The following is a 225,550-nucleotide window of genomic DNA, read 5'->3' as shown; positions in this document are numbered from 1 at the left end:
AGCCTGAAGGGCATCGATCTGCACTATTGGATCGAGCGCAATTTCAACACTGAGGAGAACAGGGCGGCGCTGGCGCTGGCGCAGCCACTGGCCGCAGAGATTGAGGCGCTGAAGGCGCTGCCGGGGGTGGCGGCGCTGCATCAGGCCGCCTGCGACTGGCACCGCGAGGCCTTTCGCCGCCTGATCTTGACGCCCGGGGGCTATCACCTCTGGGCGGGCTGCCTGCATGCGGCAAACAGTGCGGTTCTGTCTGACCGCCTGGCGCGGCAGCTGTTGCGCCAGTTCCAGTCGGTCGGGGGCGCAGGGGCCGCGGAAGGTACGGGGGAAGATAGTGGCTGAGGGGATTGGCCTTTGGCCGCCGGGGCCGGGGTGTCACTGTCGTACCGGGCTGGGCGCCGGTCTGGGCGATGGGTCGGGCGATGGGCGCGAAGGCGCGTGACCCCACATCCCGGCCCTGGATTTCCGCTGGCCTTTCGGCTGATTTGCCATTAGAGTTTTCAGTCAGGACCCGGAGGCTACATCCGGGCCAGAGGCAGTATTCGGATTTCCGATCTATCGAGGCGTATCCCCATGACTGAGATGGTCTATGGTTCCTCACCCGTTGCTATGCGCGAGCCGGTGCTGCCGCGCTGGTGGCGCACGGTTGACCGCTGGACACTTTGTTCGGTTTTTGTGCTGTTCGGGATCGGGCTTTTGCTGGGGCTTGCCGCCTCGGTGCCGCTGGCCAGCCGGAATGAGCTGAACCAGTTCTTCTATGTGCAGCGTCAGGCGATGTTTGGCTGTGTGGGGCTGGCGGTGATGATCGCCATCTCGATGATGCCGCCCGCTTTGGTGCGCCGCCTGGGGATCATTGGCTTTCTTTCGGCGCTGGTGCTGGTGATGGCGCTGCCGATTGTCGGCCAGGACCATGGCAAGGGCGCGATCCGCTGGCTGTCGATCGGGGGCTTTTCGCTGCAGCCGTCGGAATTTCTCAAGCCCGGCTTCGTGATCGTGACCGCCTGGCTGATGGCGGCGGCGCAGGATATCAACGGCCCGCCCGGCAAGATCATCTCTTTCACGCTTCTGGGCCTGGTGGTCGGCTTTCTGGCCATGCAGCCCGACTTTGGTCAGTCGGCGCTGATCGTTTTCTCCTGGGGCGTGATCTATTTCGTCGCAGGCGCGCCGATGCTGCTGATCGCCAGCGTGATCGGCATTGTCGCCTTTTGCGGCTTTACCGCTTACGGTGCCTCTGAACACTTTGCCCGCCGGATTGACGGCTTCCTCTCGCCTGATGTCGACCCGCGCACCCAGCTGGGCTATGCGGCCAATGCGATCCAGGAGGGGGGCTTCTTCGGCGTGGGCGTCGGCGAGGGCCAGGTGAAATGGTCGCTGCCGGATGCGCATACCGACTTTATCATCGCTGTCGCCGCCGAGGAATATGGCCTTGTGCTGGTGCTGATCATCCTGGCGCTGTTCGGGATCATCGTCGTGCGCTCTCTGGTGCGGCTGACGGCCGAGCGTGACACTTTCACCCGCCTTGCCGGCTCGGGCCTTGCCTGCATCTTTGGCGTTCAGGCGATGATCAATATGGGCGTGGCGGTGCGGCTGCTGCCGGCCAAGGGGATGACGCTGCCCTTCGTGTCCTATGGCGGCTCGTCGATCATTGCGGCGGGGATTACGGTTGGCATGCTGCTTGCGCTGACACGCTCGCGCCCGCGTGACCGTATGGCGGAACTCTTCGGGCGGAGGCGCTGAGGATGGCGGCCAAAGGTGGGGCCAACAGAAAAGCAAAACCGCTGCTGCTGATCGCGGCAGGGGGCACGGGCGGGCATATGTTCCCCGCCCAGGCGCTGGCCGAGGCGATGCTGGCCCGGGGCTGGCGGGTCAAACTGTCCACCGATGAGCGCGGCGCCCGCTATGCCGGGGGCTTCCCGCGCTCGGTGGTGATTGAGAAGGTGGCCTCGGCGACTTTTGCCCGGGGCGGGATCGGGGCGAAACTGGCGGTGCCGTTTCGCATCCTGGGTGGGGTGATCGGCGCAATCGCGCAAAGCCTTGGCGACCGGCCTGCGGTGGTGGTGGGCTTTGGCGGCTATCCGACCATTCCGGCGCTGTCGGCGGCCTGGCTGTTGCGCCGCCCGCGGATGATCCATGAGCAAAACGGCGTGCTGGGCCGGGTCAATCAGATCTTTGCCAAACGCGTTGACCGTGTCGCCTGCGGCACCTGGCCCACGGCTCTGCCCGCAGGCGTTGAGGGCGTGGCCACCGGAAACCCGGTTCGCGCCGCCGTGCTGGAACGCGCCAGCGCCCCCTATATCGAGCCGGGCGACTACCCGATGAGCCTTTTGGTCATCGGCGGCAGCCAGGGCGCGAAGATCCTGTCCGATGTGGTGCCAGCCGCGCTGGCGCTCTTGCCGGAAGGCCTGCGCGACAATCTGCGCGTCGCCCATCAGGCCCGCGCTGATGATGCCGAACGCGCAGGGGCCGCCTATGCCGAAGCCGGGATCCGGGCTGAGATCCGGCCGTTTTTCGACGATATCCCCCGGCGGCTTTCCGAGGCGCAGCTGGTGATCTCGCGCTCAGGCGCTTCATCTGTCGCGGATATTTCGGTGATCGGGCGGCCCTCGATCCTGATCCCCTATGCCGCCGCAACCGGCGATCACCAAAGCGCCAATGCCCGCGGGCTGGTTGATGCCGGGGCAGCCGTGCTGATCCCCGAAAAATTACTTGACGCCAGCAGCCTGAGCGCCCAGGTCGCAGCCGTCCTTGGTGCGCCGGGGGCCGCGCGGCAGATGGCCGCCAATGCATTGGGCTGTGCCCGCCCGGACGCGACCGAACATCTGGTCGCGCTGGTCGAAGAGCTGGCAGGAGAGATAAAATGAACGCTGCAACCAAACTGCCGCTGGAGCTGGGGCCGATCCATTTCGTGGGGATCGGCGGCATCGGCATGTCGGGGATTGCCGAAGTGCTGCTGACGCTGGGCTATCGGGTCCAGGGGTCGGATAGCAAGGCCTCAAAGATCACCGACCGCCTGGTGGGGCTGGGGGCAGAGTTTCATGAGGGGCAGCGGGCTGAGAACATCACCGAAGAGGTCTCGGTGGTGGTGATTTCCTCGGCGATCAAGCGCGGCAACCCCGAGCTGGAAGAGGCCCGTCGCCGCAAGCTGCCGGTGGTGCGCCGCGCCGAGATGCTGGCCGAGCTGATGCGGCTGAAATCGAACATCGCCATCGCGGGCACCCATGGCAAAACGACCACCACGACCATGGTGGCGACGCTTTTGGACAAGGGGGGCTTTGACCCGACCGTGATCAACGGCGGCGTGATCCATGCTTATGGCTCGAACGCACGCGCGGGCGCGGGCGAATGGATGGTGGTTGAGGCCGACGAGTCTGACGGATCCTTCAACCGCCTGCCTGCGACGATTGCGATTGTCACCAATATCGACCCCGAGCACATGGAGCATTGGGGCACCATCGAGGCGCTGCGCAAAGGCTTCCTCGATTTCGTCTCGAACATCCCCTTCTACGGCGTGGCGGTCTGCTGCACCGATCACCCTGAGGTGCAGGCCCTGGTCGGGCGTATCGCTGACCGCCGGGTGATCAGCTTTGGCTTCAACGCCCAGGCCGATGTGCGGGCGGTGAACCTCAGGTTCGAAAACGGCAAGTCCTGCTTTGACATCCAGCTGCAAAATGAGGGCGAGGGCACGGTTATCGAAGGCTGCGAGCTGCCGATGCCGGGCGATCACAATGTCTCGAACGCTTTGTCCGCCGTGGCCGTCGCCCGGCACCTGGGGATGAAGAAAGAGGAAATCCGCGCGGCCCTGGCCGCTTTCGCGGGCGTGAACCGCCGCTTTACCCGGGTGGGTGAGGTGAATGGCGTGGCGATCATCGACGATTACGGACATCACCCGGTTGAGATCTCGGCGGTGCTGAAGGCGGCGCGTCAGGCGGTTTCGGCAACGCCGGGGGCGCGGGTGATCGCGGTGCATCAGCCGCATCGCTATTCGCGGCTTTCAAACCTGTTTGACGATTTCTGCACCTGCTTCAATGAGGCCGATGTGGTCGGTATCGCCGAGGTCTATGCCGCAGGCGAAGACCCGATCGAAGGCGCCAGCCGCGATGATCTGGTCGCAGGCCTGATCGCCCATGGCCACCGCCACGCCCGCGCGGTGATTGATGAGGCCGATCTGGCGCGGCTTTTCCGCGAACAGGCCCGGCCGGGCGATATCTTCGTCTGCCTCGGCGCGGGTACCATCTCGGCCTGGGCGAACAATCTTCCGGCAAAGCTGGCTGAAAAGGCAGAGTGAAGGTGAGCGCCGCCCCTCGCAGCCAAAGCTCGCGTCAGGCAGGGCGGTGCCGGCGGGCGGGGTATTGCCAACAGGTGGGGGTATCCGCATGACCCTGCCGCTGATCCTTGGCTGTCTGTGGCTGGTGCTGGCGAATGTGATCGCCATGTTTCCCACCCGGGACAAGCATATCCGGGCGGGTATGGTGCTGGCGGTGGTCGGGATCCCGCTTCTGGGCTGGATCACCTGGAGCAATGGCCCGCTTTGGGGCTTGGCCTTTCTGATCGGTGGTGCCTCGATCATGCGCTGGCCGCTGATCTGGTTCTGGCGCTCGGTCCGTCGCACGGGATAGCCGGGAGCTTTGGGCGCGTTGGGGCCGGGCGGGGCAGGATCTGCCGCTCCACGCCATAATTGTGCCGCCATATTCTGCAAATCTCTGCCCGGTTGACCCGTGCAGAGAACGTCATGTCATTTGTCTTTGTTGTCCCGGCTTTCATGGTTTTCATCCTGGTGCTGGCGGTGCCGTTCTTTGGCCGCAGGGACTATGGCTTTCTGATCAGGCTGGTGCTTTTTCTGTCAGCGATATTGGTGGTGCTGCTGCCAATCGGATATGCGGCCAGCAAAGCCAGCGACGGCCCTGAGTTCTTCCTTTATTGGTTCGCAGCCCTTCTGGCGCCCTTCGAATGGCTGTCTGGTTCGGAAGGTGCGGAGGGCGGCGCCCGCCTGATCTCTGAGGGCGAGGGGCTGCTGGGCAAGATCGTGTCCAATGGGCCAGCGGTGGCGGTCACGGTGGTGATACTGGCAGCCTGCGCGCTGAAGGTTTTGCATCTGATGGCGAAGCGCCGCCCGTCAGAGTGAAGCAGCAGGCGGTGGGGTGGTTCCGCCCCTTTGATCGCAGCCCCCTTGCGCAAATATGGCCATCGCGGCTAGGTCTGGGGCATGAGCATCTCTGCCCCCCCCTCTCCCCCGAATACGCCCCCGAATGCGCATCTGAATCCAGCCCCGGATCAATCCGTGCAAATGCCGCAGCCGCGTGGCGTATTGACCCCTGATCGTCCGCTGGCCGATCTGACCTGGCTGCGCGTTGGCGGCCCGGCGCAATGGTTCTTCCAGCCCGCCGATGAAGAGGATCTGGCGCAGTTTCTGCGAGAGCTGCCGCCTGAGATTGCGGTCTTTCCGATGGGGGTCGGCTCGAACCTGATCGTGCGCGATGGCGGCATTCCGGCGGTGGTGATCCGGCTGGGGCGTGGCTTCAACACCATCGCCATTGAAGGCGAGCGGGTGATTGCCGGCGCGGCGGCGCTGGACGCCCATGTTGCCCGTAAGGCCGCCGAGGCCGGGCGCGATCTGACCTTCCTGCGCACCATCCCCGGCAGTATCGGCGGCGCGGTGCGGATGAATGCGGGCTGCTACGGGCTTTATGTGGCCGATCACCTGGAAGAGGTGCGCATCATCACCCGCGCGGGCGAAACCCGTGTGCTGGCGGCGTCTGAATTGCAGCTGCGCTATCGCCAGTCTGATTTGCCCGAGGGCGCGGTGCTGGTCTCGGCCACTTTCCGCGCACCCGAAGGCGATCCGGCAGCGCTGGCCGCGCGGATGGAAGAGCAGCTTGCGAAACGCGATGCCTCGCAGCCCACCAAAGAGCGCACGGCGGGTTCTACCTTCCGCAATCCGGCTGGTTTTTCCTCAACCGGGCGCGAGGGCGACAGCCATGAGCTGAAAGCCTGGAAGCTGATCGACGATGCCGGAATGCGCGGCGCTACCATTGGTGGTGCGCAGATGTCGCCCATGCATGCCAATTTCATGATCAACACTGGTGGCGCAACGGCAACGGATCTCGAATCACTTGGGGAAGAAGTTCGAAAAAAGGTGTTCCAATCCAGCGGGATCACGCTAGAATGGGAAATCATGCGGGTTGGCGTCACGGTTTCGTGAAAACAGTTCCGCAAGAGTCAAGACCAGGAATGAAGGCCCTGGATCCAGGTGGCGCCTTGCGTTAGGTGCCGGACAGACCGGATCCTGCGGTAAAAAGCAGATCGGCGTTAAGCCGGAATTAATCAATAAGGGGTCACAAAGACCCCGAGAGGCAGTAAATGGCGGCGGGATCGGGCAGATTTCCCCGCGTGGCGGTTTTGATGGGCGGCATGTCGGCCGAGCGGGAGGTTTCTCTCTCGACCGGGCATGAATGCGCCAAAGCGCTGCGTGAGGCGGGTTATGATGTGGTTGAGGTGGATGCAGGCCGGGATCTGGTCGCGCGTCTGGCCGAGATCCGCCCTGATGCCGTTTTCAATGCGCTGCATGGTCGCTGGGGCGAGGATGGCTGCGTGCAGGGTATCCTGGAATGGCTGAAGATCCCTTACACCCATTCGGGGGTGCTGGCCTCGTCGCTGGCGATGGACAAGTCGCGCTCGAAAGAGGTGTTCCGCACCGCAGGCCTGCCGGTGGTCGACAGCGTGATCGTCTCGCGCGAGGCGGTGGCCGAGGGCCATGTCCTGCCGCCCCCCTATGTGGTCAAACCCAATAATGAGGGCTCTTCGGTCGGCGTCTACCTGGTTCATCCCGGATCAAACGCGCCGCGCCTTGCCGAAACCATGCCCGCCCAGGTGATGGTGGAAACCTATGTGCCCGGCCGTGAGATGACGGTCGCGGTGATGGGGGATCGGCCGCTGGCGGTGACCGATATCGTCACCGATGGCTGGTATGACTATGATGCGAAATATAAAACGGGTGGCTCGCGCCATGTGATCCCGGCTGATCTGCCGCAGGAGATCGCCGATGCCTGTCTTGATATCGCGGTCCGGGCGCATCAGGCGCTTGGCTGCCGCGGGCTGTCGCGCTCGGATTTCCGCTGGGATGAGACGCGCGGCCTTGCGGGCCTTGTGCTTTTGGAGGTGAACACCCAGCCCGGCATGACGCCGACCTCGCTTGCGCCCGAACAGGCAGCGCATCAGGGCATTTCCTTCCCGGAACTGTGCTCCTGGCTGGTCGAGGATGCCTCATGCGATCGCTGATCCCCTTTCGCCTGCGGGCCGCGAAACACAGCGGTTATCGCGCTGGCCGCGCGGCTGGCCGGGCCGAGCCGCCGATGACCCGCGCCCCGGTGGCGCATGATCCGGCGCCGACGGTCTGGGCCTACCGGATGCAGCGCGTCATGCTGACGCCTTACCTGCGCACCATGCTGCGTGTCGGCCTGCCGATCTGCGGGCTGGCGCTGGCGGTGACGGTTTACCTGGGCGATGAGGCGCGGCGCAACGCGGCGATTGGCGTCTTTACCGACCTGCGCGAGAAATTTGAGCAGCGCCCCGAATTCATGGTCTCGCTGATCTCGATCGAGGGCAGCACGCCCGAGCTGGGCGATGCGGTGCGGGCGCGGCTGGATCTGAACCTGCCCAAAAGCTCGTTCGATCTGGATCTTGAGGCCGCGCGGGCCCGGGTCGAGGAACTCGACGCGGTAAAAAGCGCCGAGCTGCGGGTGCGCTCTGGCGGCATTCTCAGCGTGATTATAACTGAACGTCAGCCGGTGCTGGTCTGGCGTCAGGCCGATGGTCTGACCATGGTTGATGAAACCGGCCACCGTGTCGCGGGCCTTTTTGAGCGTGGCGACCGCGCCGATCTGCCGCTGATCGCGGGGCAGGGCGCGGATGTGGCAACGCCCGAGGCGCTGCAGATCCTGGCGGCCGCCGGGCCGATTGCGTCTCGTGTGCGCGGCCTTGTCCGCATGGGCGAGCGTCGCTGGGACATCGTGCTTGACCGCGACCAGCGTATCCTTTTGCCCGAGGACAACCCCGTGCGCGCGCTGGAGCGCCTGCTGGCGCTGGACAAGGCGCAGGACATGCTGGCGCGTGATCTGGCCTCGGTCGATCTGCGTCTGCCGACCCGTCCGACCCTGCGTCTGACCCCTTTTGCGATGAATGAAATGCGTCGTGGCCGTGGCCTCGATCCCCTGCCCGAAACCGTGGAGACCGAATTGTGACCGACCTCTACCAGACCCAACGCGCCATGCGGAACATGCGCCGGGCTGCTATGCAGCGGGGCGTTATTGCAATTCTTGATGTGGGCACCTCGAAGATCGCCTGCCTCATCCTGCGCTTCGACGGCGAGGCCCGCCTGCGCGAGGTCGAGGGCGTCGGCCCGATGGCCGGCCAGTCGAAATTCCGCATCATCGGGGCCGCCACCACCCGTTCGCGCGGGGTGCGCTTTGGCGAGATCGCGGTGATGAATGAGACCGAACGCGCCATCCGCACCGCCGTCCAGGCGGCGCAGAAGATGGCCAATGTCCGCGTTGACCACGTGATCGCCTGTTTCTCGGGCGCCGAGCCGCGCTCTTACGGGCTGGCGGGTGAGATCGATCTCGAAGACAATGTCGTCACCGAACAGGATATCGCCCGCGTTCTGGCCTCTTGCGACATGCCCGATATCGGGCCAGGGCGTGAGGTTCTGCACGCGCAGCCGGTGAATTTCGCGCTGGATCACCGCTCGGGTCTGGCGGATCCGCGCGGCCAGATCGGCAATCGCCTGGCCTGCGACATGCACCTGCTGTCGGTGGCGGATTCCGCGATCCAGAACCTGCTTTACTGCATCCAGCGCTGTGATCTTGAACTGGCGGGGATCGCCTCTTCGGCCTATGCCTCGGCCATCTCTTCGCTGGTCGAGGACGAGCAAGAGCTGGGCGCGGCCTGCATTGACATGGGCGGCGGCGCGACGGGCGTGTCGATCTTCATGAAAAAGCACATGATCTATGCCGATTCCGTGCGGATGGGCGGCGATCACGTGACGGCAGACATCTCGAAAGGGCTTTATATCCCGACCGCCGATGCCGAGAAGATCAAGACCCGTCACGGGGGCCTGCATGCCACTGGCATGGATGATCGTGACATGATCGAGCTGGGCGGCGAAAGCGGCGACTGGGAGAAGGATCGCCGCCGGATTTCCAGGACCGAGCTGATCGGCATCATGCGTCCGCGGGTGGAAGAGATCCTCGAAGAGGCGCGGGCGGTTCTGGATGCGGCGGGCTTTGACCATCTGCCCAGCCAGCAGATCGTGCTGACGGGGGGCGGCAGCCAGATCCCGGGCCTGGATATGCTGGCCAGCCGGATCCTTGGCCAGCGCGTGCGGCTGGGCCGGCCTTTGCGTGTGCAGGGTCTGCCGCAGGCGGCGACCGGCGCGGCCTTTGCCAGCGCGGTGGGCTTGTGCCTTTTCGCGGCGCACCCGCAGGACGAGTGGTGGGACTTTGAGGTTCCCGCTGAACGCTATCCGGCGAAGTCGCTGCGCAAGGCGTTCAGATGGTTCCGCGACAACTGGTAACCCCTGGATACGGCACCACTTGCGAAATCCCGCCTATCCAGGCGGGATTGCCCCTATATTTTGTAGTAAACTGCGATTTTTTCCGTGACCTCATTCGCCGATGTCGTTAGACTCGGGCGCTAAGTGGTGTGCTTTGTTCGGGACAGACAGGGCAGCCAGCGGGTCGCAGGGCCCAATCAACCGAGAAAACGGCATTCCGGGGGCGCCCGGAGCAGTAAATATACTTCAGAAAACGCCTTGTTAAGGTTTGCGGGTAATAACCTTGACGATTGGCATACAAGAAACGGACAGGCGGAACCATGGCACTCAATCTGACGATGGCGAACCAGCGTGAAGAGCTGAAGCCGCGCATCACCGTCTTTGGTGTGGGCGGCGCGGGCGGCAACGCGGTCAATAACATGATCGAAAAAGAGCTTGATGGCGTGGAATTCGTGGTTGCGAATACCGATGCCCAGGCGCTGCAGCAGTCCATGGCGCATGCCCGGATCCAGATGGGTCTGAAAGTGACCGAGGGTCTGGGGGCAGGGGCCCGTCCGGCCATCGGCGCTGCTGCTGCCGAAGAAACCATCGAAGAGATTGTCGACCATCTGGCGGGCGCGCATATGTGCTTTATCACCGCCGGGATGGGCGGTGGTACCGGCACCGGGGCCGCGCCGATCATCGCGCAGGCCGCGCGTGAGCTGGGCGTGCTGACGGTTGGCGTGGTGACCAAGCCCTTCTCGTTTGAGGGCGGCAAGCGTATGCGCCAGGCCGAAGAGGGGATCGAGGCGCTGCAGAAGGTGGTCGATACGCTGATCATCATTCCGAACCAGAACCTCTTCCGTCTGGCCAATGACCGCACCACCTTTACCGAAGCCTTTGCAATGGCCGATGACGTGCTTTACCAGGGCGTCAAAGGGGTGACCGATCTGATGGTTCGCCCGGGCATCATCAACCTCGACTTCGCCGATGTCCGTTCGGTGATGGATGAGATGGGTAAAGCCATGATGGGCACGGGCGAGGCTGATGGCGAAGATCGCGCCGTCCAGGCCGCTGAGAAGGCGATTGCCAACCCGCTGCTGGATGAAATCAGCCTCAATGGCGCCAAAGGCGTGCTGATCTCGATCACCGGCGGTCACGACCTGACCCTGTTCGAGCTGGACGAGGCCGCGAATATCATCCGCGAAAAGGTTGATCCCGAGGCGAATATCATCGTCGGTTCCACGCTGGACAATACGATGGAAGGCCGCATCCGCGTTTCTGTCGTTGCCACCGGCATCGATGCGGCGGTTCAGTCAAAGCCTGAGCAGCCGATCGCGCGTCGCCCGATCGCACAGCCGCTGCAACTGCAGCCGACCGCGCAGCATGACGCCCATAGCGACGTGCCCGAAGTGGCTTTTGTGCCCGCAGCGGCGCAGGCCCCGCAGCCAACCTATGCTGCTCCGGCGCAACCGGCCCCCGCTCAGCCGGCTCCGGCTCCGGCCCCGGTCGCGCAGGCTCCTGCAGCACAGGCCCCGGCTTATCAGCCCGCACCGCAGCAGGCTGCTCCGGCCGCGCCGCGTCCGCGTGCGGATGATCTTTTCGGTGCAGGCGACAACAGCCATGGTGGCGCTTTCGCCCCGCGCTATGAGGCCGAGGATCACGGCAATGCTGCCGAAGTCCCGCCGCCGGTCTATCGTCCGCGCCCGGCCGCACCGCAGCCCCAGGTCGCAGCGCCCCGTTCGCCTTCGCTTGAGGCAGAGGCTGGCTCTTTCGTGGCCCCGCGCCCGCATGTGCCCGGTCAGCCCAGCCCGGCGGCCCTGGCCCGTCTGGCCACCGCTGTGCAAAAGAACCCCAAAACCGCGCCTCAGCCCCAGGCTGCAGCCCAGCCAGAGCCCCAGGCCGCAGGTCGTCCGCGCTTCGGGATCGGTTCGCTGATCAACCGTATGGCGGGCCATCTTGAGGGTGGCGCCCAGGCTGAGCGCAGCCCCGCGCAGTCGCATCGTCAGCAGCCGCCCGTCACCTCTTATGATGATGAGGCCGAAGGTGGCAATGAGCAGGACAAGATCGAGATCCCGGCCTTCCTCAGAAGGCAGGCGAACTGAGTTAATCGGGCAAACCGAACCAAACGGGCAGAAACAAAGACGACAAAGGGAGCGATTTATCGCTCCTTTTTTCTTTTTAAAACAAGTGGTTGCATTTGTGACACCGGGTGTCACAAACCGTTGCAAAAGGTGAATTGTGGTTGGCGTTACCTTTTACTAACTACTCTTAACGACGCAGGGGAGACCTTCTCTCTGAGCGAAAAGAGCAAAGCCGGAACGGCAGGCTGACAGCCAGACTGATCAGTCAGACCACCGGAAACGAAAGAGGCACCAGGGTGCAGAACACACTGAATACCGCAGTCAGCTTTGTGGGGGTGGGCCTCCACACCGGCGAGTCTGTCCGCATGACGGTGCGGCCGGCCCCGGCCAATCACGGCATCTGGTTTCGCCGTACTGACATTCTTGCCGATGGCAGCGGCCGTCGCGCCGATGTGCCGGCCATCTGGTCGGCAGTGACGCCGTCTCGCCTGTGCACGGTGGTCGAAAATGCCGATGGCGTTTCGGTCTCAACGATTGAACACCTGACCGCAGCCCTGGCTGGCTGTGCGATCCACAATGCGCTGATCGAGATTGATGGCGGCGAAGTGCCGATCCTTGACGGCTCGGCCGAACCCTTCGTCCAGTCTTTCCTGGCAGCTGGCCTTAAGGCGCAGCAGGCAGGCATCCGCACCGTCCGCGTGTTGCGTCCTGTCGAGGTGCGCGAGGGCGAGGCCGTCGCCCGCCTTGAGCCCGCCGATATGCTGGAAATCGACTTCCGTATCGAGTTTGCAGAGGCCGCAATCGGCACCCAGGAACGTCATCTGCGGATGTCGAACGGCGCTTTCGTGCGCGAACTGTCCGATAGCCGCACCTTCTGCCGCCAGTCCGATGTCGATGCCATGCGCGAGCGTGGTCTGGCCCTTGGCGGCACGCTGGACAATGCGGTGGTCTTTGACGGCGATCGTGTCGTCTCGCCCGGCGGTCTGCGCCACGAGGACGAGCCGGTGCGCCACAAGATGCTGGACGCGGTTGGCGATCTGTCGCTGGCAGGCGGGCCGATTCTTGGCCTCTATACCGGCATCCGCGCCGGGCATGCGATGACGAACCGCCTGCTGCGGGCGCTGTTTGCCGATCCTGAGAACTTCCGTATCGAGGAAAGCTCGTCGCGGATCGGCGGGAAGCTGCCTGGAATCGGTGTGCATATGGGGGACCTGCCCTCGTCCAGACGGCGTGCTGCCTGAAGCTATACGCTGAATTCAGGCGTTTCATGAAGTTACGGCTGCGCAAAGGCGAATAAAGGCATTTTGCGCAGCCGATTTTTCTGTGCTAGGACAGGGCAAATCGCCAGGATGCGCCCCGTAAGAACGGGCCATCGGCAGGTCTTTGGGGAGGGCCCCATCGGCCTCCAGGCAGGTCCGGGCAAGGAAGTCAGGTTTGGGTAAGCGGAATATGGCAGGCAAGGCACCGCGGCAAAAGACACCGGGGAAAATGATACCGGGGCAAAACGCGCGGCAATTGCGGATCGGTGCGGCATTGCTGCTGACGGTCGCGCTTTCGGCCTGCGGCGGTGGCGGTAAGCCCTCCAAGACAGAGGCGCTTGAGGCGCTGACCGCAGAAGAGATCTATCGCAAGGGCGAGTTAGAGCTGGAAACCGCCCGTCGCGCAGGCGACTCGCTGATGTATTTCCAGGAGGTTGAGCGGCTTTATCCCTATTCGGAATTTGCCCGCCGCGCCCTGATCATGCAGGCTTTCGTTAATCACAAGACGAAGAAATACGAAGAGGCCCGCGCCGCGGCGCAGCGTTTCATCGATTTCTACCCCGATGACGAAGATGCGCCCTATGCCGCCTATCTGATGGCGCTGAGCTATTACGACCAGATCGAGGATGTTGGCCGCGACCAGGGCCTGACTTTCCAGGCGCTTGTAGCGCTGCGCGAAGTGATCGAGCAATATCCCGACAGCGAATATACCACCTCGGCGATCATGAAATTCGATCTCGCCTTTGACCATCTCGCGGCAAAGGAAATGGAGATCGGGCGCTACTATCTGAAAAAACGGCACTACACGGCGGCGCTGAACCGCTTCCGCACGGTTGTGCAGGATTATCAGACCACCACCCATACTGCCGAGGCGCTTTACCGTCTGATCGAATGCTATCTGGCGCTTGGCTTTGAGGCCGAGGCCCAGACCGCAGGCGCGATCCTGGGCTATAACTACCAGTCCTCGCCCTTCTACCAGGAAGGTTTCAACCTGTTGAAAGGCAAAGGACTTTCGCCCGAGGTCAAAGGTGACAGCTGGCTGTCGAAGGCCTATCGCCAGATGGTGCGGGGCGAATGGCTGTAAGAGGGCAGGGCTGGGGCAGATGCCCCATGCCCGGCTTGTCTCTGCGCTGAGGCCGGAAATACCTATGCTGATCTCGCTTGAAATCCGCGATATTCTGATCATTGACCAGCTCTCGCTTGAATTGGGCGAGGGGCTGAATGTGCTGACCGGAGAGACCGGGGCGGGCAAGTCGATCCTGCTTGATGCGCTTGGCATGGTGCTGGGCTGGAAAGGGCGGGCAGACCTGGTGCGCCAGGGCGCAGCCAAAGGCGAGGTGGCGGCGGTATTCGCGCTGCCCCCCGGCCATCCGGCGGCGGCGATCCTGGAAGAGGCCGGGGTCGAAATCGGCGACGATGCCGGCGGAGAGCTGATCCTGCGCCGTGTCGCCCATCCCGACGGGCGGCGTCAGGCCTGGGCCAATGACCGCCGCGTCTCAACCGAGGTGCTGCGCAACCTCTCGGAAACGCTGGTGGAATTGCACGGTCAGCATGATGATCGCGGCCTTCTGAACCCGCGCGGCCATCGTACTTTGCTGGATCTGTTCGGGGCCTTCGACCTTGCGCCCCTGCGCGATCTCTGGACTGCGCGGCGGCAGGCCCGTGAGGCACTCAGCGCCGCCGAAGAACAGATCGCCCGCGCCAAAACCGAGGAAGATTTCCTGCGTCACGCCGTGGGTGAGCTGGAGCGCCTCGCCCCCGAGGCGGGCGAAGAGGCGGCGCTTGATGCGAAACGGCGGCTGATGCAGGCGGCAGGTCGCATCCGCGAGGATGTCGCAAAGGCGCTGGCGGCCCTTTCTGAAGATGGGGCCGAGGGCCGGATGCGCGATGCCAGCCGCTGGCTGGAAGGCGCCGCCGATAAGGCCGAAGGCCGCCTGAATGAGCCCCTCTCCGCGCTTTCCCGGGCGATGATCGAACTTTCTGAGGCGCAATCGGGCATTGAGACGGCGCTGCATGCGCTCGATTTCGACCCCGCCGCGCTGGAAAGCACCGAAGAACGCCTCTTTGCGATCCGGGCGGCTGCGCGAAAACACGGCGTCTCGCCCGATGATCTGGCCGCCTATACCGCCAGCCTCAGCGCAAGGCTTGAGGCGCTGGATGCGGGCGAGGCGGGGCTTGGCCGTCTGGCGGCGGCCGTTGCCGCGGCTGATCAGGCCTGGTCTCTTGAGGCCGAGCGGATCACGGGCCTGCGGCAGCGGGCGGGCGAGCGGCTCGATGCCGCGATGGCCGCCGAGCTTGCGCCCCTCAGGATGGAGCGGGCGGTTTTTCGCACCGTAATCACCAGGGGCGATCCGGGCCCCGACGGCCAGGATCAGGTGACCTTCACCGTCGCAACCAATCCCGGTGCGCCCCCCGGGCCTTTGAACAAAATCGCTTCTGGCGGCGAGCTGTCGCGCTTTTTGCTGGCGCTGAAGGTTTGCCTGACCGGCGGCGGCACCGGCCTGACGATGATCTTTGATGAGATCGACCGCGGCGTCGGCGGGGCCACGGCGGATGCCGTCGGGCGCAGGCTGCGCGATCTGGCGGTCGAGGCCCAGGTGCTGGTCGTGACGCACTCGCCCCAGGTCGCAGCCCTCGGCCGCCACCACTGGCGGGTCGAAAAGCGGGTGGAGGGTGATGTCACGCTTTCAACCGTGGTCGCGCTGTCTGAACCCGAGCGCGTCGAGGAAATCGCGCGGATGATTTCCGGCGATACCATCTCGGATGCCGCCCGCGAGGCGGCCCGCAGTCTGATCAGCGCCTGATCCCGCTGCTGCACATCTGGCATTTTACAACTGGCACCTGGCATCTGGCACTGGGGCGCGGCTTGCAGTAAGAGGGGCCCATCCTTCATCCTGATCTGCATCCCGCCCCGATTCAGGCCCGCATCCCGGAGAGCGCCCATGAAAGCCGCCGTCATCACCTTTCCCGGCTCGAACTGCGACCGTGACCTTGCCGTAGCCTTTGAAAAGGCAGGCTTTCAGGTCACCCGCGTGTGGCATAAGGACAGCGAATTGCCCGCAGGCACCGATGTTGTCGGCGTGCCTGGCGGCTTTTCCTACGGCGATTACCTGCGCTGCGGTGCCATCGCCGCCCAGTCCCCCATCGTGGGGGCGGTCAAGGCGCATACCGAACGTGGCGGCTATGCGATCGGCATCTGCAATGGCTTCCAGATCCTGACTGAGATGCGTCTTTTGCCCGGCGTTCTGATGCGCAACAGCGGGCTGAAATATATCTGCCGCACGGTCACCCTGAAAGTGGCCACCACCCAGTCTGCCTTTACCGCAAACTATGCCAAAGGCGATGAAATCCGGGTGCCGATTGCCCATCACGACGGCAATTATACCACCGATGCCGAAACGCTTGCGCGCCTGCAGGCCGAGGATCGCATCGCCTTCACCTATGGCGAGAACCCCAATGGCTCGATGGGCGATATTGCCGGGGTGCTTTCTGAAAACCGCCGGGTGCTGGGGATGATGCCGCACCCCGAGCGCGCTTTCGAGCCGCTGCACGGCTCAAAAGACGGGGCTGCGCTCTTTGCCTCGCTGATGGGCGGGTTGGCGCTGGCCTGAGGCACCTTGCCTTGAGGGGCATCGCCGCGCCCATTACCTTAGCCGCATGTCACGCGCCGATGCCTCTTCCATGACCGAAAAACCGCAGGGTATGCCCTGGCAGGTCAAGGTGATTATTGCGCTTCTGGTTGTGGTGGCGATTGGTGTCATGCTGGTCTCGAACCGCTGGCTGACCGAGCGCTTTACCGATTCGAACCGCAACCGATCCGACGTGCGGCTGGCGCTTTATTCCGGCAACCTCGTGTCAGAGTTGCAGCGGACCTCGGTGGTGCCGCTGCTTTTGTCGCGTGACCCTGATCTGATCCTCGCGCTGAAAGAGGGCAATTTCTCCCGCACCTCGGCCAAGCTGATCGCGCTGCAGGCCGAAATCGGCGTGGCCTCGATCCGGCTGCTGGATATCAGCGGCCGGGTGGTGGGGGCTACGAATCGCAATATCCTTGGCTCCAGCTTCCGGCAGGAGGGGTATTTCGTCGATGCGCAGCGCACCAATGAGACGATCTTCACCGCCAGCCCCCGCGATTCGGGCGGCTATGATTTCAGCTATAGTCGGGCGATCCGCTCTGACGGCAAGGTGCTGGGCGTTATCGTCGTCTCGGTCGATCTGCTGAAATATGAACGCGCCTGGTCGGGGCTGAATGACGCGGTGGTGGTCACCAATTCCGAGGGCACGGTGATCCTGACCACGGTGCCCAGCTGGCGGGGCAGGGCGCTGAATGAGGCGATGGCCGGTGCGCCGCCCGCCAATGCCTTTGAAACCTTTGTCGAGGGTGTCGCCGACTGGGCCCGCCCGCGCCCTGATGCCGTCCTGCAGGATGTGCCGGTGATGAAAACCGAGGCGCGGATCCCGTTTCGCGGCTGGCGCATCGTCACTTTCACCGATTACACCCAGGTCCGCGAAAAGGTGAACGGGATCCTGGCCCTTGAGATCATGGGCTTTGCGATCCTGATGACCATCGCGTTTTACTTCCTGACGCGCAGGGCCTGGTCCAGATCGCTGTCTTTACAGCGTGAATCGGCAGAGCTGCGGGCGCTGAACGTGCGCCTTCAGCGCGAGATTGCCGAGCGCGAAAAGGTCGAGGCGAACCTGCAGGTGGCCGAGCAAACGCTGGAGCAATCCTCGAAACTGGCCGTGCTGGGTGAGATGTCTGCCGCCGTCAGCCATGAGCTGAACCAGCCGCTGGCGGCGATGAAAACCTATCTCGCGGGGGCGCGGCTGTTGTTGCAGAGGAAACGCCCCGAAGAGGCGCTGTCCTCGTTCCAGCGGATCGACGATCTGATTGACCGCATGGGCTCGATCACCAGGCAGCTGAAATCTTATGCGCGCAAAGGCGGCGAGGCCTTCGAGCCTGTCGATCTGCGGGCCTGCGTATCTTCCGCGCTGGCGATGATGGAGCCGCAGCTGAAAAGCCGGGTCGTCAAGATCGTGCGGGGCATGCCGCGCCAGCCGGTGATGGTCATGGCTGATCGCATCCGGCTGGAACAGGTGATCATCAACCTTTTGCGCAATGCGCTGGATGCGCTGCGCGATGTGGAAAAGCCGCAGATCGAGCTGCTTCTCGCCGCGGGCGAGACGGCGACCCTGACGGTGCGCGACAATGGGCCGGGGATTATCGACCTCGATAACCTTTTCGAGCCCTTCTACACGACGAAAAAACCCGGTGAGGGCGTGGGGCTTGGCCTTGCGATCTCTTCGGGGATTGTAACCGATCTGGGGGGTCGTCTGACCGCCCATAATGGCGAAGCCGGGGAAGGTGAGACGGGAGGCGCGGTCTTTGAGATGCAGCTTCCGATCCTTGGCGACGCAAGACAAGCAGCAGAATGAGGTCAGATATGGCACGCGCGATGAAAGTGGCGATCGTCGATGATGAGGCGGATATGCGCGCCTCGATCAGCCAGTGGCTGGCGCTTTCGGGCTTTGAAACCGAGACCTATCCTTCGGCCGAGGATGCGCTGAAGGGGATCGGCGCCGATTTTTCCGGCGTGGTTGTCTCGGATATCAAGATGCCCGGCATGGATGGGATGGCGTTTCTGAAAAAGCTGATGAGCCTTGATTCCGGCCTGCCGGTGATCATGATCACCGGCCACGGTGATGTGCCGATGGCGGTTGAGGCGATGCGTGTCGGCGCCTTCGATTTCCTGGAAAAGCCCTTCAACCCTGACCGGATGACGGAGCTGGCGAAAAAGGCCACCAATGCGCGGCGGATGACGCTGGACAGCCGGGCGCTGCGCAAGGAACTGTCGGACGGCAGCACCATCATGTCGAAACTGGTCGGAACCTCCCCCGCGATGGAGCGGCTGCGCGAGGATATTCTCGACCTCGGTCAGGCGGATTCACACGTTCTGATCGACGGCGAGACCGGAACCGGCAAGACGCTGGTGGCCCATGCACTGCATGCGGTGGGGCCGCGGGCGTCGAAGAAATTCGTCTCGGTCTCTTGCGCGGCCTGGTCCGAGGATCAGCTTTCGGCGAAGCTTTTCGGCCCCGGCGAGGATGGCGCGATCCCGCTGGTGGAAGAGGCCCGTGGCGGCACGCTTTTGCTGGAAGACATCGAGGCGCTCAGCCAGGGTCTGCAGGCCCGCCTTCTGACCTTTATCAACGACCAGGGCCTGCCGCCCGAGACGCGGATCATCGCCATTCGCAACCAGCAGGCCCAGGACCTGACGCTGGAGCAATCGCTGCGCCCCGATCTTTTCTACCGCCTTGGCGCGATGACCATCGTGCTGCCGCCCCTGCGCGCGCGGGGCGAGGATATCCTGCAGCTTTTCACCCGGCTGTCAGAGCAATTCTCGGAAGAATACGGTTGCGACGCCCCCCAGGTCACCGCGCAAGAGGCCGCGCAGCTGTTGCAGGCCCCCTGGCCCGGCAATGTGCGCCAGCTGGTCAATATCGCTGAACGCGCGGTCTTGCAAAACCGCCGTGGCACCGGCTCGATCGCGTCCCTGCTGATGGCTGATAATGAGGCCTCCGGCCCCGCCATGACGACCGAGGGCAAGCCGCTGAAAGAATATGTCGAGGCATTCGAGCGGATGCTGATCGACAATACGATGCGCCGCCATAAGGGCAGCATCGTTGCGGTGATGGAGGAACTGTGCCTGCCGCGCCGGACGCTGAACGAGAAGATGGCGAAGTATAACCTGCAGCGCTCAGACTACGTGTAACGGGGCGCATCAGCGGGGGCGCATTGCGGGCGCTTGCCACAGGCTGCGGCCGGGGTGAAGATACCTTGTCCCGCAATGCCAGCGGCGTGCCAGAGGTTTGTGATGCGTTTCCCCCGCCTGTTTCACCGCCTGCTTTCCCGTCTGCTTGCCCGTCTGACCCTGGCCTTCTCAGCCGGGCTGGCAGCGACCCTTGTTCAAAGCCAGCCTGCCGCAGCGGAATGTCTGGGCAATGGCTGCTACAGCGGGCTCGGGCTGCTGATCCTGGTGGCTTTGGCCTATCTGGTCGCGCTGATCGCGCTGCTGGTGCTGGTGATCCTGCGCAAATGGCGGTCGGCAAAGATCCTCTTGCTGGGGGCGGCGTTGGTCGTGGTCGGCCTTCCGCTGGTCACTGAGATCACCGCCCGCGCCCGCGACTGGTGGGTGTCACGGGCCGAGATCATGGGCGAGCCGCCAAATCTGGCCACCCGGGTTCCCTTGCTGATCAATACCACGCTGAGCTGTGACACACTTTGCAAGGCGGTGATCGAGGGGGCGCATCCGCGTGGCATCATCGCCCTTGTGATCGCCGATGATCCCCGCGCCGCCAGTTACAGCTGGCTAAATCAGCCACCGCTGACGCCCGCGCCGGGGGGGATTGAGGCCGCGCTTGGGCCAGCCCCAGCCCCGGCCCCAGCTACAGCTACAGCCCCAGTTTCGGCACCAGCCGGGGGCGAGGCGCCCGTCCTGACCGAAAGCGCCGCCCATCTGGCGGCGCAGCATCTGGAATACTGGTATTTTGTCGAGGCAGGCGGGCTGGCCCGCCAGGCCCTGACAAAGGCCGAGCGTGAAAGATTTGCCGCGAATGTCGATTATCTGGTGATGGTCGGATCGGTCTGGGGCATGCGGGACGAACCTTTTACCGCCCAGGATCTCTGGCGGCGCTCATCAGAGCTGGCTGCGATCCCCGGGTCTGCGACGCTGCGGCTGGCACTTGGCGCTTTCCCTGCGGCAGGTGATCCCGATTTCGCAAGGCTGCAGCCCGATCTGCTTGAGGTGTACAGCGGTGCCGGCTATCTGCGCATCCCCCTGATCCTGGGGGAAAATGGGCTTCTCGACAGAAGCGTGGCCCATCCCATGGCCCAGCGGTTTCGGGATGCGATCTGCCAGCGCCCTGACGGGCTGGCGACGTCAGACTGCTATTTTGACGACTACGTCTGGTCAGATCCAGACCCCGCCTGGCGCTGATGGCAAAAGCCGCAGCACTGGCGGCGGCTGCGCCTGATCGCGGGGGGCAAGAGATTTCCGTTGCTCTTTACCCGTCTTTGATCGTAGGTTGACGACTATGGCCGTTTTGTAACGGTCAAAGAAATTCTCTCCCCTTCTGTGGGCATGGTGCGGATCTGTCGCGCCGCCCCTGACCGGGAGCCGGATCGGCCGCAAGGCTGTGCACATTGCCCGGCGGGCCAGCGTCTCCTTTGTGAGGCGCCCGCAGGGCCAGAAAGGCGGGGGCCTGAACCCCCAGGACGTAACCGCGATGAGGCGCGTGAGCAGTGAAACGATTGGCGATACCGGCCCTTGCGGCCGGCTGAGCCCGTTTGCGCCCGCCGCCCGCGCTCAGACAAGCCGCCCCGAACCGTATGATCTGCCCCCCGGCCCTGTTTCAGGGCCACCGGGGGCCTTTGTGCCTGCGGGGCGCAATGGACAAACATGGCTAAGAAGATGCTTATCGACGCCACCCATCCCGAAGAGACCCGGGTTGTCGTGGTGGACGGAAACAAGGTCGAAGAATTTGACTTTGAAACAATAAACAAGCGCCAGCTGGCGGGGAATATCTACCTCGCCAAGGTGACGCGGGTCGAACCCTCGCTGCAGGCGGCCTTTGTGGATTATGGCGGCAATCGCCACGGCTTCCTGGCTTTCGCCGAGATCCATCCGGATTACTACCAGATCCCGGTCGCTGACCGTCAGGCCCTGCTGGCCGAGGAACGCGCGCTGGCGCGTGAGGAAGAGGAAGAGGAAAACCGCCGCTCGCGTCGCCGCAAACCGGCGCCCCGGGCCGAGCGCGCGCCCGCCGATCCCAGCGTCTCTGCCCCGGTTGCGGGTGAGGCTGCCGCGCACAGCGAAATGGATGTGATCGACCTCTCTGCCGATGAGGGCGAAGAGGCGGTCGCGGTCGTCGCCGCAGAGCTTCCCGAAGAAGCTGTGGCTGAGGCGGTTGATACGGTCGGGGCCGTTGCTGAGGTCGCCGACAGCGCCGCAGAGGCCGCAGCGCCTGCTGAAGAGGCAGCTGAGGCTGCGCCCGAAGCGGAGGCCGAAGAAAATGCCGAGGCGGATGAGGCTGGCGATCACGAAGATCACGCGGGCCATGACCATCACGGCTCTGCCAGCGCCGATGAGATCGAGACCATCGCCGAAGAGGATGTCTCGGAAGAGATCGCCGCCCCGCGCCGCCAGCGCCTGCGCAAATACAAGATCCAGGAAGTGATCAAGGTCCGGCAGATCATGCTGGTCCAGGTCGTCAAGGAAGAGCGTGGCAACAAGGGCGCGGCGCTGACCACCTATCTGTCGCTGGCGGGCCGCTACTGCGTGCTGATGCCGAACACCGCGCGTGGCGGTGGCATCTCGCGCAAGATCACCCAGGCCGCCGACCGTAAGAAGCTGAAGGAAATCGCGGGCGAGCTGGAGGTGCCGGAAGGCGCAGGCCTGATCATCCGCACTGCGGGCGCCAAGCGGACCAAGCCGGAAATCCGGCGCGATTACGAATACCTCATGCGGCTTTGGGAACAGATCCGCGATCTGACGCTGCGCTCGGTCGCGCCTGCCGCGATCTATGAGGAAGGCGATCTGATCAAGCGCACGATCCGCGACCTCTACTCGCGCGAGATCGACGAGGTGCTGGTCGAGGGCGAGGCGGGCTACCGTTCCGCCAAAGACTTCATGCGCATGATCATGCCCGCGCATGCCAAACAGGTGAAGCGCTACGACGAGCCGATGCCGCTTTTCGCCCGCTACCAGGTCGAAAGCTATCTGGGCGGCATGTTCAACCCGGTCGTACAGCTGAAATCGGGCGGCTATATCGTCATCGGCATCACCGAGGCGCTGGTCGCGATCGACGTGAACTCGGGCCGGGCGACGAAAGAGGGCTCGATCGAGGACACCGCGCTCAAGACCAACCTTGAGGCCTGTGACGAGGTCGCCCGCCAGCTGCGTCTGCGCGATCTGGCCGGGCTGATCGTGATCGACTTCATCGACATGGAAGAGCGCAGGAATAACGCCTCGGTCGAGAAGCGTCTGAAAGACCGGCTGAAAACCGACCGTGCGCGGATCCAGGTGGGCCGGATTTCCGGCTTTGGCCTGATGGAAATGTCGCGCCAGCGGCTGCGTCCGGGTATGCTGGAATCGACCACCCAGCCTTGCCCGCATTGCCATGGCACCGGGCTGATCCGCTCGGATGACAGCATGGCGCTGACCATCCTGCGCGCGCTGGAGGAAGAGGGCACGCGCAAACGCTCGAAAGAGGTGCTGCTGAAGGCGCCGATCTCGATTGTTAACTACCTGTTCAACCATAAGCGCGAACATATCGCTCTGATCGAGGCCCGTTACGGCATGGCCGTGCGGATGGAGGCGGACCCGCATATGGTCTCGCCCGATTATGAGCTGGAGAAGTTCAAGACCGCGACCCGTGCTCTGCCAGAGCCGAGCCAGGTCATCTCGGGTCATGCCGGGCTGATGGGCGATCTGGTCGAGGAGGAAGATGAAGACCTCATCGACGAGGCGCTGGAAGAGGAAGAAGCCGCCGATGAAGAGGCGGCAGTCACCACTACGGCCGAGGGCAAGGATGATGCCGCGGGCGAGGGTGGCAACAAGAAAAAGCGTCGTCGTCGTCGTCGTCGTCGTGGCGGGCGTGATGGCCAGGATGGTGCCGCTGAGGGTGCTGAGGCCGGCTCTGACGAGGCGGATGAAGATGATGCGGGCGACGCTGGCGAGCAGTCTGCCGAGGGGCAGGATGTAAGTGACGCCGCAGCTGCCACCCAGCAAGAGGTGGCAGAGGCTGCGCCGGTGGCGAAGTCGAGATCGCGCTCACGCTCGCGCTCGAAGTCGGCAACTGCGAAAGCGGCGGCCGAGGTGGTTGCGGCTGAGGTCGCTGCGGCGGAGGCAGGTGCTGCCGATCAGGCTGTGCCTGCCGAGGCAGCAGCCGGTGCCGCAGATGAAGCGGCGGTGCCAGAGGCTGATCCAGCAGCTGCGACACCTGCGGCAAAACCACGTCGCAGCCGTGCGAAATCGGCTCGGGCGGCGTCTGCAGAGGCCGTGACAGAGGCGGCGGATGCATCCCCCGCAGATGAAGCTGCGACAGCTGAGGCCGTGGCGGATACGGCTGCGGATACGGCAGAGGCTGCGCCCAAAAAGGCAAGCCGCAGCCGGGCATCGGGTGCCAAAGCCGCTGCGAAACCTGCGGCGGAAAAGGCGACGGGTCGCGGATCGCGTGCGAAAAAGGCAGAGGTCGTTCCGGCTGATGATGCGCCCGCAGCGGAGCCTGTCGAAACGGTTGCCGCCGCGCCTGTTGCAGAGGCTCCGAAAGTTGAGGCCCCTGTAGCCGAAGCCCCTGTAGCCGAAGCCCTGACAGGGCAGGCCCCCGCCGTCGCGGCTGAGACCGTGGCTTCGGAACCCACAGAGGATCCGGCGGATGATGATCGTCCGCGCCGCAAAGGCTGGTGGTCACAAAACCGCTGATCGGGTCCGAAAATATGGGACAAAAGGGGGCCTTCCTGGCCCCCTTTTTCATTTGGAAAAGAACGTAAGTCCAAAGGCGCAGGCGGCCCCGATGACCCGCCGGGCCTGTGACCGATCCGCGCCCTGGGCATGGCAAACCGCCAGATGGTCAGATGTGCCGGGCCGGGGGGATTCGCCCAGGGCATCACAGCTTCTTCGGTGTCCTGACGAAAACTTCTGCCATTCGGCCCAATTCGGATATCCTGTTTGCTCGCGCCGACTTATATCAAAACTTTGTTCCCCGTTTATAGCTTGCACCTTTTTTGTGCAGGAAGGATATTCCTCTCAGCTCGCGGCGGGCTTTGGGCGCCGTGTCAAATATTCCGAGGCTGATACTATGTCATTCTTTTCCCTTTCGCGCCGCGCGGCGCTGACCCTTGCTGCGACGGCCCTGCTGGCCCCCGCTTTCTCGGCGGCTGCCTTCGCTGAAAATGCCGCACTGAAAGTCGGCATCATGGGTGGCGAGGACGAAGTCGTCTGGGCCGTGGTCGCCGAGCAGGCAAAGCCGCTGGGCCTCGACATTTCGACCGTGATCTTCAACGATTACACCCAGCCCAATGAAGCGCTGGCCCGCAATGAAATCGACGCCAATGCCTTCCAGCATCTGCCCTACCTTGAGGCGCAGATCGAGGCGCATAAATATGAGATCACCCCGGTGATCGACACTGCGATCTTCCCGATCGGTGTCTATTCCAAAAAGCACAAGTCGCTGGAAGAGCTGCCCGAGGGCGCTGTCGTCGGCGTGCCGAATGACCCCTCAAACGGCGGGCGCGCGCTGAAAGTGCTGGAGCAGCTGGGCCTGATCAAGGTCAATCCTGACGCAGGGATCCTCGCGACCGTGATCGACGTGACCGAGAACCCGAAAAACCTCGACCTGCGCGAGCTGGACGCTGGCGTTGTGGGCCGGGCGATTGACGATCTCGACGCCGCCGTCGTCAATACCGACTGGGCCGCCAAGGCAGAGCTGCTCGACAGCCGCATTGCCGAGGAATCGGGCGTGAACAACCCCTATACCAACTTCATTGCGGTCCGCACCGCCGATAAAGACGCCGAATGGGTTGGCAAACTGCGCGAGGCCTTCCAGACCGACGCTGTGAAAGCGGCCTATGCGGATGCCTATAAGGGCTCGGCGGTTCCCGCCTGGTAAGTTTGGGTATAAGGAATACGGATCAGGGCGCCCGGAGCTTTCCGGGCGCCCTGACTGATTGAAGGGTCTGACCGATGGAAAGACCTGACTGATTGAAGGAACGGCCGATGGCTGAGACAGATCACCAGATGGATGCAGGGACCGGAGCCGCAACGGGGGCAGACCGCCCGGTCGTGCAGCTGGAAAATGTGACCCGGCGTTTTTCAGACCGTCCGGCGCTGGACGATATCTCGTTGCAGCTGGGGCGGGGAGAGATTGTCGGCCTGATCGGGCGCTCTGGTGCGGGGAAGTCGACGCTGATCCGCTGCCTGAACGGGCTTGACCGGCCGCAGGGGGGCCGCGTGGTGATCGACGGCACCGATATCTCGCAGCTGTCGGAGCAGGCGCTGAACCCGGTGCGGCGGCGCATCGGCATGATCTTCCAGCATTTCAATCTGTTATCGGCCAAAACGGTTGCGGATAATGTGGCGCTGCCACTGAAAATCGCGGGCATGCCCCGGCCCGAACGTATGCGTCGGGTGATGGAGCTGCTTGATCTGGTTGGCCTCGCCGATAAGGCGGCGGCCTATCCGGCGCAGCTTTCGGGCGGCCAGAAGCAGCGCATCGGCATTGCGCGGGCGCTGGCGCCAAAGCCGCTTTTGCTTTTGTCGGATGAGGCGACCTCGGCGCTTGATCCTGAGACCACGCAGTCGATCCTGGCGCTTTTGAAGGATGTGAACCGCCAGCTGGATGTGACGATCCTGATGATCACCCATGAGATGGAGGTGGTCCGCCAGATCGCCCATCGCGTGCTGGTGCTGGACGCGGGCCGCATCGTCGAAGAGGGCCCGGTCGCCCGCGTGCTGGCCAGCCCGCAGACCGAAACGACGCGCAGCCTGCTGCGTGGGCTTTCCCCGGTGTTGCCGGGGGATCTTCTGGCGCTGATCCGGCCTCAGCCGGGGCAGGGTGATCAGGCGCTGATCCGGGTTGATGTCTATGGCCCCGATGCCCGCAGGCCGCTGCTGGCGCAGATCGAGGCGATCACCGGGCATCCGGCGCGGCTGTTGCATGGCGGCCTGAACGATGTGCAGGGAGAGCCCTATGGCCGGCTGTTCCTGGGGCTGGGCAGCAGCGATCCCGCCCATGTCGCGGCTGTCGCGGCGCAACTGAAACCACAAACCACGGCAATCGAGGTGCTTGGCTATGTCCCAGCAAATGTTTGATACCCTGCTGGGCTGGGCGATGACCCGGCCGATGTTCGACCTGCTGCTGAAGGGGCTGTGGGAGACGATCTATATGACCGCCGCCTCGGGGGCTTTGTCTTTCGTGATCGGTCTGCCGCTGGCCCTGGTGCTGGTAACCACCGACAAAGGCGGGATTTTCCAGAACCTTCTGGTCAATCGAAGCCTTGGCTGGGTGGTGAATGCGCTGCGCTCGGTGCCGTTTATCATCCTGCTGGTGGCGGCTATTCCACTGACGCGCTGGCTGGTCGGCACCGCCATCGGGGTGACGGCGGCGATCGTGCCGCTGACGCTGGCGGCGGCGCCATATTATGCGCGGGTGGCCGAGGTCTCACTGCGTGAGGTTGACCGGGCGCTGATCGACGCCGCCCGCGCAATGGGCGCCACGCGGATGACGATTCTGCGTGAGGTGCTGGTGCCAGAGGCGCTGCCGGGCCTTGTCTCTGGCTTCACGGTCACGATGGTGACGCTGATCGGGGCCTCGGCCATGGCGGGCGCGGTGGGCGCAGGGGGCCTTGGCGATATTGCGATCCGCTATGGCCATCAGCGCTTTGAGACGACGATCATGGTGGCGGTGGTGGTGATCCTGATCGTGATGGTCTCAATCATGCAATGGGCCGGAGATGCGCTGGCACGGCGCATCGACCATCGTCAGGGGTGATGCGGCTTGGCACGGCACATCGATCATCGTCAGGGCTGATGTCATTCTTGCTGCGGCACCTGGGATGCCGGGTGCCACAGCGGGCGTCTGCATCAAGACTCTGCGGCATAAGGCTGCGGCATAAGGCAATGAAAATACGGATAAGCTGATCCCAAATAGAAAAGCCGCAGATCAAAGCTGCGGCCTGCAATCACATCAATCTAAGGGATTATCCCAGACTGGAGCGGGCGAGGCGATTCGAACGCCCGACCCTAACCTTGGCAAGGTTATGCTCTACCCCTGAGCTACGCCCGCACCGGTCTGGATGGCGGTGATCTACCCGCCCCGGCTGGGCTGCGCAAGAGGGGAAATGCAAAAAAATCATCAAAGGCGTTTCGTGGTGGGTCGGGCCTCATTGCCGCCGCTCAGATGTTTGCGCCGCAGGTGTTTGCGCGGATGCTTTGTGCGATGTCATGCAGCAAGGCGGCGGTCTCTGCTGGCCTTGCGAAAAAGGGCGCATGCCCGCAGGCAAGTATCAGGCGATTGGCCTCTGGCACCTGCGTCGCCATTTTTCGCTGATATTCCGGTGGGATAGCGCGATCGTCGTCACAGGTGATGTAATAGCGGGGCAGGGCGAGCGAGCGTTCGGTGACAGCCACCGCCTCTTCTTGCGGCGCGATTGCTTCGGGGGCCATCTGGTGGGCCGCAAGCGCGCGGTCCTCTTCCGGGCAGTCGTGGAAGAACAGCGCCTCCGCCGCCTCGGGTGCGAAATCATAGCAGCCCCGGGCAGCGTCGATGCGCAAAGCCGGGCGCAGCGGCTGGCTGTCCTGACGACGCCGCAATGACGCGACCGAGGCCCCGTCATCCGGCAGATAGGCGCAAAGCCAGACCAGGGCTGCAACCTTTTGCGGGTCCATCTCGGCTGCGGCTGTCATTGCCACCCCGCCTGCCGAATGGGCGACCAGGATCGTTGGGCCAGTCAGACGGGCCAGGATCGCCTGGGCCTGGTCGCGCAGGCTGGCATCGTGATAATTGCGGCGCGGCAGGTCGATGGCATGGGCGCGGTGCCCAGGTGCCTGCAGCGCCGGGATCACCCGCTGCCAGCACCAGCTGCCAAAGCAGGAACCGTGGATCAGCGCGAAATCAGCCCCGACCTCAGCCCCGACCTCAGACATGCCCGATCCGGTTCAGAAAATCCTGGATGACGGTCACATAGGCCTCGGGCTGTTCGGCCACCGGGATATGGCCCGCATCGCGCATCAGGCTGAACTGATGGCCCGGGATCAGATCGGCGGTTTCGCGGATCAGATCGGCGGGCGTTGCACCATCATGCCCGCCTGCAATCACCAGCGTCGGCAGCCGCAGCGTGGCGGTTGTTTCATAGAAATCGGTGCCGGCAATGGCGCTGGCCGCGCCGATCCAGCCCTCGGGGCGGGTGGCCAGGAAGCGCGCGCTCAGCCCCGGCAGCGCCGGGTTTTGTCGCCAGTTGCGGCCCAGCCATCGCTCCATCGTGGCGTCATGCAGCGCGGCCATGCCCCCCTCGCGCACGAGGTCGATCCGCTGCTGCCATTGGGCTGCGGTGCCGATCCGCGCGGCGGTATTCGACAGCACCAGCCCGCGCACCAGATCCAGCCGTTTGACCGCCAGGCCCTGGGCGATCAGCCCGCCCAGCGACAGGCCGATCACCACGCTGTCTTGCAGGCCGAAGTGATCCATCAGCCGCTCTGTGTCCTGAATCAGGCTGCCCATCTTATAGGGCGGCGGCGGGCAGTCGCTGGCCCCGTGCCCGCGCAGATCAAAGCTGAGGATGCGGTGGCGGGGAAGGGCCTGGATCAGCGGCTGCCAGATCTGATGGTCCAGGCCAAGCGCGTGGATCAGCACCAGCGCCGGGCCATCGGGCGGCCCATCCAGACGGGCGTTCAGGCGAAGATCAGGCAGGAAAACAAGCGGCATGTTCGATTTCTGTAATTTCAGGGGTCAATTTTCGCAGGAAATCCCGCGAAAATGTTGGATATACGTAAGCGGTTTTCCTCAGGGCCTCTGATCCAGCGCCTGGCGGAACACCTCTTCAGCGACATTGCCGCCAGAGGCGATGCAGATCACATCCGCTGTCAGATCCTTTGCAAAAAGCGCCGCCGCCAGGGCGACCGCGCCGCCCGGCTCCAGCACAAGGCGCAGATGGCGGAAGGCCAGCGCCACCGCCTGCAAAGCCTGGGCATCGCTGACCACAAGCCCTGGCCCGGCATGCTCGCGCAGGATCGGGAAGGTCATCTGGCCTGGCGTCGGCGTCAGGATCGCATCACAGACCGAGCCGCTGAGGCGCGGATTGCGCAGCCGCTCACCCGCCGCCAGCGAGCGGGCCATATCGTCAAATCCTTCGGGCTCAACCGTGCGCAGACGCAGGTCAGGGGCCCGCGCGGCCAGGGCCAGTGCGACGCCCGAGGAAAGGCCGCCGCCACCGCAGGGCACCAGAACCTGGGCCTGTTCGATCCCGGCCGCCTGGGCGTCAGCCGCGATCTCCAGGCCCAGTGTGCCCTGGCCTGCGATCACCTCGGGGTGGTCATAGGGCGGGATCAGGGCATAGGCGCGGCTTTGCGCGATCTCCTGCGCGATGGCGTCGCGGTCCTCAGTGGCGCGGTCGTAAAGCACCACCTCGGCCCCCCAGGCGCGGGTGTTATCCATCTTCACCTGCGGCGCATCTTTCGGCATCAGGATCACGGCGGCGATGCCATGGCCTTTCGCGGCCCGCGCCACGCCCTGCGCGTGATTGCCAGAGGACATCGCAATCACCCCTTTGGTGCCTGCAGGCAGGGCCGAGACCGCCGCCCAGCCGCCACGGGCCTTGAAACTGCCGGTCACCTGCAGCGATTCCGCTTTCACAAAGATGCGCCGCCCGGCGATCTGGTCCAGCAGCGGCGCATTCAGCAGCGGCGTGCGCTGGATATGGCCGCTGATCCGCTGGGCTGCGGCCTCGATCATGGTGATGTTCATTGCATTTCTCCGATCCAGGCGGTGAGCGCGGTGATTGATTGTGGTTCGTTCAGCAGGGGCACATGGCCGCGCCCGGGCACTTCGGCAAAGATCAGGCCGGGTTGGATCTCGCGCATTTTGCGGGCGGTATCCTCGCGCAGCAGATCGGAATTGGCGCCCCGGATCAATGCCAGTGCGAGGCCGTCGCAGCCGTGCCAGAGCGGCCAGAGATCGGGCAGGGGCTGCGCCGGATCAAAGGCGGCAAGGAAGCTGTCGCGCAGGCGCGGGTCATAGCGCAGCCGCAGCCCGTCCGGGTGCTGGGTGAACAGGCGCCCGGCCATCTCTTGCCAGTCGGTCAGGGAAAGTCCGGTAAAGCCGGGGCTGTTCGCGGCCATCAGTCCGGCCATTTCGGCCAGGGTTCTGGCCTGAGGCGCTTTGCCGATCCGGGCGGCGATCTTGCCCAGCCCGCCCAGGTCGATCTCGGGGCCGATATCATTGAGACAGATGCCCAGCAGGCGCTCTTTGGCGGTCGCTGCCAGCAAAAGCGCGATCAGCCCGCCGCGAGAGGTGCCAAGGATGGCCGCTTTTTCGATCCCCAGATGATCCAGCAGCGCCAGCGCATCTGCGGCCTCTTGCGCGACGGTATAGCTGTCGGGGCCGGTGAAATCGCTGTCGCCGCGCCCGCGGTAATCCATGCGGATCACCCGGCAGCCCGACAGCCCGGGCAGAGCGGGCAGGAAGTCGTCGCGGTTGCGCGTCAGCCCGGCCAGACACAGAACCGGCAGGCCATTTCCGGGCCCGTCCAGTGCATAGGCCAGTCTTGCGCCGTCGGTGGCGGTGAAGAAGTGGCGGGGGCTGTCACTATGGGGCATGGCGCGGTGCCTTGTGCTGGATCGAAAAACCGGAGCGGCGATTTTGCTGACAGACTGCCCGTTGTCGCGCCTGGACGAAAGGGGGGCGAAAGAGCGCCGCAAACGGGGCCTGTAAACCGGGCGTGTAAACGGGGCCTGTAAACCGGACGCGCAAACGGGGCGCGCAAACGGGGTGGCGCGCTGAAATCCCGGAAAATCGGCCAGGGCGCGACATCTGAGCGCTTGCTGCCCGGTCGGTTCAGCCGTAAGTCCGGCCCAAAGCCCGCGCAACCGACCCTTTCGGGCCGCTTATTTGTTGTGCCCGGAATGAACCGAAGCCAATGAACCGAAGCCGGAGCCCCGGCCAAAGCCCCAGAGCCGGAGCACCGGCCAAAGCCCCAGGAGCCCTCATATGGCCCGTAAGCCAGCGACTGCCAGCCTGACCCATGAGAATGAGCGCCCGGCGGCGCGCAAGGTCTCGGCGCTTGGCGGGCTGAGGCCCTTCCTGCGGCCGTATCGGATGATGCTGGTGCTGGCGCTGCTGGCGCTGACGCTGACGGCAGGGGTGACGCTGCTGCTGCCCCTGGCGGTGCGCCGGGTGGTTGACGGTTTTGGCAATCATCTCGAGCTGCTCGACAGCTATTTCTCGGCCTTTTTGCTGATCGCGGCGCTTTTGGCCCTGGGCACCGGGCTGCGCTACTACGTCGTCACCCGGCTGGGCGAGCGGGTGGTCGCCGATATCCGCCGCGCGGTGTTCGATCGCGTCAGCCGGTTGTCGCCCGCGTTTTACGAGAAAACCATGACCGGCGAGGTGGTCTCGCGCATCACCACCGACACCACGCTGATCCTTTCGGTGATCGGCTCTTCGGTCTCGGTTGCCTTGCGCAATCTGCTGATGCTGATCGGCGGGCTGATCATGCTGCTGCTGACCTCGGCAAAACTGACGGGGCTGGTCTTGCTGATCGTGCCTGCGGTGGTGGTGCCGATCGTGGTGATGGGGCGGCGGCTGCGGCGGCTGTCCAGGGAAAACCAGGACTGGATCGCCGACAGCTCCGGCATGGCATCCGAGGCGCTTGGCGCGATCCAGACCGTGCAGGCCTGCACCAATGAGGCGGGCACCTGCGCCGAATTCGCCCGCGTTACCGAGGAAAGCTACCGCTCGGCCAAAACCCGCATCGGCACCCGTGCGATCATGACCGTGATCGTGATTTTCCTGGTTTTCGCCGGGATTGTCGGGGTTTTGTGGATCGGGGCGCGTGATGTGCGTGCCGAGGTGATGTCGGTCGGCGAGCTGATCCAGTTCGTGATCTACGCGGTGCTGGTTGCCGGATCGGTTGGCGCGCTGTCAGAGATCTGGGGCGAGCTGCAACGTGCTGCGGGCGCGACCGAGCGACTGACCGAGCTTTTGCATATCGAGGATACGGTGCGCGATCTGCCACAGCCTGCGGTGCTGCCGCATCCGGTGCGCGGCGCGATTGCATTTGAGAATGTCAGTTTCAGCTATCCGACGCGCCCCGATTACAAGGCGCTGAATGAGGTCTCGTTCCGGATCAACCCCGGCGAGACGGTGGCGCTGGTCGGGCCCTCGGGCGCGGGGAAATCCACCGTTCTGCAACTGATCGAGCGGTTCTACGACCCGGTATCGGGACAGATCACCCTGGATGGCGTGGCGCTGGATCAGCTGTCGCGTGAGGCTTTCCGGCGGGAAATTGCGCTGGTGCCGCAGGATCCGGTGATCTTTGCGATGTCGGCGAAAGAGAATATCCGCTTTGGCCGCCCCGATGCCACAGATGCCGAGGTTGAGGCCGCGGCAAAACGGGCCGAGGCGCATCAGTTCATCACCGCGCTGCCCCAGGGCTATGACAGCCAGCTGGGCGAGCGCGGCGTGATGCTGTCGGGCGGTCAGCGGCAGCGGATCTCGATTGCGCGGGCGATTTTGCGCGATGCCCCGGTGCTTTTGCTGGATGAGGCAACCTCGGCGCTGGATGCGGAATCCGAGGCGGCGGTCCAGGCGGCTTTCGCGGGTATTGCCGAAGGGCGCAGCACGATTGTCGTCGCGCATCGCCTGGCCACCGTGAAAAGCGCCGACCGCATCCTGGTCTTCGATGGCGGCCGTATCGTGGCCGAGGGCACGCATGAAAGCCTGGTGCGCGAGGGCGGGCTTTATGCGCGGCTGGCGCGGCTGCAGTTCACCGACGGGCTGGCGGCCTGAGGGGCTGATCTGACGGGATAATCCTGGAAAAAGGATTGGCATTTCGCGCCCTTATCGCCACATTCACCAGGGGCCGCCCTGCAGGAGACAGGGCCCGGCCCGGGTTAAGTCCGATTGGAGGGGTATATGTCCGGTGTTGATGTGGCGGATCAGGCGGATTCGCAGGCCGTCTTTGCGACGCTGGCCGATGTGAAGGCGCTTGAGGCCCAGGCCCCCTGGTCGGGCCGCGATGTGGCAAAGACCATCTATCAGGCCCTCAGCCGCACCCGCGCCAGCCACGGCAGCCGTGATGCGATCAGCTTTCAGCTGCTGTCAGATCCGGGCGCGCATAAGACCACGCTCAGCTGGGCGGAACTGCACCGCCAGGTCACTCAGGCCGCCAATCTTTTGCGCAGCCTGGGCATCGGGCCCCAGGATGTGGTGGCCTATATCCTGCCCAATACCACAGAGACCGTGGTCACCCTGCTGGGGGGCATGGTCGCGGGCATCGTGAACCCGATCAATCCCTTGCTGGAGGCGGCCCAGATCGCCTCAATCCTGCGCGAGACCAGGGCGAAAGTGGTCGTCACGCTGCGGGCCTTCCCGAAATCCGATGTCAGCCAAAAAGTGGCCGAGGCGCTGCGCGAGGCCCCCGATGTCCGCCATCTGCTTGAGGTCGATCTGCTGACCAATCTGACCGGGCTAAAGCGGCTGGTCGTGCCCTTCATGCGCCCGAAAACGCAGGTGCAGCACCGCGCCAGGCTGCACAGCTTTCACAAAGCGCTGGCCCGCCAGCCCGGCGACCGCCTGACCTTTGAGGACCCCGCAGAGGACCGCGTCGCGGCCTATTTCCACACCGGCGGCACCACCGGCATGCCGAAAGTGGCGCAGCACCGGGTCTCGGGGATGGTCTATAATGGTTGGATCGGGGCGGCTTTGCTGTTTCGGGAAACCGATGTGGTGATGTGCCCCCTGCCGCTGTTCCACGTATTCGCGGTCTATCCGATCCTGATGTCGATGATCGCCTCGGGCGGGCATGTCGTGCTGCCGACCCCGGCGGGTTATCGCGGCGAGGGGGTTTTCGACAATCTGTGGAAGCTGATCGAGCGCTATCGCTGCACCTATCTGGTGACCGTGCCAACCGCGCTGGCGGCGCTGATGCAGCGCCCGGTTGATGCCGATATCTCCAGCCTCAGGGCGGGGTTCTCGGGCTCGGCGCCGATGCCGGCAGAGCTGTACAATCGGTTTAAAAAGGAAACCGGGGTTGAGATCCTTGAGGGCTACGGGCTGACCGAATGCACCTGTCTGGTGGCGGTCAACCCGCCTGAGGGCGCGAAGAAAATCGGCTCGGTCGGGCTGCCCTTTCCCTATACGCATATCCGCATCCTCAACCGCGACAGCGCCGGGCATTACCAGGAGGCGGGCGTCGATGAGGTCGGCGAGATCTGCATCGCCAGCCCCGGCGTCTTTGCGGGTTCAACCTATACCGAGGTGGACAAGAATCACGAACTCTTTGCCGAGGATCGCTTTTTGCGCAGCGGCGATCTGGGGCGGATCGACCCCGAGGGCTATCTTTTCATCACCGGCCGCGCCAAGGATCTGATCATTCGCGGCGGCCATAATATCGATCCGGCAGTGATCGAAGAGGCGCTGATGGGCCATCCGGCGGTGGCGCTGGTCGGCGCGATCGGCCAGCCCGACCCGCATGCAGGCGAGCTGCCCGCCGCCTATGTCGAGCTGGTTCGCGGCGCAAGCGTCACCGAGGCCGAGCTTTTGGACCATGCCGTCCGCCATATCACCGAGCGGGCGGCGGTTCCGAAATTCATCGGCATCCTCGAAGAGCTGCCAAAGACCGCCGTCGGCAAGGTGTTCAAGCCCGATTTGCGCCGCCTGGCGATTGCCCGCATCTATGACGCGGCGCTGGCCAAAGCCGGGTTTTCGATCACCGTGGCCGGGGTGGCGGATGACAAGAAGCTGGGCCTCGTGGCGCAGTTGTATCCCAGGGGCGCGGCAAGTGATGCGCAGATAGCCGAGGCCCTTGGCTGCTTTACCGGCCCCTGGGCCTGGCATGACCAGGACAGCGCCGCAGGGGCGGCGGACCCGAGCGCCATCCCTGGCCCGAAACCGTAAGAGGGCGGCCAAGGCGGAGGGGCCACCCCCCTAGGTTGATCCCAAAGCACACAAAAAAGCCCCGGCGAATGGATCGCCGGGGCTTTTTTGCTGCTGAAATCAGCTTTGCTGCGGTCTCAGAGACCCATCTTGATCAGCTCGAACTCTTCGAGCAGGCGGGCGCGCAGGTCCGGGTCCATCGGCGTCTGGCGGAACAGCGTGGTGTCGACCGGATCGAGGAAGGCGCCTTTCAGCGTCTCGGCCGAGACGGCATCGGTCGCGGCTTTGTTGGTATTGGCATAGCCAATCGCCTCGATGATCGCGGGCAGGCTGTCGACGGCGAACATCGAGTTCACCCAGTCATAGACCTTTTCCTCATTGCCGGGGCCGTCTTTCATATTGACGAAGCCGCAGAAGAAGGTGGTCGAGCCCTCTTTCGGCGAGCGGTTGAAGCCCACCGGGAAGCCATCGGCCTGCAAAAGCGCAACCGGGTCGTTCCAGGACCAGGCGACCTCGACCTCTCCGCTCGCCATCAGCTGGGCCAGTTCAGACGGGTCCGACCACCAGGAGCGCACATTCGGGGCGGCCTCGCGCAGCCAGTTGGCGGCGGCCTCGACCTGCTCGTCGCTGACATTATCCCAGTCGGTGGTGCCGGTGGCCAGGAAGCCAAGCGCCCAGGCGTCATCGGAATTGTCCGAGATCGCAATCTTGCCCTTGAATTCCGGGTTCTTGAACACCTCAAGCGAGGCGACCTTGTCTTCGGACACCTTGTCCTTGTTATAGGCGATGGCGGTATAGGCAAAGTCGTAGGGGATGAACCAGACGCCCTCGTCATCCTTGATGAAATGCGATTCCAGCAGCTCGGGGTCGATATTGCCGAAAGCCTCGATCTTCGAGATATCCCAGGGCTCGATCAGGCCTGCTTCGCGGTAGTTCGGAACCGCGCCGGGGCAGGGGTGAACGACGTCGGCGCGAAAGCCCGACGAGACCTTCTGGAACGCCTCATCGTCATCGGCATAGAAGGAATAGGTCGGCTTCTGGCCATGTTTTGCGACATAGGGGGCCAGTGCGCCATCAATTTCCCAGCCTGCCCAGTCGAAGACGGTCAGCTCGGGGTCGGCGGCCTGCGCGGCGGTGGCAAGCGCAATGGCCGAGGCGGCTCCGGCGAGGTAAGAAAGGCAACGGGTCATTGTGACTCCTCTGTCGGTTTGCGGCGGGCAGGGCAGCACGCCTTGTTGTCAAACCAGAGGCTAAGACATGAATTTTGCTGTCACAAGCACCTTTCACCCGACCACACGCCTTTCCGCTGTCTGTCGGGTGCAGCGTCTGTCTTCGCGCCCTTTTCGCAGGCAGGCGGGGCATTCGACTGACTGGTTTTATGGTCTGAACCTGGCCCTGATTCTGCCAGGATTTACGTTTAGCCGGGGCGCATGAAATACCGCTATCTTCTGTTTCCGCCTGCGATTCTCTGTGGCCTTTTCGGGCTTTATGCGGTGGCATTTGCCATTCCGAACGCGCTGGCTTTGCGGCGTGCGCTGATGCCTGATCTGGTTCGGGGCATAGCCATAGCGATAACGCTTATGGCAGGACTGGCGCTTTTGCTGCCCCACCGTCTGATACCGTGGCTGTTGGCGCGGGCGCGGATCAGCGGCGCTTTTCCCCTGCGCGCCATGGCAGTGCTGATCTTGCTGGCGACGCTTGGGACGGCCAGTCTTTCCGGGGTGGTTGCTGATTGGGCGCTATTGGTGAGCGTCGGGGTTTTTACGCTTTTGTTCATCTTTCCCGGTGTGATCTATTGGGCGGGTGCGGCGCGGCAGCCGAAGGGGGCTCCGGTTGCCGAGGCAGAGAGTAGCCAGGCACTGAATAGCCAGGTATTGAGCAGTGCAGAGCTGGGCCGTATCTTCGGTGAGGCTGTGCGGCAATATCCCCTGGCCCTGCGGCTGCTGGTTGTGCTGCCGACGGTCTTGCCCCTGTTGGCGTCTTTTGCGTTTTTCAACAACTGGCATGTCATCCCCTCGGGTTGGCTGGCCGATAATGCGGTGCCGCTGGGCTGTGCCCTGGGCCTTGCAGCGATAGCTTTGAACGCAGCGATCCTGTTCAGATCGCTTTCGCCGATGCAGTGGGCGGCAAACAGGTTCACCCTGATGGTCATGGCTGTTGTCGCCTTTGGTGTGCTGACCTCGGCCTATGTTTCGCTCTTGCGCACGGTGATTCCGACGCTTGCCGCCGATTACGCGGGGCTGGCGCAAGAGCGGGTTGCGACCGTGGTTGGGGTAGAACGGGGCAGCAGAAAAGGATGCCGGGATACGGCAGATATCACAACGGATCTGATCGTGCTGAATCTTTGCGTGCCCGATCACCCCTGGATCGGCGAGCTGCGGCCCGATGACCGGCTGTTGCTGCGCGGCAAGGCAACATCCCTTGGCTTTGCACTGGAAAGCTATGCCAGGATCCCGTGAGGCTGACGCCATGAAGAGCGGCGGCCAAAAGGGCAGGTGACAGCTGCGCATATCGACCGGCGGCAAACGCCTCTTGCGCGGATGCCACTTGCCCCATACCCTTTCCGCTGATCCCAGGCCCTGGCCGGGATCTGGATCGGAGAGAGACATCTCCGGTTCTGGCTGGAAGACCTGCTGCGAAGGGGGACCGGATCGACCGGAGCCCTTGCGCGGGCCATGCGCATCCCCTGTTTCGCGGCGTGACAACAGGGATATGGGATGACCACGCTTGATCTTGATTTTACCCGCAAACAGTTTCCGGCCTTTGCCTCGCCGGTGCTTTCCTCGCATGCATTCTTTGAGAATGCGGGCGGCAGCTATCCCTGTATCCAGGTGGTGGACCGCCTGACCCGCTTTTACCATGATCGCAAGGTGCAGCCCTATGGGCCCTATCCGGGCGCCCAGGCCGGCGGAGCCGAGATGGATGAGGCCCGCCAGCGACTGGCTGCGATGATGGCGGTGCGGCCCGAACAGGTGTCATTCGGTCCCTCGACCAGCACCAATACCTATGTGCTGGCGCAGGCGGTGCGGCAATGGCTGCGCGGTGACACAAAGGCGGCGATCGTGGTGACCAACCAGGATCATGAGGCCAATTCCGGCGTCTGGCGCAGGCTGGCCGATGAGGGGATTGAGGTCCGTGAATGGCGGCTGGATCCGGGCACCGGCAGCCTGCGCCCCGAGGATCTGTCAGCGCTGCTGGCTGACGGGCGGGTGCGGCTGGTTGCTTTCCCGCATTGCTCGAATGTGATTGCAGAGATCAATGACGTGGCGGCGATCTCGGCGCTGGCGCATGAGAGGGGCGCGAAAGTCGTGGTCGATGGCGTCTCTTACGCGCCGCATGGCTTTCCTGATTTCCCGGCGCTTGGCTGTGACGCCTATCTCTTTTCGGCCTATAAAACCTATGGCCCGCATCAGGGGATCATGGTGCTGGCCGAGGATTTCGGGATGGAACTGCCAGGCCAGGCGCATTTCTTCAACCAGGCCACGCTTTACAAGCGCCATACGCCGGGCGGCCCCGATCACGCCCAGGTCGCGGCCTGCGCGGGCATGGCCGATTACATCGACGCCCTGGCCGCGCATCACGCAATCGGCGGCGATGCGGCGGCGCGAAATCGCGGCGTGCATGATCTGATGCGGGCGCAGGAAGAGGCGGTGATCCAGCCGCTGCTTGACTACCTGGCGGCGCGAAATGACCTGCGCCTGATTGGCCCGCGCAAGGCAGCGCTGCGAGCCCCCACCGTCGCGGTCGAGCTGGCGGATGCCGCAGAGCCCGTCTCGGAAGAGCTGGGGCGGCGCGGCATTGCCTGCTGGGGCGGCGATTTCTACGCAGTCCGCCCGCTGGAGGCGCTTGGCATACCCAAGGCCAAGGGCGTGCTGCGCCTGTCAGCCGTGCATTACACCAGCGCCGATGATGTGGCCCGGCTGATCACCGCGCTGGATGAAGTGCTCTGAAAGGGCGACTGCGCTGGCGCAGGCGACCATATCCGCGCGGTCGCATGGCTGCAGAACGGACGCCAGAGGAACGGGGGGGCAGGCGGGCGACGCCTGTCCCGGGTGGCAGAATGCCCCATTTTCAGGGGGCGGTCTTATTTATGCAGGGTTTGGGTGCAGATTATCTTAACTCGTCCCGGAAATTGACAAAATCATCCCTGATTCTGGCGGCCTATTGAAACAGTCTGGGCGGGTCGCGTGACCCGATAAGTGTTATGCCGACAACCGCGAAACTTGCCGCCGCTATTTGGTTTGCCCTGATCGGCCTGGTGGCCGCCAATGCCTTTCTGCCGGTTTTAGGCGAAAGCGCAGGCGGCAGCGGAATGCTCTTGCCGGCCTCGGCGGCGATCGGGCTGGTCTGTGGCTGGATCGTCATGGGCGGTGCCATCGGCAAAGGCATGGCCGATGCCGTGGCCGGCGGGCTGCAAACCGTGGCCGTCATGGTGTTTTTCGCGCTTTTGATCTTCTCGGCGCGTGAAATGATCTCTGAGGCGTTCAAAATGCGCTATGATGGCCCGGTTGAGGCGATGCTGGGCTGGGCTGTGCTGATGATGAAAAACGGACAGTCGATGCTGACCGTGGGCGTGGTCGGGGCGCTGGCGGTGGGCGCGTTGGTCGGCGGGCCGCTGTGCGAATGGGTCGGGCGGCGCTGGAGGTGACTGTGGACCGAAGCGATCTGCGCGATCCGCGCTTTGTCGGCTGCCCTGATCTGGCCACCCTGGTGCTGGGGGGCGATGCGGAACAGCTTTCGCCCGAGGGCGCGGATCGGGCGCAAAAGCGGCTGATTTTCTGGCAACAGGCCACGGGCGGTCTGTCAGCCGGCGATCCGGCGCTGGAACTGCAGCTGGCGCGGGACATTTTTTCTCAGCAAGAGGCCGCCCCTGCGGCGCGCCTTTTCGCACTGCGCTCTCCGATGCTGTCGGCGGCATCGGCGCGGCTGAGGGCAGCGCGGCAATCGCGCCGTGACAATGGGCCGCTTGCAGAACCGCCCCGCACTGAACCGCCCCGCAATGAACAGCCCCATACAGAACAGACCGGCACCGATCAGACTGGCACCGAACAGCCTGGTGATGCTCCTCTGGTTGCGGCTGAAACCCTCAGCTGGCCGCATCGCGGCTTTTTCGCGCTGGCCAAAACCAGCCTGCGCCATCGGCGTTTCAGCGGCGGCATGAGCGACCTGCTTCAACGAGAGGTCTTTGTCGCCACCGATGCAGTGACCGTGTTGCCCTATGATCCGGCGCTGGACCTGGTGCTGCTGGTCGAGCAGTTCCGCATGGGCCCCTATATGCGCGGCGAGCCCCGCCCCTGGCTGATCGAGGCGGTGGCGGGCCGGATCGACGCCGGGGAAAGCCCGGAAGAGGCCGCAAGGCGTGAGGCCCGCGAAGAGGCGGGGATCACCCTTGGCGAGATTTTTCCGGTGGCGGATTACTATCCCTCGCCCGGTGCGCATAGCGAATATATCTGGTCCTCGGTGGCGCTTGCCGATCTCTCCGCGCAGACTGGCGGGCTTTACGGCCTTGAGACCGAGGGCGAGGATATCCGCACCCATGTGATCCCTTTCGCTGAGGCGATGGCCTGGATGGCGGCGGGGCGCTGCGCCAATGCGCCGCTGATCCTGTCGCTTTTGTGGTTGCAAGGTGAACGCGACAGGCTGCGTCGGCAGGCCCGGGAAAGTGACGCTGCGGGCGGGGCGGCGGGCGGGGCCGCGGGGGATGCGACAGCCGGGTCGGCGGGCTGAACAGCTGCGATTTGCGCGAAACGCTGGCCTCTGGCCTTTGATGCCCTTGATCCCTGGCGGGCGGCTGGTCATAACTGGCGGCTATGGCGCAGATTAGGCGCTGTCGCGGGGCGTGATCCCCCCGACTTCAGGGCGGGACCGACCAGAATGGATGCACAGAGCCGCAAGATCCCTACCCATGAGGTAACCTATTCGCGTCTGCGCGATATGATCCTTTTCGGGGCCCTGGCGCCTGGCCAGCCGGTGACGATCCAGGGGCTGATTTCCGATCTGGATGCGGGCATGACCCCGGTGCGCGAGGCGATCCGCCGCCTGACCGCCGAGGGGGCGCTGATGCCGCAGGGCAATCGCCGGGTTGCGGTGCCGCAGATGACGGAATCGGTGCTTGACCAGCTGGCCTGGGCGCGGCTGGCGATCGAGCCGCAGCTTGCCCGCCTTGCCATGAGGGCGATGGACAGCCAGCTGACCGAGCGGCTGAAAAACCTGGATGAGCGTCTGAATACCGCGATTGCCGAGGGCAATATCGCCGCCTATCTGCGCTTTAACCACGCCTTCCACTTCGCCCTTTATGAGGCCGCCGAGGCGCCGGTCCTGCTTGATATCGCGCAATCGCTCTGGCTGCGGGCCGGGCCCTCATTGCGGCTGGTGCTGGGGCGCATTGGCGCGGCGCAGCTGCCCGATCAGCATGCCGAGGCGCTGGCTGCGATGCGCAGCGGCGACAGTGAGGCATTGGCTGCCGCCATCGCCCAGGACATCGCGCAGGGCGTCACCCATGTCAGGCAAGCCCTGACCGAAGGGGCGTTCTGACCGAAGGGGCGTTCTGACACCTGGCCCCTTCTTTTCGCAGAAGCTGCATGATGGGCTTTCAGGCCTGCTCTGAGGCCAGTATAGCAGGATGCCAGATCGGGCGCGAAAATCAGGCATGTAACCCGCTTATGGCCAGCAGGCAGGATAATCCACTATGGCAATTCCAGTCGAAGCGTTCTTTCTGGCCTCGGGCAATGTCGGGACATTGCAAAGCCGGATCAGGGCGATGGTCACCGATGGTGTGCTGTCCGGGCGCTTTCGGCCGGGGCAGAAAATGCCCTCATCGCGCGGGCTTGCGGCCCATCTGGGGATCAGCCGCATTACTGTCACCCTGGCCTATGGCGATCTGGTCTCCTCGGATTATCTGACCTCGCGCGGGCGCTCGGGCTATTATGTCTCGGAAAATGCGCCCCGCGCCCCGGATTTTCCCAGCCCGGCGCGGCCTGCCGAAGAGGTTGATTACCGGGCCTTTTCCGGCGGGCGCTTTACCCAGGCCATGCAGGGCGTCGAGCGCCCCGATGACTGGGAGCGCTACCCCTGGCCCTTTATCTATGGCCAGACCGATCCGACATTGTTCGATCATCAGAACTGGCGGGCCTGTGCGCTGCGGGCCCTGGGGCGGCGCGATTTCCCGACCCTGACCTCTGATTTCTATGAGCGTGACGACCCGGCCCTGATCGAGCAGGTCCTGCGGGTGATCCTGCCAAGGCGCGGCATTGCGGCCGGGCCGGATGAGGTTTTGCTGACCATGGGGGCGCAGAATGCCCTTTGGATTGCCACCGAAATTCTGCTGGGGGAACCCGCTCGCGGCCATCGGGCGGTGATTGAAAACCCCTGCTACCAGGGGATCCGCCGGGTGCTTGAGGTCTCGGGCGCTGAGGTTCTGTCGCTGGATGTCGATGAGGGCGGGCTGCCGCTGGCGGGCTTTGCGCCGGGTGGGCAGATCCGGCGCGGCGATGTGGTCTATGTCACGCCCTCACACCAGGCGCCGACCAATGCGACCATGGCGCTGGAGCGGCGGCTGAAACTGCTGGAGGCTGCCAGCCGCGAGGATTTCATCATCATCGAGGATGATTACGAATTCGAGATGAGCTTTCTGAAGCCCGTCTCGCCCGCGCTGAAGTCTTTGGATAAGGCGGGGCGGGTGATCTATGCCGGATCTTTCTCGAAGTCGATTTTCCCGGGCATGCGGCTGGGCTATCTGGTCGCGCCACCAGGCTTTATCGCCGAGGCGCGGGCCCTGCGCTCGATGGCGCTGAAGCATCCGCCCGGCCATATCCAGCGCACCGTCGCCTATTTTCTGGCCGAGGGGCATTATGATGCGCTGATCAATCGGATGCGCAGTGCCTTTCGGCGCAGGCGTCAGGTGATGGAAGAGGGGATCGCCGCCGAGGGGCTGCAGATCGTGGGCCAGGGTGGCTATGGGGGCTCATCCTTCTGGATGCGGGCCCCGGCGGGGGTAGATACGGCGCATGTCGCCCGCGAGTTGCGCAAAGAGGGCGTGCTGATTGAGCCAGGGCAGAGCTTTTTCGATCCCGCCCGGGTCGAGCGCAATTACTACCGCCTGGCCTATTCCTCAATCCAGCCCGCGCGGATCCCCGAAGGGATCCACCGGATCGCCCTGGCTATGGCGCAAAGCGGCTCATAAGTCAGGGCGGCGAGACGTGGTGGCTGGCTCAGGCAAAGGCCAGGGTCAGGAGAGGGCCAGGGTTAAGCGAGGGCGGGATCAAGCGCCAGATCAAGCAGGCGCAGGGCCTCGGCCTTTGGGTCGGCCAGCGGGCTGCGGTCTTCGCCGGGATGGAAACGGGCGCGCAGCGCCGTGGGCATCGGATTGGCGGCCGCGATTACCACTTTGGGGCCGATACGGGCGGTTTCCTGCGCCCAGGCACGGGCAAGGGCGATCTGGCCTGCCTTGCTGGCCCCATAGGCTGCGGAATTCGCGCTTCCGGGGAAGGGGTCATCGGGGATCAGCGCCGTGCCTTTGCCTGTGCGCAGCAAGGGTTCGATCAGGGTGATCAGATGCGAGGTGGCCCGCAGATTGGTGGCGATGGATTTATCGAGATCCTTCATGTCGACCGATGAGGCCGGGGCGAGGGCGGTTGCATGGATCGCCGTATGCGCCCAAAAGCCCAGCCCGCCCCAGCGGCTGGCAATGGATCCGGCGAGGTGGCGCATCGCATCGTCATTGGTGACATCCATAGGCGCGAGCGTCAGGCTGCCAGCCCCTGGCAGGCCATGCGCCCTGACCCGGTCATCGAGGCTTTCGAGCCCGCCCGTGGTGCGGGCCAGCGCGATCACATGCCAGCCCCGCAGCGCCAGCTGTTCGGCGAGAGCGGCGCCGAGGCCGCGTGATGCGCCGGTGATCAGGGCGATTTTTGACATGGGTGGGCTCCGATGGCTGTGGCGGATAGCCGGGGGCGCTTCGCCCCCCGGACCCCCAGAGGATATTTTCAGACAGATGAAAAGCAGCAGCTTTGGCGCGGGTGTTTCGCGGCGCGGTTGCTTTTGGGAGAGGACTATTCGGCGGCGGTTTTCATCTCAAAACCCTCATCCATTTTATCGGCGGGGATGACGGGATATTCGCCGGAGAAGCAGGCATCGCAATATTGCGGCTGGCGGTTGTTGCGGCCGTTCGCCTCGCCTGCGGCGCGGTAGAGCCCGTCGAGGGAGATGAATTTCAGGCTGTCGACGCCGATCCAGTCGCGCATCTCATCCTCGGTCATGGTGGCGGCGAGGAGTTTGGAACGCTCGGGCGTGTCGACGCCGTAGAAGCAGGGCCAGGCGGTCGGCGGGCTTGCGATGCGGAAGTGGACCTCTGCCGCGCCCGCGTCGAGGATCATGTCTTTGATCTTGCGCGAGGTGGTGCCGCGTACGACCGAATCGTCAACGAGGATCACGCGTTTGCCGCGGATCAGTGCGCGGTTCACGTTGAGTTTCAGGCGGACCCCCATATTGCGGATCTGCTCGGAGGGTTCGATGAAGGTGCGGCCCATATATTGGTTGCGGGTGATGCCGAGGCCAAAGGGGATGCCCGATTGCGCCGCATAGCCGATGGCGGCGGGGGTGCCGGAATCGGGCACCGGACAGACCAGATCGGCATCGACCGGGGCCTCAAGCGCCAGTTCGACCCCGATCTGGCGGCGGGTTTCATAGACCGAGCGGCCGCCGACGATGGAATCGGGGCGCGAGAAATAGACCTGCTCGAAGATACACGAGCGGCCTTTGGCGGCCGGGAAGGGGCGCGAGCTTTCGATATGGCCGTTCTCGATCACGACCATCTCGCCCGGTTCGATCTCACGGATGAATTCGGCACCGATGATGTCGAGGGCGCAGGTTTCCGAGGCCAGAACATAGCCCTCGCCGAGGCGGCCAAGGACCAGGGGGCGCACGCCAAGCGCATCGCGCACGCCCATCAGTTTCGTGCGGGTCATGGCGATGACCGAAAACGCGCCTTCGACAAGGCGCAGCGCGTCTTTCAGACGCTCGGCCTGGGTTTTTTGCAAGGAGCGCGCCATCAGATGGATGATGCATTCCGAATCGGAGGAGGACTGGAAGATCGCGCCCCGGGCGATCAGGTCTTTCCTGAGCCGCGCCGCATTGGTCAGATTGCCGTTATGGGCGATGGCGCAGCCGCCGATGGCAAACTCGCCGAAGAAGGGCTGCACGTCGCGGATCTGCGCGGTGCCTTTTGATCCGGCGGTGGAATAGCGCACATGGCCGATGCCCAGATCGCCGGGCAGCAGGTTCATCACGCTGGCAGAGGTGAATTTGTCGCGCACATAGCCAAAGCGGCGCTCGGAATGGAAGCCGGTCTCGGCCTCATAGGTGACGATGCCGCCCGCCTCCTGGCCGCGATGTTGCAGCGCATGCAGCCCAAGCGCCACGAAATTCGCGGCATCGGCAAGGCCGATCACCCCGAATATCCCGCATTCTTCCTTTAGCTTGTCCCCGTCGTTCAGGGGTTCAAACGGGTGGGCGGGAAAACGGCGCATGTGGCCTCCGGTGCGGCTGCTGCTACGCGGGTGATGTAGTCGCTGAGAGTGCCAGAGTCACCCCCCGTTGTCATGCATATGTTGCAAGACGGGCGCTGCGCAAATGCACAGCGCCCGTATGGAAAGGCGAAAATGACCTGTCTGATCCGGTATCCCGGGCCGCAATCCGTTCCTGATCAGGGGGCGGGGGCCGCCTCGGGCAGGGTGGGGGCTGCGGGGGCAGCTGGGGCTGCGGGCAGCGCCTCGCCTGCGCAGACATTGGTCAGGTCGTTGTAGCGGGCCACGATCCAGCCGGGCGCGTCGCTGGGGATCGCCCCGTCAATCGAGGCCTGGAAATTCGCAAAGACCTTGGCGGTGCGCGATTCATCAATCGCCGCGATCGAGCTGTTCGACAGCGCCCGGTCATAGACGATGAAGGCGACTGCGATCAGCAGGATGCCCCGCACCACGCCAAAGAGGAAGCCAAGCGCCTGATCGATACCGCTGAGCGCCGAGCGCTGGATGATCGAGGACAAAAGCGGCGTGAACAGCGCCGCCACGATCAGCGCGATGGCAAAGACGGCGGCGAAGGCGGCGACGACCGAAAGCTCGCAGCTGTCGGCGAGGAATTTGCCGACCACAGGCAGCTCGCGCACGATGGGCATTGCGGGGCCGGCAAAGAAGAAGGCGACGACGGCGGCGCCGATCCAGCCGACAATCGCCATCCCCTCACGCACAAGGCCGCGCGAATAGGCGAGGATCGCCGAGAGAAGGATGATCAGGGCCGCACCACCGTCAACCCAGGTAAAATTGTCCATTCATCACTCCCCGGGGGCCTTAGCCCGCCCCGAACATCTCGCCCGTGAATGCCGTCAGATCGGCCATCTCGCGCAGTTTCATACCTGTCTGCGCGCCGGGCTTTGATCCCTTTGGCAGAGCCGCCTGTGTGAAACCAAGTTTCGCCGCCTCTTTCAACCTGTTTTCGGTCTGGGATACCGGACGCAGCGCCCCGGAAAGCGAGATTTCCCCGAAAAGCACCATATCACGGGGAATTGCCACATCCTCGCGGGCGCTCAGAAGCGCCGCTGCAACCGCAAGATCGGCGGCGGGCTCGGTCACGCGCATGCCGCCTGCGACGTTGAGAAAGACATCCAGCCCGGTAAAGGGGATGCCGACCCGCGCCTCAAGCACGGCAAGGATGGTGGAAAGCCTGCCCGAATCGAGGCCGACCACCGTGCGGCGCGGCGTGCCCAGAGGCGAGGGCGCGACAAGGGCCTGGATCTCGGTCAGCACGGGGCGGGTGCCCTCGATTCCGGCGAAAACGGCCGAGCCGGGGGCGGGCGCATCGCGGGTCGAGAGGAACAGCGCCGAGGGGTTGGTGACCTCAGAGAGGCCCTGGCCCGTCATCTCAAAAACGCCGATCTCATCGGATGCGCCAAAGCGGTTTTTGACGGCGCGCAGGATGCGGAACTGATGGCCGCGCTCGCCCTCGAAATAAAGCACGGTATCGACCATATGTTCGACCACGCGGGGGCCGGCGATCTGGCCCTCTTTGGTGACATGGCCGACGATGATGATGGCGACGCCGCGCCTTTTGGCGAAATTCACCAGCTCATGCGCGGCGGCGCGGACCTGGCTGACGGAACCGGGCGCGGCCTCGACGGTATCCAGCCACATGGTCTGGATCGAATCGATGATGGCAAGGCCTGGGCGCTCGGCATCCAGCGTGGTCAGGATGTCGCGCAGGCTGGTCTCTGTGCCCAGCATCACCGGGGCATCGGTCAGCCCCAGCCTTTGCGCCCGCATGCGGACCTGGGCCGAGGCCTCTTCGCCCGAGATATAGACGCATTTCACCCCGGATTTGGCGAAACTGGCGGCGGCCTGCAGCAAAAGCGTCGATTTGCCGATGCCGGGATCGCCACCGACCAGGATCGCCGAGGCCGGGACAAGCCCGCCGCCCAGCACCAGATCCAGCTCTGCCATCCCCGATGAGGCGCGGGGCGGCGGGGCCTCTTCTGTGGCCAGATCGGTCAGCGGCACCTGCTTGCCCTTTGGGCCCAGCGGTTTCGGGCCGCTTGATAGCGGGGCCTCTTCGATGATCGAATTCCAGGCACCGCAGGCGTCGCAGCGCCCGGCCCATTTGCGAGAGCTGGCACCACAGGCGGTGCAGGTGAAAGAGGGGGCGGATTTGCTCATGCACCTGACCTTGCATGCAGGGCGGGATGAGGCAAGGGGGCCTGTGGCACGGGGGGCTGTGGCAAGGGGGCGGCCTGTGGTACGGGCGGCCTGTGGCAGGGGGCGCGGCCTGTGGCGGAAAAGCGGATGTGAAAAAGGCCGGGCACAGATGCGGCCCGGCCTTTTCTTATCTCAGGTCTCAGCCCTGGTTGCGGCTGCGGTTACGGCAGCGCGGGCCCGGGGGCCGACTGGATCTCAATCCTCATGCGCATCGGCGTGGACGGGGGCGGTGGCCGGGGCCTCATCCTCGTCATCGCTGCCATTGCTGACCGGGGGGGCGCTGATTTTGAAGCTGCGCAGGATGAAATCAGGCACGTGGTCGCCCATGCCGATCACGGCGGGGCCGTCATCGCGGCGGTCACGGCGATCGCCGCGACGGTCATTGCGGTCATTGCCACGCTGGCCACCATCACGCGCATTGTGGTCGCGTGGGCCGTGGTCGCGTGACCCGTGATCCCTTTGCCCCTGTTCGCGGGGGCTGTGGTCGCGCGAGCTGCCTTCACGGTTGCCGCCATCGCGGTTGCCCCCATCACGGTTGCCATTGTCGCGGCGATTCTCGCCATGCGAATGACCGCGCGAAGAGCCGTCACGGCCCTGGTCCCGCGCGTTGTCGCGGCGCTCGGCCTGCGGTTTGGCGCTGGATTCAGGCTGGGCGACCGGCTCGGCCTGGGCGGCGGTGCCTGCGGCGGCTGCGGTGTCCTGGGCGGCGCTGCGATTTTCGTCGCGGGCCTCATCACGATTGCGCTCACGTCCACCCCGGCTGCGCTCGCGCGGTTTGCGCTCGCGGCTGCCGCGTTCGCCTTTGCGATCCGCGTCTTTCTCGCCGCGCTCGCCCCGGCTGCGAGACGAGCCTGCGTTTTCCAGGTCCAGCCCCTCGGGCAGTTCGGCCCGCGGGATTTCCTGTTTCACCAGGCTTTCGACCGCCGCCAGCTGTTTTGCATCGGCAGGGGTGGCCAGGGTAAAGGCGCGGCCATGACGGCCGGCGCGGCCGGTGCGGCCGATGCGGTGGACGTAATCCTCGGGGTGGCCGGGCACGTCGAAGTTGAACACATGGCTGACCGCCGGGATATCAAGCCCGCGTGCCGCCACATCCGAGGCCACCAGGATATGCAGGCTGCCGTCGCGGAAGGCATCCAGCGTCTTCATCCGCTGCGACTGATCCAGGTCGCCATGGATCGGGGCTGCGTTGAAACCATGCGATTTCAGTGACTTGGCAACAACATCCACATCCATCTTGCGGTTGCAGAAGATGATGCCATTGGTGCAGGCCTCGCCCTCGGCGCGGATCAGCTCGCGCAGGACGGCGCGTTTCTCGGTGAAGCTGCGGTCTTTGCGGGACGGCGTGAAGAAGACCAGTTTCTGGTCGATATTGGTGTTGGTGGTGGCCTGGCGGGCAACCTCGATCCGGGCGGGGGCGGTCAGGAAGGTATTGGTGATCCGCTCGATCTCGGGGGCCATGGTGGCCGAGTAGAACATGGTCTGACGCGTAAACGGCGTCAGCTGGAAGATGCGCTCGATATCGGGGATGAAGCCCATGTCGAGCATCCGGTCCGCCTCATCGACGACCATGATCTGCACGCCGGTCAGCAAAAGCTTGCCGCGCTCGAAATGATCCAGCAGGCGGCCCGGGGTGGCGATCAGCACGTCGACGCCACGGTCGATCAGCTTGTCCTGTTCACCAAAGGCCACGCCGCCGATCAGCAGCGCCTTGGTCAGTTTGGTGTGTTTTGCGTAGATGTCAAAGTTCTCGGCCACCTGGGCGGCCAGCTCGCGCGTTGGTGCCAGCACCAGGCTGCGCGGCATGCGGGCGCGGGCGCGGCCCTGGCCCAGCAGCGTGATCATCGGCAGCGTGAAGCTGGCGGTCTTGCCGGTGCCGGTCTGGGCAATGCCCAGCACATCGCGGCCCTTCAGGGCCTCGGGGATGGCTTCGGCCTGGATCGGGGTCGGGGTTTCATAGCCCGCTTCAGAGACGGCTTGCAAAACCCGGGGATCAAGGGCGAGGTCGGAAAATTTGGTCATTTGCGTCCAGTAATGGTGGGCCGATCTGTCTCGATGGGCCACAAGTGGGGCGGGACGCAGGTTTTCAGGCGCCCCAACGGAAAAATCCCGCCGGATTGCGGGCATTCACCGGGCGGATAGCGCGATTTTGCCGATTGGTCAATCTGAAGCGCTTTTTCACGGGTGATTGTGACGAAACCGCTGCATCGCGCCGCCGCATTCTGGGGATTGGTTCCGGAATTGAGGTTAACGAAGCCCCTGCGGCGGAAAGCAGGGCGTTAGGCCGAAAGGCGGGGGCGGCGGTTCTTCGCCTGCGGTTGAAAACAAAGCAGGCGCCGGGGCTTGCGGTCGGACCGGGCAGTTCCAACATCCGGGACTGAATTCAGCACGAGGTGAAGAATGAAGTGCCCGGTCGATAATGAAACGCTCCTGATGACAGAGCGCCAGGGGGTCGAAATCGACTATTGCCCGAAGTGTCGGGGGATCTGGCTTGACCGGGGAGAGTTGGACAAGCTGATCGAGGTGGCGGGCCGCCAGGCGATGCCTCCGGTCATCCAGCCAGAGCCTGCTGTCGCGGCCCGGCCTGCTGTTGTTCCCCCGCCACCGCCGCCAGCAGCCGCGCCTGTTGCGGGCCCTGTGGCTGCTCCGGTGCAGGCCGCAGAGCCCTATCGGGATGCGCGGCAGGCCGCCGGCGGGGCAATGGCAGAGGAACGCCGCGCCAGTCGGCGCAGCGATGATGACTGGTCAGAGCGGCGCGATCACGACCGCCGCCGCCGTGATGACGACGATGATGACGACGACGACCGTTACGACAGGGGCCGTCACGGCAGGAATGGCCGCTCAAGGGGCCGTTTCGGCGATATTCTGGGCGATATCTTCGATTTCTGAGCCGTCAAAGCGCCAATGGATAAGGCCGGGAGACAGCTCCCGGCCTTTGCTGTTCCAAAGTCTGCTTCCAAAGTCTGGGCTGAGGCAGAATCAGACCATCATTTCCTTGGTCGCCGTCAGTTTCAGCCCCGGATAGTCGCGCACCACCCGGTCGATATCCCATTGCAAACGCGTCAGGAAAACCAGATCGCCGTCATTGTCGGTGGCGATATGCTGCTTGTTGACGTTCACCATCTTCTCGATCTCGGCCTTGTCGCCGGAAATCCAGCGGGCCGAGGCGAATTGCGAGGGCTCGAACCGCACCGGGATCGAGTATTCCAGCCCGATCCGTGAGGCCAGCACGTCGAATTGCAGCGCGCCGACCACGCCGACGATAAAGCCCGAACCGATGGCGGGCTTGAACACTTTCGCGGCGCCTTCCTCGGCGAATTGCATCAGCGCCTTTTCCAGGTGCTTGGCCTTCATCGGGTCGGTCGAGCGGATGTTTTGCAAGAGTTCCGGCGCGAATGACGGAATGCCGGTAAAGCGCAGCGTCTCGCCCTCGGTCAGCGCATCGCCGATCCGCAGCTGCCCGTGGTTCGGGATGCCGATGATATCGCCCGCCCAGGCCTCATCCGCCAGCTCGCGGTCGGCGGCGAGGAAGAGGACCGGATTGGTCACCGCCATCGGCTTTTTCGAGCGCACATGCGTCAGTTTCATGCCGCGTTCAAAATGGCCCGAGGCCAGACGCACAAAGGCCACGCGGTCGCGGTGCTTTGGGTCCATATTGGCCTGAACCTTGAACACGAATCCGGTGACTTTCGGCTCTTCGGCACCGACGGCACGTTCAATCGCCTTTTGCGGCTGCGGCTCGGGGCCGTAATTGCCGATCCCCTCCATCAGCTCTTTCACGCCGAAGGAGTTGATCGCCGAGCCGAACCAGATCGGCGTCATCGCGCCATGCAGGAAGGCCGCACGGTCAAAGGCGGGCAGCAATTCCCGCGCCATGGCGACCTCTTCACGCAGTTTCGCCAGCTGATCCGCGGGGATGTGATCGGCCAGACGCGGATCGTCCAGCCCGTCGAGTTTGACCGATTCCGCCACCTTGTTGCGGTCGGCGCGGTCCATCAGCTCCAGCCGGTCATTCAGCAGATCATAGGCGCCAAGGAAATCACGCCCCGAGCCGATCGGCCAGGAGGCCGGGCAGACGTCGATCGCCAGGTTCTCCTGGATCTCGTCGATGATCTCGAAAGTGTCGCGGGCCTCGCGGTCCATCTTGTTACAAAAGGTCAGGATCGGCAGGTCGCGCAACCGGCAGACCTCAAACAGCTTGCGGGTCTGGCTTTCCACGCCTTTCGCGCCGTCGATCACCATGATCGCGGCATCGACGGCCGTCAGCGTGCGATATGTGTCTTCCGAGAAATCCGAGTGGCCGGGTGTGTCGACCAGGTTGAAGCGGAATTCGCGGTATTCGAACGACATCGCCGAGGCGGAAACCGAGATGCCCCGGTCCTGCTCCATCTTCAGGAAGTCCGAGCGCGTGCGCCGCGCCTCGCCCTTGGCGCGGACCTGGCCCGCCATTTGGATCGCGCCCCCGAACAGCAGGAACTTTTCCGTAAGCGTGGTTTTTCCGGCATCCGGGTGTGCGATGATCGCAAAGGTCCGGCGGCGTGCAATTTCGGGCGGAAGGGTGGGGGCGTTGTCCAACATGGCGCGGCTTTTAGCGCCTGGCGCGGCGTTCGTCTATCAGCAAGGTAAGGAATCCGATCAGCCAGGGGGCTGCAGGCGGGCCGGGGTGACTGGACAAGCCGCAGGCGGCGTGATTGCCTTGTGTCATCCTGGTTGTTTTTGGTGATCTATGTGGCGAAAATCCCTGGCCTTTTTTAATCCCGTCTCACTCCGCGCCTGCGCGATGCTGATCGTGGCGGCAGCGCTGAGCGGGCCGCTGGCCGGTCCTTTGCAGGCCGCCTGGTTCAGCGACAACGGTGACCGCGAGGCCCTTTCGCAGCTGCGCGAAGGGGATGACGCCCTGCGCAGTAACATCGAACGGGCCGTGCTGACGGCGTCAAACCGCATCGGCTGGGTTGAGATTTCGCAATGCGGCTGGGCCTCGAACGCGGTTCTGGTGACGGTCGGGGGGCAGGACTACGCGATCACCTCATTGCATTTGATGACCGGGAAAGGCCCGGGCGAGGTGCATTGCGAGCCGGGTCTTGCCGCCGAATACCTGCCCAATGCGGCCTATATTCAGCTCGGAGAGTATGAAAACCCCGGCGATACCTGGACTGATTTCGTCTATGAGCGGGTCAGTCTTGAAGGCCCGCCGGTGAATTTCTCGCGCTCGGGCTCGGCGATGCCCTGGGTGCATGACTGGGTGGCCTTCCGCCTCAGCCGCAATGTCTCGGATGACATCATGCCCGAGGGCGCCTGGGGCGCAGGCGAGCGGCGCGGTGCAATCCGCTGGTCAGAGCGGCAAAATCCCGCAGGCCCGGTCTGGGTGATCGGCTATGACGGGCGGTTCGGCGATGAGAATGGCTGGCAGTTCTCCTGGCAGGGCTGCGAGCAGCGCCGTCTGCGCGGTGAAGAGACCATGCTCTATTTCAGCTGCGACATTACGCCGGGGGCCAGCTCTTCGCTGATTGCCACGATGGAAGAGGGCGAGCTGACATTGCAGGGGATCGTCACCGCCACCATGTCGCCGCTGATCGGGATGGACAAGCCTTTGCCAAAGAATGCTTTTCTTTGGAACATGGGCACCACCTCGGTCCCGATGCGCCAAAAGCTGGACCCGTCCTCGCTGAAACACGACGGCAAGGGCTGGCAGGCGATTGTTCCCTGGAACTGAGCTGCCCGGAACCTGGCTGGCGGCGGCCGGTTGATTGCAGCTGGTGACAGAAGGCAGGCCCTGCGGGGCGCATGCGTCAGGCCGCCGCAGGGGGGGCGCCGCAGGCCGTGGCTGCAGATCGCAGCCTGGGTATCCGCAGCCTGGGTATCGCAGCCTGGGTTCAGATCCCTATCTTGGTTTGCGGTTGCGGTTGCGGGGGCGGGGCAGCCATTGGGCGGGGCCGCCGACGCTTTCCAGAAACTGCCGGCCAGCCTCGGTCCCGAAATGCTGCACATGTGCGAGGCCGGGAAACTGGCGGCGCAGCTCTGATGCGTATTCGGGCGGCAGCCGCGAGATTGTGGCGTCATTGACCATCAGGCTTTCGACCGGGATCCCCTCGGCATAGATGATTTCGTGGTGGTCAAAGATCAGGCTGAACCAGTCGGTGACCCCGCCTTCACGGATGAAAACGGTCTCATCATCAACCAGATGGCGGGCCTGGACCAGCACCTCAGAGGTGGGCACTTCGGCCAGTTTGCGCCGCTGGTAAAGGAACATGCGGTGATGCTGGCTGACGATCAGATCGGCCGAATTGCCCAGCGTTCCCGCCGGGATCACCACCGGGGCAAAGGCCCCGACGGCGCGCAGACTGGCCTGGCCGATATGGCGCAGCTCTTGCGGGCCATGGTCGCGGGTCAGCAGCTTCATGCCGGGGGTCAGCGTCTCAATCGCCACCATCTGGCCACTGGCCAGCGAGATCCGGGTGCCCCGGGCGAAAGAAAGGCTCATCATCTCGGTCAGCCGCACGTCACGCGGCGAAGCCTCAACCGCCAGCAGCGTATATTCGCTGCGATCCGACATCGGCGAGAGCGGCAGCACCCAAAGCGCCCCGGCAACCTGCAAGAGCAGCAGCTCGACCCGGTCGCCATCATCCGCCATCAGCGTATAGCGGGCCAGCAGATGCACCGGATCACCCGCCGCGCCCACCGCCGAGCCGGGCGCGACCAGGGGCTCGGCCCCGCTTGCGGCATGGGTCAGCAAAAGACGCCTGGGGTGCGCCTCTGGTTCCAGCTGATAGATGTCGCCGGTTTCAACCTCATCGGGGGGGGCCACGCCATCGCCGCTGTTCACACCCGCTGAAACAAACACGTCCTCGGCCGGGAAAACCTGACAGGCATGACCCGGCGTTGTCTGGCGCGACTGATCTGCAGAGGCGGTTCCCAAAGCGGGGCCTTCCTCCGATGCAGTTTTATCTGACATTATCTGCAATCGTTCCTGGAGAAATTGGCCTGCAAAAGGTGCGGTTGGGCCGCAGGGCTGGGCTGGGTGGGCTTTGGGCCTGATATGCAGGCCCGCGCGTATAAGTCTGGCCTGGAACGCCTTTCCAATCCATTATCCTTCAAACCAATATCAGTGGAGGCGGGCAGGGTCAAACGGCGGCTGGTTTTGCCGCACTGGCGGGGCCGATCGGCAGGCATAGGTCAGCCTGCGGGCCAGCAGGCAGATCAGCCCATCTGTATTGGCCACTTGCATCATCGGATCAGGCAGCACACCTTCGCGCCGGACGGCCCGGGATGTGCGGCAGGCTCGATGCGCGGCAGGTTCAAAGCTGGCTGGACGGGGCGGGTCAGGTGAGATTGGGTCAGGTCAGACTGGGTCAGGTCAGACTGGTGCAGGGCGCGGTTTTCCGGGCGCAAAGCCGGATACAAAGGCCCGATACAAAGGCCCTATATAAAGGAAGGAAGCGGAATGGATCTGGGTATTCGTGGGAAGAAGGCGCTGGTGACGGCGGCCTCAAAGGGGCTGGGGCGGGGATGCGCTGCGGCGCTTGCCGAGGCCGGGGTCGAGCTGGTGATCTGCGCCCGTGGCGAAGAGGCTTTGCGCAGGACGGCGACGGAACTATCGGAGAAATATCAGGTTTCGGTGACGCCTGTGGTGGCGGATATTACCGAGGCCGCAGCCCGGGCCCGGGTGCTGGAGCAGGCCGAGGGCGCCGATATCCTGGTCACCAATGCGGGCGGGCCGCCCCCCGGTGTCTGGACCGACTGGTCGCGCGAGGATTTCATCCGCGCGCTCGATGCCAATATGCTGACGCCGATTGCGCTGATGCAGGCGCTGGTGCCTGCGATGGCGGCGCGGGGCTGGGGGCGGGTGGTCAATATCACCTCGGCTTCGGTCCGGGCGCCGGTGGATGTGCTGGGTCTGTCGAATGCGGCCCGCAACGGGCTGACGGGCTTTGTCGCGGGCACCTCGCGGCAGGTGGCGGGCAAGGGCGTGGCGATCAACAACCTGCTGCCGGGGCTGCATGCGACCGACCGCGCCGTCGCGCTGGATCAAGGCCTTGCGGCCCGCGAAAGCATCAGCGTTGAGGCGGCGAAAAAGCAGCGCGAAAGCGGCATCCCTGCCGGGCGCTATGGCACCACCGCCGAGTTCGGCGCGGCCTGCGCATTCCTGTGCTCGGCCCATGCCGGCTTCATCATCGGGCAGAATATCATGCTTGATGGCGGGGCGAACAATCTGACGGTCTGAGCCGCAGCGCCCATCAGGCCTGCCGGATGGCGGTATGTGCCATCGGCTGGGGCGCGCAGGATCGCGCCCCGCTTGCCCCTCTCCCCCCTTGCCCCGCGAGAGCGGCGGCGGCGGCCGGATCAGGTGCCGCCCTCTGGCGGGGCCTCGGGGGCGGCAGCCGGGCTTTCACGGCTGATGTCGGCTGTGACGGCGTCCGCATCCGTATCTTCGGTATTCGGGTCAATCCCGGCCTGGGGCAGCAGGGTTGAGATTTTGTAAAGCAGGCTGCGGGCGGCGCGGGCCAGGGCGGGGTTTTCAGCCTCGACATGGCGCAGCCCGCTGGCCAGGGCCTCCAGTTCGTCAGGGGTCAGCACGGTCGGCGGCAGCATCAGCGGCGAACGCAGGATATAGCCCAGCCCCCGCTCGCCGGTGACGGGAAGCCCGGTCGCCGCCATCATCGCCATGTCGCGCCAGACCGTCCGGGTCGAGACGCCCAGCTGGCCCGCCAGCTCTTCGGCGGTGTGCAATCTGCCGTCGCGCAGGATCTGCACCAGATCGTAAAGGCGGTCGTCTCGTTTCATCTTTGGTGAAGCCAGTCACATCGGTCAGGGCGGGGCGGATCAGGTCGGGTCAGGGTGGGGCTGGGCAGCGCAGGTGGGGCAGGCGGATGATGCGGCACCGCCCAACTGACAAAATACTGTCAGTTGACCGCATCTGGCAAGCGGAATGGCTCTTTCACCTTGCAGGCGAATGGCCCTAGCTTTCGGACATAACGCCCGGTGTCCTGTGCCGGGCGCAGAGCAAGCACCCCCTCGGGGGCCCAGAGACAACGGAGTTTCCATGCTGCAAAATATTGGTCTTCCCGGCCTTCTGATGATCGCCGTCGTCGTGCTCGTGCTGTTTGGCAAGGGCAAAGTCTCTTCGCTGATGGGCGAGGTTGGCAAAGGCATCACCGCGTTCAAAAAAGGCGTGAGCGATGGCACCGCCGAGATCGAGAAAGAGCGTGCCGAGGCCGCCAAGGATGTCACCCCGGCTGACGCTGCCCCCAAAGACAAGGTCTGAGCATCAGGGCAGGGCCTGAGTATTCTGATGCGGGCAATTCGTGGTTTGCGATCAGGATTTACATCAGGATTTACCGGGGCCCGCTGGCGGGTAAAGCTTTGGCCTGTCCGGGCTGATGCTTTGGCCCGCTGCGGCTAAGCAGGCACCGCAGGGGCGGTGCGGCATTGGGATAAGGAGAGGCACGGATGGAAGTCGGTTGGTCCGAGCTTCTGATCATTGGTGTGGTGGCGCTGGTTGTCATCGGGCCAAAGGATCTGCCGGAAATGTTCCGCACTTTGGGGCGGTTCACGGCGAAAATGCGGTCTATGGCGCGTGAGTTCTCGCGGGCGATGGAAGATGCGGCCCGCGAAAGCGGTGTCAAAGAGGCGGCGGATGATCTGCGCAAGGTCGCCAATCCGCGCAGCATGGGGCTGGATGCGGTGAAATCCGCCGCAGACAAGTTCGAGAAATGGGATCCGCTGAAAACGGCCCGGGGCAGCACGCCGCAAACGCCGGCGGGTGGCGCGGTGCCGCCGACAACGGCTGCGGCCTCAGCGGCCGGGGTTGGTCTTGGGTCTGCGACCGCGGCCGAGGGCGGGGAAGCTGCCGCTGCAGTCTCGCCCAGCACGCCGCTGTCTGATGCAAATCCTGCTGATTTCGCCCTGAAACGGGCCGAGCGTGAGGCGATCGCCCGCGAGGCCTCCGAGCGGTTGCGTCTGGCGGAAAAGACCGCTGCTGCCGATGCCTTTGAGGATGCGCCCGCCACGGTGACGGCGACGGCGAAAAGCATTCTGCCTGCGGTGACATCTGCGCCGCTGGATACGCCTGCACCCTCAGCCCCGAAAAAGGCTGCCCCGAAAAAGGCTGCCCCGAAAAAGGCGGCCCCCCAAAAGGCTGCCGCAGCGAAGACGGCTGAAAAGCCTGCGGCGAAAGCGGTGGCAAAACCTGCCGCGAAGAAGGTGGCCCAGCCGAAAAAGCCTGGCCCCAGTGCCAAAGCAAAGGCCGCTGAGGCGGATGGCACCGAGGCTGCCGCCAAACCGGCCGCAAAACGCCGCAGCCCGGCAAAAAAGACCAGCTCTGAGGCGAAGGACCAGGCATGAGCAAGGATATTGACGAAAGCTCGGCCCCGCTGATCGAGCATCTGATCGAGCTGCGCAACCGCATCCTGTGGTCGCTGGCGGCCTTCCTGATTGCGATGGTGATCTGTTTCTCGGTCTGGAACCCGATCTTCAACTTCCTGACCCGCCCGATCTGCACCGCGCTGGCCGAGCGTCAGCAGGATTGCGGCCTTGTGCTGATCAAACTGCAGGAGGGCTTTTTCGTCGCCATCCGCATCTCTGTGATCGGCGGGATCGCGCTGTCTTTCCCGATCATCGGCTATCAGATGTGGCGCTTTGTGGCGCCCGGCCTTTACCGCAATGAAAAACAGGCGTTTTTGCCGTTTCTGATCGCAAGCCCGGTGATGTTCGTGCTGGGCGCGGCCTTTGCCTATTATGTGGTGCTGCCGATTGCCTTCAACTTCTTCCTGTCGTTCCAGCAGGGCATGAACGCGGGCGTCCAGCCTGCCGTTGACAGCATCACCGGCGCAGTAACACCCGGCGTGGCCGAGGCCCCCGCGACCGTTGCCACCGGCGCGGCAAAGGTCGCCGAAGAGGCGCATCGCGCGGTGGGCGTGGTCTTCCAGGGCTCGATGGAGAGCTATCTCTCGCTGACCACCAGCTTTGTGCTGGCCTTTGGCCTGTGCTTCCAGCTGCCGGTGCTGCTGACGCTGATGGGGCGGGCAGGGCTGGTGACCTCGGCGGGTCTGGCCGGGGTGCGTCGCTATGCGATCGTGATCATCCTGATCGTCGCCGCCGTGGTGACGCCGCCCGATTTCATGTCGCAGATCATCCTTTTCGCCGCCGTCTACCCGCTTTATGAAATCTCGATCATCCTGGTGCGCCGGTTCGAGAAGAAGAAAGAGGCCGAGATGCGCGCCAATGGCGAATGGGACGAGGATAACGAGACGACATGACCACGGGAACTGACGCGCGACATGAGGGGGGCGCTGACAGCGCCACCCTGACCCGCATCGCCGAGGCGCTGGAGCGGATGGCCCCCAAAGCCGCCGCCCGGCCTGATTTCGACGCGGCTGAGGCCTTTGTCTGGGCGACCGATCCTGAACGCCTGCAGCCGGTGCCCCATGTCAGCCGCGTGGATATCTCGCTTTTGGTGGGGGTGGACCGCTCACGCGATACACTGCTTGAGAACACCCGCCATTTCGCCAAAGGCCTGCCCGCGAACAATGCGCTGTTGTGGGGGGCGCGGGGGATGGGGAAATCCAGTCTCGTCAAAGCCGCCCATGCGCAGATCCTGTCTGAGGGGCTGGGCCTGAAAATCGTTGAGCTGGCCCGTGAGGATCTGCCCAGCGTCTCGCGGTTGCTGACTTATCTGCGGGCGGCGCCGCAGCATCGCTTCCTGCTGTTTTGCGATGACCTTTCCTTCAGCCATGACGATCAGCATTACAAATCGCTGAAGGCGGTGCTGGATGGCGGCATCTCTGGGCGGCCTGAAAACGTGCTGTTCTATGCCACCTCGAACCGCCGCCACCTGATGCCGCGCGATATGATCGAGAATGAGCGGTCATCGGCGATCACCCCCGGTGAGGCCGTCGAGGAAAAGGTCTCGCTTTCGGATCGTTTCGGGCTGTGGCTGGGCTTCCATCCCTGCAGCCAGGACGAATATCTCGACATGATCCGCGGCTATTGCGCGGCGCATGGGGTGAACGTCGCGCCCGAGCGCCTGCATGCCGAGGCGATTGAATGGCAGGCGACGCGGGGCTCGCGCTCTGGCCGGGTGGCCTGGCAGTTCTTTTGCGATCTGGCCGCCCGTGAGGGTGTCAGGATCGCGCTTTAACCTATTGGCGTAAAAGGAAGATCATATGCTGGTGGATCGGATGAAGGGTCATTTTCCATGGTGATTGAGATCCTGATCCTGCTGGCGCTGATCGTGCTGAATGGCGTCTTTGCGATGTCAGAGCTGGCGGTGGTCTCCTCGCGTCCGGCGCGGCTGAAAAGCCTGGCTGCCAGCTCGCGGGGGGCGGCCCAGGCGCTGCGGCTGGCGGAAAATCCGGGGCGGTTTCTGTCAACCGTGCAGATCGGCATCACCGGGGTCGGCGTGCTGTCTGGCGCGCTGGCGGGGGATACGCTGGGCGGGCGCATTGCTGAATGGCTGATCCAGCAGGGGATGGGCCCGGCATGGGCCTCGCGGATCGGGGTTGGTGGCGCGGTGATTGCGATCACCTATGTCTCGCTGATCGTGGGCGAGCTGGTGCCCAAACAGGTGGCGCTGCGCAACCCCGAGGCGGTGGCGATCCGCGTCGCGCCGATGATGGCGGCGCTGTCGGTGGTGGCGGCGCCGGTGGTCTGGTTCCTTGACCGCTCTGGCAAGCTGGTCCTGCGGCTTTTGGGCCAGCAGGATGAGGGCGAGAACCGCGTCACCGAAGAAGAGGTCAATGTCCTTTTAACCGAGGCCCAGGCGGGCGGCGTGCTGGAAAAAGAAGAGCGCGCGATGATCTCGGGCGTGATGCGCCTGTCGGATCGCACCGTGCGGGCGCTGATGACGCCGCGCCAGGATGTGGCCAGCCTGCCCGTTGACATCGACCCGGCGCTGATCCCGGCGCGGGTCAGCGAAATCGGTCACAGCCGGATTCCGGTCGCCAATGCGGCGGGCGATGTGCTGGGGGTGGTCAGGGTCTCTGATCTTTACGCAGCGATTGCCCATGGCGAGGCCGCCGATCTGACGCGGCTTTTGCGGCAGATCCCGGTGATCTCTGACCGGATGGAGGCGCTGGATGTGGTCGCAGTCCTGCAAAAAGCGACCGAGCATATGGCGCTGGTCTATGATGAATATGGCGCGTTTGAGGGCCTGGTCACCCAAAGCGATCTGATCGAGGCGATCACCGGGGCCGAGGCGGCGGCCGATAAAAACGAGCCCGCGATCTTCCCCCGCGCTGACGGCTCGCTGCTGGTGGCGGGCTGGATGCCTGCCGATGAGTTTTGCGACCGCATGGGCCTGCCGCGCGATATGGCAGGGGGCTATGACACGGTGGCGGGGCTGGTTCTTTATCAGCTGGGCCATATGGCCGGGCTGGGCGAGACATTTACCCTGGCGGCAGGCGATGGCAGCTCGCTGGAGTTTGAGGTGATGGACCTCGACGGGCTGCGGATCGACAAGGTCTTGGTGACGCAGCATTTTACCCCCGACTGAGGGGCCTGTGCCGCCTGTGCTGCTGGCCCGGCTGTTGGCTGCAGCACGTGTCTTTTTCTCAGAAGATCAAATGAAAACGCCGCCCGACAGCTGTCCGGGCGGCGTTTTTATCTTGGGTGATCCCAAAACCTATTGCAGATAGGGCATCGGATCCAGGCTGTCGACGCCTTTGCGGACCTCGAAATGCAGGAACGAGGGCGAGCCTGCCCGCACCGCGCCGATCTGCTGGCCACGGGTGACGCTGTCGCCCTTCTTGACCTTCAGCTGATCGACGCCTGCATAAACCGTCATCAGCCCGTTTGCATGGCGGATCACCACGATCTGCACCTGATCGGTGTCACGGGTGATCGCCGCCACGCTGCCCGCATCGGCGGCCTTGACCGCCGAGCCGGCGGCGGCACCGATATTGATGCCCTGGTTTGTGCGCTTGTCATAGCCTTTGATGATGCTGCCCGAGGCGGGCATGGTCATGCGCGAGGCCGAGGCCCCGGTGCGGCTGGCCCCCATCTCTGGCGAGGCGGGGGTGCCTGCGGGCTTGGTGCCTGCGGGCGTGGTTTTCTCATCGGGCAGCGGTTTCGAGGCCGAGGGCGGCACCGGGGTTGCGCTGCCTGTGCCGGGGGCCGCGGGTTTCGGCTCTGGGTTGGGGGCGGGCGCGGTTGCGACCGGGATGATCAGCGTCTGGCCCTCACGGATGGCCATATCGGAGCCGAGGCTGTTCCATTCCGCCAGCGATTTCGCCGAGACATTATAGGCGCGGGCGATGATAAAGGCGCTTTCGCCGCGTTTGACGACGTGGCGGGTGGGCTCTTTGCCGCCGCCGGGGGTGGCGGTGGTGATGGGCGCGCTGCTGGTTGCAGGCGGCAGGGCGCTGCTTTCGACGCGGTCAAGCGCGGCATTCGCCCCTGCGGTGATATCGACCGGGCCTGCGCCTGCGCCAACAATCGGCTGCGGCGCTGCCGCCACACGGCCGGGCAGCAAGAGCAGCTCGCCCTCGCGCAGGGGATCATTGATCTGCAGCGCATTGGTCCGCGCCAGTTCCGCCGGGGCCACACCCAGACGCGAGCCGATTGCCGCAACCGTGTCGCCACGCCGCGCCTGCACCATCTGATAGCCGGGGTAAGACAGCACGCCATTGCCATCGGGCACCGGACGCGAGGCGGTGGCCTGCCGCGCCTCTTCCGAGGTGCCGCCCGGGCCGCCGCGCAGATCCCAGTCGAAATTGCCCGCCGGGCCATTGGTGCAGGCCGAAAGCGCAATCACCGCACAAGAGGCAAGCACCAGGCCGAAGCGACGCGCCCTGGGGGGTTGCGGCAAGGCGATACCCTCAGCCCCAAAACCGGAGGCCGCTGCAGGATTGGCCATCGCGGGATTGGCCTTGATCCGGGAGAATTTGATCTGGGGAAATTGGGTCATCTGCTCCGCCTTTTGCCTTTTGCGTCGTATTGTTCCGGGGTTTCTCCCCGGTTTGGCCGCTATTTGAGAGGAATGTTACTCATTCCCAAGGCCTTCGACCAGAGGCACGAACCGGACCGGGCGAAGTTCTTCGTAATCAAAGCCATTTTCCAGCCGTTTCACGCGGATCAGCTGCTGAACCGTGTCGGATTGCCCGACCGGAAGCACCATGATGCCGCCCGGTTTCAGCTGCGCCAGCAAGGGGCCTGGCGGATCCTCGGCAGCGGCAGTGACCAGAATGCGGTCAAACGGGGCCTGATCGGGCAGCCCGAATGAGCCGTCGCGCACCAGCGCCGTGACATTGGTCAGGCCCATGGCGGTGAAAATATCCTGTGCCTCACGCGAAAGCCGCCGCCAGCGATCAACCGTATAGACCCGCCGCGCCAGCCCCGAGAGGATCGCCGCCTGATAGCCCGAGCCGGTGCCGATCTCCAGGACCGTATCACGCGGCCCGACCTGCAGCGCCTGGGTCATCAGCCCGACAACCGAGGGTTGCGAGATGGTCTGGCCGCAGGAAATTGGCAAGGGCATGTCATCATAGGCGCGGCTGGCGAAAACGCCCTTCACGAAACGGCCGCGATCAACCTCTTCCATCGCCCGAAGCACCCGGCTGTCGGTCACCCCATGCGAGCGCAGCGCGAAAAGAAAGCGCATTTTGCGCTCGGCCTGGGTGCCCGACCGGGTTTCGCCGTTGTCATCCTCGTCGCGGGTGTCCTGCCAGGGGGCGTCCATCAGGCCCTCATCGTCCTGAGCGCCCTCCTGCCGATCATCCTGACCGCCTCTCTGGCTGGCGGGCTGCTCGGCCGGGGGGGCTTTCGGGCGCCAGGGCTTCTGACGCAGGCTCATCCCAGCTTTTCCGTGCCCAGCCGGGAAGACAGGTCAGACAGCAGATCATGGGCGGTCAGATCGGCCCTGAGCGGTGTGACAGAGATATGGCCCGCCAGATTAACCTCGGCATCGGTGCCGGGCAGGGTGGGGCTGTGCTGCGGCCCGCCCTTGATCCACAGGAAGCGGCGCCCATTCGGCGAGACCTGACCCTCGGCCGAGAAAGAGGTGTCGCGGCGAAAGCCCTGGGCCGCAACCCGCAGCTCTTTGGTCTGCGCGGCGGGCAGGGGCGGGAAGTTCACATTGTAGAAGATGCGGTAATCATCCCCGGTCCAGATCCCGCGGGCCAGCAGCCGCTGCACGACCTCGGGGCCATGGATGCGGGCGCTTTCAAAGGGATCGGCCAGCCCATCGGTTTCCGGCCCCATATATTGCGACAAAGCGATGGCCGGGATGCCCTGCAGGGCCCCCTCCATCGCGGCACCGATGGTGCCGGAATAAAGCACATTCTCTGCCGAGTTATTGCCGCGATTGACACCCGACAGCACCAGATCGGGCCGCGCCCCCTGCAAGACATCATAGATCGCCGCCAGCACACAATCGGCGGGGCTGCCCTCGGCGGCATAGCGGCGATGGCCCAGTTTGGCGATGGCCATGGGCTTGTTATAGCTGATGCAATGGCCGACGCCTGATTGCTCGAACGCGGGGGCCACGGTCCAGACCTCGCCCGCATCGCCTGCAATTGCCGTGGCGATTTCGTGCAGCACCTCAAGCCCGGGGGCGTTGATGCCGTCATCATTGGTGATCAGAATGCGCATGATATCCTCTGTCTGTGGTCCTGAATACCATATCCCGCCCTTGCTTCAAGAAGTGCTGCCCGTATCATGGGCCGTATCACCGCCGTTTCTGCCCCGGCTGCGCAGATTTCAGGCCTGGTGGCCGCCAGCGATGGGCCTTTGGCGGCAAGGCCTTGCTGTGGCGGGGCAGACAGCTTAGCTCTGAGGCATGCGCAAATTCATCCCCTTTCTCAAAAAGCCAGCCTTCGTTCCGGTGATCCGCCTGCAGGGCCAGATCGGCCAGGGGGGCAAGGCGCTGAATGATGCAAATCTGGGCCCGGTGATCGAGCGGGCCTTCCGGCGCGGCAAGCCGGCGGCGGTGGCGCTGGTGATCAATTCGCCCGGCGGATCGCCCGCGCAATCCAGCCTGATCGCCGCCCGGATCCGTCGCCTCTCTGAGGAAAAACAGATCCCCGTTCACGCCTTTGTCGAGGATGTTGCGGCCTCGGGCGGCTATTGGCTGGCGACGGCGGCGGATGATATCTGGCTGGACGCCAGCTCTATTGTCGGCTCGATCGGGGTGATCATGGCGGGCTTTGGCCTCAGCGATCTGATCGCCCGCCACGGGATCGAGCGGCGGGTGCATACCGCCGGGCGCTCGAAAAGTTTTGCCGACCCGTTCCGGCGTGAGACCGAAGAGGATATTGCCCGGATCCGCGCCCTGCTGACCCCGCTGCATGAGACCTTTATCGCCCATGTCAAAGCCCGGCGCGGGCCGCGGCTGGACCAGAGCGCCGATCTTTTCAACGCCGACATCTGGCTGGGCGCGCGCGCGGTAGAGCTGGGCCTGGCCGATGGGCTGGCGCATCTGACGCCAAAGCTGCGCCAGCTATATGGTGACAAGGTGCGGCTGGTGCCGATGGGGCCGAAACGCGGCTTCCTCAGCCGGTTTGGCCTGGGGATCGGAGAGGCGGCGCTGAGCACCGCAGAGGAGCGTCTGATGTTTGCACGTTACGGGCTTTGAATGATGCTGTGGAAAATCATCATCGTCTTTCTTTGCGCCATGGTGCTGGTCGGCATGATCGGCAAGCTGCTGTTTCCGAATGCAGAAATGCTGCGCGGGCGGGCGGCGAAATGCCGTGACTGCGGCCGCCCGACGCGCGGGCGGGGCAGCTGCAACTGCCGGAAAGCGCGATGAAAACCGCGCTGGTGACCGGGGGGGCGCGGCGCATTGGCCGGGCAATGGCGCTTAATCTGGCGGCGCGGGGCTATGATGTCGCGGTCCATTACGCGCAATCGGCGGCTGAGGCCGAAGAGGTCGTTTCCCTGATCGCGGGCCTGGGGCGGCGGGGCTTTGCGCTGCAGGCCGATCTGCTTGACCCGCTGGCCTGTGAGGCGCTGGTGGGGCGGGCTGCGGCGGCGCTTGGGCCATTGTCTGTGCTGGTCAACAATGCCTCGATCTTTGAAGAGGACACGATCCTGACCGCGACCCATGACAGCTGGGAACGTCATATCGGCTCTAACCTGCGGGCGCCCTATCTGCTGACCCAGGGCTTTGCGCGGCAATGCCCGCCTGCTTTGGTTCAGGCCAATGGCGAGATGCGGGCCAGCGGGCTGGTGGTCAATATGATCGATCAGCGCGTCTGGCACCCCAGCCCCGACCACTCGACCTATACGATTGCGAAAATGGCGCTCTGGGCGCTGACGCGCACCGCAGCCCAGGGCCTGGCGCCGCAGATCCGCGTCAATGCGATCGGGCCGGGCCCGGTTCTGATGGCCGAGGGGCAGGGCGAGGCCGCCTTTGACGCCGAGCGGCGCGGCACGATCCTGCGGCGCGGCGTTGGCGAAGAGGATATCACCGCGGCTCTGGGATACCTGATCGACAGCCCCGCCGTGACCGGCCAGATGATTGCGGTGGATGGTGGCCAGCACCTGGGCTGGCAGGGGCGCGATCCCTTCACCGATGCCCGCCCAGGCTGAGAGGAGGCGTTAACTTGTCCACTTTCGGCATTCCGTTCACGCGGCTGTTACGAAAAGGCCTGATTTCTCAACAACTTGTCGGCGGGATTAAAATCTTTTGTTTTTTATCAAGGCCTTGTGAATTTGCCCAAATTTTAGGCAAACACGTGAGGCTGGCAGAAAACAAGGGAAAAATCGCGCTTTCGAAAGTTTCTCCGCAGAGTTATCCACAGAAATGGTGGACGAAATCGCTCTTGCCCCGGCCCTTGCTTCGTTGCAGCGACGGCAGCAGAATCGACGGCTCTGAGATTGATCTTTCGCGCCTGGTGATGTGGTCATGACAGCGGAAATGAAAGACGAAGGCAGTGTTTCGCCGGCGGATGTGCCGCGCGCAAAGACGCGCAGCGGCTATGAGGTGATCCAGGACTATCTGCGTCTGCTGGACGGCAGCCCTGGCGTCTACCGCATGCTGAATGCGGCTTCCGAGGTGCTTTATGTCGGTAAAGCGCGCAATCTGAAGGCGCGGGTCTCGAACTATACCCGACCGACGGGCAACTCGAACCGTATCCAGCGGATGATCTCTGAGACCGCCTCGATGATGTTCCTGACCACGCGCACCGAGGTTGAGGCGCTGTTGCTGGAACAGAATCTGATCAAGCAGCTGAAGCCGCGCTATAATGTGTTGATGCGGGACGACAAATCCTTCCCCTATATTCTGATCGGGGGCGGCCATGATTTCCCGCAGCTGAAGAAACACCGGGGGGCGCGTAAGGAAAAGGGAAGCTATTTCGGCCCCTTTGCCAGTGCGGGGGCGGTGAACCGGACGTTGAACCAGCTGCAAAAAGTGTTTTTGCTGCGCAACTGCACGGATTCGGTTTTTGCCAGCCGCACGCGGCCCTGTCTGCAATTCCAGATCAAACGCTGCGCCGCGCCCTGTGTGGGGCGTGTCAGCGAGGGTGATTACGATCTTCTGGTCAAAGATGCCGAACGCTTCCTGTCGGGCAAAAGCTCTTCGATCCAGAGTGAGCTGGCGGCGCAGATGCAAAAAGCCTCGGATGAGCTGGAGTTTGAACGCGCGGCCGCGTTGCGGGACCGGATCCAGGCGCTGACAGCAGTGCAATCGGCGCAGGGGATCAATCCGCGCAGCGTCGCCGAGGCGGATATCGTGGCGCTGCATCTGGAACATGGTCAGGCCTGCGTGCAGGTGTTTTTCATCCGGGCGCATCAGTCCTGGGGCAATCAGGATTTCTATCCCAGAACCGGATCCGGGGCCGAAGAGCCGGAAATCCTCGAGGCGTTTCTGACGCAGTTTTACGACAATAAAGAGCCCCCCCGTCTGGTTCTGATTTCGCATCCGCTGGAAAATCCCGATCTGGTCGCGGCTGCCCTGGCCGAAAGGGCAGGGCGCAAGGTCGAGCTTGCCCAGCCTTTGCGCGGCGAAAAGGCCGAACTGGTCGAGAATGCGGCCCGCAATGCCCGCGAAAGCCTGGCGCGGCGGATGTCTGAATCGGCGACGCAGCGGCGTCTGCTGGATGGCCTGGCCGAAGCCTTTGGCCTGGATGGCCCGCCTGAGCGGATCGAGATTTACGACAACGCGCATATTCAGGGCGCGCATCCGGTTGGTGGCATGGTGGTTGCAGGGCCGGATGGCTTTATGAAATCGCAATATCGTAAATTTAATATCAAGGGCGAAGCGGGCGCGGCTGGTGATGACTTTGGTATGATGCGCGAAGTAATGACCCGCCGCTTTGAACGGCTGGTACGTGAGGATCCGGAGCGGCAGACCGAAAACTGGCCGGATCTGCTGCTGATTGACGGCGGTGCGGGCCAGGTTTCGGCGGTGGAAGAGATCCTCGCCGATTTGGGTATCGAAGATATGCAGGTGATCGGGGTCGCAAAAGGGATCGACCGCGATCACGGCAAAGAAGAATTCCACCGCAAGGGCGCCCGGCCTTTTGCGCTGCAGCGCAACGATCCGGTGCTCTATTTTATCCAGCGTCTGCGCGATGAGGCGCATCGCTGGGCCAATGGGGCGCATCGGGCGAAACGGGCAAAAACTGTAGGCGCTACTCCTTTGGACGAGGTTCCAGGGATCGGTGCTGCCCGAAAAAGGGCACTGTTGTCGCATTTTGGTTCTGCCAGGGCGGTCAGCAGGGCGGCGTTGCCTGACCTGATGGCGGTTGAGGGCATCTCTGATTCTATCGCGGAAACGGTTTACAATTTCTTTCATCGCGACTGAAAAAGGATCGTCGATCGTTCGAATTTGCGGGGGAATGGGAACGGTTTTTTTACCTCTGATGCGCAGAATAGGATGATTCTGAGCGACAGGTGTGGATGTGACCAGGTTTTCTGAGCAGGCCGAAAATTGCGAAGCCGAGTTTTCCTTTGCCGAGCTGATCTATTCCCGCACCTGTCAGCGCGGGCTGATCCGTTCTGGCAATTCGGTGTTTCACCGGATGACGGGGATTCCCTGGCAGGACCTGATCGGGGCTCCGCATCGGGTGATCCGTCACCCGGATATGCCAAAGGGTTTCTTCTGGCTTTTCTGGCAGATGCTGAAAGCGGGCGAGCCGGCAGTTGGTTATGTGAAAAATCGTAAGGCCGATGGCAGCTATTACTGGGTTCTGGCGGCGGCAATGCCGTGCGAAGGTGGCTATTTTTCAGTGCGCCTGCGCCCATCCAGCCCGATGTTTGACCGCATTCGCGCAGAATATGCCAGTCTGCGCCAGCGTGAGCACCATGAGGGCCTTACAGCCGAGGCATCTGCCGGGATACTGCTTGAGCGCCTTAATGAGTTGGGGTTCGCCAGCTATGATGCCTTTGCTGCTCAGGCTCTTGCGACAGAAATCAGCTCGCGCGACCGACAACTGAGGCGGCCGATTGACCGCAGTGCAGAGGCGCTTTCATCTCTGTTGACGCTGCTGGTTGAGACCCTGACCGAGCAGGCCCGGCTGGTTTCTCAGTTTTCAGATCTCGTTCTGCTGCCGGTCAACATGCGTCTGGTCGCAGCCAGATTAGAACCGCAGGGGGGACCGATCAGCCAGATTTCCGTCAACTATAAAAACGCTTCAGAAGAAATTGCCCGAAGGCTGGCCGAATTTGTTTCGGGGAAAGGCAATATCTGTGGACAGATGGCGACCGCGGTGCGGCGCAGCCTGATCCTCGCCGGAACTTCGCGGCTGCAGTCGGAACTTGTTGAGGCTTACAATCAGACTGACCGGCTTGAGCGGAACGGTGGTGATGGGACGGGATTCGATGAGCGCCGCGTTGAGGGGAAAGTTCTGGAAGGTGTTATCCGTGATTCCGGGGAAACGGCGCTTACCTCGTTGAAAGAAGCGGGCAAGCTGGCGGCTTTGTTGAATGAGGCGAGCATGGATCTGCGGCGAATGATTCTTGGTCTCGATACGATTCGGATCCTGGCGCGGGTCGAAAGCCGTAAATCCTCGGATAGCCAGGCAGCGCTGACGGCTACGATCGACCGAATCGACGAGGTTCAGGCTGCAGTGTCGGAAAGCCTGAAAACACTGATGGATCGTTCGGCTGCAATTGATCATGCTCTTGCACTGCTGCGGGTGCCCGAGCGGTCAGCCGCGGTCGCTGCCTGTTAATGCAGGGACAGACGCATATATCCCGGCGCGCAGGTCAGATGGATTGTCCTCCTGATCCCGAAAGCGAGATGGGTTTCCGGCGATGGCAGTACATTTGCACCGAACCTGATCCTTAACAGGCCTTTACTCCCGACGATCATCCCAGGTTGGGGCGATCAGAGAACCTTCCACCGGGGGCAATTGACTGAACCGCAGCAACGCTGCCTGCCATGAGCGCACCCGCAAGTGACCGCCGCGAAGCTTAATGCAGGCGACCAGGCTCGGATACTCTGATGTATAAAGGTCGCTGACAGATGTTCCCGGGCAAGCAGGCCCATCCCCCCTTTCCTCAGTCGCCTGCGTCGGGTAGCAATATGCCTATGCGTTGGACGATCCCGAACACCCTTACCTTTCTGCGTTTGCTGGCCGCGCCGGGTGTTGCGGTGCTGTTTCTCTATTTTCATCGTCCATGGGCAGACTGGCTTGCGCTTGCATTGTTCGTTGGCGCGGCGATTACCGACTATTTTGACGGATATCTGGCGCGTCTGTGGAAGCAGGAATCGAAATTCGGGGCCATGCTGGATCCGATCGCCGACAAGGCGATGGTCGTCATCGCGATCATGGTGCTGACCGGCTATAACGGCATGAACCCCTGGTTGATTCTGCCGGCCACTGTTATCCTGTTCCGTGAGGTGTTTGTTTCAGGCCTGCGCGAGTTCATCGGCGCGAAAGCTGGCAGTCTCAAAGTCACGAAGCTGGCGAAATGGAAAACCACAGCCCAGATGGTGGCGATTGCCGCGCTTTTCCTTGGAACGGGGCTTGATTACGTCAATGGGATTGCAGCGCAGGGCATGACGGTTAACGAATACGTTGATGCGGTCAGCGCGGGAACGGCGGATCCGATCCGGGCCTGTGTAACGCAGAACTGTGCCTCTTACGCCAATTCCATCGGTCTGGTGCTGATTTGGGTTGCGGCGATTCTGACGGCTATCACCGGATGGGAATATTTCGCAAAATCAAGGCCGTATCTGCGCGATGACCATGATTGAAATCCTCTATTTTGCATGGCTGCGCGAGAAAATCGGCCTGCCAGGCGAAAGGGTCGAGACTTCGGCGCAAACGGTGATGCAACTGATCCAGGAACTGAGCAGCCGTGATGATGTCTATGCGCTGGCCTTTGCGGATCCTGGCAGCCTGCGCGTTGCCCTCGACCAGGAGTTGGCCGAATTCACCTCACCCCTTTCCGGCGTGCGAGAGGTGGCTTTTTTCCCGCCCATGACCGGGGGGTAAGGGATGTTCGCTGCAGATAGCAGACTGACATTGCAGATCCAGCAGGCCGCATTTGACCCAGGTGCGACGCTGAATGCGTTTCAGGCGGCTCATCCGGGCGTTGGTGCTGTGGTCAGCTTCACCGGAATCGTGCGCGATGAGGGCGCGACGCTGACCGCCCTCGAGATCGAGCATTATGCCGCAATGACTGGCCCCGCGATTTCCGCCATCGCAGAGCAGGCGATCGGGCGCTGGCAACTGGCGGGCGCGCTGGTCATTCATCGCTATGGCCGGTTATTGCCTGGCGAGACGATTATGATGGTGGCCACAGCCGCAAAGCATCGTGCCGGGGCCTTTGCCTCTGCCGATTTTCTGATGGATTACCTGAAATCCCGGGCCCCTTTCTGGAAAAAGGCCTTCAGCGCGGGTGGCTCTGAATGGGTTTCGGCAAAGGCTGAAGATGAGGCCGCATTGCACCGTTGGTCTGATCTGCCCTGATCGAAAGATGATCCGGCTTTCGGTGCCCAGCGTTGCTTGCCCAGCGTCACTTGCCCGGCCTCACTTGCTCAGTGTTTCTTGCCAGCCACAGCGCCAGGGGCTCAGTCGCGGGTGCGATGATCCGGGGGCGCAGCATCCGGGCCAAATCGCGCCGCCCAGCACTGTTGCAGATCGCCCGGAAATGCCCTGGCGTGCCAGACTGCGCGCGCGATGGCCCGCGCGAGGCAGGTTGCCGCGGCATGGCCGATCTGGAACAGGTCAGTGATTTCATCTTGCAGCGGGCGTTGGGCGGTGGCCGCGGCAAAGACCAGATCCCCGTCGATCAGCGTATGCGAGGGGCAGATTGCCCGCGCCATGCCGTCATGGGCGGCAACCGCCACCCGATGCGCCTGGGCCTTGGTCAGGCAGGCATCGGTGGCGACGATGGCGATAGTGGTCGCCTCGCCCTGGCGTTTGCGCGGCAGGGGGGCGTCGGGCGGGGGCAGGCGGGGTGCAGGGCCAAGCCCGCCAAACTCGGCGCCTTCTTCAAAAGGGGGCTGCCAGGAACCACGGCCCCTCTCCGGCGGTTGCCACCCCAAGCGCATTGACCGCGACCAGCGCCCCGACCGTGATCCCCGAGGGCAGCACCGCCGAGGCAGAGCCCAGCCCGCCTTTCAGCCCCCCCGTCATCGCGCCCGTGCCCGCCCCATCGCTGCCAAGCGCGAAATCGGGGCCGGCATTGTCCAGCGCGATGCGGCCAAGCTCGGGGTAGGGCGAGGTCACCCAGCCCTTGTCGCCGCCATTCAGCAGATCAAACAGGATCGCCCCCGGCACGATCGGCACCCGCTGATCGCCAACCGCAAAGCCGCGCCCGCGCTGGCGCAGCCCCGCCATCACCCCCGAACAGGCATCCAGTCCAAAGGCAGACCCGCCCGACAAAACCAGCGCATCCACCTGCTGGACCAGGCGGTCGGGGGCCAGAAGATCGGTCTCGCGGCTGCCCGGCGCGCCGCCCATTACATGGACGGCTGCGGTGAAGGGCTGCTCGGCGGTCAGCACCGTCACGCCAGAGCGCAGCCGGTGGTCAGCCGCATTCCCGACCAGCAGCCCGCCGACATCGGTGATCAGATTGCGTGGCCCTGGCCGCATGGTTCCCCCGAAGGTCTGGATGACTGGCACCATGTTTGCGGGATTCGTCAAAGACTACCAGCCTGATTGCTGCGCCTGAGAATGGGGCCGGGGGCAGACGCAGGGCTGCCGCGCCTGGGCTGACGCGCCTCGGCTGTCCCGGGGCCAGGATCACCAATCCGTTACCGGAATCGCTGCGAAACCCGGCCCGATTGCCGGATCGCCAATTACCTTTGTCAGGGAATCGCCCTATTCCGCCTCTGATCCTTGCGCAAACCCTTGACGCAACGGGTTTCGCATGGCGCAAGTGGCCTATCATGGGTGGCAAGCGTCATCCTGAGTCGCCACCGTAAGTCGCTGCCGCGAGTTGCCGCCCCGGGTCGTCGCCCCGTGTCCTTATCTGCCAGTTGGGAATCCTGCCGTGATTTTTTCTGCTCCCCGTTTCCTTTCGTTGCTAGCCATCTCTGCCCTGGCAGCATGTGCCGCCCCGCCCGCCGCCGAGGCCCCTCCGGCCGGTGTTCCGGGCTATGAGGCGGTTGATGATGGCAAGTTCCACATCCCGGCCGTTGCCCCGAAATATCTGATCGAGGATCATCGCCGCGCGGATGTCGAATATACCGGCAAAGATGCGCCCGGCACGATTGTCGTCGATGTCTATGCTCGCAAGCTTTACCACGTTCAGGAAGATGGTCGCGCCCGGCGCTATGCGATTGCGGTCGGACGCGAGGGCACCTCGTTCCGCGGCAATGGCTATATCGCCCGCAAGGCTGAGTGGCCCTCCTGGACGCCGACCGCCAATATGGTGCGCACCCGCCCCGACCTTTACGCCGCCTATGCCGGTGGCCTGCCGGGCGGGCTGGAAAACCCGCTGGGCTCGCGCGCGCTTTACCTTTATCGCGGCGGGCGCGACACGATGTTCCGCATTCACGGCACGATCGACAATGGCTCGGTCGGTCTGGCGACCAGCGCTGGCTGTATCCGCCTGTTCAACCAGGATGTGCTGGAGCTTTATGAAAACGTCGGCACCGGCACCAAAGTAAAGGTGCGCACCCTGGCTGAAAGCCTGGAGATCGAAGGCCCCTATATGGATGACGCCTGGGGCCGCGCCGTGCCCGAGACGCCGGAAAACATTGCCAAGAAAGCCGCCGATCTCGAAGCAATCGCCGCCGCCGAGGCCGAGGCTGCTGCCGCCAAAGAAAAGGCTGAGGAAAAGGCGCGTATCGCCGCCGAAAAGGCCGATGCCAAACGCCTGCGCCAGTGCAAGCGTCAGGGCGTAGCGGCTGAGGACTGCCCGGTTCCCGAGGCTGTCGCCGGCTGATCGGCCCGCGCCAGAAGCGGGAAAGCTGCAATGAATAAAACCGCGCCTTCGGGCGCGGTTTTTTTGCGACTGATCTGGCCCGCTGATCTGGCCCCACATATCTGGCCCCGTTGACCGGGCGCCTGATCGGGCGGCGGATGTGCCGGTTCGTGCGATATCAGGTCTTGATCACATAGTCTTTCAGCGTGGTCTCAATCACTTCCCAGGTGCCGGAATAGCCTGGGCGGATGATGAAACTGTCGCCTGCCTTCAGATGGGTCTCGACGCCTGCCGCATCGGTCAGGATCGAGTGACCCTGGTGGATATAGACATACTCCCATTCCTCGTAATGGACCGTCCATTTGCCTTTGGTCGCCTGCCAGAGGCCAGAGTAAAGCCCGTCCTGTTCTTCAAGGCTCCAGGTGGTGTGAACTGGATCGCCTGCCAGCACTTTGGCCGGATCCGGGCGCTCGGTCTCGGGGGTGACGCCGTCGCGGGTGACGCGCTGGATCAGGGGATGGGTCATGGCTGGCTCCGTAAGGGTGTTGTTTTAACCGGATCTTTCCGGGTTTGGATGGCGAAAGGTGTGGCGTTTGATGCAAAGACGCCCCCCTTGCCATTGGTGCTGGCCCGGGCCTTGCCGTCAAGCCTGGCTTTTCCACCCTGCGCCAGCCGCTTTCTGTGCCAAAGGCGCAGCCTGCTGCATCGCAGCGCATAATTCTTGCACAAGTTGCACCGCTATGCCCTTATGCCGCGCAATCTGTTAACGAAAGCCAGGGAACCGCATCGAAAATGAGCGCAACCTCCTCCGCCAGGCCTGTCTTGCCGCCCGATATCAGGGCGATGAAGGGCAAGGCTCCGATCGTCACCCTGACCGCCTATACAACGCCCATCGCCCGGCTGGTTGATCCGCATTGCGATGTGATCCTGGTCGGCGACAGCCTGGGCATGGTGCTGCATGGTCTGCCCTCGACCATCGGCGTAACGCTTGAGATGATGATCCTGCATGGCCGGGCGGTGACGCGCGGGGCCTCAAAGGCGCAGGTGGTCGTTGATATGCCCTTCGGCTCATATGAGGAAAGCCCCGCGCAGGCCTTCCGCAATGCAAGCCGGTTGATGGCCGAGACCGGGGCCAGCGCCGTCAAACTGGAAGGCGGCACGCAAATGGCGGAAACCATTGCCTTTCTGACGGCGCGTGGCGTGCCTGTCATGGCGCATATCGGCCTGACGCCCCAAGCGGTGAACACGCTGGGCGGCTATAAGGTGGTTGGCCGCGAGGCCGAGGCCGCGAAAGTGGTGGCCGATGCCCAGGCGGTAGAGGCCGCCGGGGCCTATTCGGTGGTGCTGGAGAAAGTGCCCGAAAACCTGGCTGCCCGCATCAGCCAGCAGCTTTCGATCCCGACCATCGGCATCGGCGCAGGGGTGCATTGCGACGGCCAGGTGCTGGTGGTCGATGATATGCTGGGGCTTTTCACCGATTTCCGCCCGAAATTCGTCAAACGCTATGCCGAACTGGGCCATAGCGCCGATGAGGCCATCGCCGCCTATGCCGCCGAGGTGCGGGCGCGGGCCTTCCCGGCGCCAGAGCACACATTCCAGGATCAGGTGGCGAAAAGCACGAAATGACCGAAATCATTCACAGCGTGGCAGAGCTGCGCCAGCGCGTCCGCGCCTGGCGGGCGGCGGGCCAGATGACGGGCGTGGTGCCGACCATGGGCGCTTTGCATGAGGGGCATCTGTCGCTTGCACGGCGGGCGCGGGCCGAATGCGACCGGGTGATCACCACGATCTTCGTCAATCCGCGCCAGTTCAACAACCAGGATGACCTTAGCCGCTATCCGCGCACGCTGCAGGCAGATGCGGATCTGTTGAAAACGGTTCCGGTCGATGTGGTTTTCGCGCCCCCGGTTGAAGAGGTCTACCCGGATGGCTTTATCACCACCGTCTCTGTCGGTGGCGTGTCAGAGCCGCTTGAGGGGCGGATGCGTCCGGGCCATTTCGACGGCGTGGCAACGGTGGTGACCAAGCTTTTTGGCATGACCGAGGCGCAGCGCGGCTATTTCGGCCAGAAAGACTGGCAGCAGTTGCAGGTGGTCTCGCGGCTGGTGCGCGACCTGAACCTGCCTGTCGAGGTGGTCGGCTGTGAGACGATCCGCGAGGCGGATGGCCTTGCGATGTCGTCGCGCAACCGTCAGCTGACCGGGGCAGGGCGCGCGATTGCACAGGTGCTTTACGCCGCGATCACCCGCGCCGCCGAGGATATCCGTGCCGGGCAAAGCGACCGGATGGCGATCCGCGAGGCGGCCGAGGCGATGCGTGAGGCAGGATTCGAGCGCGTCGAATATATCGAGCTGCGCGATGCGGCGACGCTGATGCCCTCGGATGATCCAAAGCGCCCGCGCCGCATGCTGGCGGCGGCCTGGCTGGATGGGGTGCGGCTGATCGACAATATTCCGGTCTGACGCGGCCCGGCTGACCTGTTGGCTCTGATTTGGTCGGCTTTGGGTATTTGCGCCCGTAAAGAACACCCATGAAAAAGATCGGCGTCCGGATTGCTCCGGACGCCTTTCTTTTGGACATGTCTGTCAGCTGTGAAGTCGACAGTCCTTTGACAGGTCAGCGGGTCAGTTCAGCGGGCCCATCGGGGTCTCTGCCTCAACCATCGCCTGGGTTGCGGCCAGCTCGGGATCCGAGACCAGACCATAGGCAGCCAGCGGGCCATCGGGGCCTGCGACCTCATCCGAGACGAAGAACTGGACGAACTCTTTCAGGCCGGGGACCACCCCGAAATGTGCTTTCTTGACGTAGATATAAAGCGGGCGCGAGATCGGATATTCGCCGGCCGCGATCGATTCCACCGAAGGCACCACGCCGTCAATGGTGGCGACGCGCAGCTTGTCGGTGTTGTTTTGGTAGAAGCTCAGACCAAAGACGCCGATGGCGTTTTTGTCGGCATCCAGACGCGCGAGCGTCTCGGTATAGTCGCCGTCGATGTCGATCGAAACGCCATCGGTGCGCAGCTTGTGGCAGCCAGCGACAGCGGCTTTTTTCTTTGCAGCCTCGTCACCTTCGGCGGCGTTGAAGTAGATGTCATAGGCGCCGGTGTCTTTGCAGCCGACTTCCAGAACCTTCTGGTCGAAGACTTCGCGGGTGCCGTGTTTGGTGCCCGGGATCATCGCCAGGATGTTTTGCGCCGGGAAATCGGCTTTCACATCGGCCCAGGTCTTGTTGGTATTGGCGACCAGAGCGCCGTCTTTGACGGTCTCGGCGGCCAGGGCGTTGAACCAGTCGGCGGGGGTGAAGGCGAATTCCGGGCCGTCAACGGCCGAGGCAAAGACGATGCCGTCATAGCCGATGCGCACTTCGAGGATCTCATTCACGCCGTTTTTGGCGCAAAGGTCGATATCCGACTGCGAGATGCGCGACGAGGAATTGGCGATGTCGATGGTGTTTTCGCCGACGCCTTCGCAAAGTTTCTTGCGCCCGCCGCCCGAGCCGCCGCCTTCGACAACCGGGGTCGGGTGGTCAAAGTTTTCGCCAAAAGCCTCGGCGACGATGGTGGCATAGGGCAGCACGGTCGAAGAGCCCGACAGCTGGACCTGGTCGCGTGCATTTGCAGCGGTGGCGGCTGCGGCCAGCGCGAGGGCAGAGACGGCGAGTTTCACGGTGTTCATGGATCACTCCTGATATGCAGACCGGCGAGTCGGCCTTCGCCAGCCGGAATAGGCGGCTTGCGTAACGGCAATCCTGCATTTGTGTAACAGACGCATGACGATTGCGCCGTGCTTTGCGATTGGCCGGCTGAATATTGCCCTGTCAGCTGGTCTGCTCTGCCGTCTCAGGGGGCGCTGTTCCGGGGGCGCTGTTCAGGGCGACGACTGCCACGGGGGCGCGCCGCCATTGATCAACATTGATGAACATAGAAATCGAGAAATAGGATCTGATGTTCCCTGATGCACAGGTCTATATCGGTGTCATCAGACGCGAACCAGCGTCAACCAACCTAAAAAGGTGAATGAAATGAAACGCTTCGCTATTATCGCTACCGCCGCTGCTCTGGTTGCAGGCTCTGCCAATCTTGCTCTGGCCTCGCTGCCCGATCCGGTGATCACCCGCGCCGCCCCTGAGATCGTTGAAGCTCCGGCTGCACATATCAAATCGGGCAAAGAGCTGCATCAGCTGGGCCTGAAACGCACCGATCCGGTTTCGGTCACCAAAATTCCGGTTGGTGAGCGTGATACCCGTGGTGGCCGCGGCTAAGACAGAGCAGGCGTGAGGGGTCGCCCCCAGACGACCATCTCGCCTGATCTTTTAATAACAGGGCGTCTGCGACAGCAGGCGCCCTGTTGGCGTTTGCGGCCTATGCATTCTGGCCCTGGTCAGGGAGGTGGCCCGGTTTTTCTGCCTCTGCCTGGCCTGCTTTCAACTGGCCGTCTGCCCGGCGCGATATTGCAGTTCCGAGGGCCTTATTGATCAACACTGGTGAACATAGAAATCGAAAAATAGGATCTGATGTTCCCTGATGCACAGGTCTATATCGGTTTCATCAGACGCGAACCAGCGTCAACCAACCTAAAAAGGTGAATGAAATGAAACGCTTCGCTATTATCGCTACCGCCGCTGCTCTGGTTGCAGGCTCTGCCAATCTTGCTCTGGCCTCGCTGCCCGATCCGGTGATCACCCGCGCCGCCCCTGAGATCGTTGAAGCTCCGGCTGCACATATCAAATCGGGCAAAGAGCTGCATCAGCTGGGCCTGAAACGCACCGATCCGGTTACCGTCACCAAAATTCCGGTTGGTGAGCGTGATACCCGCGGTGGCCGCGGCTAAGACAGAGCAGGCGCGAGGGGGCGCCCCCAGACGACCATCTCGCCTGATCTTTGAATAACAGGGCGTCTGCGACAGCAGGCGCCCTGTTGGCGTTCACGGCGCAGCCCCGCAGCGTCACATTGATGTGAAATTCGCGCATTGCTGCACAGAGCCTTGCCTGGTCCTCGCGTTGCCGAGGGGCTTAACGCTGCATAAATCTGTTACCGATACAAACACCGGTAATCGGGGAATGCGATGGATACGGCGGTTTTACGCACCTATGTGCATATTATAGAGGAAGGCAGCTTTGCCGGGGCTGCCAGGCGCATGGGAATTTCTCGCAGCCTTGTCAGTAAATATGTCTCTGATCTTGAGGCGCGGCTGGGCGCACAGCTGCTGACCCGTTCGACCCGCTCGCTGCGCCCGACTGAGCTGGGGCAGTCTTATTATGATCAGGTCCGCGATATCCTGCGCAACCTGGATGAGGCGGATGATTCCGTGCGCCAGGGGGCGGGCCTTGTGGCGGGGCGGCTGCGGATCGGGGCACCGATCTCGTTTACCTTGCGGGTGCTGCATCCGCATGTGATGCGCTTCATGGAAGAGAACCCCGATGTCAGGCTGGATCTGTCGCTTGATGACGGATGCATTGATCCGGTGGCGGGCGGCTTTGATGCCACGATCCGGGTGGGCATGCTGGAGGATTCCACCCTCAGGGCGAAACAGCTGGGCATGGTCGATACGGTGCTGGTCGCCTCGCCTGAATATCTGGCCCAACATGGCACCCCGACCGAGCCTGCAGATCTGGCGAACCATCGCTGCCTTTACTACACCAATACCCGCAGCGCTGGGACCTGGCCGTTCCGCCATCAGGGCGAGACGATCCATCAGAAGGTGACGCCGGCCTTTTCCACCAATAACGGCGATATGATCCGCACCGCCGCCCTGGAGGGGCAGGGGGTCGCGCTGACCGTTGGCTTTCAGGTCGATGAGGATCTTGAGGCGGGGCGACTGGTGCGTCTGATGCCGGGCTATGGATTGCCCGAGCTGCCGATCAGCGTGATCTGGCCCTCGTCGCGCAATATGAGCGCGGCGCTGCGGGCCTTTGTCGACTTTCTCTCGAAGAGCGATCTTGCCGGGGGTAAAGAGGCGGGCCCCGCCTGACTGGCCCAGCCTGACTGACCCGGCCTGACTGGCCCAGCCTGAATGATCTGGTCTGGTCTGGCTGGCACGGTTGACCCGCTGATTGCCCGCGATACGTGGATAACCGCCGATCTGTGACAGGCACAACTGGCGGTTTTTTGCTCTTACGTGGCGAATTTTTCTAAACACTTGCGGTTAATTGGAATTGAGTGCCATCTGCGGCCAGACCATTCCTATCAAACCGGAGCTTTGTAATGCGTAAATCTGTGATTCTTTCCTCTGCACTGGCCCTGTCGGTGCTGGGCCTTCCGGCGCTGGCTCAGGATCTTGATGACGCTCTGGCGGGGGCCCGCAACACGATCGGGCTGCTGGAGTATTGCCAGGCTGAGGGCCATATCGATGGCGCGGCCATCGAGGTGCAGAACAAGATCGTAGCGATGCTGCCGGCTGCAGGCGACGCGGACAAGGTCGAGGCCGCCTATGCCAAGGGCAAGGAAGGCATCCTCTCGGTCAACGGGGTTGAGCAAAACATCAAAGACGCCGATGCCCAGGGCTCGTCCCAGGCTGAGGTCTGCAAGCAGATGTCTGACGCTCTGATTGCGATGGGCGCTCAGCTGCCGCAATAAGCGGGCGCTGCGGGGCTGCGCGTTTTCGGGCGCGTGGTTTTCCCGGTCGTCGTTAAGATAGCCTTCGGGCAGAATCACGCTCAGGCCCCCGCCTCACGGGGGTCTGTTTATTTGGGGGCCTGCTTATTTGCGATTTTCGGCCTAACCTGGCCGGGATAGCAGGTGGCAGCTACAGCGGCAGGAGGCGGGCTTGGTCTTTCAGTTTCAGCACAGCTATATGACGGATCTGCCAGACACCTGGCTGCGTGCTCAGCCGGACCGGGCGCCTGATCCGCGCCTTATTGTGCTGAATGAGGCGCTGGCCCATCAGCTGGGTCTGGACCCTGTCGCGCTGCAACTGCATGGGGCGGCGTGGTTTTCGGGAGCGGAATTGCCCGAGGGGGCCGATCCGATTGCGCTGGCCTATGCCGGGCATCAGTTTGGCGGCTTCTCGCCCTCGCTTGGGGATGGGCGGGCGCATCTCCTGGGAGAGTTTCGCGGGCCTGACGGGCGGCTGTGGGATCTGCAGCTGAAAGGCTCGGGGCGCACGCCGTTTTCAAGGGGCGGCGATGGCAAGGCGGCGCTTGGGCCGATGCTGCGCGAATATCTGATTTCCGAGGCGATGGCGGCGCTGAATGTGCCGACCACACGTTCGCTGGCGGTGGCGCTGACCGGCGAGCAGATCGGCCGTGATGGCAGGCTTTTGCCGGGGGCTGTTCTGGCGCGGGTGGCGGCCAGCCATATCCGCGTGGGCACGTTCCAGTTCTTTGCCTCTCGCCAGGAGGGCGACAAGGTCCGGGCGCTGGCCGATTATGCCATCGCGCGGCATTATCCGGAAATCCCTGCTACGTCAGAGCGTTATCTGGCGTTCTTCGACCAGGTTGCGCAGCGTCAGGCGGCGCTGATCGCGGCCTGGATGGGCCTGGGATTCGTGCATGGGGTGATGAATACCGACAATATGGCGATCTCGGGCGAGACCATTGATTACGGCCCCTGCGCCTTTATCGAGACCTATGCGCCGGGCACAGTATTCTCGTCCATCGACCGCCAGGGCCGTTATGCGCTGGCCAATCAGCCGCTGATCCTTGCCTGGAATCTGGCCCGGCTGGCGGAATGCCTGCTGCCGCTGATCGATGAAGATCAGGAGGCGGGCGTCGCAATCCTGAACCAGCGGCTTGAGGGGATTGCCGGGCTTTACCAGCGCGAATGGCTGGCGGTGATGCGTCGCAAACTGGCGCTGAGCGGCGAGGATGCGGCGGATGCGGCGCTGATCCAGGACCTGCTGACGGCGATGACCGGGGCAGACTGGACGCTGACTTTCCGTCGCCTCGCGCTTTGGCTTGAGGGCGATCACACCCCGCTCCGGGCGCTGTTCGAGGATTTCTCACTGATGGAAGCCTGGCTGCCGCGCTGGCAAAACCGGCTGGGCGATCATGCGCAGGCGGCCAGCCGTCTGCGGACGGAAAACCCCGCCGTCATCCCGCGCAATCACCGCGTCGAAGAGGCGCTGAGCGCGGCGACGGCAGGCGATATGGCCCCCTTTATGCAGCTGCTGCAGGCGGTGCAAAATCCGCTGCAGGAGCATCCGCTTTACAGCCTGCCCGCGCCGCAGGGATTTGGGGCCTATGTGACTTTTTGCGGAACCTGAAATCAGAAACGGTTCCATCACATCTTTTTTGCAGAGGCAGAAACCACGCATCGGCGGAAAGCTGCACAATCCCCACCCCGCAGGTCGTGCTTTCCCGCACGTGCGGGTGTTTTCAAACACTTATCAGTTGAAGGAAATCATGCGCGGCAGTATCGAATCGCCGAATGATCCTGATGCTGCAGGTGCGAAATCAATCGATTCGTGCTAAGTCTGTAAAGGGATCGCCCAGCAAGGCGGAAACCGGGTTTCAGGATGTCCTGTCATCGTCGGTCCGCCAGCCAGCACAGGGTGCAGAGGCGAGACGTGAACGACATTTCAGCAGCCCGGGCAGCGGGCAATCCGGCCGGGGTGAATTCCGGCAACGGCGAGCGTCGGGAACGCGATATCAGGCTGGATTTTTTCCGCGGCCTGGCGATGATTGTGATCCTCATCGCGCATATCACTGACAATCCCTGGACGCTGTGGATGCCGGGCCGCTTCGGCTTTTCCGACTCGACCGAGATTTTCGTCTTCTGCTCTGGCATGGCCTCGGCACTGGCCTATGGGGTGATCTTTCACCGCGCGGGCTGGCTGGTTGGCGCAGCGCGCATCCTGTTCCGCATCTGGCAGGTCTATTGGGTGCATCTGGGGGTGTTTCTGGTCGCCGTGCTGGCGATGCTTGCCCTGAATATGAGCGGCTGGTTCAGCCGCGATGAGGTGGGGGCGCTGAACCTTTACCCCTTCCTCAAAAACACCGCGCCGAACTTTTTCGGGCTGATGACGCTGACCTATGTGCCGAATTATTTCGACATTCTGCCGATGTATATGGTGCTGCTGGCGCTGGTTCCGGTGATGGTTGGCCTGGCCAGGATCGACGGACGGCTGGCGCTGGCGGCCTCGGTCACGCTGTGGCTTTGCGGCACGACGGGCAGCATCTGGCTGCCGGCGGAACTGTGGTTCGTCAATGGCTCGACCCGGCCCTGGTTCTTCAACCCCTTTGCATGGCAGCTGATCTTCTTCACCGGCTATGGCTTTGTCGCGGGCTGGCTGCCAAAGCCGCCGCTGCGGCCGGGGCTGGTGGTGCTGGCGCTTGGGATCGTGGTGCTGACGGTGCCCTTCGCCTGGCATGTGGTGATCGGCAAATCGACGATCCTGCAGGAATGGCGCGGCGAGTGGCGCATCCTTTACGACAAGACCGGCTTTGGCCTTCTGCGCTATGTGCATTTCCTGAGCCTTGCCTATCTGGCCTGGGCGCTGGCGGGCGAAAAGGGGGCGCGGCTGCGCAGCCTTTCCACCGAATGGCCGCGCCTTGTCGGCATGGTTACCGATATCGGGCGGCAGTCGCTGGCGGTTTTCGCGGTCTCGATGGTTCTGGCCCGGGTTCTGGGCGCGTTTTTGCATCTTCTCGGACCGGGGATGATCGTCACCCCGGCCATCAATCTGACGGGGGTGGCGCTGATCTGGCTGACCGCCCGCATCGCCGCCTGGTTCAAGGGGCAGGGCTGGAAGAAGGCCATGACCGCAGGCGCAGCCCCCGCAATTCATCAGCCGCATCAGGCGCTTCATATACACGAGACCGGGCCGTCGCTGTCCGCTCGGGGAGTTAAGGTATGACCAGCTTCGACACCTCATCTGCAAAGCCTTCTGCAAGCGCGCGCATGGGCGCGGGCGTCACCCGGCGTGGCACTCTGGGCCTTGTGCTGGCGATGGCGGCGGCGGGGATGCTGCCGCGCAAAGCCCGGGCCGAAGAGCTGCCCGAGGGCGGCATCCTGACGCCCGAGGGGGTGAAACTCGGCGTGGCCGAGCCCTTCGCCGATGGCATGGTCGAGGCCCTGGCCCGCGCCATGGCCGAGCAGCCCTATGCGCCGCCCGCCGAGATCTCGCCCGACTGGAAGGGCCTGACCTATGATCAGATCCGTGAGATCTGGTTTGACGGCAAACACGCGCTGTTTGGCGCCTCGGAAAGCCCGGTGCGGGCCGAGATGTTCGTGGCGGGCCTTTACCAGCATTACCCGGTTGAGATCTTCGCGGTGGCCGCAGGCGAGGCGCGCGAGGTGCTGTTCGACTATGACCTCTTCGTGCGCACCGACCGTTTCCCCGAACTGCCAGAGACGGGCACGGGGTTCTCGGGCTTCCGCCTGACCGGCGAGATCGAGAGCAAAGGCACCTTCCAGGAATATGCCGTATTCCAGGGCGCGACCTATTTCCGCGCCGTGGCAAAGGGCCAGCAATATGGTCTGTCGGCACGGGGCCTGGCGCTGAACACCGCTTCCCCTGATCAGCCCGAAGAATTCCCGCTGTTCCGCCGCTTCTGGATCGAAGAGGGCAAGCTGCATGACGAAGAGGCGGTGGTCTGGGCGCTGATGGACAGCCCCTCGCTGACCGGGGCCTACCGCTTTGCGATCCGCAAGGGCGATGTGACCACGATGGATGTCGAGGCGGTTGTTTTCCCGCGCGTCACGCTGGATGCGGTGGGGCTGGCGCCTGGAACCTCGATGTTTTTGTTCAATGATCTGAACCGCCTGGCGTTTGATGACTTCCGTGAGGGCGTGCATGACAGCGACGGCCTGCTGGTGGCGACCGGCTCGGGCGATCTGTTGTGGCGTCCGCTGGCCAATCCGAAATCGGTCGAGACCTCCTGGTTTGGCGATGAAAATCCGCGCGGCTTTGGCCTGATGCAACGCGCCCGCGATCCGGGCAGCTACAACGATTTTGCCGCCCATTATGAGCGCCGCCCCTCGCTTTGGGTCGAGCCGAAGGGCGCCTGGGGCAAGGGCTCGGTCGTGCTGGTCGAGATCCCGGCGGATAAGGAAATCTACGACAATATCGTCGCCTTCTGGCGGCCAGAGGCGGCGATGGAGGCGGGGTCGGAAAACCGTTTCGCCTATCGCCTGCACTGGGCCGATGGCGCGCCGCCGGTTGATGGCGAGAAAGCCCGCGTGATCGCATCGCGCCAGGGCGAGCGGGTCTTTGAAGAGGGCCGCATGTTCGCCATCGACTATGAGGCGCATCCCTCGCTTGGCACTGACCCTTCGCAGCTGGAGGCGCGGGTCACCGCATCGGCGGGCGAGGTGACGGGCGTGCTGATCCACCGCAATGAGGATACCGGGGGGATGCGTGTCGATGCGACGCTGATCCTGCCCCCGGGTCAGGCGGTCGAATTGCGGGTCGAGCTGTGGCGCGGTGGCGTGACCATGGTTGGTGAAATCTGGCTTTATCGTTGGGTGGGCTGAATATGTCGCGGGCTTTTCGTCCTCAATACGGCTTTCGTCCGGTCACTTTGCCGGCACCTTTGTCGATGCCCGACCAGGCGCTGGATCGCCGCTGGCATGACCCGGCTGCGCGTGAAGGGGGGCCGATCCGCACCCATTCGCGCCTTGCGCGGGCAGCTGTGCTGATCCTGCCGCCGCCTTTCGCCATTGGCTTTGGCTATATGACGGGCAAGGTGCTGGCGGCGGATGGCGCTTTCACGCCGGCCGATCTGATGCTGGCGTTTTTGTCGGGTTTCGCGGTTTTCTGGATGGCGATGTCGGTGGTCTCGTCTTTCTGCGGGCTGTTCTGGCGTGCGCCTGCGCGGGCCAATGCGGCAGCACCCGGCCTGCGGATTGCGATCCTTTTGCCGATGTATGGCGAGGATCCCGAGGCGACGCTTGCGCCCTCGGTCGCGCTTTTGGACAGCCTGCGGGCGCCGGGGCATGCGCATCGCTTCTCGCTGCATGTGCTGTCGGATACCCGCAACGGGCGGGCGGCGCTGGATGAGGCGGCGCTGGTCGCCAAACTGACTGCTGCGCGGCCTGATCTGGCGATCACATATCGCCACCGGCTGAAAAATACCGATTACAAACAAGGCAATATCCGTGACTGGATCTCGCGCCAGGGGGCGGCCTATGACGCGGCGCTGATCCTCGATGCGGATTCGGTGATGGGGCGTGAGACCGTGCTGACCCTGGCCGATACGCTGGTCGCTGATCCGGGCTGTGGTCTGGCGCAGACCCTGCCGATCACCGGCGCGGGTGAAAGCCGCTGGCAACGTCTGCAAAGTTTCGCCAGCCGGGTTTACGGCGGCCCGCATGGGCGTGGCTTTGCGATCTGGACCGGCTCGGACGGGAATTTCCTTGGCCATAACGCTATGGTGCGGATGAAGGCTTTTGCGACGAATTGCGGGCTGCCGCATCTGTCGGGCCCGCGCCCGATGGGGGGCGTGATCCAGAGCCATGACTTCGTCGAGGCCGCTTTGCTGCGCCGTGCGGGCTGGGGTGTGCGCATCCTGCCCGAGGCCGCTGACAGCCACGAAGAGGCGCCTGGCAACCTTTTGGCCCATATCAAGCGGGACGCGCGCTGGTGCCAGGGCAATCTGCAGCACATGCGGCTGCTGAAGGTGCCGGGGCTGCATTGGGTGTCGCGGCTGCATTTCCTGTCGGGGGCCATGGCCTATATCGGCTCGGTCCTGTTGTTGCTGATGCTGGTTCTCTGGGCGATGGCCGATCAGGGCCGCACCGGCCAGGCGACCGACCGGGTTGAGGTGATGCTGGCCGCCACCGTGATCACGCTGCTTTTCGCGCCTCGGCTTTTTGGCGTCGCGGATTACATCGCCCGGGTGGGTGTGGCCAAAGGCAAGCGGCTGGCTTTTGTGAAGCTGCTGGTGATTGAGACGGTGATTGCTGTTCTTTCGGCCCCGGTGATGATGCTGCATCACGCGAAGATCATCTTCCGGGCGCTGACCGGGGCGGATACCGGCTGGCCGCAGCATGCGCATGGCCGTATCCCGCTGAAAGCGCTGCTGAAATTCCATGCGGCAGAGACCGGGCTTGGCCTGATGCTGAGCGCGATGATCACGCTTGGCGTGCTGAGCATCTGGTTCCTGCCGGTGGCGCTTGGGCTGCTTTTGGCGGTGCCGGTCTCGGCCTGGGTGGCGGGACCGGGCGATGATCTGGCGGCAGTGCCGCTGGCCCCGGCGCGATAGAGCGAGCGGGATGAGAATGAAAAAGGGCGGCCTTGCGGGGCCGCCCTTTTCTTTTGGACTGTCTGATATTCGGGGCTGCCGGATATTTTGTGTTGCCGGAAATTCTGGGCTTTCGGATATTTTGCGCCGGTTGGAGGGGGGCTCTGCCCCCGTCTGCGCCTTTGGCGCAGCCTCCCCCGGGATATTTAGGGACAGATGAATGGGGCTTGGTTGGGGCCCCTTTGATGTCAGACGAGGCGGCCGTTCGATTTGGCGGCGCGCACAAAGCCCTCAAACAGCGGATGAGGTGCGAAGGGTTTTGATTTCAGTTCGGGGTGGAATTGCACGCCGATGAACCAGGGATGGCCTTTGACCTCAACGATTTCCGGCAGCTTGCCATCGGGCGACATGCCCGAGAAGGTCAGCCCGCAGGCCTCAAGCTGGTCACGATACTGGATGTCGACCTCATAGCGGTGGCGGTGGCGTTCCTCGATCACCGTGCCGCCATAGACCTCGGCCACGCGCGAGCCCTCTTTCAGATGTGCGGTATAGGCGCCGAGGCGCATGGTGCCGCCCTTGTCGTCGGTGGCCTTGCGGCGCACCTTATGGTTGCCCTGCACCCATTCTTTCAGGTGGTAAACCACGGGGACGAAACGCTTCTCGCCGGCCTCATGGTCGAATTCCTCTGAGCCTGCGCCCTCGATCCCGGCCATATGGCGGGCAGATTCGATCACTGCCATCTGCATGCCAAGGCAGATGCCCAGATAGGGGACGCCTTTTTCGCGGGCGAATTGTGCGGCGCGGATCTTGCCCTCGGTGCCGCGCTCGCCAAAGCCGCCCGGAACCAGGATCGCATCATAGTTTTCCAGCCAGGCGGCTGGGTCTTCTTTCTCGAACAGGGTCGAGTCGATCCATTCGGCGCGCACGCGCACCCGGTTTGCCATGCCGCCATGGGTCAGCGCCTCGGCGATGGATTTATAGGCGTCTTCGAGCTGGGTATATTTGCCCACCACTGCGACGCGGACCTCGCCCTCGGCATTGTCGAGACGGTCCATCACGTCTTCCCAGCGTTCCAGATTGGGGCGGGGCGCGGGCGAGATACCGAAGCAATCCAGCACCGCCTGGTCAAGCCCGGCGCGGTGATAGGCCAGCGGGGCCTCATAGATCGACTTCAGGTCATAGGCCGGGACCACATGTTCCTGGCGGACGTTGCAGAACAGCGCGATCTTTTCGCGCTCGCGGTCCGGAATGGGGTGTTCCGAGCGGCAGACCAGCACGTCAGGCGCGAGGCCGATCGACTGCAGTTCCTTGACGCTGTGTTGGGTCGGTTTCGTTTTCAGCTCTCCGCTTGCGGCCAGATAGGGCAGCAGCGTCAGGTGCATCAGGATGCATTCACCGCGCGGGCGTTCGTGGATGAACTGGCGGATCGCCTCGAAGAAGGGCAGGCCCTCGATATCGCCGACGGTGCCGCCGATCTCGCAAAGCATGAAATCGACCTCATCCTCGCCCACGCGCAGGAAGTCTTTGATCTCATTGGTCACATGCGGGATGACCTGGATCGTCTTGCCGAGGTAATCGCCGCGACGCTCTTTTTCCAGCACGTTGGAATAGATGCGGCCCGAAGAGATCGAATCCGTCATCCGGGCCGAGACGCCGGTGAAACGTTCGTAATGGCCGAGGTCGAGATCGGTTTCTGCACCGTCATCGGTGACGAAAACCTCGCCATGTTCAAAGGGCGACATCGTGCCGGGATCGACGTTCAGATAGGGGTCCAGCTTGCGCAGGCGGACTGTGTAGCCACGGGCCTGCAACAGCGCCCCCAGTGCCGCAGACGCGAGACCCTTGCCCAGCGACGAAACCACGCCACCGGTGATGAAGATATAACGCGCCATTGGGGACTCCCGCAGTTCTGGAAACAGACGATTCGGATCGGTGGAATCGCATCACCACGGGATTTGGCAAATAGCCTGCTGCGCCATAAAACGCAACCGCCTGCCGCAAGATCATGTTTGCGGCAGGCGGATCCCGTCAAAGGATAGTGGATCAGTTGGCTGGTGCAGCCGGGGGCGTTGCCGGGTCTGCCGCAGGGGCGGGGGTCTCGGCCGGCGTATCAGCCGCAGGTGCATCGGCTGCGGGCGGTGCGGCGGGATCGGCTGCGACCGGGGGCGCGCCAGGATCGACATTCGCACCCGAGGGCGGCGGCATCATGCCCGAGACAGGCGGCGTTGCCCCATCGCTGTTGGTCGCGGGCGGCATCATCCCGTCAAGAACCGAGCCAGAGCCAGAGCCACGGGTCGCCAGCACACCCAGCGTCAGCGAGGTGACGATAAAGGCGGCGGCCAGGATCCAGGTCACCCGGGTCAGCGCATTGGGTTTCGCGCGGGCCTGCATGTTTCCGCCACCGGAAAGCAGGGCAGAGCCTTCACTCTTCTGAACCAGCACAACGCCGATCAGCAGCAATGCGAGGATCAGGTGGATCGTGAGGACAACATTTTCCATCGGGCAGAGGCTCCTTGCGCGGATGCGGCTGTCTATTCCCAAGAACGCCGATGCGCAAGAGTAAGGCTTAAGCGCAGGCGGCGCTGTCTGTGTCCTGCATATGCCCGCCTGCCACCTGGGGCCGCAGATCCTGCGCTGCAAGCCGGGCGACCGGGGGCGCAGGGCAGATGTGGCGCGAAATGCGGCAGCTGCTGTCGCTTTCAGCATGGCAGCGGCGTTTCGTCCCCGTTAGCCATGGTGATATGACAGCGCCCATGCCCCAGACACCGCAATTCGCCACCACCGCCGCGCCCAGATCGCAAAGCGGGGCCCGCAGCACTGATCGCATTATCACCGGAATCGTGTTGATGCTGGCCTTTTGCGTGCTGGCGCCGCTGCTGGATGTATCCTCAAAGCTGGCGGCCGAGGATGGTATGGCGGTCGGCTGGATCACGGCGGCGCGGTTTATCGTTCAGGGTCTGATGATGGCCCCGGTCGTTTTGTGGCTGGGGATGTCGCTGGCGCTTGCCCCAAAGGCGCTGGCGCTGATCTTTTTGCGGGCATTCCTGCTGGTATTTTCGACCTTTTCCTTTGTCTCTGGCCTGACGGTGATGCCGATTGCCGATGCCCTGGCGGTGGCCTTTCTTGAGCCCTTCATCCTTTTGATCCTTGGCCACTGGATCTTTGGTGATGAGGTCGGGCCGCGCCGGATCATCGCCTGTATCATCGGTTTTGGCGGCTCTTTGCTGATCATCCAGCCCTCGATCACGGTGTTCGGGCTGATGGCGCTCTGGCCGCTGGGCACGGCCTTTGGCTTTGCCTTTTACATGCTGGTGACGCGGGGGATGTCCTCTTTCATGCATCCGGTGATGATGCAGTTCCACACCAGCTGGGCGGGGGTGGTGATCTGCCTGCCGGTGCTTTTGGTGCTGTGGAACGGGCCGCTGCCGCAATTCGCCTTTGCTATGCCAGAGGGGATCACCTGGCTCTGGCTGATCGGCGTCGGCTTCTGGGCCTGTCTCAGCCATATGTGCATGACCATGGCTTTGGGCTATGCGCCCTCGGCCACGCTGGGGCCGCTGCATTATTTTGAGATCGTGATCGCGGTGATCCTGGGCTACCTGGTTTTTGGCGATCTGCCCAATAAGGTGACCTTTGCCGGAATCGGGATCATCATCGCCTCGGGCCTTTATCTGGTGCACCGCGAGCGGCTGAAACTGCGCGACAGCACCAGCATGGGGGCAAACCCCATTCCGCCAGAAATCTGAGGTCCCAGAAATTTGAGGCCCAGATCTGCGGTCAAAGGACAGGCGCGTCGGCGAAAGACGCTCAGCCGCCCTTCGTGCCCGGTTGTTGCACCGCCCGGATCGCCTCGCGCAGGCGCGCGCGGGGAAGAATGGCCACCATGCCAGGCGCATCCAGCCAAAGCCTGACCTCATCCGCGCTTGCCCGGTTAGAGGTGGCGATAAAGCCGTCGGGTGCAAAAACATGGCCATCAAGCGGCCACTCCAGCCCGCTGCTGCGCCCGCTGACCCGGGCAAAGGGAAACAGCGAGACCGTATCGCCCCGGCGCAGGCGCAGCTGCGTCTCTCCGGCGGGCAGGGCAAAGCTGACATCCTTTGGCCCCAGAACCAGGCAGGGCCGCCCGCTGTGGCGCACCAGGCTGTTCAGCACCGCCAGCCCATGATCCAGCCGCGCTCCGGTAAAACCCACCGCCAGGATGAACTCTGCCCGGACAGAGCGCAGGGCCTTGTCGAAGTCGGTCGAATCCTGCTCGGGGATGTGGTGCAGAGATCCGGGCGGCAGGGCCGCTCTTGTTTCCGGCAAAATCGAATCAAGATCGCCGATTACCGCCTCGGGGGTGATTCCGGCGGCGAAAAGCCTGTTCGCGCCACCATCCGCCGCAATCACCCGAGGCGCCAGCCGCATCGCCAGCTGCAGATCGCGCCCAGAGACCGGACCGCCGCCAATCAGCGTGATTCCCCCGCAGAATTGAAGAACCGGGCATTGATCAACTGACTTTTTCATGCGGATACTGTTCGAATTAAGGCAAACTTCAGGGGTGATGGACACAATCAATCCATCAAATTACCCCGGTCTGTCCATGGATTCGAACAAAGCGCCAGCAATGTTTCCGTGAAGGAAAGTATGAGGTCCGCGTCGATGAATGATGCCAGCAAGATTCTTACAGTCTCTTACGGGACATTCAGCTGCACGCTTGAAGGGTTCGACGAGCCCTTCACGACCATGCGCGCGATTGCCGAATATTTCCGTGATCTTGCGGCTGAGGATCGCTTTTTCGGCGCAGAACCCCCGCAACCGGATGCTGCAATGCTGCACCGCATTGCCGAACGTGAGATCCAGCGCCGGGTTGAGGCGCGGGTCACCGACAATACGGTCGTATTGCGCGCAGGCGAGCAGGCAGGCGACAGGATCGCTGATCGGGCAGGCGCCGATCGGGCGGGCCAGGCACCTGCCGCGCCTCTTCCCGATTCCCGTGTTGCTCAGCCTTCTGTTGTTCAGCCTTCTGTTCCCCAGCCTTCTGTTGCTCAGGCTTATGTCCCTCAGTCGGGCGCAGGATTCGCGCCAAAGGCGGAGGCCACCGCTCCGGTGGAGAGCTTTTCGTCGGGAGAACACTATAATGGGCCGGATAATGGACCAGGGCCTCGCAGCGCCGGGCCGGATGCGGCTGATCGGGTCCAGCTGAGCGCAGAGACCCGGCATGTAAATCCCCCGCAGACCGAGGCGCCCCTCACAACGGGACAGCCCACAGCGGATCAGCCCGCAACCGATCAATCTGGCGCAGAGGCAGATTCGGCAGCGCTCAGCGCCCGCCGTGATGCGGTTGCGCGGGCTGCGACAGCCCCTGCTGCCGCGATGACGGGTGCGGCAGGGCAGGGCAATGACGGCGCTAATGAGGGCGCTTTGGCCTGGGCTGAGGATCAGGCCAATCGTTTGCCACAGGCGCCTGCAACGCCGTCGTTGCGCAGCAGCGTTCCAGAGGGCGTAGCCGCCAAGCTGGCGCGCCTGCGCCGCGCGGTCGAGCCGACGGTGCAGGACAGTGCGCTTCCCGCAGCGGCGCTGGCAGCAGGTCTGACTGCGGCACCAGAAGACCTGGAAGATCTGCCAGAAGGCCTGGAAGATCTGAATGAGGCAGCCGATACCGCGTTTCTGTCCGGGGCCGATGCTGAGGGCACCGCATATGTGCAGCCCTCTTCGGGCGATGCCCGTGCAACCGCTGGCGATCACATGCGTGCGGCTTTCGCTGATTTGCCCGCAGATCTACCGGCCGAACATGCCGAGGCGGAAGCGGCTGATTTCGCAAGCACGGCTTCCGACGCCCTGGCGCAGGAAGCTGTCGCGGAGGTGGTCGCGGAGGTGGATGTCAGCTCAGCTGTGGCCACGCCGGATCAGGCGATGGATGATTTCTCCGCGCCCGATGCCGATGCAGATCCTGAAGATGGCTCTGGCCCCGAACTGCAAAGGCCCGAAGCGGCCTCGCAGGCGACGCTTGCTGAACTGCGGGTGCTGGCAGCCGAGCTGGGCTCAGTGAAACCCTCTGCCGAAACCGCCACGGAAGTGGCGGCTGCGGCAGATGTGGCGAGGGATACAGAGGTTGTCCAGGCGGCGCAGGGGGCGGCTGATCAGGATGGTCCGGATGAGGGCTGCGAGGTCAGTGCAGCGGTCGGGCGGATGGCAGAGAATGCCGCTGATGCCATTGCAGCCCGGGTTGCAGCGCTGAGCGCGAAAAATCCGGCGCATGACCACGGGGCAGAGGCCCGCCCAGAGACTGATACAGAAGCGACGGATGCAGAAGCGCTTTATGCCGATGATATGGGGCAGGTCACTGAGGTTTCAGATGGCGCAGACAGCTCTGCGGCAGCGGCCTACAGCAGCGATCCTTTTGCTGATGAGCCGGAATTCGAAGAGGCTGAGGACAGCTGGGAACGCGAACTGGCCGGGCTGACTGCACGGCTGAGTGAAGATGCCCCGGCTGCGGCTGTGGCGGCTGTCGAAACCCCGGACATTGCAGATCTCGACCTCGATCTTCGGGCCGAGCTTGCGGCCATCGAAGATGAGTTGCTGGCTGAAAACACTGTTGCAGCTCCTGCGGCAGAGGTCGCGGCTGACGCGCTCGATCAAAGCGTGGATGAGCCGCAGAGCGTTGCAGTATCCGAGCTGCTTGGCGGGTCGATGGCGGATTTCGGCGCGGTGAGCGTCACCGAGAGGTCCTCCAATACCGATGCCGTGACGGCTGACCCGGACTTGTCCAACCCGGAGTCTGGCCCTGTTCCTGGCCCGGATTCAACTTCGCATTTTGGCCAGGATTTGTCGGCGCCTGATGAGCATGCCGAGGTCGCGCCGCGCGACACTTCTGAGGCCGATTGGGACGCCGCAATTCCTGGCGGTGACGCCGGCGATCAACGGGCTGTGCCCGATCCGCTGGCTGCTGCTGCATCCGTCGTTGGGCCAGAGACATTCACACAGACTGTCGCAGAGACTGTTGCGGAGACAGCCGCAGAAGCTGCCGCCGTAACCGCTTCGGATGCCACCTTTGCGCCCGATGGTGGCACTGGCGCAGATCCCGCCCCGGCGGCCTCAGTGGCACCCGGACATGCGATTGAGGATCACACCCCTGGCGGGCTGGAGCCCGCTGCTGCGGCGCGTTTGCAAAGGGCCCGGGCCCGGGTGATCCGCATCCGTCGTGTTGACGGTGCAGCGCGTGCCGAGGACGGGGGCGGTGCTGCCGCGCCGCAAACCACAGCGGCTGCGACCCCCACCCCCACCCCGGTAAGGCCTTCGCGGCCGCGCGCGGATGGGACGGCGCAGGCGCGCGATGTGGCGCGCGGTGTGGTGCAGGATGATGTGGCGCAGGACGATTCTGATGCGTCCCAGCCATCGCTGGCCTCTGATCCCGTCTCGCGCAACACTGTGACTTCGCAACCGGCGCGGGCAGGGGCGGGGGCCGATGAGGATCTGGCGCGGCTGATGAAACAGGCCGATGATGAAATGGCCGGTCCGGAAAACAAGCGACGCATTGCCTCGATTCAGCATCTGAAGGCGGCGGTTGCGGCGGCGATTGCTGATCGTCGTGCCGGTGTGACGCCTGCGGATCCGGTCCGCCGCGAGGGGGCCTATCGGGATGATCTGGCGCAGACTGTAACCCAGTCGCCTGCGCTGAACACCGCGTCTGCTACACCGGCGTCGTCCCCTGCCGCCAGTCTGACCTCCAGTCAGGCCGTCAGCCAGGCCGCCAATCAGGCTGTGAATCAGGCGGGCAATTCGGTTCGCCCGGTTCGCCCGTCACGCCCGGTGCGGCCTGCCAGCCGCAGCACGGATGCCCTGGCCCGCGTCAGTGGCAGCGAAGATCCTGATATAGGCGAGGCTGACGCGGTCGCGCAGGCAGAGCCGGCCGTCTCGCGGCCCGCGCCGCTGGTCCTGGTGTCAGAGCAACGTATCGATCAGGCCCGCCGCAGCGAAACCCGCGAGACCGGCCCGCGCCCGCAGCTGGTTCATGGTGCGGCTGCAGTTGCGGCTTTGACGGCAGGCCAGCTGAACAGTGACGAGGCTGGTCGCAAGGCCGCGCCCGTCCTGGCAGAAGATGCGGCGGGCGCGCTGCGGGCGATCCTCGACGGGCCCTCGTCGCGCGAGGCGACCCGGCCATCGCTTCAGCCCGAACCTGAGTTTGGCGATGATGCCGATGAGGCGGACGACCTGGTCCCCGGCGCGATGTCAGATCTTTCCGGTGCCGATGAGGATGCCGCAGATGATGAAATGGCCGAGGATGAAGCCGCCGCTGCCAGCAACATCTTTTCCGCGACCGGCGAATTCGAAGAATTCACCAATATCCTGGGTGCCAATACGCTGACCGATCTGATGGAGGCGGCAGCTGTCTGGTCAACATGTGCCGAAAGCCGCGAACAGTTTACCCGCCCTTACCTGATGCACCGGGTCGGCGCGGCTGGATCGGCACCGAAATTTGGCCGCGAGGATGGGCTGCGCGCCTTTGGCACGCTGTTGCGGGTCGGGCGGCTGGTCAAAGTGCGTCGTGGGCAATTCGCGGTTTCCGAAGACTCGGCGATGCTGGCAGAGGCGAGGCGTATCCTGAACTGAGCGCGACAGATCTGAAAGACGAAGGGGCTGGCCGTCGCGCCAGCCCCTTTTGCTTTGGCGCAAGGAAATTCCGCAGCGGGCACTGTGCCCCTGGGGCCAGACGGGGTGGGGGCAGGCCGGGTGGGGCCAGAGACTGCAGGGCCAGAGCCAGGGCTTTTATCGCAAAGAGAAGGGACGGCAGAAGCCGGGGCGTCCGTCTGTGTATGGGCCGCGTCGTGGCCCCGCTCAGAGCGGCTGGCCGAAGGCATCCATCAGCAGGAATGTCGGATCTGCCCGCTGCCAGGCATTGATCTGCGGCACGAGGCGGCGGAAATGCTCGGTCTGGCAATGGATGTCGAGGGCCGCGCGATCCGGCCAGGTCTCGATAAAGATGAAATGGCCGGGATCTTTCTGATCCACGAAGAGATCATAGCTGATGCAAAGCGGCTCGGCCTGGCTTAACCGAACCAGCTCGGCGTAAAGCGGGCGGATGATCTCCAGCGCGTCGGGGCGCATGAAGTCCTGGGCGATCACTTTCAGCATCTCAGCGGTCCTGCGATATGTCGCGCGGTGCATCCGGGTCGGGCTGGCCCAGACCCAGAAACACCTTTCGCAAGGGCAGCGCCCAGGCAAGCCCGAGGCCGATGAAGATCACCGCCTCCAGCAGCAGGGGCATGCGCTGCCCGGCCTCTGGCCACCAGGTGTCATTCGCCAGCCCGATCAGGACCAGCGTGACAAAGCAGTAAAGCGGCAGCCCGATCAGCAGGATCAGAAGTGCCAGCTTCTTGCGGCCCTGGTAGCTAAGCGCCATCGGCCCTTAATCCGCGAAGGGATCGGTGACGAGGATGGTATCGTCACGCTCGGGGCTGGTCGACAAAAGGGCGACCGGGCATTGGATCAGCTCTTCAATGCGGCGGACATATTTGACCGCAGCACCAGGCAGATCGTTCCAGGACCGGGCACCCTGCGTCGATTCGCTCCAGCCTTCCATCTCTTCATAGATCGGCGTGACGCGGGCCTGCAGCTTCGCAGCGGTCGGCAGATAGTCGTAACGCACACCGTCAAGATCATAGCCGACGCAGATTTTCAGCGTCTTAAAGCCGTCCAGCACGTCGAGTTTGGTCAGCGCGATACCCGAGACGCCCGAGGTCGCACAGGTCTGGCGCACCAGCGTCGCATCGAACCAGCCGCAGCGGCGCTTGCGGCCGGTGACGGTGCCGAATTCATGGCCGCGCTCGCCCAGACGCTGGCCGTCCTCGTCGAACAGCTCGGTCGGGAAGGGGCCTTCGCCGACGCGGGTGGTATAGGCCTTCACGATGCCCAGCACGAAATCGATCGAGGTCGGCCCGAGGCCCACGCCGGTCGCAGCCATGCCCGCCAGCGTGTTCGACGAGGTGACATAGGGGTAGGTGCCGAAATCGACATCCAGCAGCGAGCCCTGCGCGCCCTCAAACAGGATGCGTTTGCCAGCGCGGCGCGCCTCGGTCAGGTGTTTCCACACGGGTTTCGCGTAAGGAAGGATCTTTGCCGCAACCTCTTGCAGCTGCGCCTTCAGCGCCGGAACATCGACCGGATCAAGGCCAAGGCCTGCACGCAGAGCGTTGTGATGGGTCAAAAGCCGGTCGATCCGGGTGTCGAGCGTTTCCTCATCGGCAAGGTCCGCCACGCGGATCGAGCGGCGGCCGACCTTATCCTCATAGGCGGGGCCGATGCCGCGCCCGGTGGTGCCGATCTTGCCGACCGAATTCTGCGCCTCACGGGCGCGGTCCAGCTCGCCATGGATCGACAGGATCAGCGGCGTGTTCTCGGCGATGATCAGGTTGTCGGGGTTGATGATAACGCCCTGGCCCGCCAGCTTTTCGATCTCGGCCAGCAGCGCCCATGGGTCAAGCACGACGCCATTGCCGATCACCGACAGCTTGCCGCCGCGCACGATGCCCGAGGGCAGAAGCGAAAGCTTATAGACATTGCCGTCGATCACCAGCGTATGGCCGGCATTATGGCCGCCCTGGAAGCGGGCAACGATATCGGCACGCTCAGAGAGCCAGTCGACAATCTTACCTTTACCCTCGTCGCCCCATTGAGCGCCTACGACAACCACATTGGCCATTTGCAGCCTGCCTTTTGAAAGAAAAATGCGGGTGAGCTATAGCGGCACTGGCGGGCGGGGGAAACAGGAAAAACCCCGATGCAGCAAATCCGCCGGAACGGGTGGGGCCTGCACCAGATCCGCGTCAGGCCCGCACGACACGCGCACGACACCCTCGCCGGGGCGTTTTTAGCGAAAATCGCGCATGGGGCGCTGCCGGGCCGGGTGCCGTTTGCCGTCTTGCATCGGTCGTTTTCACACTTACCTCTTTGGGAATGTATGGGCATTCTTGCCCGGTAGCCAGGCGCAGGATGAGCGAATGTTCCTTTCAGTTTTTGATATGTTCAAAGTGGGAATCGGCCCCTCTTCCAGCCATACGATGGGCCCGATGGTCGCGGGCGCGATGTTTCTGGAACGGCTGCGCAATTCGCCCTTTCAGCCAAAGGGGGTGAAAGCGGTGCTGCATGGCTCGCTGGCTTTCACCGGCGTCGGGCATGCGACGGATCGGGCAACGGTGCTGGGCCTCGCAGGGTTTGAGCCCGAAAGCTATGACCATGAGAAGGCCGAGGCCGCGCTGGCTTTGATCCGCGCAACAAAGACGGTGACGCCGCCTGGCCTGCCCACGCTGGCCTTTGATCCGCAAAAGGATCTGGTGTTCGATTTCGGCCCCTCTTTGCCCGGTCATGCCAATGGCATGGTGCTGAAGGCAACCGATGCCCAGGGCGATGTGATCTTCGAAGAGGCCTATTACTCGATCGGGGGCGGGTTCGTGCTGACCTCGGCTGAGATTGCCGATCTGGCAGGGGCGAAGGCAAAGGCGAAGGCGGATGTGCCATGGCCCTTTGAATCGGCAGCCGAGATGCTGGAAATGTCCGCGAAATCAGGGCTGTCTGTGGCGCAGATGAAGCGTCAGAATGAGCTGCGTTATCGCGCCCCGGCCGATCTTGATCAGGGGATGGCGCGGATATGGGAGGTGATGAATGCCTGCATTGATCGCGGCATTGAGGGCCAGGGGATCCTGCCCGGCGGGCTGAATGTGCGCAGGCGCGCGCGTGGTATCTATGAGGCTTTGCAGGCAGAGCGTGGTCTGAACCTCGTGGCCCCGCATACGATCAATGACTGGATGTCGCTTTATGCCATGGCGGTGAATGAGGAAAACGCCGCTGGCGGCCAGGTGGTCACCGCCCCCACCAATGGGGCGGCGGGGGTGGTGCCTGCGGTGATCCGCTACTGGCTGGATCATGTGCCCGGGGCCTCGGCCTCGAAAGTAGGGGATTTCCTGCTGACGGCGGCGGCGATTGGCGGGCTTTGCAAGCATAACGCCTCGATCTCGGGCGCGGAATGCGGCTGCCAGGCCGAGGTCGGCTCAGCGGCGGCGATGGCGGCGGCGGGGCTTTGCGCGGTGATGGGCGGCACGCCGGAACAGGTAGAAAACGCCGCCGAGATCGCGCTGGAGCATCACCTGGGCATGACCTGTGATCCGGTCAAAGGTCTGGTCCAGGTGCCCTGCATCGAGCGCAACGGGCTGGGCGCGATCAAAGCGGTTTCTGCGGCCTCGCTGTCTTTGCGCGGCGATGGCAAGCATCTGGTCAGCCTTGATGCCTGTATCGAGACCATGCGCCAGACCGGCCATGACATGCATGAGAAATACAAGGAAACCTCGCTGGGCGGTCTGGCTGTCAATGTGCCCAATTGCTGACCCTGCACCTTTGACAGAGTTCGGAAGCCTCCGGCGGGGATATTTAAGAGACAGATGAAATCTGCGGCTCTTTTCATCTGTCTTTAAATATCCCGGGGGTGAGCGCGGAACGCGCGAGGGGGCAGCGCCCCCTTTTTCCGCGCCAAAAGCCTTTTGCCCTTCCGCCCTGATTGGGGTAAGCCCGCAGGAAGGCCGCGCGCCGCCTCTCAAGCCCGGAGACCCTCATGCCCGCCGATCTGAACCCTATCGACAAAGCCAAGTTTGTCGCCGCGAAACGTGCGGTGGATTTTGTGGAAGACGGGATGAAGCTGGGGCTTGGCACCGGCTCTACTGCGGCCTGGATGGTGCGCTGCCTGGCAGAACGCGTCCGCGAAGAGGGGCTGCGCGTTACCTCGGTCGCAACCTCCAGCCGCACTGCGCAGCTGGCCACTAGTCTGGGGCTGACCGTGCGCAGCCTGGATGAGGTGCGCTGGCTGGATCTGACCATTGACGGGGCGGATGAGTTTGACCCCGACCTGAACCTGATCAAGGGCGGTGGGGCGGCATTGCTGCAGGAAAAGATCGTTGCAACCGCATCGGATCAGATGATCGTGATCGCGGATGCCGCGAAAGAGGTCTCGCGCCTGGGGGCCTTTCCGCTTCCGGTTGAGGTGATCCCTTTTGGCTGGCAGACCACCAAGGCGCTGATCGAAGAGACGCTGGTGGCGATGGATGTGATGACCCGCGAGGCCACGCTGCGGATGAGCGGCGAAAGCCCGCTGGTCACTGACGAGTCGAATTATATCGTTGATCTGCATCTGGGCCGGATCGGCAATCCGCGTCAGCTGGCGCTGGTTCTGAACCAGATCCCCGGCGTGGTTGAAAACGGGCTGTTCATTGATATCTGCGATATCGTGGTGATCGGGGCCCCGGATGGCCGGGTCTCGGTCCGCGACATCAACACGGGCAAGGTAATTGATGAACAGATCCATTTCGCCCCCACCGACAATATTTTCGCGGATCTCGACTGATGGCTTTTGACTATGACCTCTATGTAATAGGCGGCGGCTCTGGCGGGGTTCGCGCGGCGAGAATGGCGGCGGCCACCGGGGCGCGCGTCGCGCTGGCCGAGGAAAGCCGCATGGGCGGCACCTGCGTCATTCGCGGCTGCGTGCCTAAAAAACTGATGGTTTTCGCCTCATCCTTCCGGGAGCTTCCCGCCCAGGCGCGGGCCTATGGCTGGGACATCCCCGAGGGGCATTTCGACTGGCAGGCCTTTCGCACCCGGCTGAACGGCGAGCTGGACAGGCTGGAAGGCGTCTATCGCCGTTTGCTCGACAGCTCTGGCGTCGAGATCCATGATGCGCGGGCGCGCCTGATCGGCCCGCATGAGGTGGCGCTGGCCGATGGCCGCCGCTTCAGCGCCAAACATATTCTGATCGCAACCGGCGGCCGGCCAGAGCGGCCCGATCTGCCGGGGGCTGGCCATGGGCTGGTCTCTGACGATGTATTCAACTTTGAGCGGCTGCCAGAGCGGATTTTGATCGTGGGCGGTGGCTTTATCGCCTGCGAGATGGCCTGTATTCTGCAAGGCCTCGGTGTGCGGGTCACGCAATTCTATCGCGGGGCGCAGATCCTGCGTGGCTTTGACGAAGAGGCGCGTGGCCTGATTGCCGAAGCGATCCGTGCCCGTGGTATCAATCTGCGCCTTGGCACCGATATTGCGGCCATTGGGCCGAAGGGCTCTTTCGCGGATGGGATGGATGTTCCTGCCGCTGAAATGCAGCTGGGCCTTGGCCGGGCCACCATTGGTGCCGGGCCTTTCACCGTGCAATCGACCACGGGTGAGCTGTGCGATGTCGATCAGGTTCTCTTCGCCACCGGGCGCAGGCCGAATACTGAGGGTCTGGGCCTTGAAGAGCTGGGCGTTGGCATTGGTCGGCGCGGCGAGATCCTGGTGGACGACTACAGCCAGACGGCGGTGCCCTCGGTCTATGCCATCGGCGATGTGACCAATCGGGTGAACCTGACCCCGGTTGCCATCCGCGAAGGGATGGCCTTTGTCCAGACGGTGTTCCATGGCCAGCCGACCCCGGTTGATCATGATCTGATCCCGGCTGCGGTTTTCACCCAGCCTGAGCTGGGCGCAGTCGGCCTGACCGAAGAGGCCGCCCGTGAGCAGGGCCCGATCGAGGTCTATGCCGCCAGCTTCCGCCCGATGCGCAGCGCTTTCGCGGGCGGTGACGGCCGTGTGCTGATGAAGCTGATCGTCTGCTCGGACACCCGCAGGGTGCTGGGCTGCCATATCGTTGCCCCCGAGGCGGGCGAAATGATCCAGCTGGCAGCGATTGCTGTCAAAATGGGCGCGACCAAAGAAGACTTTGATCGCACCTGCGCCGTGCATCCGACCATGGCCGAAGAGCTGGTCACCATGCGCAATCCGGTCAGAAAATTCTGAATTTTCCGCGACCGGGCGGGCAACTGGCGGGGTTCCGCTTGAAAATCCGGCCGGAATGCACAACTGAGACTTTGAAAATATTGAAGGAAAAGGACATATAATGGCAGGAGGTCCCTGGGGCGGAGGCGGCGGCGACGATGGGCGCGGCGGTAACCGTGGTGGTTCTGACGACGACGGGCGCCGCAATCCGAATGGCGTCAATGGCGGACGGCGTCCGGGCGAGGGCAATCAGCCTGTTTCCGAGGTCGATGAGCTGCTGCGCAAAGGCCAGGAGCAACTGCGCGTTCTGATGGGCGGGCGTGGCCGTGGCAACAATGGTGGCGGTGCCCCGCGCGGGCCGCAAAATGGCGGCCTTGGCCCGATCTTCACCAAACAGGGGCTGTTTTTCGGCGCTCTGGCGGCGGTGGCGGCCTGGTCCTTCATGTCGTTCTATACGGTCCGCCCCGAAGAGCGCTCGGTCGAGCTGTTCCTGGGCGAGGCCTCGGGCATCGGCAATCCGGGTCTGAACTTTGCCCCCTGGCCGGTCGTGACCTATGAAAAGGTCCAGGTGACGGGCGAGCGCACCACCGATATAGGTGCCGCTGACGGCAACTCGGGCGAGCTGATGCTGACCCGCGACCAGAACGTCGTTGATATCGGTTTCCAGGTGGTCTGGAACATCACCGATCCGCAGGCCTATCTCTTCAGCCTGGCGGATCCGGAGGAAACCATCCGCGCGGTCGCTGAATCGGCGATGCGCGATATTATTGCGCGTTCGGAACTGTCGCCGATCCTCAACCGTGACCGGGGGGCGATTTCCTCTGATCTGCGGATCGCGGTGCAATCGACGCTGGACAGCTATAATGCCGGGATCCAGGTCATCCGTGTGAACCTGCGTCGTGCCCAGCCTCCGGCTGATGTCGCTGATGCGTTCCGCGCCGTGCAATCGGCCCAGGCTGAACGCTCGCGGCTGGAAAACGAGGCTGATGGCTACGCAAACCGTGCCACGGCAGGGGCCCGCGGTGAAGCCGCCCGCCTGACCGAAGAGGCCGAGGCTTACCGCGCCAATGCCGTGAACTCGGCCGAGGGGGAGGCTGCACGCTTCAACTCGGTCTATGCCGAATATGTCAAAGCGCCGGAAATCACCCGTCGCCGCCTCTATCTGGAAACGATGGAGCGGGTCTATGCAGGCATGAACAAGGTGATCCTTGATGGTGTCAGCGGGGGCGAGGGCGGCCAGGGCGTGCTGCCATTCCTGCCGCTGAATGAACTGACACGCGGATCTGCCGCGACACCTGCCGGATCTGCGGCAGCTGCAGGGGGGGCAAACTGATGCGTGCGATTGTCATTGTTCCGGTTCTTGTCGCGCTGCTGGTGACCGCGCTGTCCTCGGTCTTTATCGTGGATGAGCGTAAGAAAGCGCTGGTGCTGCAGTTTGGCCAGGTCAAACAGGTCAAGGAAGAGGCGGGTCTGGGCTTTAAGATGCCCTTCATCCAGGAGGTGGTCTATTATGAAGACCGTATCCTCGGGCTGAAAACCGCGCCGATCGAGGTGACGCTGCTGTCCGACCGTCGTCTGGTTGTGGATGCCTTTGCCCGCTGGCGGATCACCAATCTGCAGGCCTTCCGCCAGGCGGTTGGGGCAGGGGCCGAAGACCGCGCCCAGGTGCTTTTGAACAACATCCTGCAGCAGGCGATCCCAGAGGTGCTGGGCAATACGACCCAGGACCGCGTTCTCAGCCAGGACCGCAATGCGCTGATGGGCGAGATCCTGACCATCGCAAGGCGCGAGGCGCAGTCGCTGGGCGTTGAGGTGATCGACGTGCGTCTGACCCGCACCGACCTGCCTGATGCCAACCTCAAGGCTACGTTTGATCGCATGCGCTCGGAGCGTGACCGTGAGGCGGCGGATGAAATCGCCCGCGGTGGCGAGGCTGCGCAGCGTGTGCGCGCTGCCGCAGACCGGACCGTGGTCGAGGAAACCTCTTTCGCGCGCCGCAGCGCCGAGGTGATCCGTGGTGAGGCCGATGCCGAACGCAACGCGATCCTGGCCGAGGCCTATGGCCAGGACCCCGAGTTCTTCGCCTTTATCCGCTCGCTTTCTGCATATGAGCAATCGCTGAAAGGGCAGAACTCTTCGGTGGTGATGAAGCCTGACAGCGACTTCTTCACCTATCTGCGCTCGCCGGGCGAGGCCGAACCGGCTGCACCGGCGCCTGCCGCGCCCGCAGCGCAGCCCGCGCAGCAGCCTGCTCCGGCGGTGGTTGAGTAAGCGGCCTGGTCCCTGGGCTTTCCCCAGGGCCGATGGTGGAAAACAAAAAGGGCCGGCCCCGGGGCTGGCCCTTTTTTCATGCGCCTTTCCGTTTGTTCACAGGCCGCCCCGTTGTCCTGTCCCACTGATCCGGCCCGTTCACGCCGCTTTGACAAAGCGCGACGGGGTTTGCATTGCGCTGGGCTTTGGCTCAGAGTTTGTTATGTCCTGAACCGGAAGGATGCGGCCATGGCGACTCCACTCCCGGCCGATCCGGTTGCATGTCCAAAGGAGACCAGATTTGTCCCGCTCCAGAACTGAAATGACCCTGCCTGCCCTGGCACCTGCCCGCACGGGGCTGCGCCGCCGCCTGACCGGGGGCACGCTGCTTGCGCTTGCGCTTTCGACCGGGCTCAGCTTTACCGCGCCCGTCCCGGTGATGGCTTTTAGCGCCCCGGAAAGCTTTGCCGAGCTGGCCGATAAGATCAGCCCCTCGGTGGTCAATATCACCACATCCTCGATGGTCTCGCGCCCCTCGGGCGGCGGTCCGATGGCGCCCAAGGGCAGCCCGCTTGAGGATTTCTTCCGCGACTTCGGCGGTGAGGGCAATTCCGGCCCGCAAAGGTCTGAGGCGCTTGGCTCTGGCTTTGTGATCTCGGAGGATGGCTATATCGTCACCAATGATCACGTGATCAAAGGCGCCGATGAGATCACCATCGAGTTTTTCGGCGGTGAAAAGCTGCCTGCGAAACTGGTTGGCACCGATCCGCAGACCGATATCGCGCTTCTGAAGGTTGAGACCGACAAGCCGCTGCCCTTCGTCAGCTTTGGCAATTCCGATCTGGCCCGTGTGGGCGACTGGGTCGTGGCGATGGGCAACCCGCTGGGCCAGGGCTTCTCGGTTTCCGCGGGCATCGTCTCGGCGCGCAACCGCGAGCTTTCGGGCACCTATGACGACTACCTGCAGACCGATGCCGCGATCAACCGGGGCAACTCGGGCGGGCCTTTGTTCAATATGGATGGCCAGGTGATCGGGGTGAATACCGCGATTCTCTCGCCGACCGGCGGCTCTATCGGGATCGGTTTCTCGATGGCCTCGAATGTGGTCACCAAGGTCGTCGATCAGCTGAAGCAATATGGCGAGACGCGGCGCGGCTGGCTGGGTGTGCGCATCCAGGACGTCACCCCCGATATCGCCGAGGCGATGGGGATGGCGGCGGCCAGCGGGGCGCTGGTCACCGATGTGCCTGACGGTCCGGCGAAGGATGCGGGCATGCTGTCGGGCGATGTGATCCAGCTGTTCAACGGCCAGGACGTGAAAAGCGCGGGCGATCTGACGCGGCGGGTGGCTGATGCGCCCGTGGGCGAGGCGGTGCCTGTGGTGGTGCTGCGCGAAGGCCGCTCGGAAACGCTGAATGTCACGCTGGGGCGGCGCGAAGAGGCCGATCCTGCCGTTGATCCGGGCGCGCCCGAAGAGCAGCAGGAAGAGGCAGGCCAGCTGGAGGTCCTGGGCCTTGCGCTGCAGCCTGTTACCGATGCGCTGCGCGACGAGCATGGCCTGCCGCCCACCACTGAGGGGCTGCTGGTCACGGGCGTCGATCAGTCGTCCGAGGCCTGGACCAAGGGCCTGCGCGAAGGCGATGTGATCACCGAGGTCAGCCAGCAAAAGATCACCCGGGCGCAGGATCTGAAAGACCGGATCGAGGATGCCAAAAAGGCAGGCCGCAAATCGGTTCTGCTGCGCTTCAGCCGTGGCGGCGATCAGCGTTTTGTGGCGCTGCTGGTGAACTGAACGCGGCTTTCACCCTGAAAGGTGGCGGCACTGAAGGGCGGCGGGGCAATCCCTGCCGCCTTTCTCTTTGTTCTGTTCGGCTTTTCGTGCCGATGCCCGGGTGCTGTTCTGGCCCTGGTTCCGGCATGGTCCGCCTGGGGGCAGTATCGCACGCTCAGCCTTGGGGGGTCAGAATTTGCCGATGACAAGGCCCAGATCACGGGCCCCGGCCAGCGAGAGATGGTCGCTGTTCAGGCCGCGACTGCTTTGCCAGCGGCGCAGGGCTGCGCGGGTCGGGCCATCCATCACCCCGGTCAGCGGCTGCAGATATAGCCCGCGCGCCTTCAGCGCCCTTTGCAATGTGGCGATGAATTCGGGGGTCATTTCTTCGGGGCAGGGGCTTTGGAACCAGACAAGGCCACGCTCTTCGATGATGCGCTGGCGGGCCTCGGTGCTGACGGTGGCGGGGCTGGTGATATTGCCCGCCTCATCGCGGACCTCGGGCGAGACCAGCACCTGCTCGGTCACGGTCTCAATCACGGCGGGGCGGATATCGGATTGCCAGCAGGCGCCTTTCGGCGATTTCGGCGGGCCGGGCTTTCCCTTCAGGTCGATCAGCTCTGCCGAGAGATCGGCCTGGACCGGGGCCAGTGGCACGCCGCCCCCCGTGCAACCCATCAGCGCGAGGCAACCCATCAGCGCGAGACCGGCCGCCAGCCAGCCCGCGCGCAGTAAGGCCTGGTCGCGCCGGAAAGCGGGCGCTTCATGGCCAGGGGCCGTATGTGCGGGGGGATGCGCCTTCATGGTCGGGCGGGCCTTTGTGCATGCATCTGGTCGTATTGCATTGTAATGGCGCGGTGCCTGTCTGCTGGGCTGCTGTTATGAGGTCTGGCCAGGTTTTTCCCGGATCCCGGGTGCCGCGCCTGCCTGAGTGCTTTTCTGAGTGCCTGTCTGAGCGGGCAGGCTATCCGCAGCGCATCCGGGCAACAAGGGGGCGCTTTTGTCGCGGCTGGCATTTTCAGCGACCGATCTGGAACAGCGGGCAAGGATCGCATATGTCAAAGCCTGCATAAGGCATTCGGCGCTTGCTTCCCAGGGAAGGCCCCGATTTCCCGCCAAAGACCCAATGCCCCCGGCAGGTGGCACCCTTGGGTCCGGGGGATCGGCCAGACCCCAGGCACAGGCGCATGGACATCGGAGACGGCAATGGCAAAGATCACCTATATTGAATTTGGCGGCAAACGGCATGAGGTCGAGGTGGCCAGCGGCCTGACGGTGATGGAGGGGGCCCGCGACAATGGCATCCCCGGGATCGAGGCCGATTGCGGCGGGGCCTGTGCCTGCTCGACCTGCCATGTCTATGTCGATGCGGCCTGGGTGGATAAGATCCCGCCAAAGGATCCGATGGAAGAGGATATGCTGGATTTCGCCTGGAACCCGGACCCCGAGCGCTCGCGGCTGACCTGCCAGATGAAGGTGACCCCGGCGATGGACGGGCTGATCGTGCATATGCCCGAAAAGCAGATCTGAGGCAGGCCCCGGGGCGAAAGCCCCGCGCCACCACCAGCGGGCGGTGCTGTTCAGGCCAGGGCGCGGCGCAGTTCTGGTCGCGCCCTGTTGATGGCCCGGCCCAGTCATGGCTCAGTCATGGGGCCGTCTCTGGTTCAGCCATGGTCCTGTTCCCGGCTCAGTCCCCGGCCAGTCATGGCCAGTCATGGCCCGGGCCTGGTTGCGCCCTGGCTCAGTCCTGGTTGCCCAGCCGTTCGGCTTTTTTGCGCACCAGCACGCTGCGCAGGTCATGCATCGCCAGCAAAAGCGTGTCGGTCACCGCCTCAAGCTGATCCGCGCTGGCCTTTGATTGCGCCCATTGTGCGGTCAGGTTCAGGTGATCGACCGCCCGCAGGATGTCATCGGTCTCGCGGCTTTCCAGCAAGGCGCGGCGCTCGGTCAGCCAGGTGTTGATCGCCCCGAGGTCGTCCTCGGTCAGCTCATAGTCGCCATGCGGGCGGATATTGCCGTTCTTCACATTGACGACGGCGATTTCTTCCAGCTCGATCCGGCGCTGGCGGTTCTCGGTATCGACCCGGCAGACCGCAGCGCCATTCTCGCGGATGCGGAAGTAATAGGGGGGCAGGCGGTCGGACATTGATGCTGCTCTCTTTTATGTCGGTATCTTTATGGCTGTATCAAACGGGACGGGTTCGGATCGAAATATCTGACCCCAAAGCCGGGGGATGAAAAGGCCCGGCTTTGGGAGGCAAAATACTGCCAGCAGATCGTTACACCAGACTTTGATACGGGGTCTTACACCAGGCTTGCGCAAAAACGCTGAATGCGGGCGCAGGCCTCGCGCAGCACCTCATCCGAGGTGGCGTAGCTGACGCGGAAATTCGGGCTGAGGCCGAAGGCCGAGCCGAATACGACCGCAACGCCTGCCTCTTCCAGCAGGGCGGTGGCGAAAACCTCGTCATTGGTGATTACCGTGCCGCCGGGGCTGGCCTTGCCGATACACCCCGAGATGTCGGGATAGACATAGAAGGCGCCTTCGGGTTTCGGGCAGGTGATGCCTTCGGCCTCATTCAGCATGGAAACGACCAGGTCGCGGCGGCCCTGGAACACGCGCCGCCAGTCGGCCAGGAATTCCTGCGGCCCGGTCAGCGCCTCAAGCGCGGCCCATTGGCTGATCGAGCAGGTGTTCGAGGTCGATTGCGACTGGATGGTGCCCATCGCCTTGATCAGCGCTACCGGGCCTGCGGCATAGCCGATGCGCCAGCCGGTCATCGCAAAGGCCTTTGAGACGCCGTTGCAGGTCAGGGTGCGGTCATAAAGGCCGGGCTCGACCTGGGCGGGGGTGACGAATTTGAAATCGTCAAAGACCAGATGTTCATACATGTCATCCGACATCACCCAGACATGCGGGTGACGCATCAGCACATCGGTCAGCGCCTTCAGCTCAGTGCGGGTATAGCCCGCGCCCGTCGGGTTTGAGGGCGAATTGAAGATGAACCATTTGGTTTTGGGGGTGATCGCCGCCTCAAGCTGTTCGGGCGTGATTTTGAAATTGTTCTCAAGCGTGGCGACCACTGCAACCGGGGTTCCACCCGCCAGCTGCACCATATCGGGATAGCTGACCCAATAGGGCGCGGGGATGATCACCTCATCGCCATGGTTCAGGGTGGCAATCAGCGCGTTGAACAGGATCTGCTTGCCGCCAGTGCCAACGGTCACCTGGTTCGGCACATAGGTCAGACCGTTTTCGCGCAGGAATTTGGCGCAGATCGCGGCTTTCAGCTCGGGGATGCCATCGACGGCGGTATAGCGGGTTTTGCCCGCATCAATCGCGCGTTTGGCGGCGTCGCGGATATGTTCGGGCGTGTCGAAATCGGGCTCGCCGGCGCCAAGGCCGATCACGTCTTTGCCAGCAGCGGCCAGCTCGCGTGCTTTATTGGTGACGGCGATGGTCGCCGAGGGTTTCACGCGGGCGAGGGTGTCGGACAGGAAGGCCATTGCCGGATCTCCGAAGGCTGTTCGTCGGGTTGCATTTTGCGGGTTTCCGGCCGCCTGGCCGGAATATTCGCCGGAATATTTGCATTTTCCGGCCATGGGTCTTAGGCTCGGCCCCCCGTTCATACAAGCGATATCAGCAAAGGAGAGGCATGATGGCGGAAACCGGCAAAGAGCTGGCGGCAGAGGCTGCAGCTGCGGCGGATCCCGATGCGGATTGGTTCGCGGCAGGCGTTGCAACCTTTGGCGACCGGCTGGCAGGTGCACGAGAGGCGGCGGGCCTCAGCCAGGCGGGGCTTGCGCAGCGGATCGGCGTGCAGCTGACGACGCTGCAGGCCTGGGAAGACGATATGGCAGAGCCGCGCGGCAATCGGCTGCAGATGCTGGCGGGGCTTTTGAATGTCTCGCTGACCTGGCTTCTGACCGCCGAGGGCGACGGCATCACCGCCCCCGATGACCCGTCACAGGCGGCTGCGGTTCCGGCGGGCCAGGTTCGGGCGGCGCTGGCCGATCTGGCGCGGCTGCGCAATCAGGCATCAGCGCTTGTGCAAGAGCTTGTAACGGTGGAAAAGCGGCTGGAACAGGCCTTGCAGCAGGAGCAGACGGATGTTGCCAAATGAGGGGGCGATCCCCGGCGAAAGCCATGAGGCGCGGCTGAAGCGGATGCGGATGCGCAGCTGGCGGCGCGGCATCAAAGAGATGGATCTGGTGCTGGGCCCCTTTGCCGATACTGGCCTTGAGGCGCTGAGCGCCGCTGAGCTGGACCTTTATGACCGCCTGCTGTCGGAAAATGACCATGATCTTCTGACCTGGGTTCTGGGCATTGCAGAGGCGCCAGGCTGGAGCCAGCCGCTCTTGCCCCGGATCGCGGAATTTGCCCGCATGCGGCTGCAAGGCCAGGGCTAAGATCCGGCGATGAAGGCAGATCCGGGCTTTTTTTGTTGTAAAACATGCGGTTGAACTGGTTTTGACCGGGCGGGACTGATTTGGAAAAATAGCGGCAAAATCGCTGCGAGTTTACGGAATGTTTGTGCTTTGTTGCGATTCTGTGCCTGTCTGTTCAGTGCGGAGTCAAAGTAAGCATGTCCCTCCATCAATCGGTTCTCGATGGATCGCAGAAAGCGTTCCTCTCCTGCTATCTCGACAATCTGGGCCTGGTAGAACGCCTGCACAGATTGCTGCTGGATGTCATCAAGGATGAGTTCGAGCGTCTGCGCGTGCTTGAGGTCAATCCGGTTCAGGCGCTGTTGTTGTTCAATATCGGTGAAAATGAGGTTACTGCGGGCGAGCTGAAAAGCCGTGGTTACTATCAGGGCTCGAACGTCAGCTATAATCTGAAAAAACTGGTGGATCTGGGCTATATGCATCACCAGCGCTCTGAGATTGACCGCAGATCGGTCAGGGTGCGGCTGACGGAGAAGGGCCGGATCCTGCGCGATCAGGTGGGGGATCTGTTCCACCGGCATGCCGATGGTCTGGAAAAACGCGCGGTGATCGATGTCAGTGGCATGGATGAGATCAATACCGCCCTGCGTCGTATGGAACGCTTCTGGACCGAGCAGATCCGCTACATTTATTGATCCTGGTTGATCCTGATTGATCGGGGGGCGCCCGGGCGCTCAGCTATTCTGCCCTTCGTGTGGGGGCTGTCCGTCGTGTGGGGATCTCTGTCGAGTGGGGCCGCGTGTCGTAAGGGGCGGCGGGGCGCTCTGTTTCGAGGCCCGGCTGACAGAGTGGGGCGGTTCTCAGTTCGTTTTGCGGCGTGGGATGAAGGGAAGAGGCATGATCTGCACCCCTTCCTCGATCAGCTGACGCGCTTCATCTGCTTTGGCCTCGCCGTAGATCGGCCGCTCTGCGGCTTCGCCTGCATGGATCCGCCGCGCCTCAGTGGCGAAATCTTTGCCGACATAGTCCGAGTTTTGCTCGACCTCGCGGCGCAGGGCGGCGATTGCCTGTTCCAGCTCGCCCAGGCGTTCCGAGATCTGATGCGCCGCCGCCTGTCCTGTCGCTTGCCCGCTGGCACCCCTGGGCTTTTCGCTGCTATGCCCGCCGGCGGCCTCAGCCGCAGCCGGGCGCGACACGTCATCCGCCGTGCCCTGTCGCCCAGGGGGTGCATTGCGCGCGGGGCGGACCGAGGGCACCATCAGCGCCTTGGAGATTTTCGCGCTGCCACAAAGCGGGCAGGAAAGCTGCCCGGCCTGGGCCAGAGTGTCAAAGGCCGCCGCATCTGCGAACCAGCTTTCAAAGCCGTGGTCAGCGTCGCAACGCAGCGCATAGCGGATCATTGTCTTAAAACCTTCTGTCGGCGCGTCTAAGCTTTGTCATAAGCTAAACTTTCGCCCGTCATGGTCAAGCTATGGCCAGTGCCCAGTGCTCACTGTCCAATACCCAATACCCAGTTCCCGCGCTGTTTGCCGCATAGCTGTTGCAAGCCCTAGCCGCAGCCCCGAACCTGGCCAATGGGCGCAGCTCAGGATGTCAGATATGGCCTTCGGGCATGCTGGCATCTGCCGCAGGTGCGGCCGCCCCAAAATCCAGGATCAGCTGACGCAGTTCTGGCTCGTCCACTTTGCGGGCGGCTTTTTCCGGGCTGAACCACTTGCGGCGGCGCTGCCGATGTTCCGGGTATTTGCGCGCCAGGCTGGCCACCTTCAGCGCAAAAACCTCAACCTCGCATGCCTGCGCAAGGTCGGCTTCGCGGCAGATCACCTTGTCATAGGCATATTGCCCAAGCGCAGTTTCACTGATCGTGCCAGTGACGCCTGCCTCTTCCCAGGCCTCGATCCGGGCGGCTTCGGCAAAGCTGCGATCTTTCATCGGCCAGCCCTTGGGCAAAACCCAGCGGCCGGTATCCCGGCTGGTGATCAGCAGAACCCGCCTGCCATCTTTCCCATCACTCCAGCACAATGCGGCAAGCTGCGATTTTGGTTCCAACCGACGTTCCTGCTGCCCGAACCTGACCTGTTTGTTCATTTTTATGACCGTTTACACCTGCACCGTTTACGACACTCTCAGATGGGGCTGGCCGGGCTGTCGGGCAAGTGGCCGCTGGGGCCCATAGGCCCTGACAGATCCCGAACCGCACAACCATCATAGGAATGAGAGGGTTCGTCGGAGACTTTTATACATAAGCCGCCTTTGTGCCGCGTGGCTGCGGGCCGGGGCAAGGTTTAAATCACCATGTCCCAGGATTTCCGTAAACTAAGGGCCATATCCACAATATTGTGATTAAAATGTGCCCATTTTGCCCTGCACGATCTGCACTGACGCGACGGGGTTGCCCCTTGCCGCGCCAGCGCTGTTGACAGCGACGGCTGCGATTAACGTGCCATCGGGGCGCGGCGATCCCAGTTTTGCGCGGCCTCGATCTCGGCGCAAAGGGCGATCAGCTCTTCATCGGCTCCGAAAGGCGCGGCGAGATGCACGCCCAGAGGCAGGCCCGAGGCCGACCACCCCAGCGGCAGCGAGGCCGCAGGCTGGCCGCTGGCATTGAACACCGCCGCAAAGGGCGAATAGTCAAAGCAGCGCCCCGGCCCCATGCGGTAATCGAGGTAGTCCTCGGTCTCATGGTTAAAGCGGCCGATTTTCGCGGGCGGCTCGGCCAGGGTGGCCGAAAGCAGGATGTCATAGCCGTCACCTGTATCGGGCGCGAAGAAATACGCCATCTCGCGGCCGAAATCGTGAATATCCTCAACCGCTTCGAGATAGCGCAGCGGATCAAGCGACAGCGCATGCTGCAAGGCCCCGCGCCCCACGCCCTCGACCAGATCGGCGGTCAGCGGGCGGGTTTTCAGCTTTTGGCGGATGGTCAGCGCGGTGCCGACGGCGACGATATCGGTCCAGGCCTGCATCATGGTGGCGATACTGGCCTCGGGCCGGGCGGGCGTGACGTGATGGCCCAGGCTTTCCAGCAGCCGCCCGGTTTCCTGCACCGCGGCAGTCACCTCGGGGTCGATCGGCTTGCCGGTGAAAGTGGTGTCGCAAAGCGCAACCCGCAGACGGCGCGGCGGGCGCGAGATCGCCTGGGCATAGCCCTTTTCCAGCCGCGGCGCGTAGTAGAGCGCGCCTTTGTCCGCGCCCTCGCAGGCGTCCAGCATGACGGCGGTGTCGCGCACCGAGCGGGTCAGAAAACCGTCGATTGCCATGCCCGCCCAGCCTTCGCCGGACCAGGGGCCATCAGGCAGCCTGGCGCGGGTGGGCTTGAACCCAAAAAGCCCGCAGCTTGCCGCCGGCACCCGGACCGAGCCGCCCCCGTCGGACCCATGCGCGAAGGCGACGATCCCGGCGGCAACCGCCGCGCCCGCACCGCCCGAGGATCCGCCGGGCGTGTGATCGGTGTTCCAGGGGTTGCGCGTCGGGCCGCCATAGACGGCGGCCTCGGTTGCGATGCCGACGCCGCCCTCGGGGCTGGTGGTGCGGCCAAAGGTGACGACGCCGGTCGCCCGCATCCGGGCCATCATATTGCTGTCGGCGCCGTAGCTGACCGGGCCTGAGAGGCGCGAGCCGTTCAGCGACGGCAGGCCCTTTGCCTCAAGCCCCAGGTCCTTGATCAGAAAGGGCACGCCGCGAAAGGGGCCCGTGGGCAGGCCTGCGCGGATTTCAGCGCGGGCGGCCTCTTCCTGGACCAGCACCACCGCATTGATTGCCGGATTTCGCGCCCCGGTCGCGGCAAGGGCGGCGTCCAGCAGCTCGTCGGCAGAGACCTCTCGCTTTGCCACCAGCCCGGCCAGTTCAGTCGCATCCTTTGCGCCAAGATCGCCGATCATCGTCATTTCAGTCACCGATTCCCTGTTGGTTTTTATAAGTGTTATCTGGGCCCGCGCGGGCTGAAAGGTCCAGATGCCTCAGCCCCTGCAGGCCAGATCAGAACTTGCGCTGAACAATTGCGGGGCAGTTGTGGGCCAGTTGTGGGGGGAGGGGGGCTGTGACGCTCCTGTGGCGCTCCTGTTACAAAGCGGTCCCGGTCATAGCCGGATGAAAAGCCGTGCCCCTTCGGTTCTTGACAGGGCAGGGGGCGGGTTTCATGCAGATATGGCACAGGTTCTGCACGGCGCAATCCGGGCAGAGAATAGGGAATTTGGTGCGGCCCCCACCTGGGCCAATGCCAGAGCTGCCCCCGCAACTGTAAGCGGCGAGCGGCGGTCACATGGGCCACTGGGGCGAAATCCGCCCTGGGAAGGCAGACCGCTTAGCCCCGACCCGCAAGCCAGGAGACCTGCCTGTGACGCTCACCCTTTCCTTCCCGCGGGGCGCGTGGACGGAGGGCGGATCTGCCGCCAGCGGTGACGTTCACAGGGCCCAGGATGCAGCCGCGCCTGGGCCGTAACGCATCGGGCGGGCAGGGATCTGCCGCCCAAGGATTACCGAGGGACGACGAAGATCATGTTTACGAAAGTTTCCCATCTGGCGCTGCTGGCCGGTCTTTTGGCCGGGCTGTTGCTGAACGGCGCAGTCGCGCAAACCGCAGAGGCGGGCGATGAGGCCCGCAATCTGGGCACCATCACCTTAAGTGCAACCCGCACCGCGACCGGGATTTCGCGCAGCGGCGTCTCGGTCACCGTGGTTGAGCGCGCCGATCTTGAGGCGGCGGGCGATCAGCAGCTGGCCACCTATCTGTCGCGCCTGCCAGGGGTCAGCCTGGTGCAAAGCGGGCCGATGGGCACCGTTGCCAGCATCCGCATCCGCGGGGCCGATCCGCGCTATGTGGCGGTCTATATTGACGGGATCCGGGTTGATGATGCGACCGGGATCGCCTCGGAATTCGACTTTGGCGCGCTTTCCACCGCCGACATCGGCCGGGTCGAGGTGCTGCGCGGCTCGCAATCGGCGCTTTGGGGCGGCTCGGCGGTGGGGGGCGTGATCAATATCACCAGCCTGATGCCAGAGCGCGACGGTCTCAGCCAGCGCATCGCCATGGAGGGGGGCAGCCATGGCACCGCTGCCCTGTCTTATGCGCTGGCCTATCGGGATCAGCGGGTCGAGGCGGGCTTTGCCCTCTCGCATCTGAAAAGCGACGGTTTTTCGGCCTATGACACTCTGCCGCGCAGCCCCGGGCTGGAGGATGACGGCATCAACACGCTGCGCCTGTCGTTCAACACCCGCTACCGGGTCAGCGATCAGCTTAGCCTTGGCGGTGCGGTGATCGCGCAGCGCAGCCGCAATGATTTCGACGGCTGGGCGCCGCGCCCTGATCGCAGCGATTACACCCAGGAAAAGCGCGAGCTGGGCCTGCGTCTCTTCGCCGAATATGAGGGCGATACCACCACTCATCTTTTTGAGGCCACGCGTTACCGCCTGTCGCGCCGGGTGGATCAGGGTGGTGCGGTCTTGGATTATCTGGGGGTACGCCAGGGCCTCAGCTATCAGGGCACGACCGATCTGAGCGCCGATTTCGCCCTGGTCTATGGCGGTTCGTGGCAGGAAGAGGATGTCACCAATGCAGCCCTTCCCGCAGGCCGCACCACCCGCCAGAGCGGTGTCTTCGTGCAAGGGCTGTGGCAGGCGGCCGAGGGGCTGGATCTCTCGCTCAGCCTGCGCCAGGACCACCATTCAGAGTTTGGCGATCAGCCCAGTGGCCGGATCGCGGTGGCATGGCAGGCGGCGCCCGGGCTGACGCTGCGCGGCGCGCTCGCCAGCGGTTTCCGCTCGCCCTCGCATTACGAGCTTTATGGCGATCCGACCCAGACCGTGCGCCCCAATACCGGCCTGACCCCCGAGGAAAGCCGCAGCTTTGAGATCGGCGCGGATTATGCGTTTGGCGCGGATAGCAGCCTCTCGGTCACGCTGTTTGCGCTGCAGATTAAGGATGCGATCACCTGGCAGTCCTGCCCCTATGACTTTGTCACCTGGACCTGTGCGCCGGGCACCAGCAATGTCTATGAAAATGTGGAGGGGAAGTCGAAACGTCAGGGTGTTGAAATTGCGGGTAATTTCCGCATCACTGATCGGATCGGCCTTGATCTGGCCTATACTTATCTCGACACCGAAGGCCCCACAGGCGCGCGGCTTTTGCGGGTGCCGCGCCATGCGCTGTCAATTCAGGCGCATGCCGAAGTCACCGATCAGCTGACCGCGCATCTGGGCCTGCAGCACCTGGCGGGCCGCCCGGCTGAGTTTGGTGTCGCGCTGGCCGATTATACGCTGGTCAATGCCGGGGTCAGCTATGCGGTCAGTGATGCGCTGTCGCTGTCGCTGCGCGTCGAGAACCTCTTCGACAAGGATTACCAAAGCGTGCCGGGCTATGGCACCTCGGGGCGTGCGGCCTATCTCGGCCTCGTGTCGCGGTTCTGATGCGGCCCGCTGCGCCCTGGCGTTTTGCCCGCTGGGGCCTTGGCATCACTGCCGTGGCTTTGGCCGTGGCTGTGGCGCAGGGGGCGGCGGCTGATCCTTTGCCGACCAGGCCATCCGGGGCGCAGATGCCGTCCCGGGTGGTTTCCATCAATCTTTGCACCGATCAGCTGGCGATGATGCTGGCCGCGCCGGGGGCAGGGGCAAAGCCGGGCCAGCTGATTTCGGTCAGCACGCTGGCCTCTGATCCGATGTCATCGTCAATGGCTGCCGAGGCTGCCGCTTACCCCGCCAATCGCGGCTCGGCTGAGCAGGTGTTCATGATGAACCCTGATCTGGTGCTGGCGGGCACTTTCACCTCACGCGCCACGGTTGATCTTCTGCGCAGGCTGGGGGTGCGGGTGGTCGAGATTGCGCCCGTCACCTCGCTCCAGGGTGTCAGCGACCAGATCCGTCAGGTCGCAGCCGCTTTGGGCCGTTTTGAGGCGGGCGAGGCGCTGGTGGCCCGGTTCGAGGCCGATCTTGCGGCGCTTGCCCCCCCATCTGACAGCCAGGCAAGCCGGTTGCGGGCGGCGCTTTATTATCCCAATGGTTACACGATCGGGAAAGGCACGCTTTCGGATGACATTCTGGCGCGAACGGGCTTCATCAATATCGCAACCGAGCTGGGCCGCGCGGGCGGGGGTAACCTGGCGATGGAGCTGCTGGTGATGGCGGGCCCCGATCTGGTGGTGACCTCAAAACCCTATCCCGGGGCCTCGCGCTCAGAGGCATTGCTGCGCCATCCGGCGCTGGCGCAACTGGGCGCCCAGGATGGTCAGGCCGCGCTTCTGGCCACCAGCGATGCCGACTGGATCTGCGGCACGCCGCATGTTCTGCGGGCGGTGGCTGAGATGCGGGCCGCGCATCAGCGGGCCATCGCAGGCCCGGCTGCCCCGATGCAGAGCCTGCCATGACGGCCCGCTCTGTATCTGCCTTTGCATCGGGCCGGGGCCTTTCGATCCGCCTTTTGACGGTGCTGCTGGTGCTGGCGGTCGTGCTTTTGTTTTGCGCCTCGCTGCTGGTTGGTCCGGCGGCGCTGGGCCTTGGCGAAAGCCTTTCGGCGCTTTTTGCGGGAAAGGGCGGGCCGGTCGTGCTGGTCATGCAGGAGATCCGGCTGCCCCGCGCCATTCTGGGCCTGCTGATCGGCGCGGCGCTGGGGCTTTCGGGGGCGGCGATGCAGGGGTTTTTGCGCAATCCGCTGGCCGAACCGGGGCTGATCGGGGTTTCCGGATCAGCGGCTTTGGGGGCGGTGCTGGCGCTGCAAACCGGGCTGGCTGCGGCCTTCGCGCTGGCTTTGCCGCTGGCGGCGCTGGCGGGGGCGGGGCTTTCGGCGGCGCTGATCCTGATCCTTGCGGGTCCGGGCGGCGGCGCACTGGCGCTGATCCTGGCTGGCGTGGCGATTTCGGCGCTGGCGGGGGCGGCGACTTCGCTGGTGCTGAACCTTTCGCCCAATCCTTTTGCGGCGGCTGAGATCGTCTATTGGATGATGGGCTCGCTGGCGGATCGCTCTTTCACCCATGTCTGGCTGGCCGCGCCGCTGATCCTTGCGGGGATGGTGGCGCTGATGACGCTGGGGCGCGGCCTTGATGCGCTGAGCCTGGGCGAGGATGCGGCGGCAAGCATGGGCCTGCGCCCGGGCCGGATGCGGCTGGTGCTGATCCTGGGCACGGCGGCTGCGGTGGGGGCCTCGGTCGCGGTGGCGGGGGCGATTGGCTTTGTCGGGCTGGTGGTGCCGCATATCCTGCGCCCGCTGGTGGGGGCGCGGCCCTCGCGCCTTTTGCCGCTTTCTGCGCTTGGGGGGGCGGCGGTTTTGCTGGCCGCCGATGTGGCGGTGCGGCTGATCGCGCCTGACCGCGACCTGAAACTGGGGGTGCTGACGGCGCTGATCGGCGCACCCTTCTTCCTGCATCTGATCTGGACGATGCGGAGGGCAGAGGCATGAGCATGGGCGCAATCAGCGGCAACCCCCTGCTGCAGTTGCAGGATCTGACAGTGCTGCGCGGCAGCCGCCGCGTGGTGGATGGCGTCAGCCTGACCATAGGCCCGGGCGAGTTTGTCGGGCTGATCGGCCCCAATGGCGCGGGCAAGACCAGCCTGATGCGGGCGGCCCTGGGGCTTTTGCCGCATCAGGGGGGCTCGAACCTGGCGCAGATGACGCCGGGCGTGCGGGCGCGGGCGGCGGCCTTCCTGCCGCAGGGGCGCGAAATCGCCTGGGCGCTGAGCGTGGCGGATCTGGTCGCATTGGGACGGACGCCCTGGGGGCGGAGCGGGGCCGCTGATGCGGCGGTTTCAAACGCATTGGCGCGAATGGGGCTGACGGATTTCGCCGCCCGCCGCGCCACAGAGCTTTCCGGGGGCGAGCAGGCGCGGGTGCTGATTGCCCGCGCTTTGGCGCAGGACACGCCGCTGCTGATCGCGGATGAGCCTGGCGCGGGCCTCGACCCAGAGGCGCAGATCCGCATGATGACGGTTTTCGCCGATCTGGCGGCCGAGGGGCGCTCGGTCCTGGCCTCGGTGCATGATCTGGGGCTGGCGGCCCGCCATTGCACGCGCCTTGTGATGCTGCACCAGGGGCGGCTGGTGGCCGACGGGCCGCCCGCGCAGGTGCTGGAGCCTGGCCTCCTGGCCCGGGTCTTTGGCATTGAGGCGCATATCGCCGATGGCACGGATGGCCTGATCTTTCAGCCGCTGCGGGTGATCCGGTGATCCGCGATCAGCTGGCCCGCCCCTGGCTGATTGCGCGCCTGCCCGGACAGATGCGGATCCTGTCGCATGCGCCCTGGGGCGGCGGCTTTGTCACGGGCGACACCGTTTTGTGGCGCGAGGTCAGAAACAGCGATCTGTCCCTGGATTTCCCGGTTGCCGATTGGTTCGACGCCCAGATGGCCCAGGCCCCCGCAAAGGCGCAGGTGGGGATGATGACCTCACGCGATGTCTCCAGCCGCCGGCAGGCCAGCGCTGTGGTGGCTGAGAGGGAGGGCGGGGCGGATGCGCCAGAGGCCCGTGCTGCGGCGCTGGTGACGCTGGGCCTCTCGAACGCCGAGGCCGTGGGGGCGCGGCTGCCCTGGCATGCGGCGGATGGCACGGGCTATGGCACCGTCAATATCCTGGTCGCAACCGATGCCCGCCTGACCGAGGTCGCCCAGATCGAGGCGCTGACCATCGCCGCCGAGGCCCGCACCGCCGCGATCATGGATCTGGGGCTTGAGCTGGCGACCGGGCGGGCCACTGGCACCGGCACCGATTGCCTGGCGCTGGCCGCCTGGCCGGGCGAGGGGCGCTACGCCGGGCTGCATACAGCCGTCGGAGAGGCGATCGGCCGCGCCGTGCGCGAGGCGGTGACGCTGGCCGGACGCGACTGGCTGCAATGGCATGAGACGGCCCTGGCGGCCCGGCCTGCGCCTCCCGGCCCGTGCTGAGGCACCGCGCCGGGCAGAACGCGCTGGACAGGCGGCCGCGCAGCTTTGCACGCGCTTATGGCATCAGCGCAGCAGCGCAGTTGCACAAATCCCCCGAACTGCGTGTCTTTGGCGGTTGACTCTGCCTCTGATGCACTTAAAAGGCGGGTTCAGAGATTTTGCGGGGAAAGCGCTCTTTTCCCGATGCAGGAGAGACGACTATGGCGAAGCCGACGACGATCAAGATCCGTCTGAACTCGACGGCGGGCACCGGGCACTTCTACGTGACCAAAAAGAATGCCCGCACCATGACCGAGAAGATGGTTGTTAAGAAATATGACCCCGTCAAGCGGGAGCATGTTGAATACAAAGAAGGCAAGATCAAGTAAGATCCTGCTCCACGTCTTCCCGGCGCTGCCGAGAAATGTGGAAGATACAGCGAATGCCTGACAAATGCCGGGCAGTAAAATAAAACGCTGTTGCCTGATATAAAAGAGTGTCGCAGAGCTGCGGCGCTCTTTTTCTGTTTGTCGCTGTTGGATGTTCATGCCCCGTTAAGGGCATTGCTGCATCCTGGCTGGCGGCAGATCGCAGCGCGCCAAAACGCCCATATGTTTGAAGCGCCCGTCTGTTTAAAACGCCCATAAGCTAAAAGCGCCTGCAATCCCAAAACGTCTGTAACGCCCGGCCGCCATGTGGGCTGGGCGTTACAGACAGGGTTTTGGGGGGGGGGCGCTGTCAGTATTTCAGCGGCACGTAAAGCTCGGGCGGCAGCACGGCGCGCTCGTAATCGGGGTTGAAGACACGCTCGGGCAGCTGGATCTCTTCATGGGGCACATCCTCATAGGGGAATTGCGCCAGAAGATGGTCGATACAGTTCAGCCTTGCACGTTTTTTGTCTGTGCCTTCAACGATATACCAGGGCGCCTCGGGGATATTCGTGCGGGCGAACATCTCTTCCTTGGCCTTGGTATACTGCTCCCACCGCACGCGGCTTTGCAGATCCATTGGCGACAGTTTCCACTGTTTCATCGGATCATGGATGCGCATCAGAAAGCGCATCTGCTGTTCCTCATCGGTGATCGAGAACCAGTATTTCACCACTTTGATGCCCGAGCGCACCAGCATCCGCTCAAACTCCGGCACGTCCTGGAAGAACTGCTCGACCTGATCCTCGGTGGCGAATCCCATCACGCGTTCAACCCCGGCGCGGTTGTACCAGGAGCGGTCGAAAAGCACGATCTCGCCGCCTGCCGGCAGATGCGGCACATAGCGCTGGAAATACCACTGGGTCTTTTCACGGTCCGAGGGCGCGGGCAGCGCAACCGTTCGCGCCACGCGCGGGTTCAGCCGCTGGGTGATCCGCTTGATCGCGCCACCTTTTCCGGCGGAATCGCGGCCCTCAAAGATCACCACGACGCGCTCTTTGTGATACTGCACCCAGGATTGCAGCCGAATCAGCTCGGCCTGCAGCCGGATCAGGTTGCGCAGATAGTCGCGCCGCTCCATCGAGGGGCCATGGCGCTTTTTGTAGATCCGGGCGATTTCAAGCGACAGCTCGGCATCTTCCAGCTCAAGCTCATAATCCTCGTCGAAATTGTCGGAAAGCTCGGCTTCGAGCCAGTCCATCGGCGTCTGTTCGTTCATGGCATCCGCTCTTTCATAGGATCCGCGATTGCGCCCCGGCAGGGGAAGACCCGGGCAGGGGAAGATTTCGCTCCTCATGCCAGCGGGGTGTAACGGTCACATGACGCCAGGGTAACGGATCCGCCAGGGCGGCAGCCGGATTGCCTCAGGGGGCGATCATATCCTGATTGGCGATGATCGAGGACGGCTCGCAGTAAAGGCGCAGCTGCTCGACATCCTTTTGATCGCTGGTGAAGTCATCGGTGGATTTATAGACCCGCACCTCGGCATCGCGGATGCGGCCATTCAGGCGTTTGTCCTCGGTCACCACGAAAGCATAGACCCATTTGCCGTTCGGATAGCCCATGGCCATGGTCAGATCGGTCGGGTGGTCGATATTGGTGTCTTTGACCGAGAACCAGACAGAGCTGGCCTCAAAGTAAAGCTCGGCCGGCTGATCGCCGACGACATAGGTGTAATAGGCTTCCTTTTTGCCCGGATGCTTTGCGGTATCGGCTATGCGGCAAAACTCGGCCCGGGCATTGGTCGCGGGGATGTCGCAGGCGAAATGCACCTGCCAGGGTGGGATGCAATTCGCCGCGGCGGCCGTGGGCAAAAGGAAAAGCAGGGCAGCAAGGCGTTTCATCATCGGTCTTCCCCAGGGCTATCAGGATCGGGCGGCTGTGATGCCATTCACAGCGGTTGATAGCTTGCGGGGGGCGGGCTTGTCACCTGCCGCTTTGGGGTGGTTTCCCAAAGAACAGAGGCCCCAAAGCGGGGCCTCGCAGTGTCATCTGGCATCGGTTTGGTGAGGCCGCTCAGTGGCAATGAACCCGGCCGCCTTTGCTGTTGTCGGCATGGCAGCACTGACCGGGGGGCGAGCTTTTCCGGCACCCGCCGCCATGGGCGGAAACGCTGGTGGAGAAACTGGCCAAGGCAAGGGCGGCGATGGCGGCGATTGCGGTGAAACGCATGATGTAACCTCTTAAATACGGTCTGGAATATGGTCTTATTGGCGCAGTCTGGCACATCGTTAAGAATGGTTAAAGCGGCGTGTCTTTATGCTGTTCGCCCCGGGGCGCTGCCTGAGGCTGGCCTCAGCCCTGATCCTGCGCCCGGTCCAGTCAGAAAGCGGGCTTTTGGTCGCCGCGCCGGATCAGATGGGTGGTGACCGCGCCGTCCTCGCTTGCGCCCAGATAGCCATGCCCGGCCTCTGCGCAAAAATGCGGCAGGTCGATGATCGCCATGCGGTCGCTCGTGCGGACGCGCAGCACCTCGCCCGGGGCCATGGCCAGCAGCCGCTTTCGCGCCCTTAGCACGGGCAGGGGGCATAAAAGCCCCTCGCAATCCAGATCCTGGTCGGTCGTATGCTGATCGGGGTTCTCCATAGGCCCGTGATAGCGGGCTGCGGCGGAATGTGACAGGGGAATGCCGTCAAAGTGAGCAAAGCGCGGATGACGCGGGCGAGCAGGGCGGCTATGACTTTGCCCATGTTCGGAATTGATCTCTTCGATGCAGGTCTTGGGCCTGCCGCTTTCGTCGCGCTGGTCGCGGGGGTGCTGTCATTCCTGTCGCCCTGCGTGCTGCCGGTTGTGCCACCCTATCTGGCCTATATGGGCGGGATCTCGATGGGTGAGATGCGCGATGGCGGCGCGGCGGGCGGCCAGGCCAGGCGGCGGATCATTCTGCCCGCGCTGTTTTTCGTCATGGGCCTGTCGGTGATCTTCCTGCTGCTGGGCTTTACCATGTCGGCCTTCGGCGCGTTTTTCCTGCAAAACCAGGAGCGTTTCGCCCAGGTCGCCGGGATCGTGATCATCGTCTTTGGCCTGCATTTCACCGGCATCCTGCGCATTCCGCTTTTGGACCGTGAGGCGCGGCTGGATGCGGGGGATCGTGGCGGCTCGGCGCTTGGGGCTTTCGTGCTGGGGCTGGCCTTTGCCGCCGGCTGGACGCCCTGCATCGGCCCGCAGCTGGGCACCATCCTGTCGCTGGCGGCGCAAGAGGGCTCGGTCTCGCGGGGGACGTTTTTGCTGGGCGTCTATGCGGTGGGGCTGGGCCTGCCTTTCCTGATCTCTGCCCTGTTCATCGAGCGGGCGATGGGCGTCATGAACCGCCTCAAGCGCCATATGAAATGGATCGAGCGGTCGATGGGGGCGCTTTTGCTGATCGTGGGCGTCATGATGCTGACCGGCGCTTTCACCGATTTCAGCTGGTGGCTTTTGAACATATTCGAGACGCTCGGCCTGCCTTTGCCCGGCTGACCCCTTAATTCCGCCTGATTTTTACATGATCCAGGGCGTATAAGCGGGGGGCACGGGGGGGCTATGACGGAAAGCACGCAGATCGGCGGCATCACGCGCCGGAAGGTATTCTACCTTCCGGGCTATGATCCGTTCCATCCGCGCCGCTACCGCGAGCTTTACCGCAAAGAAGGCGCGGCCCAGGCGGCTTTGTCGGGCTATGCGCTGGCGCTGCAGCCGAAAAAGGCGGGCGGCCCCTATGGCTGGCAGGTTCAGGCGCAGATCGAAGGCGCGGATGTCACCGCCGATATAGAGGTGCTGGTCTGGTCGGATATCGTCAAAGGCTCGATGTCCGAGACGATCCCCGCGACCTATCTGCAGCTGTTCCGCACCTCCTGGGCCTATATCGGATCGGGGGCGCTGTTTCGGCTGATGCGGCTGCGCAAAGGGCCGATGATCGCCGCGCTTTACCCGATTGTATTCCTGCTGCTGCAGCTGGCGCTGGCGCTGGCGCTTGGCTGGCTGGGCTTTGCGCTGGTCGCGCATTACCTGCATTGGGCCACTGGCCTGCCGGTCTGGGGGGCGCTGACATGGGGCGTGCTGAATTGGTTCCGAAAGAAAGACAATAAGGTATTCGCCTGGTATCTGATGCATGATTACGCCTATTCGGCGCAGTTCAAAGGGGCCAATCCGCCCGAATTAGAGGCGCGGATGTTCGATTTCGGCAAGCAGATCCAGGCCGCGCTGCGTGAGGATTACGATGAGGTTCTGGTCGTCGGCCACTCCTCAGGGGCGCATCTGGGGGTGTCGATCCTGGCAGATCTGCTGCGCCAGGGGGGGGCGGGACACGGCCCGGACCAGGGGCCGAAACTCTCGTTCCTCAGCCTGGGCCAGGTGGTGCCGATGGTGTCATTTCTGCCCGATGCCAGGCGGCTGCGGGCCGATCTGGCCTTTCTGTCAACGCAGGATCAGATCACCTGGATCGACGTGACCGCCCCCGGTGATGGCTGCGCCTTCGCGCTTTGCGATCCCGTTTCGGTCTCGGTCACGCCGCCCGAGGGCAAGCGCTGGCCGCTGGTGCTGTCAGCCGCCTTCACCCAGACCCTGACGCCCGGGCGCTGGCGCGAGCTGCGGCGGCGCTGGTTCCGGCTGCATTTCCAGTATCTCTGCGCCTTTGACAATCTGACGGGGGCCCCCGGCGAATATGATTACTTCCGCATTACCGCCGGGCCGCAAACCTTAGGTGCGCGGTTCAAAAACCGTCAGCCCTCGAAAAGCCGCATTGAACAGACGCTCAATCGCTATAGAACCATCGCGTGAGTGATGATCTGAAATCCTGCCCGATCCCGCCAAAGCCTGAGGCCCGCGCCGACAGGGTCTCTTTGCTCAGCTATCTGCGGCTCTTTCGGCGCGACATCCTCTCGGCCCAGCCGGCGCGGCTTTACCGGGCCTGGATGGCCGAGTTTCGCACGCCGTTCTTCCGCTCTTACCTGTGCAACGATCCGAAGCTGGTCGATCTGGTGCTGAAAGAGCGGCCCGATGACTTCCCGAAGTCGAACCGGATCCGCGCCGGGCTGGAGCCGCTTTTGGGCAACTCGGTCTTTGTCACCAATGGCGAGACCTGGAAGCGCCAGCGCCGCATCATCGACCCCGCATTTGAGGGCGGGCGGCTGCGCGACACCTTTCCCGCCATGATCGCGGCAGGGCAGGCGGCGGTGGCGCGGATGCGCGGCCTTGCTGGTGGCGAGGTCGAGATTGAGGAAGAGATGTCGCATGCGGCGGCAGATGTGATCTTCCGCACGCTTTTCTCGATCCCGATCGAACATGAGATCGCTGCCCGGGTTTTTCACGAATTCCGCGCCTATCAGCGCACGCAGCCGATCCTGAACCTGGCGGCTTTCGTGCCGTTGCCGCGCTGGTTCCCGCGCCTGCACCGGCGGCGGACAAAGGCCTCGGCAAAGGTGATCCGCGATCTGATCACCGCGCTGACGGAATCCCGCGCAGCCGAGATTGCTGCAGGCACCGCGCCGGACGATCTGGCGACCAAGATCATGACCACCAGTGACCCGCTGACGGGCGAGCGTTTCACTCCCGCCGAGATGGTCGATCAGGTGGCGATCTTTTTTCTCGCGGGCCATGAGACCAGCGCCTCGGCGCTTGGCTGGTCGCTTTATCTGCTGGCGCTTTGCCCTGACGTGCAGGAGCGGGTGGCGGCAGAGGCTGCATCCGTGGGCGATGATCCGGATTTCAGCGCCGTCAGCCGCCTGCGCTATACCCGCGACGTGTTCCGCGAGGCGCTGCGCCTTTACCCGCCGGTGCCGATGATGGTGCGCCAGAACAGCTGCCCCGAGACCCTGCGCGGGCGTGACGTAAAGCCCGGCGCCCAGATCGTGCTGTCGCCCTGGCATCAGCAACGCCATGAACGGCTCTGGCAGGAGCCCGACCGCTTTTGCCCGGCCCGCTGGCAAACGCCCGAGGGGCGGCAGTCGGCCCGCGAGGCCTATATGCCCTTTTCCGCCGGAGAGAGGGTCTGCACCGGGGCGGGCTTTGCGATGGTGGAAGGTGTGCTGCTTCTGGCCATGCTGGCCCGGGCATTCCGCTTTGCACGCGTGGATGGCGCGGATCCGGTTCCGGTGGCGCATCTGACGGTGCGGGCCGCTGATGGGATCCGGCTGGCGGTCAGGCTGCGCTGATCCCGCCTGCCTTGCGGGGGCTGGTGATAAAAAAGCCGCCGCCAGGGTGGCGACGGCATAGCCGTTCAAAGCATCACTGAGGTTCAGCGGATCGCTGCAGCTCAGGGCGGCTCAGAGGATTTCGACGCGGTAGCTTTCGATCACGGTATTTGCCAGCAGCTTTTCGCACATGGATGCGACCTCTGCCTCGGCTGCGGCTTTGTCGGTGCCGGCCAGATCAAGCTCGATCACCTTGCCCTGACGGACGCCGTCAACGCCCGAAAAGCCAAGTGTGCCGAGCGCGTGGCGGATTGCCTCGCCCTGCGGATCAAGGACGCCGTTTTTCAGCATAACTGTGACGCGGGCTTTCATCGGGGGCCTCCGGGCGGGTCAGGGTCAGATTTCGCTGTTAGATAGCGGCTGCAGGGGCGGGTGGCAATCGGGCCAGTGGTGGTTCCGGCCCGATCTTGCCCGCATAGCCGCTTAGTTGATCAGCGAGGGTTTCGTTGCGTGGGTGACATTTGAGGGCAGCACGCCGATACGGCGGGCCAGTTCGGCATAGACATCGGGCAGGGGGCCAGGCTCGGGCGTCGAGCCATCGGCCCGCTCTGGCTGGCGCAGATCCCAAAGCGTCATCGAATCCGGGGTGATCTCATCGGCAAGCAGCAGGCGCATGAAGTCGCCTTCCCAGACGCGGCCGATCTCGATGCGGAAATCCATCAGCCTGACGCCCACACCCAGCATCACCCCCGAAAGGAAGTCATTCACGCGCAGCGCCAGGGCGATGATGTCATCAAGGTCTTGCTGGCTGGCCCAGCCAAAGGCAATGATATGTTCCTCAGACACCATCGGGGTGCCGAGCTTTTCATCCTTGAAGTAGTATTCGACGATCGGCCGGGGCAGGCCCATGCCCTCGGGGATGCCAAGGCGCTCGGTAATGCCGCCGGTGGCGAAATTGCGCACCATCACCTCAAGCGGGATGATATCGGCCATACGCACCAGCTGTTCACGCATGTTCAGGCGGCGCATGAAATGGGTCGGCACGCCGATATTGTTCAGCCCGGTCATGAAGAATTCCGACAGGCGGTTGTTCAACACGCCCTTGCCCTCGGATGCGGCAGAAATCGGCGCGACATTGGCCGCCACCTGACCCGCATCGCTGCTGGTCTCATCGTCTTTGAAAAACTGGATCAGAGTGCCGGGTTCAGGCCCCTCGAAGAGGATCTTTGCCTTGCCCTCATAGACCTTCTTGCGCCGTGCCATGGTGTTCCCTGAACGGAAAGTGTTCTTTAAATCAGAAATGACGACAGGGGCGGCCGGGCCACCCTTTGACGTTTCCCTGCGGCTATATCCGAGCCGCAGCCCCAGGGCAAGAAGTCGCTGGAAAAGAGCCGAAATCCCACCGCAACCCAGAGAGATTTGCCCGGCTTTCTTCTTGCAGGAGGGGCGGGGGATGGGCATATGGAAAGCGAACCGATAACAGTGAAACTGATCTCAAAGGCCGGAAGGATTTCCTATGTCCAGTTTTGACGAACGCGAAAACGCATTTGAGGCCAAATTCGCCCATGACAGCGAGATGCAGTTCCGGGCCGAGGCGCGGCGCAACAAGCTGGCCGGGCTTTGGGCGGCTGAATTGCTGGGCAAATCCGGCGAAGAGGCCAATGCCTATGCGCTGGAAGTGGTGGCGGCCGATTTCGACGAGCCGGGCCCGGAGGATGTGGTCCGCAAGCTGGCCGCCGATCTGGGCGACCGCGTCAGCGCCGATCAGATCCGCGCCAAACTGACCGAGCTGATGCCGGTCGCCAAGGCCCAGCTGCTGAGCGAAGCCTGAGAATGAACCGTCCCCGGGCGGCCTTTTTGCGGGCCGCCCGGGGGTGACGGGCCTATGCGGCATGGGCATTTCCCGCAGTGACAGGCTCTGGCCGTCCTGGTGAGACATCTGGCGAGACATATGGCGGCCGCAGGCCTGCCGCGACCGGGCGCTTTGCCCGGGCCCGCGAAAGGGGCGGCACAATCAGTGAGAAAGGGTTCCCGATGACGACCGATGCGCTGAGCCAGCTGCTGGCTGAGAGGGACTGGCTGATGGCGGATGGTGCGACCGGCACCAACCTCTTCAATATGGGGCTGGAATCGGGCGAGCCGCCAGAGCTGTGGAATATCGACCGCCCCGACAATATCCGCACCCTTTACCGCAATGCGGTGCTGGCGGGCTCGGATATCTTTCTGACCAATACATTTGGCGGCAATGCCTCGCGGCTGAAGCTGCACAATGCGCAGGGGCAGGTGCATGAGCTGAACCGCGTCGGCGCAGCCCTTGGCCGTGAGATCGCCGATGATCCGGCGGTGAATGGCGGGCGCAGGGTGATCGTTGCCGGCTCGGTCGGGCCGACGGGCGATATTTTCGAGCCGATGGGCACGCTGACCCATGCGCTGGCGGTCGAGATGTTTCACGAGCAGGCCGAAGGTCTGAAGGCGGGTGGCGCCGATGTGCTTTGGGTCGAGACCATCTCTGCCCCCGAGGAATATCGCGCCGCAGCCGAAGCGGCGAAGCTTGCAGGCATGCCCTGGGTTGGCACCATGAGCTTTGACACCGCCGGGCGCACGATGATGGGGGTGACCTCGGCTGCGATGGCGGAACTGGTCGAGAAACTGGCCACGCCGCCGCTGGCCTTTGGCGCAAATTGCGGTGTGGGGGCGTCAGATCTGATGCGAACCGTGATGGGCTTTATTGCAACCGGCACCACGCGGCCCGTGGTTGCAAAAGGGAATGCCGGGATCCCGAAATACCATGACGGCCATATCCACTATGACGGCACGCCAGAGCTGATGGCGGAATATGCGGTGATGGCGCGGGATGCGGGTGTGAAGATCATCGGCGGTTGCTGTGGCACGATGCCAGAGCATCTGCAGGCGATGCGCCGCGCCCTTGAGGAAACGCCGCGCGGCCCGGCCCCCGGTCTTGAGGATGTGGCGGCAAAGTTGGGTGCATTCTCTTCGGCCTCGGATGGAACCGATGGCGAAGGCCCGGCAAAACGCGAGCGTCGCGGCCGCCGGGGCTGAGCCCCTGCCAGAGGCGCAGGCCGCCGGGCAACCGGCGGCTATTTTCTTCGAAGAAAATAGCCAAATTCCTTTGAAGGAATTTGGGACCTGGCCGTGAGGGCAGTTTTTGCTTTCAGCGGCGCTTTGGTTTGCTGCCTTCGCTGGCCATCAGGCGCGCTGCCTCAGCTGCGGCCCGCAGCTCCTCTGCGATTTCTTCGGCCTCTTCGGGGTCGAAATCCAGCGGCAGTTCTACCCCGCCCTCGGCCTCGATATAGATCCGCACCATTCCGGCATCGGTTGGCCCGATCTGGATATTGGCGGCGATATCGCTTTGTTTGTTGATGCCCATAACGGCCCCGCTTCGCATGAGTTAGGTCTTGCCCGCCGCCTGTTTCGAAGAGGGAAAAAGCCGCAGACCCGACAGAGGCCGATGGTGAGGGCGATGCGCATCCGCGGGTTTCCCCTGAGATTGTCGCAGGGTGTTCTTGCCCGCCCGCTGCCGTCTGTCTGTTAACGTCCGCCTGCCGCCACCCTGCTGTCGCAAAGACCGCAGTCACAACTGACAGGCCTCCATTGAACCAGCCGGGCGCGATTGTCACGCCAAATCCTGCGCGAGAGGTGGCCCAGGTCAGCCCAGCTGCGCCAGCGCCTCAAGCACGGTATCGCCATTCGCCCCGTCACGTGAGGCCTTCTCTGACAGCACACGCCGCCAGCCCCTGGCCCCGGGCAGGCCGTGAAACAGGCCCAGCATATGGCGGGTGATCTGGTGCAGCCGCCCGCCCTCGGCCAGGTGGGCCTCGATATAGGGCAGCATCCTATGCACGATATCCTGACGATCAGGCTGCTGCGCGGGCTGCGGATCCCCGCCCCAAAGCCGGTCGGCCCCCAGCAGCGCGGCGCCCGGATCGTGATAGGCCGCCCGCCCGATCATCACACCATCAAGCGCGACCCTGTCCGCGCCCGGCGTCAGCAGCGCCTCGGCCGAGGCCAGGTCAGCGACGCCGCCATTCAGGCAGATCGTCAGTTCGGGGAACTGTGCTTTCATGCGATGGACCAGCGGGTAATTCAGTGGCGGGATCTCGCGGTTCTCTTTGGGGGACAGCCCCTGCAGCCAGGCCTTGCGGGCATGGATGATGAAATGGGTGATTCCCGCCTCTGCCAGTGTTTCGATAAAGGCGGGGAGGATCTCTTCCTCATTCTGATCATCAACGCCGATGCGGCATTTTACCGTGACCGGCACATCCGCCTCGGCCTGCATCCGGGTCACGCAAGCGGCGACCAGCGCCGGATCTTTCATCAAAACCGCACCAAAGCACCCCGATTGCACCCTGTCCGAGGGGCAGCCGCAATTCAGATTGATCTCATCATAACCCCAGGGTCGCGCGATCCTGACCGCCGCCGCCAGCTCATCAGGGTCCGAGCCGCCCAGCTGTAACGCGACCGGGTGTTCCGCGGCGGAAAAGTCCAGAAGCCGCGGCTTTGGCCCGTGCACGATCGCGGGTGCCGTAACCATCTCTGTATAAAGCATGGCCCTTTGCGACATCAGGCGATGGAAATAGCGACAATGGCGGTCTGTCCAATCCATCATTGGCGCAACCGACACTCTGTGACTTTTGTAAGTATTTGATTTTACGATATCATTCATCGCAGGGGTGCTCCGGTTTATTGTCTGATCTTTGCTCTCCGGGACACTGCGTATGGCTGATGACCAGGCGCCGAGACTGGCGATCAGACGTGACAGGTGGTGCAAGGAACATGGCGAGCATTACCGAACGAGAGAGAAAAGACGAAGGCCGGGTATCTGTGCCCGGATCATCCGTAGAAGCTTTGATACCTACCGCGAGAGCCAGACCTTCGACAACCGCAAGGACGCCGATGCCGAGGTAAAAAGCGCGAGGCGGAAATTGGGCTGGCTATTGCAGAAGGCCGCGAGATTCGCCGACCGCAGCCTGAGAACAGGGCCTTGGGAGGGGCAACAGGCGGTGCGAGCGGGCTCTTGCCTCACCATGAGTGAGGCCATGCCCCCAGGAAGGGCTCACATTTTTCCGCTCATCACGGGTACAGCAATCCTGCTGCTTCCCCGGTGCCCGCAGTCTGTCGGCAATCGGTGATCTGCGTTTTCACCGGCCCGTTCTTTAGGCGTCCGGGGGGCGAAATCCGGGATTCGGGGGGCAATTAGGGGGGGGGATACATCGGGAACCCCGCCCGCCCTTCGAATACGTTACCCAAGTACCGGAGCAATGATGTCGAGTGACAGCTCGCTGGTCGCCCGTCGTGAAGGCCAGGCGCGACGATCAAGCCTGATACGGTATAAAAACTATCGCATCCTCAGCCAAGCGTGGCCTGCAATGAGGTTCAAAAGCGGAACAGGTTTCTTGAGGGCGTAATTTGCTGATCAAGATTGCAAACGAAAATAAACGCTTGCAAAGTTGAAGTGGTGGGCGACCCTGGAATCGAACCAGGCATGAGTCTCCTCGGCGGAGTTACAGTCCGCTGCCGCACCTTGCAGCACGTCGCCCACTTTGGCTGTACTATTTCCTCTGTGCCTCGTTTCGCTCAGAAGAAATTTTGCAGCCTGCACATCCCGTGTTCTGTCTGCTTTCAGCCGACCCATCGGAACATGCGGGCTAATTGCCCGATCCAATCCGCGAGTGCAAGGACGAAAAAACAGAAAGTCGCCTGGTTCGTGATGAAATATGCGCTGACAGACTGTGCCGGCTATCGAATGCGCTTGCCCAGGTTATGAAACCGCAGGCGCATGTGCGACATGCGACTCTGGGGTTGTAATGTGTTTTATTGATGATCTGTGCGCTGCGTCATTTCAGGGCACCACCAGAGTGATATGGCAGCACCTCCGATGCAGATGCGCCAACACAGGCAGAGATGTTTCCTGACATGATCAAAGAGCCCGATTTTTGGATCGTGGCGCATTATCAATATAAATGGGGAAGATGGTACCGACTCCCCGGCTCGAACGGGGGACCCCCAGATCCACAATCTGGTGCTCTAACCAACTGAGCTAAGCCGGCACTTGTGGGCTGATTAGCGCCGCCTTACGGCATTTGCAAGGGCAGGATGCACCGATTGCGAAAGGAAAATTCCCGCGCAAAGAACAAATGCGCTGCATGGCATCTGATTGAAAGCCGCCGCGCCGCGCCGGGGGGCGTTTCCCGCTGCTCTGGCGGATCCGGGCTTGCCCTGCGCCTGCCGCAAGATATCTTCGCACCTCCAGCCTGTTTGATCTGCAAGGAAATCCACCATGTCTGTTGCCCGTATTCCGGAAATCATCGCTGCTGAGATTGGCGCTCAGGCGCGTCAGGTGGTGGCTGCGGTCGAGCTGCTGGATGGCGGTGCGACGGTGCCTTTTGTTGCGCGTTACCGCAAAGAGGTGACGGGGGGGCTGGATGATACCCAGCTGCGCAAACTGGATGAGCGGCTGACATATCTGCGCGAGCTTGAGGCGCGGCGGACGGCGATTCTCGGCGAGATCACGAATCAGGGCAAGCTGACGGATGATCTGGCGCGCAGCATTGCGGGCGCGGTGACCAAGGCCGAGCTTGAGGATATCTATCTGCCCTACAAACCCAAACGCCGTACAAAAGCGATGATCGCGCGTGAGGCGGGGTTGCAGGGGCTGGTTGATGCGATTCTGGCGGATCGCAAAGCCGATCCGGCCCAGTTGGCCGCGGGCTTTCTGAGCGAGGGATTCGCAGATGCGAAAGCGGCGCTGGATGGGGCGCGCGACATCATCGCCGAAGGCCTGTCCGAGGATGCGGGCCTTTTGGGACGCCTGCGCGATCACATGCGCAAAGAGGGGCGGCTTTCGGCAAAGGTGCAGCCTGGAAAAGAGGCGTCGGGGGCCAAATTTTCGGATTATTTCGATCATAATGAGGCCTTTCGGGACGCGCCTTCGCACCGGGTTCTGGCGATGCTACGCGGCAGGAATGAAGATTTCCTGACCATAGATCTGGAAATCGATCCCGAATCGCCCCGTGGCGAATCACCATCCGAGCGCGCCTGCGCGGCGGTGCTGGCAGCCTCGGGCAGCGGGGCGGGTGACAAATATCTGCGCGATGCTGCGGCCTGGGCATGGCGGGTAAAGCTGAAAACCTCGCTGACGCTTGATCTGATGGCCGAGCTGCGCGATGCCGCCGAGGCCGAGGCAATCCGGGTTTTTGCCCGCAATCTCAAGGATCTGCTGCTGGCGGCACCGGGGGGCGGCAAGGCCACGATGGGGCTGGATCCGGGGATTCGCACCGGGGTGAAGGTGGCGATTGTCGATGAGACGGGTAAGCTTTTGGCAACCGATACGGTTTATCCTTTCCAGCCGAAGAACGATTTGCGTGGCGCTCAGGTGGCGATTGCCAGGCTGATCGGGAATCACGGTGTGAAGCTGATCGCCATCGGCAATGGTACGGCCTCACGTGAGACGGAAAAGATGGTGGCGGATCTGCTGGCTTTGCTGCCAGCGGGGGCGAATAAGCCGATGAAGGTTGTGGTCTCAGAGGCGGGGGCCTCGGTCTATTCGGCATCAGAACTGGCGGCGCGGGAATTTCCTACGCTGGATGTGTCATTGCGCGGCGCGGTCTCGATCGCGCGGCGTCTGCAGGACCCGCTGGCAGAGCTGGTCAAGATCGAGCCGAAAAGCATCGGCGTCGGTCAGTATCAGCATGATGTCGATCAGCACCGTCTGGCCAAACAGCTGGACGCGGTGGTTGAGGATGCGGTGAATGCGGTTGGGGTCGATCTGAACACGGCCTCCAGTGCGCTTCTGGCGCGGGTCTCGGGGGTTGGGCCGGGTTTGGCGGAAAGCATCGTGGCGCATCGGGATGCCAATGGGCCCTTTGCGACGCGGCGTGAGTTGCTGAAGGTGGCGCGGCTGGGCCCGAAGGCCTTTGAACAGGCGGCTGGCTTCCTGCGGATCCCGGATGGGAAAGAGCCGCTTGATGCCTCTTCCGTTCACCCGGAAGCCTATGATCTGGCACGGAAAATTATCGCCTCTTGTGGGCGCGATATCCGGGCGCTTATGGCGGATGGGGCGGTGCTGAAAACGCTGAATCCGGCGCAGTTTGTCGATGAGAAGTTCGGCCTGCCCACGGTGAAAGACATCCTGTCCGAGCTGGAGAAGCCCGGGCGCGATCCGCGGCCCGAGTTCAGAACCGCCACCTTTACCGAAGGTGTCGATGAGATTTCCGACCTCAAGCCCGGCATGGTGCTGGAGGGGACGGTGACCAATGTGGCGGCCTTCGGGGCCTTTGTTGACATCGGCGTGCACCAGGACGGGCTGGTCCATGTCAGCCAGCTTGCCGATAAATTCGTCTCGGATCCGCATGAGGTGGTCAAGGCGGGTGATGTGGTCAAAGTGACCGTGGTTGAGGTGGATGTGCCCCGCAAGCGCATCGGTCTGACCATGAAGAAAGACGGCGGTGCCTCGGCCAAATCCGCCCGCGAAGAACGTGGTCCGGGGCGCGAGCGTGCTCCGGTCAAAAGCCGCGCGCCGATGAATGCCTCGCCGCAGTCGCAGGGCGGCGGCAATGCCTTTGCCGATGCGCTGAAGGGCAAATTCGGCCGCTGATTCGTTGCGGGGGATGCGGCTGGTCCGCACCCCCTGACAACGCTTGTTAAGAGATTAACAGCGCAAGCTGGCCCCTCAAATGCGACGGAGGGGCTAATTGCAACGGATCATCATTCACTGGACCGGCGGCCCGCATCAGCCGACCGGCCTTGATCTTCACCATTATCACTTTGTGATCGACGGGGCAGGGCGGGTTCACCCCGGCCGCTTTGCCGTGGCGGCCAATCAGGCGCCGCTCATGAAAGGCAGCTATGCCGCCCATACGCTGAACTGCAACAGCGGCAGCATCGGCATCGCGCTGGCTGCGATGGGGGGCGCGCAAGAGCGTCCGTTCCGGGCCGGCCAGACGCCGATCACAGCGGCGCAGCTGCAAAGCCTGGTCACGCTTTGCCGTGATCTTGGCCAGGAATATGGCATCCCGGTCACGCCCCGCACGATGTTGACCCATGCCGAGGTGCAGCCAAATCTGGGCATCGCGCAGCGCGGCAAATGGGATGTGACCTGGCTGCCGGGGATGGAGCGCCCGGTTGCGCCGGGCCTTGTCGGTGACCGCATCCGCGCGATGATCCTGGCTGCAATTCCCACAGCAAACCCCAGCCCGGTTCAGGGAGGCGCGACCAGCTGGATCGCTCGGCTCCAGGCTTTGATTTCTGGGATTTTGTCAGGCAATGTCAGGAGGTTGGCATGATTGCAGTCTTTGCACGGATCCTTGCGCGTTACATCGCAGGGGCGCTGGTGGCGGTTGGGGTGATTGATGCGGGTCTTGGTGAGACCCTGGCCATCGACCCCGAGCTCGCGCTGTTTCTGGGCGCGATCCTGGGCGCGGGTGTCGAGGGCACCTATGCGCTGGCGCGGCGGTTTGGCTGGCAAAGATAGGCCGCTACAGATCCGCGTTTCAGCCCTCGGTCGCGCTGTCCGGCGAAAGCCGGGCCGCGCGACCGCCCCGGCGTTTGACGAGGGTTGAGGCCCGGGCGGGCAGCTCGGCCATGATTTTGCGCCGCTCATCAGATGACATTGCCGACCAGCTGCCAATTTCCGCCAGGCTGCGATAGCAGCCAACGCAGATCTGCGCCGCCGGATGGATCACGCAGACCCTGATGCAGGGGCTTTCGATTTCATTGCGTGTCCAGATCTCGTCGCTCACGTTTGCCCGCCCCTGATCTTGCCTATGCGTCCCGGCCCGCGTCTTGCCGGGCGATCTGCGTCAGGCGGTCCAGCGCCCCTTGCAGGATATAGCCTGCCGCGACCGCGTCGATCACCTCTTTGCGACGCTTTCTCGATGCATCCGCCTCAAGCAGGGCGCGCTCTGCTGCGACGGTTGACAGGCGTTCATCCCAATAGCCGATTGGCAGCGGGGTCAGCTTTTCCAGGTTGCGGGCGAAGGCGCGGGTCGATTGCACCCTTGGCCCCTCGCTGCCGTCCATGTTCAACGGCAGGCCCAGCACGATTCCCCTGATCTCTCGCTGCGCCAGCAGCTCCAGCAGCTGCGCGGCATCGAGGGTGAATTTCTCGCGCCGGATCACCTTTGTCGGCGTCGCCACCGCGCGGCGCAGATCGGAAAGCGCGACACCGATGGTTTTGGTGCCCAGATCCAGCCCGGCAATGGCGCCAAATGCGGGCAGTTCGGTGGCGAATGTGCTGATGTCATCAAAGATCATGGCAATGTTCCAATTGTGCCGATCGTCTGGGCGGCGGCCCCGATTTCGGCCTGCGCCGCTGCATCAGGGTGGGCTTTTTGGGCAAGCGTGACCACCTCGCGGGCCTCATCTTCCTGGCCCAGCACGCTGAGCGCGCGAATGAGCTGCGTCCATTCGGCCACCGATCCGCCCTCTGACAGCAGGCGCGATTTCAGGCCCGCGACCATGCCTTCGGCCATGCTGCGCGTCTCGTCACCGTTCAGGCCCGAAGCTGCCGCCAGCGCATCCGCATCCGGCCCGCGCAGGGCGGGGGGGGCGGCTGTTTCGGGCGGCTGGTAATCCCAGGCCCCGGCCACCCAGGCGGCGGCGCGCACCTGCCCGGCAAGCCGCGAGGTCCAGAAGCCCTCGGCCGGGCCGTTTTCCAACAGCAGCCGCCACAGCGCAAAGGCGCGGTCTGCCCGGCCATTCTGGGCATAAAGCTCGCCCGCAAAGAGATAGAGCGGGCCTGTAGCAAGGGTGACATCGGGCAGGGCCTCCAGCTGGCGGCGGTCTTCACCCTGGGGCGCAAAGCCCTGGGCGGCAGACAGCAGCAGATCTGCGACCCGGTCGAGATCCTGGCGAGAGTTCAGCCCCAGGCCGGGCAGCAGGGCGGCCTCGGCTTCGGGCGAGACATAGCCCTGGGCCTGATCAACCAGCATCAGCACCAGATCGCTGTGGTCCTGATCGCTGGCCGCCGGCCCGCGCAGGGCAATCAGGCGGCTTTGGGCGGCGATGGCGGGAGCGAAATTGCCCAGCTGCGCCTCGATCCGGGCCCGAAGTTCAAGCCCCTCGATACTGTCAGATGTGGCAGGATCCACGCTTTCGCGCAGCCGCGCCAGCGGCTCGGCCATATCGGGATCGGGCTCGGCGGGGATGATGGGGGCAAGCATGCGGATATAATCGGCCTGCGACGGGCGCAGCGCGATCTGCTGCGCGGCGGCGCTGATGCGGCTGGCAAGGGGCTGGTCGGGCTGGCCGGGCCTGCCGATTTTCATGTAGATCGCGGCCCCGGCCAGCAATGTCGCGGCGATGATCACAGCGCTCAGGATCACTTCGCCACGCCCCCGGCCCGCCGTGCCTGCGGCCGCCTTTTGCCCGGCGCGGTCGGATTCAAGCAGGCGACGGCCGATCTCAACCCGCAGCCTTTCGGCGTCAGAATCGCTTAAAATGCCCCGCGCCTGATCGCGTTCGATTGTGGCCAGCTGCTCGCGGTAAAGGCGGATATCCTGCGCAAGTTCTGGTTCGGGGGCGGTCGCATTCCGGCGCGCCAGCACGAGGCTTGCGATCAAAAGCGCCCCAACCCCCAGCAGCAGCAAAAGCGCGATTGCCCAAAATCCGGTCGCATCAGTCATGGTGTTCATATCGCTTACGGCGTCCCGGATTGCTGCTGGCCCCCCCTGATCTATCTGAAACCGGGCGCGGGAAAAAGTGCGCAGGCCCCCCGTGGCTGCGGGCCAATCGCCGCATCGCGCCAGAGCTGGCCTGAAAAGCGCGGATTCGGCGCTGGCGTCAGATGTCGTCGTGTCGTATTTTTCCCGATTATGACGCCTCGGGGCGGGGTGAAATCCGGGCCTTGCGTCAAATTAGCACTGACGGATTCTGTGACTGCTTCTGCGCCTGCTGCAGGGCAGGGTCTGGCTGACAGCGGCGGTATGAATGTCGCAAAAACAAGGTCCTGGCGGGGAGTTACTCAGATGAGACGCTATTCAGTCTTTGCTATCGCCCGCGAGGCGCTGCGTTATCACTCAGGCTGGGGCAAGGCATGGCGCGCGCCCGAGCCGAAGAAGCAATATGACGTCATCATCATCGGTGCTGGCGGCCATGGCCTGGCGACGGCCTATTACCTCGGTAAAAATCACGGCATCAAAAATGTTGCGATCATCGAAAAGGGCTGGCTGGGCGGCGGCAATACCGGGCGCAATACGACGATCATCCGCTCGAACTATCTGCAGGACAGCTCTTCGGCGATCTTTGAAAAAGCCCGCTCGCTTTACGAGAATCTCAGCCAGGATCTGAACTACAACATTATGTTCAGCCCGCGCGGCCTTCTGATGCTGGCGCAGACCCATCATGAGGTGCGCGGCTATAAGCGTACCGTTCATGCGAACCAGCTGCAGGGCGTCGCCACCGAATGGCTGACGCCTGAACAGGTGAAGAAAGTCGTGCCGATCATCAACCTGCACGGGCCGCGCTACCCGGTGCTGGGCGGCCAGTGGCAGGCGCGCGGCGGCACCGCGCGCCATGATGCGGTGGCCTGGGGCTATGCGCGGGCGTGCTCGGACATGGGCATGGACATCATCCAGAATTGCGAAGTCACCGGCGTCCACCAACAAAACGGCGTGGTGACCGGCGTTTCGACCACCAAAGGTGAGATTGGCTGCAAGAAGCTGGGCATCGTCGTCGCAGGCCATTCGGGCGTGGTGGCAGAGATGGCAGGCTTCCGCCTTCCGGTCGAATCGATGGCGCTGCAGGCGCTGGTGTCAGAGCCGATCAAGCCGGTGATCGACATCGTGGTCATGGCCAACACAGTCCACGGCTATATCAGCCAGTCCGACAAGGGCGAGCTGGTGATCGGCGGCGGCACCGATGGCTTCAACAACTACACCCAACGCGGCAGCTTCCAGCATATCGAGGAAACGCTGCGCGCCCTCGTCGAAACCTTCCCGATCATCTCACGGCTGAAAATGCTGCGCCAATGGGGCGGTATCGTCGATATGACGGGCGACCGCTCGCCGATCATCTCAAAAACGCCGCTGGGCAATTGCTTCATTAACTGCGGCTGGGGCACGGGCGGCTTCAAGGCAATCCCGGGCTCCGGCTGGGCGATGGCGGAACTCGTGGCCAAAGGCGAACCCGGCCCGCTTGCCTCTGAATTCGATATGTGGCGCTTCAAAGAGGGCCGCTTCATCGACGAATCCGTGGCCGCAGGCGTGGCCCACTGATGCAAGCCCCCCTTCATCTGTCCAAAAATATCCCGGGGGCGCGGGGGCAGAGCCCCCGCCTCGACGTCAAATCCGGCGGGCAGCGCCCCCGGCTTTCTCCCCATATGGAGGCCGCCACATGCTGATCCTTGAATGTCCCTGCTGCGGCGTCAAAGCCGAGGAAACCGAGCTCGCCCCGGGTGGCGAGGCGCATCTGAAACGCTTCGGCCCCGGCTCCTCGGATGAGGAGTTTGAGGCCTATATGTTCGCCCGCAAAAACCCCAAAGGCGTGCATTTTGAGCGTTGGCGCCATGCCTACGGCTGCGGCAAATGGTTCCTCGCCGCCCGCTGCACCGCCACGCTTGAGGTTTTCGGCACCTATCCCGCCCAGACCACTGAACCCCCCGCTGAACTGATTGCAAAAATCCAGGCGAAACGCCCGGATTGGAAGGGCTGGAAATGAGCGCGAGGCTGCAAAGAGGCGGTCGTCTGATCAACAGATCGGCCCAGATCGAATTTACCTTCAACGGCAAGACCATGAAGGGTCTCAAAGGCGATACGCTCGCCTCGGGCCTTCTGGCCAATGACCAGCTGCTGGTCGGGCGCTCGTTCAAATATCACCGCCCGCGTGGCATCGTGGCCTCGGGCCCCGAAGAGCCCAACGCCCTCGTGGGCCTGGGCGAGGGCGCCCGGTTCGAGCCCAATCAGCGCGTCACCACGACCGAGCTGTTTGACGGCCTGACCTCGGCCAGCCAGAATCACTGGCCCAGCCTCGAATTCGACATCGGCGCGCTGAACAACAGGCTGTCGCGCTTCCTGCCGGCGGGGTTTTACTACAAAACCTTCATCCACCCGCGCTCGGCCTGGAAACATCTGTTTGAGCCGATTATCCGCCGCTCGGCAGGTCTTGGCAAATCGCCCGAACAGGCGGACGCCGACCGTTACGAATATACCTATGGCCATTGTCAGATCCTGATCGCAGGCGGCGGCATTGCGGGCCTGCAGGCGGCGCTGGTCGCAGGCGCTGCGGGGGCAAATGTGCTCTTGCTGGAGCAAACCGCCCATTGGGGCGGGCGTGCCCCGGTTGACGGCGATATCATCGACGGCAAGCCCGCTGAAGACTGGATCAGTGCCACGCTGCAAACGCTTGCGGGCATGGAAAACGTCACCCTGCGCAACCGCATGATGGTCTCGGGCGTCTATGACCACGGCTATGTGCTGGCCGAAGAGCGTATCGCTGACCATACCCCCGGCGACGGGCGGCCCCGCAAGCGTCTGTGGCGGATCCGCGCGGAAAAGATCATCGCGGCAACAGGTGCGCTGGAGCGCCCGCTGTCTTTCGCCGGAAACGACATCCCCGGCGTCATGCTGGCCTCGGCGACCCGCGATTATGCGGTGAATTTCGCGGTCTCGCCCGGCGATCACACAGTTGTCGTCACCAATAATGACGATGCCTATCGCACCGCGATCACGCTGAAGGACTATGGGCTTGAGGTGACGGTGGTCGATGTCCGCCAGGCCCCGACCGGAGAGCTGCCGTCCCGCGCCCGTGCCATGGGCATCCGCATTGAAACCGGGCGCGGCATCGTCAAGGTCAAGGGCTGCAAGCGCGTCACCGGCGTCACCATCGGCCTTCAGGCCGGAGAGGGCGGCGCGGTCGAGGAAATCGCCTGCGATGCGGTTGCGATGTCGGGCGGCTGGTCGCCGGTCGTGCATCTGTGGTCCCATTGCGGCGGCAAGCTGATCTGGGATGAGACCCGGGCGCTGTTCCGCCCCGATGCGGATCGCCCGCCGCTGACGCATGACGGCTCGGCTATGGTTTACCCGGCAGGGGCGGCCAATGGGGCGCTTTCGGCGGCCGCAGGGCTTGCCGATGCGGCAGCCCAGGCGGTGCTGACGCTGCAATCCCTGGGCAAAGAGGCTGGCCTGACGCAGGCGGCCCAGGCCGATGCGGTGGAAGAAGAGGCCATGCTTCCGGTCTGGATCATGCCGGCCTCGGCAGGGCCAGAGCTGAAGTCGAAAATGTGGCTCGATTTCCAGAATGACGTGAAGGTTTCCGACGTGCAGCTGGCGGCCCGCGAGGGCTATGTCTCGGTCGAGCATACCAAGCGCTATACCACGCTGGGCATGGCGACGGATCAGGGAAAACTGTCGAATATCAACGGCCTGGCGGTGCTTGCTGATGCTTTGGGCGAAGAAATCCCGCGCGTTGGCACCACCACCTTCCGCCCGCCCTATACGCCCGTGACCCTTGGCGCATTGGCGGGTGAGGCGCGGGGCGACATCTTCCAGCCGCTGCGCAAGACGCCGATGCATGACTGGCACCTCGCCCAGGGCGCCTATATGGAGCCGGTCGGCCTCTGGCAGCGCCCCTATACCTATCCGCGCCACGGCGAGACTCATGAGCAGGCCGTCAACCGTGAGGTGATCAACACCCGCGAGCGGCTTGGCCTGCTGGATGCCTCGACGCTGGGCAAGATCATCGTCAAAGGGCCGGATGCGGGGAAATTCCTCGACATGCTCTATACCAATATGATGTCGAACCTCGGCATCGGCAAATGCCGCTATGGTCTGATGTGCAACGAGCAGGGCTTCCTCTCGGATGACGGCGTGGTCATCCGCATCGATGAGGACACCTGGCTTTGCCATACCACCTCGGGGGGCGCGGACCGGATCCACGGCTGGATGGAAGACTGGCTGCAATGCGAATGGTGGGACTGGCAGGTATTCACCGCCAATGTCACCGAGCAATATGGCCAGATCGCCGTCGTCGGCCCCAATGGCCGGAAATTGCTTGAGAAACTTGGCGGGATGGATGTCTCGAAAGAGGCGCTGCCCTTCATGACCTTCAAAGACGGCGAGCTGGGCGGCTTCCCGGTGCGCGTGCACCGCATCTCTTTCTCGGGCGAGCTGAGCTATGAGATCGCCGTTCCCGCAAGCCACGCCCTGGCCTTCTGGGAGCGTCTTTATGAGGCGGGCCAGGAGTTTGGCCTCCAGCCCTATGGCACCGAAGGCCTGCACGTTCTTCGCGCCGAGAAGGGCTTTATCATGATCGGGGATGAGACCGACGGGACGGTGATCCCGCAGGATCTGAACCTCGACTGGGCGATCTCGAAGAAGAAAGAGGATTTCCTCGGCAAACGCGGCCAGCAGCGGACCTATCTGGCCGCGAAAGACCGCTGGAAGCTGGTCGGCTTTGAAAGCATCGACGGCACGGTGATCCCTGACGGGGCCTATGTGATCGCGCCCGGCACCAATGAATATGGGTTCAGAAATGCGCAGGGCCGCATCACCTCGACCTATTATTCGCCGACCCTGAAGAAGGGGATTGCGATGGGGCTTTTGAAAAATGGGCCTGCGCGGATGGGCGAGGTGGTCGAGTTCACCTCGATGACCGGCGGTGTTTCGGTCTCGGCGAAGGTGGTCGATCCGGTATTCTATGACAAGGATGGGGAGAAACAGAATGTCTGAGCCCGTTTCAGCCCTGAATGGCGCGGTCAGCGAAGGCTTTGCCCGCGTCGCAGAAATCGGCCCGCTGGGGATGATCACCCTGCGGGCAAAGCCCGGCACCGCTCGTCTGGCCGAGGCGATCAAAGCGGCCAATGGCTGCGCTCTGCCTGATGCGCGGCGCATCACCCATGCGGGTGACAACAGCTGTGGCTGGATGAGCCCGGATGAATATCTGCTGGTGCTGCCCTACGGCGATGTTGCAAAGGCGCTGGCGGCGATTGCAGCGGCGCTGTCTGGCCAGCATCACCTGGCGGTCGATGTCTCTGACGCGCGGGCGGTGTTTCGCGTGACGGGGCCCAATGCCGACCAGGTTTTGCGCAAGCTGAGCCCCGCGGATCCGGGTGCTCTGGCCGCCGATGAGATCCGCCGCTCGCGGTTTGCCCAGGTGGCTGCGGCCTTCTGGCCTGTCGATGGCGGCTATACTCTGGTCTGTTTCCGCTCGGTCGCGGGTTATGTGATGGGGCTTTTGACCCATTCGGCACAGCCTGGCAGCGAGATCTGATCGCCCTGCGTCCCCCCCCGGGCGGTGCCTGCACAGCGCGGGCTGGGGCGCGCGGGGTGGGGGGCAGGCGGAAAGCAGCCTGGCCTCAGGCCAGAGTGGGGGCCAGAGCTGGGGCCAGAGTTGCGGGCAGTTCTGGGGTCCAAAGCGGGGGCCAGAGCAGGAGAAGGCGGTTCTCTTTTCCCGCTGCGGGCTTGACCTTCGGGTCAGATGCGCCCTTATTCCAGTGGTAACCTGAAACCCGAACAGGAGTTAAGTCCGATGACGTTTCACCTTCCCGATCTGCCCTATAAATACAATGCGCTTGAGCCGCTTGGCATGTCGATGGAAACGCTCGAGTTCCACCACGACCTGCACCATAAGGCCTATGTCGACAACGGCAACAAGCTGATCGCCGGCACCGAGTGGGAAAAGAAATCGCTCGAAGAGATCGTGGTCGGCACCTATCAGGCTGGCGCAGTTGCGCAAAATGGCATTTTCAACAATGCCTCGCAGCACTGGAACCACAATCTGTTCTGGGAAATCATGGGGCCTGACCAGGTCGGCATCCCGGGCCGCCTGGAAAAAGCACTGGTCGAATCCTTCGGCTCGGTTGCGAAATTCAAGGAAGATTTCGCCGCTGCTGGCGCTGGCCAGTTCGGTTCGGGCTGGGCCTGGCTGGTGAAAGACAAGGATGGCAGCCTTAAGGTCACCAAGACCGAAAACGGCGTCAACCCGCTGGTCTTTGGCCAGACCGCGCTGCTGGGCGTCGATGTATGGGAGCACTCGTATTACATCGACTTCCGCAACAAGCGCCCGGCTTACCTGTCGAACTTCCTTGAAAAGCTGGTCAACTGGGAAGCCGTCGAGGCCCGCCTCTGAGCGCGTCAGACAGCGCCTGAGCGTGCTTAACTCTATCGAGGCCCTGCCGAAGATTTTCGGCAGGGCTTTTTATTTATGCCAGGATCGGGCAGCCTTTGGGGCGCAAGCTCTGGCCCGGGAATGCCTGGACCGGATCCGCAAGAGAATGAGGTCTGGTTGTGGTGTTACTCGGTAAAGGCATTGAATTGGGGGCAGAGACAGCCGGGAAGACGCGCGGCCCGGGCTTTTTCCGGGGCGGGGTTCTGGCTTTTGCAATGGCGCTGCTGGCCAGCCTGTCTGGCCCGTCGGCGGTGAAGGCCCAGGCCTGGTTTACCCCCGGGATCTGCCACCCGGATGAGATTGCGATCAACCGCGACCTGCTGCCAGAGGCCGAAGAGGCCCGCCTTGAGGCCCTGGCCGCGCAGATCCCCAATGGCGTGGGGCGGATGTGGAAGATCACCGCGCCCGGGGGGCAGGTCTCGCATCTGTGGGGCAGCTATCACTCGCCTGCGCCCGCGATTGTCGATCTGCCCGACGCGCTGCGTGAGGTGCTGGCCCAGGCGCGGGTGGTGACGCTGGAATTTGATCCGGCCCCGAAAAGCCAGGATGATCTGGGCCGCTTTTATGACCAGGCCTGGATCTGGAACCAGACCGATAACGTCTATGATGAACGCAGCGATTTTCCGCCCGAATATCTGGACTATATCAGGATGCGGCTGGCCTCGCTTGGCTGGGATCCTGCCTATTTGCCGGTGATGAGTGATGCGGGCCTTCTGAACGTTCTGCTTCGCGATCCATGCGATGATTACCTTGTGGGCTTTGCCCCCGGCCAGGACAATTACATCGCCCATACTGCCTGGCTGGCCGGGGCAAAGGTCACCGGGCTGCAGGACAACTGGGCCTTTGGCGAAGAGCTGAGCGATCCGAAACGCGCGGCTGAGGCGCGGGCGGGTGCCCTGCTTTACAGCCTGTATCTCGGGCCCCAATCGGCGCACCCAGGCCTGCGCGGCACCGCATATGCGCTCTATCGCCAGGGCAGGATCGGCTTTATTTCGGCCTGGTCCGAGGCCTGGGCGATTGAGGTGTTGGGCGAGGCGCGTGGCGCTGAGACTGTGGCCCTGGCCGACAGCTACCTGCTGGTCGAGCGCAATGCGATATGGATGGGGCGGATTGCGCCGCTGGCAGATCAGGGCGGGGCGGTGTTCGTGGTCGGATCGGGGCATCTGCCGGGCGATCTGGGCCTTGTCACCATGCTGCGCGATGCCGGATATCAGGTCGACCGTGTCCCCCTGCCAGGCGAGGCCGAATAGCCCCGCCCATTCCCCGCCGCATCCCTGTAACGGTCTGCGGCGGGACAGGCGGTCAGGCCTGCATATAGCTCGGCCCGCAGATCTTTGACCTGCAGGCTTCATGCCTGCAGAATCAGGCCTTCAGATCGCTGCGGATCGAGGCCGCCAGGCTGGCAACATCGGGCACTGTGCGGAACAGCCCGTTCAGGCTTTCGGCAGCAAAGCCCTGCTCGATGATATGGCGCATAAGGGCCAGCAGCGGCTGCCAGTAGCCATCGACATCCAGCAGATAGATCGGCTTTTTATGCAGCCCGATCTGCGCCCATGTCAGCACCTCGAAAAACTCATCAAGGCTGCCCGCGCCGCCCGGCAGCACCACGATCACGTCGGAATTCATGAACATGACCTTTTTGCGCTCATGCATGTCTTCGGTGATGACAAAGGTTGTGAGGTCGCGCTTGCCCTTTTCAGCGCCCAGCAGATGCACCGGGATCACCCCCAGCGAGGGCGCCCCGGCGGCCTGGGCCGCGCGTGCAACCTCGCCCATCAGGCCAACATCGCCCGCGCCGTAAACCAGCCGCCACTGATTGCCCGCAATCTCACGTCCAAAGGCCTGGGCGGCCTGGACATGGGCGGGATTGGTGCCAGGGCGTGAGCCGCAGAAGACGCAGATCGAGGGAAGCTGCATAAGAGGTCCTGATTTCATTTGCTTTGAAGGGGATGTCAGGTTCTGTTTAGGCGAATTCCCGCCGCGATGCGACGGGAAATGACGCAGCAAAGCCCGCCTGGGCCAGATCCCGGTCAGATCCCGGCCAGAGCCCGGTCAGGTTCCGGTCTGATCATGGTCGGGGCGATTGGCTTTGCAGGCTGGCAGCGGAAAGAGGCAGGCCCGGGCTTTGGTACGGGCCATGACGGAACAGAGGATGGACGGCGGATGAAGGCCTTACAAACTGCAGGCGGTGCGGGGCAAATGGCGGTGCTGGGGCTTGCCGGGGCTGCGGTGATCGGCGGTGCGCTCTGGTATGGCTGGCCGCGCCCGGATCCTGCAGGGGTTCCGACGGTAGTTCCGGCTGAGCAATCTGCGCCAGGTCAGCCTCTGTTGCCCGCCGGAGAGAGCATGGCCGCGACAGTAGCCACCGATACTGGGCCCACGGATATTGGGCCCACCGATATTGGGCCCTCAGATACTGCCCCTGCCGATATCCTTCCCGTCGAAATCGCACCGCCAGAGATTACCACCTGGCTGGTGACCGGGACGGGCGATGCAACGATTGGCGGCCTGGGCGAGCCGGGCGCGGTGATCGGTGTATTGCTGGATGGCACTCTGATCGCCAAAGCCACCGTCACCCGTGACGGTGAGTTTGCCCTGGTTACCGGCCTTGCCCCCAACCCGAACCCTGCCTTGCTGAGCCTTGTTATGGAAACCGCAGATGGGCGGCGCATCCCCTCGGCAGGGGTGATCGCCATTGGTCCGGTCGGGGGGGCTGTTGCCGATGCGCCTGCGGATACCGGGGACAGCGCCGCCCGGCAGGCCGGGATCACGGCCGAGGCCCCAGCCGCCCCAGATGCTCCCGTCGCGCTGATGATCTCTGATGCAGGCGTCACGGTTTTGCAGCCACCCGCCGCCGCACAGCCTGAAGACGCCAGCCAGCAGGCGGGCACGACGCCATCTTTCGCGGTCGCAACGGTCAGCTATGACGCGCCCGATGTGATGGTGATCGGTGGCACGGGGGCGGCGGGCTCATTCGTGCGGCTTTACCTCGACAATCAGGCGGTGGGGGCAGATCCGGTGCAGATCGGGGCCGGAGGAAGCTGGCAGGCAGAGCTGAGCGGGCTTGCCCCGGGCGCCTATCTGCTGCGGGCCGATCAGCTGGACGGGGCGGGCGCGGTCACGGCCCGTTTCGAGACCCCGATCCGGCGCGAGACGCCAGAGGCGCTGGCGCAACTCAGCGCGGCAAAGCCCGCGTCAGACCTGCGCGTGGCTCAGGGGGCTGCGACGGATTCGGCGACGGCTATCCCCCTCACGCCAGGCGCTCTTCCCGATGCTTCTTTGCCGCCAGGTTCCCCGGATACCGCCCCAGCGGCCCCGGCTGCGGTTACGATAACAGTTCAGCCCGGCCATACGCTTTGGGCGATTGCGCGGGATGAGTTTGGCGAGGGCGTCCTTTATGTCCAGCTGTTTGAGGCCAATCGGGACCGCATCCGCGACCCTGATCTGATCTATCCGGGCCAGGTCTTCACGCTTCCGGGTCGTTAAGCGCAGCGGCCCCGCTTTTCCCCCGGTCCGCCAGCGGTTGGCAGCAGGAAATCAGGCCGGGATGATCGCCGCAGCAATCGTTCAAAAGCCAGGACAGGGCCCGGCCAAACCCCTGCGGCTCGACCGCATAAAAGACGTTTCGCGCCATTTTTCGGGCGCGCAACAGCCCGGCCTGCTCAAGCTGCGAGAGGTGAAACGACAGGCGCGAGGCGGAAAGCCCCAGCTGCCTTGCGATCTCTCCGGCGGCCATGCCCTCTTCTCCGGCACGAAACAGCAGGCGCAGAAGGTCCAGCCGATCGCCGTTTGACAGCGCCGAAAAGGCCGCGATTGCGCTGGTGCGGGCCTGAGCGGCGGCATCTGCTGCAGCCTCTTTCGTGCGCTGGCCCGGATTGTGGCCCGGATTATCGCCCGGATTTTTCTCCAGATCCTGGCTGGGGCGCGCAACATCGGGAAGCTGCGTCGCAAGATCATGCGACGCCGTCCCCCGGGCAGCATTCGGGGCCTGCGGCTGTGGCTCTTTACTCTGATCCATGTTTCAACTATTCATGAACAGTTGAAATTACCCTAGCCGCCGCCGACCCGGAAAGCAATCGCCGAAGGCCACTCTCCGAGCCACCGCCGCAGCCCTGTAGCGAGAGCAAACCATGTCCGACCCCGTTCTGACTGAAACCGCATCCCCCGATGCGCCGGCTTCGGGCTGGCAAACCATTGCCCGCGTCACCCCCCATCTTTGGCCCAAAGATCAGCCCTGGGTGCGCAGGCGCGTGCTGCTGGCGATGGCGTTTTTGCTGGTCTCGAAGGTGATCTCGGTGATCACGCCCTGGTTTTACAAGCTGGCCGTCGATGGGCTTGCGGGGGAAACCGCGCATGATCCGGCGCGGCTGGTGGCTTTTGGCGCTGTCGGTCTGGTGGTGGCCTACGGTCTTGCACGGCTTGGATCGGTGGTGTTCCAGGAATTGCGCGATGCGGTATTCGTGCGGGTGGCGCAGCGGGCGCTGCGGCGTCTGGCGCTGGAGACATTCGGACATATCCACCGCCTTTCAATGCGTTACCACATTTCGCGCCGCACGGGTGGCCTGTCCAGGATCATCGAGCGCGGCGTCAAAGGCGTCGAGTTCCTCTTGCGCTTCCTGCTGTTTTCCATCGGGCCGCTGATCCTGGAGCTGGCGCTGGTCACGCTGATCTTCGCCTTCACCTTCGGCTGGAGCTATGCCGCCGTCGTCGCAGGCACGATCACGCTTTACGTCTGGTTCACCTTTGCTGTGACAGAATGGCGTGTGAAGATTCGCCAGGAGATGAATGACCAGGACACGGATGCAAACCAGAAGGCGGTCGACAGCCTGCTGAACTATGAGACGGTGAAGTATTTCAACGCCGAAACGCGCGAGGCGGCGCGCTATGACGGCGCGATGCGGCTCTATGAGGCGGCGGCAGTCAAAACCGGGCTTTCGCTGTCCTTTCTGAACATCGGCCAAACGCTTTTGATCACGGCGGGGCTGGTGGCGGTGATGGTGATGGCAGCGCTTGGCGTGCAGCAGGGGCAGCTGACGGTGGGCGATTTCGTCATGGTCAATGCCTATATGATCCAGATCACCATGCCGCTGGGCTTCCTCGGCACGGTCTATCGTGAGATCCGTCAGGCGCTGGTCGATATGGGCGCGATGTTTGGCCTGTTGTCGCAACCGGCCGAGGTTGTGGATGCGCCCGATGCAAAGCCGCTGGCGGTGAAGGGCGGCGAGATCACCTTTGATCAGGTGAAATTCGCCTATGACCCCTCGCGTGAGATCCTGAAAGGCGTCAGCTTTCGGGTCGGGCCGGGGCAGACACTGGCGCTGGTCGGGCATTCGGGCTCGGGCAAATCCACCGTGGCGCGGCTTTTGTTCCGCTTTTACGATGTGACCGGCGGTGCGATCCGCATTGATGGCCAGGATATCCGTGACGTTACGCAAAGCAGCCTGCATGAGGCGATCGGCGTCGTGCCGCAGGACACCGTGCTTTTCAACGACACGATCCGCTACAACATCGGCTATGGCCGCGATCAGGCCAGCGATGCCGAGATTTTCGCCGCCGCCCGTGCCGCCAGGATCCATGACTTCATCGAAAGCCTGCCCGAGGGCTATGACACCATCGTCGGCGAGCGCGGGCTGAAGCTGTCGGGCGGCGAAAAGCAGCGGGTGGGCATCGCCCGCACCATCCTGAAGAACCCGCCAATCCTGATCCTGGATGAGGCGACCTCGGCGCTGGACACCCAGACCGAGCGCTCGATCCAGGAATCGCTGCGCGAAATGGGGCAGGGGCGCTCGGTGATCACCATTGCGCATCGGCTGTCGACGATTGCCGATGCCGATTGCATCCTGGTGATGGATCGCGGCCAGGTCTCTGAGCAGGGGCGGCATGAGGAATTGCTGGCGCAAAATGGCCGTTACGCGGCGATGTGGGCGCAGCAACGGGCCGAAGAGGAAACCGAGGCCGCCTGTGACGCTGATGAGGCCCAGACAGGCGGTGCCGGGGATCAAGGCCTGGCTGCCCGGGGCTGAAACCTGCCTGAGATCAGCCTGAAAACAACGCGCCCGCCGCAGATACCTGTGGCGGGCGCGTTGTTTCAGATGGGCCATGTGCCCTCAGGCATAGCGGCTGATCGCCAGATCCTGGGCGTCAATTTCCGGCGTTCTGCCTGAAACCAGATCGGCAAGCAGTCGGCCAGAGCCGCAGCTCATCGTCCAGCCCAGGGTGCCGTGGCCGGTATTCAGGAACAGCCCGTCGATTTTGGTCGGCCCGATCACCGGGGTGCCATCGGGCGTCATCGGGCGCATCCCGGTCCAGAAGGTGGCCTGTTTCGGATCGCCACCCGGGAACAGATCCATCACCGAATGCTCCAGCGTGCGACGGCGCTTTTCCGACAGACGGCTGTTATAGCCCGAGATTTCCGCCATACCCCCCACCCGGATCCGGTCGCCCAGACGGGTGATCGCAATCTTATAGGTCTCGTCCATGATCGTCGATTGCGGCGCGCGGGCCTCATCGGTGATCGGGATGGTCAGCGAATAGCCCTTGACCGGATAGACCGGCAGATCAATGCCCAAAGGCGCGACCATCTGCGGCGAGAAGCTGCCCAGGCTGACCACGACCGCATCGGCCTCAATCAGGCCTTTGTCAGTGACCACCCCGGTGGCCCGTCCGCCCTCGGTCTCGATATGGCGGATCGTCTCGCCCCAGCGGAAGGTTACGCCCCTTTCCGCGCAAAGCGCCGCCAGCGCATTGGTGAATTTGAAGCAATCCCCGGTCTCGTCCAGCGGTGTGCGCAGGCCGCCGACGATGCGGTCTTTGGCATGGGCCAGGGCGGGCTCGACCGCGATACAGGCCTCGGCGTCGAGCACTTCGCAGGGAATGCCATCGGCCTTCAGCGCTTTGACATCCTTGGCCGAGGCCTCCAGCTGCGCCTCGGTGCGGAACAGCTGCAGCGTGCCCAGCATCTGCTGGTCATATTGGATCCCCGTCTCCTGGCGGATCTGGGCAAAGCTTTCGCGTGAGTAATCGGCGATGCGCAGCATACGGCTTTTGTTGATCGCATAGCGCGAGGCCGTGCAGTTCCTGAGCATCTTGAACAGCCAGGAGATCATTTTGGTGTCGAGCTTCAGGCGCAGGATCAGCGGCGCATGCTCCATCATCACCCATTTGATCGCCTTCAGCGGGATGCCCGGCGCGGCCCAGGGGCTGCAATAGCCAAATGAAACCTCGCCCGCATTGGCGAAAGAGGTTTCCAGCGCCGGGCCGTTCTCGCGGTCGATCACCGTCACCTCATGCCCGGCTTTCGCCAGATACCAGGCCGAGGTAATGCCCACGACCCCACCGCCCAGAACCACGACCTTCATATGCCATCCCCTGTTGCCGGGCGGATCTTTTGCCCATGCCCGGCCTGTCTGCCGGCGCTAAGCCGGATTTAAGTGTCTGCCGACGTTAAGCCGGATTTAGGCGATGGTGATTGATCATTGATCGAATGTCCTTCGCATTGGCGCAATATCGTGCGAATGTGTGCTTTATATTCCAATAATCATGCGCGTGGTGCAGCATAATGTCTGATCTTGATCGTATCGACCGCGCTTTGATTCGGGCACTGCGCCGCGATGGCCGGATGTCTAATGTCGAGCTGGCGGGCGAGGTGGGGCTGTCGCCCTCGGCCTGCCTGCGCCGGGTGCGGATGCTGGAAGAGGCGGGGGTGATCCGCGGCTATACGGCGCTGGTGGCGGGGCCTGCCTCGGATAACCGGCATGTGGTGATCGTGCGCATCAGCCTCTCGCGCCAGACCGAAGAGATCCTGAACGCCTTTGAGGCCGAGGTGCGCAAGCATCCCGAGATCCGCGAATGCTGGCTGATGACCGGAGAAGAGGATTACCTGCTGCATCTTGAGGCCGAAAACCCCGGCGATTATGAGCGGATCCACAAAGAGATCCTGTCACGCCTGCCCGGGGTGACCCGCATCAATTCCAGCTTTGCCATTCGCAGTGTGATCCAGTCGGCCAGCCCGCAGCAAAGATGACAGGGCAGGGGGCACATGCCCGGGGCTGCCTTGCGTCTTTCTGTCGGGCCCGGAAGGGGGCCTGCGCGGGACTGTGTCGTGAATGTGGCGAAAACAGGACGCTGGTGCGAATCAAAAGGCGGGTGATTCGGCCCGTTAATCCCAGATAATGTTGCCTGAATGCGGAAAAAGCGCTCGATTTGGTCAGAATGGCGATGCTTTGATGACGCTGTGCCCGCGCCCTGACACATTCTCGCTGAAATTATGACGCATGGTTAATTCGCCCCCGGGTTGTCGCGATTTGTTGCCGAAACGCAGATAATTTGAGGCGGCCGCCTGGCGGGGTCGCCAATACCTGCGATTTTTCGGCAAATTTTATCGAAATTTGATCATAATCCGATGGGTTCACTGGAAAATTGTTTCCAGATTGAAATCAATCAAATCTGTCGAAACCTGGGCAGATTCCTCCTCTGGCCTATGTATTGGCCATGTCTGGGCCGCGATCTTGCCGCAATTCGCCCTATTCCCCCTTCACGGCAGCGTAAAGCGAAGGTAGATCATATCGGGTCAACTGCATGACGTATGGGCCGTGGGGGCGGTCGTATGTTGGTGGTGTGCCGTAAGGCACCGCATGGTGATCGAGAGTGCTGCTTACCGGGAAACCGGAATCCTGCTTTTGTGGGTTGGTCTTTTTTGGGCCGGCATACCCCTCTTCCCATCCACCTCCATTCGGCGGGTTTGCGCTATTTTGCGCGTTTGTGCCCGTTGCAGGAGTTTAAGAGGTCACGTCACTCCTGGCGTGATCCGGTGGTTTGGCGGCGGCGCGTAACGGTGTCGTCAGGGCGAGGATCTGAGATGCCAGTTATTGCACTTTACAATTTCGATGAACCCACAACGCATCTGATCCGCGATGAGGCAACCTCGAATGGCGAACAGAATGGCGGTCTGACGGGTGGCGCATCGGTTGATGGTGGCAATCTGGTCCTTGATGGTCAGACAGGCTATGTGAAATTCGACCCGCATGTGGAATTCCAGCTGCCCTCGGGCACGGTTGGCATCAGCTTTACGCCCTCTTCGAACCCGCTCAGCGAAAATCAGACGGTGGCCTCGCGCGATACTGCGGGCACCCATGAAGGCAGTTTCCGCATCGAGGTTACCCCCGATGGCGCGGTTGTCGTCACCAGCGAGGGCGCCTCGGGCGAGACCGTCTATACCACCGGCCCCGGCTTTTACGCGCCTGGCGACACCATTGACCTGGCCTTCTCCTGGGATGCGGGCGGTGCGGGTGGCCAGCTGAATGTCACCAATACCACCTCGGGCAGCACCCATTCCGAGCCGACCTCGCCTGACGTGACCCTGGTCATGTCCGATTACGGCCAGCCCTGGATCCTCGGTGGCGGCCAGGAAACCACCTCTGACCCGCTGAACCCTGTTGTGACCGACCATTTCGAGGGCACGATCGGCCATTTCTGGGTCTCGGACAGCGTGGATAACACCGGCAGCGGCGGTCAGCCGCCCGTCGCCAACCCCGACCTCGCCGAGGTCGATGAGGATGGCGTCGTTGATATCCATGTGCTGGACAATGACACCGATCCCGATGGCCAGCCGCTGACGGTGACCGATGCGACGGCGGGCAATGGCTCTGTCACCATCGGCCCGGACGGCGTGCTGACCTATCGCCCGAACCCCGATTTCAACGGCGAAGACACCATCACCTATACGATCACCGACACCGATGGTCTGACCTCGACCACCACCGTCACCGTGACCGTGCATCCGGTCAATGATGATCCGGTCGCCAATGATGATTTCGCCAGCACGGGCGTCGATACCCCGGTCGTGGTCTACCCGCTGACCAATGACACCGATGTTGATGGCGATAGGCTGACCCTGGTCGGCACTCCGACCTCGCCGAATGGCACGGTCGAGGTTCTGCCCGATGGCGGTATCCGCTTTACCCCGGCCCCCGGTTTCACCGGCACCGCCGAGATCGATTATGAGATCTCGGACGGCAATGGCGGCACCGATACAGCAACGATCCATATTACCGTCACCCCTGGCGGCGGCAGCAGCAATGACGGCATCATCATCGGTACCGATGGCGGCGATCTGATTGATGAAAGCTATGTCGATCATGATGGCGACCGCGTGGATGGCGGCGATGCGATCATTCCGGGCGATGGCCCCGATGATGATCGTATCTATGGCGGCGCGGGCAATGACACGATCTATTCCGGCCTCGGCAATGACACCGTCTATGGCGGTGAGGGCGACGACCGCATCTATGGCGGCCCGGGCGATGATCTGCTCAGCGGTGATGCAGGTGATGACACCATCATCGGCGGGACCGGCAATGATACCGCCTATGGCGGCGATGGTGACGATTACATCGACACCTCGAACTATGAAAACCCGATGCCGGATATTGATTACCCCGGCTATTACCCTGCCGATACCGATCCGAACAATGATCGCGACCTGGTCTATGGCGGCGCGGGCAATGACACGATCCTGACCGGGGATGATGCCGACACCATCTATGGCGGCGAGGGCGATGATCTTGTCTACGCCGGATGGGATGCGGATCTGGTCTATGGCGGCGCAGGCAATGACACGCTGATCGGCGATGAGGGTGCGGATACCATCTTCGGCGGCGACGGCGATGATCTGATCTTCGGCGGCCTGGACAATACCCTGGGCGAGGTTCTCGACATCCCCGATGACCGTGACCTGCGGCCGAACAACAATACCGACCTTCTGTTCGGTGGTGCGGGCAATGACACGATCTATGGCCGCGACGACAATGACACGCTTTATGGCGGCACCGGCGATGACCTGCTGTATGGCGGTATCGACGATGACCATCTGCATGGCGATGAGGGCGATGACACGCTGCATGGCGATGAGGGCAACGACATCCTCTATGGCGGCGATGGCAATGACGAGCTTTATGGCGGCACCGGCAATGACACGCTTTATGGCGGTGCCGGCGATGATGTGGCCTATGGCGGCGAGGGCGATGACGTCCTCTATGGCGATGCGGGCAATGACACGCTGTTCGGCGGCGCCGGCAATGACACGCTGTTCGGCGGTGATGGCGAAGATCTGATCCACGGCGGCGAGGGCAACAATGTTGTCTTTGGCGGCGCGGGCAATGACACCATCCACCTGAGTGGCGGCGGCGACACCGTCTTTGGCGGCGCAGATCGTGACACCATTGTGGTCGAGACCCAGGGCGCAGGCATCGGCAGCTTTATCGATGGCGGCGAAGAGGGCGACGATTTCGACACGCTGGATCTGTCGGATGCAGGCCCGCTGCGCATCGTCTATGACCCCGACAACCCTGAAAACGGCCGGGTTCACTTCCTTGACACCGATGGCAATGAGGTCGGGCATCTCGACTTCCAGAACATCGAGAATGTGATCCCCTGCTTCACGCCGGGCACCATGATCGCCACTCCGCGCGGTGAGGTTCCTGTCGAAGAGCTGCGCGCCGGCGACCGGGTGATCACCCGCGACAATGGCATCCAGGAGATCCGCTGGATCGGTGAAAAAGCGCTTTCGGGCCAGGACCTGCGGCTGAACAACCATCTGCAGCCGGTGCTGGTCAGGGCGCACAGCCTGGGCAATGGCCTGCCCGAGCGTGATATGCTGGTCTCGCCGAACCACCGCCTGCTGGTCGCCAATGATCGCACCCAGCTCTACTTTGACGAGCACGAAGTGCTGGTCGCAGCAAAGCACCTGGTCGGCTCGAAAGGGATCCATCAGATCGCTTCGATCGGTGTCAGTTATATCCACTTCATGTGTGACCGCCATGAGGTCGTGCTGTCGAACGGGGCCTGGACCGAAAGCTTCCAGCCCGGTGACTATACGCTGAAGGGGATGGGCAATGCCCAACGCAATGAGATCTTTGAACTCTTCCCTGATCTGAAGAGCCAGGAAGGTCTTGACGGATATCACGCCGCACGCCGCACGCTGAAGCGGCATGAGGCAAAGCTTCTGGCCCGCTGAGCCACACGGTTTATGCAGCGAATCTGATGGGTTACCGTTGGATGAGAGAAAAGAGGTCTCCTTCGGGGGGCCTCTTTTTTATGGCTGTCTCCGGGATTGTATCGTTTTGGCCTGGATGCTTTGATACAATGCCGCCTGCGCCCATCGTGTAAATTTCAGCCCGGCCACGGGCAGGGGCGCAGGCCATAAAAAAAGGGGGCCGGAAGATCCGGCCCCAGGCTCAGGGGTTCGTTAAGGCTGTCACCTGTCCGCTGCCGGCGTTCCGGCGCAGGTCAGGGCAGCCAGAATGGTTTGGCGGCTTCGGCGTCCCGGCTGGCCTCGCTCAGGCCAATATCCTGCAGCAGGCGTGTATCCAGCAAGGAAAGTGCCCGCCGTGTACGGCGGCGGTTTCGCCAGCCGGCCAGCGCATAGCCCAATGCGATCAGCATGCGCGACACCATAGGCAGGCTGGTCTGCGATGTGATCTGCGTGGTGCGGGTCTCTGCGACTTGCCAGGTCATGATATTTACCTTGTGTTGATACAATCTGGCTGCTAGGGTGTAAGTATGAATACAATGCTCGACAATTAACCGCCAGAGATACATTGTGCCTGATACAAGATGGCTGCCCGACCTGACCTCCTGGTCAGGGCCAAAATATCTGGGTCTCAGCCGCGCCCTGCGCGAGGCGATCCGCAATGGCGCTCTGCCGCCTGGCACCCAGCTGCCGACAGTGCGTGATCTGGCCTGGCGGTTGCATCTGACCCCGGGCACCGTGGCCCGCGCCTATCAGATCGCAACCCAGGAAGGCCTGCTTGAGGCGACCGTCGGGCGCGGCACATTCGTTGCCTCCAGCCAGCCGCGTCTTGGGCCAACCCAACCCCTTTATACCGAGCGCAAGCCCGGCATGTCCGGCTATATTGAAATGCGCCCGCCGCAGGTGCCAGAGGTCGGCCAGGCCCAGGCCTTCCATGAGGCGCTGACCGCGATGGCGGCGACGACCAGCTTGGGCTGGACCGATTACACCAGTCAGACCGGGGAATATCCGCTCAGGGCTGAGGTTCTGGCCTGGTTGGGCGACCGGATCCTCGGGCCTGCGACGCCTGATGATGTGATGCTGACCCATGGGGGGCAGAATGCGGTGGGGCTGGTGCTGGATTGTTGCCTGCGCGGTGACCGCCCGGTGATCGTGCTGGAGGAGCTGGCCTATCCCGGTTTCCGCTATGCCGCGCGTGCGGCGCGGGCCGAGGTGGTGGCCGTTGAGATTGACGAATTCGGCGTGATCCCAGCCTCGTTAGAGGCGGTTTGTCGCCGTCATGGCCCCCAGGTTCTGTGCCTGACCTGCGAGGCGCAAAACCCGACCACCGGGCGGATGCCGATTGAGCGGCGGCTGCAAATCGCTGAAATCGCCCGCAATTATGACCTGCAGATCCTTGAGGATGACTGCTATTCGGTGGCCGAAAGCGATCTGCCAACGCTGCGCGCCCTGGCACCAGAGCGGGTCTGGCTGGTCGGATCGATCTCAAAAACCGTCTCTGCGGCGCTGCGCTTTGGCTATGTGATCTGCCCGGCGGGAATGGGCGAGGCGGGACGGCTTTCGGCGCAATATGGGTTCTTCGCGCTGGCGCGGCCGGTCTCTGATCTGATGCTGCATCTGTTCCGCTCGGGGGCGGCGGCGCAGATCCGGGCCAAGGTGCAGGCCGAATTCGCCCATCGCATCCAGATCGTGGTGAACCGGCTGGGGGGCTATGACATTTCCTGGCAGTCGGGGGTGCCGTTCGTCTGGCTGAACCTGCCGCAGGGCTGGCGGGCCTCATCTTTCTCGCGCATGGCCGAAGCGCGCGGGGTCATGGTGCGCTCGGCCGATGAATATGCGCTGGTTGGGGGCAGGGCGCCGCATGCGATCCGCATCGCGATTCCCGGCGCCTTGCCGATCTGTGACTTCGAGGCGGGGCTGGATCAGCTGGCGGATCTGTTGGCAAACCCGCCCTCGGCGCTGGCGGTCTAGGCGGGCGATCCGGGGGCGTGTTGCGCCCGTCAAAGGGGGGTGGTCCAGTGTGGCATTGCGGACTCGCATCGTGATTTCGGTAGGTTAGCGGCTGTTCTTAAGATTGACGACGCGGCGCTGCCGTTGTCCGATGGGAAAAAAGAGCAGTAAAAGAGATCTCGAAATGGGACAGAATACCTTCTTCCACGCCCCCGATGGTGGCGCGGATTTTCTGGGCTGGCGCCGTCGCGGTGATGCGCTTGAGGTGGTTTATGATGATGGTGCCGCACGTCACATGATCTGGCGGGTCGAAGAAGAGGATGGCTTCGAAGAAGGGCATCTTTCGGACGCGCTTGAGGTTGCCGTCGGACAGCCCAAGGTTGTCTCGGCGCTGTATGTCGAGTTGCACAAGCGCGCCATTGCTGTCGAAATGATCAGAGGCTGAATTTTCGTGCAGTTAATCCCCCTGGCTGTGCACTTTTTTTCTGCTTAACGGCTTGCGTCGGCGGGTCAGGGCTTGCATCAAAGCCAGAGCAGAGCCAGTATTTTGATCAAACAGATGCTGGCCTTAAGATCGGCATATTGGGGGGATGATGGCGCGAACGAACTCCTCTGAGGCGCGGACCGGGTGGCTTTTGATAGCGCCACCAGCCGTGGTAACCTTCCTGCTGCTGGCAGCACCTTTGGCGACAGTTTTGGTCTATTCGCTGCTGACCGGCTCACGGGGGGCGGTTGACCTGCCGTTTACCGGCGAGAATTACTATAAGGTGCTGACCGGGCCGCAGTATCACATCGTGCTGCTCAGGTCGCTGAATGTCTCGGTGCTGGTGACGCTGGCAACCGTGCTGCTGGCCTATCCGATTGCCTATTTCGTCAGCTTTCACGTGCAGCCGTCGAAAAAGTCGCTCTGGCTGTTCCTGATCACCATTCCGTTCTGGACCAGCTACATCATCCGTGTCGCGCTCTGGCGCACGATCCTTGGTTATGACGGGATCGTGGACAGCTCGCTGATGGGGGTGGGGCTGATGGATACGCAACTGAACATCCTGCAATATGGCGTACCCTCGATCATCATCACGCTGGCCCATGCCTATGCGCCTTTTGCGGTGCTGCCGATCTTTGTCAGCCTGGAAAAGGTGGACCGCTCGCTGCTGGAGGCGGGGCAGGACCTGGGCGAAAGCAAATGGCGCACCTTCCTGCGCGTGACGCTGCCCTTGTCGATGCCGGGCGTGATCGCGGCGGTGCTGATCGTCTTCATTCCGACCGCGGGCGACTATGTCACGCCAGAGCTGATCGGCGGTGGCAAAGTGCCGATGGTGTCGAATTTCGTGGAAACACAGCTGCTTAAGTCGCGCAATTTCGCCATGGGATCTGCGCTGGCGGCAACGGCAATGATCGCGGTGGCCATTATCAGCGTCGGTTTCATCTTGCTGAACAAACGCTTTATCGGAGGCCGGAAATGACCAAAGCCCCCGGCCTGAAAACCTATGCGATCATCTATCTGCTGTTTCTCTACGGCCCGATTCTGATCCTGCCGGTCTTTGCCTTCAACAATGCCGCCGTGGTGGCCTTCCCGCTGTCGGGCTTCACCACCAAGTGGTTTGGCGAGATGTGGGCCGATCCGAACCTGTGGAAGGCGCTGAAAAACAGCCTGACCATCTCGCTTTCCGTGGCGACGCTTTCGACCATCCTGGGCATCTTCGCCGCGCGGTCCTCGGTGCGCTATCAATGGCCGTTCAAGGCGCCGGTGATGGGCTTCATCATGCTGCCGCTGGTGCTGCCAGAGATGATCGTGGCGATGTCCTTGCTGATCGTGCTGATGGCGATTGGCATTCCGCTGTCGATCTTCACGGTGATCCTGGGGCATCTCTTGATCTGCACGCCCTTCTCAGTCGCGCTGCTGACCTCGGCCTTCCAGTCGCTGGACCGCTCATTCGAAGAGGCGGCGCTGGATCTGGGCGAGACACCTGCCTCGACCTTCCGCCTGATCATTCTGCCCTTGGTGATGCCGGGGATCCTGTCATCCTTCCTGATCACCTTCACCATCTCAATCGATGAATTCATCGTGGCGAACTTTCTGGGCTCGGGCCAGCCGATCCTTTCGGTCTATATCTTCGGCCAGTTCCGTTTCCCGGCCAAAGTGCCCTCGATGCTGGCTTTGGGCACGATCCTGGTCGGCCTGTCGATCATCTTGCTTGCAATTGCTGAATATTTCCGCCGCCGTGGCATCGCCAAAATCGGTGGCAAGGATTCCGGAGGCTTCCTGTGACCGCTCAACCCAGCCTGTCGAAGAAACCCACCCCTTCGGCCGATCGCCAGACCATGATCGAGTTCCGCGATATTCAGAAATATTACGGCGATTACCACGCTTTGCGCGGGATCAATGGCACCATCAAAGCGGGCGAATTCTTCTCGCTGCTGGGGCCGTCGGGCTGTGGCAAGACCACGCTTTTGCGCACCATCGCAGGCTTTGAGGGCGTCGACTCCGGGGCCGTTCTGATTGATGGCCGCGATATGAGCGATGTGCCCGCCAACCTTCGCCCCACCAATATGGTGTTCCAAAGCTATGCGATCTTCCCGCATATGACGGTGGCGGAAAATGTGGCTTTCGGGCTGCGCCGCGATCCGCGCAGTAAGGCCGAGAAGGCCGCGGCGGTGGAAGAGGCGCTGACCATGGTCGGCCTCAAGGGCTATGGCGCACGCGCGGCCCATGCGCTTTCGGGCGGCCAGCGGCAGCGGGTGGCGCTGGCGCGGGCGCTGATCCTGAAGCCGAAAGTTCTGCTGCTGGACGAACCGCTCTCGGCGCTGGATAAAAAGATGCGCGAGCATATGCAGGTCGAGCTGATCAAGCTGCAGCGCCAGGTCGGCATCACCTTCATTCTGGTCACCCACGACCAGGAAGAGGCGCTGGTCATGTCTGACCGGATCGCGGTGATGTTCGAGGGCCAGATCGCGCAGCTGGCCGACCCGGAAACGCTGTATCGTCGCCCCAACAGCCGCAAAGTGGCGGATTTCATCGGCACCATGAACTTCATCCCCTGCGAGATCCTCTCGGAAAACGCGGGCAGCTATGAGGTTGATATCAAAGGCCTTGGCCGGGTGACGCTGGGCGCGGATCAGGTCGCATCGGATGAGAACAGCGGCACGCCTGCGGTGGGCCTGCGCCCCGAGGCGCTGACGCTTCTCTTCCCGGGCCAGTCCAGCGAAGAGCGTAAAGTGCCGGGCAAGATCGACGAGGTGATCTATTTCGGCGACATGACCTCTTACGATGTGTTCATCGGCGGCACCGATATCGAGGTGCGGCTGTCGATGCGCAACGTGCCTGGCCGCCCGGTGATGGATGTCGGCACCGAGGTGGAGCTGTCCTGGTCGCCCTCGGCGCTGGTGCTGTTCCGCTGAGATATTTGCCCTGCCGCGCCTGGGGGTTCCGGGCGCGGCGGGGGCGGGTCTGCCTCAGCTGGCCCCAGCCGGATTGTCTCAGCTGGATTGCAGATGGCCCGGGCCGCCGCTGATCAGCGGGTCGATCTGGCCGATCAGCGCGGCATCCTTGCCCTTATAGTCGATGCGGTGCAGCACCTGACGGATCGCCGCCAACCGGGCCCGGCGCTTGTCATCCGACAGGATCACCGTCCAGGGCGCGTGCTCGCTATGGCTGCGCTCCAGCGTTTCCGTGATCGCCTGTGAGTATTCGTCCCATTTCGCCAGCCCCTCGATATCAATCGGGGACAGCTTCCATTGCTTCAGCGGGTCTTGCTCACGTTCCATGAAGCGGCGCAGCTGTTCGGCGCGGCCAACCTCAAGCCAGAGCTTGATCAGGATCACGCCCTCATCGACCAGCATATGCTCAAACTCGGGCACCTGGCGGAAGAAGGTGGCGCGTTCCGCATCCGAGCAAAAGCCAAAGACCTTTTCCACCACGCCGCGATTGTACCAGCTGCGGTCAAAAAGCACCATTTCGCCTTTGGCGGGCAGCCAGTCGATATAGCGCTGAAAATACCACTGGCCCTTTTCCCGGTCTGAGGGGGCGGGCAGGGCGACCACATTGGCGACGCGCGGGTTCAGGTTTTCCCGAAAGCGCGCAATCGTGCCGCCTTTTCCGGCTGCATCGCGCCCCTCAAAGATCACCACGATCCGCTTGCCGCTGGCTTTGACATCGGCCTGAAGGCGGACCAGCTGACGCTGCAGGCCCTCCATCGCGGTGTCATAGTCTTTGCGGCCCATTTCCTGATCATAGGGGAAACCGGGGGTCAGGATGTCATCCTTGCCCGCTTTCTCAATCGCCTGGCGGATGGATTTCGGCGCGGACTTTTGGAAATAGCGGCTGATCGCGCCATCAAAGGGCAGATCATCATTCTTCTTTGCCATGTCGCGCCCCTTTATACGGCCTCAGCGGCCGATTTTATCCATGTCAAAATGTGTGGTCTGATAGATTTCATTGATCCAGTTGCCATAAAGCAGATGCGCATGGCTGCGCCAGCGATTGCGCGGCCGCTGGCTGGGATCATTGCCGGGATAGTAATGCGAAGGCACATTGATCGGGGTGCCATTGGCCACGTCTCGGTCATATTCCTGCTTCAGCGTGTCATTTTCATATTCAAAATGATTGAATATATAAAGTGCACGCCGCTTTTCATCCTCGACCAGGCAGGGGCCGGTCTCTTTGCTGTCGAGCAAGATTTTCATCCCGTCAACCCCTTCGATTTCCTCACGTTTCATTTCGGTCCAGCGCGAGACCGGGATAAAACAGTCATCCGAAAATCCACGCAGATAATGCGAGGCGGGGGCGACATTGTCCTGCAGGAAACAGCCAAAGGCCTTTTGCGGCAGGATGTGTTTTTTGACGCCGTGAAAATGGTTGATCATTGCCATCCCGCCCCAGCAGACGCCAAAGGTGGAATGGACATTGGTCTGTGTCCAGTCAAAGACCTGGCGCAATTCCTCCCAATAGGTGACCTGGTCGAATTCCAGATGTTCAATCGGGGCGCCGGTAATGATCAGCCCGTCGAATTTCTCATCCTTTACCTCCTGGAAGGGGCGGTAAAAGGTCTCCATATGTTCGGCGGCGGTGTTTTTGGTCTGATGTTCAGACATGCGGATCAGTGAAAGGTCGATCTGCAAAGGCGTGGCCCCGATCAGACGCGCGAACTGGTTCTCGGTCTGGATCTTTTTCGGCATCAGATTGAGCAGGCCGATTTTCAAAGGCCGAATATCCTGCCGCGCCGCGCGCTCGGGCGACATGACCATCACGCCCTCGTCTTGCAGGACGCGGTAGGCGGGAAGGGTCTCTGGCAGGGTGATCGGCATGGCTTTTCCTTGAATTTCGCCTGTTTGCGGGAAGAACCTGACCTAGGCGTCGGGGGCCTTGCGGTCAATGGCGCGGGCGATCAAAGCGTCGAAATCTGCGGGGCTTTTGACCAGAGCGACCTCTTCGGCGGTGACGGTGACACCCCATTCGGCCATCGCGGCATAGCGGGGCTGACGATGGGCCAGCGCCTTTGCATAGGTCCAGCGCACGAAATGGTCGGGGTCGCAGCTGTCTTCGGTGACGTTATGGCTGGTGCGATATTCTTCCCACATGCGGGTCAGGAAATCGGGCTGGTAATACATCGGCTTTGGCGCGCGGTCAAAGCGGCGGACCAGTTCTTCGGTATGGGCGTCAGAGCCTTTGATCCAGACCATCAGCAGGGTTTTCGACAGCTGCGACAGCACCGGATCCTGCGGATCCCATGGATTGACCACCTCACAGACCGAGCCCGAGGTGTCGCAGACAAAGTTGCGATAGCCGTAAAGATCGCCCGCGCGGGCGATGAAGGGGCGGGTGTCGAGGGTGGCGTCGATCTCGGCCTGGCGGTGCTGATCCTGGCGTTTCATATACTCAGCAAAGGGCAGGCCGCCTTTGGCCGGATCGCCCGGCTTGCCGAGATAGGTTGAGAGGGGCGCGAGATTGTTGAAGGTGATATTCGAGGCGATATAGACGGAATCCGACATCAGCAGCTCGCGCAGGAGCGGCACTTTCATCGCCTCGCGTTTGAAGTTGTCAGCGATATATTCGCCCATATAGCGGGTGCCGATGCGGTAATCGACCGAGTAATGGAACCAGCCGCCGCGATCTGCGGGGGCGTTGCGCAGCATGTTTGAGAGATAGGTCTTGCCCAGCCCTGACATCCCAAAAAGCAGGACCCGCTTTTCGCTCGCTTCGAGATAGGTTTCGCCGGAGGGATAGATCATGAAACGGCCTTTTTGCGCGGGTTCGGCCATTGGAATAATCGCAAGGCTGTGGCCCTGCAATGGCAAAGGGGGGGGTGTCGGATGGGGGCCGCCGTCGGGCGCGGCCATTGAGGCCGCTGCGACGGCTGCTGCCGCGTGCCAGGGGGCGGGCGTTGTTTCTTTTGAACCGCGCGGAATTGAAAAAGGCGCCCGATGGGGCGCCTTTGGGTGCTTTGCCTATTCCAGCTCGATCGTGCCTGGCGGCTTTGAGGTGAGGTCGTAGAACACACGGTTCACGCCTTTCACCTCATTGATGATGCGGGTCATCGTCTCGCCGAGGAAGTCATGCGTGAAGGGGTAGGTGTCGGCGGTCATGCCGTCAACGGATGTGACCGCGCGGATCGAGACAGCGTAGTCATAGGTGCGCCCGTCGCCCATCACGCCCACGGTTTTCATCGGCAGGATCGCGGCAAAGGCCTGCCAGATCTCATCATAGAGGCCGTGTTTGCGGATCTGGTCGATATAGACGGCGTCGGCCTCGCGCAGGATGGCCAGTTTCTCGCGGGTGATCTCGCCCGGGCAGCGGATCGCAAGGCCCGGGCCGGGGAAGGGGTGGCGGCCGATGAACGATGCGGGCAGGCCCAGCTCGCGGCCCAAAGCGCGGACTTCGTCCTTGAACAGCTCGCGCAGCGGTTCGACCAGTTTCAGGCCCATCTTTTCCGGCAGGCCGCCGACGTTGTGGTGCGATTTGATGGTGACCGAAGGGCCGCCCGAGAAGGAGACGGATTCGATCACATCGGGGTAAAGGGTGCCCTGGGCCAGGAACTCTGCGCCCTCGATCTGGTTCGCGTATTTCTGGAACACCTCGATGAAGAGGCGGCCGATGGTTTTGCGTTTGACCTCGGGGTCTGAGATGCCTTCGAGGGCATTCAGGAACAGATCCGATTCATCCGCCGCGATCAGTTTGATCTTGTAGTTGTCGCGGAACATTTTGACGACTTCCGCCGCCTCGTTCTTGCGCAAGAGGCCGTGGTCGACAAAGACGCAGGTCAGCTGGTCGCCGATTGCCTCATGGATCAGGATCGCCGCGACCGAGCTGTCAACGCCGCCAGAAAGGCCGCAGATCACCTGTTTGTCGCCGACCTGGGCGCGGATTTTGGCGATGGCCTCTTCGCGGTAGCCCGCCATCGTCCAGTCGCCGGTAAAGCCCGCCAGACGCACGAAATTCTCATAGAGTTTCGCGCCTTTGGGGGTGTGGTGCACCTCGGGGTGGAACTGCACGGCATAGAAGCGGCGCGCGGGATCGGCGGTGATCGCAAAGGGCGCATTGGGCGAGGTGCCATAGACCTCAAAGCCCGGTGCGATCTTCGAGACATGGTCGCCGTGCGACATCCAGACCTGCTCGTCGCCGGCCTGGAACCAGCCGTCGAGGATCTCGAGGTCGGGGCCTTTGCGGGTCACGAAGGCGCGGCCAAACTCGGCGGTGCCATGGCCGGATTCGACCAGGCCGCCCAGTTGCTGCATCATGGTCTGCTGACCATAGCAGATGCCAAGGACGGGGATGCCCGCCGTCCAGAGGCCCTCGGGCGCGCGGGGGCTGCCCTCACGGGTCACCGAATCCGGGCCGCCCGACAGGATCACGGCCTTTGGCGCGAAGTCCTTCAGGAAGGCGTCGGTGACGCTTTGATAGGGGTGGATTTCGCAATACACGCTCAGCTCGCGCAGACGGCGGGCGATGAGCTGGGTGACTTGCGAACCGAAGTCGATGATGAGGAGGCGCTGAGGCTGGGAGATCAGGGGCTGGGTCATGGCTTCGCCATAGGTCGGCTCGGTGCGAGTCGCAAGGGAAATTGGCGGCAAAGAGGCCTGGGCGGGCAGGGGAAATGGGCAGGCAAGGCAGAGCTGGGCGGCCCCGCTTGACTGGCGGCCCCGCTTGACGGGGCCCCCACTTGACGGGCGCAGCTGCCACCAACAGGGCCGCCCCCCGGGCGTGATGCGCCAGGTGGCGTTTCATTAACGCCTGGAGAATCAACCACATGCCCAAAATCTGTGCAATGCGCCCGCCGCGCCGCGCCGGCTTCTGGCGGCGAAATTGCATAATTTCCTGGCTATCGCCCGGGCGGCAGGCGTTTTTCCTGTGTTAGCGCTGTCATTCCGGTTGGATGCGGCTCTTGTGACTTGGGCGTTGCAATGCGCTGCGGCATTTGCTTACGTCAGAGGCAAGAGAGCAGCCAGGCTGCCAATAAATATCAGGGAGACTTGCGTGACCTCAGTTTCGGGTAACAACGCCTTCGTCGCTTTCGAGCATGTTCAGAAAAGCTATGATGGCGTCTCGCTGGTGGTCAAAGACCTGAATCTCAACATTGCCGAGGGTGAGTTTCTGACCATGCTTGGGCCGTCGGGCTCTGGCAAAACCACCTGTCTGATGATGCTGGCCGGGTTTGAAACTGCAACCCATGGTGAGATCCGCCTGGATGGTCGCCCGATCAATCAGGTGCCGCCGCATAAGCGTGGCATCGGCATGGTCTTCCAGAATTACGCGCTTTTCCCGCATATGACGGTGGGTGAGAACCTTTCCTTCCCACTTGAAGTGCGCGGCATGGGCAAGGATGAGCGCGAGACCCGCATCAAACGCGCCCTTGATATGGTGCAGATGGGCGCTTTCGCCAACCGTCGCCCGGCGCAGCTGTCAGGCGGGCAGCAGCAGCGGATCGCGCTGGCGCGGGCGCTGGTGTTCGATCCGAAACTGGTCCTGATGGATGAGCCGCTGGGCGCTTTGGATAAGCAGCTGCGCGAACATATGCAGTTTGAAATCAAGCGGTTGCATGAAAGCCTTGGCATCACGGTCGTCTATGTGACCCATGATCAGGGCGAGGCGCTGACCATGTCTGACCGCGTCGCCGTCTTTAATGACGGCCGCATCCAGCAGCTTGCGCCGCCCGCCGATCTTTATGAACGGCCCGAAAACAGTTTTGTCGCGCAGTTCATCGGCGAGAACAACAAACTGCCCGGCACTGTCGAAGAGATCGCTGAGGGCAAGGCGCTGGTCCGGCTGGAAACGGGCGAGCTGATCGATGCAACGCCCGTCAATGTCTCGGCCAAAGGGCAAAAGACCCTGGTCTCGATCCGCCCGGAACGGATCGAGTTCAAGCCCGAGCTGATGCCCGCAGGGGCGCATGGCCTTGATGCTGAGGTGCTGGAGGTGATCTATATGGGTGACATCCTGCGCACCCGGATGCGGGTCGCGGGCAGCGATGATTTCGTGCTGAAATGCCGCAATACGCTGGGCCAGACCCGGCTGAACCCGGGCGAAAAGATCCGCATCGGCTGGCATCCGCAGGATGCACGCGCATTGGACGCGATTTGACCGGCGGCGCCCGCGGGCGGGCCACAGCCCTGCCCGTACCTCAGGCTGCGGGCCAGGGCAGCGCGCGACGATAATTCGGGCCTTTAAAGCGGGCGTTCAGATCCGCATCCGGCCCAGCCATTTCCCCGCATTACGGGGTTGAACCAACCAACACGGGAGACTGAAATGAAGAAATTGCTCGTCCTCTCCACCGCGCTTGGCGGCTTTGCGCTGCCTGCAATGGCGCAGGAAATCACCGTTATGGGTTGGGGCGGCGCCTATACCCACAGCCAGACAGAGGCCTATCTGAAGCCTTTCGCTGCGCAAAGCGGCATCAAGGTGAACTCGGTCGATGCCGACAATCCGGCCACGCCGATCAAGGCGCAGGTCGATGCGGGCAATGTCACCATCGACGTGGCCTCGGTCGAGATCGCGGATGCGGTGCGTCTTTGCGACGAAGGCCTGATCATCCCGATCGACGCCGCCGCGCTGCCTGCGGGCGCTGATGGCACGGCCGCGACCGATGACTTTATCGCCGGCACCCTGACCGAATGTATGATCCCGACCGATATCTTCTCGACCGTCGTGGCCTATGATGCCTCGAAATTCCCCGAAGGTGCGGGCCCGACCACGATTGCCGATTTCTTCGATCTTGAGAAATTCCCCGGCAAGCGCGGCGTGAAAAAAGGCGCCAAAGCAACGCTGGAAATGGCGCTGATGGCCGACGGCGTGCCCGCAGCTGACGTCTATGCCCTGCTGGAAACCCCCGAGGGCCAGGACCGCGCCTTCGCCAAACTGGACACCATCAAGAAAGATGCGGTGTTCTGGGAAGCAGGCGCACAGCCGCCGCAGCTGCTGGCGGATGGCGAAGTCACCATGACCATGGGCTGGAACGGCCGGATCTACAACGCCGCGGTGGCCGAGAACAAACCCTTCAAGATCATCTGGGACGGCCAGGTCTTTGAATGGGAAGGCTATGTGATCCCGAAAGGGGCCCCGAATGAGGCGGCCGCGCTTGATTTCGTGAAATTCGCCACCTCGTCCGAGCCGCTGGCCAAGGCCGCCGAATATATCTCTTACGGCCCGCCCCGTAAGTCCTCTGCACCGCTGGTTGGCAATGTGTTCGGAACCGATGTGCCGATGTCGCCGAACCTGCCGACCTCGCCTGAGAACATGACCAATGCGCTTGGTTCTGATCTCGATTTCTGGGTCGACCGCGACACCGAACTGGGCGAGCGCTACAACGCATGGCTGGTCTCTAACTGAAGCTTTCCCTGGCCACGGAGGCGAACTCCGTGGCCATTTCCCACAGGTAAAGGTGCCATTGTGAGCGCAGCGTTTGTAACGGATCTTGCAACCCGGTTCAGGGCTACCCTGTTCGCAGCCAGCCTGCTGGGGGCATCCGCGCTTAGCGCGCTTGTTGCCCAGACTGGCCCTGCAGCCGCCGATGAGGTGACTGTCTTTGAGGCGGGCGACGCCGCGATGAACAAGGCGATCGAAGATGCGAAGAAAAGCCTGCCGGGCTTTTTGCAGCGTGCCGCCGCCGCTGATCTGTCGGGCAGCGACTATATGGTGAAATGGGCGCATCCGACCGAATGGGGCGACACAGAGGTTGAGCATATCTGGGTCGGCGTCGAGCGGATCGAGGGCGACACCGTCCTTGGCCGTTTTGCCAATCAGCCGCAGGGATTCACCGGAGAGATGGGCGATATCGCCGTGGTTCCGGTGGCGCAGATCAGCGACTGGATGCTTTACCGCGAGGATGGCTCGGTCGAGGGCAGCTATACGACCCGGGTGATGCTGGCGCAGATGAGTGAGGCCGAGCGGGCCGAGATCGGCGTCACATTCGCGCCGCTGCCCGAAGAGTAAAGAGACTGCAAAGCCTGGCCAGGCTTTGGTGGCCTTATGCCGACTGGGGCCCCAGGCGGCCCGTAGCGACAGATGACTGCGCCGCTTTGGGCGCGGCAAGACCGAATGACAGCATCCCCGCAGCTTCATGCGGGGGGTGGTCGGGGCCCAGGGCGCACAAGGCCAGGATCGCCGTGACGACCGCATGAATACCTGAGGAACAAGCATGGCAGAGACGACCGCCCCCCTTACCACCGCAGATGGCCGCCCGCTGAAGGCGGCGCTGGCCAAAGCGCAGTCGCGGGCAAAGCGGCGGGCTTTCCTGCTGGTGCTGCCGCTTTTGCTGTTCATTCTGCTGACCTTTGCAATTCCGATTGGCCAGATGCTGCAACGCTCGGTCTATCATGACGGCTTCTCGAAAACCTCGCCCAATCTGGCGGCCTGGTTCGATGCAAACCCGCAGGGTACCGCCCCCGATGAGGCGGCCTATGCCGCGCTTGCCGCCGATCTGGTGCTGATGAAGGAGAACCGTCTGGCTGGCGAGGCCGGAACGCGGATCAATTATTCGGTGCCGGGCACGCGCTCGCTTTTCACCGCATCGGCGCGAAATGCCGATGATCTGACCCCGCCTTTCAAAGAGGCGCTGCTGGCCGCAGACCGCAAATGGGGCGAGCCGCTGATCTGGGTCGCCATGCGCGAGGCAGCCTCGCCCTGGACCACCGATTTCTATCTGACGGGGCTGGATATGCAGCGCTCGGCCGATGGCGGGGTGGAAAAAGTGGCCGAGACGAACCGGGTCTATCTCTGGCTCTACGTCAAGACATTCCTTTTGTCGGCGGTGATTACCGGGATCTGTCTGCTGCTGGCCTTCCCGGTCGCGCATATGCTGGCGACGCTGCCGATGGCGAAGGCCAATCTGCTGATGATCCTGGTGCTGCTGCCGTTCTGGACCTCGCTTCTGGTGCGGACCACCTCATGGATTGTGCTGTTGCAGGGGCAGGGTGTGGTGAATTCGGTGCTGGTCTCGCTGGGGATCATCGACGAATCCGGCCGGCTGGCGATGATCTACAATCAGACCGGCACCATTATCGTGATGGTGCATATTCTGCTGCCCTTCATGGTGCTGCCGCTTTACTCGGTGATGCGGGTGATCCCGCCCAGCTATGCCCGCGCCGCGCGCTCGCTGGGGGCCACGTCCTGGACCACCTTCCGCCGCATCTACCTGCCGCAAACGCTGCCGGGGATCGGGGCAGGGGTGCTGTTGGTGTTCATCCTGGCGGTCGGCTATTACATCACGCCAGCGCTGGTTGGGGGCGCCGATGGGCAGCTTTTCTCGAACCAGATCCAGTTCCATATGACCAAATCAAACTGGAGCCAGGCGGCGGCGCTGGCGGCGATGCTGCTGGCGGGCGTGCTGGTGCTTTACTGGCTTTATGATCGCCTGATCGGCATCGACAAGCTGAAACTCGGCTGAGAAGGAGATAAAGAGACATGGCCCTTCCGTCCTATGCCGACCCGCTTGAGCGTATCTGGTATTACACCTACCTGGTGATCTGCACGCTGATCTTCATCTTCCTGATCGCGCCGATCCTGGTGATCATCCCGCTTTCCTTCAACGCCGAACCCTATTTCACCTTCACCAGCAAAATGCTGACGCTGGATCCAGAGGGCTACAGCCTGCGCTGGTATAACGAGCTGGTGACCAAGGGCATGCAGTCCGAGGGGGGCGGCTGGTCAGACATGTGGGCCAATGCGGTCTGGGTGAAGGCTGCGAAAAACTCGGTGATCATCGGGTTCTGGGCGACGATCCTGTCAACGGTGCTGGGCACGCTGGCAGCCCTTGGTCTGTCGCGCCCCGAGATGCCCTACAGGCGGCTGATCATGGCCATTCTGATCTCGCCGATGATCGTGCCGATCATCATCGTGGCGACGGGGATGTTCTTCTTCTACTCGAACCCCTGCGGCGTGATTGGCATCACCTGCGGCAGCGAGGCGCAGCCCTGGCGGCTGACCTCGACCTATACCGGGGTGATTATGGCGCATGCGGCGCTTGGCATTCCCTTTGTGATCATCACGGTGACGGCGACGCTTTCGGGCTTTGATCAGTCGCTGATCCGGGCCTCGGCCAGCCTTGGCGCCAACCCGCGCACTACCTTTTTCAAGGTGATCATGCCGCTGATCCTGCCGGGGGTGATCTCGGGCGCGCTCTTCGCCTTTGTCACCTCATTTGATGAGGTGGTAGCGGTTCTGTTCATCGCCGGGCCAGAGCAGCAAACGATCCCGCGGCAGATGTGGAACGGGATCCGTGAGGCAATCAGCCCGGCAATCCTGGCGGTTGCGACAATCCTTGTGGTGATCTCAATCGCCTTGCTGACCACGCTTGAGGTTTTGCGGCGACGCTCTGACCGTCTGCGCGGGGTGACGGGGCGCTGAAAGCGCCCCCGATTTCCTTCAGGAAATCGGTCCGGAGTTTTGCAAAACTCCGGGGTTGCGCTTCATGGCAGCAGTTGCAACCAGATCCAGACTGACAGGATTGAAAAGGCGGTGCCAAAAAGCACCGCCGATGCATTGACCCGTTTGGCCACCCCATACATATGCGCGAACATATAGGCATTCGCCCCGGGCGCCATGGCCGCGGTCAGAACCAGAGAGCGCAGAGCCGCATCACTGACCCCGAAAATGCCGCGACCGATGCTCCAGGCCAGCGCCGGATGTATCACCAGCGAGGTCACACAGACCATCACAATCGCCCAGCGATCCCCCTCGGGGCGATAGCGCCAAAGCACGCCGCCCAGACCGAAAAGGGCCGCAGGCAGGGCCGCCATGGCCAGCATATTCACCCCTGACCATACCGGGCCGGGCAGGCCGATCCCGCTCAGATTAACGACAAAGCCGATGATGATCCCCACCACCAGCGGCTGATGCAATATCGCATTGGCGATCTTGCGCAAAAGCCGTGGCAGCGAGATACCCTGATCGCGCGACTTCGCCCATTCCATCAGCGAGATCCCCAGCCCGTAGAACAGCGGCGAGTGGATCGAGATGATGGCGAAGTTACCCGCCAGCGCCTCTGGCCCATAGGCGCGCTCGGTGATTGGCAGGCCCAGCAGCAGCGAGTTGGAGAACATTCCGGCAAATCCGATGGCGATGGCATCGGTCAGCGGCCTTTGAAACAGCCAGAGCGCCCCTGAAAAGCAGATCGCAAAACCCGCAAAAGCGGCAATGTAGAAAGACAGCATCAGCCCCGGATCATAGGCCGCCGAAAGATCCAGCTCTGCCACACCACGAAACAGCACGCAGGGCAGGGCATAGCTTTGCGCGAATTTCATCAGCCCATCGACATGGCTTTCGCTGAAGCCGCCAAAGCGGGCCGCCAGCCAGCCACAGCCGATCAGCAGGAAAACCGGCAGGATAACGTCGAGTAAGGCGGACATGGGCGCAGGCTCGCTTTGGCCAGAGAGGGTGTTTTCCGGGGCCTTCAGCTGCCGGAGGGATACTCGATCACCATCCCATCAAAGGCGGGGCGGATATGGGGCGGCAGCGTGGTTAAGAGGCTGTCGTAATCCATATCGAGGTGCATATTGGTCAGCACCGCGCGGCTGGGACGCGCGCGGGCGATCCAGTCCAGCGTCATTGCCAGATGGGCATGGGTTGGGTGCGGCTGATGGCGTAGCGCATCGACCACCCAGCAATCCAGACCCTCAAGCAGCGGCCAGGTTGCCTCGGGCAGCGAGACGGCGTCGGGCAGATAGGCCAGCGGCCCGATCCGAAAGCCAAGCGCGTCGATTGTGCCGTGCCCGGCGGTGAAGGGGGTGAAATCAAGCCTGCCCCCGGCACCGTCAATCGTCACCGTGCCTTTGATGCTGTTCATCTCAAGGATCGGTGGATAGGCGCTGTCGGCGGGCTGCACGAAGGCATAGCCAAAGCGCGAGATCAGCGCCTCCTGGGTGGGACCATCGGCCCAGACCGGCAGGCGGCGCTGCATATTCAGGACCACCTGGCGCAGATCATCCAGGCCATGGACGTGATCGGCATGCGAATGGGTGTAGATCACCGCATCAAGGCTGCCGACACCTGCATCCAGCAGCTGCTCACGCAGGTCGGGGCCGGTGTCAATCAGCACGCGGGTGGTGCCCGCATCTCCCACCCGTTCGACCAGCATCGAGCAGCGGCGGCGGCGGTTTTTCGGCTGCGCCGGATCGCAATCGCCCCAGAAACCACCGATGCGCGGCACACCGCCCGATGAGCCACAGCCAAGGATCGTGAAACGCAGGGTGCTCATGCTGTCCTCTGCGCGTCGATGGCGGGTAAGGCAAGGCGGGCCTTTGGGAAAAGGCGGTCGAAATTTGCGCTGGTCAGCTCGGCGAAGGCGGCCTCTGACAGGCCGTAAAGGGAGGCGCCGACTTTGGCGGTATGGGCGACATAGGCGGGCTCATTGCGTTTGCCGCGGAAGGGGGGCGGGGCCAGGTAGGGGCTGTCGGTCTCAACCAGGATACGATCTGGCGGCGCGGCGGCAAAGATGTCGCGGATCTCCTGGCTTTTGGGGAAGGCCGCGATCCCCGACATCGAGAGGTAGAAACCCAGCTCAAGCGCCGCCTGCGCCAGCCTCGGGCCTGAGGAAAAGCAATGCATCACGCAGCTATAGGGGGCGATCTTCATGCCCTCGGTCAGGATGTCTTCCATATCCTGGTCGGCGGCGCGGGCATGGATGATCAGCGGCAGGCCGGTTTCTTGCGCGGCCTCAATATGGATGCGCAGGCTTTTGATCTGCGCCTCACGCGTGGCGGGGGTGTAGTGGTAATCAAGCCCGGTCTCGCCCAGGCCCACGAATTTCGGATGCTGGCTGAGGGCCGCCAGCTCCGCCACCGAAATTTCGGGCTCTTCGGTCACATGCAGCGGGTGAACGCCGTATGTGTAGAAGACGCCCGGATGCGCCTCAGCCAGGCCCTGGCAGATCGGCAGCCGCGCGATGCGGGTGCAGATCGTCACCATCCGCGTCACCCCCGCCGCCGCCGCCCGGGCGATCAGATCATCGGTCTGGCCCTCAAAATCGGGGAAGTCCAGGTGGCAGTGGCTGTCAACCAGAGCAGGGCGAGAGGTCAGGTCGCTGGTCATCATCTATCCGGGGATCAGTGTTCCCGCCGTGGCATCCGTCCGAAGCAGGATATCCATAAGAAGCGCGGCGGGGTCAAGGTTAACGGCCTTGCCGCGCCGGGCGCGCAAGGTCAGGCTTTGCGCCAGTTCGGCCCAGGGGCGGGCCGAGGCGTGATCGGGGGCGAGCCGCGCGAAAAGCGCCGCCTCGCCATTCGCGGCCTCGGGTGGCGTCTCGCGCCGGGCGGCGGCGCGGGCAAGGCGCGAGAGAAGCTGCTCGATCTGGGTCAGGATCAGATCGAAACGCTCACCCTGGCCGCGTGCCCCGGCGGCCTCACAAAGGGCCAGCGCCCGGGGGCGGTCAAGGCGCGGCATGCCTGCGAAAAGATTGACCAGCATCTGATAGGTCTGCAGCCCTTCAAGATTGGTCAGCCGGAAGGCCTCACCGGCCGATCCGCCCGCAAGCTCGGTCAGGGCGATGATGTCCTCGGGCGCCACAGCTCCCCCGGCCTGGGTCAGCGCGTCAGAGAGCGCCTCAGGGGGCAGCGTCTGCAGCCGCAATTCGCGGCAGCGCGAGCGGATGGTCGGCAAAAGCCGCGCGGGCTGATGCGAGATCAGCAGGAAAAACGTCTGCGGCGGTGGCTCTTCCAGCAGTTTCAAAAGCGCGTTGGCGGCGTTGGGGTTCATCTCATCGACGGAATCGACAATCGCCACCCGTCGGCCGCCGTCGGCTGCGGAAAGTGAAAAGAAGCTTTTCATCCGTCGCACTTCATCGACGGTGATCACCTGGGAAATCGCATTGCGCTTTTCATTCGGCGCACGGCGCAGAAGAAAAAGGCGCGGCTCCGCCAGGGCCCGCATCCGCCGCGCGGTGGGGCTTTCTGGATCGGTGTCGAGGCTGCTGGGCGGCTCTGGTGCGCCGAAAAGCCCGCCATCGGCATCGGGGGTGGTCAGCAGGAAACGGGCGATCTTCCAGGCAAGGGTGGCTTTGCCCACCCCCTTTGGCCCGGTCAGCATCCAGGCGTGATGCGGGCGGCCCTGATTCCAGGCCTCAAGAAAACCGGCCTCGGCGCGGGCCTGACCGTAAAGCGCCCCGGTCTCACGCGGATGCGGAGCGCCCTCGCTGCGGTCGGGTTCGGGAAGATCAGAATCGTCAGCCATAAGCGGTCATCGCATGTGGGGGCGGGTGGGGGAAGGGGTGGCCCATGTCTTGCGTGGGTCTTTATGCGCCCGCCGGGCCCCGATGCGCAAGCCTTACGCCAGCGCGGTGGCGATGGTCTGGCGGATCGCGGCGGCGACCTGGTCGGGGGGGGCGGCCCCGTTGATCACGCGAAAGCGCTGGTGCTTTTTCGCCAGCGCCAGAAACCCCTCACGCACCCGGGTCTGAAAGCCAAGGCCCATATCCTCGAACCGCATCTCTGCGCCCTGTCGGGAGGTTGCGCGGGCAAGGCCCTCGGCGGGATCAAGATCGATCAGGAGCGTCAGATCCGGTTCGGTGCCGATCATCAGATCATGCAGGCGGTCGACGGTAGCGGTCAGATCACCGCGGGTCAGGCCCTGGAAAACCCGCGTTGAATCGGCAAAGCGGTCGCAGATCACCACATCACCCCGCGCCAGCGCCGGGCGGATGGTCTTTTCCAGATGGTCGCGCCGCGCGGCGGTGAACAGCAGGATCTCGGTCTCGGCTGACCAGCGATCAGCCGTGCCCTCCAGCACGAGGCGGCGGATTTCCTCGGCCCCGGGCGATCCGCCAGGCTCGCGCGTCAGGGTGACAGAGCGGCCCTCGGCGCGCAAAGCCTCAGCCAGGCGGCGGGCCTGGGTGCTTTTGCCGGATCCGTCGATCCCTTCAAATGAGAGGAAAAGTCCCGCCAAACCCGCCTCAGCTGGCCTGAGCGGCATCACCCGCAACATAGGTTTTCCACAAAATCCCCGAGGTGACCGAAAGGCGGCGCATGAAACCGGCCTTTTGCACCGGGGTCTCGGCGACCAGCGGCACGCGGTGTTCGGGCAGGCCGGGGATGCGCAGGATCAGCTCGGCCAGTTGCTGGCCCGCCTCGATGGGGGCGGGGATCGGGCCTTTGTAGACCACATTGGCGTCAATCGCGGTCTGGCCCATGGTCGGCAGCAAAAGCGTCAGGTCTTTCGCCGGGGTCAGGCCAACCGTTGCAGCCTCGCCCATGAAAACCTCGGCCTCGGCGACGCGGATGCCCTGGCGAACCACGGTTTTCGCGGCAAACTGGCGGAATGCCCAGTTCACGATTGCCTCTGATTCCTGGGCGCGGGCCGCATCCGAGGGAAGGCCGGTGATCACGAAAACCACCCGCCGCCCGTCATTTTTCACCGCAGAGCCGACAAGGCCGTAGCCCGCCTCTTCGGTATGGCCGGTTTTCAGACCATCGGCCTGCCAGTCGCCGCCCTTGATGCGCAGCAGCGGATTGCGGTTCTCACTGTTTGAGGGGACGCGGTCTTTATAGACAAAGCCGGTCATGCCAAACATCGGATAATATTCAGGAAACTCCTCGATCAGCCGCACGGCCAGGATGCCCAGATCCTGCACGCTCATGCGGTGGTCGGGATTGGGCCAGCCCGAGGCATTGGCGAATGTCGAATTCGCCATGCCCAGCTCATGGGCGCGTTCGGTCATCAGCCGTGCGAAAGCCTCTTCGGTCCCGGCCATGCCCTCGGCCACCACCACACAGGCATCATTGCCGGAATTGATGATGATCCCGTGCAGCAGTTCCTCAATCGTCGGGCGGTCGCCCGGTTTGACGAACATCTTCGAGCCGCCCATCTTCCAGGCCTTCTCTGAGACCGAGAAGGTATCCGTCAGCTGCATCCGGCCCGATTTCAGCGCCTCGAACATCATATTGATGGTCATCAGCTTGGACATAGAGGCCGGTGGCAGCGCCTCGGTCGCGTTTTTGTCCAGCAAAACGGTGTGGGTCGTCACGTCATAGACCCAGGCGGCACGGGCCTGGGTCTCAAAGGCCTGAGCCGGGGCCAGCGTCATCACAACCAGCGCAAAGCCGAGTTTCAGGCGGGCGGAAATCCGTCTCAGAACCATCGTCACTTTCCTATTTCATCATATAGGCATCGGCAAAGCCGGCCGATTTGATCTTCTTCAGGGTGGCGGCGTCACCTTTGGTAAAGACCGACCAGTAATCTTTGCCCTGCGAGCTTTCCTTGCGCACCTGGGCGCTGACACCGGCCTTGGACAGCTGGCTCTGGGCGCGGGTGGCATTGGCCTCTTGCGAGAAGAAGCCGATCTGGATCGAGCGCCCGGACGGGGCGGCGGGTTTTGCAGCTGGGCTGGCGGGGGCCGCAGGGGCCGTGGTGGCGATTGCTGCAACCGCCGGGGCGGTGGCTGCGGCGGCCGGCTGGCCAGAGGGGGCCGCTGCGGCGGCCTGGGCATTGGCTGCAGCCTGGGCTTTTGCCTGCGCCTTTGCGGCGGCCTCGGCCTCTCGTGCCTCACGGCGCAGCTGGCGTTTGGTCTTTTTCGGTGCGTTTGCGTCAGGTGCGGCCGCCGCCGCTGTGGCGGTCGCAGCAGCGCCTGCCGCTGCGGGCTTGCCTTTGGCATCGGCTGTTGCACCGGCTGCAGGCGTGTCGAGCGCGGTTGTGCTGACGGCCGCCGCTACGCCTGCACCTGCGCCTGCTGCGGCAGGGGCCGCGGCCAGGGCCTCATTGCTGTCCAGCACCGGGGTTTCTGGTGTGGCCTCGGGGGCCTCTTCGCGGCGCAATGCGGTGACCGAAAGCTTGCCCGGCGCGCCTGCCAGCAGGCCAAGCGCCTCGGCTGCATCCGAAGAGATCTGCAGCTTCGGGCCGGGATTGTCGCGCTCGCGCCGGAACAGCGCCCCGATCACGAATTTGCCGTTCGCCTGGTTGCGCATGATCACGCGCTCAGGGTCGGTGGCATCGGGCGAGGCCACCCAGACACCGCCCAGCGAGGGGCGGCCATCCCAAAGCGCGTCCTCGGTGACCTGAAACACTTGGGGTGCCTCGACATCGCGGTCGACAATCCGGGTAGAGCGACGGGTCTGCGCGGCTGCCTTGCCTGCGGCGGCATCGCTGGCTGCAGCCCCGGAAGGCGAAGAGGCGAATGGCCCGGTGCCGGGCTCACATCCCGCGAGGGCGAGCGCCGCAACACCGGCCAGCAGCATCGCGCTGACGCGGCCTGCCCCGGTGCGGCCCGTCGCAGTGCGGCCTGTCGCAGTGCGGTGTGATGCGACAGCTGCATCCGTGCGCCGCTTGTCCTGACCTGCGCCGACCGCTGCGACCGCCGCAGGATCCCTGAACGCTGAATAGCCGGGGGCGGGCACAGAACCCATTTCGACCGGCTGATCACCTCTGCTCATTTCCGCCCTCATTCACGCCATTCACGGTCTGTTTGCCGCGTTATAAAACTGTTTCCAGGGCCTGCAGCTGATCTGTCCCGCCCGCATCCGGGCATATGATCTGCCGGGGCCGCGCCTGAATTACGCTGAACCCGTGGCCTGATCTGGGAATTGTCGCGCTGTACTGCCTGCCTTTTCTTGCCGCCACTATAGTCAGAATGCGCAACTATGGAAAGGCCCGTGACAGATTGTTGCTTCACGATCGGCGGAGCGAAGCAACCCGCCCGCCCGAGGGGCAGGGTGCCGCTGACGGCCCTGCCGCAGGACGAGGGACGATGGGGGACGATGGGGGAAATGGATGGAACTTGCCCTTTTGCATCCATCGATTTGCATCTACCGAAATTTCTGATCTGTCGGGGCGGGCAGCATGGCCGCCAGGGCATATGTGCTGCCCTCTCTCTGGTTGTAGCGCCCGCCCGATCAGGAGGTATCGGTGAAGCCCGGCCCTGTTTCGTGCAGACATTTTGACCGCAGCACCATTTCAACGAAAAGCCCCGCGGGCTGGAAAGCACCGCGGGGCAATGGTCTCAGATCAGGCGGAAACCGTTATTCGCGGTTGCCGAGGAATTGCAGCAGGAACATGAACAGGTTGATGAAGTCCAGGTAAAGGTTCAGCGCGCCCATGATGGCGGCCTTGCCCAGCCACTCCTGGTCACCTGCCACCGCATGCTGGATGTAGGTGTTCTTGATGTTTTGCGTGTCATAGGCGGTCAGGCCTGCGAAGATCAGCACGCCGATCACCGGGATTGCGAAAGCAAGACCCTCGGATTGCAGGAACATATTCACCACCATGGCGACGATCAGGCCAACAAGACCCATCATCAGGAAGGTGCCCATGCCCGACAGATCGCGCTTGGTCACATAGCCGTAAAGCGACAGCGACAGGAAGGCGATCGAGGTCACGAGGAAGGTCGATGCGATCGAACCGCCGGTGAAAACGATGAAGATCCACGACAGCGACAGGCCCATGGCTGCTGCATAGACGTAGAAGAACAGCTGTGCCGCTGCGACCGACAGGCGGTTGATCAGCGCGCCAAAGGCGAAAACCATCACCAGCGGCAGGAACATCAGCACCCAACGCAGCGGCGAGGCGTAAAGCGTTTCGCCAAGGCTGGTCAGATAGACGCCATTGCGCAGACCTGCGACGGCCTGCGACGGATCGGTGGTGGTGGTCAGGCCGGCGATGCCCCAGGCAACAGCCGCAGTAATCAGCATTGCCACGGACATAAGCCCGTAGACCTTGTTCATATGGGCGCGAAGCCCCTCGTCGATCTGAGCGCGGGCGCCAACGCCTACGCCGCCGACCGTATCATATTGAGCCATAATAAGCCTCCGATGTTGTCCCTAAGGGCAACGCCGGGGGGTCCGGCGCACCTTACTGCCCGAATATCGGAAAGCTGGCACGAAATTTCAAGGATTTCCGGGCAGATTTCACGTTAAAATCCGCGTTATGGTAGCAAATGCATTGCATTTTTTCGGCTATCCATCGTTGCGGCCTGGCTTTGGCTACCTTTGGTTGTCCGGGGCTTTTGGCGGCCGCCCGCCTCAGATGCCAGCCTTCAGATGCCAGATCTCAGGTCTCAGGTCTCAGGTCTCAGGTCTCAGGTCTCAGGCACCAGGCCTCAGGCGCAAAGCCGCGCCAGAGAAAAGCCGCGCAGAGAGGGGCGTGTCGATACGCGCGTGGTTGTGCGCGTCCTTGTGCCCAGGTGAATCCGTGCTGTCGTGCTTTGATCCTAAAGGTGGATTTGTGGTCCTGCCGGGGTTCGACGCGCGTTTTGTCTGCCGCGCTGGCTGCACAGCTGTGAGCTCAGCTTTGCCGCCAATGCGCAGGCGGATCCCAGATCTGGCGTGCAGCTTCTGCCTCGGCGATTTCCCGGCTGAGGCCGATATCGTGCAGGCTGTCATCGCTTAGTCTGCGCAGCTTTTTGCGGCTGCGCTGCAATGCAATCAGCATCGAGAATTTTGCCGCAAGCCGCCGCAAAGAAAGCTGCCGTCGCAGGCCGTGCCATAGCCTGGCGGGGAAAAGGGCAGAGCGGGTAAACATCGCAACTCTCCTGTGGGTGTATCTCAAAAAATGATGCGTTTCCTTGTGATCATCACGTTGTCTGATGCCACGCTTGATGTCTGATGCATAAACCTGCATAATGGAAATGAATGATTGTCGGGAAATACATCAGGATTTGTGATATGCTGCGAAACCTCGATCTGACCGCCCTGCGGTCTTTTGTGATGGTCGCCGAGTTGGGCGGCGTCACGCGGGCGGCGGGCAGTCTTTTTCTGACGCAATCGGCGGTCTCGATGCAGATCCGGCGGCTGGAAGAAGCGCTTGATCTGCAGCTGTTTTTGCGGGCCGGGCGCAAGATGCTGCTTTCCCCTGAGGGCGAGATGCTCCTGTCTTACGGCCGCCGCATGCTTGAGCTGAACGACGAGGCCCTGTCGCGGCTGGGCCATGGGCAATATGAGGGAGAGATCCGGCTGGGCGTTCCCTATGACATTGTCTATCCGGCGATTCCGCCGATCCTGAAACGGCTGAGCCAGAATTACCCGCTGATGCGGATCAACCTTGTCTCTTCATATACGCTGCATCTGAAAGAGTATTTCGAGGCGGGAAAGCTGGATCTGATGCTGACCACCGAAGAGCGGCCCGACCCAGAGGCCGAGGTGCTGCATGAACGTCAGCTGCTGTGGATCGGGGCGGTTGAGGGCAGCGCCTGGCAGCGCCGGCCGCTGCGGCTTGGGTTCAAGCAAAGCTGCCTGTTCCGGCCTCTGGCGCAGGCGGCGCTGGATCAGGCGGGCATCCCCTGGGAGATGGCGGTCGATGGCGACAGCGAGCAGGTGATCGAGGCCTCGGTCGCGGCCGATCTGGCTGTAACCGTGCGGATCGGTGGTGGGCTGCCAGATGGCACCCAGCCGATCAGCGGTGAGAACACGCTGCCGCAGCTGGGCCGCACGAGGATTGCGCTTTATACCGCCGAGGGTTTCGCTTCGCCGCGCGTCAGTGAGGTCGGGGCGATGCTGATCTCCGAGCTGCGTGCGGCTTATGGCGCGGCTTCGGCCTGACCGGGACTGCCAGGCTCATAGCCCCGCAGTTTCCGGCGCAAGCAGCACCAGCTTGCCGGTCGCCCGGCGGCTGCGAATGGTTTCCAGTCCCTCGGGCAGGCGCTCAAAGGGCAGCTTTTCCGAGATCAGCGGCTGGATCCGGCCCTCTTGCCACCAGTTCAGCAACTGGGTCAGGCTGTCTTGCAGCTCTTGCGGGGCGAAATCGGCATAGCCGCCATACCAGAAGCCGATCACGGTGATATTGCGCACCAGCAGCTGGTTCAGCGGCACCTGAGGCACATCCCCGCCCGCAAAGCCAATGGCCAGCATCCGCCCGCCGGGGCGCGTGGCCCGCATGGCGGCGTCGAAACCCGGGCCGCCGACCGTGTCATAGGTCACATCAATGCCGCCCAGCTCGCGCAGCACGGATTTCAGATCGGGCGTCTCGCTGTCGATCACCAGATCTGCCCCGGCCGCCCGGGCGATCGCGGCCTTTTCAGCGCCGCGCACCGAGGCGATCACCCGTGCCCCCAGCAGGCGCCCGATGGCAACCGCAGTCAGCCCGACCCCGCCAGCCGCGCCGGTGACGAACAGTGTCTCGCCCGGTTGCAGCCGTGCCTTGCCCGCCAGCGCCAGATGCGAGGTGCCCCAGGCGATCTGCAGGCCGGCGGCGACCGGGTAATCCATCCCGTCCGGCAGCGGGACCAGGGCCGGGACCGGCACCCGCACATATTCGGCAAAGGCCCCGGCAGAGACCAGCGCCGCAACCCGGCTGCCCGGGGGCGGCCCCTGGGTTTCAGGCCCAAGCGAGACCAGCTCGCCCGCCAGCTCCAGCCCGCCGGTCAGGGGCAGGGGGTGGCGCAGCTGATAGCGGCCCTGGTTCATCAGCAGATCGGCAAAATTCAGCCCTGCGGCGAACATGCGCACCAGCGCCTCGCCTTTTGCGGGGGTGGGGGCGGGGATGTCACAAAGGGCGATTGGGGTGCCTGTTGCCAGGGTCTGCCAGGCTTTCATCGGAACCCCTGAAATTTGACGGATATGTTGCGCGACACAGTTCCCGCTCAAGAACAGGAAAGCAAATGATTTTCCGCGGCCATGGGGGGAAATATGCGGGGGCAGGGGCTGGCAGGCCGAAGCGGCGCAGGGCTGGCGTCCGGCGCGGGCATCTGTCATAGCCCGCATTCTCAATATGAGAATAATATCGAAATGATGTTCAAAATGAAAGTATCGCATGAGGCGAGTGGCAATTCACCCCGGACACCTAAGGGTGGATGGGGCCAGGCTGGCCGGATTGATCGCTTGCCCGGCCAATTCAACCTGACAATTATGGCAGGTTTCCTGGTTAACGGATCAATCAGGAAAAAATCTGCGAAAGTCTTTGGTCGTGGCATGCTTTATGCTTATAGTAATTTCAGGGAGCCCATATAAAGGGTGTCCACTTCACAGGTTTTGGTTACTGGTAGAAGTTGTACGGAGTAGAGAATGAAGCACCCTGTTGATGCCCATGTTGGCAAGCGAATCCGTCATCGCCGCTGGATGGTTGGGATGACCCAACAGCAACTTGCCGATAAGGTTGGAATCAAATTTCAACAAATTCAGAAGTATGAAACCGGGATGAACCGCGTCAGCGCATCGCGGCTTTGGGACATTGCCGATGCGCTTGGCGTGCAGATCTCGTTCTTCTTTGAAGGGCTGGCTGAGGGCGATATCCCGCATAATGGTCAGGCAGATATGATGGCCGATAAAGAGGCGCTGGAGCTGGTTCGCTCTTACTACTCGATTCCCGAGGCGCAGCGTCGCAGGCTTTTTGACCTGGCCCGCGTGCTTTCGGCGGCCTGATCTGACGTTCTGATTTCGACGTATCGGTGAGGTGACGGCCTGCCGATGCCGGGTGTTTTGATCCCGTTGCATCGGTGGACGATGCCAAATCCGTTTGGGGGCAATGGAAAAGGGCGGTCCGGATGGGCCGCCCTTTTTCTTTATGACATCGCCTTTGTGGGACCGTCTTTCTGGCACAGCCTATATGGCACGGTCTTTCCGGCGGTGTCGGCCAGAGACGCGCTGCTGCGTGACGGTCTGGCCAGGATTGGTTTGGCCGGGATTGGTCTGGCGGGCATCCGCCCGGGGGCCCGCAATGCGGACCCGCCAGGGCGGTCTGACCTGCTCAGCGCGCGCGCAGATCCAGATAGTCGCGCTTGCCCGGGCCGACGTAAAGCTGGCGCGGCCGGCCGATCTTGCCGGTCGGATCCGAGATCATCTCTTTCCACTGCGAGATCCAGCCCACGGTGCGCGAAATCGCAAAGATCGGGGTGAACATCGAGGTCGGGAAGCCCATCGCCTCGAGGATGATGCCCGAATAGAAGTCGACGTTCGGGTAAAGCTTTTTCGAGACGAAATATTCGTCTTCCAGCGCGATCCGCTCCAGCTCTTTGGCGACCTGCAGCAGCGGGTTGTTGTGAACGCCCAGAAGCTCCAGCACCTCGTCAGCCGATTCCTTCATCACCTTGGCGCGCGGGTCGAAGTTCTTATAGACCCGGTGGCCAAAGCCCATCAGGCGGAAGCCCGAGTTCTTGTCTTTCGCCTTGGCGATGAATTCCGGGATCCGGTCAACGGTGCCGATTTCCTTCAGCATTTCCAGGCAGGCCTGGTTCGCGCCACCATGGGCCGGGCCCCAGAGGCAGGCGATGCCGGCGGCGATACAGGCGAAGGGATTGGCGCCCGAAGAGCCCGCCAGACGCACGGTCGAGGTCGAGGCGTTCTGCTCATGATCGGCGTGCAGCATCATGATCCGGTCCATCGCTTTTTCGAGGATCGGATTGACGACATACTCCTCAGCCGGGACCGAGAAGCACATATGCAGGAAGTTCCCGGCATAAGAGAGCGAGTTCTTCGGATAAACAAACGGCTGACCGATCGAGTATTTATAGGCCATGGCGGCAATGGTCGGCAGTTTGGCGATCATGCGGATCGAGGCGACCTCACGGTGCCATTCATCCGTGATATCCAGGCTGTCGTGGTAGAAAGCAGACATTGCGCCGACCACGCCGACCATGGTCGCCATCGGGTGGGCATCGCGGCGGAAGCCACGGAAGAAGTTCGTCATCTGCTCGTGCACCATCGTGTGACGGGTCACGCGGGTGTTGAAATCGGCCAGCTGGTCTGCGGTGGGCAGCTCGCCATACATCAGCAGGAAACAGGTCTCGAGATGGGTCGATTTCTCGGCCAGCTGCTCGATCGGATAGCCACGATAGAGCAGCTCGCCCTTGTCGCCGTCGATATAGGTGATGGCGCTTTCGCAGGACGCGGTCGAGGTGAAACCGGGGTCATAGGTGAAAACATCGGCCTGGCCGTAAAGCTTGCGAATGTCCAGGACATCCGGGCCCAGCACCGGCTTCAGCACCGGCAGGTCGAAATCCTTACCGTCCAGCGTCAGCGTCGCTTTTCTGTCAGTCATACCTAATCCCCCGTATGGCAGGCCGCCCGCATCGGCGTGGCGGCCTCATGGCTTCTGATGCGCCTTGTGGCGCTGACGGGGCTCGGGGGGGTGGGTGCAGGCTTACGCTGCGGCCTCCGAGAGCCTCGCAATGGTTTCGTCCCGACCGATGACCAGCATCATGTCAAAGACCGAAGGAGTCGCGGCCCGTCCTGCCAATGCGGCCCGGAGAGGGCTGGCCAGCTTGCCGAATCCGATCCCGTTATCGGCGGCGGCCTGGTTCAGAATGGGCTCAAGCGCCTCCTTCGTCCAGCTAACATTTTGCAGCTGCGGCGTCAATGATTTCAGTATACCACGGGATACCGCATCAAGGCTTGCCGCCGCTTTCTCTTCCGCCACCACCGGGCGCGAGATCAGCGCAAAGTGAGCCTTTTCAAGCAGTTCCGGCAGGGTTTTCGCACGGTCCTTCACGCAATACATCGCCTTTAGCAAAAGCGCAGACTGCCCTTGCGTCAGCGCAGGCTTCTCTGCGGCCTGCAGATAGGCGGTGATCTCATGCAGCAGTGCGGCATCATCCGCCATGGCGATATGATGCCCGCAGGTGTTTTCCAACTTCTTAAAATCCAGCCGGGCAGGCGCACGCCCGATTCCCTTCAGATCAAAGACCTCCATCGCCTCGGCGCTGGTGAAGATCTCCATATCGCCATGCGCCCAGCCCAGACGGGTCAGATAGTTGCGCATGCCCGATGCCGGGTAGCCCATGGCCTGATATTCTTCGAGGCCCGTCGCGCCATGGCGCTTGGACAGCTTTTTCCCGTCCGGCCCGTGGATCAGCGGGATATGCGCCCAGACAGGCACCGTCCAGCCCATCGCATCATAGACCATCTGCTGACGGGCCGCGTTGACCAAGTGGTCATCGCCCCGGATCACATGGGTCACGCCCATATCATGATCATCCACCACCACCGCCAGCATATAGGTAGGCGTGCCATCGGAACGTAACACGATCATGTCGTCGAGCGTGTCGTTTTTGATCACCACATCGCCCTGGACCTGATCGGTGATCACCGTCTCGCCCTCGCGCGGGGCCTTCATGCGGATGGCAAAGGGCGCATCGGGGAAGGTCGCCGGATCAGCGTCGCGCCAGGGCGAGTGAAAGACCGGATAGCTGACGCCACGGGCCTTTTCCGCCTCTTTGAAGGCGGCGATTTCTTCCTGCGTCGAGAAGCACTTATAGGCGGTGCCACGGGCCAGCATCTCACGCGCGACCTCGGCATGGCGGTCTTTTTGTTCAAACTGGCTGACGACATCGCCGTCCCAGTCCAGACCCAGCCAGGTCAGACCCTGCAAAATGGCCGCCGTCGCCTCGGGGGTGGAACGCTCGCGGTCGGTATCCTCGATGCGCAGCAGGAATTTGCCGCCCCGGCCACGGGCATAAAGCCAGTTGAACAGCGCCGTCCGGGCCCCGCCGATATGCAGATAGCCGGTGGGCGAGGGCGCGAAACGGGTGACGACGGGCAGGGTGGTGGAGGCGGCGGGCATGATCGAATTAACCTTTCGGAAACCATAACGGGCAAGAATGTCCCGAAACAGCGCAGGGATCTGGAACAGTCGCGGCAGATGCCTTCACGACCTGGATCGCGAGGACGGGCGATTTCACCGCGCATTTATCCGTGCAGAGAGGGGAAGGGCAAGGTGGCTGACGAGATTGCTGCCACCGCAGAGGTGGCAGAGCCGTTCGGAGAGGCGCCGCCCCGGGCCGGGTGGCAGCGCTGGTCTGACGCGGCCCTGCTTTGGGCGTTAAGGCTGTGGCGCCTGGGGATCATCGGCCCGCTGATCGCGCTGGAAGAGGCGCGGGGCCATATCTTCGCGCTGGCGGTGGGGCTTTTTGGCACTGGCATCGGGATCTGGTTCGCGCTTGGCTCAGAGCCTGGCCTGCCGCTTTACGGGATGATTTTCGGGCTGATGCTGCTGGCCGGGATCGGGCAGATCAGCCTGCCGTATCCCTGGCGGCCCTGTGCCGCCGGGCTGCTGGCACTGTCGCTGGGCTTTCTGCTGGCAGGCCTCCGGGCGCATCTGCAGGACGCGCCTGTCTTAGGCTTTCGCTATTACGGCGCGGTAGAGGGGCGGGTGGTCGAGATCGACAATTCCGCCTCTGACGCGTTGAGGATCACGCTGGATCAGGTGGTGCTGGAGCGGATGGATCCGGCGAAAACGCCCCTGCGCGTGCGCGTCTCGCTGCATGGAAATGCAATAGGCCATCCCCCCGCGCCGGGCGAGCGGGTGATGATGACCGCGCATCTGTCGCCCCCCGAAGGCCCGGCCGAGCCTGGCGGTTTTGATTTCCGCCGCATGGCCTATTTCGCGCAGCTGGGCGGCGTGGGCTATAGCCGCACGCCGGTTGTGCTGATTGAGCCGCCCGAGCCGGGTGAAGAGTGGATCGGGCGGCTGCGCGCCTGGTTTTCCGCCGGGATCCGCGCCCATATTCCGGGTGAGGCGGGGGCTTTTGCCTCGGGCGCGATGACCGGCGACCGCTCTGGCATCAGCCAGGCGACGGTTGAGGCGCTGCGCGATTCGTCATTGGCGCATATTCTGGCGATCTCGGGGATGAACCTTGTCTGCCTTACCGCTTTCGTCTTTGCGCTGATCCGGGGCGGCATTGCCTGCATCCCCTGGCTGGCGCTGCGGGTGAATGCGAAAAAGATCGCGGCCCTGGTCTCGATCTTCGTGGCCTGGTTCTATCTGCAGCTCTCGGGCGCGAATGTGGCGACCGAGCGGGCCTTTGTTATGACATTGGTGATGCTGCTGGCGATCCTGTTCAATCGCCGGGCGATGACGATCCGCACGGCGGCGATTGCGGGTTTCGTGATGCTGGCGCTGAAACCCGAAAGCCTGCTGGCGCCTGGGTTTCAGATGTCGATGGCGGCGACGGTGGCGCTGATCGCAGGCTTTCAGGCGCTGGATGCGCGGATGCAGCGCGGCAGCCTTTCGCGGATATCGGTGGTGGTGATTACGGTCGTGGCCAGCTCGCTGATCGGCGGGCTGGCGACCGCGCCCTATGCGGCGGCGCATTTCAACCGCTTTGCCGATTACGGGCTGGTGGCCAATATCCTGACTGCGCCTGCGATGGGGGTGGCGATCATGCCGATGGGGGTGCTGGCCTTTTTGCTGGCCCCGGTCGGGCTTCAGGCGCTGCCACTTTGGGTGATGGGCAAGGCCTCGGAATGGATCCTGCTGGTCGCCTACCGCGTGGCCGAGATGGAGGGCTCGGTCACCGCGATCCCCGCGCCGCATTGGCTGGCGCTGCCTTTGATCACCCTGGGCGGGCTGTGGCTGATCGCCTGGCCTGGGCGGGCGCGGCTGGCGGGGGCACTGGTGATAGTGCTGGGCCTGGTGGCCTGGCCCTTTGCCGCGCGCCCGGTGCTGCTCATCGCGTCAGATGGGCGGCTGGTTGGGCTGATGGGGTCTGAGGGCAGGGCGCTTTCAGGGCCAACGGCGGGCGGTTTTTCCGCCTCGAACTGGTTGGAGGCCGATGGCGATCTGGCCCCCCAGGCCGAGGCCGCAAAGCGGCCGGGCTTTGACGGGCCTGCCGCCCTGCGCAGCTTTCAGCTGCTGGGGATGCAGGGGGTGGTTCTGACAGGAAAGCGGGGCATTGCGCAGCTGGATACCGCCTGCAGGCAATATGACCTGGTGATCCTGGCGGCGCGGGCCGAAAACATCCCCGCAAATTGCCCGCTGATTGACCAGAAAACCCTGCGAGAGACCGGGGCGATTGCGGTATTCCCGCTGCCAGAAGCCGAGCCAGCAGCGGCACATCCGCGCTATCTTCTGCGGCCTGCCAGGCCTGACCGGATCTGGAGTGGCGGGGCGGGCGATCTGACTGATCTGCGCAAGCGCCTGCCCGAAAAGATTTTTGAAATTCGCTAAGAAATCTTTGGGGACAGCGCGCCGCCCCAGGCCTTTGCGACAGCGATTACCTCAGATGATCCTTTGTTATCGCACAGAAATCGGGCCTGCAGACAGGCGAAAGGCCGGATCTGGGGTGTCGCCCCCAAATCCGGCCCTGATCATTGCTCAATAGCTGCGGATCAGGCCGACAAGACGGCCCTGAACCCGCACCAGATGATCCGGGATCATCCGGGTTTCATAGGCAGGGTTTGCCGCCTCCAGCGCGATCATATTGCCGCGGCGGCGATAGCGCTTCAGCGTCGCCTCCTGGTCCTCGACCAGGGCGACCACGATATCGCCATTGTCGGCGGTGCCCTGTTCGCGGATCACGACGATATCACCGTCATTGATCCCGGCCTCGATCATCGAATCGCCTTTAACCTCAAGCGCATAGTGGTTGCCGCGCCCCGAAAGCATCGCGCCTGGCACCGCGATATGATGTGAGACTTCGGCAATCGCCTCAATCGGCACACCGGCGGCGATGCGGCCCATGACCGGCAATTCAAGCGCGTGGACGGGTGTCAGCGGCGTGACCTCGGGCGGGGGAGTGTTGCGATCCCCTTTGATCACCCGTGGCGAGAAGCCGGGCGCATCAGCGGCAGCGGGGGCGGCAGGTGGCGCGGCCTCTGCCCGGCGCTCCAGCGCCTCGGGCAGGCGGATGATTTCCAGCGCCCGGGCGCGATGCGCGAGGCGACGGATAAACCCGCGCTCTTCCAAAGCGGTAATCAGCCGGTGAATGCCGGATTTCGAGCGCAGATCGAGCGCTTCTTTCATCTCGTCAAAAGAGGGTGGCACCCCGTCACGATCCAGACGATCACGAATGAAGTTCAAAAGCTCCAGCTGCTTCCGCGTCAGCATCTTCTCTCCATTCAGCTTTGGTGTTCGGTGATGTGTTCGGGCCTCGTTGGTGTAATGTTCTGACGATGTTCCCGGTTTGTGTCAAGTCTGCAGAACACATTCGCGGAAATACGCCCGGGGTTTGTGACGCGAAAGACTCAGATCGGGATGTAATGCACCAGATCGCCGCTTTGGCGGGCGTGATCGCCGACCGGGCGGATCAAAAGCGCATTGGCGGCGCTGAGCACTGAGATCAGGGCGCTGTCCTGGCGATCGAAGGGGGTGATCGTGCCATCATCCCCGACGCGGGCGCGCATATAATGGGCGCGTGGGCCGTTCGCGGGCAGAGCCTGCGCCAGACGTGCCAGCCTCTGGCGGGGCTGGGGGGCGGGATCGCCCTGCATATGGCGCAAAAGAGGGCGCAAAAACAGCTCGGCGCAGAGCAGGGCCGATACCGGGTTTCCGGGCAGGCCAAGGAAGGCCGCGTCGAACAGCCGCCCCGCCATCAGCGGCTTGCCCGGCCGCAGCGCGATTTTCCAAAATCCCGCCGTCAGCCCCAGGCTTTGGGCGACAGGCGCAACCAGGTCGTGATCGCCGACCGAAGCGCCGCCCGAGGTCACGATCACATCGGCGTCGCGGGCCATTTCAAAGACGGCGCGCAGATCGGCCTCGCGGTCGCGGGCGATGGGAAGGAAACGGGCGATAGCGCCTTCTTCCTCGGCCAGGGCTTTGATTGCAAAAGAGTTTGAGGCGATGATCTGATCGGGGCGCGGGGCCTCGCCTGGCATGACCAGCTCATCTCCGGTAGAGATCACGGCCAGAACCGGGCGGCGGCGCAGCGTCACTTTCGGCACATTCATCGCCGCGATCAGCGCCAGATCGACGGGTTTCAACAGGCGCGGTGCGACCTGGGCCCCGATGCGGAAATCCTGGCCGCGCGGGCGGATATTCGCGCCGGAATCGCGGTCGGTGATGGTGATATGATCGCCCTCGGCGCGGGTGTTTTCCTGGATCACCACATGTTTCGCGCCATCGGGCACCGGGGCGCCGGTGAAGATGCGCACGGCCTGGCCCTGACCAATCGGGCCGGTAAAGGCATGGCCCGCGCCCGCCTCGCCGATGATGCGAAAACGGTCACCGGGGGCGGGGGCGGCGGCCACCGCGTAGCCATCCATCGCCGAGGCGTCAAAGGGCGGCTGATCGCGCCCGGCGGTGACGGGTTCGGCCAGCCAGCGGCCGGCAGCCTGTTGCAGCGGCACCTCTTCGGTGGACAGTTCAGGGGCCAGCGCCAGAAGCCGCGCCATTGCCTCTTCGACGGGCATCAGCGGACCGGGATTGCGCGGGCCCGGACCATTATCGCGGCCAGTATCGGCAGGGCGGCTCATGCCCCGGCCTCATAGGTGCCGGATTTGCCGCCTTCTTTGCGTAAAAGGCGTATCCCCTCGATCTGCATGGATTTTTCCGCAGCCTTCAGCATGTCATAGACGGTCAGGGCGGCGACAGAGACGGCGGTCAGCGCCTCCATCTCGACGCCGGTCTGGCCGGATGTGCGTACGGTCGCGGTGATATGGATGCCCGATTTCGCGGCATCGGGCGTCAGCTCCAGCGCGACTTTGGTGATCGGCAGCGGGTGGCACAGCGGGATCAGATCGGCGGTGCGTTTGGCCCCCATGATCCCCGCCAGCCGCGCCGTGCCCAGCACATCGCCCTTGGCCGCCCCGCCCGAGGTGACCAGCGAAAGCGTCGCGGGTTCCATCAGCACCCAGCCCTCGGCCAGCGCGATCCGCGAGGTCACCGGCTTTTCCGAGACATCGACCATATGGGCATTGCCCCGGGCGTCAAAATGGCTGAGCGGTCCCGACATCTCTCTTACCTCACAGCGGCATGCCGCCCTGGGCAGTTGCCGGGCGGGTAAGGATGGCGCGGGTGGCGGCGGTCACATCGTCCTGGCGCATCAGGCTTTCACCGATCAGATAGCAACGCGCTCCGAAACGGGCCAGATCGGCCAGGTCCTCGGGCGTGTGCAGGCCGCTTTCCGCGACGATCAGCCGATCCTCGGGCACCCGCCGCGCCAGCCTGCGCGTGGTATCGAGGGTGACCTCAAAGGTATGCAGATTGCGGTTGTTGATGCCGATCAGCGGCGATTTCAGATGCTGGGCGCGTTCCAGTTCGGCCTCGTCATGGACCTCGATCAGCACGTCCATCTTCCATTCAAAGGCGGCGGCTTCCAGTTCTTTGGCCTGTTCGTCGGACAAAGAGGCCATGATCAGCAGGATGCAATCGGCCTTCAGCGCCCGCGATTCCGCGATCTGCCAGGGGTCATAGATGAAATCCTTGCGCAGGCAGGGCAGTTTCACCGCGTCATGGGCCTCGGTCAGAAAGGCATCCGCGCCCTGGAAAGAGGGCGCATCGGTCAGCACCGAAAGACAGGTCGCGCCGCCTTCCTCATAGGCGCGCGCCAGGGCGGGCGGATCGAAATCGGGGCGGATCAACCCTTTGGAGGGGCTGGCTTTCTTGATCTCGGCAATCAGGCCATAGCCATTGGTCGCCGCCGCCTGCAGGGCCGCAGCAAACCCGCGCGGCGCAGGGGCCTGGCGGGCAGCGTCCTCAATCTCGGCCTGGGGGCGTTCAAGTTTGCGGGCGGCGATCTCTTCCAGCTTATAGGCCTTGATGCGATCGAGCACGGTCACGGGCGATGTGGGCACGGGCGATGTGGTCACGGGGAGGGCCTCCGGTCGCGGGTCTGATGCCTTTGGTCCCGGGTGGGTCGGGTCCAGGGGCGCTGCATGGCTGTGCCAGAAAAACTGACGGTTCAGGCAATGTGTAACGTGACGAAAGCGTGAAGGAAAGCCGTCACGCCTGCCAGTCGATCTGTGGCTGGCCCTGGGCTTCCAGCCAGGCATTGGTCTGGCTGAAGGGGCGGGATCCGAAAAAGCCGCGATAGGCCGAAAGGGGCGAGGGATGGGCGCTTTCCAGAAAAAGATGCCCGTCGCGCGGCAGCTTTGCGCAAAGCTTTTGTGCAGGCGCACCCCAAAGCAGGAAAGCGCGTGGCCCGTCCTGGGCGGTGGCCTGCAAAATCTGCCCGGTCAGATGCTGCCATCCCCAGCCCTTATGGCCGTAGGCCTGGCCCAGAGGCACGGTCAGCGTTGTGTTCAAAAGCAACACGCCCTGCCGCGCCCAGCCCGCCAGATCGCCGTCGGATTTGCTTTGCCCGGTATCTGAGGCCAGCTCGGCCAGGATGTTTTTCAGGGAATCGCGCGGGGGCACGCCGGGGGGGAAGGAAAAGGCCAGCCCCTGGGCGCGGCCCGCTGTGGGATAGGGGTCCTGGCCCAGGATCACCACCCGCACGCTTTGGCGCGGTGTCAGCGTCAGGGCGCGAAAGATATTCTCAGCCGCTGGCTGCCAGCCGGGCGTGGCGGCCAGCCTTTCCCACAGCGCGGGCCAGTGATCGCGAAAGAACGGCAGATCCGCCCAGGAGGCAGGGATCTCTGGCCTGACCCCGGCCAGGGCAGTCTCAGCCATTCGAGACCCGGACCAGGGCTTCAAGCTTTGCCTTTGCCGCGCCGCTGTCGATTGAGGCGCGGGCCAGGGCGACACCCTCTTTCAGATCGGCCGCCTTTTGCGCCACCACCAGCGCCGCGCTGGAATTCAGCAGCACCGCATCGCGGTAGGCCCCGGTTTCGCCATCCAGCAGCGCCCGCAAAGCAGCTGCATTCTCGGCCGGATTGCCGCCCATGATCTTCTCAAACGGGTGATAGGGCAGGCCTGCGTCCTCGGGGTGGACGGTAAATTCGCGGATCTCACCGTTTTCCAGCGCGGCAACCTGGCTGGGCGCGGCAATCGACAGCTCATCGGTGCCATCGCCGCCGTGAACCAGCCAGGCGCTGATCGTGCCAAGGGTGCGCAGCGTCTCGGCCATCGGGCGCAGCAGATCGGCGCTGAAGGCGCCCGTCAGCTGATAACGCACCCCGGCCGGATTGGTCAGCGGCCCAAGGATGTTGAAAATGGTGCGGGTGCCCAGTTCGGCCCGCACTGGCCCGACATGGCGCATCGCCGGGTGGTGCATCGGCGCCATCATAAAGCCGATCCCGGCCTCGGCCAGGCATTTCTCGACCAGCTCGGGGCCGATCATTACGTTCAGCCCCAGCTCGGTCAGCGCATCCGCCGCCCCGGATTTCGAGCTGAGATTGCGATTGCCGTGTTTGGCGACCGCGACACCCGCGCCTGCAACCACAAAGGCGGTGGCGGTCGAGATGTTCAGCGTGCCCTTGCCATCACCGCCGGTGCCGACGATGTCCATCGCCCCCTCGGGGGCGCGGACCTTATGGCTTTTCGCGCGCATCACCGCGCTGGCGGCGGCATATTCATCGACCGTCTCGCCACGGGTGCGCAGCGCCATCAGAAAGCCGCCCATCTGGGCGGGGGTGGCCAAGCCCTCAAACAGCGCGTTGAAGGCGGCCTCAGCCTCGGCGCGGGTCAGGGGGCGGCTGGCGGCAATGCCGATCAGCGGTTTCAGAACGTCGCTCATGCCGTGACCTTAACGCCTGCTTCTTCAAGGAAATTCGCCAAAAGCCGGTGCCCGTGTTCCGAGGCGATGCTTTCGGGGTGGAACTGCACGCCCTCGATCAGCTTCTCGCGGTGGCGCAGGCCCATGATGGTGCCATCCTCCAGCCAGGCGGTGACCTCAAGGCAGTCGGGCAGGGTCTCGCGCTCGACGATCAGCGAGTGGTAGCGCGTGGCCTCAAAGGGGGAGGGCAGGCCGCGGAACATGCCGATCCCGGCGTGATGCATGGTGCCCATCTTGCCATGGACGATCTCATGGGCGCGGATCACATGGCCGCCAAAGGCCTCGCCGATGGTCTGATGGCCAAGGCAGACGCCCATCAGTGGCACATCGGCTTCATAGGCGGCGCGGGTCAGCGGCAGGCAGATCCCGGCTTGGGCCGGATCGCAGGGGCCGGGTGAAAGGATGATCGCCTCGGGGCGCATGGCCAGCGCCTCCTGGACCTCAAGCGCGTCATTGCGTTTGACCACCACATCGGCCCCCAGCTCGCCGAAGTAATGCACGAGGTTCCAGGTGAAACTGTCGTAATTGTCGATCAGAAGCAGCATCGTCTGTCTCACCCTCTGGTGCGGATCCCCGATGCGATAAGCCCCCTGGCGGCCTGCCCGTGGCCGGCTTTGCGGCGCGGGGCCTGCCCGCGGGGGGCTTTCGCCGCGGGAAAGGATGCCCCGCTTATCGCGCATCTCGTCTGGCGGGGCAACCGGGCTTGGAGGGGGGCGGTGCCGGCTTCTGGATCAGCCCGCCTGCAGCGCAATGACCGGGTCAGTCGCGCGAATTGACCAGACCTGCGCCAAGGCCAAAGTCGATATTGCGGGTGCCGATGTTATAGCCAAAGCTGGCATCGACATAGCCGCCATCACCGACATAAGAGGCGCCGATATTGGGCCGCAGCGCCGAAGAGCTGAAATGGTAATCCAGCCCCAGTGAGCCGCCCGAGCTGTCTTTGTTGCGATCGGTAAAGATCTTCGCGCCAGCCGCCAGGCCGCCATTCGGGCCGCTGCCAAACACCCAGGTCAGGCCGACGCCAACGCCTGCATCCCCGGCCAAAGCCGCGCCAGGTGCCATCAGCGCAGTCATCGACATGACAGTGGCAGACGCAAAGAAATTGCGCATTTTCTTCATCTTTGATCTCCTGCTCGGATCGCAGATCCTGTTGGGGGCAAGATTGCGTCCCCTGGATCTGGCATTGGTTTTGCCGCGAGATTAACGGATTTCGCGCCCAGGGGGAACCCCGCAGATTTCTGCAGCGCGATTTCCGCCGCTTTGCGCACGGCATTCGCATGTGGTTCGAGGCCCGCCGCCTGTGGGCATATGCCTGTGGCGATATGGGGGTAAGGACCGATGCGGCGCCTCAGCCGCTGGCGCTGTTCCGCCAGTCAGCCGCTGGCGCTGTCTAGCCAGATCGTCACCGGCCCGTCATTGACCAGGCTGACCTGCATATCGGCCCCGAAGATCCCGGTCTCATTGGGCACGCCCTCGCGGGCCAGGGCGGCGGCGAAATGCTCATAAAGGCGTTTGCCCTCGTCAGGCGGGCAAGCGGTGGAAAAGCCGGGGCGGTTGCCGCGCAGATCGGCGGCCAGGGTGAACTGGCTGACCACCAGGGCGCTGCCGCCGATGTCCCGAACCGAGAGGTTCATTTTGTCCTGGTCGTCGCGGAAAATCCGCATCTTTGCGATTTTTGCGGCCACCTTCTCGGCGGTGGCCGCATCATCGCCCTGCATCGCGCAGACCAGGATCATCAGCCCCGGGCCAGAGCGGCCGACCACCTCTCCGTCAACCGAGACCTCGGCTTTGGTGATACGCTGTAATACGGCTCGCATCGGGGTTCTTTCCGGTTGGGGCTGGTTTATGCGGGGATCGGCAGCTCGTGCCGCCAGGGCGGGTTCGCGCCTGCGCGCGAGACGGTGACCGCTGCCGCCGCGATGCCCAGATCAAGGCAGCGGTCAAGCGCTGCATCGCTGAGGGTGGCCAGCGCCGCAGATGAAAGCGCCCCCTCGGCAACAAGCCCGGCAAGGAAGCCCGCGTTGAAGGTATCGCCCGCACCGACCGTATCGGCGACGGTGACCTTTGGTGCCGGGCGCAGCCGGACAGCCCCGCCCGCGCTTAACGCCAGCGCACCTTCGGCCCCGCGGGTGATCAGCACCAGCTTTGGCCCGCGCGACAGGATCGCCGAGGCCAGCGCCTGGGGATCGCCTTCGCCTTCCAGCCAGTGCAGATCCTCATCCGAGAGTTTAACGATATCGCTTTGCGCGATCATCCGGGTGATGCGGGCGCGGTAGCTGTCTTCCTGGCCCTGGATAAAGCCCGGGCGGATATTGGGGTCGATCATGATCAGGCGGCGGCCCGCCTCACGCGAAAGCAGCGCCTCATAGGTGTCGGCGGCGGGGGCATTGACCAGCGAGATGCCGCCAAAGAACAGGGCGCTGATGTGGTCGGGCAGGGCGGGAAGATCGGCTTGCGACAGCATACGCCCGGCGCTGGCCTCATCGTAAAAGGCATAGCTTGCCTGGCCATTCGTCAGCTTCACAAAGGCCACCGTCGTCGGGCGGGCCGAGCGGGCCAGCAGCGCGGTATCAACCTTAGAGGCCACCAGCCCATCTGCCAGGATCTCGCCCAGCATATCGGTCGAGATGCCCGAGAAAAAGCCGACCGGGGCCCCCAGCCGCCCAAGCGCGATTGCCGTATTGAAAACCGCGCCGCCCGCATAGGGGGCGAAAGCCTGCTCGCCCTCGGTCGAGAGGCGCGGCAACATATCGATCAGCGCCTCACCACAACATAGAATCATTTACGCCTCCGCATATCCGGCACCGATGTTAGCGCAAAACCTGCGGCTGTCAGACCCCTGTTGCCCCGCTTTCCTGAGGCCGCGACCGGATCAGAGCCCGAACCAGGGCGCAAGGTTCTGGCGCACCCGATCAAGTGGCGTCGCGCCAGAGGTGTCAGGCACGAAGGTCTCGCCGGTGATACGCTCATAGGCCTCGATATAGACGGCGGCGGTCTGGGCGATCATCTCGGCGGGGATCTCGGGCAGCGGGTCTTTGTAGGGATCGCAACGCGCCACCACCCAGGAGCGGATCACATCCTTGTCGAAGGACGGCGGGCGGCTGCCCGTTTCCAGCGCCGCCTGATAGCCATCCTGGATCCAGTAGCGGCTGGAATCGGGGGTGTGGATCTCATCGGCCAGAAGGATCTGTCCGTTTTCATCCAGGCCGAATTCGTATTTCGTATCGACCAGGATCAGCCCGCGCTCTGCCGCAACCTTTTGGCCAAAGGCGAAAAGGCGCAGCGCTTTGTCGGAAACCTCATCCCATTGCGCTTTGGTCAGCAGGCCCTGGGACACGATCTCATCTGCGGTCAGCGGCTCGTCATGGCCGCCGTCAAAGGCCTTCGATGTCGGCGTAATGATTGCGGCTGGCAGCGCCTCATTGTCGCGCAGACCGTCGGGCAGGCGGTGGCCATACATCTCGCGCAGGCCCGCCTTGTATTGCGTCAGCACCGAGGTCGAAGTGGTCCCCGCCAGATAGCCGCGCACCACGATCTCAACGGGCAGGATGTCGACGCGCTTGCCGATCACCACATTGGGGTCGGGATAGGCGGTGACATGATTGGGGCAGATGTCTGCGGTGCGGTCAAACCACCAGCGGGCAACCTGGGTCAGGACCTGGCCCTTCCAGGGGATCGCCGCCAGAATACGGTCAAAGGCCGAGATCCGGTCGGATGAGATCAGGATCCGCCGCCCATTGGGAAATTCGCTGTCCGCAGGCAGGTCATAGCAATCGCGGACCTTGCCGAAATAGGGGGCGGGAAGCTCGGGGATACGTGCCTCGCCGAGCACGCGGGAAAGATCAATCGACATCAGAGCCAGCCTTGCGTGATTTATCGCGGCTGCTATGGGCCGCAGCCGGGCGCAAGTCAACGCCCGTGCTGTGCCAGAGCTGTGCCCGTCCTGCATCCGTGCTGTAAGCGGTGCTGTCAGTGCCTGGGCGCTTTATCCGGCCAGGCCGCCTAATCCAGCCAGTCAAGCCCGCCTGAGCTGACGCTGAAATCGCCATCCTTCATCAGGTAAAGCACCAAAGCCGCCAGCGCAGCCGCCGCCAGGGCCGCAAAGGCGATCTTCCAGACCGACCAGGGGCGCTCGCCCTGGACCTCTCCGGTCTGGCCATTGACCAGGAACTGATAGCTTTTGCCGTTGTATTTATAGGCGGCCATCCAGATCGGCAGCAGGATGTGGCGGAAGGTCTCGTCGCGGTAGCGGGTGTCGATCGAGGCGATCCTCTGCTCGTCCCCGCCGATATCGCGGCGCACATCATGGGCGATCACCACCGCCATTTTGTCCTTTGACTGCTCGCTCGCGGGGCGCACGGGCACGGTATAGCCCTCGGCGGTGAACCCGGCCAGGTAGTCGGGCGAATAGGGCACCAGCTTGCTGAGATCCCAGGGATCCAGCTCATTGGCATAGCGGGCCGGCAGGCTGAGCGAGCCCAGCACCCCCACGTCCTGAAAATCGCGCGAGACCTGGCCCGAGGCCGGGCTCCAGCGGATTTTCCGCTCCTGGCGGGTCTGCTTTTTGCCGTCGATGGTGACGGTGCGGGTGACATAATAGGCATCGCCCCGGCTGCCGGTATAGCGCGAGCTGGTCTCGGCATCAAAGCTCCACCAGGGCACATAGACGCCATTCATCGCCCTGCCGCGACGGGTGAATTCCAGCAGGCGGTTGGGCGCGAACCACAGGCCCCCCAGCCATTTCACCAGCGCCTCGCGGGCCTCGCGTTCGGACAGCACAAAGGGCACCAGCGCCTGGGGTTTGATCTGCCGCGTCTCGCCCGTCGAGGCCACCACCGGGGTGGCGCAGAACGGGCATTCGGTGGCATGGGTCGCGCCCTCGAACTCGATCAGCGCGCCGCAAGAGGTGCAGCGGGTGGTGCGCACCACTTCCATCGCGCTGCTGGCAAGATCATCGCTCAGCCCGCGTGCCAGATCATGGCGGGCCAGCGCCGCCTGACTGTCGCTTAGCGCGACATCGGGCAGGCGCTGGACATTGCCGCAGTGATCGCAGACCAGCTCTCGCTGGCCGGGCGCAAAGCGCAACTGGGCGCCGCACTGGCTGCAGGGCCAGCGATGTTCGCCCGTGACAGGCGTGGTGACAGCCATCACTTATCCCGCAGGCGGCGGTGGCGGCTGGTAAGAAAAGAGCCGCGCAAGCTCGGTTTCGGTCGCGGCGCTCCAGCCGTCCATGCCCGCAGACCAGACCATGGTGCCGCGCTGCAGCTGCCCCGAGGCGACCAGGCCCTGCAGCTGCGCCTCGGTGAAGGGGCCTTTGGTGGCGCCATTCTCGGCCAGATGCCATTCCTTGCCGACGGGGGGCGGCGGCGGTGGCGTATGGGGCGCGGCAGCAGGCTGCGCCCCCCAGGGCCCCATGTTCGGTCCCATATTCTGAGCCATTCCCATGCCCATCGCCATGCCCGCACCCGTCGCCATGGCCGAGCCCGCGCCAGAGGCGGGGTTCCCCATCGCCTCGGCGGTCTGGAACTGCATGTATTTGTTCAGATCGCCAACGACACCCATCGAGGTGCGCTTATCAAGTGCTTTCTCAACTTCGTCCGGCAGGCTGATGTTTTCAATGTAGAATTCGGGAATCGAGATTCCGTATTCCGCCACTTTCGGTGTGATCGCGGTGGCGATCAGCTTGCCCAGATCGGTGGTATTCGCGGCCATATCCAGCACCGGAATCCCCGAGCCCGCCAGCACCTGGCTTGCCGCCTGGACGATGATATTGCGGATATGCAGCGAGATCTCGTCAGCGGTGAATTCCCCATCAGTTCCAACGATTTCCGTCATGAACTTACCAGGATCGGTGACCCGCATCACATAGGTGCCAAAGGCGCGCAGCCGCACCGGGCCGAATTCCGGATCACGGGCCATGATCGGGTTTTTGGTGCCCCATTTCTGGTCGGTGAAACGGGTGGTCGAGACGAAATAGACCTCTGACTGGAAGGGCGATTTAAAGCCGTGATCCCAATGCTGCAGCGTGGTCAGGATCGGCATATTGTTGGTCTCAAGCTGATAGAGACCGGGGCCGAAGACATCCGCCAGCTGACCCTCATGGATGAATACCGCAGCCTGACCCTCACGCACGGTCAGCTTGGCGCCGTATTTGATCGCCTGGCCGCGACGCTCAAAGCGCCAGACCATGGTGTCACGGGTGTCATCGAGCCAGGAGATGACGTCGATAAACTCGCCTCTGAGGAAATCGAAAACCATGGGCTCAGCCTTTCTGTCCGCGTGGTGCTGCCTGATGGGCCGCAGCTGCCGCTGTAAATGTCATGGTCAAAATAGCGACCATTTGCCTGGATTGAAGGGGGAAACGCGCCAAATCCGGGCCGATATCGGTTCGGCCCGCAGCGTAGCCCGCAGCGTAAAATGCCGCCCGTTCCCCGGAACTGCCTGCTTGCTGTGACCGGGCGCCTCTGCCGTTCATGTGCCGCCCCCCATCAGGCGCTGCGCAATGCGGCGCACCACGGGGGCCGCCTCGGCCTCGGTCATGCCGGGCCACATTTCCGGATCGTAAAGGATCTTCAGCATCAGCTCATCCTGGCGGGTCAGCAGCGCGAATTCCTCATCGTCATTGAAGATCGAGGGGCGGGCGCGTGGGCTGTCATTGGCCAGCCCCAGGCCTTGCGCGATTTCCTCATGATAGCAGGATTGGCGCAAGAGATCGGGATGCTCGGCCCGCACAACCGCCACCGCCCGGCGGTAATTGCCGCTGTCGCCGTCTGACAGCGCATAGACCAGGCAATAGGTTGTCGGCTGCATGCCGGTCACATCGGTCACATCCTGCGTGCTCAGCCCCGGCAGGGCGCTGCGCAGGGCGGGGCCAAGGGCCTCGCGCTCATCCTCAGAGACCACATAGAGGCTGAAATTGCCGCCCTGATCGACAAGGGTGATCGGGTGACGGGTCAGATCCGACAGGCGTTTGAGGTAAGAGGCGATCCGGGCGCGATCCGCAGCGCGGCGATCTGCGGGCACCGAGGCGCCGAAATGGATCTGAAAGCGGATCGGCACATCCCAGCGGCGCAGGATCGAGCTGGATTCCCCTGCTTTGAACGCGCCATCCTGGCGGCTGTATTCGTCATAAAGCGCGATGCGGATGAAGTTCTCTGCCAGGATCCTTGCGTCAAAGGGCGTGTCCTGGCCACCGCCATCGGTGCGCAACCGCCCCTGGGCCAACAGTGAGGCCTGGATTTGCGTGTAATAGGCCCGGATCGCGGCGCTTTTTTCGGTGTCAGCCGGGGCGGGGGCCGGGCTTGCCGGGCGCGGGGGCGGTGCCGCCATGCGCGGCATGCCCTGGTCGGGCAGCGTGGTGCAGGCAGTAAGGCCCGCCGCCAGCAAAGCGGCGGGCCAGAATTTCAGACCTGGGGTCCGGTTTTGGATCATGATTGCGACTGGCTGGGCGCGATCGAGCGGGCGCGGGCCGAAGCGAGGGTATCGCGCAGCTCGGTTTCCATCTTTTGCAGCTCAACCTCAGCCGCGGCGCGGCGGGCCTTGCCCTCATCGGCGATTGCGAGGCTTTCGTTGATGGTGGCGATCAGCGTCTCATTGGCGTGTTTCACCGTTTCAATGTCAAAGACGCCGCGCTCCATTTCCTCGCGCACAGTGCGGTTGGCCTGCTGCAGGTTCTCGGCGTTGGATTTCAGCAGCTCATTGGTCAGGTCATTGGCATCGCGGATCGACTCGGCGGCCTCTTTCGAGCGCTGGATGGTGACCGCCTGGGCCAGCTGCGTTTCCCACAGCGGCACGGTGTTCACCAGCGTCGAGTTGATCTTGGTGACCAGCGATTTGTCGTTTTCCTGCACCAGCCGGATCGAGGGCAGCGACTGCATGGTCACCTGGCGGGTCAGTTTCAGATCATGGACGCGGCGTTCCAGATCGTCACGCGCGGCGCGCAGATCGCGCAGCTCCTGGGCGCGGATCACCTGATCGTTTTCGGGGGCGGCAGCGACCTCGGCCTCTTTGGCGGGGATGTCTTTCGCATCCACCTCTTTCAGCCGTGCCTCGCCCGCCGCGATGTAAAGGCCCAGCTCGTCATAGAAGGCCAGCGTTTTTGCATAAAGCAGATCAAGCGATTTGATGTCTTTCAGCAGCCTGGTCTCATGGCCCAGCAACTCGCCGGTGACCTTGTCGATCTGGCTTTGCACATCCTCATATTTCGCCACGAAATCGGCGAAGGGGGCGGCGCGGCCCAGAAGACGCTCCCACCAGGAGGATTCGCGGCGCAGATCCAGCTCTGAGGTTGAGAAGCCGCGGATGGTGGTGACGATCTTGCGCAGGCTGTCGCCCGCCGGGCCGACATCCTTGTTCTTCACATCCTGCAGCATCTCCTGGCTGATGACCTGCAGCTCGGCCTGGGCTGCAGAGCCGAAAGAGATGATCGACTGGGTATTGGTCAGATCCAGCTCTGCCATCCGCTTTTCAATCGCGGCGGCCTTGTCGGGGCTGGCGGCTTCCAGGGTCACGACCTCGCCGGTGGGCTCGGGCAGGATGACGGCGGTGACCGCTTCGACCTCGGCCAGGGTTGCTTCGGCAGCGGCGCGGGTGGTGTTCTCATTCGACATGGCAGAGGGCCTTATGGCTGGGGCGTGGGGATCCCGCAGGATCCGTTGACGCGGGGAATTCTAACGCTGGGAATTCGGGGTTTCAAATTTCAGCCGGTCACGCAGCACCGAGATCTCGATATCGAGATTGTCGCGGTCATTGCCCAGCAGGTTTTCAGAACGGGTGGCGAAAGTGGTTTCCAGATCGGTCAGCAGCGCCTCATAATCGGCGCGGGCCTTTGGGTCGGGGCGGATCGCCCAGAGATCGGCGAATTTCGCCGTCGCATCGCGCGCGCCCTCAAGATAGACGGTCAGATAGCGCCGCGCGGCGGTCAGATCGCCTGGATCTTCCTCGACGCGCTGCATCAGGCCGCGGGTCTGGGCGATGAAACGGTCGACCCGGGCCTCAAGCTGGCGGTCTTTGGCGCGCAGGATCGCGTCTTTCATCTGCGAAAGCGTCTTTTCCGCCCCGGCCAGCGCCCGGGCGACGCGGTCGGTCTGGAAGCGGTCGATCCCCTCCATGCCCTTGTCGGACCAGGGATCAAAGCCGAAGGCGCCGATATGCAGCGCCGCGCCTGCGAGGCCGAAAAGCACCGGGTAAAGCGAGACCCCGTGCCCGATCAGCCCGCCGGTAAAAAGGGCCGCGCCCGTAGCGATTGCCCCAAAGAGGATGCGCGGCACGGCGGGGCGGCGGGCCACCTTGCGGGCGGCGAAGGCGGCGCGGGCGCGCATCCCCTCACGCGTGAGCCAGGCGGCCAGAATCAGCAAGCCGCCCGCGATCAGGTCCATCAGCATCGCGCCAGGTTCGTCGCCAAAGGCAGGGAAGAGGAAGGCGAAAGCGGTCAGGAACAAAAGCGTGGCCCGCCAGCCGCCCCGGGGGCGTTCAGATCCGGGCGCGGCGCGGGGGATGGGCGGCATCGCGCCGGATGTGGCGGGGCTGCGCTGACCGCTGCCTTGACCGCCGCCTTGACCGTCGGGGCTGTATTTTCCGCCAAAGCGCTGTGCGGCCATCAGATGCCTCCCGATCCGGCGACGTAGAAGACAAGGGCGATCAAAAGCGCGAGCGACAGGGTTCGCAGGCCGGATTCGGACATTTGTGGTTCCGTTTCAAACGGTCGGTTGTGATGATCCTAGCGAATGGAGAATGCGCTTTCCAGCACAAGAGGCGGGGAATGCGCGGGAATCTACCATTTGCCTGTCAGCGCGGCAGCGGCTGTGGCCTGAGGGGGGCCTGAGGGGGCTGCCGCTGCCCCCGGGGCGTTCCTCGGGCAGAGCCTTGGCCAGCCCGTGCCCGTTCGCGTTCCTGCACCCGTTCCCGTTCCCGTACCCGGGCTGGCTTTTGCCATATTGGGACGGCGGTTCAGCCTTTGTCGCTGTTCAGTCTTTGTCGCGGGGCGGCCTGCTGCGGGGTTTGCCCGGTGCCGTTTCAGGGGCAGCATTACGGGTGCTGACCTTGCGCGGGGCGCGGGGCTTTGCGGGGCCAGGCTTGCGGGGGGATGCCCCATCCGCATTGCCTGCGCCTGCGGCGGCGTTGCGCGGGCGTGACGCGCCCGTAAAGCCAGAGGCCGGCTTTGCGCCAGCCGAACCGCGCCCGAAGCCACGGCCAGACTCACGGCCAGTATCACGGCCAGACTCTCGGTCGGCATCACGATTACGGGAAAAATCATTTCCTGCATCGCCGCGTGACGGCCCTCGTTTGGCCCGGGATGTGGCGGCACGGGGGGCGCTGCGCTCGTCGCTTTGTGCGGCCCGCAGGCTGCGGGCGGCCTGAGCGCCGGACATGCTGCCGCCTGCGCTGCGTTTGGCGGGTGCGCCCGCGCTGCGGCTGCCTGCGCCGTCGTCACGCCCCTTTGGCGCGCCAAATTTGCTGCTGCGGCTGCCCGCGCTGTCACTATAGGTGCGCTCGCCCGCCGGACGCCCTGCCGGGGATTTGCCGCCCGCTGCTCTGGCGCTGTCGGGTTTTCCGACGCGAACGCGGGTCAGGGCGGGGCGGGCGCGGGCGGTGCCGACCGGCCTGCCGCCTGCCGATTTCTCGCCCTCGGCCTCGATCTCGCCCAGCTGGTCGCGCAGCACGCGGGCCTTGACCTCTTCGACCTGGCCCGGCTCCAGATCGCCCAGCCGGAACGGGCCGTAAGAGACCCGGATCAGGCGGTTCACGTAAAAGCCGATCGCGTTCATCGCGCGGCGGATCTCGCGGTTGCGGCCTTCGCGCAGGCCGACGGTCAGCCAGGCATTGGCGCCCTGTTGGCGATCAAGGGTGACCTGCATCGGCTTGAACCGCTCACCATCGACGGTGATGCCTTCGCGCAGGGGGGCGAAGGCCTGATCTTCGGGCCGGCCATTGACGCGCACCCGGTATTTGCGCAGCCAGCCGGTCGAGGGCAGTTCCAGCCGCCGTTTCAGCCCGCCGTCATTGGTCAAAAGCAAAAGCCCCTCAGAGTTGAGGTCAAGCCTGCCGACCGACATCACCCGGGGCATATCTTCGGGCAGGTGGTCAAAGACCGTATCGCGGCCCTTTTCGTCCGAGGCGGTGGTGACCAGCCCCTCGGGTTTGTAGTAAAGCCAGAGCCTGGCTTCCTCTTCCTCGGGAAGGTGGCGGCCTGATACGGTGATCCGGTCGGCGGAGGTGACATTCAGCGCGGGGCTGGTGATGATCTTGCCATTGACGCTGACCTCGCCTGCCTCGATCAGACGCTCGGCCTCGCGGCGCGAGGCGACGCCCCGGCGCGACAGCACCTTGGCAATACGCTCGCCCTCGGGTGCCGAGTTGTCCTGACGGGTGCCAGGAGGGGTTGTTTTCTCGGACATGGGGGGCGACCTTTTCGCGTATGGGAAAACGCCGGGGGGATCTCCCCCCGGACCCCCGAGGATATTTCAGGACAGATGAAAGGACAATGCGGCGTGGTCTTCCAATCTTACATGGGGCTGGCCCTGGATGAGGCACGGGCGGCAGGGGCGCGCGGCGAGGTGCCGGTGGGCGCGGTTCTGGTGGCTCCGGGCGGCGAGGTCGTGGCCCGGGCCGGAAACCGCACCCGCGAGCTGTCAGACCCGACCGCGCATGCCGAAGTGCTGGTGATCCGCGCCGCCTGTGCGGCTTTGGGGTCTGAGCGTCTGCCGGGCCATGATCTTTACGTGACGCTGGAGCCATGCCCGATGTGTGCGCAGGCGGTGTCGGCGGCGCGGATTGCGCGGCTTTACTATGGGGCGGGCGATCCGAAATCAGGGGGCGTGGCGGTGGGGGCGCGGATATTCACGCATCCGCAATGCCACCACGCGCCCGAGGTCTATGACGGTATCGCTGCCCGCGAGGCCGAGGTGCTGTTGCGTGAGTTCTTTGCCGGGCGGCGCTGATCAGCCGATTCTCTCTGGCGTGATGGTGCTGGCCCGATCAACGGCGCGTTGAACATCAGGCCGCAGATCATCGGGCAAGGCCGGATCGCGGGCAATTTCGAGACTGCGCTTGGCTGCCAGGATGCTGTTCAGCCAGTCGGCGAAGGGGGCGGCGAGCCCGGGGCGGTTGGCCACGAGCGCCCGGCACGCGAGTGTGTCGTGCCGTAAACACAGGCCAATCTGCTGAAGAAAGACCAGAAGGGCTGCGCGCCCAAAACCGGGATCGGCAAAAAGATCCTCCAGCGCAGTGGTGACCGCATTCAGGGGGGCACCGCCAACCAGCAAGGTCTCGGCCAGGCCAATCAGCGTTTCAATTCGCTCCGGATAGGAGCCGGGCTTGCGGCAACCCACATGCCGCAGCATCAGCCGTGCCCAACGGTCCATCAGGTCGCATTGAGCAACCTCGGGAAGCGGGGGCTTTGCCGCCTGCGCTATGCCAAAGCGCCGCAGCTCTGTGCCGACCTCGACATAATCGACCCGGATACCCTGCGCTATCAGTTCCAGATAGCGGGGCAGGAACGCGGTCAGTTCGGCGCTGTTCTTCGGCAACTCATGGGCAGAGTTGGAGTATTGGCAGATCAGCTCTGGTGAAAGGGCGCTGACCGGGGTGCTGCGCATGGCATCGAAGGTCTCTTTCGAGACGCAGAGCGGGCAGGGGCAGACCTTAAGGTCATGCGGCAGATACCGTGGCGCTGCCGCATAGGCATCGGCAATCACCGCAAGCAGTTCGTCACGCCAGGGCGAGGGGCGATGGTGGGGATTTCCTGCGCCATCGTTAAAAGCTGATCGGGTCCAGCACCTCAGGCTCGATCACCTCGACACCGGGGGGCAGGCCTGCCCGCAGCGCATCGGCGTTTTGCGCCAGCAGCGGGAAGGTCTTGTAATGGCAGGGAATCACCCAGCGGAAGTTGAAGTATTTCCGCGCAGCCCAGGCGGCACGCTCCATATCCATGGTGTAATGGCCGCCGCAGGAGAGGATGCCGATCTCGGGGTGATGCAACTCGCCCATCCAGGCCATATCCGCCATGATATCGGTATCGCCCGAGACATAGATCGTCCGGCCCTCGCCTTTGATCATGAAGCCCGCCGCCGATCCTGCACGCAGCAGCGCCCCCCCGCCAAAATCGACCGAGGCCGAATGGGTGGCGTTCACCATCGTCACCTTCGCGCCGCCGCAGTCGATTGTGCCGCCCTTGCCAAAGCCGATGGTCGTGGCCCCCTGGCCGTTCAGCCAGACTGAGGCCTCATGGATACAGGCGACCGGGACACTCAGCTCTTTTGACAAAGCCGCCGCATCCGCTGCGTGATCACCATGCGCATGGGTCAAAAGGATATGGGTCGCGCCCGCCAGCGCCTCTTCGCGCCGGGTGGCGGGGAAAACCGGATTGCCGCTGAGCCAGGGATCGACCAGCAAAACCGCCTCTTCGATTTCGATACGAAAGCCGGAATGCCCAAGCCAGGTGATTTTCATCCCAATTTCTCCACATGATTTCCGGGTGACAGGATCGGGGGGCGCACGCGGGTGCATGGATCAGGCGCATGGCCCGGTCCCGCATGGCCCCGGGGGCGCAATATAGGCGCAGCACATCGCAGTTTGCCAGCTTTCCGCGCAGAGGTCTTTGGCGACAGGCGAAAGAAAGCGCATCACCGGGGGCGGATGGCGGCCCGGTGATGTCTCGTTGTTGCCTTTGCCTTGCGCAGCCAAAGCGCCGCCGTTAAACGGGGCGCCAAGCGTCAGGAGGGTCTGATCCATGTCCATCGACATTGATACCGCACGGAAAGTGGCGAAACTCGCCCGGATCCGTGTTGAGGAAACTGCACTTCCGGGTCTGGCCCGGGAATTGTCCGGCATTCTCACCTTCATGGAGCAGCTCAATGAGGTTGATGTCTCGGGCGTCGAGCCGATGGTCTCGGTCACGCCCATGCGCCTGCCGCGCCGCGCGGATGTGGTGACTGATGGGAACATTCAGCCGCAGGTTCTGAAAAATGCCCCCGAAGCCCGCGAAGGCTTCTTTGCCGTGCCGAAGGTGGTGGAATGAGCGCGAATTCCGAACTCAACAGCTGGACGATCGAGAAGGCGCGGGATGCGCTGCGTAAAGGCGAGATTTCCGCCGTTGATCTGACCATGTCCTGCCTGACGGCGATTGATGCGGGCGATCAGCTGGGCGCATTCGTGCATAAGACGCCCGAGATTGCGCTGGAACAGGCGCGGGCGGCGGATCAGCGCCTGAAGGCGGGCGATGCGCCCTCTTTGTGCGGCATCCCGCTGGGGATCAAGGATCTTTTCTGCACCAAAGGCGTGAACAGCCAGGCGGCCTCGGGGATCCTGGAAGGGTTTAAGCCGGAATACGAATCCACCGTCACCACGAAGCTGTTCGCGGATGGCGCGGTGATGCTTGGCAAGCTGAACATGGACGAGTTTGCCATGGGCTCGTCGAATGAGACCTCGGTCTACGGGCCTGCGGTGAACCCCTGGAAGGTGGATGAGCGTCAGCTGACACCGGGCGGCTCTTCGGGCGGTTCGGCGGCGGCGGTGGCGGGCGATCTGTGTCTGGCGGCAACCGGCACCGATACCGGCGGCTCGATCCGCCAGCCTGCGGCTTTCACCGGCATTGTGGGCATCAAGCCGACCTATGGCCGTGTCTCGCGCTGGGGGGTGGTGGCCTTTGCCTCCAGCCTCGATCAGGCCGGGCCGATGACCAAATCGGTGCGGGACGCGGCGATCTTCCTGCAGTCGATGTCGGGCCATGATCCGAAGGATTCGACCAGCGCCGATCTGGCAGTTCCCGATTTCGAGGCCGCCCTGACCGGGGACATCCGTGGCAAAGTGATCGGCATCCCGAAGGAATACCGCCTTGACGGTATCCCGGCAGAAATCGACGCGCTTTGGGAGCAGGGCATCGCCATGCTGCGTGACGCGGGCGCCGAGGTGCGCGAAATCAGCCTGCCGCATACCAAATACGCGCTGCCCGCCTATTACGTGATCGCCCCGGCAGAGGCCTCTTCGAACCTCGCCCGCTATGATGGCGTCCGCTATGGCCACCGCGCCAAACTGGGGCCGGGCGATGGCATCACCGAGATGTATGAGAAAACCCGCGCCGAGGGCTTTGGCCCCGAGGTGCAGCGCCGCATCATGATCGGCACCTATGTGCTGTCGGCAGGCTTCTACGACGCCTATTACAACCGCGCCCGCCGCGTTCGCGCCCTGATCAAACAGGATTTCGAGACGGTCTTTGCGGAAGGCGTTGACGCGATTCTGACGCCTGCGACGCCATCCTCGGCCTTTGGTCTGGGCGAGATGACGGCGGTTGACCCGGTTGAGATGTATCTCAACGACGTCTTCACGGTGACGGTGAACCTTGCCGGGCTGCCTGGTGTCTCGGTTCCGGTCGGGTTGGATGCAAAGGGCCTGCCACTGGGCCTGCAGCTGATCGGCAAGCCATGGGATGAGGCGGGGCTGCTCAATCACGCCTATGTGCTGGAGCGCGCGGCGGGATTTGTAGCCAAGCCGCAAAAATGGTGGTAATCGCCGCCTGAAATGAGCCAGTCCTGCTGCGCTTTTCCGGCCTTGCCATGTGGCGGGCGGCGGCGCAGCGGGCGGCTTTGCCGTAACAGATGAGGATATGATGATCCCGCGCTGGCAGATTCTTCCTGGGCTTTCCTCTCTTGGAGTGGTCGTGCTGGCCGCCTGCACGCCCTCGGTTCCGGAATCAGGTGTGCCTGGCGTCGGGTTTCAGGATTACAATTCCTACATCCGTGACAATTATCAGCGCGGCAATTCGGCCGGGCTGCCCGGCGGTGCAGCGGGGCAGGGGCAGACGCCTTTGGCGGCGACACCGCCTGCGGCCAGCACCGGCTTTGACCCTTCGGCCGCTGCCGCCGCGATTGATCGCGCCGAGGGTGGTTCGTCCGCCCCGCCGCCTGCGATAATCACCAATCCGGATGCGGGCGTTCAGGGCGCCGCGATCCTGCCCTATAACAGTCTTGGCTCGGATACGGGTGCCACAAATACGGGTGTGCGCCCGCGTGGCGGTGCCCCGGCCGGGATCAAAGAGGAAAGCGGCGAGCTTGCCCATTCCAACCCCTCGATCTCGGATGAGAATGATTTCAACGCGGTTGCTGCGCGTGAAACCATTGCCTCGGATGCTGACCGGATTGCCCGCAATCGCGCGGAATATGTGGTGATCCAGCCCGGTGCCCTGCCGGTGCGCCAGGGCGAAAGCGGCCCGAATATCGTCGAATATGCGCTGGCCACCAATAATGCGCCCGGTGTTGCGATGTATTCGCGGGGGCGCAGCTCGAAAGATCCGAATATCGCCTGTGCGAAATATACCTCGCCCGATCTGGCGCAAGAGGCGTTTCTGGCCGCAGGCGGCCCCGACAAGGACCGCCACGGCCTTGATCCCGATGGCGACGGTTTCGCCTGTGGCTGGGATCCGCGCCCCTTCCGCACCGCCCTGCAGTGAGCGCAGAGATTGACGCCGCCGCCTTCCCCTCGCCGAATTTTGGCGAGCGGCGGGGCGGGGTGCGCCCCTCGCTGATCATTATCCATTATACGGCAATGGAAAGCGCGGATCTGGCGCGGGAACGCCTTTGCGATCCTGTGGCCGAGGTTTCGGCGCATTGGCTGATCTCTGAGAGCGGCGCGACAGAGGCGCTGGTGCCGGAAGAGGCCCGCGCCTGGCATGCCGGGCGCAGCCATTGGCGCGGCATTTCCGATGTGAACAGCCATTCCATCGGCATCGAGCTGGCCAATCCCGGCACCCACCCCTTTCCCGAGCCGCAGATGGCCGCGCTTGAGGATTTGTTGCGCGGCGTAATGCAGCGCTGGCAGATCCCCCCCGAGGGGGTCCTGGCCCATTCCGACATCGCGCCTGATCGCAAGATCGACCCCGGCCCCCGCTTTGACTGGCAGCGGCTGGCACGCCAGGGGCTGGCCTTCTGGCCGCAACAGATGGATGCAGCCGGTGATTTCCGCGCAGCCCTTCTGGCCTATGGCTATGACCCCGAGGCCTCGGACGCGGATCTTCTGCGGGCCTTCCGTCTGCGGTTTTACCCGATGGGGCAGGGGGCGATTTCAGCAGCGGATCTGAGGCTTGCGGCTGGCTTGCAACGATTCCCCGTTGACCCGCCCGCGCCCGGGGCATAAGTCCCCCCTCGCACGGATGGCCGGATGACCGCGGGGGATGCTTTGCATCGTGCCGAGGAAAGTCCGGACTCCATGGAGCAAGGGCGCCGGGTAACTCCCGGCCGGGGTAACCCGAGGGAAAGCGCAACAGAGAAGAGACAGCCCTGATCCGGGCCATTGGTTCGATCAGATCAGGGTGATGGTGAAACGGTGGGGTAAGAGCCCACCGCAGTCCTGGCAACAGGAATGGCATGGCAAGCCCCGCCCGGAGCAATGCCGAATAGGGGCCTCGCGCGGGTCCGGTCGGGTTCGCCCGATACCGCCGCAGGGATGCTTCAGCCCGAGAGGCCCGGGTTGGCAGCTGGATCCCGTCCGTAAGGGCGGGGGCAGATGAATGGTCATCCAGGGCGGCCCCCTTGCAAAAGGGATCAGCTGCCTGGACAGAATCCGGCTTACAGGCCATCCGTGCACGTTGCTTTTATCAGATGCTCTGGCCTCTCAGGGCCGCGCCGGGGCGTCAGGCCCAGGCGTCAGATCTGGAAATGCAGATGGTCGTCGTGGCGGGCCGCGCGGCAGCCCTGGAACCTGAATTTCTCTGACGAGAGGTTAAGGGATTCGCGCAGATGCGGTTCGATGAAGATCTTTTCGACCCTTGCATCGCGGGCCAGCCAGTTCAGCGCGGCGCGCATACGCTCGGGCTCGGGCCTTGCGTTGCGCATCAGGGGCTGCAGCCAGGCCAGATCCCACCGCAATGTCAGCGCAGCTGGCGGGCACTGATGCGGGCCGTCCTCAAAGGCGAAATATCCCAGCGGCGAGCGCGTCACCCCCGCCAGATAATTGCCCTGCGCATCCATATAGTAGAGTGCCAGATCCAGCTTGCGTCCATCCGCATGTGACAGATGCGGCAAAAGCGGGAAACCGTCGAGGAACGGGAAATTCCCGTCGAGAACCAGGGTAATGGTGCCGGGATAGGCCGCGCCCATATGCTGCGCCAGGTCTTCAGCGGTCTGTGCCAGCTCTGGCGTCACGTAATTGCGGGCGGTGGCGCAATAGAACCAGGACTGCATCTGCAGGGCTCCATCAGTGCCACATTGCAGCGGCACCCTGCCAAACTGCGGCGCCACCTGCTGCGCCAGCATCAGCCCGGCAAGATAAAGCGCCCCGAAAGCCCCCAGCCGCCCGATCCTGCCGATCCTGCGAAAGCCGAGGCTGATCAGCCAGGCCAGCCCGCCGATCTGGGTCAGGGCGGTCAGCGCAAGAAGGATCAGCGAATGAAGCAGGAAAGGCAGCAGCGGGAAATCTCCGACCCTAGTCACCCCGGGAGAATATCGCGCATTTTCGGGGAACGGTAAGTCCGGGTTTCGCCCGGGCATGAAAAAACGCCCCGAAGGGCGTTTTTCCGATCTGTTCTGCAGGCTTACTGATCGAGGAAGCTGCGCAGCTTGCGCGAGCGCGAGGGATGCTTCAGTTTGCGCAGTGCCTTGGCCTCGATCTGACGGATCCGTTCGCGGGTCACGCTGAACTGCTGGCCAACCTCTTCCAGCGTGTGGTCGGTGTTCATGCCGATGCCGAAACGCATCCGCAGCACGCGCTCTTCACGCGGGGTCAGCGAGGCCAGAACGCGGGTCGTGGTTTCCTTCAGGTTTTCCTGAATGGCGCTGTCCAGCGGCAGAACCGCGTTCTTATCCTCGATGAAGTCACCCAGCTGGCTGTCTTCCTCATCGCCGATCGGCGTTTCCAGCGAGATCGGCTCCTTGGCGATTTTCATCACCTTGCGGACCTTCTCAAGCGGCATCTGCAGCTTTTCGGCCAGCTCTTCCGGCGTCGGCTCGCGGCCGATTTCATGCAGCATCTGCCGCCCGGTGCGGACCAGCTTGTTGATCGTCTCGATCATATGGACCGGGATACGGATCGTGCGGGCCTGGTCGGCAATAGACCGGGTGATCGCCTGACGGATCCACCAGGTCGCATAGGTCGAGAACTTATAGCCGCGGCGATATTCGAACTTATCGACCGCTTTCATCAGGCCGATGTTCCCTTCCTGGATCAGGTCCAGGAACTGCAGGCCACGGTTGGTGTATTTCTTGGCAATCGAGATCACCAGGCGCAGGTTGGCCTCGACCATTTCTTTCTTGGCCTGGCGGGCTTCTTTCTCGCCCTTTTGCACCTGGTTCACGATGCGGCGGAATTCACCGATATCGACGCCGACATATTGGCCGACCTGGGCCATATCGGCGCGCAGCTCTTCGACCTTTTCGCGGCTTTTCTCGATCAGGGTCTGCCAGCCACGCGCGCCTTTGGCGGCCATGCGGTCAACCCAGGAGGGGTCCAGCTCATAGCCCTGATATTCGGCGATGAATTCCTGGCGGTTGATGCGGGCGGCATCGGCCAGTTTCACCATGCCCGAATTGATCGACATGATGCGTTTGTTGATGCCGTAAAGCTGGTCGATCAGCGCTTCGATCCGGCTGTTGTTCAGATGCAGTTCATTGACCAGCAGCACCATCTCAGAGCGCAGCTTCTGATAGGCGCCCTCTTCCGAGGTCGAGAAGCGCGCAGAGGACGACATGGTCGCCGCCATCCGCTGTTCCTGCATCTCTGACAGTTCGGCGTAATTGGCGGCGATCTGTTCCAGGATCTCCAGCACTTTGGGGCGCAGCGCGGCCTCCATCGCGGCCAGCGACATATTCGAGCCGTCGTCATCCTCGTCATCGCTGTCTTCGCGCATGATCGGATTGCCGTCGGCGTCGAGTTCCGGCTCAGAGGACGAGCGGCGCGGGGCAGGGCTTTCGCCACCGGCCGCAACCACGCCCATCTCATCCAGCGGCGGGCCTTCGAGATCCTCATCGCCGTCGAGATTGCGGCCGAAGGTGGCCTCAAGGTCGATCACGTCGCGCAGCAGGATCTCTTCGGACAGAAGTTCGTCGCGCCAGATGGTGATCGCCTGGAAGGTCAGCGGGCTTTCGCAAAGCCCGGCGATCATCGTATTGCGACCGGCCTCGATCCGTTTCGCAATCGCGATCTCGCCCTCGCGCGACAGCAGTTCAACCGAACCCATCTCACGCAGATACATGCGCACCGGATCATCGGTGCGGTCCAGCGTTTCGCTTGCCGGGCCAGCCAGCGCCACCTCGCGCGAGCCGGGGCCCGCAGAGGGATCCATCAGCTCGGATCCGGTGCCGCCGTCATCGGCCTCTTCGGCCTCATCATCCTCGACGACGTTGATGCCCATTTCCGAAAGCATCGACATGACATCCTCGATCTGGTCGCCAGAGACCTGATCGGGGGGCATCACGCTGTTCAGCTGCTCCATCGTGATATAGCCGCGCTCACGGGCGTCGGCGATCATCTTCTTGACGGCAGCCTGCGACATGTCGAGCGAGATATCAGCCTCGTCGCCATCCTGCTTTACGTCGTCGTTTTCCTTGAGGGCCATGGATGCTCCTGTGGGGATGGTGCGAATCGCGTGGGTTTAAATCGAATCAATAACGCGAATCACAGCGGGGAAAAGGGCGAATCATACGAATCAGTCGCGTCTGGCCTTGCCACCGGCACTGAAATCAATCGAATCGAACAATTTATGACGTCTTTCAAGCTCTTCACGGTCCAGCTCTACGCCATTGGGCGCGATCACTGATTCGGTTTTCTGTTCCTGCGGGCCACGGCTTGCCGCCACCCGCGCCTCTGCCGCCTTTGAAAGACGCCAGGTCAGCCCCTCATCGACAAGGCCACTGAGATCCTCGACCGCCTCGGCCAGTTCAATCCGGTGGCCACGATCGGCCTGCAGACGCGCCAGAGCCTCTTCGACGCAGGCGGCGGCGAAATCGGCATCGGCTTTGGGCTGCAGACCGGGGTTAGAGCGGACATGGTTACTGCGCATCAGTTCGTCAAGAAGGCCAGGGCTGTCGCTTTCGATCAAAGCCCGGCAATCATCCGCATGGGCATGGGTCAGGATCAGATTGCGCAGCCGGAAATGCGTCTCATTGCTTAACTCCAGCCGCTCAAGATCGCTTTCAAAACGTGAGATCAGCGCCGGGAAACGCATCAGGATCGCCAGCGCCACCGCCTCACGGATCCCGTCAGAGATGCGGCTGGGGTAAAGCAGATCCGCCTCATGCCCGGCCAGCGCCGAGTTGCGGGTGGCATCGGTTGCGGGCAGGGGGGGCGGCACGAATTTTCCGCCCCGCATCTGGCCGCGGGGGCCTGGCTGCCAGGGGCGCCCGGGTGTGCGCTGTGCCGGGCGGCGGCCCTGGCGAAACAGCTCCCACCTGAGTTCCTTGATATCCTCGCCATAATGGGCGCGGATCGAGGGGTCCTGGATGCGCTTCAATGCCTCGCGCAGCTTTTTGTCCAGCGCGGCCTTGCGTTCGGGGCTGTCAAAGACCTGGCCTTCGGTTTCGCGGTTCCACAGCAGCCGCACCATCGGCTGCGCGTCCTGGATCACCGCCGCCACCGCCTCGGGCCCTTTGGCGCGGATCAGATCGTCGGGGTCCATGCCCTCAGGCATCATGGCAAACCGCAGGCCCTTGCCCGCCTCAAGCAGCGGCAGCGCCAGATCAATCACCCGCAAAGCGGCGCGGATCCCGGCCTTGTCGCCATCCAGCGCGATCACCGGCTCATGGCTGATGCGCCACAAAAGCCGCAGCTGATCCTCGGTGACGGCGGTGCCAAGCGGCGCGACGGCGGCCTGGAACCCCGCCTCGCTGAGCGCGATCACATCCATATATCCCTCGCCCACGATCAGCGTCTGGCCCTTGCCTGCCGCCTCACGGGCGGGGCCGTGGTTGAAGAGGTTGCGGCCCTTGTCGAAAAGCTCTGTCTCGGGGCCGTTCAGGTATTTGGCCGGATCGTTCGGGTCCATCGCCCGGCCGCCAAGGCTGATCGCCCGGCCGCGCCCGTCGCGGATCGGAAAGATGATGCGGTTGCGGAAGCGGTCATAGGGCTCTTTGCCCTTGCTTGAGGTGGCGCAAAGACCGGCCTCGACCAGCAGTTCTTTGGCGATCCCCTTGCCGGTCATCGCCTGGAACAGCCCCGACCAGCCATCGGGGGCAAAGCCGATTTCCCAGCGGCCCTGGGCGGCCTCTGACAGGCCACGTTTGGCCAGATAGGCGCGGGCATCTGCGGCGGCCTGGGTTTTCAGCTGCAGGCGGAACCATCGGACCGCCTCTTCCATCACCTCAGACAGCTGGCTGCGTTTGTCGGCGATGGCGGCGGCCTTGGGGTCGCGCTCGGGCATCTGCATCCCGGCCTCAGAGGCCAGAACGGCGACCGCCTCCATAAAGCCGAGGTTCTCGCTTTCCTTGATGAAGGTCAGCGCGTCGCCTTTGGCGTGGCAGCCAAAGCAGTAATAGAATCCCTTGCGGTCATCGACGTGGAAGCTGGCGGATTTTTCCTGGTGGAAGGGGCAGGGCGACCACCAGTCGCCCTTGGCCATATTGGATTTGCGCATATCCCAGGTGACCTTCCGCCCGACAACGGCAGAAAGCGAGACGCGGTTGCGCAATTCATCAAGGAAACCGGGCGGCAGGCTCATGGTGTGAATATGGGGCCAGCCGCGCCGGGATGCCAGAGCAATCCGTCAGGCGGGCGGGGCGTAAAGGTTACGTTAACCAAACCGCCAGTAAGCCGTGGGTCTTGCCCATGCCCCCGGCTTCCTGGCCGATCAGAACAGCCCCAGCTGATCGCCTTTGGCAAAGGGCACCCGGAACAGATCGCAGCGAAGGGGGGGCTGGGGCGCATCCAGCCCCAGTTTTGCCGCAGCCCGGCGGAAACGGTCAGCGATCAGCCGCGACCAAAGCCCCTCGCCGCGCATGCGCTTGCCGAAATTCGCGTCGTAATCCTTGCCGCCATGCATCTCGCGCACCCGGTTCATCACCTTGGCGGCGCGGCCCGGTTCTGCGCGTTCCAGCCAGTCGCGGAAGAGGCCCGCAACCTCTTGCGGCAGCCGCAGCGAGATCCAGCTGGCACTGGTCGCGCCCGCCTCATGGGCGGCCTGCAGCAAGGGCTCGATCTCGTGGTCGGTCAGGCCGGGAATCACCGGGGCCAGCATCAGCCGCACCGGGATCCCCGCCTCGGACAGGCGGCGGATGATCTGCAGGCGGCGCGCGGGCGCGGGCGCGCGCGGCTCCATCCGGCGGGCAAGACCTGCATCCAGCGTGGTGACCGAGATCCCGACCCGCACCAGCCCCTGCGCGGCCATCGGGACCAGAATGTCGATATCGCGCTCGATCAGGGTGCCGCGCGTGGTGATCGCCAGCGGATGGTTGAAGGCCGACAGCACCTCAAGCACCTCACGCGTCAGCCGCCTGGCCCCTTCGGCGGGCTGCCAGGGGTCGGTATTGGTGCCAAGCGCCATCGGCGCCACCTTGTAGGATTTCGAGCGCAGCTCGCGGTCAAGCGCCGCGCCGATCCCCGGTTTCGCGGTCAGTTTCGTCTCAAAATCCAGCCCCGGCGAAAGGTTCAGATAGGCATGCGAGGGCCGCGCATAGCAATAGACGCAGCCATGCTCGCAGCCGCGCCAGGGATTGACCGAGCGGTCAAAGGGCAGATCGGGCGAGCTGTTGCGGCTGATCGCCGATTTGGCGGGCTCATCGCTGATGGTGGTCTGGATCAGGCGGTCTTCCTCGGGGATGTCCCAGCCGTCATCGACCGCCTCATGCTGCACCCCCTCATAACGGCCGGTGGGGTTTTGCACGGCGCCCCGGGCGCGGATGCGCTGGCCCGGCAGCATGCCTGGGGGCAGGGGGGCGGGCAGAGAGGCAGGCAGAGGGGCAGGCATGGGGGCCGCATCGGTGCAGGGCTGCGCCATGGCGGTAACCGGCTTTTGGGCAGCGGCAGAGATCTGTCGGATTGCGGGCAAGGTTTCATCCCCCGGGGCCTGGTCGTTGCGGCAGTCGTAATGTGAACAAAGATAGAACAAACCTGACCGGATGGGAAGCCTATCCGCAGCGACGTCGGCTTTCTCTTCGCGCATGTCGCAAACGACTTAGTGAAGGCGTCGCTTTCGGATCATGGAAGAGACAAAGAACCCCCAGGAGCGGAGCGCATCATGGCTGATGACGACGAAATCATCCTCTCGGAACTGCCCGATGACGAATTGGTCCTGCAAATGCATGACGACCTTTACGACGGTCTGAAGGAAGAGATCGAAGAGGGCACAAGGATCCTGCTGGATCGCGGCTGGACGCCCTATGATGTGCTGACCAAGGCGCTGGTTTCCGGCATGAAGATCGTCGGCGATGATTTCCGCGACGGCATCCTGTTCGTGCCCGAGGTTCTGCTGTCGGCCAATGCGATGAAATCGGGGATGACCATTCTGAAGCCCCTGCTGGCGGAAACCGGCGCGCCGCGGATGGGCAAGATGGTGATCGGCACCGTCAAAGGCGACATCCATGACATCGGCAAGAACCTGGTTGCGATGATGATGGAAGGCGCGGGTTTCGAGGTGGTTGATCTGGGCATCAACAACTCGGTCGAGAAATATCTCGAGGCGCTCGACAGTGAAACGCCGGACATCCTTGGCATGTCGGCGCTGCTGACCACCACGATGCCCTATATGAAAGTGGTGATCGACACGCTGAAGGAAAAAGGCATGCGCGAGGATTACATCGTCCTCGTCGGCGGTGCGCCTTTGAATGAGGAATTCGGCAAGGCCATCGGGGCCGACGCCTATTGCCGCGACGCGGCGGTGGCGGTTGAAACGGCAAAGCAGCTGGTCGCACGGCGGCACAACCAGCCCGGCGCCTGACAGCCCGGCGCTTATGATCGCGCAGATGTGAAACGGGCCCTGATGGTTTGGCGGCGGATTTACAGTGAATTCGCCGCGAAATCCCGGGTCCGCTTTTATTTCGGGCTTGCGGCGGGCGGTCTGACGCCCCAGTTTGAGCGCAGGGGGAATGATCTATGCCTTTGACGTCATTTCTTGGACTGATCGCTTTCGTTATCTGCGCCGCCGGGCTGACGATCCTGTTTGCCTTCTCGCTGGGGGTGCCGATGTCGCTGGTGGCCTTTGTGGCGCTGGCGGGCAGCCTGTTTCTCGGCCTGCGGCAATGGCGCTGAGGCTGTGTAACATCTGGCCAGGCTGATGTCCGGCGCAGCGCTGCCCTCTCTTCAACCGGTGCAGGATGTTTCGGGGCATGCGAGGCTGGCGGATAAGATCCTGCTGATCGCCTGCGGTGCTCTGGCGCGTGAGATCCTGGATCTCAAAGAGGCCAATGGCTGGGCGCATCTCGATCTGCAATGCCTGCCCGCCAATCTGCACCTCTGGCCTGACCGGATTACTGAGGCCGTTGCGGCGGCGGTGCAGCAATACCGCGCCGATTATGCGCAGATCTTCGTCGTCTATGCCGATTGCGGCACGGGTGGCCAGCTGGCCTCAAAATGCGCCGAGCTGGGTGTAGGCATGGTCGAAGGCCCGCATTGCTATTCGTTCTTTGAAGGAAATCAGACCTTTGCGGCGCGTGCCGAAGACGAGTTCACCGCATTCTATCTGACAGATTTTCTGGTGCGCCAGTTCGATGCCTTTGTCTGGAAGCCAATGGGCCTGGATCGTCACCCCGAATTGCGCGACATGATTTTCGGCAATTATGAGAAGCTGGTCTATCAGGCGCAGACCGAGGATGCTGCGCTTGACGCCAAAGCACGCGAATGCGCCGCCCGGCTGGGCCTCGCCTATGAGCGCCGTTTCACTGGCTACGGGGACCTCAGGGGGGCATTGGCGGCATTGGCGCCCCCGCATCACATCCCATGAAATTCACCAGTTTCTGAGCTTCGTCATGGACGGGCCAGGCTCTGGTTCCGGTCTGGTCAATTGCGAAAGTGATTAAGGCAAAAGACGCGGATCGCCGAGGCAAGGCCTTCGCCTGGGCGGCGGCTTTCATCAATCTCGGAAGCGAGGGCATTGACGGACAGATTGCGTCGGGCGGCTATAGTCGTGAAAGCCTGCCAAAACTCAGCCTCCAGCGTGACGCTGGTGCGATGGCCGCGCAATGTGAGCGAGTGTTTCTCTGGTCCTGCATGCATCAGATGAAGATGGTAGCAACAGTTCCAGGCGGCGACCAGCCGGAGTTTTCTGAAAACTCCGGCACGGAACCTTGTAAGGTTCCGTTACGATTTTTTGAAAAAATCGTTTCAGGACAGGCGGCGTATAGGTTCACGGTTGCAGAAGATGACAAACTGGCCGGCATTTTCGATGACCGGATACCCTCGTCTCTGCATTTCGGCGAGGAAGAAGCCGCAGCCAACGAAGCGATCAATGTCACGTATCTTGCGACGAATGACGCCGCCGCTGCGGGCTTCCTGTGAAGAGAACAGGTGCAAAAGCCAGGCGTCCCGGCTCAGGTGATTTGGCAGATTGTCCATAAGGCAGGCCCTCCGGTAGCGAGCCTGCCTTATGGATGGTTAAATCTGTATTACGCTTCGCCCGGATTCTCTTCACGTTTATGGGCATCAAGCTTTTGGGTGGCCTTATCGATCCGCGCTTTGCCCAGATCCCGCTCGGCCTTTGTCTGACCAAAGCGGGCTGCATTGGCGTCAGCCTGAAGCCGCTTTTCCTGGCGGGTACGCTCTTTGCGCAAGCGGTTCAGGTTGACGATCTCTGCCATGCCTCAGCCTTTGGGGCCGATCATGTCTTCGGGGCGCACGATACGGTCAAAAGTCTCGCCATCGACAAAGCCGAGCGCTATCGCCTCTTCGCGCAGCGTCGTGCCGTTTTTATGCGCGGTTTTGGCGACTTTGGTTGCGTTGTCATAGCCGATGGTCGGCGCCAGTGCTGTCACCAGCATCAGCGATTCCTTCATCAGCTTTTCGATCCGGGCGGTGTTCGCTTTGGTGCCCACAACCATATTGTCGGTGAAGGAGCTGGCCGCATCGCCCAGCAGCTGGATCGACTGCAGGACGTTATAGCTCATCATCGGGTTGTAGACGTTCAGCTCGAAATGACCCTGGCTGCCCGCAAAGGTCACCGCCGCGTCATTGCCCATCACATGGGCGCAGACCATGGTGAGAGCCTCGGCCTGGGTCGGGTTCACCTTGCCTGGCATGATCGAGGAGCCTGGCTCATTCTCTGGCAGGATCAGTTCCCCCAGACCCGAGCGCGGGCCAGAGCCGAGCAGCCGCAGATCGCTGGCGATCTTGTAAAGCGAGCCCGCGACGGTTTTCAGCGCGCCAGAGAAGAAGACCATCGCGTCATGCGCGGCCAGCGCCTCGAATTTGTTCGGCGCGGTGACGAAGGGCAGGGCGGTGATTTTGGCGATCTCGGCGGCGACGGCTACGTCGTAGCCCTTGCGGGTGTTCAGTCCGGTGCCAACCGCAGTGCCGCCCTGGGCCAGCTCATAGATATGGGGCAGGGCGAGTTTGACCCGCTCGATCCCGCGATCCACCTGGGTCGCGTAGCCAGAGAATTCCTGGCCCAGCGTCAGCGGTGTAGCATCCTGGGTATGGGTGCGGCCAATCTTGATGATGTCTTTGAACTCTGCCGATTTCGCCCAGAGCGCTTTTGCCAGTTTCTCCAGCCCCGGCAGCAGCACGTCGCGGGTATGCATGCCGATGGCGACATGCATCGCGGTCGGGAAGGTGTCGTTCGAGGATTGACCCATATTCACGTGGTCATTCGGGTGCACGGGCTTTTTCGAGCCCTTTTCGCCGCCCAAAATCTCAATCGCGCGATTCGAGATCACCTCATTGGCGTTCATATTCGACTGGGTGCCAGAGCCGGTCTGCCAGACCACCAGCGGGAAGTTGTCGTCGAATTTGCCGTCGATCACTTCCTGCGCGGCCTGGGCAATCGCACCGAGCAGATCTGCAGGCAGATCGCCCTGGGCTGCATTGACCGTCGCCGCCGCCTTCTTGATCACGCCAAGTGCGCGGATGATCGGCACCGGCTGCTTTTCCCAGCCGATCGGGAAATTGATGATCGAGCGCTGCGTCTGCGCCCCCCAGTATTTGTCGGCGGGAACTTCCAGCGGGCCAAAGCTGTCAGTCTCGGTGCGGGTCTCGATACGGGTCGCAGTCATGCGTGCCTCCTGCAGATTCTCGGTCCATGCTGTAGCGCAGCAATGCAACGGAAATCAATCAATATGCCAGATTTGTATGCCATTGTATGCAGATCTCTGACCCATGCAGACCGGGCAGTCTGGCCAGTGCCGCTGTCCGGATACAAAAAAGCACCCATCAGGGTGCTGCTTTGTCAGTCGGTTTCCATCAGGCAGGGCCCAGGATCAGATTGTTCAGCTGACTGGCCGATCAGGCGCCCCAGCTGCGCACGACCCCGCAGTCCATATGAACGAAGTCAGAGCGGGAATAGCGCCCCACACCACCAGCTGCGCAGGCCGCAGCCGCACGTGCCATTTGCCCGACCGAGCGCGATTTCAGCCGCAGATCTGCCGCCTGGCCCACGAGGTGCAGCGAATTCTTTGCAACGCCGCCCGATTGCGACCGCAGCATCGCATTGGTTTTCGGACTGCGATAGCCCGACAGCAGCATATAGGCCTCAGACACATCCATCAGGCGATGCGCGGCAGCCATGATATCGACATTGCGCGGATCCATCTGCTTGGTGTCGCCGGTGCGCCAGTCGCGCATGAAGTGGTTAATCTCAGCCATAACCTCGGGGATATATTTGCCTTCGACCCAATAGATGGTGTCGATGCTTTCCCCGGTGCGGCCCGAATACATCCGGATGCGGCGGATGTCGCCGGCGCCCTTCAGCAGGCCAAAAGCATTGGAATAGGTGGGCGCGGCAATAACAGCGGTTGCTGCAAAAGCGCCCAAAAGCCCGCGACGCGAGAGAAGGTTCGAGGTTTTCTGCATCATAGCCTGTCCCGTTTTCGTCTGTCGACTGCCTGAGCGGCAGTTTCTCCTGCCCGTTCATCACCCGGAGGCATCACAGAGGAATACACCACTTGTGGCGCCATGCCGACCGCCCTTTCTCTATTGCACATCATGATTCGAAGCCCAAGCACAGATTGCCCATCAACGGCTATTCAATCGGCAATAAGCAAAAATTCGCTGAACAACTGCGTTGCCACAGGCGTTGCGCTGTTGCAACTGTGTCCAAAAAACGGCGGCCATTCTGCTTCGCGGCGGCAATATGGCGGCAGGCGGACGGGAATGTGAGTGGACACGCATTCAAAATAGCTGAATCTGGCGGAACACCAGAGTTTAAGCAGGTTTACGAGGTTAAAGATGCGCATTTCACAACCGAATCCCAATGCGAAACGGGATCTTCGGGGGGGGATTCGTCGCCTGCTGTCATCGGTTGCGGTCGGTGTTGTGCTGGTGGCTTTTGCCCCGGCAGCAATCGCAAAAAACACAGCATTTTCTCAATCTCTGGCGGTGGCCGCCGCAGATGATGCGGCGCTTGCAGGCTGGTATCAGCAGCGCGGCTATCAGACGCTCTGGACCGGGGCCGAGGATGCGCCCCGCCGCGCCGCTTTCTTCGCGGC

At 63.4% G+C, this 225,550-nt stretch carries 204 protein-coding genes, 3 tRNA genes, 1 other RNA gene, 1 pseudogene and 1 riboswitch (2 of these 210 cut by a window edge); of the genes and pseudogenes, 118 read left to right on the top strand and 91 right to left on the bottom strand.

Annotated features, from left to right (window positions below; genetic code table 11):
• The 22 genes from HOY34_RS01295 to HOY34_RS01190 form a co-directional block, all read left to right on the top strand.
• A protein-coding gene (locus tag HOY34_RS01295) for a glycosyltransferase family 2 protein (protein ID WP_172359491.1) crosses the window boundary here: on the top strand, positions 1-339 show its 3' end. It extends 753 nt beyond the left edge of the window; the window shows 339 of its 1,092 coding nt (coding positions 754-1,092); its start codon lies off the left edge, out of view; the stop codon is at positions 337-339.
• Positions 340-570: 231 nt separating this feature from the next.
• Positions 571-1,734, top strand: a complete 1,164-nt coding sequence (ftsW, locus tag HOY34_RS01290) for a putative lipid II flippase FtsW (protein WP_172359490.1) — start codon at positions 571-573, stop codon at positions 1,732-1,734.
• Between the two features lie 2 nt (positions 1,735-1,736).
• On the top strand, positions 1,737-2,858 hold the full coding sequence (locus tag HOY34_RS01285; RefSeq protein WP_172359489.1) for a UDP-N-acetylglucosamine--N-acetylmuramyl-(pentapeptide) pyrophosphoryl-undecaprenol N-acetylglucosamine transferase: 1,122 nt from the start codon (positions 1,737-1,739) through the stop codon (positions 2,856-2,858).
• Positions 2,855-4,282, top strand: coding sequence for a UDP-N-acetylmuramate--L-alanine ligase (murC, locus tag HOY34_RS01280; protein WP_172359488.1), 1,428 nt, complete (start codon positions 2,855-2,857; stop codon positions 4,280-4,282). Before HOY34_RS01285 ends, murC begins: the two co-directional genes overlap by 4 nt.
• Positions 4,283-4,370: 88 nt before the next feature.
• Complete coding sequence (locus tag HOY34_RS01275; RefSeq protein WP_172359487.1) at positions 4,371-4,613, top strand: DUF2484 family protein; 243 nt, start codon at positions 4,371-4,373, stop codon at positions 4,611-4,613.
• 113 nt (positions 4,614-4,726) lie between these two features.
• Positions 4,727-5,119, top strand: coding sequence for a hypothetical protein (locus HOY34_RS01270; RefSeq protein ID WP_172359486.1), 393 nt, complete (start codon positions 4,727-4,729; stop codon positions 5,117-5,119).
• A gap of 162 nt (positions 5,120-5,281) precedes the next feature.
• The gene (gene murB, locus HOY34_RS01265) at positions 5,282-6,196 is read left to right on the top strand and encodes a UDP-N-acetylmuramate dehydrogenase (RefSeq protein WP_172359651.1); all 915 of its coding nucleotides are present in this window, start codon (positions 5,282-5,284) and stop codon (positions 6,194-6,196) included.
• A 158-nt stretch (positions 6,197-6,354) separates the two neighbouring features.
• A complete protein-coding gene (locus tag HOY34_RS01260) occupies positions 6,355-7,272 on the top strand; it encodes a D-alanine--D-alanine ligase (protein ID WP_172359485.1) in 918 nt (305 codons plus the stop codon).
• Positions 7,260-8,234 (top strand): cell division protein FtsQ/DivIB, encoded by a 975-nt coding sequence (locus tag HOY34_RS01255; RefSeq protein ID WP_172359484.1) that lies wholly within the window; start codon positions 7,260-7,262, stop codon positions 8,232-8,234. The genes HOY34_RS01260 and HOY34_RS01255 overlap by 13 nt, the downstream gene beginning before the upstream one ends.
• Positions 8,231-9,565 carry a cell division protein FtsA gene (ftsA, locus tag HOY34_RS01250; protein WP_172359483.1) on the top strand — a complete coding sequence of 445 codons (1,335 nt, stop codon included), beginning with the start codon at positions 8,231-8,233 and terminating at the stop codon, positions 9,563-9,565. The genes HOY34_RS01255 and ftsA overlap by 4 nt, the downstream gene beginning before the upstream one ends.
• 299 nt (positions 9,566-9,864) lie before the next feature.
• Positions 9,865-11,628, top strand: a complete 1,764-nt coding sequence (ftsZ, locus tag HOY34_RS01245; RefSeq protein WP_172359482.1) for a cell division protein FtsZ — start codon at positions 9,865-9,867, stop codon at positions 11,626-11,628.
• A gap of 275 nt (positions 11,629-11,903) precedes the next feature.
• A complete protein-coding gene (gene lpxC / locus HOY34_RS01240) occupies positions 11,904-12,848 on the top strand; it encodes a UDP-3-O-acyl-N-acetylglucosamine deacetylase (protein WP_172359481.1) in 945 nt (314 codons plus the stop codon).
• 247 nt (positions 12,849-13,095) lie between these two features.
• A complete protein-coding gene (locus HOY34_RS01235) occupies positions 13,096-13,950 on the top strand; it encodes an outer membrane protein assembly factor BamD (RefSeq protein ID WP_172359480.1) in 855 nt (284 codons plus the stop codon).
• Positions 13,951-14,014: 64 nt separating this feature from the next.
• The gene (recN, locus tag HOY34_RS01230) at positions 14,015-15,670 is read left to right on the top strand and encodes a DNA repair protein RecN (RefSeq protein WP_172359479.1); all 1,656 of its coding nucleotides are present in this window, start codon (positions 14,015-14,017) and stop codon (positions 15,668-15,670) included.
• A gap of 138 nt (positions 15,671-15,808) precedes the next feature.
• Complete coding sequence (purQ, locus tag HOY34_RS01225; protein WP_172359478.1) at positions 15,809-16,477, top strand: phosphoribosylformylglycinamidine synthase subunit PurQ; 669 nt, start codon at positions 15,809-15,811, stop codon at positions 16,475-16,477.
• Between the two features lie 70 nt (positions 16,478-16,547).
• On the top strand, positions 16,548-18,299 hold the full coding sequence (locus HOY34_RS01220; RefSeq protein WP_253944116.1) for a sensor histidine kinase: 1,752 nt from the start codon (positions 16,548-16,550) through the stop codon (positions 18,297-18,299).
• A gap of 8 nt (positions 18,300-18,307) precedes the next feature.
• Complete coding sequence (locus tag HOY34_RS01215) at positions 18,308-19,636, top strand: sigma-54-dependent transcriptional regulator (RefSeq protein ID WP_172359476.1); 1,329 nt, start codon at positions 18,308-18,310, stop codon at positions 19,634-19,636.
• 102 nt (positions 19,637-19,738) lie between these two features.
• A complete protein-coding gene (locus HOY34_RS01210; RefSeq protein WP_172359475.1) occupies positions 19,739-20,860 on the top strand; it encodes a hypothetical protein in 1,122 nt (373 codons plus the stop codon).
• A 462-nt stretch (positions 20,861-21,322) separates the two neighbouring features.
• Entirely contained in the window at positions 21,323-24,346 is a 3,024-nt protein-coding gene (locus HOY34_RS01205) for an Rne/Rng family ribonuclease (RefSeq protein WP_172359474.1), read from the top strand.
• A gap of 376 nt (positions 24,347-24,722) precedes the next feature.
• On the top strand, positions 24,723-25,532 hold the full coding sequence (locus HOY34_RS01200; protein ID WP_172359473.1) for a MetQ/NlpA family ABC transporter substrate-binding protein: 810 nt from the start codon (positions 24,723-24,725) through the stop codon (positions 25,530-25,532).
• Positions 25,533-25,639: 107 nt separating this feature from the next.
• Positions 25,640-26,734, top strand: coding sequence for a methionine ABC transporter ATP-binding protein (locus tag HOY34_RS01195; RefSeq protein ID WP_172359472.1), 1,095 nt, complete (start codon positions 25,640-25,642; stop codon positions 26,732-26,734).
• 19 nt (positions 26,735-26,753) lie between these two features.
• A complete protein-coding gene (locus HOY34_RS01190) occupies positions 26,754-27,413 on the top strand; it encodes a methionine ABC transporter permease (protein WP_172359650.1) in 660 nt (219 codons plus the stop codon).
• Between the two features lie 219 nt (positions 27,414-27,632).
• Here the strand turns inward: HOY34_RS01190 and HOY34_RS01185 are convergent.
• The 5 genes from HOY34_RS01185 to HOY34_RS01165 form a co-directional block, all read right to left on the bottom strand.
• A tRNA-Gly gene (locus HOY34_RS01185) sits at positions 27,633-27,707 on the bottom strand.
• 110 nt (positions 27,708-27,817) lie between these two features.
• Positions 27,818-28,567: an alpha/beta fold hydrolase gene (locus HOY34_RS01180; protein WP_172359471.1), complete on the bottom strand. Its 750-nt coding sequence runs from the start codon at positions 28,565-28,567 to the stop codon at positions 27,818-27,820.
• A complete protein-coding gene (gene pcaD, locus HOY34_RS01175; RefSeq protein ID WP_172359470.1) occupies positions 28,560-29,345 on the bottom strand; it encodes a 3-oxoadipate enol-lactonase in 786 nt (261 codons plus the stop codon). Before pcaD ends, HOY34_RS01180 begins: the two co-directional genes overlap by 8 nt.
• Before the next feature lie 78 nt (positions 29,346-29,423).
• Positions 29,424-30,383 (bottom strand): threonine ammonia-lyase, encoded by a 960-nt coding sequence (locus tag HOY34_RS01170; protein WP_172359469.1) that lies wholly within the window; start codon positions 30,381-30,383, stop codon positions 29,424-29,426.
• Positions 30,380-31,234 (bottom strand): alpha/beta fold hydrolase, encoded by an 855-nt coding sequence (locus tag HOY34_RS01165; protein ID WP_172359468.1) that lies wholly within the window; start codon positions 31,232-31,234, stop codon positions 30,380-30,382. The genes HOY34_RS01170 and HOY34_RS01165 overlap by 4 nt, the downstream gene beginning before the upstream one ends.
• A 391-nt stretch (positions 31,235-31,625) precedes the next feature.
• Here HOY34_RS01165 and HOY34_RS01160 point away from each other — a divergent pair, with 391 nt between their 5' ends.
• Both HOY34_RS01160 and HOY34_RS01155 read left to right on the top strand, forming a co-directional pair.
• Positions 31,626-33,425, top strand: coding sequence for an ABC transporter transmembrane domain-containing protein (locus HOY34_RS01160; RefSeq protein ID WP_172359467.1), 1,800 nt, complete (start codon positions 31,626-31,628; stop codon positions 33,423-33,425).
• A gap of 126 nt (positions 33,426-33,551) precedes the next feature.
• Entirely contained in the window at positions 33,552-35,534 is a 1,983-nt protein-coding gene (locus tag HOY34_RS01155; protein ID WP_172359466.1) for an acyl-CoA synthetase, read from the top strand.
• Between the two features lie 116 nt (positions 35,535-35,650).
• On the opposite strand, the gene HOY34_RS01150 is transcribed toward HOY34_RS01155, so the two are convergent.
• Positions 35,651-36,703 (bottom strand): ABC transporter substrate-binding protein, encoded by a 1,053-nt coding sequence (locus tag HOY34_RS01150; RefSeq protein WP_172359465.1) that lies wholly within the window; start codon positions 36,701-36,703, stop codon positions 35,651-35,653.
• Between the two features lie 240 nt (positions 36,704-36,943).
• Here HOY34_RS01150 and HOY34_RS01145 point away from each other — a divergent pair, with 240 nt between their 5' ends.
• From HOY34_RS01145 to pdxR, 6 genes are all read left to right on the top strand, one after another.
• A complete protein-coding gene (locus tag HOY34_RS01145; protein WP_172359464.1) occupies positions 36,944-37,972 on the top strand; it encodes a hypothetical protein in 1,029 nt (342 codons plus the stop codon).
• Positions 37,973-38,230: 258 nt separating this feature from the next.
• A complete protein-coding gene (locus HOY34_RS01140; RefSeq protein ID WP_172359463.1) occupies positions 38,231-39,463 on the top strand; it encodes an aminotransferase class V-fold PLP-dependent enzyme in 1,233 nt (410 codons plus the stop codon).
• Positions 39,464-39,717: 254 nt separating this feature from the next.
• Positions 39,718-40,161 carry a TrgA family protein gene (locus HOY34_RS01135; RefSeq protein ID WP_172359462.1) on the top strand — a complete coding sequence of 148 codons (444 nt, stop codon included), beginning with the start codon at positions 39,718-39,720 and terminating at the stop codon, positions 40,159-40,161.
• A 2-nt stretch (positions 40,162-40,163) separates the two neighbouring features.
• Positions 40,164-41,240 carry an NUDIX domain-containing protein gene (locus HOY34_RS01130; RefSeq protein ID WP_366926890.1) on the top strand — a complete coding sequence of 359 codons (1,077 nt, stop codon included), beginning with the start codon at positions 40,164-40,166 and terminating at the stop codon, positions 41,238-41,240.
• Positions 41,241-41,387: 147 nt separating this feature from the next.
• Positions 41,388-42,047 (top strand): GntR family transcriptional regulator, encoded by a 660-nt coding sequence (locus HOY34_RS01125; RefSeq protein WP_172359461.1) that lies wholly within the window; start codon positions 41,388-41,390, stop codon positions 42,045-42,047.
• A 154-nt stretch (positions 42,048-42,201) separates the two neighbouring features.
• The gene (pdxR, locus tag HOY34_RS01120) at positions 42,202-43,695 is read left to right on the top strand and encodes a MocR-like pyridoxine biosynthesis transcription factor PdxR (RefSeq protein WP_172359460.1); all 1,494 of its coding nucleotides are present in this window, start codon (positions 42,202-42,204) and stop codon (positions 43,693-43,695) included.
• A 62-nt stretch (positions 43,696-43,757) separates the two neighbouring features.
• Here the strand turns inward: pdxR and HOY34_RS01115 are convergent, their stop codons facing one another.
• From HOY34_RS01115 to HOY34_RS01095, 5 genes are all read right to left on the bottom strand, one after another.
• The gene (locus HOY34_RS01115) at positions 43,758-44,429 is read right to left on the bottom strand and encodes an SDR family NAD(P)-dependent oxidoreductase (RefSeq protein WP_172359459.1); all 672 of its coding nucleotides are present in this window, start codon (positions 44,427-44,429) and stop codon (positions 43,758-43,760) included.
• A gap of 134 nt (positions 44,430-44,563) precedes the next feature.
• A complete protein-coding gene (gene purF / locus HOY34_RS01110) occupies positions 44,564-46,039 on the bottom strand; it encodes an amidophosphoribosyltransferase (RefSeq protein ID WP_172359458.1) in 1,476 nt (491 codons plus the stop codon).
• A gap of 176 nt (positions 46,040-46,215) precedes the next feature.
• Positions 46,216-46,836, bottom strand: coding sequence for a CvpA family protein (locus HOY34_RS01105; RefSeq protein WP_172359457.1), 621 nt, complete (start codon positions 46,834-46,836; stop codon positions 46,216-46,218).
• A 19-nt stretch (positions 46,837-46,855) separates the two neighbouring features.
• Entirely contained in the window at positions 46,856-48,214 is a 1,359-nt protein-coding gene (radA, locus tag HOY34_RS01100; RefSeq protein WP_172359456.1) for a DNA repair protein RadA, read from the bottom strand.
• A gap of 234 nt (positions 48,215-48,448) precedes the next feature.
• Positions 48,449-50,272, bottom strand: coding sequence for a DEAD/DEAH box helicase (locus tag HOY34_RS01095; protein WP_253944115.1), 1,824 nt, complete (start codon positions 50,270-50,272; stop codon positions 48,449-48,451).
• A 378-nt stretch (positions 50,273-50,650) separates the two neighbouring features.
• Here HOY34_RS01095 and HOY34_RS22545 point away from each other — a divergent pair, with 378 nt between their 5' ends.
• The gene (locus HOY34_RS22545; protein ID WP_172359455.1) at positions 50,651-51,139 is read left to right on the top strand and encodes a TFIIB-type zinc ribbon-containing protein; all 489 of its coding nucleotides are present in this window, start codon (positions 50,651-50,653) and stop codon (positions 51,137-51,139) included.
• Positions 51,140-51,229: 90 nt separating this feature from the next.
• Here HOY34_RS22545 and HOY34_RS01085 read toward each other — a convergent pair whose 3' ends face one another.
• Entirely contained in the window at positions 51,230-52,828 is a 1,599-nt protein-coding gene (locus HOY34_RS01085) for a peptide chain release factor 3 (protein ID WP_172359454.1), read from the bottom strand.
• Between the two features lie 148 nt (positions 52,829-52,976).
• On the opposite strand from HOY34_RS01085, the gene HOY34_RS01080 reads away from it, so the two are divergent.
• Positions 52,977-53,963 (top strand): trypsin-like serine peptidase, encoded by a 987-nt coding sequence (locus HOY34_RS01080; RefSeq protein ID WP_172359453.1) that lies wholly within the window; start codon positions 52,977-52,979, stop codon positions 53,961-53,963.
• Between the two features lie 168 nt (positions 53,964-54,131).
• On the opposite strand, the gene HOY34_RS01075 is transcribed toward HOY34_RS01080, so the two are convergent.
• A complete protein-coding gene (locus HOY34_RS01075; RefSeq protein WP_253944114.1) occupies positions 54,132-55,166 on the bottom strand; it encodes a Hint domain-containing protein in 1,035 nt (344 codons plus the stop codon).
• Positions 55,167-55,691: 525 nt separating this feature from the next.
• Here HOY34_RS01075 and HOY34_RS01070 point away from each other — a divergent pair.
• Positions 55,692-56,471: an SDR family oxidoreductase gene (locus tag HOY34_RS01070; RefSeq protein ID WP_172359451.1), complete on the top strand. Its 780-nt coding sequence runs from the start codon at positions 55,692-55,694 to the stop codon at positions 56,469-56,471.
• A gap of 119 nt (positions 56,472-56,590) precedes the next feature.
• Here the strand turns inward: HOY34_RS01070 and HOY34_RS01065 are convergent, their stop codons facing one another.
• Positions 56,591-57,031, bottom strand: coding sequence for a helix-turn-helix transcriptional regulator (locus HOY34_RS01065; protein WP_172359450.1), 441 nt, complete (start codon positions 57,029-57,031; stop codon positions 56,591-56,593).
• Between the two features lie 259 nt (positions 57,032-57,290).
• On the opposite strand from HOY34_RS01065, the gene HOY34_RS01060 reads away from it, so the two are divergent.
• From HOY34_RS01060 to HOY34_RS01040, 5 genes are all read left to right on the top strand, one after another.
• Entirely contained in the window at positions 57,291-57,512 is a 222-nt protein-coding gene (locus HOY34_RS01060; RefSeq protein ID WP_172359449.1) for a twin-arginine translocase TatA/TatE family subunit, read from the top strand.
• 185 nt (positions 57,513-57,697) lie between these two features.
• The gene (tatB, locus tag HOY34_RS01055; RefSeq protein ID WP_172359448.1) at positions 57,698-58,591 is read left to right on the top strand and encodes a Sec-independent protein translocase protein TatB; all 894 of its coding nucleotides are present in this window, start codon (positions 57,698-57,700) and stop codon (positions 58,589-58,591) included.
• Positions 58,588-59,505 carry a twin-arginine translocase subunit TatC gene (gene tatC / locus HOY34_RS01050; protein ID WP_172359447.1) on the top strand — a complete coding sequence of 306 codons (918 nt, stop codon included), beginning with the start codon at positions 58,588-58,590 and terminating at the stop codon, positions 59,503-59,505. The genes tatB and tatC overlap by 4 nt, the downstream gene beginning before the upstream one ends.
• On the top strand, positions 59,502-60,386 hold the full coding sequence (locus tag HOY34_RS01045; RefSeq protein ID WP_172359446.1) for an ATP-binding protein: 885 nt from the start codon (positions 59,502-59,504) through the stop codon (positions 60,384-60,386). Before tatC ends, HOY34_RS01045 begins: the two co-directional genes overlap by 4 nt.
• A gap of 57 nt (positions 60,387-60,443) precedes the next feature.
• Positions 60,444-61,739, top strand: coding sequence for a hemolysin family protein (locus HOY34_RS01040; RefSeq protein WP_172359445.1), 1,296 nt, complete (start codon positions 60,444-60,446; stop codon positions 61,737-61,739).
• A gap of 129 nt (positions 61,740-61,868) precedes the next feature.
• Here the strand turns inward: HOY34_RS01040 and HOY34_RS01035 are convergent, their stop codons facing one another.
• The 3 genes from HOY34_RS01035 to surE all read right to left on the bottom strand — a co-directional run bounded on the left by HOY34_RS01035 (position 61,869) and on the right by surE (position 64,834).
• Complete coding sequence (locus HOY34_RS01035) at positions 61,869-63,152, bottom strand: peptidoglycan DD-metalloendopeptidase family protein (protein WP_253944113.1); 1,284 nt, start codon at positions 63,150-63,152, stop codon at positions 61,869-61,871.
• 75 nt (positions 63,153-63,227) lie between these two features.
• Positions 63,228-63,923 carry a protein-L-isoaspartate(D-aspartate) O-methyltransferase gene (locus HOY34_RS01030; RefSeq protein WP_172359647.1) on the bottom strand — a complete coding sequence of 232 codons (696 nt, stop codon included), beginning with the start codon at positions 63,921-63,923 and terminating at the stop codon, positions 63,228-63,230.
• Positions 63,924-64,033: 110 nt separating this feature from the next.
• A complete protein-coding gene (gene surE / locus HOY34_RS01025) occupies positions 64,034-64,834 on the bottom strand; it encodes a 5'/3'-nucleotidase SurE (RefSeq protein WP_172359444.1) in 801 nt (266 codons plus the stop codon).
• 187 nt (positions 64,835-65,021) lie between these two features.
• On the opposite strand from surE, the gene HOY34_RS01020 reads away from it, so the two are divergent.
• The 9 genes from HOY34_RS01020 (at position 65,022) to HOY34_RS00980 (ending at position 72,105) form a co-directional block, all read left to right on the top strand.
• Positions 65,022-65,816, top strand: coding sequence for a S49 family peptidase (locus HOY34_RS01020; RefSeq protein WP_172359443.1), 795 nt, complete (start codon positions 65,022-65,024; stop codon positions 65,814-65,816).
• Positions 65,817-65,990 (top strand): hypothetical protein, encoded by a 174-nt coding sequence (locus HOY34_RS01015; protein ID WP_172359442.1) that lies wholly within the window; start codon positions 65,817-65,819, stop codon positions 65,988-65,990.
• Positions 65,987-66,772: an SDR family oxidoreductase gene (locus HOY34_RS01010; RefSeq protein WP_172359441.1), complete on the top strand. Its 786-nt coding sequence runs from the start codon at positions 65,987-65,989 to the stop codon at positions 66,770-66,772. The genes HOY34_RS01015 and HOY34_RS01010 overlap by 4 nt, the downstream gene beginning before the upstream one ends.
• A gap of 14 nt (positions 66,773-66,786) precedes the next feature.
• Entirely contained in the window at positions 66,787-67,092 is a 306-nt protein-coding gene (locus tag HOY34_RS01005) for a hypothetical protein (RefSeq protein WP_172359440.1), read from the top strand.
• 8 nt (positions 67,093-67,100) lie between these two features.
• A complete protein-coding gene (gene uvrC, locus HOY34_RS01000; RefSeq protein ID WP_253944112.1) occupies positions 67,101-68,990 on the top strand; it encodes an excinuclease ABC subunit UvrC in 1,890 nt (629 codons plus the stop codon).
• A 91-nt stretch (positions 68,991-69,081) separates the two neighbouring features.
• Positions 69,082-70,359, top strand: a complete 1,278-nt coding sequence (locus HOY34_RS00995; protein WP_366926889.1) for a PAS domain-containing protein — start codon at positions 69,082-69,084, stop codon at positions 70,357-70,359.
• A 359-nt stretch (positions 70,360-70,718) separates the two neighbouring features.
• The gene (pgsA, locus tag HOY34_RS00990) at positions 70,719-71,387 is read left to right on the top strand and encodes a CDP-diacylglycerol--glycerol-3-phosphate 3-phosphatidyltransferase (RefSeq protein WP_172359646.1); all 669 of its coding nucleotides are present in this window, start codon (positions 70,719-70,721) and stop codon (positions 71,385-71,387) included.
• Complete coding sequence (gene moaD, locus HOY34_RS00985; RefSeq protein WP_172359645.1) at positions 71,380-71,628, top strand: molybdopterin converting factor subunit 1; 249 nt, start codon at positions 71,380-71,382, stop codon at positions 71,626-71,628. The genes pgsA and moaD overlap by 8 nt, the downstream gene beginning before the upstream one ends.
• A gap of 24 nt (positions 71,629-71,652) precedes the next feature.
• Positions 71,653-72,105: a molybdenum cofactor biosynthesis protein MoaE gene (locus tag HOY34_RS00980; protein WP_172359644.1), complete on the top strand. Its 453-nt coding sequence runs from the start codon at positions 71,653-71,655 to the stop codon at positions 72,103-72,105.
• Positions 72,106-72,206: 101 nt separating this feature from the next.
• On the opposite strand, the pseudogene HOY34_RS00975 reads toward HOY34_RS00980, so the two are convergent.
• Positions 72,207-73,233 (bottom strand): annotated as a pseudogene (locus HOY34_RS00975) (P1 family peptidase).
• 400 nt (positions 73,234-73,633) lie between these two features.
• On the opposite strand from HOY34_RS00975, the gene HOY34_RS00970 reads away from it, so the two are divergent.
• On the top strand, positions 73,634-74,530 hold the full coding sequence (locus tag HOY34_RS00970; RefSeq protein WP_366926888.1) for a L,D-transpeptidase: 897 nt from the start codon (positions 73,634-73,636) through the stop codon (positions 74,528-74,530).
• Positions 74,531-74,687: 157 nt separating this feature from the next.
• Here the strand turns inward: HOY34_RS00970 and HOY34_RS00965 are convergent, their stop codons facing one another.
• Positions 74,688-75,035, bottom strand: a complete 348-nt coding sequence (locus tag HOY34_RS00965; protein ID WP_172359437.1) for a cupin domain-containing protein — start codon at positions 75,033-75,035, stop codon at positions 74,688-74,690.
• A 266-nt stretch (positions 75,036-75,301) separates the two neighbouring features.
• Between HOY34_RS00965 and panB the strand changes: the two genes are divergently transcribed.
• Complete coding sequence (panB, locus tag HOY34_RS00960) at positions 75,302-76,135, top strand: 3-methyl-2-oxobutanoate hydroxymethyltransferase (RefSeq protein ID WP_172359436.1); 834 nt, start codon at positions 75,302-75,304, stop codon at positions 76,133-76,135.
• Positions 76,132-76,971 (top strand): pantoate--beta-alanine ligase, encoded by an 840-nt coding sequence (panC, locus tag HOY34_RS00955; RefSeq protein WP_172359435.1) that lies wholly within the window; start codon positions 76,132-76,134, stop codon positions 76,969-76,971. The genes panB and panC overlap by 4 nt, the downstream gene beginning before the upstream one ends.
• A gap of 162 nt (positions 76,972-77,133) precedes the next feature.
• On the opposite strand, the gene HOY34_RS00950 is transcribed toward panC, so the two are convergent.
• Entirely contained in the window at positions 77,134-78,183 is a 1,050-nt protein-coding gene (locus HOY34_RS00950) for a substrate-binding domain-containing protein (protein ID WP_172359434.1), read from the bottom strand.
• A 346-nt stretch (positions 78,184-78,529) separates the two neighbouring features.
• Between HOY34_RS00950 and HOY34_RS00945 the strand changes: the two genes are divergently transcribed.
• The 8 genes from HOY34_RS00945 to mdoH all read left to right on the top strand — a co-directional run bounded on the left by HOY34_RS00945 (position 78,530) and on the right by mdoH (position 87,652).
• A complete protein-coding gene (locus HOY34_RS00945) occupies positions 78,530-78,769 on the top strand; it encodes a hypothetical protein (protein WP_172359433.1) in 240 nt (79 codons plus the stop codon).
• A gap of 329 nt (positions 78,770-79,098) precedes the next feature.
• Positions 79,099-79,338: a hypothetical protein gene (locus HOY34_RS00940; protein ID WP_172359432.1), complete on the top strand. Its 240-nt coding sequence runs from the start codon at positions 79,099-79,101 to the stop codon at positions 79,336-79,338.
• Positions 79,339-79,572: 234 nt separating this feature from the next.
• The gene (locus HOY34_RS00935) at positions 79,573-80,478 is read left to right on the top strand and encodes a LysR family transcriptional regulator (RefSeq protein WP_172359431.1); all 906 of its coding nucleotides are present in this window, start codon (positions 79,573-79,575) and stop codon (positions 80,476-80,478) included.
• 233 nt (positions 80,479-80,711) lie between these two features.
• Positions 80,712-81,083, top strand: coding sequence for a pore-forming ESAT-6 family protein (locus HOY34_RS00930; protein ID WP_172359430.1), 372 nt, complete (start codon positions 80,712-80,714; stop codon positions 81,081-81,083).
• 190 nt (positions 81,084-81,273) lie between these two features.
• Positions 81,274-82,710 (top strand): protein adenylyltransferase SelO, encoded by a 1,437-nt coding sequence (locus HOY34_RS00925; protein ID WP_301538873.1) that lies wholly within the window; start codon positions 81,274-81,276, stop codon positions 82,708-82,710.
• Positions 82,711-83,013: 303 nt separating this feature from the next.
• On the top strand, positions 83,014-84,303 hold the full coding sequence (locus tag HOY34_RS00920) for an OpgC family protein (RefSeq protein ID WP_172359429.1): 1,290 nt from the start codon (positions 83,014-83,016) through the stop codon (positions 84,301-84,303).
• The gene (locus tag HOY34_RS00915) at positions 84,300-85,922 is read left to right on the top strand and encodes an OpgD/OpgG family glucan biosynthesis protein (RefSeq protein ID WP_172359428.1); all 1,623 of its coding nucleotides are present in this window, start codon (positions 84,300-84,302) and stop codon (positions 85,920-85,922) included. The genes HOY34_RS00920 and HOY34_RS00915 overlap by 4 nt, the downstream gene beginning before the upstream one ends.
• Positions 85,923-85,924: 2 nt before the next feature.
• Positions 85,925-87,652, top strand: a complete 1,728-nt coding sequence (gene mdoH / locus HOY34_RS00910) for a glucans biosynthesis glucosyltransferase MdoH (protein ID WP_172359427.1) — start codon at positions 85,925-85,927, stop codon at positions 87,650-87,652.
• A gap of 227 nt (positions 87,653-87,879) precedes the next feature.
• Here the strand turns inward: mdoH and pyrG are convergent, their stop codons facing one another.
• Positions 87,880-89,523 (bottom strand): CTP synthase, encoded by a 1,644-nt coding sequence (gene pyrG, locus HOY34_RS00905; RefSeq protein WP_172359426.1) that lies wholly within the window; start codon positions 89,521-89,523, stop codon positions 87,880-87,882.
• Positions 89,524-89,674: 151 nt separating this feature from the next.
• Complete coding sequence (gene secG / locus HOY34_RS00900) at positions 89,675-90,130, bottom strand: preprotein translocase subunit SecG (RefSeq protein ID WP_172359425.1); 456 nt, start codon at positions 90,128-90,130, stop codon at positions 89,675-89,677.
• A gap of 254 nt (positions 90,131-90,384) precedes the next feature.
• Between secG and HOY34_RS00895 the strand changes: the two genes are divergently transcribed.
• Complete coding sequence (locus HOY34_RS00895) at positions 90,385-91,377, top strand: DMT family transporter (RefSeq protein ID WP_253944111.1); 993 nt, start codon at positions 90,385-90,387, stop codon at positions 91,375-91,377.
• A gap of 61 nt (positions 91,378-91,438) precedes the next feature.
• Here the strand turns inward: HOY34_RS00895 and HOY34_RS00890 are convergent, their stop codons facing one another.
• Positions 91,439-92,137 (bottom strand): thiamine diphosphokinase, encoded by a 699-nt coding sequence (locus tag HOY34_RS00890; RefSeq protein WP_172359424.1) that lies wholly within the window; start codon positions 92,135-92,137, stop codon positions 91,439-91,441.
• Between the two features lie 135 nt (positions 92,138-92,272).
• Here HOY34_RS00890 and HOY34_RS00885 point away from each other — a divergent pair, with 135 nt between their 5' ends.
• The gene (locus tag HOY34_RS00885; RefSeq protein WP_172359423.1) at positions 92,273-96,223 is read left to right on the top strand and encodes a hypothetical protein; all 3,951 of its coding nucleotides are present in this window, start codon (positions 92,273-92,275) and stop codon (positions 96,221-96,223) included.
• A 225-nt stretch (positions 96,224-96,448) separates the two neighbouring features.
• On the opposite strand, the gene HOY34_RS00880 is transcribed toward HOY34_RS00885, so the two are convergent.
• The 3 genes from HOY34_RS00880 to HOY34_RS00870 are packed head-to-tail and all read right to left on the bottom strand — an operon-like array spanning position 96,449 to position 98,312.
• Positions 96,449-96,745, bottom strand: coding sequence for a putative quinol monooxygenase (locus HOY34_RS00880; RefSeq protein WP_172359422.1), 297 nt, complete (start codon positions 96,743-96,745; stop codon positions 96,449-96,451).
• Position 96,746: 1 nt separating this feature from the next.
• The gene (locus HOY34_RS00875) at positions 96,747-97,013 is read right to left on the bottom strand and encodes a DUF2842 domain-containing protein (RefSeq protein WP_172359421.1); all 267 of its coding nucleotides are present in this window, start codon (positions 97,011-97,013) and stop codon (positions 96,747-96,749) included.
• Positions 97,014-97,019: 6 nt separating this feature from the next.
• Positions 97,020-98,312, bottom strand: coding sequence for an adenylosuccinate synthase (locus HOY34_RS00870; RefSeq protein ID WP_172359420.1), 1,293 nt, complete (start codon positions 98,310-98,312; stop codon positions 97,020-97,022).
• Between the two features lie 298 nt (positions 98,313-98,610).
• Between HOY34_RS00870 and HOY34_RS00865 the strand changes: the two genes are divergently transcribed.
• The 6 genes from HOY34_RS00865 (at position 98,611) to HOY34_RS00840 (ending at position 106,448) form a co-directional block, all read left to right on the top strand.
• Positions 98,611-99,990: an L-serine ammonia-lyase gene (locus tag HOY34_RS00865; protein ID WP_172359419.1), complete on the top strand. Its 1,380-nt coding sequence runs from the start codon at positions 98,611-98,613 to the stop codon at positions 99,988-99,990.
• 224 nt (positions 99,991-100,214) lie between these two features.
• Positions 100,215-101,000 carry a ribose-5-phosphate isomerase RpiA gene (gene rpiA, locus HOY34_RS00860; protein WP_172359418.1) on the top strand — a complete coding sequence of 262 codons (786 nt, stop codon included), beginning with the start codon at positions 100,215-100,217 and terminating at the stop codon, positions 100,998-101,000.
• A complete protein-coding gene (gene gorA, locus HOY34_RS00855; protein WP_172359417.1) occupies positions 101,000-102,427 on the top strand; it encodes a glutathione-disulfide reductase in 1,428 nt (475 codons plus the stop codon). Before rpiA ends, gorA begins: the two co-directional genes overlap by 1 nt.
• 100 nt (positions 102,428-102,527) lie before the next feature.
• Positions 102,528-103,739, top strand: a complete 1,212-nt coding sequence (gene hflK, locus HOY34_RS00850; RefSeq protein ID WP_172359416.1) for an FtsH protease activity modulator HflK — start codon at positions 102,528-102,530, stop codon at positions 103,737-103,739.
• On the top strand, positions 103,736-104,677 hold the full coding sequence (gene hflC / locus HOY34_RS00845; protein ID WP_172359640.1) for a protease modulator HflC: 942 nt from the start codon (positions 103,736-103,738) through the stop codon (positions 104,675-104,677). The genes hflK and hflC overlap by 4 nt, the downstream gene beginning before the upstream one ends.
• Positions 104,678-104,978: 301 nt before the next feature.
• The gene (locus HOY34_RS00840; protein ID WP_172359639.1) at positions 104,979-106,448 is read left to right on the top strand and encodes a Do family serine endopeptidase; all 1,470 of its coding nucleotides are present in this window, start codon (positions 104,979-104,981) and stop codon (positions 106,446-106,448) included.
• Between the two features lie 168 nt (positions 106,449-106,616).
• On the opposite strand, the gene HOY34_RS00835 is transcribed toward HOY34_RS00840, so the two are convergent.
• Positions 106,617-107,231, bottom strand: coding sequence for a peptidoglycan-binding domain-containing protein (locus HOY34_RS00835; RefSeq protein ID WP_253944110.1), 615 nt, complete (start codon positions 107,229-107,231; stop codon positions 106,617-106,619).
• 402 nt (positions 107,232-107,633) lie between these two features.
• Here HOY34_RS00835 and HOY34_RS00830 point away from each other — a divergent pair, with 402 nt between their 5' ends.
• On the top strand, positions 107,634-107,957 hold the full coding sequence (locus HOY34_RS00830; protein WP_172359415.1) for a 2Fe-2S iron-sulfur cluster-binding protein: 324 nt from the start codon (positions 107,634-107,636) through the stop codon (positions 107,955-107,957).
• A gap of 211 nt (positions 107,958-108,168) precedes the next feature.
• Here HOY34_RS00830 and HOY34_RS00825 read toward each other — a convergent pair whose 3' ends face one another.
• Together HOY34_RS00825 and HOY34_RS00820 are read right to left on the bottom strand one after the other, a co-directional pair.
• Complete coding sequence (locus HOY34_RS00825) at positions 108,169-108,573, bottom strand: hypothetical protein (protein ID WP_172359414.1); 405 nt, start codon at positions 108,571-108,573, stop codon at positions 108,169-108,171.
• Positions 108,574-108,731: 158 nt separating this feature from the next.
• Positions 108,732-109,934 carry a pyridoxal phosphate-dependent aminotransferase gene (locus HOY34_RS00820; protein WP_172359413.1) on the bottom strand — a complete coding sequence of 401 codons (1,203 nt, stop codon included), beginning with the start codon at positions 109,932-109,934 and terminating at the stop codon, positions 108,732-108,734.
• A 152-nt stretch (positions 109,935-110,086) separates the two neighbouring features.
• Between HOY34_RS00820 and HOY34_RS00815 the strand changes: the two genes are divergently transcribed.
• The 3 genes from HOY34_RS00815 to HOY34_RS00805 all read left to right on the top strand — a co-directional run bounded on the left by HOY34_RS00815 (position 110,087) and on the right by HOY34_RS00805 (position 111,511).
• Positions 110,087-110,551 (top strand): helix-turn-helix domain-containing protein, encoded by a 465-nt coding sequence (locus HOY34_RS00815; protein ID WP_172359412.1) that lies wholly within the window; start codon positions 110,087-110,089, stop codon positions 110,549-110,551.
• Positions 110,538-110,837 carry an FAD assembly factor SdhE gene (locus HOY34_RS00810; protein ID WP_172359411.1) on the top strand — a complete coding sequence of 100 codons (300 nt, stop codon included), beginning with the start codon at positions 110,538-110,540 and terminating at the stop codon, positions 110,835-110,837. Before HOY34_RS00815 ends, HOY34_RS00810 begins: the two co-directional genes overlap by 14 nt.
• A 176-nt stretch (positions 110,838-111,013) precedes the next feature.
• On the top strand, positions 111,014-111,511 hold the full coding sequence (locus HOY34_RS00805) for a MarR family winged helix-turn-helix transcriptional regulator (RefSeq protein ID WP_172359410.1): 498 nt from the start codon (positions 111,014-111,016) through the stop codon (positions 111,509-111,511).
• Positions 111,512-111,676: 165 nt separating this feature from the next.
• Here the strand turns inward: HOY34_RS00805 and HOY34_RS00800 are convergent, their stop codons facing one another.
• The 3 genes from HOY34_RS00800 to HOY34_RS00790 all read right to left on the bottom strand — a co-directional run bounded on the left by HOY34_RS00800 (position 111,677) and on the right by HOY34_RS00790 (position 114,703).
• Positions 111,677-112,216, bottom strand: coding sequence for a DUF1178 family protein (locus HOY34_RS00800; protein ID WP_172359409.1), 540 nt, complete (start codon positions 112,214-112,216; stop codon positions 111,677-111,679).
• A 193-nt stretch (positions 112,217-112,409) separates the two neighbouring features.
• On the bottom strand, positions 112,410-112,865 hold the full coding sequence (locus HOY34_RS00795) for an NUDIX hydrolase (RefSeq protein ID WP_253944109.1): 456 nt from the start codon (positions 112,863-112,865) through the stop codon (positions 112,410-112,412).
• 386 nt (positions 112,866-113,251) lie between these two features.
• Positions 113,252-114,703 (bottom strand): amidase, encoded by a 1,452-nt coding sequence (locus tag HOY34_RS00790; protein ID WP_253944108.1) that lies wholly within the window; start codon positions 114,701-114,703, stop codon positions 113,252-113,254.
• Between the two features lie 249 nt (positions 114,704-114,952).
• Positions 114,953-115,168: riboswitch (cobalamin riboswitch) on the top strand.
• A 145-nt stretch (positions 115,169-115,313) separates the two neighbouring features.
• On the opposite strand from HOY34_RS00790, the gene HOY34_RS00785 reads away from it, so the two are divergent.
• From HOY34_RS00785 to rpmG, 6 genes are all read left to right on the top strand, one after another.
• Positions 115,314-117,221 carry a TonB-dependent receptor plug domain-containing protein gene (locus HOY34_RS00785; protein ID WP_172359407.1) on the top strand — a complete coding sequence of 636 codons (1,908 nt, stop codon included), beginning with the start codon at positions 115,314-115,316 and terminating at the stop codon, positions 117,219-117,221.
• Complete coding sequence (locus HOY34_RS00780) at positions 117,221-118,174, top strand: ABC transporter substrate-binding protein (protein ID WP_172359406.1); 954 nt, start codon at positions 117,221-117,223, stop codon at positions 118,172-118,174. Before HOY34_RS00785 ends, HOY34_RS00780 begins: the two co-directional genes overlap by 1 nt.
• On the top strand, positions 118,171-119,202 hold the full coding sequence (locus HOY34_RS00775; protein WP_172359405.1) for a FecCD family ABC transporter permease: 1,032 nt from the start codon (positions 118,171-118,173) through the stop codon (positions 119,200-119,202). The genes HOY34_RS00780 and HOY34_RS00775 overlap by 4 nt, the downstream gene beginning before the upstream one ends.
• Positions 119,199-119,966 carry an ABC transporter ATP-binding protein gene (locus HOY34_RS00770; protein WP_253944107.1) on the top strand — a complete coding sequence of 256 codons (768 nt, stop codon included), beginning with the start codon at positions 119,199-119,201 and terminating at the stop codon, positions 119,964-119,966. Before HOY34_RS00775 ends, HOY34_RS00770 begins: the two co-directional genes overlap by 4 nt.
• The gene (locus HOY34_RS00765) at positions 119,963-120,679 is read left to right on the top strand and encodes an adenosylcobinamide amidohydrolase (RefSeq protein WP_172359404.1); all 717 of its coding nucleotides are present in this window, start codon (positions 119,963-119,965) and stop codon (positions 120,677-120,679) included. The genes HOY34_RS00770 and HOY34_RS00765 overlap by 4 nt, the downstream gene beginning before the upstream one ends.
• Before the next feature lie 200 nt (positions 120,680-120,879).
• On the top strand, positions 120,880-121,047 hold the full coding sequence (gene rpmG, locus HOY34_RS00760) for a 50S ribosomal protein L33 (RefSeq protein WP_023666545.1): 168 nt from the start codon (positions 120,880-120,882) through the stop codon (positions 121,045-121,047).
• Between the two features lie 349 nt (positions 121,048-121,396).
• Here the strand turns inward: rpmG and ppk2 (HOY34_RS00755) are convergent, their stop codons facing one another.
• From ppk2 (HOY34_RS00755) to HOY34_RS00745, 3 genes are all read right to left on the bottom strand, one after another.
• On the bottom strand, positions 121,397-122,305 hold the full coding sequence (ppk2, locus tag HOY34_RS00755) for a polyphosphate kinase 2 (protein ID WP_172359403.1): 909 nt from the start codon (positions 122,303-122,305) through the stop codon (positions 121,397-121,399).
• Between the two features lie 145 nt (positions 122,306-122,450).
• Positions 122,451-122,933, bottom strand: coding sequence for a hypothetical protein (locus HOY34_RS00750; protein ID WP_172359402.1), 483 nt, complete (start codon positions 122,931-122,933; stop codon positions 122,451-122,453).
• Between the two features lie 475 nt (positions 122,934-123,408).
• Entirely contained in the window at positions 123,409-123,672 is a 264-nt protein-coding gene (locus HOY34_RS00745; RefSeq protein WP_172359401.1) for a sulfurtransferase TusA family protein, read from the bottom strand.
• 102 nt (positions 123,673-123,774) lie between these two features.
• On the opposite strand from HOY34_RS00745, the gene HOY34_RS00740 reads away from it, so the two are divergent.
• The 3 genes from HOY34_RS00740 (at position 123,775) to HOY34_RS00730 (ending at position 127,217) form a co-directional block, all read left to right on the top strand.
• Positions 123,775-124,545, top strand: a complete 771-nt coding sequence (locus tag HOY34_RS00740; protein ID WP_172359400.1) for a cytochrome c biogenesis CcdA family protein — start codon at positions 123,775-123,777, stop codon at positions 124,543-124,545.
• A gap of 63 nt (positions 124,546-124,608) precedes the next feature.
• Positions 124,609-125,844 (top strand): hypothetical protein, encoded by a 1,236-nt coding sequence (locus HOY34_RS00735; RefSeq protein WP_172359399.1) that lies wholly within the window; start codon positions 124,609-124,611, stop codon positions 125,842-125,844.
• On the top strand, positions 125,841-127,217 hold the full coding sequence (locus tag HOY34_RS00730; protein ID WP_366926887.1) for a cytochrome P450: 1,377 nt from the start codon (positions 125,841-125,843) through the stop codon (positions 127,215-127,217). Before HOY34_RS00735 ends, HOY34_RS00730 begins: the two co-directional genes overlap by 4 nt.
• 111 nt (positions 127,218-127,328) lie before the next feature.
• Here the strand turns inward: HOY34_RS00730 and purS are convergent, their stop codons facing one another.
• Positions 127,329-127,568, bottom strand: a complete 240-nt coding sequence (gene purS / locus HOY34_RS00725; RefSeq protein ID WP_172359398.1) for a phosphoribosylformylglycinamidine synthase subunit PurS — start codon at positions 127,566-127,568, stop codon at positions 127,329-127,331.
• A gap of 111 nt (positions 127,569-127,679) precedes the next feature.
• Positions 127,680-128,459: a phosphoribosylaminoimidazolesuccinocarboxamide synthase gene (locus tag HOY34_RS00720; RefSeq protein WP_172359397.1), complete on the bottom strand. Its 780-nt coding sequence runs from the start codon at positions 128,457-128,459 to the stop codon at positions 127,680-127,682.
• Between the two features lie 253 nt (positions 128,460-128,712).
• On the opposite strand from HOY34_RS00720, the gene HOY34_RS00715 reads away from it, so the two are divergent.
• Positions 128,713-129,027, top strand: a complete 315-nt coding sequence (locus HOY34_RS00715) for a DUF1476 domain-containing protein (RefSeq protein WP_172359396.1) — start codon at positions 128,713-128,715, stop codon at positions 129,025-129,027.
• 203 nt (positions 129,028-129,230) lie between these two features.
• On the top strand, positions 129,231-130,256 hold the full coding sequence (bmt, locus tag HOY34_RS00710) for a betaine--homocysteine S-methyltransferase (protein WP_172359395.1): 1,026 nt from the start codon (positions 129,231-129,233) through the stop codon (positions 130,254-130,256).
• A gap of 112 nt (positions 130,257-130,368) precedes the next feature.
• On the opposite strand, the gene HOY34_RS00705 is transcribed toward bmt, so the two are convergent.
• From HOY34_RS00705 to HOY34_RS00690, 4 genes are all read right to left on the bottom strand, one after another.
• Entirely contained in the window at positions 130,369-130,584 is a 216-nt protein-coding gene (locus tag HOY34_RS00705; protein ID WP_172359394.1) for a DUF6324 family protein, read from the bottom strand.
• A 279-nt stretch (positions 130,585-130,863) separates the two neighbouring features.
• Positions 130,864-131,880 (bottom strand): tRNA dihydrouridine(20/20a) synthase DusA, encoded by a 1,017-nt coding sequence (gene dusA / locus HOY34_RS00700; protein WP_172359393.1) that lies wholly within the window; start codon positions 131,878-131,880, stop codon positions 130,864-130,866.
• Positions 131,881-132,670: 790 nt separating this feature from the next.
• A tRNA-Tyr gene (locus HOY34_RS00695) sits at positions 132,671-132,754 on the bottom strand.
• A gap of 433 nt (positions 132,755-133,187) precedes the next feature.
• Positions 133,188-133,264: transfer RNA gene (locus HOY34_RS00690), tRNA-His, on the bottom strand.
• Positions 133,265-133,494: 230 nt separating this feature from the next.
• Between HOY34_RS00690 and HOY34_RS00685 the strand changes: the two genes are divergently transcribed.
• From HOY34_RS00685 to HOY34_RS00675, 3 genes are all read left to right on the top strand, one after another.
• Entirely contained in the window at positions 133,495-135,810 is a 2,316-nt protein-coding gene (locus HOY34_RS00685; protein ID WP_172359392.1) for a Tex family protein, read from the top strand.
• A 97-nt stretch (positions 135,811-135,907) separates the two neighbouring features.
• Complete coding sequence (locus HOY34_RS00680; RefSeq protein ID WP_172359391.1) at positions 135,908-136,498, top strand: peptidoglycan recognition protein family protein; 591 nt, start codon at positions 135,908-135,910, stop codon at positions 136,496-136,498.
• Entirely contained in the window at positions 136,495-136,686 is a 192-nt protein-coding gene (locus tag HOY34_RS00675) for a hypothetical protein (protein ID WP_172359390.1), read from the top strand. The genes HOY34_RS00680 and HOY34_RS00675 overlap by 4 nt, the downstream gene beginning before the upstream one ends.
• A 19-nt stretch (positions 136,687-136,705) precedes the next feature.
• Here HOY34_RS00675 and HOY34_RS00670 read toward each other — a convergent pair whose 3' ends face one another.
• From HOY34_RS00670 to ccmI, 3 genes are read right to left on the bottom strand one after another with little or no spacing between them, the layout of a single operon-like run.
• Complete coding sequence (locus HOY34_RS00670) at positions 136,706-136,954, bottom strand: DUF1289 domain-containing protein (protein WP_172359389.1); 249 nt, start codon at positions 136,952-136,954, stop codon at positions 136,706-136,708.
• 22 nt (positions 136,955-136,976) lie between these two features.
• On the bottom strand, positions 136,977-137,468 hold the full coding sequence (gene ruvX / locus HOY34_RS00665; protein WP_172359388.1) for a Holliday junction resolvase RuvX: 492 nt from the start codon (positions 137,466-137,468) through the stop codon (positions 136,977-136,979).
• Positions 137,465-138,847, bottom strand: a complete 1,383-nt coding sequence (ccmI, locus tag HOY34_RS00660; protein ID WP_172359387.1) for a c-type cytochrome biogenesis protein CcmI — start codon at positions 138,845-138,847, stop codon at positions 137,465-137,467. The genes ruvX and ccmI overlap by 4 nt, the downstream gene beginning before the upstream one ends.
• 333 nt (positions 138,848-139,180) lie before the next feature.
• Here ccmI and HOY34_RS00655 point away from each other — a divergent pair, with 333 nt between their 5' ends.
• The 6 genes from HOY34_RS00655 to HOY34_RS00630 all read left to right on the top strand — a co-directional run bounded on the left by HOY34_RS00655 (position 139,181) and on the right by HOY34_RS00630 (position 146,566).
• Positions 139,181-140,428 (top strand): sarcosine oxidase subunit beta family protein, encoded by a 1,248-nt coding sequence (locus tag HOY34_RS00655; RefSeq protein WP_172359386.1) that lies wholly within the window; start codon positions 139,181-139,183, stop codon positions 140,426-140,428.
• 118 nt (positions 140,429-140,546) lie between these two features.
• Positions 140,547-140,870, top strand: coding sequence for a sarcosine oxidase subunit delta (locus HOY34_RS00650; protein WP_172359385.1), 324 nt, complete (start codon positions 140,547-140,549; stop codon positions 140,868-140,870).
• Positions 140,867-143,878, top strand: coding sequence for a sarcosine oxidase subunit alpha family protein (locus HOY34_RS00645; protein ID WP_172359384.1), 3,012 nt, complete (start codon positions 140,867-140,869; stop codon positions 143,876-143,878). Before HOY34_RS00650 ends, HOY34_RS00645 begins: the two co-directional genes overlap by 4 nt.
• Complete coding sequence (locus HOY34_RS00640) at positions 143,871-144,419, top strand: sarcosine oxidase subunit gamma (RefSeq protein ID WP_172359383.1); 549 nt, start codon at positions 143,871-143,873, stop codon at positions 144,417-144,419. The genes HOY34_RS00645 and HOY34_RS00640 overlap by 8 nt, the downstream gene beginning before the upstream one ends.
• 258 nt (positions 144,420-144,677) lie before the next feature.
• A complete protein-coding gene (locus HOY34_RS00635; RefSeq protein ID WP_172359382.1) occupies positions 144,678-145,277 on the top strand; it encodes a superoxide dismutase in 600 nt (199 codons plus the stop codon).
• A gap of 158 nt (positions 145,278-145,435) precedes the next feature.
• Positions 145,436-146,566: a TraB/GumN family protein gene (locus HOY34_RS00630; RefSeq protein WP_216654596.1), complete on the top strand. Its 1,131-nt coding sequence runs from the start codon at positions 145,436-145,438 to the stop codon at positions 146,564-146,566.
• Positions 146,567-146,678: 112 nt separating this feature from the next.
• Here the strand turns inward: HOY34_RS00630 and HOY34_RS00625 are convergent, their stop codons facing one another.
• On the bottom strand, positions 146,679-147,233 hold the full coding sequence (locus HOY34_RS00625) for an LOG family protein (protein WP_172359380.1): 555 nt from the start codon (positions 147,231-147,233) through the stop codon (positions 146,679-146,681).
• A 78-nt stretch (positions 147,234-147,311) separates the two neighbouring features.
• Between HOY34_RS00625 and HOY34_RS00620 the strand changes: the two genes are divergently transcribed.
• Positions 147,312-148,802, top strand: a complete 1,491-nt coding sequence (locus tag HOY34_RS00620; protein WP_172359379.1) for a LysM peptidoglycan-binding domain-containing protein — start codon at positions 147,312-147,314, stop codon at positions 148,800-148,802.
• On the opposite strand, the gene HOY34_RS00615 is transcribed toward HOY34_RS00620, so the two are convergent.
• The gene (locus HOY34_RS00615; RefSeq protein WP_172359378.1) at positions 148,783-149,334 is read right to left on the bottom strand and encodes an ArsR/SmtB family transcription factor; all 552 of its coding nucleotides are present in this window, start codon (positions 149,332-149,334) and stop codon (positions 148,783-148,785) included. The genes HOY34_RS00620 and HOY34_RS00615 overlap by 20 nt on opposite strands.
• A gap of 112 nt (positions 149,335-149,446) precedes the next feature.
• On the opposite strand from HOY34_RS00615, the gene HOY34_RS00610 reads away from it, so the two are divergent.
• On the top strand, positions 149,447-151,339 hold the full coding sequence (locus HOY34_RS00610; RefSeq protein WP_172359377.1) for an ABCB family ABC transporter ATP-binding protein/permease: 1,893 nt from the start codon (positions 149,447-149,449) through the stop codon (positions 151,337-151,339).
• An 84-nt stretch (positions 151,340-151,423) separates the two neighbouring features.
• Here the strand turns inward: HOY34_RS00610 and HOY34_RS00605 are convergent, their stop codons facing one another.
• Positions 151,424-152,674 carry a D-amino acid dehydrogenase gene (locus tag HOY34_RS00605; protein ID WP_172359376.1) on the bottom strand — a complete coding sequence of 417 codons (1,251 nt, stop codon included), beginning with the start codon at positions 152,672-152,674 and terminating at the stop codon, positions 151,424-151,426.
• Positions 152,675-152,874: 200 nt separating this feature from the next.
• Between HOY34_RS00605 and HOY34_RS00600 the strand changes: the two genes are divergently transcribed.
• Both HOY34_RS00600 and HOY34_RS00595 read left to right on the top strand, forming a co-directional pair.
• Positions 152,875-153,339, top strand: a complete 465-nt coding sequence (locus HOY34_RS00600; protein WP_172359375.1) for an Lrp/AsnC family transcriptional regulator — start codon at positions 152,875-152,877, stop codon at positions 153,337-153,339.
• A gap of 834 nt (positions 153,340-154,173) precedes the next feature.
• Positions 154,174-157,329, top strand: a complete 3,156-nt coding sequence (locus tag HOY34_RS00595) for a Hint domain-containing protein (protein WP_216654595.1) — start codon at positions 154,174-154,176, stop codon at positions 157,327-157,329.
• A gap of 272 nt (positions 157,330-157,601) precedes the next feature.
• On the opposite strand, the gene HOY34_RS00590 is transcribed toward HOY34_RS00595, so the two are convergent.
• The gene (locus HOY34_RS00590; protein ID WP_172359374.1) at positions 157,602-157,829 is read right to left on the bottom strand and encodes a DUF1127 domain-containing protein; all 228 of its coding nucleotides are present in this window, start codon (positions 157,827-157,829) and stop codon (positions 157,602-157,604) included.
• An 85-nt stretch (positions 157,830-157,914) separates the two neighbouring features.
• Here HOY34_RS00590 and HOY34_RS00585 point away from each other — a divergent pair, with 85 nt between their 5' ends.
• From HOY34_RS00585 to HOY34_RS00565, 5 genes are all read left to right on the top strand, one after another.
• Positions 157,915-159,315 carry an aminotransferase-like domain-containing protein gene (locus tag HOY34_RS00585; protein ID WP_172359373.1) on the top strand — a complete coding sequence of 467 codons (1,401 nt, stop codon included), beginning with the start codon at positions 157,915-157,917 and terminating at the stop codon, positions 159,313-159,315.
• 163 nt (positions 159,316-159,478) lie between these two features.
• Positions 159,479-159,739, top strand: a complete 261-nt coding sequence (locus tag HOY34_RS00580) for a hypothetical protein (protein ID WP_172359372.1) — start codon at positions 159,479-159,481, stop codon at positions 159,737-159,739.
• A gap of 148 nt (positions 159,740-159,887) precedes the next feature.
• A complete protein-coding gene (locus tag HOY34_RS00575) occupies positions 159,888-160,757 on the top strand; it encodes an ABC transporter permease (protein ID WP_436644939.1) in 870 nt (289 codons plus the stop codon).
• Positions 160,754-161,563, top strand: coding sequence for an ABC transporter permease (locus HOY34_RS00570; protein ID WP_172359370.1), 810 nt, complete (start codon positions 160,754-160,756; stop codon positions 161,561-161,563). The genes HOY34_RS00575 and HOY34_RS00570 overlap by 4 nt, the downstream gene beginning before the upstream one ends.
• Before the next feature lie 53 nt (positions 161,564-161,616).
• On the top strand, positions 161,617-162,693 hold the full coding sequence (locus tag HOY34_RS00565; protein WP_172359633.1) for an ABC transporter ATP-binding protein: 1,077 nt from the start codon (positions 161,617-161,619) through the stop codon (positions 162,691-162,693).
• Positions 162,694-162,771: 78 nt separating this feature from the next.
• Here the strand turns inward: HOY34_RS00565 and ppk2 (HOY34_RS00560) are convergent, their stop codons facing one another.
• From ppk2 (HOY34_RS00560) to guaA, 4 genes are all read right to left on the bottom strand, one after another.
• Positions 162,772-163,659: a polyphosphate kinase 2 gene (gene ppk2, locus HOY34_RS00560; protein WP_172359369.1), complete on the bottom strand. Its 888-nt coding sequence runs from the start codon at positions 163,657-163,659 to the stop codon at positions 162,772-162,774.
• A 21-nt stretch (positions 163,660-163,680) separates the two neighbouring features.
• Positions 163,681-164,598 carry a homoserine O-acetyltransferase MetA gene (metA, locus tag HOY34_RS00555; protein WP_172359368.1) on the bottom strand — a complete coding sequence of 306 codons (918 nt, stop codon included), beginning with the start codon at positions 164,596-164,598 and terminating at the stop codon, positions 163,681-163,683.
• Between the two features lie 42 nt (positions 164,599-164,640).
• Positions 164,641-165,522 (bottom strand): ATPase, encoded by an 882-nt coding sequence (locus HOY34_RS00550; RefSeq protein WP_172359367.1) that lies wholly within the window; start codon positions 165,520-165,522, stop codon positions 164,641-164,643.
• 216 nt (positions 165,523-165,738) lie between these two features.
• The gene (guaA, locus tag HOY34_RS00545; RefSeq protein WP_172359632.1) at positions 165,739-167,295 is read right to left on the bottom strand and encodes a glutamine-hydrolyzing GMP synthase; all 1,557 of its coding nucleotides are present in this window, start codon (positions 167,293-167,295) and stop codon (positions 165,739-165,741) included.
• Positions 167,296-167,764: 469 nt separating this feature from the next.
• Between guaA and HOY34_RS00540 the strand changes: the two genes are divergently transcribed.
• From HOY34_RS00540 to HOY34_RS00520, 5 genes are all read left to right on the top strand, one after another.
• Positions 167,765-168,868: an ABC transporter ATP-binding protein gene (locus HOY34_RS00540; protein ID WP_172359366.1), complete on the top strand. Its 1,104-nt coding sequence runs from the start codon at positions 167,765-167,767 to the stop codon at positions 168,866-168,868.
• Positions 168,869-169,033: 165 nt separating this feature from the next.
• Positions 169,034-170,113 carry an ABC transporter substrate-binding protein gene (locus HOY34_RS00535; protein WP_172359365.1) on the top strand — a complete coding sequence of 360 codons (1,080 nt, stop codon included), beginning with the start codon at positions 169,034-169,036 and terminating at the stop codon, positions 170,111-170,113.
• 60 nt (positions 170,114-170,173) lie between these two features.
• Positions 170,174-170,716: a DUF2314 domain-containing protein gene (locus tag HOY34_RS00530; RefSeq protein ID WP_172359364.1), complete on the top strand. Its 543-nt coding sequence runs from the start codon at positions 170,174-170,176 to the stop codon at positions 170,714-170,716.
• 205 nt (positions 170,717-170,921) lie between these two features.
• Positions 170,922-172,169, top strand: a complete 1,248-nt coding sequence (locus HOY34_RS00525; protein WP_172359363.1) for an ABC transporter permease — start codon at positions 170,922-170,924, stop codon at positions 172,167-172,169.
• Positions 172,170-172,186: 17 nt separating this feature from the next.
• On the top strand, positions 172,187-173,128 hold the full coding sequence (locus HOY34_RS00520) for an ABC transporter permease (protein WP_172359362.1): 942 nt from the start codon (positions 172,187-172,189) through the stop codon (positions 173,126-173,128).
• Between the two features lie 62 nt (positions 173,129-173,190).
• Here the strand turns inward: HOY34_RS00520 and HOY34_RS00515 are convergent, their stop codons facing one another.
• The 9 genes from HOY34_RS00515 to HOY34_RS00475 all read right to left on the bottom strand — a co-directional run bounded on the left by HOY34_RS00515 (position 173,191) and on the right by HOY34_RS00475 (position 182,221).
• Complete coding sequence (locus HOY34_RS00515; RefSeq protein ID WP_172359361.1) at positions 173,191-174,129, bottom strand: AEC family transporter; 939 nt, start codon at positions 174,127-174,129, stop codon at positions 173,191-173,193.
• A gap of 44 nt (positions 174,130-174,173) precedes the next feature.
• Entirely contained in the window at positions 174,174-174,977 is an 804-nt protein-coding gene (locus tag HOY34_RS00510; RefSeq protein WP_172359360.1) for an MBL fold metallo-hydrolase, read from the bottom strand.
• Entirely contained in the window at positions 174,974-175,810 is an 837-nt protein-coding gene (locus tag HOY34_RS00505; RefSeq protein ID WP_172359359.1) for a TatD family hydrolase, read from the bottom strand. The genes HOY34_RS00510 and HOY34_RS00505 overlap by 4 nt, the downstream gene beginning before the upstream one ends.
• Before the next feature lie 3 nt (positions 175,811-175,813).
• Positions 175,814-176,947 (bottom strand): DNA polymerase III subunit delta', encoded by a 1,134-nt coding sequence (locus HOY34_RS00500; RefSeq protein WP_172359358.1) that lies wholly within the window; start codon positions 176,945-176,947, stop codon positions 175,814-175,816.
• 93 nt (positions 176,948-177,040) lie between these two features.
• Positions 177,041-177,685, bottom strand: coding sequence for a dTMP kinase (gene tmk / locus HOY34_RS00495; RefSeq protein WP_172359357.1), 645 nt, complete (start codon positions 177,683-177,685; stop codon positions 177,041-177,043).
• Entirely contained in the window at positions 177,666-178,850 is a 1,185-nt protein-coding gene (locus tag HOY34_RS00490) for a D-alanyl-D-alanine carboxypeptidase family protein (protein ID WP_172359356.1), read from the bottom strand. Before HOY34_RS00490 ends, tmk begins: the two co-directional genes overlap by 20 nt.
• 10 nt (positions 178,851-178,860) lie before the next feature.
• Entirely contained in the window at positions 178,861-180,138 is a 1,278-nt protein-coding gene (locus HOY34_RS00485; protein ID WP_253944105.1) for an SPOR domain-containing protein, read from the bottom strand.
• A 585-nt stretch (positions 180,139-180,723) separates the two neighbouring features.
• Positions 180,724-181,500 carry a Bax inhibitor-1/YccA family protein gene (locus HOY34_RS00480; RefSeq protein WP_172359355.1) on the bottom strand — a complete coding sequence of 259 codons (777 nt, stop codon included), beginning with the start codon at positions 181,498-181,500 and terminating at the stop codon, positions 180,724-180,726.
• Positions 181,501-181,984: 484 nt separating this feature from the next.
• Positions 181,985-182,221 carry a DUF1127 domain-containing protein gene (locus HOY34_RS00475; protein WP_172359354.1) on the bottom strand — a complete coding sequence of 79 codons (237 nt, stop codon included), beginning with the start codon at positions 182,219-182,221 and terminating at the stop codon, positions 181,985-181,987.
• 143 nt (positions 182,222-182,364) lie between these two features.
• On the opposite strand from HOY34_RS00475, the gene HOY34_RS00470 reads away from it, so the two are divergent.
• Entirely contained in the window at positions 182,365-183,237 is an 873-nt protein-coding gene (locus HOY34_RS00470; RefSeq protein ID WP_172359353.1) for a LysR family transcriptional regulator, read from the top strand.
• Positions 183,238-183,252: 15 nt separating this feature from the next.
• Here the strand turns inward: HOY34_RS00470 and HOY34_RS00465 are convergent, their stop codons facing one another.
• The gene (locus HOY34_RS00465; protein WP_172359352.1) at positions 183,253-184,230 is read right to left on the bottom strand and encodes an NADPH:quinone oxidoreductase family protein; all 978 of its coding nucleotides are present in this window, start codon (positions 184,228-184,230) and stop codon (positions 183,253-183,255) included.
• A gap of 468 nt (positions 184,231-184,698) precedes the next feature.
• On the opposite strand from HOY34_RS00465, the gene HOY34_RS00460 reads away from it, so the two are divergent.
• Complete coding sequence (locus tag HOY34_RS00460; protein ID WP_172359351.1) at positions 184,699-185,055, top strand: helix-turn-helix domain-containing protein; 357 nt, start codon at positions 184,699-184,701, stop codon at positions 185,053-185,055.
• Between the two features lie 325 nt (positions 185,056-185,380).
• On the opposite strand, the gene HOY34_RS00455 is transcribed toward HOY34_RS00460, so the two are convergent.
• Both HOY34_RS00455 and gltX read right to left on the bottom strand, forming a co-directional pair.
• Positions 185,381-186,670, bottom strand: coding sequence for a citrate synthase (locus HOY34_RS00455; protein ID WP_172359350.1), 1,290 nt, complete (start codon positions 186,668-186,670; stop codon positions 185,381-185,383).
• A 102-nt stretch (positions 186,671-186,772) separates the two neighbouring features.
• Positions 186,773-188,191 (bottom strand): glutamate--tRNA ligase, encoded by a 1,419-nt coding sequence (gene gltX / locus HOY34_RS00450; RefSeq protein ID WP_172359349.1) that lies wholly within the window; start codon positions 188,189-188,191, stop codon positions 186,773-186,775.
• A gap of 153 nt (positions 188,192-188,344) precedes the next feature.
• Here gltX and HOY34_RS00445 point away from each other — a divergent pair, with 153 nt between their 5' ends.
• On the top strand, positions 188,345-190,576 hold the full coding sequence (locus tag HOY34_RS00445; protein ID WP_172359348.1) for a ComEC/Rec2 family competence protein: 2,232 nt from the start codon (positions 188,345-188,347) through the stop codon (positions 190,574-190,576).
• A gap of 147 nt (positions 190,577-190,723) precedes the next feature.
• Here the strand turns inward: HOY34_RS00445 and lexA are convergent, their stop codons facing one another.
• From lexA to HOY34_RS00360, 17 genes are all read right to left on the bottom strand, one after another.
• Positions 190,724-191,455 (bottom strand): transcriptional repressor LexA, encoded by a 732-nt coding sequence (lexA, locus tag HOY34_RS00440; RefSeq protein WP_172359347.1) that lies wholly within the window; start codon positions 191,453-191,455, stop codon positions 190,724-190,726.
• A gap of 137 nt (positions 191,456-191,592) precedes the next feature.
• On the bottom strand, positions 191,593-192,759 hold the full coding sequence (locus tag HOY34_RS00435) for a molybdopterin molybdotransferase MoeA (RefSeq protein ID WP_172359630.1): 1,167 nt from the start codon (positions 192,757-192,759) through the stop codon (positions 191,593-191,595).
• Positions 192,760-192,815: 56 nt separating this feature from the next.
• Positions 192,816-193,298 (bottom strand): cyclic pyranopterin monophosphate synthase MoaC, encoded by a 483-nt coding sequence (gene moaC, locus HOY34_RS00430; protein ID WP_172359346.1) that lies wholly within the window; start codon positions 193,296-193,298, stop codon positions 192,816-192,818.
• Positions 193,299-193,308: 10 nt separating this feature from the next.
• Entirely contained in the window at positions 193,309-194,124 is an 816-nt protein-coding gene (trpC, locus tag HOY34_RS00425; RefSeq protein ID WP_366926895.1) for an indole-3-glycerol phosphate synthase TrpC, read from the bottom strand.
• A 163-nt stretch (positions 194,125-194,287) separates the two neighbouring features.
• Positions 194,288-194,956 carry a uracil-DNA glycosylase gene (locus HOY34_RS00420; protein WP_172359344.1) on the bottom strand — a complete coding sequence of 223 codons (669 nt, stop codon included), beginning with the start codon at positions 194,954-194,956 and terminating at the stop codon, positions 194,288-194,290.
• Positions 194,949-195,962 carry an anthranilate phosphoribosyltransferase gene (trpD, locus tag HOY34_RS00415; protein WP_172359343.1) on the bottom strand — a complete coding sequence of 338 codons (1,014 nt, stop codon included), beginning with the start codon at positions 195,960-195,962 and terminating at the stop codon, positions 194,949-194,951. The genes HOY34_RS00420 and trpD overlap by 8 nt, the downstream gene beginning before the upstream one ends.
• Positions 195,959-196,546: an anthranilate synthase component II gene (locus HOY34_RS00410; RefSeq protein WP_172359342.1), complete on the bottom strand. Its 588-nt coding sequence runs from the start codon at positions 196,544-196,546 to the stop codon at positions 195,959-195,961. Before HOY34_RS00410 ends, trpD begins: the two co-directional genes overlap by 4 nt.
• A 214-nt stretch (positions 196,547-196,760) precedes the next feature.
• Positions 196,761-197,120 carry a hypothetical protein gene (locus HOY34_RS00405; protein WP_172359341.1) on the bottom strand — a complete coding sequence of 120 codons (360 nt, stop codon included), beginning with the start codon at positions 197,118-197,120 and terminating at the stop codon, positions 196,761-196,763.
• A gap of 254 nt (positions 197,121-197,374) precedes the next feature.
• The gene (dtd, locus tag HOY34_RS00400) at positions 197,375-197,818 is read right to left on the bottom strand and encodes a D-aminoacyl-tRNA deacylase (protein ID WP_172359340.1); all 444 of its coding nucleotides are present in this window, start codon (positions 197,816-197,818) and stop codon (positions 197,375-197,377) included.
• A gap of 26 nt (positions 197,819-197,844) precedes the next feature.
• Positions 197,845-198,783, bottom strand: coding sequence for a carbohydrate kinase family protein (locus HOY34_RS00395; protein WP_172359339.1), 939 nt, complete (start codon positions 198,781-198,783; stop codon positions 197,845-197,847).
• A 90-nt stretch (positions 198,784-198,873) separates the two neighbouring features.
• The gene (locus HOY34_RS00390) at positions 198,874-199,854 is read right to left on the bottom strand and encodes a phosphoribosylaminoimidazolesuccinocarboxamide synthase (RefSeq protein WP_172359338.1); all 981 of its coding nucleotides are present in this window, start codon (positions 199,852-199,854) and stop codon (positions 198,874-198,876) included.
• Positions 199,855-200,003: 149 nt separating this feature from the next.
• Positions 200,004-201,149, bottom strand: a complete 1,146-nt coding sequence (locus tag HOY34_RS00385) for a TFIIB-type zinc ribbon-containing protein (RefSeq protein WP_172359337.1) — start codon at positions 201,147-201,149, stop codon at positions 200,004-200,006.
• A 3-nt stretch (positions 201,150-201,152) separates the two neighbouring features.
• Entirely contained in the window at positions 201,153-202,259 is a 1,107-nt protein-coding gene (locus HOY34_RS00380; RefSeq protein WP_172359336.1) for an SPFH domain-containing protein, read from the bottom strand.
• Between the two features lie 213 nt (positions 202,260-202,472).
• Complete coding sequence (locus tag HOY34_RS00375) at positions 202,473-203,432, bottom strand: DUF2927 domain-containing protein (RefSeq protein WP_172359335.1); 960 nt, start codon at positions 203,430-203,432, stop codon at positions 202,473-202,475.
• Positions 203,429-204,610, bottom strand: coding sequence for a toxic anion resistance protein (locus tag HOY34_RS00370; RefSeq protein ID WP_172359334.1), 1,182 nt, complete (start codon positions 204,608-204,610; stop codon positions 203,429-203,431). The genes HOY34_RS00375 and HOY34_RS00370 overlap by 4 nt, the downstream gene beginning before the upstream one ends.
• A 60-nt stretch (positions 204,611-204,670) precedes the next feature.
• The gene (locus HOY34_RS00365; protein WP_172359333.1) at positions 204,671-205,600 is read right to left on the bottom strand and encodes a 5-bromo-4-chloroindolyl phosphate hydrolysis family protein; all 930 of its coding nucleotides are present in this window, start codon (positions 205,598-205,600) and stop codon (positions 204,671-204,673) included.
• 366 nt (positions 205,601-205,966) lie between these two features.
• A complete protein-coding gene (locus tag HOY34_RS00360) occupies positions 205,967-207,397 on the bottom strand; it encodes a pseudouridine synthase (protein ID WP_172359332.1) in 1,431 nt (476 codons plus the stop codon).
• 75 nt (positions 207,398-207,472) lie between these two features.
• Here HOY34_RS00360 and HOY34_RS00355 point away from each other — a divergent pair, with 75 nt between their 5' ends.
• A complete protein-coding gene (locus HOY34_RS00355) occupies positions 207,473-207,940 on the top strand; it encodes a nucleoside deaminase (RefSeq protein WP_253944104.1) in 468 nt (155 codons plus the stop codon).
• Here the strand turns inward: HOY34_RS00355 and HOY34_RS00350 are convergent, their stop codons facing one another.
• Together HOY34_RS00350 and HOY34_RS00345 are read right to left on the bottom strand one after the other, a co-directional pair.
• Positions 207,941-208,597: a hypothetical protein gene (locus tag HOY34_RS00350; protein WP_172359331.1), complete on the bottom strand. Its 657-nt coding sequence runs from the start codon at positions 208,595-208,597 to the stop codon at positions 207,941-207,943.
• Positions 208,598-208,754: 157 nt separating this feature from the next.
• Complete coding sequence (locus tag HOY34_RS00345; protein ID WP_172359330.1) at positions 208,755-209,450, bottom strand: metal-dependent hydrolase; 696 nt, start codon at positions 209,448-209,450, stop codon at positions 208,755-208,757.
• Between the two features lie 280 nt (positions 209,451-209,730).
• On the opposite strand from HOY34_RS00345, the gene gatC reads away from it, so the two are divergent.
• From gatC to rnpB, 5 genes are all read left to right on the top strand, one after another.
• Entirely contained in the window at positions 209,731-210,018 is a 288-nt protein-coding gene (gatC, locus tag HOY34_RS00340) for an Asp-tRNA(Asn)/Glu-tRNA(Gln) amidotransferase subunit GatC (protein ID WP_172359329.1), read from the top strand.
• A complete protein-coding gene (gene gatA / locus HOY34_RS00335; protein WP_172359328.1) occupies positions 210,015-211,505 on the top strand; it encodes an Asp-tRNA(Asn)/Glu-tRNA(Gln) amidotransferase subunit GatA in 1,491 nt (496 codons plus the stop codon). Before gatC ends, gatA begins: the two co-directional genes overlap by 4 nt.
• Positions 211,506-211,605: 100 nt before the next feature.
• Positions 211,606-212,445 carry a hypothetical protein gene (locus tag HOY34_RS00330; RefSeq protein WP_172359628.1) on the top strand — a complete coding sequence of 280 codons (840 nt, stop codon included), beginning with the start codon at positions 211,606-211,608 and terminating at the stop codon, positions 212,443-212,445.
• On the top strand, positions 212,442-213,128 hold the full coding sequence (locus HOY34_RS00325) for an N-acetylmuramoyl-L-alanine amidase (RefSeq protein WP_366926886.1): 687 nt from the start codon (positions 212,442-212,444) through the stop codon (positions 213,126-213,128). The genes HOY34_RS00330 and HOY34_RS00325 overlap by 4 nt, the downstream gene beginning before the upstream one ends.
• Before the next feature lie 12 nt (positions 213,129-213,140).
• Positions 213,141-213,578, top strand: an RNA gene (rnpB, locus tag HOY34_RS00320) — RNase P RNA component class A.
• A 59-nt stretch (positions 213,579-213,637) separates the two neighbouring features.
• Here the strand turns inward: rnpB and HOY34_RS00315 are convergent.
• From HOY34_RS00315 to HOY34_RS00300, 4 genes are all read right to left on the bottom strand, one after another.
• The gene (locus HOY34_RS00315; RefSeq protein WP_366926885.1) at positions 213,638-214,423 is read right to left on the bottom strand and encodes a hypothetical protein; all 786 of its coding nucleotides are present in this window, start codon (positions 214,421-214,423) and stop codon (positions 213,638-213,640) included.
• 101 nt (positions 214,424-214,524) lie between these two features.
• Entirely contained in the window at positions 214,525-216,543 is a 2,019-nt protein-coding gene (gene rpoD / locus HOY34_RS00310) for an RNA polymerase sigma factor RpoD (protein WP_172359327.1), read from the bottom strand.
• A gap of 90 nt (positions 216,544-216,633) precedes the next feature.
• Complete coding sequence (gene dnaG / locus HOY34_RS00305; protein ID WP_172359326.1) at positions 216,634-218,640, bottom strand: DNA primase; 2,007 nt, start codon at positions 218,638-218,640, stop codon at positions 216,634-216,636.
• Positions 218,641-218,769: 129 nt separating this feature from the next.
• Complete coding sequence (locus tag HOY34_RS00300; RefSeq protein WP_172359625.1) at positions 218,770-219,837, bottom strand: PA0069 family radical SAM protein; 1,068 nt, start codon at positions 219,835-219,837, stop codon at positions 218,770-218,772.
• Between the two features lie 318 nt (positions 219,838-220,155).
• Between HOY34_RS00300 and HOY34_RS00295 the strand changes: the two genes are divergently transcribed.
• The 3 genes from HOY34_RS00295 to HOY34_RS00285 all read left to right on the top strand — a co-directional run bounded on the left by HOY34_RS00295 (position 220,156) and on the right by HOY34_RS00285 (position 221,856).
• The gene (locus HOY34_RS00295) at positions 220,156-220,854 is read left to right on the top strand and encodes a corrinoid protein (RefSeq protein WP_172359325.1); all 699 of its coding nucleotides are present in this window, start codon (positions 220,156-220,158) and stop codon (positions 220,852-220,854) included.
• Between the two features lie 155 nt (positions 220,855-221,009).
• Positions 221,010-221,165 carry a hypothetical protein gene (locus HOY34_RS00290; protein ID WP_172359324.1) on the top strand — a complete coding sequence of 52 codons (156 nt, stop codon included), beginning with the start codon at positions 221,010-221,012 and terminating at the stop codon, positions 221,163-221,165.
• A 25-nt stretch (positions 221,166-221,190) separates the two neighbouring features.
• On the top strand, positions 221,191-221,856 hold the full coding sequence (locus HOY34_RS00285; RefSeq protein ID WP_172359323.1) for a DUF1638 domain-containing protein: 666 nt from the start codon (positions 221,191-221,193) through the stop codon (positions 221,854-221,856).
• A gap of 56 nt (positions 221,857-221,912) precedes the next feature.
• Here the strand turns inward: HOY34_RS00285 and HOY34_RS00280 are convergent, their stop codons facing one another.
• Complete coding sequence (locus HOY34_RS00280) at positions 221,913-222,128, bottom strand: ribbon-helix-helix domain-containing protein (RefSeq protein WP_172359322.1); 216 nt, start codon at positions 222,126-222,128, stop codon at positions 221,913-221,915.
• Between the two features lie 3 nt (positions 222,129-222,131).
• Here HOY34_RS00280 and HOY34_RS22365 point away from each other — a divergent pair, with 3 nt between their 5' ends.
• A complete protein-coding gene (locus HOY34_RS22365) occupies positions 222,132-222,410 on the top strand; it encodes a hypothetical protein (RefSeq protein WP_172359321.1) in 279 nt (92 codons plus the stop codon).
• Positions 222,411-222,517: 107 nt separating this feature from the next.
• On the opposite strand, the gene HOY34_RS00270 is transcribed toward HOY34_RS22365, so the two are convergent.
• The 3 genes from HOY34_RS00270 to mepK all read right to left on the bottom strand — a co-directional run bounded on the left by HOY34_RS00270 (position 222,518) and on the right by mepK (position 224,918).
• Positions 222,518-222,709, bottom strand: a complete 192-nt coding sequence (locus tag HOY34_RS00270; RefSeq protein ID WP_172359320.1) for a DUF4169 family protein — start codon at positions 222,707-222,709, stop codon at positions 222,518-222,520.
• A gap of 3 nt (positions 222,710-222,712) precedes the next feature.
• A complete protein-coding gene (gene fumC, locus HOY34_RS00265; protein WP_172359319.1) occupies positions 222,713-224,119 on the bottom strand; it encodes a class II fumarate hydratase in 1,407 nt (468 codons plus the stop codon).
• Between the two features lie 229 nt (positions 224,120-224,348).
• A complete protein-coding gene (gene mepK, locus HOY34_RS00260) occupies positions 224,349-224,918 on the bottom strand; it encodes a peptidoglycan L,D-endopeptidase MepK (protein WP_436644938.1) in 570 nt (189 codons plus the stop codon).
• 372 nt (positions 224,919-225,290) lie between these two features.
• Between mepK and HOY34_RS00255 the strand changes: the two genes are divergently transcribed.
• Positions 225,291-225,550, top strand: the 5' end (the start) of a protein-coding gene (locus tag HOY34_RS00255; protein ID WP_172359318.1) for a L,D-transpeptidase family protein. The gene runs 1,375 nt beyond the window's last position; the window shows 260 of its 1,635 coding nt (coding positions 1-260); the start codon lies at positions 225,291-225,293; the stop codon falls past the right edge of the window.

This window comes from Pseudogemmobacter hezensis (genome assembly GCF_013155295.1).
Lineage (GTDB): Bacteria > Pseudomonadota > Alphaproteobacteria > Rhodobacterales > Rhodobacteraceae > Pseudogemmobacter > Pseudogemmobacter hezensis.
Note: the sequence above shows the minus strand (reverse complement) of the source record. Positions and strands in the feature narration are given on the sequence as shown.

Excerpts from the sequence above, each read along its gene's own strand:
- HOY34_RS01095 (WP_253944115.1), bottom strand. The coding sequence starts at position 50,272 with ATGACCAAATTTTCCGACCTCGCCCTTGATCCCCGGGTTTTGCAAGCC.
- HOY34_RS01085 (WP_172359454.1), bottom strand. The coding sequence starts at position 52,828 with ATGTTGGACAACGCCCCCACCCTTCCGCCCGAAATTGCACGCCGCCGG.
- HOY34_RS00650 (WP_172359385.1), top strand. The coding sequence starts at position 140,547 with ATGCTGATCCTTGAATGTCCCTGCTGCGGCGTCAAAGCCGAGGAAACC.
- HOY34_RS00620 (WP_172359379.1), top strand. The coding sequence starts at position 147,312 with ATGACGCAGCAAAGCCCGCCTGGGCCAGATCCCGGTCAGATCCCGGCC.
- HOY34_RS00715 (WP_172359396.1), top strand. The coding sequence starts at position 128,713 with ATGTCCAGTTTTGACGAACGCGAAAACGCATTTGAGGCCAAATTCGCC.
- HOY34_RS00565 (WP_172359633.1), top strand. The coding sequence starts at position 161,617 with ATGATCGAGTTCCGCGATATTCAGAAATATTACGGCGATTACCACGCT.
- HOY34_RS01115 (WP_172359459.1), bottom strand. The coding sequence starts at position 44,429 with ATGTCAAAAATCGCCCTGATCACCGGCGCATCACGCGGCCTCGGCGCC.
- HOY34_RS00350 (WP_172359331.1), bottom strand. The coding sequence starts at position 208,597 with ATGCGCAGCACCCCGGTCAGCGCCCTTTCACCAGAGCTGATCTGCCAA.
- tatB (WP_172359448.1), top strand. The coding sequence starts at position 57,698 with ATGGAAGTCGGTTGGTCCGAGCTTCTGATCATTGGTGTGGTGGCGCTG.
- HOY34_RS22365 (WP_172359321.1), top strand. The coding sequence starts at position 222,132 with ATGAAGATGGTAGCAACAGTTCCAGGCGGCGACCAGCCGGAGTTTTCT.
- HOY34_RS00460 (WP_172359351.1), top strand. The coding sequence starts at position 184,699 with ATGAAGCACCCTGTTGATGCCCATGTTGGCAAGCGAATCCGTCATCGC.
- purQ (WP_172359478.1), top strand. The coding sequence starts at position 15,809 with ATGAAAGCCGCCGTCATCACCTTTCCCGGCTCGAACTGCGACCGTGAC.
- uvrC (WP_253944112.1), top strand. The coding sequence starts at position 67,101 with ATGAAAGACGAAGGCAGTGTTTCGCCGGCGGATGTGCCGCGCGCAAAG.
- HOY34_RS01080 (WP_172359453.1), top strand. The coding sequence starts at position 52,977 with ATGTGGCGAAAATCCCTGGCCTTTTTTAATCCCGTCTCACTCCGCGCC.
- ccmI (WP_172359387.1), bottom strand. The coding sequence starts at position 138,847 with ATGAACACCATGACTGATGCGACCGGATTTTGGGCAATCGCGCTTTTG.
- surE (WP_172359444.1), bottom strand. The coding sequence starts at position 64,834 with ATGCGCATTCTGATCACCAATGATGACGGCATCAACGCCCCCGGGCTT.
- HOY34_RS00935 (WP_172359431.1), top strand. The coding sequence starts at position 79,573 with ATGGATACGGCGGTTTTACGCACCTATGTGCATATTATAGAGGAAGGC.
- HOY34_RS00500 (WP_172359358.1), bottom strand. The coding sequence starts at position 176,947 with ATGGCTGACGATTCTGATCTTCCCGAACCCGACCGCAGCGAGGGCGCT.
- HOY34_RS01170 (WP_172359469.1), bottom strand. The coding sequence starts at position 30,383 with ATGAACATCACCATGATCGAGGCCGCAGCCCAGCGGATCAGCGGCCAT.
- murC (WP_172359488.1), top strand. The coding sequence starts at position 2,855 with ATGAACGCTGCAACCAAACTGCCGCTGGAGCTGGGGCCGATCCATTTC.
- HOY34_RS01035 (WP_253944113.1), bottom strand. The coding sequence starts at position 63,152 with ATGACCCAATTTCCCCAGATCAAATTCTCCCGGATCAAGGCCAATCCC.
- ruvX (WP_172359388.1), bottom strand. The coding sequence starts at position 137,468 with ATGATCTTTGATGACATCAGCACATTCGCCACCGAACTGCCCGCATTT.
- HOY34_RS00515 (WP_172359361.1), bottom strand. The coding sequence starts at position 174,129 with ATGTCCGCCTTACTCGACGTTATCCTGCCGGTTTTCCTGCTGATCGGC.
- HOY34_RS00395 (WP_172359339.1), bottom strand. The coding sequence starts at position 198,783 with ATGATTCTATGTTGTGGTGAGGCGCTGATCGATATGTTGCCGCGCCTC.
- HOY34_RS00610 (WP_172359377.1), top strand. The coding sequence starts at position 149,447 with ATGTCCGACCCCGTTCTGACTGAAACCGCATCCCCCGATGCGCCGGCT.
- HOY34_RS00510 (WP_172359360.1), bottom strand. The coding sequence starts at position 174,977 with ATGAGCACCCTGCGTTTCACGATCCTTGGCTGTGGCTCATCGGGCGGT.
- HOY34_RS00360 (WP_172359332.1), bottom strand. The coding sequence starts at position 207,397 with ATGTCCGAGAAAACAACCCCTCCTGGCACCCGTCAGGACAACTCGGCA.
- HOY34_RS00740 (WP_172359400.1), top strand. The coding sequence starts at position 123,775 with ATGTTCGGAATTGATCTCTTCGATGCAGGTCTTGGGCCTGCCGCTTTC.
- HOY34_RS00820 (WP_172359413.1), bottom strand. The coding sequence starts at position 109,934 with ATGGCCTTCCTGTCCGACACCCTCGCCCGCGTGAAACCCTCGGCGACC.
- HOY34_RS01065 (WP_172359450.1), bottom strand. The coding sequence starts at position 57,031 with ATGAAACGAGACGACCGCCTTTACGATCTGGTGCAGATCCTGCGCGAC.
- HOY34_RS00280 (WP_172359322.1), bottom strand. The coding sequence starts at position 222,128 with ATGCATGCAGGACCAGAGAAACACTCGCTCACATTGCGCGGCCATCGC.
- moaC (WP_172359346.1), bottom strand. The coding sequence starts at position 193,298 with ATGTCGGGACCGCTCAGCCATTTTGACGCCCGGGGCAATGCCCATATG.
- HOY34_RS00575 (WP_436644939.1), top strand. The coding sequence starts at position 159,888 with ATGGCGCGAACGAACTCCTCTGAGGCGCGGACCGGGTGGCTTTTGATA.
- HOY34_RS01260 (WP_172359485.1), top strand. The coding sequence starts at position 6,355 with ATGGCGGCGGGATCGGGCAGATTTCCCCGCGTGGCGGTTTTGATGGGC.
- HOY34_RS00745 (WP_172359401.1), bottom strand. The coding sequence starts at position 123,672 with ATGGAGAACCCCGATCAGCATACGACCGACCAGGATCTGGATTGCGAG.
- moaD (WP_172359645.1), top strand. The coding sequence starts at position 71,380 with ATGATTGAAATCCTCTATTTTGCATGGCTGCGCGAGAAAATCGGCCTG.
- dnaG (WP_172359326.1), bottom strand. The coding sequence starts at position 218,640 with ATGAGCCTGCCGCCCGGTTTCCTTGATGAATTGCGCAACCGCGTCTCG.
- gorA (WP_172359417.1), top strand. The coding sequence starts at position 101,000 with ATGGCTTTTGACTATGACCTCTATGTAATAGGCGGCGGCTCTGGCGGG.
- HOY34_RS00885 (WP_172359423.1), top strand. The coding sequence starts at position 92,273 with ATGAATGATGCCAGCAAGATTCTTACAGTCTCTTACGGGACATTCAGC.
- HOY34_RS01070 (WP_172359451.1), top strand. The coding sequence starts at position 55,692 with ATGGATCTGGGTATTCGTGGGAAGAAGGCGCTGGTGACGGCGGCCTCA.
- HOY34_RS00405 (WP_172359341.1), bottom strand. The coding sequence starts at position 197,120 with ATGAAGAAAATGCGCAATTTCTTTGCGTCTGCCACTGTCATGTCGATG.
- panB (WP_172359436.1), top strand. The coding sequence starts at position 75,302 with ATGAGCGCAACCTCCTCCGCCAGGCCTGTCTTGCCGCCCGATATCAGG.
- HOY34_RS00365 (WP_172359333.1), bottom strand. The coding sequence starts at position 205,600 with ATGGCCGCACAGCGCTTTGGCGGAAAATACAGCCCCGACGGTCAAGGC.
- HOY34_RS01285 (WP_172359489.1), top strand. The coding sequence starts at position 1,737 with ATGGCGGCCAAAGGTGGGGCCAACAGAAAAGCAAAACCGCTGCTGCTG.
- HOY34_RS01010 (WP_172359441.1), top strand. The coding sequence starts at position 65,987 with ATGAAAACCGCGCTGGTGACCGGGGGGGCGCGGCGCATTGGCCGGGCA.
- HOY34_RS00685 (WP_172359392.1), top strand. The coding sequence starts at position 133,495 with ATGTCTGTTGCCCGTATTCCGGAAATCATCGCTGCTGAGATTGGCGCT.
- HOY34_RS00720 (WP_172359397.1), bottom strand. The coding sequence starts at position 128,459 with ATGGCACGGCGCAAGAAGGTCTATGAGGGCAAGGCAAAGATCCTCTTC.
- HOY34_RS00525 (WP_172359363.1), top strand. The coding sequence starts at position 170,922 with ATGGCAGAGACGACCGCCCCCCTTACCACCGCAGATGGCCGCCCGCTG.
- HOY34_RS00940 (WP_172359432.1), top strand. The coding sequence starts at position 79,099 with ATGAAACGCTTCGCTATTATCGCTACCGCCGCTGCTCTGGTTGCAGGC.
- HOY34_RS01210 (WP_172359475.1), top strand. The coding sequence starts at position 19,739 with ATGCGTTTCCCCCGCCTGTTTCACCGCCTGCTTTCCCGTCTGCTTGCC.
- HOY34_RS00490 (WP_172359356.1), bottom strand. The coding sequence starts at position 178,850 with ATGGTTCTGAGACGGATTTCCGCCCGCCTGAAACTCGGCTTTGCGCTG.
- HOY34_RS01190 (WP_172359650.1), top strand. The coding sequence starts at position 26,754 with ATGACCCGGCCGATGTTCGACCTGCTGCTGAAGGGGCTGTGGGAGACG.
- pyrG (WP_172359426.1), bottom strand. The coding sequence starts at position 89,523 with ATGGCGCGTTATATCTTCATCACCGGTGGCGTGGTTTCGTCGCTGGGC.
- HOY34_RS01020 (WP_172359443.1), top strand. The coding sequence starts at position 65,022 with ATGCGCAAATTCATCCCCTTTCTCAAAAAGCCAGCCTTCGTTCCGGTG.
- HOY34_RS00485 (WP_253944105.1), bottom strand. The coding sequence starts at position 180,138 with ATGAGCAGAGGTGATCAGCCGGTCGAAATGGGTTCTGTGCCCGCCCCC.
- HOY34_RS00470 (WP_172359353.1), top strand. The coding sequence starts at position 182,365 with ATGCTGCGAAACCTCGATCTGACCGCCCTGCGGTCTTTTGTGATGGTC.
- HOY34_RS01165 (WP_172359468.1), bottom strand. The coding sequence starts at position 31,234 with ATGCCCCATAGTGACAGCCCCCGCCACTTCTTCACCGCCACCGACGGC.
- HOY34_RS00825 (WP_172359414.1), bottom strand. The coding sequence starts at position 108,573 with ATGTCCGACCGCCTGCCCCCCTATTACTTCCGCATCCGCGAGAATGGC.
- HOY34_RS00285 (WP_172359323.1), top strand. The coding sequence starts at position 221,191 with ATGTCCGGCGCAGCGCTGCCCTCTCTTCAACCGGTGCAGGATGTTTCG.
- HOY34_RS01220 (WP_253944116.1), top strand. The coding sequence starts at position 16,548 with ATGACCGAAAAACCGCAGGGTATGCCCTGGCAGGTCAAGGTGATTATT.
- murB (WP_172359651.1), top strand. The coding sequence starts at position 5,282 with ATGCCGCAGCCGCGTGGCGTATTGACCCCTGATCGTCCGCTGGCCGAT.
- panC (WP_172359435.1), top strand. The coding sequence starts at position 76,132 with ATGACCGAAATCATTCACAGCGTGGCAGAGCTGCGCCAGCGCGTCCGC.
- HOY34_RS00550 (WP_172359367.1), bottom strand. The coding sequence starts at position 165,522 with ATGATCTATCCCTCCGGCGAAACCTATCTCGAAGCGAGCGAAAAGCGG.
- hflK (WP_172359416.1), top strand. The coding sequence starts at position 102,528 with ATGGCAGGAGGTCCCTGGGGCGGAGGCGGCGGCGACGATGGGCGCGGC.
- rpmG (WP_023666545.1), top strand. The coding sequence starts at position 120,880 with ATGGCGAAGCCGACGACGATCAAGATCCGTCTGAACTCGACGGCGGGC.
- pdxR (WP_172359460.1), top strand. The coding sequence starts at position 42,202 with ATGGCAATTCCAGTCGAAGCGTTCTTTCTGGCCTCGGGCAATGTCGGG.
- HOY34_RS01255 (WP_172359484.1), top strand. The coding sequence starts at position 7,260 with ATGCGATCGCTGATCCCCTTTCGCCTGCGGGCCGCGAAACACAGCGGT.
- HOY34_RS01160 (WP_172359467.1), top strand. The coding sequence starts at position 31,626 with ATGGCCCGTAAGCCAGCGACTGCCAGCCTGACCCATGAGAATGAGCGC.
- HOY34_RS00840 (WP_172359639.1), top strand. The coding sequence starts at position 104,979 with ATGACCCTGCCTGCCCTGGCACCTGCCCGCACGGGGCTGCGCCGCCGC.
- HOY34_RS00465 (WP_172359352.1), bottom strand. The coding sequence starts at position 184,230 with ATGAAAGCCTGGCAGACCCTGGCAACAGGCACCCCAATCGCCCTTTGT.
- HOY34_RS00800 (WP_172359409.1), bottom strand. The coding sequence starts at position 112,216 with ATGATCCGCTATGCGCTGCGTTGCGACGCTGACCACGGCTTTGAAAGC.
- dusA (WP_172359393.1), bottom strand. The coding sequence starts at position 131,880 with ATGAATGATATCGTAAAATCAAATACTTACAAAAGTCACAGAGTGTCG.
- HOY34_RS00375 (WP_172359335.1), bottom strand. The coding sequence starts at position 203,432 with ATGATCCAAAACCGGACCCCAGGTCTGAAATTCTGGCCCGCCGCTTTG.
- HOY34_RS00505 (WP_172359359.1), bottom strand. The coding sequence starts at position 175,810 with ATGACCAGCGACCTGACCTCTCGCCCTGCTCTGGTTGACAGCCACTGC.
- HOY34_RS00870 (WP_172359420.1), bottom strand. The coding sequence starts at position 98,312 with ATGGCCAATGTGGTTGTCGTAGGCGCTCAATGGGGCGACGAGGGTAAA.
- gatC (WP_172359329.1), top strand. The coding sequence starts at position 209,731 with ATGTCCATCGACATTGATACCGCACGGAAAGTGGCGAAACTCGCCCGG.
- HOY34_RS00655 (WP_172359386.1), top strand. The coding sequence starts at position 139,181 with ATGAGACGCTATTCAGTCTTTGCTATCGCCCGCGAGGCGCTGCGTTAT.
- HOY34_RS00390 (WP_172359338.1), bottom strand. The coding sequence starts at position 199,854 with ATGTCGATTGATCTTTCCCGCGTGCTCGGCGAGGCACGTATCCCCGAG.
- HOY34_RS00880 (WP_172359422.1), bottom strand. The coding sequence starts at position 96,745 with ATGCTGAAAGTGATCGCCCAGGACTTCATGCGCCCCGACGCGCTGGAG.
- HOY34_RS00805 (WP_172359410.1), top strand. The coding sequence starts at position 111,014 with ATGTCCCTCCATCAATCGGTTCTCGATGGATCGCAGAAAGCGTTCCTC.
- radA (WP_172359456.1), bottom strand. The coding sequence starts at position 48,214 with ATGAGCAAATCCGCCCCCTCTTTCACCTGCACCGCCTGTGGTGCCAGC.
- tmk (WP_172359357.1), bottom strand. The coding sequence starts at position 177,685 with ATGCCGCTCAGGCCAGCTGAGGCGGGTTTGGCGGGACTTTTCCTCTCA.
- rpiA (WP_172359418.1), top strand. The coding sequence starts at position 100,215 with ATGCCCGCCGATCTGAACCCTATCGACAAAGCCAAGTTTGTCGCCGCG.
- ftsZ (WP_172359482.1), top strand. The coding sequence starts at position 9,865 with ATGGCACTCAATCTGACGATGGCGAACCAGCGTGAAGAGCTGAAGCCG.
- metA (WP_172359368.1), bottom strand. The coding sequence starts at position 164,598 with ATGCCGATCACCCTGCCAGAGACCCTTCCCGCCTACCGCGTCCTGCAA.
- HOY34_RS00830 (WP_172359415.1), top strand. The coding sequence starts at position 107,634 with ATGGCAAAGATCACCTATATTGAATTTGGCGGCAAACGGCATGAGGTC.
- HOY34_RS01215 (WP_172359476.1), top strand. The coding sequence starts at position 18,308 with ATGGCACGCGCGATGAAAGTGGCGATCGTCGATGATGAGGCGGATATG.
- gltX (WP_172359349.1), bottom strand. The coding sequence starts at position 188,191 with ATGCCCGCCGCCTCCACCACCCTGCCCGTCGTCACCCGTTTCGCGCCC.
- ftsW (WP_172359490.1), top strand. The coding sequence starts at position 571 with ATGACTGAGATGGTCTATGGTTCCTCACCCGTTGCTATGCGCGAGCCG.
- HOY34_RS00330 (WP_172359628.1), top strand. The coding sequence starts at position 211,606 with ATGATCCCGCGCTGGCAGATTCTTCCTGGGCTTTCCTCTCTTGGAGTG.
- HOY34_RS00535 (WP_172359365.1), top strand. The coding sequence starts at position 169,034 with ATGAAGAAATTGCTCGTCCTCTCCACCGCGCTTGGCGGCTTTGCGCTG.
- trpD (WP_172359343.1), bottom strand. The coding sequence starts at position 195,962 with ATGAGCGACGTTCTGAAACCGCTGATCGGCATTGCCGCCAGCCGCCCC.
- HOY34_RS00770 (WP_253944107.1), top strand. The coding sequence starts at position 119,199 with ATGAGCATGGGCGCAATCAGCGGCAACCCCCTGCTGCAGTTGCAGGAT.
- HOY34_RS00355 (WP_253944104.1), top strand. The coding sequence starts at position 207,473 with ATGAAAGGACAATGCGGCGTGGTCTTCCAATCTTACATGGGGCTGGCC.
- HOY34_RS00455 (WP_172359350.1), bottom strand. The coding sequence starts at position 186,670 with ATGACTGACAGAAAAGCGACGCTGACGCTGGACGGTAAGGATTTCGAC.
- HOY34_RS00635 (WP_172359382.1), top strand. The coding sequence starts at position 144,678 with ATGACGTTTCACCTTCCCGATCTGCCCTATAAATACAATGCGCTTGAG.
- HOY34_RS01060 (WP_172359449.1), top strand. The coding sequence starts at position 57,291 with ATGCTGCAAAATATTGGTCTTCCCGGCCTTCTGATGATCGCCGTCGTC.
- HOY34_RS00790 (WP_253944108.1), bottom strand. The coding sequence starts at position 114,703 with ATGACGATGATCGGCGATCTTGGCGCAAAGGATGCGACTGAACTGGCC.
- HOY34_RS00890 (WP_172359424.1), bottom strand. The coding sequence starts at position 92,137 with ATGAAAAAGTCAGTTGATCAATGCCCGGTTCTTCAATTCTGCGGGGGA.
- HOY34_RS01180 (WP_172359471.1), bottom strand. The coding sequence starts at position 28,567 with ATGTCTGAGGTCGGGGCTGAGGTCGGGGCTGATTTCGCGCTGATCCAC.
- fumC (WP_172359319.1), bottom strand. The coding sequence starts at position 224,119 with ATGACTGCGACCCGTATCGAGACCCGCACCGAGACTGACAGCTTTGGC.
- HOY34_RS01150 (WP_172359465.1), bottom strand. The coding sequence starts at position 36,703 with ATGACCCGTTGCCTTTCTTACCTCGCCGGAGCCGCCTCGGCCATTGCG.
- HOY34_RS00865 (WP_172359419.1), top strand. The coding sequence starts at position 98,611 with ATGTTCCTTTCAGTTTTTGATATGTTCAAAGTGGGAATCGGCCCCTCT.
- tatC (WP_172359447.1), top strand. The coding sequence starts at position 58,588 with ATGAGCAAGGATATTGACGAAAGCTCGGCCCCGCTGATCGAGCATCTG.
- mdoH (WP_172359427.1), top strand. The coding sequence starts at position 85,925 with ATGTCGCGGGCTTTTCGTCCTCAATACGGCTTTCGTCCGGTCACTTTG.
- HOY34_RS00645 (WP_172359384.1), top strand. The coding sequence starts at position 140,867 with ATGAGCGCGAGGCTGCAAAGAGGCGGTCGTCTGATCAACAGATCGGCC.
- HOY34_RS01040 (WP_172359445.1), top strand. The coding sequence starts at position 60,444 with ATGGTGATTGAGATCCTGATCCTGCTGGCGCTGATCGTGCTGAATGGC.
- HOY34_RS22545 (WP_172359455.1), top strand. The coding sequence starts at position 50,651 with ATGAAGTGCCCGGTCGATAATGAAACGCTCCTGATGACAGAGCGCCAG.
- HOY34_RS00780 (WP_172359406.1), top strand. The coding sequence starts at position 117,221 with ATGCGGCCCGCTGCGCCCTGGCGTTTTGCCCGCTGGGGCCTTGGCATC.
- HOY34_RS00875 (WP_172359421.1), bottom strand. The coding sequence starts at position 97,013 with ATGGCGCTTAGCTACCAGGGCCGCAAGAAGCTGGCACTTCTGATCCTG.
- mepK (WP_436644938.1), bottom strand. The coding sequence starts at position 224,918 with ATGATGCAGAAAACCTCGAACCTTCTCTCGCGTCGCGGGCTTTTGGGC.
- HOY34_RS00570 (WP_172359370.1), top strand. The coding sequence starts at position 160,754 with ATGACCAAAGCCCCCGGCCTGAAAACCTATGCGATCATCTATCTGCTG.
- HOY34_RS00835 (WP_253944110.1), bottom strand. The coding sequence starts at position 107,231 with ATGAAGGCGCATCCCCCCGCACATACGGCCCCTGGCCATGAAGCGCCC.
- ppk2 (WP_172359369.1), bottom strand. The coding sequence starts at position 163,659 with ATGGCAAAGAAGAATGATGATCTGCCCTTTGATGGCGCGATCAGCCGC.
- HOY34_RS01105 (WP_172359457.1), bottom strand. The coding sequence starts at position 46,836 with ATGGACAATTTTACCTGGGTTGACGGTGGTGCGGCCCTGATCATCCTT.
- HOY34_RS00915 (WP_172359428.1), top strand. The coding sequence starts at position 84,300 with ATGACCAGCTTCGACACCTCATCTGCAAAGCCTTCTGCAAGCGCGCGC.
- HOY34_RS00595 (WP_216654595.1), top strand. The coding sequence starts at position 154,174 with ATGCCAGTTATTGCACTTTACAATTTCGATGAACCCACAACGCATCTG.
- HOY34_RS00410 (WP_172359342.1), bottom strand. The coding sequence starts at position 196,546 with ATGCTGCTTCTGATCGACAATTACGACAGTTTCACCTGGAACCTCGTG.
- HOY34_RS01275 (WP_172359487.1), top strand. The coding sequence starts at position 4,371 with ATGACCCTGCCGCTGATCCTTGGCTGTCTGTGGCTGGTGCTGGCGAAT.
- HOY34_RS00785 (WP_172359407.1), top strand. The coding sequence starts at position 115,314 with ATGTTTACGAAAGTTTCCCATCTGGCGCTGCTGGCCGGTCTTTTGGCC.
- HOY34_RS00750 (WP_172359402.1), bottom strand. The coding sequence starts at position 122,933 with ATGATGAAACGCCTTGCTGCCCTGCTTTTCCTTTTGCCCACGGCCGCC.
- HOY34_RS00420 (WP_172359344.1), bottom strand. The coding sequence starts at position 194,956 with ATGGCTGAGACTGCCCTGGCCGGGGTCAGGCCAGAGATCCCTGCCTCC.
- HOY34_RS00815 (WP_172359412.1), top strand. The coding sequence starts at position 110,087 with ATGGCGGAAACCGGCAAAGAGCTGGCGGCAGAGGCTGCAGCTGCGGCG.
- pcaD (WP_172359470.1), bottom strand. The coding sequence starts at position 29,345 with ATGCCGCTTGTTTTCCTGCCTGATCTTCGCCTGAACGCCCGTCTGGAT.
- lexA (WP_172359347.1), bottom strand. The coding sequence starts at position 191,455 with ATGCTGACGCGGAAGCAGCTGGAGCTTTTGAACTTCATTCGTGATCGT.
- HOY34_RS00950 (WP_172359434.1), bottom strand. The coding sequence starts at position 78,183 with ATGAACACCGTGAAACTCGCCGTCTCTGCCCTCGCGCTGGCCGCAGCC.
- pgsA (WP_172359646.1), top strand. The coding sequence starts at position 70,719 with ATGCGTTGGACGATCCCGAACACCCTTACCTTTCTGCGTTTGCTGGCC.
- HOY34_RS00295 (WP_172359325.1), top strand. The coding sequence starts at position 220,156 with ATGGCTGATGACGACGAAATCATCCTCTCGGAACTGCCCGATGACGAA.
- HOY34_RS01205 (WP_172359474.1), top strand. The coding sequence starts at position 21,323 with ATGGCTAAGAAGATGCTTATCGACGCCACCCATCCCGAAGAGACCCGG.
- purS (WP_172359398.1), bottom strand. The coding sequence starts at position 127,568 with ATGAAAGCCCGCGTCACAGTTATGCTGAAAAACGGCGTCCTTGATCCG.
- secG (WP_172359425.1), bottom strand. The coding sequence starts at position 90,130 with ATGGAAAATGTTGTCCTCACGATCCACCTGATCCTCGCATTGCTGCTG.
- HOY34_RS01135 (WP_172359462.1), top strand. The coding sequence starts at position 39,718 with ATGCCGACAACCGCGAAACTTGCCGCCGCTATTTGGTTTGCCCTGATC.
- HOY34_RS01235 (WP_172359480.1), top strand. The coding sequence starts at position 13,096 with ATGATACCGGGGCAAAACGCGCGGCAATTGCGGATCGGTGCGGCATTG.
- HOY34_RS01270 (WP_172359486.1), top strand. The coding sequence starts at position 4,727 with ATGTCATTTGTCTTTGTTGTCCCGGCTTTCATGGTTTTCATCCTGGTG.
- rpoD (WP_172359327.1), bottom strand. The coding sequence starts at position 216,543 with ATGGCCCTCAAGGAAAACGACGACGTAAAGCAGGATGGCGACGAGGCT.
- HOY34_RS00480 (WP_172359355.1), bottom strand. The coding sequence starts at position 181,500 with ATGGCTCAATATGATACGGTCGGCGGCGTAGGCGTTGGCGCCCGCGCT.
- HOY34_RS00385 (WP_172359337.1), bottom strand. The coding sequence starts at position 201,149 with ATGGCTGTCACCACGCCTGTCACGGGCGAACATCGCTGGCCCTGCAGC.
- HOY34_RS01030 (WP_172359647.1), bottom strand. The coding sequence starts at position 63,923 with ATGGACGCCCCCTGGCAGGACACCCGCGACGAGGATGACAACGGCGAA.
- HOY34_RS00775 (WP_172359405.1), top strand. The coding sequence starts at position 118,171 with ATGACGGCCCGCTCTGTATCTGCCTTTGCATCGGGCCGGGGCCTTTCG.
- HOY34_RS01155 (WP_172359466.1), top strand. The coding sequence starts at position 33,552 with ATGTCCGGTGTTGATGTGGCGGATCAGGCGGATTCGCAGGCCGTCTTT.
- HOY34_RS00605 (WP_172359376.1), bottom strand. The coding sequence starts at position 152,674 with ATGAAGGTCGTGGTTCTGGGCGGTGGGGTCGTGGGCATTACCTCGGCC.
- bmt (WP_172359395.1), top strand. The coding sequence starts at position 129,231 with ATGACGACCGATGCGCTGAGCCAGCTGCTGGCTGAGAGGGACTGGCTG.
- HOY34_RS00580 (WP_172359372.1), top strand. The coding sequence starts at position 159,479 with ATGGGACAGAATACCTTCTTCCACGCCCCCGATGGTGGCGCGGATTTT.
- HOY34_RS00640 (WP_172359383.1), top strand. The coding sequence starts at position 143,871 with ATGTCTGAGCCCGTTTCAGCCCTGAATGGCGCGGTCAGCGAAGGCTTT.
- HOY34_RS00600 (WP_172359375.1), top strand. The coding sequence starts at position 152,875 with ATGTCTGATCTTGATCGTATCGACCGCGCTTTGATTCGGGCACTGCGC.
- HOY34_RS00380 (WP_172359336.1), bottom strand. The coding sequence starts at position 202,259 with ATGGTTTTCGATTTCCTCAGAGGCGAGTTTATCGACGTCATCTCCTGG.
- dtd (WP_172359340.1), bottom strand. The coding sequence starts at position 197,818 with ATGCGAGCCGTATTACAGCGTATCACCAAAGCCGAGGTCTCGGTTGAC.
- HOY34_RS01140 (WP_172359463.1), top strand. The coding sequence starts at position 38,231 with ATGACCACGCTTGATCTTGATTTTACCCGCAAACAGTTTCCGGCCTTT.
- HOY34_RS01125 (WP_172359461.1), top strand. The coding sequence starts at position 41,388 with ATGGATGCACAGAGCCGCAAGATCCCTACCCATGAGGTAACCTATTCG.
- HOY34_RS00930 (WP_172359430.1), top strand. The coding sequence starts at position 80,712 with ATGCGTAAATCTGTGATTCTTTCCTCTGCACTGGCCCTGTCGGTGCTG.
- HOY34_RS01195 (WP_172359472.1), top strand. The coding sequence starts at position 25,640 with ATGGCTGAGACAGATCACCAGATGGATGCAGGGACCGGAGCCGCAACG.
- HOY34_RS00625 (WP_172359380.1), bottom strand. The coding sequence starts at position 147,233 with ATGCAGCTTCCCTCGATCTGCGTCTTCTGCGGCTCACGCCCTGGCACC.
- HOY34_RS01200 (WP_172359473.1), top strand. The coding sequence starts at position 24,723 with ATGTCATTCTTTTCCCTTTCGCGCCGCGCGGCGCTGACCCTTGCTGCG.
- HOY34_RS00345 (WP_172359330.1), bottom strand. The coding sequence starts at position 209,450 with ATGAAAATCACCTGGCTTGGGCATTCCGGCTTTCGTATCGAAATCGAA.
- HOY34_RS00705 (WP_172359394.1), bottom strand. The coding sequence starts at position 130,584 with ATGGGCATCAACAAACAAAGCGATATCGCCGCCAATATCCAGATCGGG.
- HOY34_RS00270 (WP_172359320.1), bottom strand. The coding sequence starts at position 222,709 with ATGGCAGAGATCGTCAACCTGAACCGCTTGCGCAAAGAGCGTACCCGC.
- HOY34_RS01015 (WP_172359442.1), top strand. The coding sequence starts at position 65,817 with ATGATGCTGTGGAAAATCATCATCGTCTTTCTTTGCGCCATGGTGCTG.
- HOY34_RS00810 (WP_172359411.1), top strand. The coding sequence starts at position 110,538 with ATGTTGCCAAATGAGGGGGCGATCCCCGGCGAAAGCCATGAGGCGCGG.
- HOY34_RS00615 (WP_172359378.1), bottom strand. The coding sequence starts at position 149,334 with ATGGATCAGAGTAAAGAGCCACAGCCGCAGGCCCCGAATGCTGCCCGG.
- HOY34_RS00290 (WP_172359324.1), top strand. The coding sequence starts at position 221,010 with ATGCCTTTGACGTCATTTCTTGGACTGATCGCTTTCGTTATCTGCGCC.
- HOY34_RS00300 (WP_172359625.1), bottom strand. The coding sequence starts at position 219,837 with ATGCTGCCGGGCCAGCGCATCCGCGCCCGGGGCGCCGTGCAAAACCCC.
- purF (WP_172359458.1), bottom strand. The coding sequence starts at position 46,039 with ATGCGCCGTTTTCCCGCCCACCCGTTTGAACCCCTGAACGACGGGGAC.
- HOY34_RS00945 (WP_172359433.1), top strand. The coding sequence starts at position 78,530 with ATGAAACGCTTCGCTATTATCGCTACCGCCGCTGCTCTGGTTGCAGGC.
- HOY34_RS00965 (WP_172359437.1), bottom strand. The coding sequence starts at position 75,035 with ATGACCCATCCCCTGATCCAGCGCGTCACCCGCGACGGCGTCACCCCC.
- HOY34_RS01145 (WP_172359464.1), top strand. The coding sequence starts at position 36,944 with ATGAAATACCGCTATCTTCTGTTTCCGCCTGCGATTCTCTGTGGCCTT.
- ppk2 (WP_172359403.1), bottom strand. The coding sequence starts at position 122,305 with ATGAACGAACAGACGCCGATGGACTGGCTCGAAGCCGAGCTTTCCGAC.
- HOY34_RS00590 (WP_172359374.1), bottom strand. The coding sequence starts at position 157,829 with ATGACCTGGCAAGTCGCAGAGACCCGCACCACGCAGATCACATCGCAG.
- gatA (WP_172359328.1), top strand. The coding sequence starts at position 210,015 with ATGAGCGCGAATTCCGAACTCAACAGCTGGACGATCGAGAAGGCGCGG.
- recN (WP_172359479.1), top strand. The coding sequence starts at position 14,015 with ATGCTGATCTCGCTTGAAATCCGCGATATTCTGATCATTGACCAGCTC.
- HOY34_RS00735 (WP_172359399.1), top strand. The coding sequence starts at position 124,609 with ATGACGGAAAGCACGCAGATCGGCGGCATCACGCGCCGGAAGGTATTC.
- HOY34_RS00370 (WP_172359334.1), bottom strand. The coding sequence starts at position 204,610 with ATGTCGAATGAGAACACCACCCGCGCCGCTGCCGAAGCAACCCTGGCC.
- HOY34_RS00675 (WP_172359390.1), top strand. The coding sequence starts at position 136,495 with ATGATTGCAGTCTTTGCACGGATCCTTGCGCGTTACATCGCAGGGGCG.
- HOY34_RS00475 (WP_172359354.1), bottom strand. The coding sequence starts at position 182,221 with ATGTTTACCCGCTCTGCCCTTTTCCCCGCCAGGCTATGGCACGGCCTG.
- HOY34_RS01045 (WP_172359446.1), top strand. The coding sequence starts at position 59,502 with ATGACCACGGGAACTGACGCGCGACATGAGGGGGGCGCTGACAGCGCC.
- HOY34_RS00520 (WP_172359362.1), top strand. The coding sequence starts at position 172,187 with ATGGCCCTTCCGTCCTATGCCGACCCGCTTGAGCGTATCTGGTATTAC.
- HOY34_RS00895 (WP_253944111.1), top strand. The coding sequence starts at position 90,385 with ATGCCCCAGACACCGCAATTCGCCACCACCGCCGCGCCCAGATCGCAA.